The organism is Kitasatospora albolonga, from assembly GCA_002082585.1.
In the GTDB taxonomy this organism is placed as follows: Bacteria; Actinomycetota; Actinomycetes; order Streptomycetales; family Streptomycetaceae; genus Streptomyces; species Streptomyces stephensoniae.
In genome coordinates, this window is the sequence record CP020563.1 from 5,735,289 (window position 1) to 5,965,974 (window position 230,686).

Annotated in this window: 189 protein-coding genes, 1 tRNA gene, 7 pseudogenes and 1 riboswitch (1 of these 198 running past the window's edge); of the genes and pseudogenes, 103 read left to right on the forward strand and 94 right to left on the reverse strand. The window is 72.1% G+C overall.

Annotation, left to right across the window (positions count from 1 at the left end):
* Positions 1-92 precede the first annotated feature (92 nt).
* Positions 93-482, forward strand: a complete 390-nt coding sequence (locus B7C62_25560; GenBank protein ID ARF75240.1) for a hypothetical protein — start codon at positions 93-95, stop codon at positions 480-482.
* A gap of 212 nt (positions 483-694) precedes the next feature.
* Here the strand turns inward: B7C62_25560 and B7C62_25565 are convergent.
* From B7C62_25565 to B7C62_25575, 3 genes and pseudogenes are all read right to left on the reverse strand, one after another.
* A pseudogene (locus tag B7C62_25565) lies at positions 695-1,740 on the reverse strand (transcriptional regulator).
* A gap of 17 nt (positions 1,741-1,757) precedes the next feature.
* A complete protein-coding gene (locus tag B7C62_25570) occupies positions 1,758-1,937 on the reverse strand; it encodes a hypothetical protein (GenBank protein ARF75241.1) in 180 nt (59 codons plus the stop codon).
* A gap of 136 nt (positions 1,938-2,073) precedes the next feature.
* Positions 2,074-2,655: a DNA-binding protein gene (locus B7C62_25575; protein ARF75242.1), complete on the reverse strand. Its 582-nt coding sequence runs from the start codon at positions 2,653-2,655 to the stop codon at positions 2,074-2,076.
* 364 nt (positions 2,656-3,019) lie between these two features.
* Here B7C62_25575 and B7C62_25580 point away from each other — a divergent pair, with 364 nt between their 5' ends.
* Together B7C62_25580 and B7C62_25585 are read left to right on the forward strand one after the other, a co-directional pair.
* Entirely contained in the window at positions 3,020-3,223 is a 204-nt protein-coding gene (locus B7C62_25580; GenBank protein ARF75243.1) for a hypothetical protein, read from the forward strand.
* Between the two features lie 20 nt (positions 3,224-3,243).
* Positions 3,244-3,444: pseudogene (locus B7C62_25585) on the forward strand (hypothetical protein).
* A 118-nt stretch (positions 3,445-3,562) separates the two neighbouring features.
* Here the strand turns inward: B7C62_25585 and B7C62_25590 are convergent.
* Positions 3,563-4,024 (reverse strand): hypothetical protein, encoded by a 462-nt coding sequence (locus B7C62_25590; protein ARF77371.1) that lies wholly within the window; start codon positions 4,022-4,024, stop codon positions 3,563-3,565.
* 357 nt (positions 4,025-4,381) lie between these two features.
* On the opposite strand from B7C62_25590, the gene B7C62_25595 reads away from it, so the two are divergent.
* The 5 genes from B7C62_25595 (at position 4,382) to B7C62_25615 (ending at position 8,284) form a co-directional block, all read left to right on the forward strand.
* On the forward strand, positions 4,382-5,620 hold the full coding sequence (locus B7C62_25595; protein ID ARF75244.1) for a methyltransferase, FxLD system: 1,239 nt from the start codon (positions 4,382-4,384) through the stop codon (positions 5,618-5,620).
* Positions 5,621-5,686: 66 nt separating this feature from the next.
* Positions 5,687-5,878 carry a hypothetical protein gene (locus B7C62_25600; GenBank protein ID ARF75245.1) on the forward strand — a complete coding sequence of 64 codons (192 nt, stop codon included), beginning with the start codon at positions 5,687-5,689 and terminating at the stop codon, positions 5,876-5,878.
* 196 nt (positions 5,879-6,074) lie between these two features.
* A complete protein-coding gene (locus B7C62_25605; GenBank protein ID ARF77372.1) occupies positions 6,075-6,809 on the forward strand; it encodes a hypothetical protein in 735 nt (244 codons plus the stop codon).
* A gap of 161 nt (positions 6,810-6,970) precedes the next feature.
* Positions 6,971-7,357 (forward strand): hypothetical protein, encoded by a 387-nt coding sequence (locus B7C62_25610; protein ARF75246.1) that lies wholly within the window; start codon positions 6,971-6,973, stop codon positions 7,355-7,357.
* 54 nt (positions 7,358-7,411) lie between these two features.
* Positions 7,412-8,284, forward strand: coding sequence for a hypothetical protein (locus tag B7C62_25615; protein ARF75247.1), 873 nt, complete (start codon positions 7,412-7,414; stop codon positions 8,282-8,284).
* Positions 8,285-8,325: 41 nt separating this feature from the next.
* Here the strand turns inward: B7C62_25615 and B7C62_25620 are convergent, their stop codons facing one another.
* The 9 genes from B7C62_25620 to B7C62_25660 all read right to left on the reverse strand — a co-directional run bounded on the left by B7C62_25620 (position 8,326) and on the right by B7C62_25660 (position 19,131).
* Positions 8,326-9,420, reverse strand: a complete 1,095-nt coding sequence (locus B7C62_25620) for an amidase (protein ID ARF75248.1) — start codon at positions 9,418-9,420, stop codon at positions 8,326-8,328.
* Positions 9,421-9,461: 41 nt separating this feature from the next.
* Positions 9,462-10,919 (reverse strand): penicillin-binding protein, encoded by a 1,458-nt coding sequence (locus B7C62_25625; GenBank protein ARF75249.1) that lies wholly within the window; start codon positions 10,917-10,919, stop codon positions 9,462-9,464.
* Positions 10,916-12,316: a cell division protein FtsW gene (locus B7C62_25630; protein ARF75250.1), complete on the reverse strand. Its 1,401-nt coding sequence runs from the start codon at positions 12,314-12,316 to the stop codon at positions 10,916-10,918. The genes B7C62_25625 and B7C62_25630 overlap by 4 nt, the downstream gene beginning before the upstream one ends.
* A gap of 123 nt (positions 12,317-12,439) precedes the next feature.
* Positions 12,440-12,940, reverse strand: coding sequence for an SH3 domain-containing protein (locus B7C62_25635; protein ARF75251.1), 501 nt, complete (start codon positions 12,938-12,940; stop codon positions 12,440-12,442).
* 115 nt (positions 12,941-13,055) lie between these two features.
* Positions 13,056-14,408: a two-component sensor histidine kinase gene (locus B7C62_25640; protein ID ARF75252.1), complete on the reverse strand. Its 1,353-nt coding sequence runs from the start codon at positions 14,406-14,408 to the stop codon at positions 13,056-13,058.
* Positions 14,405-15,199, reverse strand: coding sequence for a hypothetical protein (locus B7C62_25645; protein ID ARF75253.1), 795 nt, complete (start codon positions 15,197-15,199; stop codon positions 14,405-14,407). Before B7C62_25645 ends, B7C62_25640 begins: the two co-directional genes overlap by 4 nt.
* Before the next feature lie 128 nt (positions 15,200-15,327).
* Positions 15,328-15,639, reverse strand: coding sequence for a zinc-ribbon domain-containing protein (locus B7C62_25650; GenBank protein ID ARF75254.1), 312 nt, complete (start codon positions 15,637-15,639; stop codon positions 15,328-15,330).
* Positions 15,636-17,873, reverse strand: a complete 2,238-nt coding sequence (locus tag B7C62_25655) for a PBS lyase (GenBank protein ARF75255.1) — start codon at positions 17,871-17,873, stop codon at positions 15,636-15,638. Before B7C62_25655 ends, B7C62_25650 begins: the two co-directional genes overlap by 4 nt.
* Before the next feature lie 304 nt (positions 17,874-18,177).
* Positions 18,178-19,131: an ATP-dependent DNA ligase gene (locus B7C62_25660; GenBank protein ID ARF75256.1), complete on the reverse strand. Its 954-nt coding sequence runs from the start codon at positions 19,129-19,131 to the stop codon at positions 18,178-18,180.
* 77 nt (positions 19,132-19,208) lie between these two features.
* Here B7C62_25660 and B7C62_25665 point away from each other — a divergent pair, with 77 nt between their 5' ends.
* Positions 19,209-20,282, forward strand: a complete 1,074-nt coding sequence (locus tag B7C62_25665) for a Ku protein (protein ID ARF75257.1) — start codon at positions 19,209-19,211, stop codon at positions 20,280-20,282.
* A gap of 195 nt (positions 20,283-20,477) precedes the next feature.
* Positions 20,478-22,322, forward strand: a complete 1,845-nt coding sequence (locus tag B7C62_25670) for a serine/threonine protein kinase (protein ARF75258.1) — start codon at positions 20,478-20,480, stop codon at positions 22,320-22,322.
* Here B7C62_25670 and B7C62_25675 read toward each other — a convergent pair.
* The 4 genes from B7C62_25675 to B7C62_25690 all read right to left on the reverse strand — a co-directional run bounded on the left by B7C62_25675 (position 22,291) and on the right by B7C62_25690 (position 25,989).
* Positions 22,291-23,802: a hypothetical protein gene (locus tag B7C62_25675; protein ARF75259.1), complete on the reverse strand. Its 1,512-nt coding sequence runs from the start codon at positions 23,800-23,802 to the stop codon at positions 22,291-22,293. The genes B7C62_25670 and B7C62_25675 overlap by 32 nt on opposite strands.
* 405 nt (positions 23,803-24,207) lie before the next feature.
* Entirely contained in the window at positions 24,208-25,041 is an 834-nt protein-coding gene (locus B7C62_25680) for an alpha/beta hydrolase (GenBank protein ARF75260.1), read from the reverse strand.
* Between the two features lie 126 nt (positions 25,042-25,167).
* Positions 25,168-25,797 carry a hypothetical protein gene (locus B7C62_25685; GenBank protein ID ARF75261.1) on the reverse strand — a complete coding sequence of 210 codons (630 nt, stop codon included), beginning with the start codon at positions 25,795-25,797 and terminating at the stop codon, positions 25,168-25,170.
* Positions 25,798-25,917: 120 nt separating this feature from the next.
* Positions 25,918-25,989 (reverse strand) — tRNA-Arg (locus B7C62_25690).
* Between the two features lie 152 nt (positions 25,990-26,141).
* Here B7C62_25690 and B7C62_25695 point away from each other — a divergent pair.
* From B7C62_25695 to B7C62_25815, 25 genes are all read left to right on the forward strand, one after another.
* On the forward strand, positions 26,142-26,576 hold the full coding sequence (locus tag B7C62_25695) for a response regulator (GenBank protein ARF75262.1): 435 nt from the start codon (positions 26,142-26,144) through the stop codon (positions 26,574-26,576).
* Between the two features lie 125 nt (positions 26,577-26,701).
* Positions 26,702-27,787, forward strand: a complete 1,086-nt coding sequence (locus B7C62_25700; GenBank protein ARF75263.1) for a hypothetical protein — start codon at positions 26,702-26,704, stop codon at positions 27,785-27,787.
* A gap of 33 nt (positions 27,788-27,820) precedes the next feature.
* The gene (locus B7C62_25705; GenBank protein ID ARF75264.1) at positions 27,821-29,212 is read left to right on the forward strand and encodes a diaminopimelate decarboxylase; all 1,392 of its coding nucleotides are present in this window, start codon (positions 27,821-27,823) and stop codon (positions 29,210-29,212) included.
* A gap of 99 nt (positions 29,213-29,311) precedes the next feature.
* Positions 29,312-30,601 (forward strand): homoserine dehydrogenase, encoded by a 1,290-nt coding sequence (locus B7C62_25710; protein ARF77373.1) that lies wholly within the window; start codon positions 29,312-29,314, stop codon positions 30,599-30,601.
* A gap of 7 nt (positions 30,602-30,608) precedes the next feature.
* On the forward strand, positions 30,609-31,679 hold the full coding sequence (locus B7C62_25715) for a threonine synthase (protein ID ARF75265.1): 1,071 nt from the start codon (positions 30,609-30,611) through the stop codon (positions 31,677-31,679).
* Positions 31,680-32,207: 528 nt separating this feature from the next.
* Positions 32,208-33,125 (forward strand): homoserine kinase, encoded by a 918-nt coding sequence (locus B7C62_25720; protein ID ARF75266.1) that lies wholly within the window; start codon positions 32,208-32,210, stop codon positions 33,123-33,125.
* Positions 33,126-33,514: 389 nt separating this feature from the next.
* Positions 33,515-35,551, forward strand: a complete 2,037-nt coding sequence (locus B7C62_25725) for a transcription termination factor Rho (GenBank protein ID ARF75267.1) — start codon at positions 33,515-33,517, stop codon at positions 35,549-35,551.
* A gap of 424 nt (positions 35,552-35,975) precedes the next feature.
* Entirely contained in the window at positions 35,976-37,079 is a 1,104-nt protein-coding gene (locus tag B7C62_25730; GenBank protein ARF75268.1) for a transcriptional regulator, read from the forward strand.
* A gap of 160 nt (positions 37,080-37,239) precedes the next feature.
* Positions 37,240-37,464 (forward strand): 50S ribosomal protein L31, encoded by a 225-nt coding sequence (locus B7C62_25735; protein ARF75269.1) that lies wholly within the window; start codon positions 37,240-37,242, stop codon positions 37,462-37,464.
* A gap of 221 nt (positions 37,465-37,685) precedes the next feature.
* Positions 37,686-38,762 carry a peptide chain release factor 1 gene (locus B7C62_25740; protein ID ARF75270.1) on the forward strand — a complete coding sequence of 359 codons (1,077 nt, stop codon included), beginning with the start codon at positions 37,686-37,688 and terminating at the stop codon, positions 38,760-38,762.
* A gap of 81 nt (positions 38,763-38,843) precedes the next feature.
* Entirely contained in the window at positions 38,844-39,689 is an 846-nt protein-coding gene (locus B7C62_25745; protein ID ARF75271.1) for a protein-(glutamine-N5) methyltransferase, release factor-specific, read from the forward strand.
* A 52-nt stretch (positions 39,690-39,741) separates the two neighbouring features.
* Entirely contained in the window at positions 39,742-40,389 is a 648-nt protein-coding gene (locus B7C62_25750) for a threonylcarbamoyl-AMP synthase (GenBank protein ID ARF75272.1), read from the forward strand.
* Complete coding sequence (locus tag B7C62_25755; protein ID ARF75273.1) at positions 40,386-41,027, forward strand: protein-tyrosine-phosphatase; 642 nt, start codon at positions 40,386-40,388, stop codon at positions 41,025-41,027. Before B7C62_25750 ends, B7C62_25755 begins: the two co-directional genes overlap by 4 nt.
* A 331-nt stretch (positions 41,028-41,358) precedes the next feature.
* Complete coding sequence (locus B7C62_25760) at positions 41,359-42,639, forward strand: serine hydroxymethyltransferase (protein ARF75274.1); 1,281 nt, start codon at positions 41,359-41,361, stop codon at positions 42,637-42,639.
* A 56-nt stretch (positions 42,640-42,695) separates the two neighbouring features.
* Positions 42,696-44,129, forward strand: coding sequence for an undecaprenyl-phosphate alpha-N-acetylglucosaminyl 1-phosphate transferase (locus B7C62_25765; GenBank protein ARF75275.1), 1,434 nt, complete (start codon positions 42,696-42,698; stop codon positions 44,127-44,129).
* A 270-nt stretch (positions 44,130-44,399) separates the two neighbouring features.
* Positions 44,400-44,840, forward strand: coding sequence for a hypothetical protein (locus B7C62_25770; protein ARF75276.1), 441 nt, complete (start codon positions 44,400-44,402; stop codon positions 44,838-44,840).
* Positions 44,841-45,040: 200 nt separating this feature from the next.
* Positions 45,041-45,868 (forward strand): ATP synthase F0 subunit A, encoded by an 828-nt coding sequence (locus tag B7C62_25775; protein ARF75277.1) that lies wholly within the window; start codon positions 45,041-45,043, stop codon positions 45,866-45,868.
* 95 nt (positions 45,869-45,963) lie between these two features.
* On the forward strand, positions 45,964-46,200 hold the full coding sequence (locus B7C62_25780; protein ID ARF75278.1) for an ATP synthase F0 subunit C: 237 nt from the start codon (positions 45,964-45,966) through the stop codon (positions 46,198-46,200).
* A gap of 37 nt (positions 46,201-46,237) precedes the next feature.
* Complete coding sequence (locus tag B7C62_25785) at positions 46,238-46,774, forward strand: F0F1 ATP synthase subunit B (protein ARF75279.1); 537 nt, start codon at positions 46,238-46,240, stop codon at positions 46,772-46,774.
* A complete protein-coding gene (locus tag B7C62_25790) occupies positions 46,771-47,586 on the forward strand; it encodes a F0F1 ATP synthase subunit delta (protein ID ARF75280.1) in 816 nt (271 codons plus the stop codon). Before B7C62_25785 ends, B7C62_25790 begins: the two co-directional genes overlap by 4 nt.
* 134 nt (positions 47,587-47,720) lie before the next feature.
* Complete coding sequence (locus B7C62_25795) at positions 47,721-49,292, forward strand: F0F1 ATP synthase subunit alpha (GenBank protein ARF75281.1); 1,572 nt, start codon at positions 47,721-47,723, stop codon at positions 49,290-49,292.
* Positions 49,293-49,295: 3 nt separating this feature from the next.
* Positions 49,296-50,213: a F0F1 ATP synthase subunit gamma gene (locus B7C62_25800; GenBank protein ID ARF75282.1), complete on the forward strand. Its 918-nt coding sequence runs from the start codon at positions 49,296-49,298 to the stop codon at positions 50,211-50,213.
* Positions 50,213-51,655, forward strand: coding sequence for a F0F1 ATP synthase subunit beta (locus tag B7C62_25805; protein ID ARF75283.1), 1,443 nt, complete (start codon positions 50,213-50,215; stop codon positions 51,653-51,655). The genes B7C62_25800 and B7C62_25805 overlap by 1 nt, the downstream gene beginning before the upstream one ends.
* Before the next feature lie 109 nt (positions 51,656-51,764).
* Positions 51,765-52,139 (forward strand): ATP synthase F1 subunit epsilon, encoded by a 375-nt coding sequence (locus tag B7C62_25810; protein ARF75284.1) that lies wholly within the window; start codon positions 51,765-51,767, stop codon positions 52,137-52,139.
* Between the two features lie 142 nt (positions 52,140-52,281).
* Complete coding sequence (locus B7C62_25815; protein ID ARF75285.1) at positions 52,282-52,728, forward strand: hypothetical protein; 447 nt, start codon at positions 52,282-52,284, stop codon at positions 52,726-52,728.
* A 288-nt stretch (positions 52,729-53,016) separates the two neighbouring features.
* Here B7C62_25815 and B7C62_25820 read toward each other — a convergent pair whose 3' ends face one another.
* The 3 genes from B7C62_25820 to B7C62_25830 form a co-directional block, all read right to left on the reverse strand.
* Positions 53,017-54,888, reverse strand: coding sequence for a chitinase (locus tag B7C62_25820; protein ARF75286.1), 1,872 nt, complete (start codon positions 54,886-54,888; stop codon positions 53,017-53,019).
* A gap of 179 nt (positions 54,889-55,067) precedes the next feature.
* The gene (locus B7C62_25825; protein ARF75287.1) at positions 55,068-55,718 is read right to left on the reverse strand and encodes a DNA-binding response regulator; all 651 of its coding nucleotides are present in this window, start codon (positions 55,716-55,718) and stop codon (positions 55,068-55,070) included.
* A complete protein-coding gene (locus tag B7C62_25830) occupies positions 55,715-56,914 on the reverse strand; it encodes a two-component sensor histidine kinase (protein ID ARF75288.1) in 1,200 nt (399 codons plus the stop codon). The genes B7C62_25825 and B7C62_25830 overlap by 4 nt, the downstream gene beginning before the upstream one ends.
* Before the next feature lie 151 nt (positions 56,915-57,065).
* Between B7C62_25830 and B7C62_25835 the strand changes: the two genes are divergently transcribed.
* Complete coding sequence (locus tag B7C62_25835; GenBank protein ARF75289.1) at positions 57,066-57,641, forward strand: hypothetical protein; 576 nt, start codon at positions 57,066-57,068, stop codon at positions 57,639-57,641.
* Here the strand turns inward: B7C62_25835 and B7C62_25840 are convergent.
* Positions 57,638-58,210, reverse strand: a complete 573-nt coding sequence (locus B7C62_25840; GenBank protein ARF75290.1) for an ATP:cob(I)alamin adenosyltransferase — start codon at positions 58,208-58,210, stop codon at positions 57,638-57,640. The two genes, B7C62_25835 and B7C62_25840, sit on opposite strands and share 4 nt — an antisense overlap.
* Positions 58,211-58,417: 207 nt before the next feature.
* Between B7C62_25840 and B7C62_25845 the strand changes: the two genes are divergently transcribed.
* The 3 genes from B7C62_25845 (at position 58,418) to B7C62_25855 (ending at position 62,815) form a co-directional block, all read left to right on the forward strand.
* Entirely contained in the window at positions 58,418-59,266 is an 849-nt protein-coding gene (locus B7C62_25845) for a 3-hydroxybutyryl-CoA dehydrogenase (protein ARF75291.1), read from the forward strand.
* Positions 59,267-59,539: 273 nt separating this feature from the next.
* On the forward strand, positions 59,540-59,863 hold the full coding sequence (locus B7C62_25850) for an anti-anti-sigma factor (protein ARF75292.1): 324 nt from the start codon (positions 59,540-59,542) through the stop codon (positions 59,861-59,863).
* A gap of 384 nt (positions 59,864-60,247) precedes the next feature.
* On the forward strand, positions 60,248-62,815 hold the full coding sequence (locus B7C62_25855; protein ID ARF75293.1) for an AAA family ATPase: 2,568 nt from the start codon (positions 60,248-60,250) through the stop codon (positions 62,813-62,815).
* Positions 62,816-62,992: 177 nt separating this feature from the next.
* Here B7C62_25855 and B7C62_25860 read toward each other — a convergent pair whose 3' ends face one another.
* Entirely contained in the window at positions 62,993-63,664 is a 672-nt protein-coding gene (locus tag B7C62_25860; protein ID ARF75294.1) for an endonuclease, read from the reverse strand.
* 272 nt (positions 63,665-63,936) lie between these two features.
* On the opposite strand from B7C62_25860, the gene B7C62_25865 reads away from it, so the two are divergent.
* Positions 63,937-64,329 carry a hypothetical protein gene (locus tag B7C62_25865; GenBank protein ARF75295.1) on the forward strand — a complete coding sequence of 131 codons (393 nt, stop codon included), beginning with the start codon at positions 63,937-63,939 and terminating at the stop codon, positions 64,327-64,329.
* A 110-nt stretch (positions 64,330-64,439) separates the two neighbouring features.
* Here B7C62_25865 and B7C62_25870 read toward each other — a convergent pair whose 3' ends face one another.
* On the reverse strand, positions 64,440-65,483 hold the full coding sequence (locus B7C62_25870; GenBank protein ARF75296.1) for a monooxygenase: 1,044 nt from the start codon (positions 65,481-65,483) through the stop codon (positions 64,440-64,442).
* 259 nt (positions 65,484-65,742) lie between these two features.
* Between B7C62_25870 and B7C62_25875 the strand changes: the two genes are divergently transcribed.
* Positions 65,743-66,072, forward strand: coding sequence for an ATP/GTP-binding protein (locus B7C62_25875; GenBank protein ARF75297.1), 330 nt, complete (start codon positions 65,743-65,745; stop codon positions 66,070-66,072).
* 59 nt (positions 66,073-66,131) lie between these two features.
* On the opposite strand, the gene B7C62_25880 is transcribed toward B7C62_25875, so the two are convergent.
* From B7C62_25880 to B7C62_25910, 7 genes are all read right to left on the reverse strand, one after another.
* Complete coding sequence (locus B7C62_25880; GenBank protein ARF75298.1) at positions 66,132-67,004, reverse strand: ABC transporter permease; 873 nt, start codon at positions 67,002-67,004, stop codon at positions 66,132-66,134.
* A complete protein-coding gene (locus tag B7C62_25885) occupies positions 67,001-68,230 on the reverse strand; it encodes an ABC transporter ATP-binding protein (protein ID ARF75299.1) in 1,230 nt (409 codons plus the stop codon). The genes B7C62_25880 and B7C62_25885 overlap by 4 nt, the downstream gene beginning before the upstream one ends.
* Positions 68,231-68,389: 159 nt before the next feature.
* Entirely contained in the window at positions 68,390-69,169 is a 780-nt protein-coding gene (locus B7C62_25890; GenBank protein ARF77374.1) for an ABC transporter permease, read from the reverse strand.
* 5 nt (positions 69,170-69,174) lie between these two features.
* On the reverse strand, positions 69,175-70,251 hold the full coding sequence (locus B7C62_25895; GenBank protein ARF75300.1) for a multidrug ABC transporter ATP-binding protein: 1,077 nt from the start codon (positions 70,249-70,251) through the stop codon (positions 69,175-69,177).
* A gap of 80 nt (positions 70,252-70,331) precedes the next feature.
* Positions 70,332-71,270 (reverse strand): cellulose-binding protein, encoded by a 939-nt coding sequence (locus tag B7C62_25900; GenBank protein ID ARF75301.1) that lies wholly within the window; start codon positions 71,268-71,270, stop codon positions 70,332-70,334.
* Between the two features lie 278 nt (positions 71,271-71,548).
* Entirely contained in the window at positions 71,549-75,442 is a 3,894-nt protein-coding gene (locus B7C62_25905) for a hypothetical protein (GenBank protein ARF75302.1), read from the reverse strand.
* A gap of 201 nt (positions 75,443-75,643) precedes the next feature.
* Complete coding sequence (locus tag B7C62_25910; GenBank protein ID ARF75303.1) at positions 75,644-76,072, reverse strand: methylmalonyl-CoA epimerase; 429 nt, start codon at positions 76,070-76,072, stop codon at positions 75,644-75,646.
* A gap of 144 nt (positions 76,073-76,216) precedes the next feature.
* Here B7C62_25910 and B7C62_25915 point away from each other — a divergent pair, with 144 nt between their 5' ends.
* Both B7C62_25915 and B7C62_25920 read left to right on the forward strand, forming a co-directional pair.
* Entirely contained in the window at positions 76,217-77,422 is a 1,206-nt protein-coding gene (locus B7C62_25915) for an acetyl-CoA acetyltransferase (protein ID ARF75304.1), read from the forward strand.
* Between the two features lie 55 nt (positions 77,423-77,477).
* Positions 77,478-78,440 (forward strand): methylmalonyl Co-A mutase-associated GTPase MeaB, encoded by a 963-nt coding sequence (locus B7C62_25920; GenBank protein ID ARF77375.1) that lies wholly within the window; start codon positions 77,478-77,480, stop codon positions 78,438-78,440.
* Positions 78,441-78,586: 146 nt separating this feature from the next.
* On the opposite strand, the gene B7C62_25925 is transcribed toward B7C62_25920, so the two are convergent.
* Positions 78,587-79,285, reverse strand: a complete 699-nt coding sequence (locus B7C62_25925; protein ID ARF75305.1) for a peptidase M4 — start codon at positions 79,283-79,285, stop codon at positions 78,587-78,589.
* Between the two features lie 117 nt (positions 79,286-79,402).
* Between B7C62_25925 and B7C62_25930 the strand changes: the two genes are divergently transcribed.
* Both B7C62_25930 and B7C62_25935 read left to right on the forward strand, forming a co-directional pair.
* Positions 79,403-80,065 carry a DNA-binding response regulator gene (locus tag B7C62_25930; GenBank protein ID ARF75306.1) on the forward strand — a complete coding sequence of 221 codons (663 nt, stop codon included), beginning with the start codon at positions 79,403-79,405 and terminating at the stop codon, positions 80,063-80,065.
* The gene (locus B7C62_25935; protein ID ARF75307.1) at positions 80,062-81,507 is read left to right on the forward strand and encodes a two-component sensor histidine kinase; all 1,446 of its coding nucleotides are present in this window, start codon (positions 80,062-80,064) and stop codon (positions 81,505-81,507) included. The genes B7C62_25930 and B7C62_25935 overlap by 4 nt, the downstream gene beginning before the upstream one ends.
* A gap of 142 nt (positions 81,508-81,649) precedes the next feature.
* Here the strand turns inward: B7C62_25935 and B7C62_25940 are convergent, their stop codons facing one another.
* The 4 genes from B7C62_25940 to B7C62_25955 all read right to left on the reverse strand — a co-directional run bounded on the left by B7C62_25940 (position 81,650) and on the right by B7C62_25955 (position 84,393).
* A complete protein-coding gene (locus tag B7C62_25940) occupies positions 81,650-82,126 on the reverse strand; it encodes a MarR family transcriptional regulator (GenBank protein ARF75308.1) in 477 nt (158 codons plus the stop codon).
* Between the two features lie 164 nt (positions 82,127-82,290).
* On the reverse strand, positions 82,291-83,043 hold the full coding sequence (locus B7C62_25945; GenBank protein ARF75309.1) for a Ser or Arg-related nuclear matrix protein: 753 nt from the start codon (positions 83,041-83,043) through the stop codon (positions 82,291-82,293).
* 67 nt (positions 83,044-83,110) lie between these two features.
* Positions 83,111-83,761, reverse strand: coding sequence for a hypothetical protein (locus B7C62_25950; protein ARF75310.1), 651 nt, complete (start codon positions 83,759-83,761; stop codon positions 83,111-83,113).
* Positions 83,761-84,393, reverse strand: a complete 633-nt coding sequence (locus B7C62_25955; protein ARF75311.1) for a hypothetical protein — start codon at positions 84,391-84,393, stop codon at positions 83,761-83,763. The genes B7C62_25950 and B7C62_25955 overlap by 1 nt, the downstream gene beginning before the upstream one ends.
* Before the next feature lie 280 nt (positions 84,394-84,673).
* Here B7C62_25955 and B7C62_25960 point away from each other — a divergent pair, with 280 nt between their 5' ends.
* From B7C62_25960 to B7C62_25975, 4 genes are all read left to right on the forward strand, one after another.
* Positions 84,674-85,024, forward strand: a complete 351-nt coding sequence (locus B7C62_25960; GenBank protein ARF75312.1) for a hypothetical protein — start codon at positions 84,674-84,676, stop codon at positions 85,022-85,024.
* A complete protein-coding gene (locus tag B7C62_25965) occupies positions 85,021-85,314 on the forward strand; it encodes a hypothetical protein (GenBank protein ID ARF75313.1) in 294 nt (97 codons plus the stop codon). Before B7C62_25960 ends, B7C62_25965 begins: the two co-directional genes overlap by 4 nt.
* A gap of 174 nt (positions 85,315-85,488) precedes the next feature.
* Positions 85,489-87,354, forward strand: a complete 1,866-nt coding sequence (locus B7C62_25970) for a glycosyl transferase (GenBank protein ARF75314.1) — start codon at positions 85,489-85,491, stop codon at positions 87,352-87,354.
* Positions 87,355-87,357: 3 nt separating this feature from the next.
* On the forward strand, positions 87,358-89,313 hold the full coding sequence (locus tag B7C62_25975) for a galactose oxidase (protein ID ARF75315.1): 1,956 nt from the start codon (positions 87,358-87,360) through the stop codon (positions 89,311-89,313).
* Positions 89,314-89,407: 94 nt separating this feature from the next.
* On the opposite strand, the pseudogene B7C62_25980 reads toward B7C62_25975, so the two are convergent.
* The 3 genes and pseudogenes from B7C62_25980 to B7C62_25990 all read right to left on the reverse strand — a co-directional run bounded on the left by B7C62_25980 (position 89,408) and on the right by B7C62_25990 (position 92,036).
* Positions 89,408-89,696, reverse strand: a pseudogene (locus tag B7C62_25980) (hypothetical protein).
* A 64-nt stretch (positions 89,697-89,760) separates the two neighbouring features.
* Positions 89,761-90,801, reverse strand: a complete 1,041-nt coding sequence (locus B7C62_25985) for an endoglucanase (GenBank protein ID ARF75316.1) — start codon at positions 90,799-90,801, stop codon at positions 89,761-89,763.
* A gap of 251 nt (positions 90,802-91,052) precedes the next feature.
* Positions 91,053-92,036, reverse strand: a complete 984-nt coding sequence (locus B7C62_25990) for a transcriptional regulator (GenBank protein ID ARF75317.1) — start codon at positions 92,034-92,036, stop codon at positions 91,053-91,055.
* A 74-nt stretch (positions 92,037-92,110) separates the two neighbouring features.
* On the opposite strand from B7C62_25990, the gene B7C62_25995 reads away from it, so the two are divergent.
* The 4 genes from B7C62_25995 (at position 92,111) to B7C62_26010 (ending at position 96,119) form a co-directional block, all read left to right on the forward strand.
* On the forward strand, positions 92,111-93,385 hold the full coding sequence (locus B7C62_25995; GenBank protein ARF75318.1) for an MFS transporter: 1,275 nt from the start codon (positions 92,111-92,113) through the stop codon (positions 93,383-93,385).
* A 10-nt stretch (positions 93,386-93,395) separates the two neighbouring features.
* Positions 93,396-93,905 carry a MarR family transcriptional regulator gene (locus B7C62_26000; GenBank protein ARF77376.1) on the forward strand — a complete coding sequence of 170 codons (510 nt, stop codon included), beginning with the start codon at positions 93,396-93,398 and terminating at the stop codon, positions 93,903-93,905.
* Positions 93,906-94,004: 99 nt separating this feature from the next.
* Positions 94,005-94,331, forward strand: coding sequence for a hypothetical protein (locus tag B7C62_26005; GenBank protein ID ARF75319.1), 327 nt, complete (start codon positions 94,005-94,007; stop codon positions 94,329-94,331).
* 87 nt (positions 94,332-94,418) lie between these two features.
* Entirely contained in the window at positions 94,419-96,119 is a 1,701-nt protein-coding gene (locus B7C62_26010; protein ID ARF75320.1) for a methylmalonyl-CoA mutase, read from the forward strand.
* Between the two features lie 78 nt (positions 96,120-96,197).
* On the opposite strand, the gene B7C62_26015 is transcribed toward B7C62_26010, so the two are convergent.
* The gene (locus B7C62_26015) at positions 96,198-97,565 is read right to left on the reverse strand and encodes a diacylglycerol kinase (GenBank protein ARF75321.1); all 1,368 of its coding nucleotides are present in this window, start codon (positions 97,563-97,565) and stop codon (positions 96,198-96,200) included.
* Between the two features lie 119 nt (positions 97,566-97,684).
* Complete coding sequence (locus tag B7C62_26020; GenBank protein ID ARF75322.1) at positions 97,685-98,311, reverse strand: TetR family transcriptional regulator; 627 nt, start codon at positions 98,309-98,311, stop codon at positions 97,685-97,687.
* 564 nt (positions 98,312-98,875) lie between these two features.
* On the opposite strand from B7C62_26020, the gene B7C62_26025 reads away from it, so the two are divergent.
* Entirely contained in the window at positions 98,876-99,844 is a 969-nt protein-coding gene (locus B7C62_26025) for a co-chaperone YbbN (GenBank protein ARF75323.1), read from the forward strand.
* Between the two features lie 287 nt (positions 99,845-100,131).
* On the opposite strand, the gene B7C62_26030 is transcribed toward B7C62_26025, so the two are convergent.
* Positions 100,132-100,455, reverse strand: coding sequence for a hypothetical protein (locus B7C62_26030; protein ID ARF77377.1), 324 nt, complete (start codon positions 100,453-100,455; stop codon positions 100,132-100,134).
* Positions 100,456-100,507: 52 nt separating this feature from the next.
* Here B7C62_26030 and B7C62_26035 point away from each other — a divergent pair, with 52 nt between their 5' ends.
* From B7C62_26035 to B7C62_26045, 3 genes are all read left to right on the forward strand, one after another.
* Positions 100,508-101,161 (forward strand): cholesterol esterase, encoded by a 654-nt coding sequence (locus B7C62_26035; protein ARF75324.1) that lies wholly within the window; start codon positions 100,508-100,510, stop codon positions 101,159-101,161.
* 90 nt (positions 101,162-101,251) lie between these two features.
* Entirely contained in the window at positions 101,252-101,821 is a 570-nt protein-coding gene (locus B7C62_26040; protein ID ARF75325.1) for a hypothetical protein, read from the forward strand.
* Positions 101,811-103,172 (forward strand): hypothetical protein, encoded by a 1,362-nt coding sequence (locus tag B7C62_26045; protein ID ARF75326.1) that lies wholly within the window; start codon positions 101,811-101,813, stop codon positions 103,170-103,172. Before B7C62_26040 ends, B7C62_26045 begins: the two co-directional genes overlap by 11 nt.
* Positions 103,173-103,244: 72 nt before the next feature.
* Here B7C62_26045 and B7C62_26050 read toward each other — a convergent pair whose 3' ends face one another.
* The 5 genes from B7C62_26050 to B7C62_26070 form a co-directional block, all read right to left on the reverse strand.
* Positions 103,245-103,727, reverse strand: a complete 483-nt coding sequence (locus B7C62_26050; GenBank protein ARF75327.1) for a VapC toxin family PIN domain ribonuclease — start codon at positions 103,725-103,727, stop codon at positions 103,245-103,247.
* Positions 103,717-103,995 (reverse strand): prevent-host-death protein, encoded by a 279-nt coding sequence (locus B7C62_26055; protein ARF77378.1) that lies wholly within the window; start codon positions 103,993-103,995, stop codon positions 103,717-103,719. Before B7C62_26055 ends, B7C62_26050 begins: the two co-directional genes overlap by 11 nt.
* A gap of 169 nt (positions 103,996-104,164) precedes the next feature.
* A complete protein-coding gene (locus B7C62_26060; GenBank protein ID ARF75328.1) occupies positions 104,165-105,592 on the reverse strand; it encodes a pyruvate kinase in 1,428 nt (475 codons plus the stop codon).
* Between the two features lie 102 nt (positions 105,593-105,694).
* Positions 105,695-106,957, reverse strand: coding sequence for an acetate kinase (locus tag B7C62_26065; GenBank protein ARF75329.1), 1,263 nt, complete (start codon positions 106,955-106,957; stop codon positions 105,695-105,697).
* The gene (locus B7C62_26070) at positions 106,954-109,035 is read right to left on the reverse strand and encodes a phosphate acetyltransferase (protein ID ARF75330.1); all 2,082 of its coding nucleotides are present in this window, start codon (positions 109,033-109,035) and stop codon (positions 106,954-106,956) included. The genes B7C62_26065 and B7C62_26070 overlap by 4 nt, the downstream gene beginning before the upstream one ends.
* A 324-nt stretch (positions 109,036-109,359) precedes the next feature.
* Here B7C62_26070 and B7C62_26075 point away from each other — a divergent pair, with 324 nt between their 5' ends.
* Positions 109,360-110,385 (forward strand): 6-phosphofructokinase, encoded by a 1,026-nt coding sequence (locus B7C62_26075; protein ID ARF75331.1) that lies wholly within the window; start codon positions 109,360-109,362, stop codon positions 110,383-110,385.
* Positions 110,386-110,494: 109 nt separating this feature from the next.
* On the opposite strand, the gene B7C62_26080 is transcribed toward B7C62_26075, so the two are convergent.
* The 3 genes from B7C62_26080 to B7C62_26090 all read right to left on the reverse strand — a co-directional run bounded on the left by B7C62_26080 (position 110,495) and on the right by B7C62_26090 (position 113,726).
* Positions 110,495-111,118: a transcriptional regulator gene (locus B7C62_26080; GenBank protein ARF77379.1), complete on the reverse strand. Its 624-nt coding sequence runs from the start codon at positions 111,116-111,118 to the stop codon at positions 110,495-110,497.
* A 263-nt stretch (positions 111,119-111,381) separates the two neighbouring features.
* On the reverse strand, positions 111,382-112,056 hold the full coding sequence (locus tag B7C62_26085; protein ID ARF75332.1) for a two-component system response regulator: 675 nt from the start codon (positions 112,054-112,056) through the stop codon (positions 111,382-111,384).
* Complete coding sequence (locus tag B7C62_26090; GenBank protein ARF75333.1) at positions 112,053-113,726, reverse strand: histidine kinase; 1,674 nt, start codon at positions 113,724-113,726, stop codon at positions 112,053-112,055. The genes B7C62_26085 and B7C62_26090 overlap by 4 nt, the downstream gene beginning before the upstream one ends.
* Before the next feature lie 214 nt (positions 113,727-113,940).
* Between B7C62_26090 and B7C62_26095 the strand changes: the two genes are divergently transcribed.
* Together B7C62_26095 and B7C62_26100 are read left to right on the forward strand one after the other, a co-directional pair.
* Positions 113,941-115,299, forward strand: a complete 1,359-nt coding sequence (locus tag B7C62_26095) for a C4-dicarboxylate transporter DctA (GenBank protein ARF75334.1) — start codon at positions 113,941-113,943, stop codon at positions 115,297-115,299.
* 227 nt (positions 115,300-115,526) lie between these two features.
* Positions 115,527-116,858, forward strand: coding sequence for a peptidase (locus tag B7C62_26100; GenBank protein ARF75335.1), 1,332 nt, complete (start codon positions 115,527-115,529; stop codon positions 116,856-116,858).
* A gap of 77 nt (positions 116,859-116,935) precedes the next feature.
* On the opposite strand, the gene B7C62_26105 is transcribed toward B7C62_26100, so the two are convergent.
* The 4 genes from B7C62_26105 to B7C62_26120 all read right to left on the reverse strand — a co-directional run bounded on the left by B7C62_26105 (position 116,936) and on the right by B7C62_26120 (position 124,764).
* Positions 116,936-119,350, reverse strand: coding sequence for a 1,4-alpha-glucan branching enzyme (locus B7C62_26105; protein ARF75336.1), 2,415 nt, complete (start codon positions 119,348-119,350; stop codon positions 116,936-116,938).
* Positions 119,351-119,421: 71 nt separating this feature from the next.
* A complete protein-coding gene (locus B7C62_26110; GenBank protein ID ARF75337.1) occupies positions 119,422-120,843 on the reverse strand; it encodes a maltokinase in 1,422 nt (473 codons plus the stop codon).
* Positions 120,844-121,042: 199 nt separating this feature from the next.
* The gene (locus B7C62_26115) at positions 121,043-122,749 is read right to left on the reverse strand and encodes a maltose alpha-D-glucosyltransferase (GenBank protein ARF75338.1); all 1,707 of its coding nucleotides are present in this window, start codon (positions 122,747-122,749) and stop codon (positions 121,043-121,045) included.
* Positions 122,746-124,764 carry an alpha-1,4-glucan--maltose-1-phosphate maltosyltransferase gene (locus tag B7C62_26120; protein ID ARF75339.1) on the reverse strand — a complete coding sequence of 673 codons (2,019 nt, stop codon included), beginning with the start codon at positions 124,762-124,764 and terminating at the stop codon, positions 122,746-122,748. Before B7C62_26120 ends, B7C62_26115 begins: the two co-directional genes overlap by 4 nt.
* A 715-nt stretch (positions 124,765-125,479) precedes the next feature.
* Between B7C62_26120 and B7C62_26125 the strand changes: the two genes are divergently transcribed.
* Positions 125,480-128,152 carry a glycogen phosphorylase gene (locus tag B7C62_26125; GenBank protein ARF77380.1) on the forward strand — a complete coding sequence of 891 codons (2,673 nt, stop codon included), beginning with the start codon at positions 125,480-125,482 and terminating at the stop codon, positions 128,150-128,152.
* Positions 128,153-128,251: 99 nt separating this feature from the next.
* Here the strand turns inward: B7C62_26125 and B7C62_26130 are convergent, their stop codons facing one another.
* Complete coding sequence (locus B7C62_26130; protein ARF75340.1) at positions 128,252-130,294, reverse strand: peptidase M4; 2,043 nt, start codon at positions 130,292-130,294, stop codon at positions 128,252-128,254.
* A 1,039-nt stretch (positions 130,295-131,333) separates the two neighbouring features.
* Here B7C62_26130 and B7C62_26135 point away from each other — a divergent pair.
* Positions 131,334-132,011, forward strand: a complete 678-nt coding sequence (locus B7C62_26135) for a hypothetical protein (protein ID ARF77381.1) — start codon at positions 131,334-131,336, stop codon at positions 132,009-132,011.
* 109 nt (positions 132,012-132,120) lie between these two features.
* On the opposite strand, the gene B7C62_26140 is transcribed toward B7C62_26135, so the two are convergent.
* The gene (locus B7C62_26140) at positions 132,121-132,711 is read right to left on the reverse strand and encodes a TetR family transcriptional regulator (protein ARF75341.1); all 591 of its coding nucleotides are present in this window, start codon (positions 132,709-132,711) and stop codon (positions 132,121-132,123) included.
* A 117-nt stretch (positions 132,712-132,828) separates the two neighbouring features.
* Between B7C62_26140 and B7C62_26145 the strand changes: the two genes are divergently transcribed.
* Complete coding sequence (locus B7C62_26145) at positions 132,829-133,902, forward strand: monooxygenase (protein ID ARF75342.1); 1,074 nt, start codon at positions 132,829-132,831, stop codon at positions 133,900-133,902.
* A gap of 109 nt (positions 133,903-134,011) precedes the next feature.
* Here B7C62_26145 and B7C62_26150 read toward each other — a convergent pair whose 3' ends face one another.
* From B7C62_26150 to B7C62_26160, 3 genes are read right to left on the reverse strand one after another with little or no spacing between them, the layout of a single operon-like run.
* Complete coding sequence (locus B7C62_26150) at positions 134,012-134,647, reverse strand: disulfide bond formation protein DsbA (protein ARF75343.1); 636 nt, start codon at positions 134,645-134,647, stop codon at positions 134,012-134,014.
* 16 nt (positions 134,648-134,663) lie between these two features.
* Positions 134,664-136,304 carry an MFS transporter gene (locus B7C62_26155; protein ARF75344.1) on the reverse strand — a complete coding sequence of 547 codons (1,641 nt, stop codon included), beginning with the start codon at positions 136,302-136,304 and terminating at the stop codon, positions 134,664-134,666.
* Positions 136,301-137,281: an NADPH:quinone reductase gene (locus tag B7C62_26160; protein ID ARF75345.1), complete on the reverse strand. Its 981-nt coding sequence runs from the start codon at positions 137,279-137,281 to the stop codon at positions 136,301-136,303. Before B7C62_26160 ends, B7C62_26155 begins: the two co-directional genes overlap by 4 nt.
* An 80-nt stretch (positions 137,282-137,361) precedes the next feature.
* On the opposite strand from B7C62_26160, the gene B7C62_26165 reads away from it, so the two are divergent.
* Positions 137,362-138,003, forward strand: a complete 642-nt coding sequence (locus B7C62_26165) for a TetR family transcriptional regulator (GenBank protein ID ARF75346.1) — start codon at positions 137,362-137,364, stop codon at positions 138,001-138,003.
* Positions 138,004-138,122: 119 nt separating this feature from the next.
* On the opposite strand, the gene B7C62_26170 is transcribed toward B7C62_26165, so the two are convergent.
* On the reverse strand, positions 138,123-140,012 hold the full coding sequence (locus B7C62_26170; protein ID ARF75347.1) for an ABC transporter: 1,890 nt from the start codon (positions 140,010-140,012) through the stop codon (positions 138,123-138,125).
* Positions 140,009-142,057, reverse strand: coding sequence for an ABC transporter (locus B7C62_26175; GenBank protein ID ARF75348.1), 2,049 nt, complete (start codon positions 142,055-142,057; stop codon positions 140,009-140,011). Before B7C62_26175 ends, B7C62_26170 begins: the two co-directional genes overlap by 4 nt.
* 171 nt (positions 142,058-142,228) lie before the next feature.
* On the opposite strand from B7C62_26175, the gene B7C62_26180 reads away from it, so the two are divergent.
* The 4 genes from B7C62_26180 to B7C62_26195 all read left to right on the forward strand — a co-directional run bounded on the left by B7C62_26180 (position 142,229) and on the right by B7C62_26195 (position 146,620).
* On the forward strand, positions 142,229-143,146 hold the full coding sequence (locus B7C62_26180) for a multidrug ABC transporter ATP-binding protein (GenBank protein ARF77382.1): 918 nt from the start codon (positions 142,229-142,231) through the stop codon (positions 143,144-143,146).
* A gap of 1 nt (position 143,147) precedes the next feature.
* The gene (locus B7C62_26185; protein ID ARF75349.1) at positions 143,148-143,951 is read left to right on the forward strand and encodes a hypothetical protein; all 804 of its coding nucleotides are present in this window, start codon (positions 143,148-143,150) and stop codon (positions 143,949-143,951) included.
* Between the two features lie 128 nt (positions 143,952-144,079).
* Positions 144,080-145,369 carry a sensor histidine kinase gene (locus tag B7C62_26190; protein ID ARF75350.1) on the forward strand — a complete coding sequence of 430 codons (1,290 nt, stop codon included), beginning with the start codon at positions 144,080-144,082 and terminating at the stop codon, positions 145,367-145,369.
* Between the two features lie 582 nt (positions 145,370-145,951).
* Positions 145,952-146,620 (forward strand): DNA-binding response regulator, encoded by a 669-nt coding sequence (locus B7C62_26195; GenBank protein ARF75351.1) that lies wholly within the window; start codon positions 145,952-145,954, stop codon positions 146,618-146,620.
* Between the two features lie 13 nt (positions 146,621-146,633).
* On the opposite strand, the gene B7C62_26200 is transcribed toward B7C62_26195, so the two are convergent.
* Complete coding sequence (locus tag B7C62_26200; GenBank protein ARF75352.1) at positions 146,634-148,961, reverse strand: glycogen debranching enzyme GlgX; 2,328 nt, start codon at positions 148,959-148,961, stop codon at positions 146,634-146,636.
* Positions 148,962-149,115: 154 nt separating this feature from the next.
* On the opposite strand from B7C62_26200, the gene B7C62_26205 reads away from it, so the two are divergent.
* From B7C62_26205 to B7C62_26230, 6 genes are all read left to right on the forward strand, one after another.
* Complete coding sequence (locus tag B7C62_26205; protein ID ARF75353.1) at positions 149,116-150,357, forward strand: hypothetical protein; 1,242 nt, start codon at positions 149,116-149,118, stop codon at positions 150,355-150,357.
* A gap of 282 nt (positions 150,358-150,639) precedes the next feature.
* Positions 150,640-151,890, forward strand: a complete 1,251-nt coding sequence (locus B7C62_26210; protein ARF75354.1) for a hypothetical protein — start codon at positions 150,640-150,642, stop codon at positions 151,888-151,890.
* A gap of 116 nt (positions 151,891-152,006) precedes the next feature.
* A complete protein-coding gene (locus B7C62_26215) occupies positions 152,007-152,774 on the forward strand; it encodes an enoyl-CoA hydratase (protein ID ARF75355.1) in 768 nt (255 codons plus the stop codon).
* Between the two features lie 303 nt (positions 152,775-153,077).
* A complete protein-coding gene (locus B7C62_26220) occupies positions 153,078-153,593 on the forward strand; it encodes a hypothetical protein (protein ARF77383.1) in 516 nt (171 codons plus the stop codon).
* 383 nt (positions 153,594-153,976) lie between these two features.
* Positions 153,977-154,801 carry a polysaccharide deacetylase gene (locus B7C62_26225; GenBank protein ARF75356.1) on the forward strand — a complete coding sequence of 275 codons (825 nt, stop codon included), beginning with the start codon at positions 153,977-153,979 and terminating at the stop codon, positions 154,799-154,801.
* A gap of 71 nt (positions 154,802-154,872) precedes the next feature.
* Positions 154,873-156,048, forward strand: coding sequence for a copper resistance protein CopD (locus B7C62_26230; protein ID ARF75357.1), 1,176 nt, complete (start codon positions 154,873-154,875; stop codon positions 156,046-156,048).
* Here the strand turns inward: B7C62_26230 and B7C62_26235 are convergent.
* The 16 genes from B7C62_26235 to B7C62_26310 all read right to left on the reverse strand — a co-directional run bounded on the left by B7C62_26235 (position 156,045) and on the right by B7C62_26310 (position 177,799).
* Positions 156,045-157,511, reverse strand: a complete 1,467-nt coding sequence (locus B7C62_26235) for a carboxylesterase (protein ID ARF75358.1) — start codon at positions 157,509-157,511, stop codon at positions 156,045-156,047. The two genes, B7C62_26230 and B7C62_26235, sit on opposite strands and share 4 nt — an antisense overlap.
* A 41-nt stretch (positions 157,512-157,552) precedes the next feature.
* Positions 157,553-159,886 (reverse strand): N-acetylmuramoyl-L-alanine amidase, encoded by a 2,334-nt coding sequence (locus B7C62_26240; protein ARF75359.1) that lies wholly within the window; start codon positions 159,884-159,886, stop codon positions 157,553-157,555.
* A 319-nt stretch (positions 159,887-160,205) separates the two neighbouring features.
* Positions 160,206-161,183, reverse strand: coding sequence for a terpene cyclase (locus tag B7C62_26245; GenBank protein ARF75360.1), 978 nt, complete (start codon positions 161,181-161,183; stop codon positions 160,206-160,208).
* 408 nt (positions 161,184-161,591) lie between these two features.
* The gene (locus B7C62_26250; GenBank protein ARF77384.1) at positions 161,592-162,365 is read right to left on the reverse strand and encodes a zinc ribbon domain-containing protein; all 774 of its coding nucleotides are present in this window, start codon (positions 162,363-162,365) and stop codon (positions 161,592-161,594) included.
* A gap of 655 nt (positions 162,366-163,020) precedes the next feature.
* The gene (locus B7C62_26255; GenBank protein ID ARF75361.1) at positions 163,021-163,611 is read right to left on the reverse strand and encodes a phage tail protein; all 591 of its coding nucleotides are present in this window, start codon (positions 163,609-163,611) and stop codon (positions 163,021-163,023) included.
* Positions 163,608-165,569 carry a putative baseplate assembly protein gene (locus B7C62_26260; protein ID ARF75362.1) on the reverse strand — a complete coding sequence of 654 codons (1,962 nt, stop codon included), beginning with the start codon at positions 165,567-165,569 and terminating at the stop codon, positions 163,608-163,610. The genes B7C62_26255 and B7C62_26260 overlap by 4 nt, the downstream gene beginning before the upstream one ends.
* A complete protein-coding gene (locus B7C62_26265) occupies positions 165,569-165,994 on the reverse strand; it encodes a baseplate protein (GenBank protein ARF75363.1) in 426 nt (141 codons plus the stop codon). Before B7C62_26265 ends, B7C62_26260 begins: the two co-directional genes overlap by 1 nt.
* Positions 165,991-166,332 (reverse strand): hypothetical protein, encoded by a 342-nt coding sequence (locus tag B7C62_26270; GenBank protein ARF75364.1) that lies wholly within the window; start codon positions 166,330-166,332, stop codon positions 165,991-165,993. The genes B7C62_26265 and B7C62_26270 overlap by 4 nt, the downstream gene beginning before the upstream one ends.
* A 56-nt stretch (positions 166,333-166,388) precedes the next feature.
* Positions 166,389-168,158, reverse strand: a complete 1,770-nt coding sequence (locus B7C62_26275) for a type IV secretion protein Rhs (GenBank protein ARF75365.1) — start codon at positions 168,156-168,158, stop codon at positions 166,389-166,391.
* On the reverse strand, positions 168,155-168,877 hold the full coding sequence (locus B7C62_26280) for a peptidase M23 (protein ARF75366.1): 723 nt from the start codon (positions 168,875-168,877) through the stop codon (positions 168,155-168,157). Before B7C62_26280 ends, B7C62_26275 begins: the two co-directional genes overlap by 4 nt.
* A gap of 58 nt (positions 168,878-168,935) precedes the next feature.
* The gene (locus tag B7C62_26285; GenBank protein ID ARF75367.1) at positions 168,936-169,361 is read right to left on the reverse strand and encodes a phage tail protein; all 426 of its coding nucleotides are present in this window, start codon (positions 169,359-169,361) and stop codon (positions 168,936-168,938) included.
* 72 nt (positions 169,362-169,433) lie between these two features.
* Positions 169,434-169,916, reverse strand: coding sequence for a hypothetical protein (locus B7C62_26290; protein ARF77385.1), 483 nt, complete (start codon positions 169,914-169,916; stop codon positions 169,434-169,436).
* Between the two features lie 3,059 nt (positions 169,917-172,975).
* On the reverse strand, positions 172,976-173,476 hold the full coding sequence (locus B7C62_26295) for a hypothetical protein (protein ARF75368.1): 501 nt from the start codon (positions 173,474-173,476) through the stop codon (positions 172,976-172,978).
* Positions 173,473-173,913, reverse strand: coding sequence for a phage tail protein (locus tag B7C62_26300; GenBank protein ID ARF75369.1), 441 nt, complete (start codon positions 173,911-173,913; stop codon positions 173,473-173,475). Before B7C62_26300 ends, B7C62_26295 begins: the two co-directional genes overlap by 4 nt.
* A gap of 53 nt (positions 173,914-173,966) precedes the next feature.
* Complete coding sequence (locus tag B7C62_26305) at positions 173,967-175,508, reverse strand: phage tail protein (GenBank protein ID ARF75370.1); 1,542 nt, start codon at positions 175,506-175,508, stop codon at positions 173,967-173,969.
* A gap of 869 nt (positions 175,509-176,377) precedes the next feature.
* Positions 176,378-177,799, reverse strand: a complete 1,422-nt coding sequence (locus B7C62_26310) for a hydrolytic protein (protein ARF75371.1) — start codon at positions 177,797-177,799, stop codon at positions 176,378-176,380.
* 235 nt (positions 177,800-178,034) lie between these two features.
* Here B7C62_26310 and B7C62_26315 point away from each other — a divergent pair, with 235 nt between their 5' ends.
* The 6 genes and pseudogenes from B7C62_26315 to B7C62_26340 all read left to right on the forward strand — a co-directional run bounded on the left by B7C62_26315 (position 178,035) and on the right by B7C62_26340 (position 186,869).
* Positions 178,035-178,763, forward strand: a complete 729-nt coding sequence (locus B7C62_26315; protein ARF75372.1) for a helix-turn-helix transcriptional regulator — start codon at positions 178,035-178,037, stop codon at positions 178,761-178,763.
* Between the two features lie 239 nt (positions 178,764-179,002).
* Positions 179,003-182,299, forward strand: a complete 3,297-nt coding sequence (locus tag B7C62_26320; protein ARF75373.1) for a hypothetical protein — start codon at positions 179,003-179,005, stop codon at positions 182,297-182,299.
* Complete coding sequence (locus tag B7C62_26325; GenBank protein ID ARF75374.1) at positions 182,296-183,006, forward strand: hypothetical protein; 711 nt, start codon at positions 182,296-182,298, stop codon at positions 183,004-183,006. The genes B7C62_26320 and B7C62_26325 overlap by 4 nt, the downstream gene beginning before the upstream one ends.
* A complete protein-coding gene (locus tag B7C62_26330; GenBank protein ARF75375.1) occupies positions 183,003-185,240 on the forward strand; it encodes an ATPase in 2,238 nt (745 codons plus the stop codon). Before B7C62_26325 ends, B7C62_26330 begins: the two co-directional genes overlap by 4 nt.
* Before the next feature lie 38 nt (positions 185,241-185,278).
* A pseudogene (locus B7C62_26335) lies at positions 185,279-185,467 on the forward strand (hypothetical protein).
* A 70-nt stretch (positions 185,468-185,537) separates the two neighbouring features.
* Positions 185,538-186,869 (forward strand): annotated as a pseudogene (locus tag B7C62_26340) (diguanylate phosphodiesterase).
* 12 nt (positions 186,870-186,881) lie between these two features.
* Here B7C62_26340 and B7C62_26345 read toward each other — a convergent pair.
* Positions 186,882-188,138, reverse strand: coding sequence for an arginine deiminase (locus tag B7C62_26345; protein ARF75376.1), 1,257 nt, complete (start codon positions 188,136-188,138; stop codon positions 186,882-186,884).
* Positions 188,139-188,217: 79 nt separating this feature from the next.
* On the reverse strand, positions 188,218-189,663 hold the full coding sequence (locus tag B7C62_26350) for an arginine-ornithine antiporter (GenBank protein ID ARF75377.1): 1,446 nt from the start codon (positions 189,661-189,663) through the stop codon (positions 188,218-188,220).
* Between the two features lie 241 nt (positions 189,664-189,904).
* Between B7C62_26350 and B7C62_26355 the strand changes: the two genes are divergently transcribed.
* From B7C62_26355 to B7C62_26365, 3 genes and pseudogenes are all read left to right on the forward strand, one after another.
* On the forward strand, positions 189,905-191,050 hold the full coding sequence (locus B7C62_26355) for a TetR family transcriptional regulator (protein ID ARF75378.1): 1,146 nt from the start codon (positions 189,905-189,907) through the stop codon (positions 191,048-191,050).
* Between the two features lie 9 nt (positions 191,051-191,059).
* A pseudogene (locus tag B7C62_26360) lies at positions 191,060-191,304 on the forward strand (histidine phosphatase family protein).
* Between the two features lie 190 nt (positions 191,305-191,494).
* Positions 191,495-193,342 carry a thiol:disulfide interchange protein gene (locus B7C62_26365; protein ARF75379.1) on the forward strand — a complete coding sequence of 616 codons (1,848 nt, stop codon included), beginning with the start codon at positions 191,495-191,497 and terminating at the stop codon, positions 193,340-193,342.
* A gap of 55 nt (positions 193,343-193,397) precedes the next feature.
* Here the strand turns inward: B7C62_26365 and B7C62_26370 are convergent, their stop codons facing one another.
* A complete protein-coding gene (locus B7C62_26370) occupies positions 193,398-194,270 on the reverse strand; it encodes a hypothetical protein (GenBank protein ID ARF75380.1) in 873 nt (290 codons plus the stop codon).
* A gap of 371 nt (positions 194,271-194,641) precedes the next feature.
* Positions 194,642-195,823: a serine hydrolase gene (locus B7C62_26375; GenBank protein ID ARF75381.1), complete on the reverse strand. Its 1,182-nt coding sequence runs from the start codon at positions 195,821-195,823 to the stop codon at positions 194,642-194,644.
* Positions 195,824-196,298: 475 nt separating this feature from the next.
* On the opposite strand from B7C62_26375, the gene B7C62_26380 reads away from it, so the two are divergent.
* Entirely contained in the window at positions 196,299-197,468 is a 1,170-nt protein-coding gene (locus tag B7C62_26380; protein ID ARF75382.1) for a sensor histidine kinase, read from the forward strand.
* Complete coding sequence (locus B7C62_26385; GenBank protein ID ARF75383.1) at positions 197,456-198,100, forward strand: DNA-binding response regulator; 645 nt, start codon at positions 197,456-197,458, stop codon at positions 198,098-198,100. Before B7C62_26380 ends, B7C62_26385 begins: the two co-directional genes overlap by 13 nt.
* A 35-nt stretch (positions 198,101-198,135) precedes the next feature.
* Here the strand turns inward: B7C62_26385 and B7C62_26390 are convergent, their stop codons facing one another.
* The 4 genes from B7C62_26390 to B7C62_26405 form a co-directional block, all read right to left on the reverse strand.
* Positions 198,136-200,736 (reverse strand): ABC transporter permease, encoded by a 2,601-nt coding sequence (locus tag B7C62_26390; protein ID ARF75384.1) that lies wholly within the window; start codon positions 200,734-200,736, stop codon positions 198,136-198,138.
* Complete coding sequence (locus B7C62_26395) at positions 200,733-201,623, reverse strand: ABC transporter ATP-binding protein (protein ARF75385.1); 891 nt, start codon at positions 201,621-201,623, stop codon at positions 200,733-200,735. Before B7C62_26395 ends, B7C62_26390 begins: the two co-directional genes overlap by 4 nt.
* Positions 201,624-201,811: 188 nt before the next feature.
* Positions 201,812-202,885, reverse strand: a complete 1,074-nt coding sequence (locus B7C62_26400; protein ARF75386.1) for an alkene reductase — start codon at positions 202,883-202,885, stop codon at positions 201,812-201,814.
* A gap of 136 nt (positions 202,886-203,021) precedes the next feature.
* On the reverse strand, positions 203,022-203,693 hold the full coding sequence (locus tag B7C62_26405) for a short-chain dehydrogenase (GenBank protein ARF75387.1): 672 nt from the start codon (positions 203,691-203,693) through the stop codon (positions 203,022-203,024).
* A 111-nt stretch (positions 203,694-203,804) separates the two neighbouring features.
* Here B7C62_26405 and B7C62_26410 point away from each other — a divergent pair, with 111 nt between their 5' ends.
* Entirely contained in the window at positions 203,805-204,743 is a 939-nt protein-coding gene (locus tag B7C62_26410) for an AraC family transcriptional regulator (protein ARF75388.1), read from the forward strand.
* A gap of 108 nt (positions 204,744-204,851) precedes the next feature.
* Here B7C62_26410 and B7C62_26415 read toward each other — a convergent pair.
* The 5 genes and pseudogenes from B7C62_26415 to B7C62_26435 all read right to left on the reverse strand — a co-directional run bounded on the left by B7C62_26415 (position 204,852) and on the right by B7C62_26435 (position 209,873).
* A pseudogene (locus tag B7C62_26415) lies at positions 204,852-205,215 on the reverse strand (hypothetical protein).
* A 196-nt stretch (positions 205,216-205,411) separates the two neighbouring features.
* Positions 205,412-206,797: an L-serine ammonia-lyase gene (locus tag B7C62_26420; protein ARF75389.1), complete on the reverse strand. Its 1,386-nt coding sequence runs from the start codon at positions 206,795-206,797 to the stop codon at positions 205,412-205,414.
* Between the two features lie 172 nt (positions 206,798-206,969).
* Positions 206,970-208,229 carry a serine hydroxymethyltransferase gene (locus B7C62_26425; protein ID ARF75390.1) on the reverse strand — a complete coding sequence of 420 codons (1,260 nt, stop codon included), beginning with the start codon at positions 208,227-208,229 and terminating at the stop codon, positions 206,970-206,972.
* Positions 208,230-208,248: 19 nt separating this feature from the next.
* Positions 208,249-208,626, reverse strand: coding sequence for a glycine cleavage system protein H (locus B7C62_26430; protein ARF75391.1), 378 nt, complete (start codon positions 208,624-208,626; stop codon positions 208,249-208,251).
* Between the two features lie 131 nt (positions 208,627-208,757).
* Positions 208,758-209,873 (reverse strand): glycine cleavage system protein T, encoded by a 1,116-nt coding sequence (locus B7C62_26435; GenBank protein ARF75392.1) that lies wholly within the window; start codon positions 209,871-209,873, stop codon positions 208,758-208,760.
* Positions 209,874-210,052: 179 nt separating this feature from the next.
* Positions 210,053-210,150: riboswitch (glycine riboswitch) on the reverse strand.
* Positions 210,151-210,314: 164 nt separating this feature from the next.
* Here B7C62_26435 and B7C62_26440 point away from each other — a divergent pair.
* From B7C62_26440 to B7C62_26485, 10 genes are all read left to right on the forward strand, one after another.
* On the forward strand, positions 210,315-211,112 hold the full coding sequence (locus B7C62_26440; GenBank protein ID ARF75393.1) for an ATP-binding protein: 798 nt from the start codon (positions 210,315-210,317) through the stop codon (positions 211,110-211,112).
* 46 nt (positions 211,113-211,158) lie between these two features.
* Positions 211,159-211,929: an enhanced serine sensitivity protein SseB gene (locus B7C62_26445; protein ARF75394.1), complete on the forward strand. Its 771-nt coding sequence runs from the start codon at positions 211,159-211,161 to the stop codon at positions 211,927-211,929.
* A 202-nt stretch (positions 211,930-212,131) separates the two neighbouring features.
* Positions 212,132-212,920, forward strand: coding sequence for an enhanced serine sensitivity protein SseB (locus B7C62_26450; protein ARF75395.1), 789 nt, complete (start codon positions 212,132-212,134; stop codon positions 212,918-212,920).
* 282 nt (positions 212,921-213,202) lie between these two features.
* The gene (locus tag B7C62_26455; GenBank protein ID ARF75396.1) at positions 213,203-214,873 is read left to right on the forward strand and encodes an ABC transporter substrate-binding protein; all 1,671 of its coding nucleotides are present in this window, start codon (positions 213,203-213,205) and stop codon (positions 214,871-214,873) included.
* Positions 214,874-214,958: 85 nt separating this feature from the next.
* A complete protein-coding gene (locus B7C62_26460) occupies positions 214,959-215,963 on the forward strand; it encodes a peptide ABC transporter permease (GenBank protein ARF75397.1) in 1,005 nt (334 codons plus the stop codon).
* A 1-nt stretch (position 215,964) separates the two neighbouring features.
* Complete coding sequence (locus tag B7C62_26465) at positions 215,965-216,927, forward strand: ABC transporter permease (protein ID ARF75398.1); 963 nt, start codon at positions 215,965-215,967, stop codon at positions 216,925-216,927.
* 6 nt (positions 216,928-216,933) lie between these two features.
* Positions 216,934-217,926, forward strand: a complete 993-nt coding sequence (locus tag B7C62_26470) for a dipeptide/oligopeptide/nickel ABC transporter ATP-binding protein (protein ID ARF75399.1) — start codon at positions 216,934-216,936, stop codon at positions 217,924-217,926.
* On the forward strand, positions 217,923-219,188 hold the full coding sequence (locus B7C62_26475; GenBank protein ARF75400.1) for an oligopeptide ABC transporter ATP-binding protein: 1,266 nt from the start codon (positions 217,923-217,925) through the stop codon (positions 219,186-219,188). Before B7C62_26470 ends, B7C62_26475 begins: the two co-directional genes overlap by 4 nt.
* Before the next feature lie 18 nt (positions 219,189-219,206).
* Positions 219,207-219,866, forward strand: a complete 660-nt coding sequence (locus B7C62_26480) for a hypothetical protein (GenBank protein ID ARF75401.1) — start codon at positions 219,207-219,209, stop codon at positions 219,864-219,866.
* Between the two features lie 62 nt (positions 219,867-219,928).
* A complete protein-coding gene (locus B7C62_26485) occupies positions 219,929-220,810 on the forward strand; it encodes a TesB-like acyl-CoA thioesterase 3 (GenBank protein ID ARF75402.1) in 882 nt (293 codons plus the stop codon).
* A 193-nt stretch (positions 220,811-221,003) separates the two neighbouring features.
* Here the strand turns inward: B7C62_26485 and B7C62_26490 are convergent, their stop codons facing one another.
* On the reverse strand, positions 221,004-221,639 hold the full coding sequence (locus tag B7C62_26490) for a TetR family transcriptional regulator (GenBank protein ID ARF75403.1): 636 nt from the start codon (positions 221,637-221,639) through the stop codon (positions 221,004-221,006).
* A 422-nt stretch (positions 221,640-222,061) separates the two neighbouring features.
* Between B7C62_26490 and B7C62_26495 the strand changes: the two genes are divergently transcribed.
* Entirely contained in the window at positions 222,062-222,415 is a 354-nt protein-coding gene (locus B7C62_26495; GenBank protein ID ARF75404.1) for a hypothetical protein, read from the forward strand.
* Positions 222,416-222,478: 63 nt separating this feature from the next.
* Positions 222,479-223,648, forward strand: coding sequence for a cysteine desulfurase NifS (locus B7C62_26500; protein ID ARF75405.1), 1,170 nt, complete (start codon positions 222,479-222,481; stop codon positions 223,646-223,648).
* Positions 223,649-223,654: 6 nt separating this feature from the next.
* Here the strand turns inward: B7C62_26500 and B7C62_26505 are convergent, their stop codons facing one another.
* Positions 223,655-224,377, reverse strand: a complete 723-nt coding sequence (locus B7C62_26505) for an N-acetylmuramoyl-L-alanine amidase (protein ARF75406.1) — start codon at positions 224,375-224,377, stop codon at positions 223,655-223,657.
* Positions 224,378-224,438: 61 nt separating this feature from the next.
* On the opposite strand from B7C62_26505, the gene B7C62_26510 reads away from it, so the two are divergent.
* Positions 224,439-225,575, forward strand: coding sequence for a tRNA 2-thiouridine(34) synthase MnmA (locus B7C62_26510; GenBank protein ID ARF75407.1), 1,137 nt, complete (start codon positions 224,439-224,441; stop codon positions 225,573-225,575).
* 11 nt (positions 225,576-225,586) lie between these two features.
* Here the strand turns inward: B7C62_26510 and B7C62_26515 are convergent, their stop codons facing one another.
* Entirely contained in the window at positions 225,587-226,426 is an 840-nt protein-coding gene (locus B7C62_26515) for a hydrolase (GenBank protein ID ARF75408.1), read from the reverse strand.
* A 77-nt stretch (positions 226,427-226,503) separates the two neighbouring features.
* Positions 226,504-226,848, reverse strand: coding sequence for a hypothetical protein (locus tag B7C62_26520; GenBank protein ID ARF75409.1), 345 nt, complete (start codon positions 226,846-226,848; stop codon positions 226,504-226,506).
* Positions 226,849-226,955: 107 nt separating this feature from the next.
* Between B7C62_26520 and B7C62_26525 the strand changes: the two genes are divergently transcribed.
* The 4 genes in view from B7C62_26525 to B7C62_26540 are tightly spaced (at most 45 nt apart) and all read left to right on the forward strand, a layout consistent with a single transcriptional unit that may run on beyond the window.
* Positions 226,956-227,495 (forward strand): Rossman fold protein, TIGR00730 family, encoded by a 540-nt coding sequence (locus tag B7C62_26525; GenBank protein ID ARF75410.1) that lies wholly within the window; start codon positions 226,956-226,958, stop codon positions 227,493-227,495.
* A gap of 25 nt (positions 227,496-227,520) precedes the next feature.
* Positions 227,521-228,210: a short chain dehydrogenase gene (locus tag B7C62_26530; protein ID ARF75411.1), complete on the forward strand. Its 690-nt coding sequence runs from the start codon at positions 227,521-227,523 to the stop codon at positions 228,208-228,210.
* A gap of 45 nt (positions 228,211-228,255) precedes the next feature.
* A complete protein-coding gene (locus B7C62_26535) occupies positions 228,256-229,284 on the forward strand; it encodes a methionine synthase (GenBank protein ID ARF75412.1) in 1,029 nt (342 codons plus the stop codon).
* 32 nt (positions 229,285-229,316) lie between these two features.
* Positions 229,317-230,686: the 5' portion of a DNA ligase (NAD(+)) LigA gene (locus tag B7C62_26540; protein ARF75413.1), read on the forward strand. It continues 898 nt past the right edge of the window; only the first 1,370 of its 2,268 coding nucleotides appear in the window; it begins with the start codon at positions 229,317-229,319; its stop codon lies beyond the right edge, outside the window.

A 230,686-nucleotide genomic window follows, 5' to 3' on the forward strand; every position in this document is an offset into this window, starting at 1 on the left:
AGTCCCATGACGCTGCCGTGGGCGGAGCGAAGATCTACGGACACCTACGCTCGTCACCGAAGGCCAGGTCATGGGATACGGAGGAGGCGGCCATGGGGGTCTGCACTTACACCAACGTCGTCAGGGACCAAGAGACGCTTGGCAGCTACGACTTCGACGGGAGCGCGCACTACCTCCACGTGGGGCTGGAGGCGCTGGGGCTCGACGGCGACGAGATTGTCCACGGGGTGGGGGGTCCGGACGGCGTCGACGCGGAGGAGGCGGAGGAAGGATTCCTCGGCCGGCTCACCCCCGATCAGGTCAGGGCCTTCTGGGAGCGCCTCTCGCCCGTCACTGTCGAGCAGTTCCTGACGGGCCTACGGACGACCGAGAACGTCAACGGCGACGACGAGGAGTACTGCGCGCTGTACTTCGCCGACCTCAAGGAGATGTACGGCGCGGCTGTTCGCGCGGACGCGGGTATGACCATGTCCTGGTACTGACGGTCCGTACCAGTGCCTGAGCCGGAAGGTTCTTGGCAGTTGCTGGTCTTCTCTGCTGAGTTGGGAGCTCTGGTGAGTGCTCCGGCTGCAGACCGTGATTCTGATCGCGGATCAGTCGTGCGTTGAGAGCCCTCACCATAAATGATGAGGGCTCTCAAAGTGGCGGTATCCGGGCGTGGCCCGAATGCGCCCGGCCAGCCAGCGCGGCCGACTCACAACGGAGTCACCTCAAGTGAGCGCCCGTAAATCTCCCGGGCTGTCGAGTTCGATCGGTAGGGGCGCAGGAGGGGGCAATCCTTCCCACGAGTTCGTCGATGCGGCCGGAATGAATGTTGGGGTAGGCATCAAGAACGAGGCCCCACGTTGCGCACGCTGCCTCAAGGTGTCCGATCTCAAGTTGCCTTTGAGCCAACATGGCATTGAACTTGATTTCCGATCTCTTGCTATCGGTCGAATCGCGCAGGCGAAAGTGGTCGCTTAGTGATTCAACGCTTCCTTTGACGTCGCCCAAGGCATATCGGACTTCGGCAGTTGAGTACGCCAATGTAGCCGAGCTGAAGCCGCCAAAGGTGCCGACCTGGCTCTCTGCCTGATTAACCGCCCGCTCCGCCTCGCGCAGAGCCGTGAGCGCGTTTGTCTTTTCGCCGGCCAGGGCGTAAGCGTGTGCCTGCTGCCCGGCCATAAAGGCCCGCATGCCAGGGGTGGATTCAGGCGCTGCTTCAGCGGCTGCGTTCGCGAGCCTTACGGCAGGTGCCCCATGGCCGAGGTCCGCGGCCTGCACGGACATGCCACGCAGGACACGAAAGTACGTGTTGTGGTCCCCGCTTGCATCTGCAAGCCCCAGAGCCCTCACGTAATATTGCTGCGCTCTCCTGTGGGCACCTTCGTCTACCGCCATCCATCCGGTCAGGTAGCAAAGAAATGCTGCTGCGGAAAGCATTGATTTCCGCGTCTCGGTGGGCGAATCAGCTGTGAGGTAAGGGCTGACAGTGTTCACGAGGAAGTCCGCAGCCATGGGTCGAGCGTAGCGTCCACCGAAATCGTCGTCGAGTTCTGACAGGCGCTCAGTCATTGCCGAGACGGCTTGAACCTCTGCCGACCCGATGCGCATTTTCGGATTCTCCCTGAAAGCCTCCATGCGTCCGACCACATTTTGCCAGCCCGGAACGGTGAGGGCGACGGAGAAAAGCCCCGCTCCCAGGACGCTGCGGCGTGAGGGGTCCATGTCCTGCCTCCCGAGGTCGATCAGCCCTTCCACGGTAGTCGGGCGTCTGTTCAACATGAACCCGCTTCACGGCAGTCCGTGGCGAAGGTATCCAGTTCCGGGGGTGTACGGGCGTAGCCGCCGAAGGTGAAGCGCTTGTCCGGCGACCAGTGGCCGGCCGGTCCGCCGAACGCCTGTTCCTGGAGGCGGGGGACGGCCCCGCCGAGGAAGCTGTCGGTTCCGCAGGCCATGGCCGGCACATCGGTAAGCCCACGAAGCGGTCGTCCCGCACTCTTTTCAAGAGGGAGCGGCCGGGTTCGAAGGGCGCGGGCAAGGTCTACGGGCGGGCTCACCCTCCCAAAGTGGCCGTGCGTACGCGCCGCGCTGTTACGGCGTTTGTGGTACGCCCCGGTACCACAGCTCATCGGCGTGCTCCGCGAACCGGTCGAACATTCCGCCGTCTCCCTGGCGACGCAGGTGCAGGAGGGGTGAGTCGTGGCCGACGAGCCGCGCCAGATGGGGCGTCACGAGCGCGTCGTGATCGAACCTGAACACGGAGAGGGACACATGGTTCACGGCGTCCTCCGGGCTGCTGAAGCGCGTCTCCAGGCCGTCCAGGGGGCCGAGGCGTCCCAGGTGCTCCAGGCTGATCCGGATGCGTGTGCCGACGTTGAGCGCGACGTCTTCGATGGCCTCACGCTGTCGGGTCACCTCTCCATCAGGATCACCCAGCAGGAAGCGCACACGGCACCCCGATGCGATCTTGCGGCGCAGCGTCTCGATGAACGCCGGCTGCTCCAGCCAGACGAAGTAGTTCGTGTACCCGGCGAAGAAGATGTCGGTGGAGGCCCCTGCGATCAGCTCGCCCCACACGGTCGACGGGCAGGCGGACCGGTAGGGGTAGGCGTGGGCCAACTCGCGGTCATGGCCGGTCTTCACCCGTTCCTGAACAGCCTTGGGCCAGATCATGTCTTCATCCACCTTCAGCGCCCGGCACGCGTCGACGCGGTTTCTTGCATGTGGTAAAAGCTCGGCGTCGGCCAGCCACCGTTCCACCGTCTTGGGTGCCACGCCGATGCGGGTGGCAAGCTTTCGGGGCGTGAGCTTGGCGTCTTCTATAGCTGATCGTAGAGCGGCGTTCAAGACTTCCCCCTGCGACATTTGGGCGTTCTTGAACCGTAGTGCTCAACGGTACAACTGTCCCTGATTCGGGGAGAGATACGTCCTTCAGGGGCTGCGACATTTGGGCGTTCTTGAACCGTAGTGCTCAACGGTACAACTGTCCCTGATTCGGGGAGAGATACGTCCTTCAGGGGCATGGAGCATCACGTCCATGACGACTCCAGACACGACCATGGACCCGCCTGCGCATCTCATGTCCGTCCCGGAGCCTCCGAAGCCGGTGGAGGGCTGCGACGTGTGCCAGGTGTTGGATGCCCAGCGGCGGGAGGCCGGAGGCCGGGGCGACTACTCGGCGGCGACGGACGCGAACGTGGAGATCCGGCGGCACCCGCACGCGACCCGGAAGCGCCGATGATCACGCAGGGGGCGATGGCGGTGGAGATGCAGCAGTGGCGCGACGGCCGCAAGGCGGCGGAGAACGCGACCGAGGCGCTCAGCGGGGCGTTGGTGGCGCTCGGGATCGATACCGAACGAGTCAGCCACCTCCGGCCGATGGTGGCCTATTCGGGGAGGCCGTACGTCCACATGGGAGCCATGCCCGCAGACCTGGTGGAGCGTATGGCCGAGGCGCTGAGGTGCGACGGGCCGCCCCTGCCGGAGCGCCCTGTGAAGACTCCGGGGCGCTGCTCGGGAACCCTGGCGCGTTGGGGCCGGAGGGTCGTGAGTGTGTTTGGGCCAACGTTTCTGTACGTGTTCAAGAGCGCGCCCGCGCCGCGCCGTGGGGGGTGAGCCGGACCGCCGCCTGTGGCTGTCCGCCGAGAGCCCGCCGCATCACCGTAAGCGGGTCCAGCTCGGGAAAGCGCTCCTGTACCTGCTGCTGCGCCTGAGCGATCAGTTCATCGAGCAGGACGGGGGCAGCACCCCAGAGCACGCCACGCAGGTACGGCACCACCTCGGAAGGGTCGGGCGGCAGTTGCAACCCGACGGTCAGCGGGGCGTTCTCGCTCTTGTAGCGCCTCGCGGGCAGCCCGACCTTTTCGGGGTGGACGCAGACCGGGGTCCCGTCGCTCAAGTACCTGTGTCCGTCAGCCTTGTTGAACGGGCACTCGGGAGTCGGTCGCTCGAACACGTCGAACTCGCCGACAGGGTGCACCCGGGACGGACAGATACCGCACGCGCGGTGGTGTACGTCGCCGTTCACGAAAGGCTCGGGCATGGACCGGAGCCTAGCTCCCACCAGCACCACAGACGCCCGTTCCCGACCGCACCCGCCCCCTTCGGGTGAAGCGGGTCGGGGCGGGGTGCAGGACCCGCTGCGGGGCCGCCAGGCGCGTTCCGCGGCGGAAGCGGGGGGTGTTCCGGCTGCGCCGACAGCGGCCTGAACCCCCCCTGACAGGCATGGTCAGCCGCCCGATCGCGTTACCGCCCAGACAGCCGCTCGGCGGCCCGGATGATGTGACGGGCCCGGCCGCCGAGCGGTTACCCCTCCGGCGCGGAGCTGTCGCCTCGTACCTGACGCGAGCCCCCGAAGCCCCGCGCCGGGCCCCTTGGCCCCGTTGAGAAGGAGAACTCTGTGGACATCGCAAGCACCACAGGTACGCAGGAGAGCCCGGAAGAGCAGCAGTTGCGCAACACGCTCGCGCGGAACCTCATCGAGGTCGGGGCAGCTCGCAGTGTCCCAGTGGTGGCTGCCTTCCGCGCCGTCCGCCGGCATCTGGCCGCCCCCGAAGCGGACATGGGCAGCACGTACGAACCCGAGACCCCGACGATCACCAAGACGGACGAGCATGGGGTGCACATCAGCTCCGTGTCCGCTCCCCGCATTCAGGCCATGCAACTGGAGCAGGCCGAACTGGAACCCGGCATGAGCGTGCTGGAGATCGGGTCGGGCGGCGTCAACGCAGCCCTCATCGCCGAGATCGTCGGCAAGAGCGGCCATGTGGTGACGATGGACATCGACCCCGATGTCACGGACCGAGCCCTCCGCTTCCTCAAGGTGACCGGTTACCAGAACGTCACTGTCCTCACGGACGACGCCGAGACCGGCGCTCCCGAGCGCGGCCCGTTCGACCGGATCATCGTCACCGTGCAGGCCGCCGACATCCCACCGGCCTGGCGCGACCAGCTCAAGGACGGCGGACGCCTCGTCGTACCGCTGCGGATGCGGGGCATGACGCGCACCGTGGCCTTCGTCCGCAACGGCGAGAAGCTGGTGAGCGACGGCTTCGAGCTGTGCGGGTTCGTGCCGATGCAGGGCCTGGGCGAGAACCGTGTCCGGCTCGCCGTCCTGCATGACGGCAAGAAGGAGCAGGTCGGGCTGCGGCTGGACGGCCACCCCGAGCCGGACACGGCCGCGCTCGCCACGTCCCTGACCCTTCCGCAGGCCAAAGTCTGGTCCGGGGTAACGCTCGGCGGCTCCGAGTCCAGCGAACATCTCGACCTCTGGCTGACCACCGCGCTCGACAACCTGCCGCTGATGGCGGCCGAACCCGGCGCCCGCACACGGGGCCTGGTCGCTTCGGCCTCGCCCATGGGCATTCCCGCGCTCGTGGACGGCGACTCCTTCGCCTATCGGACCGTACGGGCCACCGACGAGGAGGACCGCTATGAGCTGGGCGCCATTGCCCACGGGCCGCGCGGCGAGCAGGTCGCCGAGCGCCTGGTCGAGGAGATCCGCACCTGGGACCGCGACCACCGCAGCCACCGAGCACACATCGAGGTCTACCCGGCGGGCACGGCGGACGACCGGCTTCCCGCCACCGGCCGCCGCATCGAGCGCCGACACACGCGGGTCACGATCACCTGGCCGTAGCCGCCCAACGGCAGTCGGCCAGGTTGCCCAGCACATCCCCTGACAACCTCTCTGGAGGAGAGCGAGATGGCACAGCAGAACAGCACCACGATGAAGGCGGCCACGGACTTCGGCGGAGCCGACCGCGGCGACTTCGACCTCGCGATCGAGACCGTCTCCTCGGCGCCGGTCCTCGGCGCGCTGCTCAACGACACCAGCGACGGCTGCACCTCCACCTGCCAGTCGGCCTGCTCGAACAGCACCTGCATCGGCGGCTGACCCTCGGCAGCACCTCCCCGTAGTTGCCGGGCCGGGGGCGGGCGGTGGCTGCACCGTCCGCCCCCGGGCGCCGCGATCCGAAGGAGTACCGATGTACCAGCACATCGACGCGACCCTGATCAGAGCGTCGGTCACGCCGCTCGCCACCCCTGTACCTGCGTGGCCCGGGGACGGTGCCGACCTGGAGCAAGTCCGCATGTGGATCGAGGAGATATGGGCGGACGCCTCTCTCTCCGGGCCCATCAGCCACGCCTCCCCGTTACTGGCGCACGCGGTTCAGGAACTGGTGAGCGGGCGGGTCGCCAAGCCGTCGCGCCTCCGCCGCATCAGCCGGTCCCTGGCCCGCTACCTGCTGAGAATGCGACACCGCGCCACTCCCTTCGGGCTGTTCGCCGGGCCGATGACCGCCTTCGGTGGCCCGGCCGGACTGCCCCTCGCACACGACCTGTTCCACTCCGACAGCAAAGGAGTACTCGACCACGCCCGTGCCGCCGAGGAGAACCCGTCGGACGTGCTGGGGGCGAAGGAGACATCGCTCCTGGCCATGTCCCTCCTCATGCGTGCCGCCCAGGTGGAACTCGGCGAGCAGGGCGACGTGTGGAGCCGTGTCGAAGATCGGCGCCCCCTGCCGGACGACCTTACGCCGCAGCAGGTCAGCACCATGGCTCCGTCGATGAGGCGACTTCTGCTCACCGACGCCCGCCCCCTCCTTCGCTCCGGCCCCCTCGCCCCCGTCCGCACCTGGATAGAGGATCTGGAGCACCACGGCCACCGCTTGGCCGCAGCTGCCGAGGCCGACGACCTCAGCACAGGCAGACGCGCCATCCTGGCGCGGCACATCCTCTTTCACTGGAACCGCATGGGTTTTGGACTGCGCCAGCAGGCCATCTGGGCGCGCGCCGCCCGCGAGGCAGCGATAGGAACCGGCTGAAGGATGTAACGCCTGGCGGCGAAGCAGACACCACGGCGTTCCAGCCGCCCATGAAATACCCGCCGCTTCACCAGGTGAGCCGGGGCCCGGCCGACCAGCCAGAAAGGAGCTGACCGACCTATGAAAGTTCGTATCGTCAGGGGAGAGAGGCCGGACCAGCCATGAACAAGTGCACCGCCGTCCTCCGGTTCGACCCGCCCGACCGGGTGGTGGCCCTCTTCGCCTCCGTGCATCGTCTGGAATCGCGGCATCTCCTCTGCGAGCTGGGCGAGGACCACGGCGACGATCATGCCGCGATGCTGTGGGACGAGGGAGGAAGGCCGGGCAGCGCCGTGTGGGCCCGGTGGGCGGGGAAGAACCTGCGGCTCGCGTCGCTGGGCTGGTGTAGCGCCCTCACGCCGGACGAGGAAGCGTGCGGGCTCTTCGGCGGCCATCCGTCCGCGCACGCGTGGGATGTGACCGACCCCACCCTTGAGGCCCTGAGACAGGAGCTCGCGAAGGGCCTCTCGGACCTCTTCCCGGAGTACGGCGAAGGCCACGAGAGCTAGGTCTTGCCCGGAAAAGTCGAAATTCTGTTCGCAAACGTGTCGTACCGTGAGCCCATGACGACCCCGCCCCACCCGCCGCAGGGCCCCTACGGGCCGCCTCCCTCCCCGCAGTACCCCGCGGGCCCGCCGCCCGCCCCGGGGTTCGCGCCGCCGCAGCAGCCCTACGGCTATCCGCAGCAGCCTCCTGCCCCGCCCCAGCAGGGAGGTGGCTGGGCGCAGCAGCCGCCTCCCGGTATGCCGTACGGGCCGGGGCCGGGCACGCCGGGTGGCTGGCCGCCGTACGGGGCGCAGCCGCCGCGCAAGAAGCGGACCGCGCTCATCGTCGGGATCGTGGCCGGGGCCGTTCTGGTGGCGGGCGGAATCGCCTACGGAGTCACCCAGCTGGTCGGCAAGGCCGCCGACGGGCGGTTCCCGGAGGCCCGGTACCGGCTCGTCCTGGAACCGAAGCTGCTGGACGGCGAGTTCTCCCTGGCCCAGGACCTGTCGGCGACCGAGGGCAAGAAGATGGAGGACGCGTACGACCCCGGCATCCGGGACGCGAAGGCCGTCGTCGGGCAGTACGGTTCGGCCAAGGGCGGTGTCCTGGTCATCTCCGGGATGTACGGGCGGTTCGCGGACTCCGGTGCCATCGCCGGCAAGATGATGAAGGGCGCCTCCGAGGGGGACGGCGCGACTGTCGCCATCCGTCCGCGGGAGTTCACTCCCGCCGGCTCCGACGTCCCGATCGAGTGCCAGGTCCTCCGGTCGGTGAAGGACGGCATCCCGGTCACCTTCCCGATGTGTGCCTGGGGCGACGACAACACCGGGGTATCGGTCGGGATCATCCGGCCCGAGACCGTCAGGAAGGCCCCGAACGCGGTCGACCTGGAAGCGATGGCGGCCGAGACCGCCCAGATCCGTGAGGAGATGCGCCAGCCGATCGGCTGACCTCGCCTTACCCCGGCAGGCACTGCGAGCGGCGGCCGAGTTCAGCGCCGTACGGGAGGCAGCGCGCCCTCCACCGCGCGGGCCGTCGCGAGCAGCCGGGCGTCCGTTCCGCGCGCCGCCACCAGCTGGAGCCCGACCGGGCAGCCGTCCCCGGTGAAACCGGCGGGCAGGCTCGCCGCCGGGTGGCCGCTCAGGTTGAACGCCCAGGTCAGGGCGGTGGAGTAGAGCTCGCCCGGGCCCTCGTGCCCATGCGGGCGGTTCGGGGTGGCCGGGGTCAGAAGGAGGGGTACGGCGGCGAAGAGGGCGGCCAGGCGGTCGTCGTTCGCCCGCCGGACCGCCACCGCCTCCGGGGTCCCGGGCGCCCCGCCCCGTACCGCCTGCCAGGCCCCTGCCGGGTCGAGCAGCTCGCAGCCGTGCTCCACCAGGCGTACGGTCCCCGAAGCCACGAGCCGGTCCACCGCCGCCCGGACGACCGCCGCCACTTCCGGGTCCACGTCCGCGTACCCGAGGTCCTCGCTGTACACGGCGGGGAGGGGGAGAGGAGGGGCGGCGGGCTCCTCGTACCCCTCCAGCACATGGCGGAGAAACGGCTCCGCCCCGGCCGCCGAACGGGCCAGCACCCCCGCCGACGCCAGCCCCGTCCGGTCGGGGCTCGGGAGCAGCCCGTTCGTCGTCTTCAGCCCGAACACCCCGCACCAGGCGGCCGGGACGCGCACCGAACCGGCCCCGTCGCTCCCCGTCGCCAGCTCCACCATCCCCGCCGCCACCGCGACCGCCGAACCCGCCGACGAACCGCCCGGCGTCCGGTCCGCCCGCCACGGGTTGACCGTACGGCCGTGCGGCCCCTGCCCCCAGGTCTGCCAGTACGTTCCGGGACCGGGCACCGAGGTCGCCCCGACCGGGACGCCGCCCGCCGCGATCAGCCGACGGGCCGCGTACGAGCGGATTCCGGCGGGGCCCTTCACGGCGAAGGGCAGTCCGCGCAGGGGGAGATGACGCGCCGCCGGTTCGCGGGCGAGGGCCTCGGCGGGCCAGACCTCGATGAACGCCCCCAGGCCGGGGTCGAGTCGCCCGATCCGCTCCAGGGCCTGTGCCACGGCGGTCAGTGTCTCTGTCGGTCCCGTCGCTTCCGTCATGCGCCCAGTGTCACCGGAAGGCCAGGGTCAGGGCCCAGGAGTCACTCCTCCAACGCCGCCTCCATCACCGCCCGCGCGATCGGAGCCGCGCTGCCGCCCCCGCTGATGTCGGCCCGGTTCGCGGCGGCGTCCTCCACCACCACGGCGACCGCGACCGCCGGGCGGCCGGAGTCGGGGGCCTGGGCCCAGGAGATGAACCAGGCGTACGGCAGGCCGGAGTTGTCGATGCCGTGCTGGGCCGTACCGGTCTTGCCGCCGACCCGCACCCCGTCGATCGCCGCGTTCGACCCGGTGCCCTTCTCCACCACGTCGACCATCATCCGCTGGAGCTGCACCGCCGTGGAGGGGCTCATCGGCCGTTCGTAGGGGCGCGGGCCCTGCTGCTGGACCGTGTCCCCGTCGGCGGCCGTCACCCGGTCCACCAGGTACGGGCGGCGCAGGTCGCCGCCGTTCGCGACCGCCGCCGCGACCATCGCCATCTGGAGCGGGGTCGCGGTCGTGTTGAACTGGCCGATGGAGGAGAGCGCGAGCTGGTCCTCGCTCATGTCGGTGTCGAAGTTGCTCCGCGCCACCCCGGACGGGATGCGCAGCCCGGTGTCGTTGAAGCCGAACCTCCCCGCCGTCTCCGCCATCTCCGACAGCCCGACCTTCACACCCAGATGGGCCATCACCGTGTTGCAGGAGACCCGGATCGCGTCCGCCAGGGACGCCTTCTCGCAGCCGCGCGCCTCGTTGGGGAGGACGGTGCGCGTGTTCGGCAGGATGTACGGCGACGGGGTGTCGGTCGGCGCGTCCGCGTCGGTCACCACCCGGGAGTCCAGGGCCGCCGCCGCCGTCACGATCTTGAAGGTGGAGCCCGGCGGATAGGTCTGCCGGATGGCCCGGTTGAGCATCGGCAGGCTCTTGGCCGCGTTCAGCCGGGTCCATGCCTCGGTGACCGCGGAGCCGGTGCCGGAGAGCCGCTCGGGGTCGTACGAGGGGGTCGAGACCAGCGCCAGGATCTTGCCGGTGGACGGCTCCAGGGCGGCGACCGCGCCCCGCCGCCCGCTCAGCCCGGCGTACGCGGCGCGCTGCATCGACTCCTTGACGGTCGTGACGACGTCGCCGCCCGGCTGCCTGCCCCGGGTGAACTCGTTCCAGAAGGGGAGCGGGGCCAGCAGCGAGTCCGTACCGGACAGGACGTCGTCCTCGGCGTGCTCGATGAGCGTGGTGCCGTACGTCTGTGAGGCGTACCCGGTCACCGGGGCGTACAACGGGCCGTGGAGATAGGTGCGTTCGAAGCTGAGCTGCTCGCCGGTCTCCTTGTTGCCCGTCACCGCCCGGTCGCCGACCAGGATGTTGCCGCGCGGCTGGTCGTAACGGGCGATGGTGGTACGGCGGTTGGCCGGGTTGTCGTTCAGCTCCTCGGCCTCGAAGAGCTGGACGCGGGCCGCGTTGACGAGCAGTGCCACGAGCAGCAGGAGGCAGAGGGCGGCGGCCCGGCGGATATAGCGGATCACCGGTCTCCCCCCTCCAGAGGCTCCGCTGTGGTCGCGGAGCTCGCGATGACCCCGGTCTCCACCTGCTCGGGGTGCGGGCGGCGGGCGACATCACTGAGCCGGATCAGCAGCGCCACGATGATCCAGTTGGTGACGACGGAGGAGCCGCCCTGCGCGAGGAACGGCATCGCCATCCCGGTCAGCGGGATCAGCCCCATCACCCCGCCCGCGATCACGAACACCTGGAGCGCGAGGATCGAGGCGAGCCCGATGGCGAGCAGCCGTCCGAACGGGTCGCGCAGCGCGAGCCCGGTCCGGTAGCCGCGCGCCACGAGGAGCGCGTAGAGGAGGAAGATCGCGGTCAGGCCGCTCAGCCCCAGCTCTTCGCCCGCCGTCGCCAGGATGAAGTCGGACTTGGTGGCGAAGCCGATGAGGATGGAGTCGCCCGCCCCCAGGCCGGTCCCGAGCATGCCGCCCGCCGCGAACGCGAACAGCGACTGGGCGAGCTGGCCGGGGCCCCGCCCCGCGTCGATCGAGGCGAACGGGTCCAGCCAGTCCTGCACCCGGCTGTGCACATGCGGTTCGAACGAGCCGACGACGAAGGCCCCGACGGCGGCGAGCAGCAGCCCGACCGCGATCCACCCGGTCCGGCCGGTGGCCACGTACAGCATGATCACGAAGAGTCCGAAGAAGAGCAGTGAGGTGCCGAGGTCCCGCTCCAGCACCAGCACGCCCACGCTGAGCAGCCAGATCGCCACGATGGGGCCGAGCACCCGGCCGGTGGGCAGTTGCAGCTTCCAGAAGGTGCGCCCGGTGAACGCGAGCGCGTTGCGGTTGGCTGCGAGGTAGGCCGCGAAGAACACCGCGAGCAGGATCTTGGCGAACTCGCCCGGCTGGAAGGAGAGTCCGCCGACCCTGATCCAGATCTTCGCCCCGTTCACCGCCGGGAAGAAGATCGGCACGATCATCAGGACGAGCGCGGTGGCGACCGAGAGGTACGCGTACCGCTGGAGCATCCGGTGGTCGCGGAGCAGGATCACGACGACGGTGAAGAGCGCGACCCCGAGCGTGGACCAGATCAGCTGGGTCGCGGCGGCCTGGTCGCGCGGGGTCTCCAGGTCGAGCCGGTAGATCAGCACCAGGCCCAGCCCGTTGAGCAGGACGGCGATCGGCAGCAGCAGCGGATCGGCGTACGGGGCCCGGAAGCGCACCGCGACATGGGCCAGCAGGGCGAGCATCCCGAGCCCGGCACCGTAACCGGCGACATCCGGCGGTACGGCCCCGTCGTGGGCGAGGCCGACGGCCGCGTAACCGTAGACGGAGATGAGGACGGCCCCGATGAGGAGCGAGAGCTCGACCCCGCGCCGTCTGGGCAGGCGGAGCTCGGGCGGGGGAGCGTCCGCCGTCGTTGCGGTCATGGACCGCAACGTAGCAAGAGGTGGGACTTATTTCCCTTATGTCATAGCGCGTCCGTCGTCATAGCGCGTCCGCCCGGGGAGCCGGTCGGCTCCCCGGGCGGACGGGTGTTCGCGGTGGGACGGTCAGCACCAGCGCGGCGCCGCACCGATGTTCTCGATGTAGCGGGCCGAACCCCACGCCCAGGTGCCGTCGGTCAGCAGGTACCAGCGGTTGTTGCCGTCGACGTTGTCACCCGTGGTCTTGCAGAAGATGTTGACCACCGTGCCGTACTTCACCGAGCCCACGACCCGGCTGCTGCGGGTCGGCCGGTCGCGGAGCAGCAGGTTCGGCTTGGCGATGACCCGGCCCTTGTACGTCCGCTTGGGCGCCTGGGGCCTGGCCTGGTTCTGCGTCTGGGCGTCCTGGCGGGCCGCCTCCTTCTGCTGGGCCTCGTACTCGCGCTGGAGCGCCGAGGCGGAGAGCTCGTCGGAGGCCGGGGCCGAGGCGGCGGCCTGGCCCCGGTGGTCGACGGGCTGGGGGTCCGCCGCCAGGGCGGGAGCGGCGGCCGTGACCGCCGCGAGGGCGCCGGTGGCGACGCAGAGACCGATCCGGCGGAGCCGCGCGGGGCGGGACAGGGGGGACATGCTGCCTCCATGAGAAGGAAGGGGGACCGTGGGGGACGCGAGCCGGGCTCGCCCTCGTCACGCTAGGTCGACCACGGAGAGTTCGCAACGCGCACTGTGCGTGATATCGGCCCGGTCAGCTGGTCCCCATGCCCCCGCCGCCCGGGTTTCCGGCGGAATCCCCGTCGTCGAGGCGTACGTACTCCGGCAGCGTCAGCCGGGCCAGCGCGCCGCCGTCCGGGGGACCGGCGAACTCCAGCCGGGCCCCGATCGCCGTCGCCTGCCCCACGGCGATGGTCAGCCCGAGCCCGTGGCCCTTGCCCGCACCGTCCGTGCGGAACCGCTGCGGACCGCCCTCCAGCAGGTACGCCGGAAAGCCCGCGCCGTGATCCCGTACGGAGACCACCGCGCCGTCCACGGTCACCACCACCGGCGGGGCGCCGTGGTGGTGGGCGTTGGCCACCAGGTTGCCGATCACCCGCTCCAGCCGCCGCCGGTCGGTCTCCACCCGCGCCGGACGCACGACCCGCACCCCGGTCTCCGTACCGGAGGCCCGCACCACGCGTTCCACCAGCGGGGCCAGATCGTGCACGGCCAGGTCGGCCTGCTCGGTACGGGCGTCCAGCCGGGAGATCTCCAGCAGGTCCTCGGTCAGCGAGCGCATCGCCCGCACCCGGTCCCGTACCAGCTCCGCCGGACGCCCCGGCGGCAGCAGCTCGGCGGCGGCCGAGAGACCGGTGAGCGGGGTGCGCAGCTCGTGCGCCACATCGGCGGTGAACCGCTGCTCCGTCTGGAGCCTGCGCTGCAGGCTGGAGGCCATGGTGTCCAGGGCGCCCGAGACGATCGCCACCTCGTCCTGGCCGCGCACCGGACGGGCCGTACGGGGGTCGCCGACCCGGGCGTCGAGGTCGCCCGCGCTGATCCGGCGGGCCACCCGGGCCGTCTGGTGCAGCCTGCGCGTCACCCGGCCGACCGCGAAGAGACCGACGACGAGCGTGGCGGCGATGGCCAGCAGCGAGGAGCCGATGATCGCCCGGTCCAGGCCCGCGATGGTGTTGGCGCTGTGGCTGTAGTCCGTCCAGGTGGCCAGCGCCCGCCCGTCCGCCGGGCCCGCCGCCCACATCGCGGGGCCGCCCCGCCCGTCCGGATCGCCCGGCCGGTGCGGGCCGTCCGCGACCATGGTGCCGCGCTCACCGCCCGCCGCCAGGGCACGCAGCGAGGCGGGCAGGCCCGGCGGGTCGATGCCGGAGCCCCGGGGCAGCGGCTCCCCGGCCTCGTACGCGTCGGTGACCACCTCCAGCCGGTCGAGCGCCTTCTCCCGGGCGTGGGAGACGGTCTGCCGGGTGACGGCGGTGTGCACGAGGACGCCGAGCAGGGCGGCGAGCGTGCAGCACATGGCGGTGAGGAAGACGGCGGACTTCCAGGTGAGGGTCGCGGTCCAGGCGGGGGAGCGGAGCCGCCGCCGCTTCGTCTTCATCGGCCGTTTCATCGGCCGTCCGAGGAGGGGGAGGGGTCTGCGGAGGCGGAGGAGTCGTTCGCGGAGGCCGAAGGGGAGCCGGTTGCGGAGGCCGAGGAGGAAGGGCTCGGGGACCGGTCGCGGTCCGTGTCCCCCCGCCGCTCCGGCGCCCGCAGGATCTCGTCCCGGGTGGCCAGCATCGCCTGCTGCCGCTCGTCCCAGGACCACGCGGTGCGGTACTCGTACCCCGAGATCACCGAAGGCGCCCGCAGCACCAGGTCCCGGCCCGCCCGCTCCACGCTGATCACGGCGTCGGACGTCGACATGATCCGGGTCAGCTCGCCGCCCTCCGCCCGGTACGCGCGCACGGCGAGCTGGCGTTCGGGCATCCGGATGCCGAGCACCAGTTCGTCCCTGCCGTCACCCGTCAGGTCGAAGTAGTACGGGTCCAGCACCGGGCAGTCGTCCGGTGCCGTCCGGCAGGCGCGGATCTGCCGGACCGTCCCGTCGGGCAGCTCGTCCAGCCCGCTGTCCCGGGCGGTCCGCGCCTTCAGCCCGGCCTGTGTCACCGCGACCGGGTCCAGTCGGCGCACATCGTCGCCGGGCACCCTGATTCCGGGGATACGGGCCGTCTCGCCCTCCCCGTAGTCGTACGGGGCGGCCGAGGCGGGCGGCAGGTCCGGCCAGAGGCGGGCGGGCTCGACCGCGGAGGGGGCCTCGCCCGCGCTCTCCAGTCCTCCGGCCGCTCCGCAGCCGGAGAGCAGGGCGAGCGCGGCCACGGCGGTCACGGCGCACGCGAGGCGACGGACGCGGTCCGGGCGCACGGCTCACCCTCCTCTTCGACGACAGAGGGACACCCTAAGCGGAAGGCCGGGCGCAATGCCCACTTCGTACCCTTACGCCCTTACGTGGGCCGGTGCCCGGGCGGTACGCGGCTCCGTGCCCGGGCGGCTCAGCGCTGGTACGGGTTCTGCCCCGGCTGGGTGAAACCGGGCTGCTGCGGGGGCTGCCCGGCGCCGTCGGGTCCCGCCCCGTGCTGGGCGAGCAGCTGGTCGGCCTGCTCCTTGGTTATCTGCTGCTCCCCGCCGCAGAACGTGCACTGGGTCGCGTACTTCGTCGAGTACGGGAAGAGCGGCACGAAGAACAGCGTGAACTTCGAGACCCGCTTGCGCAGAGTGTGCGCCGCCGGATTGCCGCACCAGCCGCACACCAGCGTCAGGATGGCCAGCTGGTACAGATACCCCTTGGTACCGAAAATGATCATGCCGTGCTCCCTCTCCCCGTCTTCCCCGTCCCCCGCAGTGCCTGTCGGCACAGCGCCAGGAGCTTCTCGTCCTCGTACGTGTCATGGCTGCCGTACCCGCCGTCCAGCGCGTTGTGACGGCGTACGGAGGAGAGCTCGGCGCGCAGCACCTGGGCCGTCGCCGACGCCGGGTCGACCGGTCCCGTCCGCGCCAGGCATTCTGCCACCCGGACCCGGACATGGCGGTTCTTCTCCCAGGCGGCGAGCAGCACTTCGGCGCTCTCCTCCGCCCGGCCGGTCACCTCCCGGAGCGCCGCCGCCGCGTCCACCCGCAGCCACAGCTCGTCGTGGGCCAGCAGCCCGCGCAGCCGGGGCGCCGCCACCGCAGCCTGCGGCCCGAGCGCCCCCAGCGCCGTCGCGGCGGCCCGCCGGTCGTGCACCTGGTCCGAGCCGAGCCCCTCGATCAGCACCGGCAGCACCGCCTCCCGGTCCCCGGCGACCGCCCACAGCGCCTCGGCCGCCTCCGTGGCCGCCCCCGTCCCCGGCCGCCGGAGCATCGCCCGCAGCTCGGGCACGGCCTCCCGCGCGGCGGGCCCGAACGAGCCGAGCGCCCGCAGCGCCGCCGTACGCAGCCACTCGCCCCGGTACTCCGGAGCGCCGCGCAGCACCCGCAGCACCTCCGGGGTCGCCTCGCCCGCCCGCAGCCCGGTCAGCCCGGCCAGCAGCGGGCTCGCCCGGTCGTACGCCCCCTCGTCCAGCCGCACCCCGGCCAGCCTGCGCCGCAGCGCCCCGGCGAGGGGCTGGGCGGCCGGCCCCAGCCGGGCGACCGCGAACCCCACGTCGTGCGGCACCTCCGGCAGCTCCAGGGCCGCCGCCAGCGCGGGCACCGCCCGGGCGTCACCGAGCCGGGCCAGCGCCTTCACCGTGGAGCCGAGCCCCGGCGGACCGCTGGCCCACTCCTTCACCCAGCCCGCGGGATCGGCGGCCAGCCGGGCCGCCAGCGCGTCGGCGGCGGGCGCGGCCAGCGTGAACAGCTCCTCCAGTACGTGGGAGGCGGCATCGGCCAGCCGGGGCTCGGGGTCGGCGAGCTGGGCGCCGACGAGCGCCACCAGCTCCTCGTACGAACCGCGCCAGGCCCGTATCAGCCCGCCGCTCATCCGTACGGCGTCGATGCGCTGCCAGCGGTCGGGGCTGCGCAGCTGGTCGACGAGGAGGGCCGTGCGGTCGCCCACCCGGTCGTCCAGGCCGACGTGCAGGGTACGCAGCAGATCGGCGGCCCAGGGGGCACCGCGTCCGGCGTTCTCCTGGGCGGAGAGCGCGCGCAGCTGGCCCACCAGCGTCGGCGCCGCGACCTGTTCGGTGCAGCCCGCCGGATCGGGGTCCGTACAGCCGACGTGCTCGGAGTCCGTACCGCCCGGGGCGTCCGCGTCCGGACAGCCGGCCGGGTCGGCGGCGGGCTCCGCCCCGTCGTCCGGCTCCGGCGCCCCGTCCTCCCGGTCGCGCCCGCCCTCCGGTGCGCCGCCCGGGGCCTCCCGCAGCTCGCGCAGCAGCGCGGAGACGACCGGCACCACATCGCGGGGCAGCGCGTCGGGCGAACAGCGCGCCAGCTGGGCCAGGGCGGCGAGCCGCAGCCCCGGCGCGTTCACCCGGTCCACCAGCACGGTCAGCCAGTCGGCCACCCGCCCGGCCAGCGGGCGGTGGCGCAGCGCCACGCGCCCGGCGGCCTCCACGAGGGCGAGCCGCACCTCCTCGTCGGGCTCCACGGGCAGCCGCTCCCGCAGCAGCGCGAGGACCCGCACGGGGTGCCGGTGCAGGGTGGCGAGCGCCAGCGGGGCCGCCAGTCGCACCCCGGGGTCCTCGTCGGCGATCAGCTCGAAGAACACCCCCGCGCCCGCGGTGACCGCCGCCGCCGCCATCGCGTAGTTCGCGGCGCCCTCGATCTCGTCCTCGTCGATCTCCGCCTCGTCGTCCTCGTCCAGGTCGAAGCCGCCGATGCTGGTGAGCAGCTCGACCACGCTGCCCCGGTCCTGCACGGCCGGGTCCACGACGAGCTCGAAGAGGAAGGGGATGCACGCGAGGGTGCAGGCGTAGACATCCCCCTGGTGGTGCACGGCTCCGTACATGCCGTCGAGCGCGCTCTCCCGCTCCGCCGGATCGGCGGAGGCGAGCCCCCGGAGGAGCACCGGCACATCGTCGGCGGGCCCGTAGGCATGCTCCATCGAAGCCCAGTCGACCTCATCGATCCCCGAGAACACGCCATCCCCTCCCCACGTCACGGCAGCGTCCCGGAACGGAACCCGCATCCGGCACATCTGTTCCCACGCCCCTGGCGGCGCGTCCCGAAGAAAGCGCCTGCGCAGAGTGTGCACCACGGGTCCGACAATCCACCCGTCACTTGCGGCCTTTCCTCGCGCCGTGACCAGGTCATGACCCTGTCATGACCGGATGGCAGCAGGGGAACCTGTGAGCACTCTGTGAATCAACGGAAATACGCGGGCGGAATCAGCGGAAACCGTGCGGACGGAACCAGCGGAGAATCACGGGCTGAATCAGCGGAAATCAGTCCGCGGGAGGCCGGGACCGGTCCGGTCGGTCCGTGGGAGGCCGGGGCCGGTCCGGTCGGTCCGTGGGCAGCGGCCGGGCCCGGTCCGGGTCGAGCAGGGGGCCGAGCAGGTCCCCGTACCGCTCCAGCCGCCCGGCCATGTCGTCCGCGCGGAACACCAGCGCCTCCGGGGACCGGCACTCCGCGATCTCCTCCCAGGTGAGCGGCGCGGAGACGGTGGGCTCGGCCCGGGCCCGCAGGGTGTAGGGGGTGGCGGTGGTCTTCGACGCGGAGTTCTGGCTGAAGTCGACGAAGACCTTGCCCGGCCGCAGGGCGCGCTTCATCCGGTGCAGGGCCAGGTCCGGCAGGGCGCTCTCCGCCTCCACCGCGAGGCGCTTCGCGTACGCGGACACCTCGGCGGACGGCGTCGGCTCCAGCGGGACGAGCAGATGCAGCCCCTTGGAGCCGGACGTCTTCCCGTACGCGGACAGACCGTCGGAGGCGAGCCGCTCCCGCAGCCAGCGGGCCACCGCGCAGCACTCCACGACGGTGGCGGGGGCGCCGGGGTCCAGGTCGAACACCATCCGGTCGGCGGTCCCCGGGGCCCCCGCGCGCCACTGCGGGGTGTGGAACTCCACCACCAGGTTGGCCGCCCACATCAGCGCGGCCAGATCATCGACCACCACCTGGCGGGCGGCCGGGTCCTCGCTGTGCGGCACGGGGGCGGTGCGCACCCAGTCGGGCGTACCGGGCGGCGGGTTCTTGGTGACGAAGAGCTGCCCCCGGGGCCCGTCCGGATAGCGCAGGAAGGAGACCGGGCGGTCGCGCAGATGGGGCAGGATCGCGCCCGCCACCGTGGCCGCGTAGTAGTGCAGCACCTCGCCCTTGGTGGTCCCGGTGGCCGGATACAGCACCTTGTCGAGGTTGCTGAGCGAGAGGCGCCGCCCCTCCACCTCCGTGATCGGCGTCATACGATAAGAGTCACACGAATCGCCTGAACCGCAGGAAAACCACCCAGACCGCCATTGACGTCCCAAAGGGGTGAACGGTGAGGTCCATATGGAACGGCGCGATCTCCTTCGGGCTGGTCAGCATCCCGATCAAGCTGGTCAACGCCACCGAGAACCACGCGATCCACTTCCGGCAGATCCACCTCGCCGACGGTGGCCGCATCCGCTACCGCAAGGTCTGTGAGCTGGACGAGGAGGAGGTGACCGGCGGCGAGATCGGCAAGGCGTACGAGGACGCCGACGGGACGATGATCCCGATCACCGACGAGGACCTCGCCCAGCTCCCGCTGCCCACCGCCAAGACCATCGAGATCGTCGCGTTCGTGCCCGCCGACGAGATCGACCCGCTCCAGATGGACGCGGCGTACTACCTCTCCGCCAACGGGGTCCCGGCCGCCAAGCCGTACACCCTGCTGCGCGAGGCCCTCAAGCGCAGCAACAAGGTGGCCGTCGCCAAGTACGCCCTGCGCGGCCGTGAACGGCTGGGCATGCTCCGGGTCGTCGACGACGTGATCGCGATGCACGGACTGCTCTGGCCCGACGAGATCCGCGCCCCCGAGGGCGTCGCCCCGGACAGCGAGGTCACCGTCCGCGACGCCGAACTCGATCTGGCGGACGCCCTGATGGACACCCTCGGCGAGGTCGACATGGACAGCCTCCACGACGACTACCGCGAAGCGGTCGAGGAGCTGATCGCCGCCAAGGCCGCCGGTGAGACGGCTCCCCCGGCGCAGTCCGGCGACTCCGGCGGAGGCAAGGTCATCGACCTGATCGCGGCCCTGGAGAACAGCGTCCGCGCGGCGAAGAAGTCCCGGGGCGAGGGAGAGGGGGAGGAGGACGGCGACGAGGGGGACATGGCGGATGTCCACCCCATAAAGAAGACGACGTCCGGAAGAACAGCGAAAAAGACGACGCAAAAGAAGTCCACGTCGAAACAGGCGCCGAAACAGACGGGTACGAAGAAGTCCACGTCGTCCACCGCGAAGAAGGCCACCGGGAAGAAGGCGGCCGCCAAATCGACCTCTTCCTCCGCCAAGAAGCAGACGTCGTCCGGCGGCCGGAGCACCACGAAGAAGACGACGGCCGCGCCCCGCAAGCGCACCTCGGCCTGACCTCGCCACTCACCGGGGCCCGGCTCGGCCGCGTACCTCGGCCTGACCTCACCGCGCACCTGGGCCCGCCCCTGCCGCGCACCTCGGTCTCGGTGGGCAGGTCCCCGTCGCGTACCGATCCCCGGCCCCGGCTCCCCCCTGTCGTACGTCACCCGTACGCTACGGCGCATGAGCGCAGAAACCCCCTCGGGGCGGGTGATCGACGGCCGCTTCACCCTGGTGGAGCGGCTCGGCAGCGGCGGCATGGGCATGGTCTGGCGGGCCCGCGACGAGGCGCTCCACCGCGACGTCGCCCTCAAGGAGGTGCGGCCCCCGGACCCCGCGCTCGCGGAGTACGACCCCGAGGGCGCCCGCACCCTGCGCGCCCGGGTCCTGCGCGAGGCCCGCGCGCTGGCCCGGCTCGACCACCCGAACGTGGTCACCGTCCACCACATCATCGACCCGGGCGAGGACGGCTACCCCTGGATCGTGATGGAGCTGGTGGCCGGTTCCTCCCTCCAGGACCGGCTGGCCGAAGGGCCCATGGAGCCCGCCGAGGCCGCCGAACTGGGGCGCGGCATCCTCTCCGCCCTGAACGCCGCCCACGCCTCCGGCATCCAGCACCGTGACGTCAAACCGGCCAACGTCCTGCTGCGCACCGACGGCCGCCCCGTCCTCACGGACTTCGGCATCGCCGCCATCCGTGAGTCGACCAGCCTCACCATGACGGGCGCGCTCATCGGCTCGCCCGACTACATAGCCCCCGAGCGCATCCGGGGCACCGAGGGCGACCCGTCCTCCGACCTCTGGTCGCTCGGCATGATGCTGTACGTCGCCGTCGAGGGCCACCACCCCCTGCGCAAGGCCACCACGCTCGCCACCCTGGCGGCCGTGCTCGACGAGGACGTGCCCCCGCCGGTACGGGCCGGGGCGCTCACCCCCGTACTGAAGGCACTGCTGACCCGGGACATCCCGGCCCGCCCGGACGCCGCGACCCTGGACCGGATGCTGGCGGAGGCGGCGGCGCGGCCGACGGCCACCCCCGTACAGCCCGCGCCCGACCCCAGAAGCGCCTACGGCTCACCCCCGCCCACCGACACGCCCCACCCCCCGCCCACCGACACACCCCACCCCGCGTCCCCCGGACAACCGCCCCACCCACCGACCGGTTTCGGCCATCCGTCGGCCTTCCCCACCCCGGCCGACGCACCGCGCAACCCGTACGCCAACACCCCGTACGCGAACAACCCGTACGCGAGCCCGGCAACGCCTCCGGCGGCGTCCCCGTTCTCGGCCACCTCCCCGACGATCACCGACGACGAGGAGCGCAGACACCGCCTCCTGCGCCGGACCCGGGTCATCGGCGCGGTCTCCACCATCGTCTCGGCGGCGGTGCTGGTGGGCGTCTTCTGGATGATCGACCCGTCGTACTTCCGGGGCGGCGACGACGACAGCGCGAAGGGCGGCAGCCGCCCGGACACCACGGCGAGCGCCCCGGCGAACGACAGCGGCGCCTCGCCGCCCACAGCGGCGGGCAAGCCGGTCGTGGACGACGAGCAGCCCGGGGCGGACGACGACGATGACGGCGACGACGGAGCGGAGGCCGCCACCGACCTCCTTACCCCGGACGGGGCGCGGCAGGTCATCGCCGCCCTGAAGCCCCTGATGGGCGGCACGAAGGTCACCGACTTCACCCTCTACGACAAGCACGCCTCCGCCCAGGCGCCGCTGAAGTCCAACTCCCGCCTCTACGACCGGTTCAGCTACCGGGACGGGCAGGCGAAGAACGACGACATGGGCGGCACCCTCATGTCCGGGGACAAGCCGGTCGACCTGGAATCCGTCGACTGGGACGCCCTGCCCGCCCTGCTGCGGACGGCCAGGACAACGCTCAACATCCCGGAGCCGGAGAGCAGTTACGTGATCGTGGACCCCTCGTCGCCCTTCTACGAGGGCCGCCCGGTGCTGCGCGTCTACGTCTCCGACAAGTACGGCGGCGCCTACCTCGCCGCCGAGCTGAACGGCAAGGTCATCGAGAAGCACCCGCGCGAGGAGGGGTGAGCGAGGCGGGCTTGACCAGGTCGGGCAGGGTGGGCAGATCGAGCCCCAGCGGACTGCGCTCCACGACATAGGTGCAGCTCGTGTACGTGTAGCCGGGCCGGACCTTCGACCCCGCCGCGTAACTGTCCACCCGGGACGAGGCACCCGTACCGTGCTTGTAGAGGAAGTGGTAATCCCCGGAGGGCAGTTGGAGCCGCGCCTTCGGGTAGCTCCGGCCGCTGGCCCTGCAGGCGAGCCGGGGACCGGCCGACGCGCTGTAGCGCTTGCAGTCGGCGCAGGGCTTCAGCGTGACGGTGCCGGTGACCGGGCCGGTGTAGAGGACCTCGACCCCGTTGGGCGCGTCATTGCTGATGACGAGCTCCATGCGGGGCCCGCCGGGGCTCCCCGACGGCGGCAGCCGCTTGCCCGCCGCCGGCCGGGCGGCGGCTATCTCGGCGGCGATGGCGGTCTTCCGGGCCTGCGCGGCCCGCTCATCACCCTTGTACGAACGGGCGAAACCGGTCAGCGTCGTGCGGGCCTCGCCGAACTTCTTCTCCTCGAACTGGTCGATTCCGCAGGCGTACGTCCCATTCCGGATGCCCCGGTCGGCCTTGGCGCCGAGCGCCGGGACGCTCGCGGCGGGCAGGTCGGCGACCGTGGAACGGAGGCCGCGCAGCACCTCGGTGGCCGCGCACGGGTCCCCGTCCTCGACCTCCGCGACCTGGGTGTCGATCCGGCCGCCGAGCTCCGGCCCCACCTGCCGCGCGGGCGCGGACTCCGGGAACGTACGCAGGAGCTCACCGAACTCCGACGAGCCCCCGCCGACCTGGCCGATCCGCGAGACACCGCACGCGTACAGCGACTCGGCGAGCGGCTCGTCGGGCCAGGAGGCGAGCTCACCCAGCAACTCCCTGTCCACCGAGCCCGGCAGGCTCCGCAGATAGGTCAGCGGCGCGACGGCCTCACAGTGCCGCTTCCCGGCGTACGGGGTCGAGACGGCGTCGTAATACGCCTTCAGCCGGTCCGGGACGAGCTTGGCCGCCCGGGAGTCCGGGTGGTCCTCGCCGAGCGCGCGGTAGACGCCGAGGGCCTTCTCGTACTCACCCTTCGCCGTCCCGAACGGCTGCCGCGAGGCGGCGGCCACCCGCCGGTCCCCGCCCGCCAGCCGGTCGAGCAGCACCTGCTCCCGGGCCTCGTCGCGCGCCGCCCCGTACGCCACGGCCCCACCGGCCGGAACGGCCAGCAGCACCACACCCAGCCCGGCCGCCACCACGGGCCGCCACGAACCACCGAGCGGCGAACGCACCGCGATCCGGGCCCCGTCGGCGGCGGCGAGCACGAGGAGGAAGAGATAGACGGCGAGGACGCGCGCGGGCACCCCGTCCGGATCGGCGGGCAGCGCGACGAACAGCAGAACCGCCGTGGCCACCCAGCACCCGGCGGCCCGCCCCCAGCGCCCCAGCAGGGCGTAACCGAGCCCCAGCCCGGTCAGATTGAGCAACCCGGCCGCAACGGCCCGTAACCCCGCCCCGGGCGGCGGCGGCCCGACGTCCGGAGGCCCGGAGGGCGGTCCGGAAGGCGGTGGGGGAGGCCCGAAGGAAGGAGGCCCCGAGGGCGGTGGGGGAGCCCCGAAGGAAGGCGGCTCCGAGGGCGGCGGCGGAACAGCCCCACCGGCCCCGTACCGGTCACTCCGGTCACTGGACTCCATAACGGCCCCCCACCGTCGCCCTTCACAAGTCCCCGTCACTCTGCCCGGTTCCGTCACGTTTTACGCACGGCCGGGCCCACGGCCTTCGAGCCCGCCGAGCCCCGACGGCACCGGCCCAGGTGACAGCCCGGGTGACGGCCCGTGCGATGTCGCACGACCTTCCGGGGCGGCGGCCCGGGAGCGCGGCGGTGCGGCGCGTCAGGGCAGATCGCGGAGGAAGGCCAGGAGCGAGGCGGTCAGGGTGGCCGGGGCGTCCAGCGGTACGAGGTGCCCGGCGTCCGGGATCACGGTGAGAGCGGCACCGGGAACGAGGGAGGCCAGCTCATGGCCCTTCGCCACCGGAATCCAGGTGTCCTCTGCGCCCCAGCACACGGCGACCGGAAGGCCGATCCGCGGATACAGGCCCTGCACCTCGTCGGTGTACCGCTGATCGGCCTGTGCGATCTGCCGGTAGAAGGCGGCCTGGCCCTCCTCGTCCGACCAGGGGGCGACCAGCCGGTCGGCCACATCGGACCGCAGCCCGGGGAAGCTCGCCGAGCCGACGTACTCACGGACGAGCGCCCGGTGCAGGGCGGGCGGCAGCTGTTCGAAGACCTCGCTGTTGCGCCCCACCAGCCGGAAGAACGGCGAGCCCCAGGGGGCCAGGGCGACCGGGTCGACCAGGGCCAGGCCGCGGTAGGCGGCCCCGTGCAGCAGATGGGCCCGCAGGGCGACCGCGCCGCCGAAGTCATGGGCGACCACGGCCGGCTCCGCCAGACCCCAGTGGTCCAGCAGCCGGGTGAACACCCGCCCCTGCGCGTCCAGTGAGACGTCCTGCCCCTGGTGCTTCTCCGAGACGCCGTAGCCCGGCATGTCCCAGACGAACACCCGGTACTGCTGCGCCAGGGCCCGGGCCACGTCCCGCCAGACGAAGGAGGAGAACGGCGTGCCGTGCAACAGGACGACGGGCTCCCCGCCCTCGGGCCCCAGCCGGTCCCAGCGGACCGTGCCGGACGTGCTGGAAAAGCTCTCGCGCAACTGCCAGTCGGTCACGTTCGGGATTCCCTCCGTGTGCGGGGCGCTCCGGCGAGCGTCTCCCCGGTGCTGTGCTGTGCTGTGGGGGCGACCGCCGCTCGTGCCTCGTGGTCCGCCCGCTCCTGATGCCGATGACATCGCGTGTCAGGGAGCCTGGTTCGCAGGAGGGGGCGTCACGGACGGTTCGATGGTCGACCGGATGTAGATCCGCGTGGTGCCGGGTGTGAACTCGTGGGCGAAGAGGTCGATACAGCGTTGAAGGTACGTGCCTTCCGGGGACGCCAGGTCGTCCGGGCACAGGCTGGTCATCCGCAGTTTCCGGACGATCGTCTCCGGTTCGGGCAGCCCGAGGTGACCGAAGGCGGCCGCGGGACGGTATCCCTGCTCCTTCGGGTGGGAGTTCTCGGTCATCACCGTGTCCTTCTCGATGAGCCGGCCGGTGTACGTCTCCGCTTCCTCGCTCGGAAGGACGAAGGACAGCAGCCCGGTGTCGTAGCGCTGCCCGACCTTGTAACCGGCCCGGTGGTCCGACGCTCCTTCCGGAACGCGGATGCCGAGCTGGCCGCTCATCCAGGCGGGCGTGGCTCCGTCCTCCCAGCAGCAGGTCATCTCCTGGTCCGCCAGGTCCGACGACACGTGGTCGGCGGCGCAGGAGACCACACCGACCGTGGCGGCGACGCAGGCGAGGAGCGTGAGCGCGATGACGGCCACGAGCGGGATGCGGCGGCGACGCACCGGCTGCTCGTCGGCAACGGTCCTGCTGGAGCCGCTCATCGATCCCTCCCCGCGCTTCCTGCCGCTCACAGCCTGCGGCTAAGAGGTGTCCGGATACGCGAAGACCCCGCTTCCAGCGCGAACGCTGGTGGCGGGGTCTTGTCGGCACTTCCTGCGAAGTGCCCCCGGCAGGATTCGAACCTGCGCACCCGGCTCCGGAGGCCGATGCTCTATCCCCTGAGCTACGGGGGCGTATCGCGGTGTTGCTCTGCGACGGGTGAAACACTACCAGCTCCCGACGGGTGTCCGTGAACAGGTATTCCGTCGCGTCAGCCCGTCCCCCGTCCGGGGCGGAAGTGGGCAAACGCCGGACGCGGTCACCGGGGCCGACCTACTCTCGAAGGGTGTCAGGGGCGTACGGCCGCGTGCTTGTTGTCGACGACAACAAGGTCATCCGGCAGCTGATCAGGGTCAACCTTGAGCTGGAGGGCTTCGAGGTCGTGACCGCGGCCGACGGTGTCGAGTGCCTGGACCTGGTCCACCGGGTCCGCCCCGATGTGATCACCCTCGACGTGATGATGCCCCGCCTCGACGGCCTGGAGACCGCGTCCGGACTGCGCTCCGACCCCCGCACCCGCCATGTGCCCATCGCCGTCATCAGCGCCTGTACGCCCTACGAGGTGGACGCGGGGGTGGCGGCCGGGGTCGACGCGTTCCTGGCGAAGCCGTTCGAGCCGAGCGAGCTGGTGCGGATGGTGCGTCGGCTCGCCGACGGCGGGGAACGGCCCTCGGCCGACGGGTGGAGCGGCGTGGGCCGGGCGGGGACCGCCACCGGCTGACCACCCGGGTTCGGGTCGGGGCCGCCACCGGTTGACCACCCGGGTTCGGGTCGGGGCTGCCCCCGGCTGACCGGATGGCGAAACGGAGTCGCGGGGTGCCCCTCTTCCTCCCCTAGGCTTGTCCCGTGACCCCCGCCGATCTCTCCTCGACCGTGCTGCACGCCGTGCGCCGCGCGGTCGACGAGAACGCCCTGCGCGCGCCCGTGCCCGCGCGCGTGCGGGTGGAGCGGACCCGGCCCGGAGGCACCGGCGACTACGCCTGCGCGGTCGCGCTCCAGCTCGCCGGACCCGCCGGGCTGCCCGCCCGGGAGGTCGCCCGCATTCTGCGCGAGCGGGTCGCCGCCGAACCCGGCATCGGGCGGGTCGAGATCACCGGCCCCGGCTTCCTGAGCTTCACCCTGGACGCCCCCGCCGACCGCGATCGGGCCGTGCTCGACGCCGTACGGGAACGGGGGATCGCGTACGGACACGGGGAAGCCCTCCGGAACGAGGAGCTCCGGTTCCACCATGCGCGGGAGGTGCGCGCGGCTGTCACCGCCGATGCCGTACGCCGTCTCCTCACCGCCCAGGGCGCCCGCGTCCGGGTCGGTTGCGAGGGGGAGGCGGAGGAGTGGGGGCGGCTCGGGGTGAGCCCGGACGCGTACGGGCCGGTCGCGCCGGAGGACACCGTGATCCGCCCGGTGCCCGCCGGGGCGAGCGCCGGGGAGCTGCTGGAGCGGCTCGGTGCGGATGCCGCCCGCTGGGGGCTGCTGCGGCCCGCCGCGCACGACCGGGCCTCGCTCGGCGACGGGCTCCTCGTCCAGGGCGAGGCCAACCCGCTCTTCCGGGTCCGGTACGCCCACGTCAGGACCCGCGCGCTCACCCGGGGCGCCGCAGCCCTCGGGTTCACGTCCGCTCCCGAGGCGGCTCCGTACGGGCCCGAGACGGCTCCGTACGAACCCCCCGCCCGGCCCCTCCTCGATCTTCTCGCCGACCACCCCGGCGTCCTCCTCGCCGCAGCCCGTCACCGCGCGCCCGACCGGGTCGCCCGGCAGCTGGAAGCCGTCGCCCACGCCTTTTTCGACTTCCACGACTGCTGCCCGCCGCTGCCCTCCGGCGACGAGAAACCCTCGGCCGCCCACCGCTCCCGGCTGGCCCTCGCCGAGGCCGCCGGGACGGTGCTGGCAGGCGGCCTGTCCCTGCTCGGTATCAGCGCGCCCGCACACCTCTGATCTGACGATCCGAAGAATCCGAGAGACCTCACCATGAGCCGCTCCGCACACCCCGCCGGTCCCCGTCACGCCGACGTCCTGACCGAGGGGCACTACTCCGCCCCCGCCGCCGACCTCAACGTCCTCGACGAGAAGGTCTGGGCCCGTACCGTCACCCGCGACGCGGACGGCGCCCTCACCGTCGGCGGCATCGCCGTCGCCCGGCTCGCCGAGGAGTTCGGCACCCCCGCCTACATCCTCGACGAGACCGACTTCCGGGCCCGCTGCCGGGCCTGGGCCGACGCCTTCGGGCCGGACGCCGATGTCTTCTACGCCGGGAAGGCATTCCTCTCCCGCGCCGTCGTGCGCTGGCTCAAGGAGGAGGGGCTGAACCTCGATGTGTGCTCCGGGGGAGAGCTGACCACCGCTCTCGACGCCGGTATGCCCGCCGAGCGCATCGCCTTCCACGGCAACAACAAGTCCGTCGCCGAGATCGAGCGGGCCGTCCGGGCCGGGGTCGGGCGCATCGTGCTCGACTCCTTCCAGGAGATCGTCCGCGTCGCCCACATCGCCCAGCGCCACGGCATCCGCCAGCGCGTCCAGATCCGGGTCACCGTCGGGGTCGAGGCGCACACCCACGAGTTCATCGCCACCGCGCACGAGGACCAGAAGTTCGGCATCGCGCTCGCCGGGGGGCAGGCCGCCGAAGCCGTGCGCCGGGCGCTCTCGCTCGACGGGCTCGACCTCATCGGCATCCACTCGCACATCGGCTCGCAGATCTTCGACATGGCCGGCTTCGAGGTCTCCGCCCGGCGCGTGGTGCAGCTGCTCGCCGAGGTCCGTGACGAGCACGGCGTCGAACTGCCCGAGATCGACCTCGGCGGCGGCCTCGGCATCGCGTACACCTCCGAGGACGACCCCCGCGAGCCGCACGAGATCGCCAAGGCGCTCAGCGACATCGTCACCCGCGAGTGCGAGGCCGCGAAGCTGCGTACGCCCCGTATCTCCGTCGAGCCCGGGCGGGCCATCGTCGGGCCCACCGCGTTCACCCTGTACGAGGTCGGAACGGTCAAGCCCCTCGAAGGGCTGCGGACCTATGTCAGCGTCGACGGCGGAATGTCGGACAATATTCGTACCGCGCTGTACGACGCCGAGTACAGCGTGGCGCTCGTCTCGCGCACCTCGGATGCCGAGCCGATGCTCGTCCGGGTCGTCGGCAAGCACTGCGAGAGCGGGGACATCGTGGTCAAGGACGCGTTCCTCCCCGCCGACCTGGCACCCGGGGACCTGATCGCGGTCCCCGCCACCGGCGCGTACTGCCGCTCGATGGCGAGCAACTACAACCACGCCCTGCGCCCCCCGGTCGTCGCCGTCCGGGACGGCGGGGCACGCGTCATCGTCCGGCGCGAGACGGAGGAAGATCTCCTGCGTCTCGATGTCGGCTGATGAAATAGTCATCTCAGAATCCGGACGGGGGTCAGAAACGCCCGTCCGGTGAGTGAGACTGGTCCACACATGAGCATGTATGAGAAACGAGGTCGGATGATGCGTACGCGTCCGCTGAAGGTGGCGCTGCTGGGCTGTGGAGTGGTCGGCTCAGAGGTGGCGCGCATCATGACGACGCACGCCGACGACCTCGCGGCGCGCATCGGCGCGCCCGTCGAGCTCGCCGGTGTCGCCGTCCGCCGCCCCTCGAAGGTGCGTGAGGGCATCGACCCCGCACTGATCACCACCGACGCGACCGCGCTCGTGCGGCGCGGCGACATCGACGTGGTCGTCGAGGTCATCGGGGGCATCGAGCCGGCCCGTACGCTCATCACCACCGCCTTCGAGAACGGCGCGAGCGTCGTCTCCGCCAACAAGGCGCTGCTCGCCGAGGACGGCGCGGCCCTGCACGCCGCCGCCGAGAAGTACGGCCGCGATCTGTACTACGAGGCCGCCGTCGCGGGTGCCATCCCGCTGGTACGGCCGCTGCGCGAGTCGCTGGCGGGCGACAAGGTCAACCGGGTGCTCGGCATCGTCAACGGCACGACCAACTTCATCCTCGACAAGATGGACACCAGCGGCGCGGGCTACTCGGAGGCGCTCGACGAGGCCACCGCCCTCGGGTACGCCGAGGCCGACCCGACCGCCGACGTCGAGGGCTTCGACGCCGCCGCGAAGGCCGCGATCCTCGCCGGGATCGCCTTCCACACCCGGGTGAAGATCGGTGACGTGCACCGCGAGGGCATCACCGAGGTCACCGCCGCCGACATCGCCTCCGCCCGCCGCATGGGCTGTACGGTCAAGCTCCTCGCGATCTGCGAGCGCGCCGCCGACGGGGCCTCGGTCACCGCCCGGGTCCACCCCGCGATGATCCCGCTCAGCCACCCGCTGGCCTCCGTCCGCGAGGCGTACAACGCGGTGTTCGTCGAGGCCGAGGCCGCCGGGCAGCTCATGTTCTACGGGCCCGGCGCCGGCGGCTCCCCGACCGCGTCGGCCGTCCTCGGCGACCTCGTCGCGGTCTGCCGCAACAAGCTGGGCGAGGCCACCGGACCCGGTGAGTCCGCCTACACGCGCCTGCCGGTCAGCCCCATGGGCGAGGTCGTCACGCGCTACCACATCAGCCTCGACGTGGCCGACAAGCCGGGCGTGCTCGCCCAGGTCGCGACGGTCTTCGCCGAGCAGGGCGTATCCATCGATACCGTCCGCCAGCAGGGAAAGGACGGCGAGGCGTCCCTCGTCGTCGTCACCCACCGCGCGCCCGACGCCGCCCTTTCCGGGACCGTCGAAGCGCTGCGCAAGCTCGACACCGTGCGCGGTGTCGCCAGCATCATGCGTGTTGAAGGGGAGTAAAGGACCCATGACCAGCAAGGGCACCCACCAGTGGCGCGGCATCATCGAGGAGTACCGGGACCGGCTTCCGGTCACGGCGACGACGCCGGTCGTCACGCTTCGTGAGGGCGGTACGCCGCTCGTTCCGGCGCAGGTCCTCTCCGAGCGCACGGGCTGCGAGGTGCACCTCAAGGTCGAGGGCGCCAACCCCACCGGTTCGTTCAAGGACCGCGGCATGACCATGGCCATCACCCGGGCCAAGGAGGAGGGCGCGAAGGCCGTCATCTGCGCCTCCACCGGCAACACCTCGGCCTCCGCCGCCGCGTACGCGGTGCGGGCCGGAATGGTCTGCGCCGTCCTCGTACCGCAGGGCAAGATCGCGCTCGGCAAGATGGGGCAGGCGCTCGTGCACGGCGCCAAGATCCTCCAGGTCGACGGCAACTTCGACGACTGCCTCACCCTGGCCCGCTCGCTCTCGGACAACTACCCGGTGGCGCTGGTCAATTCGGTCAACCCGGTCCGTATCGAGGGCCAGAAGACCGCCGCGTTCGAGATCGTGGACGCGCTCGGCGACGCCCCCGACATCCACGTCCTGCCGGTCGGCAACGCGGGCAACATCACCGCGTACTGGAAGGGGTACGGCGAGTACGCCGGTGACGGCGTCTCCACGCACACCCCGCGCATGTGGGGCTTCCAGGCGTCCGGCTCCGCGCCCATCGTGCGCGGCGAGGTCGTCAAGGACCCGTCCACCATCGCCACCGCGATCCGCATCGGCAACCCGGCCTCCTGGGACTACGCCCTGGCAGCCCGGGACGAATCGGGCGGTTTTATCGATGAGGTGACGGACCGACAGATTCTGTCCGCCTACCGGCTGTTGGCCTCCCAGGAGGGTGTCTTCGTGGAGCCCGCGTCGGCCGCGTCGGTCGCCGGTCTGCTCAAGGCCGCCGAGGAGGGCAAGGTCGACCCCGGCCAGCGCATCGTCTGCACGGTCACCGGCAACGGCCTCAAGGACCCGGACTGGGCCGTCGCGGGCGCCCCGCAGCCGGTCACGGTCCCGGTCGACGCGGCCACGGCGGCGCAGAAGCTCGGGCTCGTCTGAGCTCCTGAGTCCCCGATCCCGTTGCTCGTCCGGTCCCCGTCGTCCGGAGCGTCCGGGCCGGGCTGTCGCAGCCGATCAGGTCGGCCGCGGCTGTCCGGCCGGACAGCCATGACAGCCCGGCCCGGACAGCCGCGACAGCCCGGCCCGGGCAACAGTGGCACTCGGGCCCGGGCGACCACGGCACTCGGGCCCGTACGGCTGTGGCAGCCCGGTCCGCCCGGTCCGCACGGCCCGGTCAACCGCGACAACCCAGCTCAACCGCCCTCTTTTCGGGGCGGAGAGCGCATAGGAGGCGGGCGACACGCATCGTGCGCCTCCTGTGCGCCCTATGTCGCGACAGAACCTTCCTTCGATAAGCTGTACTCCATCCGCCCGACATCCGCCCGACGGGTCTGCCGCGGCGCGAGAGCCGTCGTGACGGCGAGCAGGGCCGGGCCACCGGCCCCATCCCCAGCCCCGCAGAACCACCGCACCGCAATCCCCGCCGCCTCACCAACCCCCGCCGCCTTACAAGGAGTCGTCCAGCCGATGGCCGGTCCCGCGTTCCGAGCCGCCGCCGTCAGGGTGCGCGTCCCCGCAACCAGCGCCAACCTGGGCCCGGGTTTCGACGCCCTCGGCCTCTCGCTGGGGCTGTACGACGATGTCGTCGTCCGTGTCGCCGACTCCGGGCTCCACATCGACATCGCGGGTGAGGGCAGCGAGACGCTGCCCCGCGACGAGAGCCACCTGCTCGTACGCTCCCTGCGCACCGCCTTCGACCTGCTCGGCGGACAGCCCCGCGGCCTGGAGATCGTCTGCGCCAACCGCATCCCGCACGGCCGCGGCCTCGGCTCCTCCTCCGCCGCCATCTGCGCCGGAATCGTCGCCGCCCGCGCCGTGACGATAGGCGGCGACGCCCGGCTCGACGACGAGGCCCTGCTGGAGCTGGCCACCGAGATCGAGGGGCACCCCGACAACGTCGCGGCCTGTCTGCTCGGCGGGTTCACCCTCGCGTGGATGGACGGCGGAGCGGCCCGGGCGATCCGGATGGACCCCGCGGAATCCGTCGTTCCGGTGGTCTTCGTGCCCGGCCGGCCCGTGCTCACCGAGACGGCGCGCGGACTGCTCCCGCGCACCGTCCCGCACGTCGACGCGGCGCTCAACGCGGGCCGCGCGGCCCTGCTCGTCGAGGCGCTGACCAGGCGCCCCGAGCTGCTGCTCGCCGCCACCGAGGACCGCATCCACCAGGAGTACCGGGGCCCCGCGATGCCCGAGAGCGTCGAGCTGGTGCACCGGCTGCGCGCCGACGGCGTGCCCGCCGTCATCTCCGGCGCGGGCCCCACGGTGCTCGCGCTGGCGGGGGAGGACTCCGCCGACAAGGTCGCCCGGCTGGCGGGCGAGGGCTGGGCCGCGAACCGGCTGGCACTCGACGCCACGGGCGCCACCGTGCTGCCACTGGCCGCGTAACCGCATGTGATTACCGGTGGCCGAGAGGGGGAATGTTTGTTGGAGCCGGTAGTGTTAACCTCAAGTCTGCAACCGACGTCTTTGAGGCGCGTTGCTTCGTGTCCCCTTCCGGGACCACCATTCTTCCGGGAGCCTCCCCAACTGCCTGAGCAGCCTGCCTGAGCAGTTTCGAGCACGCTCCGGAACCGGCACGACACCCCTCGCTCGTCCAGGAGTGGGCCGAGCAGGGGGATCTCGCGCCGGACCCCGCACGTTCATCTCTCCGCCGTACCCGGCGGACCACCGCCCCGGCAAGGTCCGCGATCCAGCAAGATCAACAGACCGCAGTCGGACAGCACAACCGGTCGCCGAGCCAGAAGGCCGACGTCCGCTCCAGGGAAGGACCCTTCGTGAGCGACACCACCGATCTGATGGGCGTGACTGCCGACAAGAACGTCGACAGCGCCGCGCCCGCCGAAGGTGCTGCCACTGGCACCACCGCACGGCGCCGCCGCTCCGGCACCGGCCTCGAGGGCATGGTCCTGGCCGAGCTGCAGCAGGTCGCGTCCGGCCTCGGCATCAGGGGTACCGCGCGGATGCGCAAGAGCCAGCTGATCGAGGTCATCAAGGAGGCGCAGGCCGGCGGCGGAGCCGCCGCCCCCAAGACCTCCTCCAAGGCCGCCGAGGCCCCCGCCGCCGAGGCGGAGAGCAAGCCCAAGCGGCGCGCCACCTCCAAGGCGCGCACCGGGGACGAGGCCGCCGCCGAGAAGACCGCGGCCCAGCAGCAGATCGACATCCCCGGTCAGCCGGCCAGCGACGACCAGCCCGCGGGCGAGCGCCGTCGCCGCCGCGCCACCGCGCAGGCGGGCAGCCCCGACACCAAGGCCGAGGCGAAGACCGAGGCCAAGGCGGAGCCGCAGGCCGAGCTGAAGACCGAGGAGCGCGCCGAGCCCAAGGGCGACGCCAGGGCCGAGGCCGCCACCGACACCGCCGAGGGCCGCCGGGGCGACCGTCAGGGCCGGGAGCGGGGCGAGCGCGGTGACCGCGAGGGCCGCCGTGAGCGCCAGCGCGACCGCCGGGGCAAGGGCGACGACCAGGGCCAGCAGGGCGGCGGCGGGCAGCAGCAGCGCCCGCAGCGCCAGGGCCAGGGGCAGAACCAGGGCCAGCAGAACCGTGACAACGGTCCGCAGGACGACTTCGACGACGAGGCGGGCGGCCGCCGCGGCCGTCGTGGCCGCTACCGCGACCGCCGTGGCCGCCGTGGCCGCGACGACTTCGCCGGTGATGTGCAGGTGGCCGACGACGACGTCCTGATCCCCGTCGCGGGCATCCTGGACATCCTCGACAACTACGCGTTCATCCGGACCTCCGGCTACCTCCCGGGCCCGAACGACGTGTACGTCTCGCTCGCCCAGGTCCGCAAGAACGGCCTGCGCAAGGGCGACCACGTCACCGGCGCGGTCCGCCAGCCCAAGGACGGCGAGCGGCGCGAGAAGTTCAACGCGCTGGTCCGCCTCGACTCGGTCAACGGCATGGCGCCGGAGTCCGGCCGGGGCCGCCCCGAGTTCCAGAAGCTGACCCCGCTCTACCCGCAGGACCGGCTCCGTCTGGAGACCGACTCCAACGTCCTGACGACGCGGATCATCGACCTGGTGGCCCCGATCGGCAAGGGCCAGCGCGGGCTCATCGTGGCCCCGCCGAAGACCGGCAAGACGATGATCCTCCAGGCCATCGCCAACGCCATCACGGTCAACAGCCCCGAGTGCCACCTGATGGTCGTCCTGGTCGACGAGCGTCCGGAAGAGGTCACCGACATGCAGCGGTCGGTGAAGGGCGAGGTCATCTCCTCGACCTTCGACCGTCCCGCCGAGGACCACACCACCGTCGCCGAGCTGGCCATCGAGCGCGCCAAGCGCCTCGTGGAGCTGGGTCACGACGTGGTCGTCCTGCTCGACTCGATCACCCGTCTGGGCCGCGCGTACAACCTCGCGGCGCCCGCCTCCGGCCGCATCCTCTCCGGTGGTGTCGACTCGACCGCGCTCTACCCGCCGAAGCGCTTCTTCGGTGCCGCGCGCAACATCGAGGACGGCGGCTCGCTGACCATCCTGGCCACCGCGCTCGTCGAGACCGGCTCGCGCATGGACGAGGTGATCTTCGAGGAGTTCAAGGGCACCGGCAACATGGAGCTCAAGCTCGACCGGAAGCTCTCGGACAAGCGCATCTTCCCGGCGGTGGACGTCGACGCGTCCTCCACCCGCAAGGAAGAGATCCTGCTCGGCACCGACGAGCTGGCGGTCGTCTGGAAGCTGCGCCGGGTGCTGCACGCGCTCGACCAGCAGCAGGCGATCGAGCTCCTCCTGGACCGGATGAAGAAGACCCAGTCCAACGCGGAGTTCCTGCTCCAGATCCAGAAGACCACGCCGGGCGCCGGAAACGGCAACGACTGACCCCGGTACGGCAGTTGAGCGTGAGGGCCCCGTCACTCCGGTGACGGGGCCCTCACGCGTCCCGGGACCGACGGAACCGCGGCGCGCTTCCCGTACGCGTACGGCCCCTCGAACCCTTCCCGTACGCGTACGCCTACGGAACCGCCGCCCCGCCCCCGTACGCCGCCGCCCGAGACCTTTGCCACACGCCGACCCCGCGCGCCGCGCCCCCGCCCGTACGTCTCCGGCGCGGGAAACCGCAGGTGAACGCCGGATCGCGCGCCGCGTGCCGCCGCTCGCGTGCCCCTCCGCGCCCGCCGGGGTCCCACAGGCCCCTGTGCAACCCTTCTTGCTGCTTCGCCGTCTGATCAAGAGATGACAAACCCTCCCGGAACGATCACGGCCGGGGGCGAGGAGCAGCGGAACGCCGTAACGAGGGAGACGCGTGAGCGAGCAGAAGAGGGTCCCGGGGCGGATACGCGGCACCGGCACCCGCCGGAAGAAGCCCTCCCGGCGCCACCGGGCGAAGCTCATCACCGCCTGGTCGGTGGCGGGTGTGGTGGTCGTCGGCGGGGCCGGGCTCGGATACGCGTACGTCACGCTCGACGGCAACCTCTCCAGCGTCGACATCGACGCCAAGCTCGGCACCGACCGTCCCGACGACGTGGACGACGGCTCGCAGGACATCCTGGTGCTGGGCTCCGACTCGCGCTCCGGCGACAACGGGAAGTACGGCGCCGACGAGGGTGCCGCCCGCTCGGACACGGCGATGGTCGTGCACGTCGACAAGGGCCACAAGTCGGCGAGCGTCGTCTCGATACCGCGCGACACCCTGATCGACCGGCCCGCCTGCGAGAGCGACACCACGGGCGCCACGGTCCCGGCCGCCCACCGGGCCATGTTCAACACCGCGTACGAGGTCGGCGGACCGGCCTGCGCGGTCAAGACCGTCGAATCGCTGTCCGGTATCCGCATGGACCACTACGTCGAGGTCGACTTCGCCGGCTTCGAGAAGCTCATCGACGAGCTCGGCGGCGTCGAGATCACCACGAAGACCGCCATCCACGACTCCAAGAGCCATCTCGACCTGGAGCCGGGCACCCACACCCTGGACGGCGAGGAGTCCCTCGGCCTCGTCCGTACCCGCAAGAGCGTCGGGGACGGCAGCGACCTGGGCCGTATCCAGCTCCAGCAGGCGTTCATCAAGGCGCTGCTGGAACAGGCGAAGACCGTCGGGGTGTTCTCCAGCCCGCAGAAGCTGTTCGGTCTCGCGGACGCCGCCACCAAGGCGCTCACCACCGACTCCGGCCTCGGCTCGGTCAAGAAGCTCACCGGGTTCGCGAACAGCCTGAAGGGGCTCGGCGCGGAGAACGTGCACATGGTGACGCTGCCGGTGGAGTACGACCCGGCCGATCCGAACCGGGTCCTCCCGCAGGAGGAGGCGGGCAAGCAGGTGTGGGCAGCGCTGAAGCAGGACCGGCCGATCCCCGCCTCCGCCACCGAGAAGTCGGCGGGGGACAAGGGCGAGGCCGGGAAGCTGGTGCGCTGAGGAAGGCAGGGAGCAGGCGGACAGGGGGCCGGGAATACCTGCGGTCCGCCCCCGGTTTTGGGAGATACGGCCGGTCCTGGCAGACTGGTACGTCGGCCCCGGTTCACGGCCGCGCAATCCGCGCGGACGACCCGGCGCCCTCCCGAAACTAGGAGACACCTTGAAGCGCGACATCCACCCCGAGTACGTCGAGACGCAGGTCAGCTGCACCTGCGGTGCGTCGTTCACCACCCGGAGCACCATCGACGGCGGCAGCATCCGCGCCGACGTCTGCTCCGAGTGCCACCCGTTCTACACGGGCAAGCAGAAGATCCTCGACACCGGCGGCCGTGTGGCCCGCTTCGAGGCCCGCTTCGGCAAGGCTGCCGGCTCCGCCAGCAAGTAGCGAGCCACTGCGCCGGTTCCTGGCGCCCTCTTCCCGGGGGCGTCGGAACCGGCGTTTTTTCCGGTCGGGCGTGCGGCGGAGTCCTCTCCGTTCGTGCGGGGAAGCCCCTCCGCCGTGCGGGGGAGCCCCTCTACCGTGCGGGGAAGCCCCCGCCGGACGCCCCACCGGGCAGTACGCCCTCCAGCAGGCCCGCAGATTTCAGACCAACCAGGAGCCCCCGAATGTTCGAGGCGGTCGAGGAACTGATCGGTGAGCACGCCGATCTCGAGAAGAAGCTCGCCGACCCGTCGGTCCACGCCGACCAGGCCAACGCGCGCAAGCTGAACAAGCGCTACGCGGAGCTGACCCCGATCGTCTCCACGTACCGGGCCTGGAAGCAGACCGGCGACGACATCGAGACCGCCCGCGAGTTCATCGCGGACGACCCCGACTTCGCCGCCGAGGTCAAGGAGCTGGAGAAGCAGCGCGAGGAGATCACGGAGAAGCTCCGCCTCCTCCTCGTCCCGCGCGACCCCAGCGACGACAAGGACGTGCTCCTGGAGATCAAGGCGGGCGCGGGCGGCGACGAGTCCGCCCTCTTCGCCGGTGACCTGCTGCGCATGTATCTGCGGTACGCCGAGCGCGTCGGCTGGAAGACCGAGATCATCGACTCCACCGAGTCCGAGCTCGGCGGCTACAAGGACGTCCAGGTCGCCGTCAAGACCAAGGGCGGCAACGGCGCCACCGAGCCCGGCCAGGGCGTCTGGGCCCGGATGAAGTACGAGGGCGGCGTGCACCGTGTGCAGCGCGTGCCCTCCACCGAGTCCCAGGGCCGCATCCACACCTCCGCCGCGGGCGTGCTCGTCACCCCCGAGGCCGAGGAGGTCGACGTCGAGATCCACGCCAACGACCTCCGGATCGACGTCTACCGCTCCTCCGGCCCCGGCGGCCAGTCCGTCAACACGACCGACTCCGCCGTCCGCATCACGCACCTGCCGACCGGTGTCGTCGCCTCCTGCCAGAACGAGAAGAGCCAGCTCCAGAACAAGGAGCAGGCCATGCGCATCCTGCGCTCCCGGCTGCTGGCCGCCGCCCAGGAGGCCGCCGAGCAGGAAGCCTCCGACGTGCGCCGCAGCCAGGTCCGTACGGTCGACCGCTCCGAGAAGATCCGTACGTACAACTTCCCGGAAAACCGCATCTCGGACCACCGCGTCGGCTTCAAGGCGTACAACTTGGACCAGGTGCTCGACGGAGACCTGGACGCAGTGATCCAGGCGTGCGTCGACGCCGACTCCGCCGCCAAGCTCGCCAACGCGTGAGCGCCTGAGCGCTCGCGGGCCCCAGGGCCCGGGAGCGCACCGCCCGCCCCGCACACCCCGTAACCCGTACGGAGAACCGCGATGAACCTGCTGCTCGCCGAGGTGGCCCAGGCCACCCAGCGGCTGGCCGACGCCGGTGTCCCCTCACCGCGATTCGACGCCGAGGAACTCGCGGCCTTCGTCCACGGCGTGAAGCGGGGCGAGCTGCACGCCGTGCCCGACGGCGACTTCGACGCCCGGTACTGGGAGACGATCGCCCGCCGCGAGGCCCGCGAACCGCTCCAGCACATCACCGGCCGCGCCTTCTTCCGCTATCTGGAGCTCCAGGTCGGACCCGGTGTCTTCGTGCCCCGGCCGGAGACCGAGTCGGTCGTCGGCTGGGCCATAGACGCCGTCCGCGCGATGGACGTCGTCGAGCCCGTCGTCGTCGACCTGTGCACCGGATCGGGCGCCATCGCGCTCGCCATGGCGCAGGAGGTCCCGCGCTCGCGCGTACACGCCGTGGAGCTCTCCGAGGACGCCCTCAAGTGGACCCGGAAGAACGCCGAGGGGTCCAGGGTCACCGTCCACCAGGGAGACGCCCTGAGCGCCCTCCCGGAGCTCGACGGCCAGGTCGACCTGGTGATCTCCAACCCGCCGTACATCCCGCTCACCGAATGGGAGTACGTCGCCCCCGAGGCCCGCGACCACGACCCGGAGATGGCGCTCTTCTCCGGCGAGGACGGCCTCGACACCATCCGCGGCATCGAGCGCACCGCCCACCGGCTGCTCCGCCCCGGCGGCCTCGTCGTCATCGAGCACGCCGACACCCAGGGCGGCCAGGTGCCGTGGATCTTCACCGAGGAGCGGGGCTGGGCCGACGCGGCCGACCACCCCGACCTCAACAACCGCCCCCGGTTCGCCACCGCCCGCAAGGCCACGCCGTGACCGGCCCCCGGCACCGCACCCCGTACCCGTACCCGCTTGAGGAGGCCGGCTGATGGCACGGCGATACGACTGCAACGACGCCACCGACCGGATCAGCGGGCTGCGCGAGGCCGCCTCCGCGATCCGCCGCGGCGAACTGGTCGTGCTGCCCACCGACACGGTGTACGGGATCGGGGCGGACGCCTTCAACTCCGAGGGCGTCGCCGACCTGCTGGACGCCAAGGGCCGGGGCCGCAACATGCCCACCCCCGTCCTCATCGGCTCCCCGAACACCCTGCACGGCCTGGTCACCGACTTCTCCGAGCAGGCATGGGAGCTGGTCGACGCCTTCTGGCCCGGCGCGCTCACCCTGGTCGCCCGGCACCAGCCCTCGCTCCAGTGGGACCTGGGGGACACCCGGGGCACGGTCGCCATCCGGATGCCGCTGCACCCGGTCGCCATCGAGCTGCTGACCGAGGTCGGCCCGATGGCCGTCTCCAGCGCCAACCTCACCGGACACCCCTCGCCCGAGGACTGCGACGCCGCCCAGGGCATGCTCGGCGACTCCGTCTCCGTCTACCTCGACGGCGGCCCGACGCCCGGCATCGTGCCCTCCTCGATCGTCGACGTCACCGGTACCACCCCGGTCCTCCTGCGGGCCGGAGCGCTCTCCGTCGAGGAGCTGCGCAAGGTGGTCCCCGACCTCGAGGTGGCCAATTGACCGCCCCCGAGGGGCGTGGCATAGCGGGGCGGACGGACACCTTCCGCATCCTCCACGTCAGCACCGGCAACGTCTGCCGCTCGCCGATCACCGAGCGGCTGACCCGCCATGCCCTGGTGGACCGCCTCGGCGATCCGCTCAGCGGCGGCCTGATCGTGGAGAGCGCGGGCACCTGGGGCCATGAGGGCGCCCCCATGGAGGCCAACGCGGAGGTCGTCCTCGCCGACTTCGGCGCCGACGCCAGCGGCTTCGTCGGACGCGAGCTCCTGGACGAGCACGTCATCCGCGCCGACCTGGTCCTCACCGCCACCCGTGACCACCGCGCCCAGGTCATCTCCATGGGCCACTCGGCGGGCCTGCGCACCTTCACGCTCAAGGAGTTCACCCGGCTGGTGCGGGCGATAGACCCCGCCACCCTGCCCGACCCGCTCGACGAGGGCGTCGTCGAGCGCGCCCGCGCCCTGGTCCGCGCCGCCGCCGCGCTGCGCGGCTGGCTGCTGGCCCCGACCGCCGAGGCGGACGAGGTCTACGACCCCTACGGCGCGCCCATCACCTTCTTCCGCTCCATCGGCGACGAGATCAACCAGGCGCTCGACCCGGTGGTCACGGCGCTCACCGGCGTACGCGCCCCGCACTGACCGCCGTACGCGCTCCGCACCACCGCGCGCCCCACGCCCCTGGCGCCGACCGGCGTACGCATCCCGCGCCCGACCGGCGTACGCGCTCCGCACACCCGAGCATCGACGCGCGCCCCGGCGCCGACCGACGTACGCGAGCCCGGCCCGGCGCCCAACGGCCGTACGCGCTCCGCACCGGCCATCGGCGCACCCGCCGCCCCTACCGCCCCCGGTGCGCCGACCGGCGTACGGGGCCCTCCGACAGCGGGCATACCGCCCCGCCCCGGCCTACATTGGAGCTGACACCGGCACCCCTCGCCGGCGCACCCACCTCCAGGCCCGGAGCCGTCCCATGCCGGTCACCTCTCCCGCCGCACCCGCACCCGCACCGAGCACGCCCGACGCCCTGCCCCAGGACTTCGGCGCCCTGCTCCGCCAGGACCCGGAGGTGGCCGGGGCCCTGCTGGGGGAGCGGGACCGGCAGGCCGCCACCCTCCAGCTGATCGCCGCCGAGAACTTCACCTCGCCCGCCGTGCTCGCCGCCCTCGGCTCCCCGCTCGCCAACAAGTACGCCGAGGGGTACCCGGGCGCCCGCCACCACGGCGGCTGCGAACACGCGGACGCCGCCGAACGCATCGCGGTCCGCCGGGCCACCGCCCTCTTCGGCGCCGAACACGCCAACGTCCAGCCGCACTCCGGCTCCTCCGCCGTCCTCGCCGCCTACGCCGCGCTGCTGCGCCCGGGCGACACGGTGCTCGCGATGGGACTCCCGTACGGGGGACACCTCACCCACGGGGCGCCCGGCAACTTCTCCGGCCGCTGGTTCGATTTCGTCGGGTACGGGGTGGACCCGGACAGCGGGCTCATCGACCACACCCGGCTCCGCGCCCTGGCCCGCGCCCGCCGCCCCAAGGCGATCGTCTGCGGCTCGATCTCCTACCCCCGCCACCCCGACTACGAGGCGTTCCGGGAGATCGCCGACGAGGTGGGCGCGTACCTGATCGTGGACGCCGCCCATCCGATGGGGCTGATCGCCGGGGGAGCGGCGCCGAGCCCGGTCCCGTACGCCGACGTCGTCTGCGCCACCACGCACAAGGTGCTGCGCGGACCGCGCGGCGGCATGATCCTGTGCGGCGCGGCCCTAGCCGAGCGGATCGACCGCGCGGTGTTCCCGTTCACCCAGGGCGGGGCGCAGATGCACACGGTGGCGGCGAAGGCGGTCGCGTTCGGGGAGGCGGAGACACCGGCTTACACGCTGTACGCGCACCAGGTCGTCGCCCACGCCCGGGTGCTGGCCGCGGGTCTGGAGGCCGAGGGGTTCGAGGTGACGACGGGCGGCACGGACACCCACATCGTCGTCGCCGACCCGGCCCCGCTCGGCGTCGACGGCCGTACCGCCCGCGAGCGGCTGGCCGCCGCCGGAATGGTCCTGGACACCTGCGCGCTGCCGTACGGGGAGGCCCGCGGCATCCGGCTGGGCAGCGCGGCCGTCACCACGCAGGGGATGGACGAGGGGGACATGGCCAGGATCGCCGCCCTGTTCGGCGCGGCCGTACGGGAGCCGGGCGATGTGAGCCCGATCGCGGCGGAGGTCCGTGAACTGGCGCTGCGGAATCCGCCGTACCCGGGGTAGACGAGGGGTGTGCAACCATCACCCGTACCGTGGAGTCCTTGTTCAGTGACTAGGGTGTGGGTTTTGGATGGCCGGCGAATTCTCTGGGGCAGCCCGTGCGTGATTACCTGCTGACGCTCTGTGTCACGGCTGCGGTGACCTATCTGCTGACCGGGCCGGTGCGTAAGTTCGCCATCGCGGTCGGGGCGATGCCCGCGATCCGCGCGCGCGATGTCCACCGGGAGCCGACACCCCGGCTCGGTGGCATCGCGATGTTCGGCGGGCTCTGTGCGGGACTGATCGTCGCCGACCACCTCCACAACCTCAAGAGCGTCTTCGAACTCTCCAACGAACCAAGGGCGTTGCTCTCCGGGGCCGCCCTCATCTGGCTGATCGGCGTCCTCGACGACAAGTTCGAGCTGGACGCCCTGATCAAGCTGGGCGCCCAGATGATCGCCGCCGCCGTCATGGTCATCCAGGGGCTCACGATCCTGTGGCTGCCGATCCCCGGCGTCGGCACGGTCGCCCTCACCCAGTGGCAGGGCACGCTCCTCACGGTGGCGCTGGTCGTCATCACGATCAACGCGGTCAACTTCGTCGACGGCCTGGACGGGCTCGCGGCGGGGATGGTGTGCATCGCCTCGGCGGCGTTCTTCCTGTACGCCTACCGCCTCTGGTACGGGTACATGATCGAGGCCGCCGCCCCCGCGACGCTGTTCACCGCGATCCTGATGGGCATGTGCCTCGGCTTCCTGCCGCACAACATGCACCCCGCCCGGATCTTCATGGGCGACTCCGGCTCCATGCTGATCGGGCTGGTGCTGGCCGCCGCGGCGATCTCGGTCACCGGGCAGGTCGACCCCGACACCATGCGGCTCTTCGAGGGCAGTGAGCGCGGGGCCACCCACGCGATGCTGCCGGTCTTCATCCCGCTGCTGCTGCCGCTGACGATCATCGCGATCCCGGCCGCCGACCTGGTCCTCGCCATCGTCCGGCGCACCTGGAACGGCCAGTCCCCGTTCGCCGCCGACCGGGGGCACCTGCACCACCGGCTGCTGGAGATCGGCCACTCGCACAGCCGGGCCGTGCTGATCATGTACTTCTGGTCGGCCCTGATCGCCTTCGGCGCCGTCGCGTACTCGGTGCACTCGGCCTCGATGTGGATCGTCTTCGTCATCCTCGCGGCGAGCGCGGTGGGCCTGGTGCTGCTGCTGATGCCGCGCTTCACCCCGCGCGCCCCGCACTGGGCCAACCGCTTCGTGCCGCCGCGCTACCGGCACCGCGCGGCGGAGGACTCGGCGTCACCCGCGCCCGCGTCCTCGGCCTCGTACGGGGAGAAGCCCGCGACCGTGGACTCCGGGGCCCAACAGGGCCCGGAGGGCGGCCAGATGGGCGAGGAGGGGCCGGAGAGGGCCCCTGTGGCGGTCGGGGTCTCCGGTGTCAACGGGGCGACCGCGATCGGCGCCCGTTCGCGGTTCTCCGAACGCCGCTCCATCGACTCCCCGCGCTGACGAATGCGGATGCCGTGGTGCATTACCAGACATTGAGCCGTCCTGTCGCGCACAGACGCGCGGACTAGTCCTCATGTGTGACAGTTGGCACACTTTCCAGGTAAAGACCTCATCAAATAGTTTGTGATACCGTTCACGAGACCCGGCGACGGAGCCGAAGGACCCTAGTGAGACGGTCCATCGACCCGGAAATCCGCCTCACGGACCGGGCCTACGCTCGTCCATGACGACGCCCCATTCCTCCCGCTCAAGACCAGTGGAGCCGCCGCCATGCAGTCCGACATGCGCGAACTACTGCGCATCGCCGCCCCCACCGCCGCGGTGGGCGCCATCGCCACGCTCGTCGGCGGGCTCGTCGCCGGTGGCGAGGGGGCGATCGGTGCGGCGATCGGCTGCGTGGTCGTGATCGTCTTCATGGCGCTCGGGCTGCTGGCGCTCAACTGGGTCGGCAAGACCATGCCCCACCTGTTCCAGGGCATGGGACTGATGGTCTACTCGGCCCAGCTCGTGCTCCTGCTCGTCTTCATCCTGAGCATCCGGAACACCTCTCTCTTCGATCTTCGGATCTTCGCCCTCTCGCTGGTCGCGGCCGTGGTCACGTGGATCACCACGCAGGCCGTGCTGCACGCGCGGAGCAAGACCCCTTACGTCGACCCCGACGCGGACACCCGGAACCGTCCGGGTGGAGCTGGGGGAGAACGTGACGAGTAGGGCCGGGATAAAGCCGTGTTCGACGTGCTGCTATCGTCCGGTCTCGGTTGCGGTAGTGCGAGCGCGGGCAACAGGGCGATCGCTTGATTCATCGCGAGGCTTCGGGCCCGGCCGCCGCCTCCTCACCGTAAGAACCAGTCCGGTGCCGACCTGCGGCCACCCGCCGCTCCGACACAACGAGGTAGCCGCATCCATGCGCCATGCAGAAGGAGCTCTTGGTGACTGACGCCCAGACGCTCGCTTTCGAGACTGACTGCCACTTGTTCCAGGGATGCGGATTCCAGGCTCCCAGCGTGTGGTCGTTCATCTTCGAGCCGCTCTTCACCATCGGGCCTGTCGAGTTCAACAAGCCCATGCTGCTCGCGATCATCGGAACCTTCCTGATCCTGGCCTTCTTCTGGGCCGGCTTCTCGAAGGCCAAGGTCGTACCCGGCAAGCTGCAGATGGTCGCCGAGGCGCTGTACGACTTCGTCCACCGCGGTATCGCCAAAGAGGTCATCGGCAAGAAGGGCGAGTCCTTCGTTCCGCTGCTGGTCTCGCTGTTCTTCTTCGTCTGGATGCTGAACCTCTGGGCCCTCATCCCGCTCGCCCAGTTCCCGGTCAGCTCCGTCATCGCCTACCCGATCGGCCTGGCCCTGGTGGTCTGGGTCACGTACATGACGGTGACGTTCCGGTCCAACGGATTCGTCGGCGGCATCCGGAACCTCTGCGTCCCGAGCGGTCTGCCGAAGCCGATCTACGTGCTGCTGACGCCGCTGGAGTTCGTCTCCAACGTCTTCGTCCGGCCGTTCACGCTGGCCGTGCGACTCTTCGCGAACATGTTCGCGGGCCACATCCTGATCCTGATCTTCACGATCGCCACCTGGTACATGCTCGGCACCGTCCTGGGCACGGTCTACGCCTCCGCGTCGTTCGTCATGACGCTGGTCATCACGGTGTTCGAGATCTTCATCCAGGGCCTCCAGGCATACGTGTTCACGGTTCTGACCGCCACGTATCTGTCCCAGGCGGTCGAAGAAGCCCACTGAGAACCGTCGGCCTTCCGGCTACGAACCTCAGCTCCCCAGACGCCCGGTGAGAAGACCATTTCCACCGGTCCCCACCAAGAGAAGGAACCACAGACATGTCTGCTGCTTTCGAGACCCTCGCGGCCGTGACCGGCAACGTCGGCACCATCGGCTACGGCCTCGCCGCGATCGGCCCCGGCATCGGCATCGGCATCATCTTCGGTAACGGTGTGCAGGCCATCGCCCGCCAGCCCGAGGCCGCCGGCATCATCCGCCAGAACATGCTGCTCGGCTTCGCCGTCGTCGAGGCCCTGGCCCTGATCGGCTTCGTCGTCCCGTTCATCGTCACGTGATGCAGCAGCCGTAGCCATATTCGACGAAAGGTTCACCATGATGTACCTGGCAGCAGAGAAGGCGCAGAGCCCTCTGTTCCCGGTGTGGCCTGAGATCGTCATCGGCTTGATCTGCTTCGGCATCGTCTTCTTCGTCTTCTCGAAGAAGCTCCTCCCGGTGATCAACAAGACCCTGGACGAGCGTCGCGAGGCGATCGAGGGTGGCATCGAGAAGGCCGAAGCGGCTCAGACCGAGGCTCAGAGCGTTCTTGAGCAGTACAAGGCTCAGCTCGCCGAGGCCCGCCACGAGGCCGCTCGTCTGCGCCAGGAGGCGCAGGAGCAGGGTGCCGTCATCATCCAGGAGATGAAGGCGGAAGGTCAGCGGCAGCGCGAGGAGATCATCGCCGCCGGCCACGCCCAGATCGAGGCCGACCGCAAGGCCGCGTCCTCCGCGCTGCGCCAGGACGTGGGCAAGCTCGCCACCGACCTGGCCGGCAAGCTCGTCGGTGAGTCCCTCCAGGACCACGCCCGGCAGAGCGGCACCGTCGACCGTTTCCTCGACGAGCTCGAGGCGAAGGCCGAGGCCGCCCGATGAACGGTGCGAGCCGCGAGGCACTGGCCGCCGCACGTGAGCGGCTCGACGCGCTGACCGACAACACGTCGGTCGACGCTGCGGCCCTCGCCGACGACCTGGCATCGGTCACCGCGCTGCTCGACCGCGAAGTATCCCTGCGCCGGGTCCTCACGGACCCGGCCCAGAGCGGCGAGAGCAAGGCCGAGCTGGCCGCGCGCCTGCTCAGCGGTCAGGTCAGCGGCGAAGCCGTCGACCTGGTCTCCGGACTCGTCCGGTCCCGCTGGTCGCAGTCGCGTGACCTGGTGGACTCGGTCGAGGAACTGGCCAACACCGCGGACCTCACCGCCGCCCAGCGCGGCGGCGCCCTCGACGACGTCGAGGACGAGCTGTTCCGGTTCGGCCGGATCGTCGGCTCCGACCAGGAGCTGCGCTCCGCGCTCACCAGCCGTACGGCCACGGCCTCCGCCAAGGGCGAGCTGCTCCGCAGCCTGCTCGGCGGCAAGGCGCAGCCGGCCACCGAGCGGATCATCGTCCGCCTGGTGACCCAGCCCCGTGGACGTAGCCTGGAAGCAGGGCTGGACACGCTGTCCAAGCTCGCCGCGGAGCGCCGGGACCGTGCGGTCGCCGTCGTCACCTCGGCGGTGCCGCTCAGCGACCGGCAGAAGCAGCGCCTCGGCGCCGCCCTGGCGAAGCTGTACGGCCGCGAGATGCACCTGAACCTGGACGTGGACCCCGCGGTCCTCGGCGGGGTCTCGGTGCGCGTCGGTGACGAGATCATCAACGGCACCGTCGCGGAGCGCCTCGACGAGGCGACCCGCCGCATGGCCGGCTGACAAGCGCAGCGCAACAGAACAAGCAAGACCAGCGGCCCGGTTGGGCCGTGCAGAAATTGCAGAAGATTCCTGGGGGTCGGCCCCCAGACCCCCTTAAGAAACTTCGGGCCCAACAAGGAGAGCAGGGAACCCAGATGGCGGAGCTCACGATCCGGCCGGAGGAGATCCGGGACGCACTGGAGAACTTTGTCCAGTCGTACCAGCCGGACGCGGCCTCGCGCGAGGAGGTCGGTACGGTCAGCGTTGCCGGCGACGGCATCGCGAAGGTGGAGGGCCTGCCCTCCGCCATGGCGAACGAGCTGCTGAAGTTCGAGGACGGAACCCTCGGTCTCGCCCTCAACCTCGAGGAGCGCGAGATCGGTGCGATCGTCCTCGGCGAGTTCAGCGGAATCGAGGAGGGCCAGCCGGTGCAGCGCACCGGTGAGGTGCTCTCCGTCGGCGTCGGCGAGGGCTACCTCGGCCGCGTCGTCGACCCGCTCGGCAACCCGATCGACGGTCTCGGCGAGATCGCGACCGACAGCCGCCGCGCCCTCGAGCTGCAGGCCCCTGGCGTCATGGTCCGCAAGTCGGTGCACGAGCCGATGCAGACCGGCTACAAGGCCGTCGACGCCATGGTGCCGATCGGCCGAGGCCAGCGTCAGCTGATCATCGGCGACCGTCAGACGGGTAAGACCGCTCTGGCCGTCGACACGATCATCAACCAGCGCGACAACTGGCGCTCGGGCGACGTGAACAAGCAGGTGCGCTGCATCTACGTCGCCATCGGTCAGAAGGGCTCCACCATCGCCTCCGTGCGTGGTGCGCTCGAAGAGGCCGGTGCGCTGGAGTACACGACCATCGTCGCCGCCCCGGCGTCCGACCCGGCCGGCTTCAAGTACCTGGCGCCGTACACCGGTTCGGCCATCGGCCAGCACTGGATGTACCAGGGCAAGCACGTCCTGATCATCTTCGACGACCTCTCGAAGCAGGCCGACGCCTACCGCGCCGTGTCCCTGCTGCTGCGCCGCCCGCCGGGCCGCGAGGCGTACCCGGGTGACGTCTTCTACCTGCACTCGCGTCTGCTGGAGCGCTGCGCCAAGCTCTCCGACGAGATGGGTGCCGGTTCGATGACGGGCCTCCCGATCGTCGAGACCAAGGCGAACGACGTGTCGGCGTTCATCCCGACCAACGTCATCTCCATCACCGACGGCCAGTGCTTCCTGGAGTCCGACCTGTTCAACGCGGGTCAGCGTCCGGCGCTCAACGTCGGTATCTCGGTCTCCCGAGTCGGTGGCTCCGCCCAGCACAAGGCCATGAAGCAGGTCTCCGGCCGGCTCCGCGTGGACCTCGCCCAGTACCGCGAGCTGGAGGCGTTCGCCGCCTTCGGTTCCGACCTGGACGCGGCCTCCAAGGCGGCGCTGGAGCGCGGCAAGCGCATGGTCGAGCTGCTGAAGCAGCCGCAGTACGCCCCGTTCCCGATGGAGGAGCAGGTCGTCTCCGTCTGGGCCGGTACCACGGGCAAGATGGACGACGTCCCGGTCGAGGACATCCGTCGCTTCGAGGCCGAGCTGCTGGAGTTCCTGCGCCGCGAGCGCAAGGACCTCCTGACCGGCATCGCCGAGGGCGGCAAGATGTCCGACGACACGCTGCAGTCGATCGCCGACGCGATCGTCGCCTTCAAGCAGCAGTTCGAGACCTCGGACGGCAAGCTCCTGGGCGAGGGCTGATCGATGGGCGCTCAGCTTCGCGTTTACAAGCGCCGCATCCAAGCCGTCACCGCGACCAAGAAGATCACCAAGGCGATGGAGATGATCGCCGCCTCGCGCATCGTCAAGGCGCAGCGCAAGGTGGCGGCGTCGATGCCGTACGCGACCGAGCTCACCCGTGCGGTGACCGCGGTGGCGACCGGCTCCAACGCCAAGCACCCGCTCACCACCGAAGCCGAAGCGCCGACCCGCGCCGCGGTCCTGCTCGTCACGAGCGACCGCGGTCTGGCCGGCGGCTACTCCTCCAACGCCATCAAGGCGGCGGAGCGGCTGCGGGAGCGCCTTGCCGGTGAGGGCAAGGAGGTCGACACGTACATCGTCGGCCGCAAGGGTGTCGCGTACTACGGCTTCCGCGAGCGCAAGGTCGAGGAATCCTGGACGGGCTTCACCGACAACCCGGCGTACTCCGATGCCAAGAGCATCGCCGCCCCGTTGATCGCGGCCATCCAGAAGGAGACGGCCGAGGGCGGCGTCGACGAACTGCACATCGTCTTCACGGAATTCGTGTCGATGATGACGCAGAACGCGACGGACGACCGGATGCTGCCGCTTTCGCTCGACGAGGTCGCGGAGGAGAGCACCCGCAAGGGCGAGATCCTTCCGCTGTTTGAGTTCGAGCCGTCGGCCGAGGACGTCCTCGACGCCCTTCTGCCGCGCTACGTCGAGAGCCGTATCTACAACGCACTGCTCCAGGCAGCCGCTTCCGAGCACGCTGCCCGCCGCCGTGCGATGAAGTCGGCCACCGACAACGCCGGGGACCTCATCAAGAGCCTCTCCCGGCTTGCCAACGCGGCCCGCCAGGCCGAAATCACCCAGGAAATCAGCGAGATCGTCGGCGGTGCCAGTGCTCTGGCCGACGCGACCGCGGGGAGTGACAAGTAATGACCACCGCTGTTGAGACGGCCGCTGCCACGGGCCGCGTCGCCCGGGTCATCGGCCCGGTCGTCGACGTGGAGTTCCCCGTCGACGCGATGCCGGACATCTACAACGCCCTTCACGTCGACGTGGACGACCCGGCCGAGGCCGGCGCCCGCAAGACGCTGACCCTCGAAGTCGCCCAGCACCTGGGTGACGGCGTGGTCCGGGCGATCTCCATGCAGCCCACCGACGGCCTGGTCCGCCAGGCCCCGGTGACCGACACGGGCACGGGCATCACCGTCCCCGTCGGTGACGTGACCAAGGGCAAGGTCTTCAACACCCTCGGTCAGATCCTGAACGAGCCGGAGGCCGAGGCGCAGATCACCGAGCGCTGGCCGATCCACCGCAAGGCCCCGGCCTTCGACCAGCTCGAGTCCAAGACCGAGATGTTCGAGACCGGCCTGAAGGTCGTCGACCTCCTCACCCCGTACGTCAAGGGTGGGAAGATCGGTCTGTTCGGTGGTGCGGGCGTCGGCAAGACGGTCCTCATCCAGGAAATGATCATGCGTGTGGCGAAGCTGCACGACGGTGTGTCGGTGTTCGCCGGTGTCGGTGAGCGCACCCGTGAGGGCAACGACCTCATCGACGAGATGACCGAGTCGGGCGTTCTGGACAAGACCGCGCTCGTCTTCGGCCAGATGGACGAGCCGCCGGGGACGCGTCTGCGCGTGGCCCTGTCCGCCCTGACCATGGCGGAGTACTTCCGCGATGTGCAGAAGCAGGACGTGCTGCTCTTCATCGACAACATCTTCCGCTTCACGCAGGCCGGTTCCGAGGTCTCCACGCTGCTCGGCCGCATGCCGTCCGCGGTGGGTTACCAGCCGACCCTGGCCGACGAGATGGGTGTGCTCCAGGAGCGCATCACCTCGACGCGTGGTCACTCGATCACCTCGATGCAGGCGATCTACGTCCCCGCGGACGACCTGACCGACCCGGCCCCGGCCACCACGTTCGCCCACCTCGACGCGACGACGGTGCTCTCCCGTCCGATCTCGGAGAAGGGCATCTACCCGGCCGTGGACCCGCTGGACTCCACGTCCCGCATCCTGGACCCGCGCTACATCTCGCAGGACCACTACGCCGCGGCCAGCCGCGTCAAGGGAATCCTCCAGAAGTACAAGGACCTCCAGGACATCATCGCGATCCTCGGTATCGACGAGCTGGGCGAGGAGGACAAGCTCGTTGTCCACCGTGCCCGTCGTGTCGAGCGCTTCCTGTCGCAGAACACCCACGCCGCCAAGCAGTTCACCGGCCTGGACGGTTCGGACGTGCCGCTCGACGAGTCGATCGCCGCGTTCAACGCGATCTGCGACGGGGACTACGACCACTTCCCCGAGCAGGCGTTCTTCATGTGCGGTGGCCTGGACGACCTCAAGGCGAAGGCCAAGGAGCTCGGCGTCTCCTGAGCCTCCGGCTCACCGAGGGGGGTGGGTGTGGTCCCACCCCCCTCACCACGCCCCGTAGAATTGAACCGACACCCGGCCGCGCGGCCGGGTGGTGACCCGAGGAGTCTCCTTGGCTGCTGAGCTGCATGTCGAGCTGGTCGCCGCGGACCGCAGTGTCTGGTCCGGCGAGGCCACGCTGGTCGTCGCGCGCACCACGTCCGGCGACATCGGCATCATGCCCGGTCACCAGCCGCTTCTCGGTGTGCTGGAATCGGGCCCGGTGACGATCCGCACGAGCGAGGGCGGTACCGTCATCGCCGCCGTGCACGGTGGTTTCATCTCGTTCGCCGACAACAAGCTGTCGCTGCTGGCCGAGATCGTCGAGCTGGCGGACGAGATCGATGTCCAGCGCGCCGAGCGTGCGCTGGAGCGCGCGAAGTCGGACGCGGACGCCGCCGCCGAGCGGCGCGCCGAGATCCGTCTCCGCGCGGTGGCGGTGCGCTAGCACCCCCACGGACAGATGTTTTTACTCAGCCGCGGCCCGCGCTGGAGAAATCCAGCCGTGTCGCGGCTGAGGCGATGCAGGTGCAGTTCGGTTCTATTCGGTTCGGTATCCGTTACTCGACGATGCGAGGAGGTCGGTGGAGATGGTCCTCGCGTTGTGGGTGGGCGTATCCGTCATCGTGCTGGTCCTGCTGGGACTGTTCGTCTTCGGTCTGCGCCGGCGGCTGATCCAGCGGTCCGGGGGCACTTTCGACTGCAGCCTCCGCTGGGACGTCTCCGAGGAGCCGGACCCCTCCGGTAAAGGCTGGGTCTACGGGGTCGCCCGCTACAGCGGTGACCGCGTCGACTGGTTCCGTGTCTTCTCCTACGCTCCTCGCCCCCGCCGGGGCCTGGAGCGTTCTGCGATCGAGGTGATCGCCCGCCGCCTCCCGGAGGGCGAGGAGGAGCTCGCGCTCCTGTCCGACTCCGTCGTGCTCGGCTGTCTCCACCGGGGGACCCGCCTGGAGCTGGCGATGAGCGAGGACGCCCTGACCGGCTTCCTCGCCTGGCTGGAGGCGGCACCGCCCGGCCAGCGGGTCAATGTGGCCTAGGAAGTAGCACCGCTGGAAGGGGGTCCCCGGACGAAGTCCGGGGGAGGGCGAACGTCGCGTAGGAGCGGCAAGCGCAGTACGGAGTACGTCGGCGGCCCCGGTCTTCTCGTACCGGGGCCGCCGACGTGTGCGTGCGGGAGCCGGGCTCCCGGCCGTACCCGACCCGTACCTGGGCCCGGACCCGTAGACGTACCCAGCGAAAAGCCGGGGAGACGGGGGGCGGACCCGTCTCCCCGGCGGTTTTCCGGGGTGGTGCTTGCCGTTACGGCGGGGGGATGGCCACCGGTGTTACTGGAGGCCGCCGTGGATCGCGCTCACCAGTTCACCGTTGCTGGTGTCACCGGAGAACTCCCAGAAGAACGCGCCACCCAGGTTCTGGTTCTTGGCCCAGGTCATCTTGGAGCCGATGGTGGCCGGGGTGTCGTAGCTCCACCAGTTGCTGCCGCAGTGGGCGTAGGCCGTACCGGCGATGGTGCCGGTGGCCGGGCAGCTGTTCTTGAGGACCTTGTAGTCCTCGATGCCCGACTCGTACGTGCCCGGGGCCGCGCCGGTCGCCGTGCCGCCGGGGGCGGACTGGGTGACGCCGGTCCAGCCGCGGCCGTAGAAGCCGATGCCGAGGAGGAGCTTCTTGGCCGGGATGCCCTTGGCCTTCAGCTTGGCGATCGCGTCGGCCGAGTTGAAGCCCGCCTGCGGGATACCGCTGTACGAGGTCAGCGGCGAGTGCGGGGCCGTCGGACCCTTGTTCGCCCAGGCGCCGAAGAAGTCGTACGTCATTACGTTGTACCAGTCCATGGACTGGGCGGCGCCCGCGTAGTCAGCGGCGTCGATCTTGCCGCCGCTCGAGGCGTCGGCGGTGATGGCGGCGGTGACCAGGTTGTTGGGGCCGAACTTGGCCCGCATGGCGTCGGCCATCACCTTGATCGCGGCCGGGCCGCTGTTGTCGCAGGTCAGACCGCAGGCGTTGGGGTACTCCCAGTCCAGGTCGATGCCGTCGAAGACATCGGCCCAGCGCGGGTCCTCGACCAGGTCGTAGCAGGACTGGGCGAAGGCGGCGGGGTTCTGGACGGCCTGGCCGAAGCCGCCGGACCAGGTCCAGCCGCCGAAGGACCAGAGGACCTTGATGTGCGGGTACGCGGCCTTCAGCTTGCGCAGCTGGTTGAAGTTGCCGCGCAGCGGCTGGTCCCAGGTGTCGGCGACCCCGTCGACGGACTGGGCGGCGGTGTACGCCTTGTCGTAGTCGGCGTAGGCGTCACCGATGGTGCACTTGCCGTTCTGCACGTTGCCGAAGGCGTAGTTGATGTGCGTGATCTTCGCCGCGGAGCCGGACGTCACCAGGTTCTTGACGTGGTAGTTGCGCCCGTAGACGCCCCAGTTGGTGAAGTAGCCCAGGTTGATCTTGTCACCGACGGGCGGGTCGACGTCGCCGCCGGTGGTGCGCACCGAGACGGAGGCGGAGACCGGACCGAGCTGGTCGGCCGTGTCCCGGGCCTGGACGGCGTAGGTGTAGTCCGTGCCGGCGGTCAGACCGGTGTTGGTGTACGTGGTGCCGGTGACCGTGGCGACCTTGGAGCCGTTGCGCAGGACGTCGTAGTTCTTGACGCCGTTGTCGTCGGTGGCCGCGCTCCAGCTGAGCTTCACCGAGGTGTCGGTGACATCGCTGGTGGTGGGGGTGCCGGGGGCGGAGGGCGGGTTGTCGCCGGGGATGGTCGAGCCGTCACAGGAGGCGCCGTTGAGCTTACAGCCGCTGGGGGCGCCGGGGCCGGAGCCGTTGAAGCCGAAGCTGACGCTGGCGCCGGGGGCTATGTTCCCGTTCCAGCCGAGGTTCTTGGCGGTCCAGCGGTTGCCGGAGCTGGTGACGGTGGCGTCCCACGCGGAGTTGACCCGGGTCCCGGCGGGGTAGTCCCACTCGATGGTCCAGGAGGAGAGCGCCGTGGTGCCGGTGTTCTTCACCGTCCACTGGCCCTCGAAGCCGCTGCCCCAGTCCGACTTCTTGGTGAACGTGGCGGTGGCCGACGTGGCGGCCGAGGCGGGGGAGGCCAGACCGACCATCGCGGCCAGCGGGACGACGAGCGCGGTGAGGCCCGCGACGACCTTGGATCTGCCGCTTCGTGCGGGTATCCATCTGAATCTGGAACGACGCAGGGGGGTATCAGTGCTCAACGGTGCTCCTCGGGTGAGGTCCAGCAAACGGGGGTAATTCGTGGACTGCAAACCCTGCGCCGCCCTGAGTACGGGTGCTCTCGTACTCACCGCAGTGTGTGATGGGTGACACTAGGAAGGTCTGGACCAATCGTCAAGAGGTCTGGACCAAAGATCGGCTCCCCCCGCCGGGGCCGCGATCAGACCCCCAACTCCTGTGCCAGCACGGCCGCCTGGACCCGGCTCCGCAGCCCCAGCTTGGCCAGCAACCTGCTGACGTGCGTCTTCACCGTCGCCTCGGCCATCGAGAGCCGCAGCGCGATCTCCGCGTTCGACAGCCCCTCGCCCAGACACCCCAGCACCTCCCGCTCACGCCGGGTCAGGGCGTCCAGCACCGCCGGATCGGCCGCACTCCCCGTACGTACGTTCCGCGCCCCCGCGAACTCCGCGATCAGCCTGCGGGTCACGGCCGGGGCGATCAGCCCCTCGCCGCCCGCCACCGTCCGCACCGCCGCCAGCAGATCGCGGGCGTCCGTGTTCTTCAGCAGGAAGCCCGACGCCCCCGCCCGCAGCGCTCCGAAGACGTACTCGTCCAGGTCGAACGTGGTCAGCACCAGGACGTCCGCCAGCTCCTCCGCCACCACCTGCCGGGTCGCCGACACCCCGTCCAGCCGGGGCATCTGTACATCCATCAGGACCAGATCCGGCCGGAGTTCACGCGCCAGACGCACCGCCGCCTCGCCGTCCCCCGCCTCCCCGACGACCTCGATGTCCGGCGCGCTGGAGAGGATCAGCACCAGCCCCGCCCGCACCGCCGCCTGGTCCTCGGCCACCACCACTCGGATCGTCATTCCCGCATCTCCCTTTCGCTTACGGGCAGTTGGGCCCGTACCCGCCAGACCTCGGTACCGTCCCCGCCCGGCCGCGCCCCCGCCTCGAACGTTCCGCCGAGCAGCGCCACCCGCTCCCGCATCCCCACCAGACCGGCGCCCGACCCCGGCGCCGTGGGCCCGGGACGGCTCCCGAGCGCACTGGTCACCTCGACCGCCAGCACCTCGTCGGCGAGGTCGAGCCGCACGGTCACCGGGCCCGGCGCCGCGTGCTTGAGCGCGTTGGTCAGGGACTCCTGCACGATGCGGTACGCGGCCAGCTCGACCGGCGTCGGCAGCGCACCGGCGTCCGCCGCCCGGGCGTCCCGGAGCGTGCAGACCAGCCCGCCCGCCGCCCCGTTGACGTTCGTCTGCTCGACGAGCGCGTCCAGCGCGGCGAGCGTCGGCGCGGCGGCCGGGGCGCCGTCCTCACCGCCCTCGCGCAGCAGTCCGATCAGCCGCCGCATCTCCGCGAGGCCCTCGACGCTGTTCTCCCGGATCACCTTCAGGGCACCGCGCGAGGTCTCCGGGTCGTCGATGGACAGGGCCGCCGTGGAGTGGATCGCCACGGCGGAGAGATGGTTGGCCACCATGTCGTGCAGCTCCCGCGCCATCCGGGCCCGCTCCGCGATCACCGCCTGGACCCGGTCCATCTCGGCGAGCCGCGCGGTCTGTTCGGCGGCCAGCCGGGCGGCCTCGGCGGCGGTTCGGTGGCTGCGCACGCTGACCCCGGTGAGCGCGGGGACGAAGGAGACCAGCCCCACGACCAGGCCGATCAGCAGCGCCTCGGGCTTGCGGAACCAGGCGAGGAAGCCGATCGTGGACGCGACGGTGACCAGGAGCGTGGCCACCGGGATGCGGCGGGCGGCGGTCGGGGGGCCGTACAGCACGGCCGCGTACACGAGGTCCGTGAAGAGCACCACGGTCGCCAGGTTGCCCCGGGTGAACTGGTCCGCCAGCAGTGCGCCCGTCCCGATGAGCAGCGCGGTCCGCGGTGCGTTCCGGCGCAGCAGCTCGGCCGATGCCATCACGGTCAGCGGTACGAGGGTGACCCAGGGCGCGGAGAAGAGGCGGCCGTTCTGGGTGTGGAGGCCCAGGAGCCACAGGAGCAGCCCCCCGAGCAGCCCGGAGACGGCGAGGGCCACGGCGTCGCGGTCGGGGCGCATCGAGGTGAACACCCCTCCATCCAACACGCGGCAGCGGTGCCGGGCCTCCCTTCACGGGCCGAGGCGCGGCTACATCGAAGGATGCAGTCGGGTTTCGTCACCGCCGACGACGCCTCCCCGCCCGGCGGACGGGAGGCTGGAGGGGAACGGGAGGAGAGGAACTGTGATCGCCCTACTGGTCGTGGCCTGCGAGGTCGCTTTCTGGGTGCTGCTGGCCACCGGGCTCGCCCTGCGGTACGTCGCGCGGAAGCCGAAGCTCGGCGCTGCCGTGCTGCTCTGCGAACCGCTGCTGGAGGTCGTGCTGCTGGTGGTGACGGCGATCGACCTGAAGAGCGGAGCCGAGCCCGACTGGAAGCACGGACTGGCCGCCGTCTACATCGGCTTCACGGTGGGCCTCGGCCACCACACCGTCAAGAAGGTGGACGCCTGGGTCGCGCACCGCTGGTTCGACGGCCCGCCGCCGGTGAAGCCGCCGAAGTACGGCAGGGCCCGCGCCGTCCACGAGTGGCGCGCCGCCGCCCGCTGGATTCTCGCCGCGGTGGTCGCGCTGGGCCTCCTCCAGGCCGCGATCTGGTACGTCGGCCCGGGCGGCGACATCAGCTCCCTCCAGAGCTGGCAGCAGAAGGCGGCCGCCGTGATCGTGATCAGCCTGATCATCGCCGGGAGCTACACCCTCTTCCCGAAGCAGCCCCCGGAGGGCGCGGACGCGGCGGAACGCGAGCCGGCCGGCCGGATCTAGCGCTCGCCGCCCGGCACCCACAGCACGTCCCCGACCTCCTTGTTCGCGCTCCGCGCCAGGATGAACAGGAGGTCGGAGAGGCGGTTGAGGTAGGTGGCGGTCAGGGCGTTCATCGACTCCCCGTGCACCTCCAGCGCCGCCCAGGTGGACCGCTCCGCGCGCCGGACCACGGTGCACGCCTGGTGGAGCAGGGCGGCCCCCGGCGTACCCCCGGGAAGGATGAAGCTGCGGAGCTTCTCCAGCTCCTCCAGGAACCGGTCGCAGTCCGCCTCCAGCTTGTCCACGTAACTCTGCTCGACCCGCAGCGGCGGGTACTTGGGGTCCTCCACCACCGGGGTGGACAGGTCGGCGCCCACGTCGAAGAGGTCGTTCTGGACCCGTACGAGGACCTTCACCACGTCCTCGGAGAGCTGCCCCAGCGCGACGGCGGTCCCGATCACCGCGTTGGCCTCGTTGGCGTCCGCGTACGCCGCGATCCGCAGATCGGTCTTGGCGGTGCGGCTCATGTCGCCGAGGGCCGTCGTGCCCCGGTCGCCGGTCCGGGTGTAGATGCGCGTCAGATTGACCATGGGCCCAGCGTAGTGAGGCCCCGGCCCCCAACTGCGCGTGGCACGGAGCCGAATGACGCGTCCCGGTGTGATGTCCGTCATTCGAGACGTGACGCGCATCTCTTCACGGCCCCAGCGCCCCCGGCGGGTACTAATCTCCGCCGGAGAGCAAGGTGAACCGCCGTGAACAGACGCCGCAGAGGCGGACAGAGAACAAGGGGTGCGAACGTGGCCAGGAAGCTCGCCGTCATCGGGGCCGGACTCATGGGGTCCGGGATCGCGCAGGTCTCCGCCCAGGCGGGCTGGGACGTCGTGCTGCGGGATGTCACCGACGCGGCGCTGGCCCGCGGTCTGGACGGCATCAAAGCCTCGTACGACAAGTTCGTCGCCAAGGGCAAGCTGGAGGCCGCCGACGCCGAGGCCGCGCTCGCCCGCATCACCACGACCACCGACCTCGACGCCGTCGCGGACGTGGACGTCGTGGTGGAGGCGGTCTTCGAGAAGCTGGAGGTCAAGCACGAGATCTTCCGCGCCCTGGACAAGGTCGTCGGCGAGCACACCGTGCTCGCCTCGAACACCTCCGCCATCCCGATCACCAAGATCGCGGCCGTGACGGAGCGTCCGGAGCGCGTGGTTGGCGTGCACTTCTTCTCGCCGGTCCCGATGATGCAGCTCTGCGAGCTCGTACGCGGCTACAAGACCAGCGACGAAACCCTTGCCACCGCACGGGAGTTCGCCGAGTCGGTCGGCAAGACCTGCATCGTCGTCAACCGGGACGTGGCGGGCTTCGTCACCACCCGGCTCATCTCGGCCCTCGTCGTGGAGGCCGCGAAGCTGTACGAGTCGGGCGTCGCCACGGCCGAGGACATCGACACCGCCTGCAAGCTGGGGTTCGGCCACGCCATGGGCCCGCTCGCCACGGCCGACCTGACCGGCGTCGACATCCTGCTCCACGCCACCGGCAACATCTACACCGAGTCCCAGGACGAGAAGTTCGCCGCCCCCGAGCTGATGCGCCGGATGGTCGACGCGGGTGACATCGGGCGCAAGAGCGGGCAGGGCTTCTACACGTACTGACCGGGTACCGACCGCGTACCGACTCCGGCCGCACCCCTCCCGCCCCGTCGGCGCCCCGCCGGAACGCCGCCGCCGGGGCCGGGGGAGCCGGTGGGGCCGGGGAGTGTACCCGGCCGTGTCCGGTCTCCGGCGAACCGGCTTCACTCCACCGAGTGAATTCGGTATCGGTTCGCTTACAGACGGCAACTTCCCTGTCGCCGCGGCAGTCAGTTGTGGAAGAGAAGAAGAACAGACAGACGGACCTCGCTACGGAGCAACCGCAGGGGAGCACATATGCATATCAGGGGCGACCACGCCGAGCTGGTCGTCGGGGGCCGCCTCGACGTCCGAAGCGCGGCGGACGCCCGTACGGTCCTCCACTCGGCCGTCGACGACGGAGTCGGCGATCTCGTGCTGGACCTGACCGAGCTGAATTCCTGGGACGCCACCGGACTCGGCGTCATCATGGGGGCCCACCGCCGGGCCGGCCGGGCCGGACGCCGTCTCGTGCTGCGCGGCGTTCCGCCGCAGATGCAGCGCCTCCTGGTGGCCACCCGGCTGCACCGCATCCTGGCGATCGAGGGCGGGATCGCCGCCGACTCGCTGCCGCGCGTCTGAGCCGGGCGGAACGGACGAGCGGACCGGACCGACGGACCCGGCGGGCGGAACAGGCGGGCGGAACAGGCCGTGCGGACCGAGCGGACGGACCGTACGCGGAACGGGCCGACCGGCTCTGCGCGGAACGGGCCCACGGACCGTACGCATCGAGTGGACGGACCGTACGCGGACCGTCCTCGGCGGCAGAAGGCGTGCAATCCTCACCGGAATGTGACGTCCCGGACGGCATGGCACCCCGCCCGCGCGTGGATACTGTGCGAAGGTCTAGGGTTCGGGCCGTCTGCCCCATGACACCCACCCGTGGCAGACACCGGACCGGAAGCGACAGCGAGGCGTGCGAGGCCGGAGGGGCAACCGAGCGCGACGCGTCTGGGGGACTTGTTGATGGACCCGACACACCAGGGGCCGGAAGAGTACGGGCAGCACCCTGAGGGCTCCGACGGCTCCGACGGCCGACGCAGGCCGTCCCGGGAGTCCAACGCCGCCGACTTCGGGCAGCCCGCACCGCAGCAGGTCCGCGTCGTCCAGCTCACCGCGGGCGACCTCCTGCTCACGGTCAACCCCGTCGACGGCAGCGAGGTCGAGGCCATACCGCCCGGCGCAGAGCCCGGCGTACCCGTCCGCCGCACCCCCGCCGAGCGCGCCGACCACGAGCGCGCCGGCGCACCGCCCGTCCCGGCGGGCCCGCCCGCCCCGCAGCTGCCCCTGCTGGAGCGCCAGGAGGAGCGCGAGCGGCTGGTGGGCCTGCTGGCCCGGGGCCGCAGCGTCCGCCTCACCGGCCAGGCCGGCTCCGGCCGGACCGCCCTGCTGGACGCCGTCGCCGCCGACTGCGCGGACCTGGCCCCCGACGGCGTCGTACGGCTCAACGGCCACCGCCGCACCGCCGCCGACCTGCTGTACGGCCTCTTCGACGCGGTCCACCACGCCCCGCTGCACCGCCCGGCCCCCGAGGAGCTGCTCGGCCTCGTCCGCTCGGTGGGCGCCGTCGTCGTCATCGACGACCTGGAGCTCGGCGGGGCCGCCCTCCACGAGCTCCTGGAAGCCACCCCCGAGTGCGCCTTCCTCCTCGGCACCGCCCCCGACCTCACCGCCCCCGGCGCCGAGACCCGCCTGGAGGAGGTCCTCCTCGCCGGGCTCGGCCGCTCCGCCTCCCTCGAACTGCTGGAGAAGGTCGTCGAGCGCCCCCTCACCGAGGAGGAGCGGAACTGGGCGGGCGACCTCTGGTTCGAGTCCGAGGGGCTGCCGCTCCGCTTCGTCCAGGCCGGATCGCTGCTGCGCCAGCGCGACCGGCTCAACACCGACCCCACCGCCTTCGACGAGTACGACTACTTCGAGCCACGCCCGGACGACGCGCCCCCGGTCCCCGAAGCGCCCACCCCCGAGACCCTGGACGTGCCGCTGCCGAGCCTCGGCGAGGGGGCCGCGCCCGCCGTTCTGCTCGCCTCCCGGCTCAGCGAGGCGGCCCGCGAGACCCTGCGTTTCACCGTCGCGCTCGGCGGCGAGGTGCCCCACCAGGCCCATCTGCCGGCCCTCGTGGGCGACACCCACGCGGACGCCGCCCTCGGCGAGCTGGCCGGCTGCGGACTGCTCTCCCCGGCCGGGCCCCGTTACCGGCTCGCCGCCGGTGTCCTCGCCCAGCTGGAGGCGGGCGGCTACGCGGACACCGCCGCCGCCCACGCCCGTACGGCCGCCCAGCACTACGCCTGGTGGATCTCGCACCCCTCGGTCACCCCGCAGCGGGCCGCCGCCGAGGCCGACGCCGTCATCGCCGCCATGGGCCGCCTCGTCCCCGACGGCGAGGCGGGCCAGGCCAGCGCGGCCGTCCTGCTGGCCCGCAGCGCCGCTCCCGCCTTCGCCGCCGGGCTGAGCTGGGGCGCCTGGGAGAAGGCGCTCAGGGCGGGCCAGGAGGCCGCCAGGATCGCCGGGGAGGTCGCCGAAGAGGCGTACTTCCACCATGAGCTGGGTGTCCTCGCGCTCTGCTCCGGCAACCTCGACCGGGCCCGTACGGAGCTGGAGACCGCGATCTCCATGCGCGGCGCCCTCGCCGACAAGTCCGGGGCGGTGGCCGGACGCCGGGCCCTCGCCCTGGTCACGGACCGCTCCGGCTGCCTCGCCCCGTCCGCCCGGTCCCAGGCGGGCGATGACATCCCCGCCGTGCACCAGGACTTCCCCGGTACGCCGCCGGGCGGGTTCCCGGGCCCGTCGCTGTTCGCCCGGCCGGAGCAGCCGGTGTCCGGGTGGCCGGAGGTGGTGGAGGACCCCACGGTGGTCGCCCCGCCGGTCGCCGCCTCCGCCCCGGAGCGGACCGGCGGCGGGCGCGTGGTCCTGGGCGGTGCGCGGCGCAACCTGGCCGCCGCCGGGGCGGGCGCGCTGCTGGTCGGGGTGCTCGGCACGGTCGTCGCCCTCGGCCTCGCCGCGAACGACCCGGACGCGCCGGGCAGCCGCAACGTCACCACCGAGCAGTCGGCCACCGAGGGGGCGACCGACGACGGGCTCCCCGCCGACGAGCCGGACGAGGGCCCCGCCCCGGACGCCTCCACCCCCGGCGACGAGGCGCCCACGGCCCCCGCCTCCTCGGAACCGGTGGCGCCCAGCACCTCAGGCTCGCCCTCGCCCGGGCCCTCGTCGCCGGGCGGTTCGTCGCCGGGCACGGAGGCGCCGTCGAGCACGCCGCCCACCGAGAACCCGACCTCGGACGGGCCGTCCTCGAGCGGGAAGCCGACCACGCCGACGGAGCGGCCGACGACTCCGCCCCCCACACCGCCGACGACCCCGCCCACCGAGACGCCGACGACCCCGCCCACCGAGACGCCCACCGAGGAGCCCCCGGGCGAGCCGGACACCTCCACCTCCGCCAGCGGCCCCGCCGAATCGGCCAGCGCCAGTGCCAGCGCCAGTACCGATGCCGGTGACCCGGCGGCGGGCGACGACCCCACCGAGGCGTCGGCCTGACACGCGGCAGCCGGGCAACTCCCAACAGGCGTAAGCCGGACGCCCCGTGACACACGGAAGCCGGGCACCCCTCCGTACAGAGGGGTGCCCGGCTCCGGTCGTTCAGGGGCAGGGGCAGGGGCAGGGGCAGGGGCAGGGGCGGGGGCGGGGGCGGGGGCGGGGGGGTGGGACAGGCGCTCAGAACAGGCGCAGCTTGTCGTCCTCGATGCCGCGCATCGCGTCGTAGTCGAGCACCAGACAGCCGATGCCCCGGTCGGTCGCGAGCACGCGCGCCTGCGGCTTGATCTCCTGGGCGGCGAAGACGCCCTTGACCGGTGCGAGATGCGGGTCGCGGTTGAGCAGCTCCAGATAGCGGGTCAGCTGCTCCACCCCGTCGATGTCACCGCGCCGCTTCAGCTCCACGGCCACCGTCGCCCCGTTCGCGTCGCGGCAGAGGATGTCCACCGGGCCGATGGCGGTGGGGTACTCACGGCGGATCAGGGTGTGGCCCTCGCCCAGGATCTCGATCCGGTCGGCGAGCAGCTCCTGAAGGTGCGCCTCCACGCCGTCCTTGATGAGCCCCGGGTCGACGCCCAGCTCGTACGAGGAGTCGTGGAGGATTTCCTCCATCGTGATGATCAGTTTTTCGCCCGCCTTGTTGACCACCGTCCAGACCCCGGCCTCGTCGCCGGTGCCCTCCTTCAGAGTGCACGGCGGGGACATCCAGTTGAGCGGTTTGTACGCCCGGTCGTCGGCGTGGATCGAGACGCTCCCGTCCGCCTTCACCAGGATGAGACGAGGGGCGGAGGGCAGGTGGGCTGTGAGCCGGCCCGCGTAGTCCACGGAGCAACGGGCGATGACGAGACGCATGGTCGGCAACGCTACTCGAAGACGGGGTCCCGACGCGATTTCCCCATCCGTCGACCCCTGTCACTGGGCTCCCACCGCGAAGCGCCGAAGCGGGCTTGCCCCTCTTTGCGCACCTTCGCCAGTGGCCGGTTGTGTTCCCAATCTTCTGGTGCGGCCCCGACCGCGCCCTTACCGTGGATGCAGGAGGTCGCCGCCCGTGCACGCTGCGTCGTCGCCCTTCTTCCCTGCCCGTAAGACCCCGGTCACCGTCCGGGGTCGCGAGAGGAGAACCCATGTCGCTCGACGTCTCACCGGCACTGTTGGAACAGGCCGAGCGAGGCGAGGTCGACGAAGCCGACTTCGTCGACTGCGTCCGGACCTCCCTGCCTTTCGCATGGGAGATGATCAGCTCTCTGGTGGCTCAGCTGAAGGTCGACGGCGGTCAGTTCGCCGACAACCAGACGCCGCCGCCGGACGAGCAGGCACGTGGTCAGCTGCTGCGCGCGCTGGCGAGTGACGCGATACGCGGCGCGCTCCAGCGGCACTTCGGAGTACGTATCGCCTTCCAGAACTGCCACCGCGTCGCGGTGTTCCCGCTGGACGCCTCGGTCGACGACCGGCTGGCCAAGTTCACCTCGGTGAGGGGCCAGTTGCTCAACCAGTCGCCCGAACTACGGGACTGCTGAACGCTTCTGCTGCCGCTTCGGGCCGCGGGAGGTGCAACTGGCTCCGGGGCGGCAGCTCCCGTACCACCGCACCACGTTCCACGCGAGGTCGTCCCATGCACAGGCGCAGGTCAGGTGAGCAGCGGCAGCACGTCCGCGCCCAGGCGCCGCACGTTCTCCTCGGTCGCCGCGAGATCGCCGGACCCCTCCACCAGCAGGGCGAAGCGGGTGATGCCGGTCCGCTCGGCGGTGGCCGCGAGCCGGTCGGCGGCCAGCCGCGGCGGGCCCACCGGATGCAGCCCGCACAGCAGTTCCGTGTACGCCACCGGGTCCCGCATCACGCGGTGCCTGCCGTCGACCGTGACATGCGCGTCCAGCCCCTGGCGCAGCCAGCCGGGCATGGTCTTGACGAGCGTCTCCGTCGCCGCCCCCGGCCCGTCCTCGATCTGGGCCACCCCGGCGGACACATGTGCGGCCCCCTCGACCACCTCCGGCGGATGACCGGCCTCCCGGGCCGCCGTACGCCACAGGGCGACCATCTCCGCCTTCTCCTCGTCCCCGCAGTGCATGCCCAGCAGCATCGGCAGCGCCCGGGCCGCGGCCAGCCGTACGGTCGTGGGGGAGGTGCACGCCACGATCACCTCCGGCCCCTCCGAGGGGCCCTCGGCCGGTCCTTCCAGCAGTTCGTCCGCGCGCGGGACCACCGCCACCTCGCGGAAGCCGAACCGCTCCCCGCGCCCGGCGACCCTCGGCTCCCGCAGCCAGTCGAGCAGCAGCTCCAGCGCCTCGGGGAAGCCGTTCTCGTACGCGTCGAGACCGCCGCCGAAGACCTCCAGGTCCACCCAGGGACCGCCCCGGCCCACCCCGAGCGAGAACCGTCCGCCGCTGGTCAGATGCAGCAGCGCGGCCTGCTCTCCGAGGGCCACGGGGTGGTGGCTGGGCAGCACGCTGACGGCCGTGCCGACCCGGATTCTGCGCGTCCGGCCCAGCAGCAGCGCGGCCAGCGTGGTGGCGGACGGGCAGACCCCGTACGGCACGAAGTGGTGCTCGGCCAGCCAGACCGAGTCGAGCCCGGACTCCTCCGCCGCCTCGGCGGACCGGACGGCCCGGTGCAGGGCCTCACCCGGCCCCTGACCCGGGAACTGGGCTGCCAGAACGAACGTTCCGATGCGCATCGCTGATTGCCTCCTCGCGGCCCGACGCGTGTCTCCCCCACTGGCAACAACGTCTGACACGTGCCAAAGGCACGGTCCGGGGCGAAGTTGTTGCGATTTTCCGCTAACTCACTCCCGGGCCGGATCGTGATCGCCCCCGGCGCCGGACCGTGATCGCTCCCGCGCCGGGCCGCGCCGCCCGTCCCACCCGGCACCTGCCCCCGGCGGCAGCCTCTAGGCTTGTTGCCACCGTGCCCGAACCGCCCCCGTGAGGTGTCCCGTGTCCCCGCGCCGCAACCGCCCCCGTGGCGGCGACCGTCCCGACGAACATCCCGGTACGGCCCCGGGGCGGTACGGCGGGGGAGGGGCCACCGAGAGCTGGCAGGGCGAGGAGTGGTCGGTGCGCCCGGTGAGCGGGGCGAGCGCCCAGGGCAAGCGGTACCGCTGCCCCGGCTGCGACCAGGAGATCCCCTCCGGCGTCCCGCACCTCGTCGCCTGGCCCGAGTTCGGCGGCATCGACGACCGCAGGCACTGGCACAAGGCGTGCTGGAACGCGAAGGACCGCCGCACCACACGGGTGCAGCGGTCCAGGAACGCACCGCGCCACTGAGCGCCGGAGGTCCCGTTCCGGACGTCCAGCCTCAGACGTTCCGCCTCGGACGTTCCGGCTCAGACGTCGCGCCGGTCCAGCAGCAGATAGGCGCCGCCCATGGCCACGGCCGCGATGCCCAGCATCAGCAGCAGCGGCTCCCAGCCGGAGGGGCCGGACTCGGTGACCGTCGAGCCGTACAGCGCGCCGAGCTGGTTGGGGATCGAGTACTCGAAGAGGAAGCGCTGAAGTCCGCGCAGGCTCTCGGCGAACATGAACAGCGCGAGGACCAGCGGCAGCAGCACCACGGCGATCATGATCGTGATGGCGCCCGCCGAGTGCCGGATGATCGCGCCGACCGCTAGCGACACCAGGCCGAGGGCCGCGATGTAGAGCCCGACGCCCACCGTGGCGCGCAGCCACACCGAGCCGGTCCCTTCGCTGCCTCCGCCGCCGCCCAGGATCGCCGTCTGGATCACCGCGACCACCGTGGCGGTCACCGTGGTGATCACGAAGGTCAGCAGGAAGAAGACGATCGCCTTGGCCGTCAGCACCCTGGCCCGGCTCGGGCACGCCGTCAGCGTCGTACGGATCATCCCGGTGCTGTACTCGGAGCCGATGGTCAGCACGCCGAGGGTGATCACGCAGATCGAGCCCAGCAGCACCCCGAAGAAGCCGAGGCCCACGACCGGCTCGCCCGCGAGATCGGTGTCGGCCGCGGAGATGAGCAGCGCGGACATCAGGCCGATCGCCATCATCAGCACGATCATCACGCCCAGCGTCCACAGCGTGGAGCGCACGGAACGGATCTTCGTCCACTCCGAGGCGATCGCGTCGCCGAGCGTGGCGCGGCGGATCGGGATAGGCGACTGGTAGGAGACCGGCAGACCGTGACCGTGCGGCAGGTTCGGCTGCGGGTGCTCGTGGGCCTGCTCGGCGGCCGGCGTCGTCATCGGGGGTCCTCGCTGGTCTGCTGCTCCCCGGCGCGGTCGGCGGGGGAGGGCTCGGGGGTGGACGTGGGGGCGGGCGCGGGCGCGGGCGGGACGGGTGCCGCGTACGGGTTCTGTCCGACCGGCGCGGCGGCCGGTCCGGAGGCCGCGTACGGGTTCTGTCCGGGCGGCGGCGGGGCGTACCAGCTCTGCTGGGCCGCCTCCGCGGGCTGGAGCGGCCCGGGGCCCTGCTCGGCCCCGTAACCCCCGTAACCGCCCTGAGCGCCCCCGTAGGGCCCCTGCACGGGCTCCAGGAGCCCTGCCTTGGCGTCGTCCGTCGAGCGGTAGTCCACGACGCCCTGCGTCATCCGCATGTACGCCTCCTCCAGCGACGCCCGGTGCGGCGACAGCTCCCAGAGCCGTACGTCGCACGCGTGGGCCAGGTCGCTGATCCTCGGCAGCGGCAGGCCGGTGACGCGCAGAGCGCCGTCCGGCTCGGACAGCACACCGCCGCCCGCCTCGATGAGCGAGGACGTCAGCTTCTCGCGCTCCTCGGGGGCGTTCTCGGGAACCCGGACCCGGGCGAAGTCGGCGGAGTTCGCCGAGATGAAGTCGGTGACGCTCATGTCGGAGAGCAGCCGGCCGCGCCCGATCACGATCAGATGGTCCGCGGTGAGGGCCATCTCGCTCATCAGATGGCTGGAGACGAAGACCGTGCGCCCCTCGGACGCCAGCGTCTTCATCAGGTTGCGGACCCAGTGGATGCCCTCGGGGTCCAGGCCGTTGACCGGCTCGTCGAAGAGCAGCACCTGCGGGTCGCCGAGCAGCGCCGCCGCGATCCCCAGCCGCTGCCCCATCCCCAGCGAAAAGCCGCTGGAGCGCCGCTTGGCGACGTCCTGGAGGCCGACGACCCCGAGCACCTCGTCCACCCGCCTGGCCGGAATCCCGGCCAGCTGGGCGAGCGACAGCAGGTGGGTGCGGGCGGTCCGCCCGCCGTGCACGGCCTTGGCGTCCAGCAGCGCGCCCACCTGGCGCGGCGCGTTCGGCAGGCTCCGGTAGGGGTGCCCGCAGACCGTCACATGGCCCGCCGTCGGCCGGTCCAGGCCGAGGATCATCCGCATGGTCGTGGACTTCCCCGACCCGTTGGGACCGAGGAAGCCGGTGACGGCCCCCGGCCGCACCTGGAAGGAAAGGTCGTCCACGGCCGTCTTCGCGCCGTAGCGCTTGGTCAGGCCGACTGCCTCGATCATTCTCCAGCCCCATCGACTCACTCTGTGGTCGGGGCCCCGGCCGCCCGGCCGCACACCCCCCGTAAGAGTTAGGAGGATAACCAGGCGCTGACGGTTCCGGCCAAGTTGCGTACGGGCTGCGAGCGGGCCGTTACGGGGTTCGGCGTCCCGGCCGCTGCCTCACGCGTCCCGGTTCTTCAGGACCAGGTAGCCGCCGATCACCGCGGCCGCCACCCACGCGACCATGATCCCGAGCCCGCCCCACGGCCCGTAGGGCGCCGGGTCGCTGCCCATCGCCTCGGGGACGACCTGCATGATCTTCGACCCGGCCTGGTCGGGGAAGTACCGGATGACGTCCTTGGCGTACGGCACCGCGGTCAGGATGCTGGAGATCAGCAGGAAGAACGGGATCAGGATGCCCATCGACAGCATGGAGCTGCGCAGCATCGCCGTGACGCCCATGGAGAAGATGGCGATCAGCCCCATGTAGAGGCCGGCGCCGACCACCGCGCGCAGCACGTTCTCCTCGCCGAGGGTCGTTCCCCGGTCGCCCAGCAGGGCCTGGCAGAGGAAGAACGAGACGAAGCTGGTGAGCAGGCCGACCAGGAGGGCCAGCACCCCGGCCACGGTGATCTTGCTGAAGAGGAGCGTGCCGCGCTGCGGGACGGCCGCCAGCGAGGTGCGGATCATGCCGGAGCTGTACTCCGTACCGACCACGAGCACCCCGAACACGATCATGGCGAGCTGGCCCAGCACCGTACCGGAGAAGCTGACGAGCGTCGGGTCGAAGGTGAGCCGCTCGGCCTCGGGGAGGTCGTCGAACGTGGCGTTCAGCAGAGCGGCGATGCCCGCGCTCATGGCGACCGTGACGGCGAACGCGCAGATGAGCGTCCAGGTGGTGGAGGAGACCGTACGGATCTTGGTCCACTCGGAGTTCAGGACAGCGGGTACCGAAGCCATCGTCGTCACGCCCCCTCGTTCGCGGTGCCGGAGGTGTTGGAGGTGCCTGCGGTGCCGTCGGCGGACGCGGTGCCGTCGCCGGACGCGGGGGAGGCGGTGCCTCCGGTGCCTCCGGGCTGGTCCCAGCCCTCGCCCCAGGCCGCCCCCGCCACCGGGGGCGGTGGTGCCCCGCCCGGTCCGGAATGGGCGTGGTACTCCACGGAGGATGCGGTCATCTGCATGAACGCCTCTTCCAGGGAGGCCCGCTGCGCGCTCAGCTCGTGCAGCACGACCTGGTGACGGGCCGCCAGTTCACCGAGCTCCTCGGTGGTGGCGCCGTCGATCTCCAGGACGCCGCCGTCCGCCTCGACGGCGGTGAAGCCCCCCTGGCTCAGGGCGTCGCGCAGCTGCTCCTGCTGCGGTGAGCGCAGCCGTACGTAACTGCGGGAGTTCTCCTGGATGAAGTCCGCCATCGAGGTGTCGGCGAGCAGCCTGCCCTGGCCGATCACGATCAGATGGTCCGCCGTCAGCGCCATCTCGCTCATCAGGTGGGACGAGACGAAGATGGTCCGGCCCTCGGCGGCGAGCGCCTTCATCAGGTTGCGAATCCAGTGGATGCCCTCGGGGTCCAGGCCGTTGACCGGTTCGTCGAACATCAGGATCTCGGGGTCGCCCAGCAGGGCGGAGGCGATGCCGAGGCGCTGGCCCATGCCGAGGGAGAAGCCCTTGGACTTCTTCTTCGCGACCGCGCTCAGACCGACGGTTTCGAGGACCTCGTCGACCCGGCTGCTCGGGATGCGGTTGCTCTGCGCCAGACAGAGCAGGTTGTTGTACGCGCTCCGGCCGCCGTTCATCGACTTGGCGTCGAGCAGCGCCCCGATGTACTTCAGCGGTTCCTGGAGTTCGTGGTACGGCTTGCCGTCGATCCGCACCGTACCGCTGGTGGGGTTGTCCAGATCGAGCATCATCCGCATGGTGGTGGACTTGCCCGCCCCGTTGGGGCCCAGGAAACCGGTCACCATGCCGGGTCTGACCTGGCACGTCAGATGGTCGACGGCAACCTTGCTGCCGAATCGCTTGGTCAGTCCCTCGAGCTCGATCATGCGGACACGCTAGAACGGCCGCGCGCCCGGCGCCACCACAAAGGCGGAACCGGGCGCGCGGAACGAGGCGTTCCGTGGGGTCAGCGGGTCTGCTGGGCCGGAACACCGCGCTGGGCGGGCTCGTCGTCCACCGGGGACCCGGCGGCGGCCACCGCGGCACCGGTCAGCGTGGCCAGCATCTCGCGGACGTTGGTCAGCTGCGCGTTGATCGAGTCGCGGCGGTTGGTGAGCGCCGCCAGCTCGCGCTCCGATTCGCTGCGGATGCGGTCGGCCTTGGCGTTGGCGTCGGCCACGATGTCCTCGGCCTGGCGCTGCGCGGTCTCCACCGTCTGACGGGCACGGCGCTCGGCGTCCGTGCGGAGCTTCTCGGCCTCCAGACGGAGCTGCTCGGCGCGGTGCTCGATCTCGGCGAGGCGCTTCTCGGCCTTGGCCTGACGGGACGCGAGGTCGCGCTCCGACTGCTCGCGCCGCTTGGCGAGGTTCGTCTCGAAGTCGGCGGCGGCCTGGGCGGCCTTGGCGCGGGTCTCCTCGAAGAGGGCGTCGGCCTCCTCGCGCTTCTGCTGCGCGTCCTTCTGGGCGTCGCTGCGGAGGGTGTTCGCCTCGCCCTGGGCCTTCTCGACGATGCGGACGCCCTCGTCCTCGGCCTTCGCCTTGCGCTCGGCGGCGAAGGACTCCGCGTCGTTGCGCACCTGCTGGGCGGCCGACTCGGCCAGCTCGCGGTGCTGCTCGGCGGCCCGACGGGCCTCCTCACGCAGGTCCTTGGCCTCCTCCTCGGCGAGGCGGAGGATCTTCTCGACACGGGCACCGAGCCCGGCGTACGACGGCTCGGCGTCGTTCACCTGGGCCTGGGCGTTCTGCGTCTCGAGGTGCAGCTCCTCGATGCGCTTTTCCAGGGACGTGATGCGGGCCAGGGCGCTGTCACGGTCGGCGACGAGCTTGGTAATGCGGTCGTCCACCTGACCGCGGTCGTAACCACGTCGCACGAGCTCGAAGCCGAAGGGGGAGGAAGGGTCACTCATGGGGTTCCTGTCGAATGAGACCGGTGAGGTGATAGGGGAATCCTAGGGGCCATTGCGGCGTGTCAGCGTGCAGATGTCGGTTTGATCTGGAGAATGACACCCCTTTTGAGTGGCTGACCCCCGGAGTGCTTGCCACTCGAAGGGTTGAATGTCCATGACGAAGCACGCGCCCCCGTACGCCTGCTTCCTCCGGACGCCCTGCGTTCTCTCCCCCGTACATCCATCTCCTGCGTTCCCCCGTGGGACCGGACCCGGGCAGGTCCGGGGCCCCGCGACCGCTACCTCCCCGACGACTTGCCCCCCGACCGCGAGCCCGCCGCCGCGGGGGCCTTGGAGCCGCCCGGCGGTCCGTCCGCCGGTTTGCCGCCCCCGCCGGGAGTCTCGAAAGACTCCAACGCTTCCAGCACGTCCTGGACACGGGAGATCTCCGTATTGATGTCCTCGCGCCTGCGCACCAGGACCTCCAGCTCCCGTTTCCCCTCGGCGACCGTCTTCTCGGCCTCGGCCTGCGCGTCGGCCCGCAGCTTCTCCGCCTCGCGGATCAGCCCGGCCTTCTTGGCCTCGGCCTCCTTCAGCAGCGACTCGGCCCGTTTCACCGCGGCGATCCGGACCTTGCTCGCCTCCGAATTGGCCTCCGCCAGCAGCTCCTTGGCCTTCGCCTCGGCCTCGTCGCGCTGCTCGGTCGCCGCCTTCATCAGGTTGTCGACGCGCTCCCCGGCGGTCTTCATCTGCTCCGACGTCTCCCGGCGGGCCCGCTCGTGGAGCTCCTCGATCTCGCTCTCCAGCCGGGCCCGCAGCTCCTGCGCCCGCTCCCGGATCTGGGTCGCGTCGCGCCGGGCGCCGACCAGCAGCTCATCGGCGTCCGTACGGGCGCGCTCCACCAGGGTGTTGCCCTCGACGGTCGCCTCCGAGGTGATCCGCTGGGCCTCCTTGCGGGCCGCGCCGACCATGGTGTCGGCCTGCCCCTCCGCCTCGGTGGCCGTACGCAGCGCCTCTTCCCGCGCCTTGTTGATGAGCTGGTCCGCCTGCTCCGCCGCGTCCGCCCGGCGCTTGGCCGCCGCCTCGCGGGCCTCGTCCAGCACCCGGTCCGCCTCCTGGCGGGCCTCCGAACGCAGCTCCTCCGCCGCCGACTCCGCTTCCGTACGCAGCCGTTCGGCCTCCTCGACCGTACGGGCGGCGCTCTCCTGCGCGGAGCCGAGCAGCTCGGCCGCCTCGGCGCGCAGCCGCTCCGCCTCCTGGCCCGCCTCGGCTAGCAGCCGTTCGGCCTGCTCGTTCGCGTCCTTGCGGCGCCGGTTGGCCTCCGTGGTCGCCTCGACGACGAGCTGCTCGGAGGAGTGGGCCGCCTCGTTGCGGATGCGCTCGCTCTCGGCCGTCGACTCGGCCATGAGCCGGTCCGACTGGGCCGCCGCCTCCGAACGGATGCGGTTGGCGTCCTGCCGGGCCTCGGCACGGGCCTTCGACGCGTCCTGCTCCGCCGAGGCGAGGGCGTCGGACGCCTCCGTACGCATCCGCTGGCTGTACTCCGAGGTGTCCGCGCGCAGCCGCTCCGACTCGGCGATCGCCTCGGAGACCGTCCGCTCGGCCAGCGCCTTCGCGGCCTCCGCCTCCTCGTGGGCCTCCCGCCGGAGCCGGTCCGCCTCCTCGCCCGCCTCCCGCCGCAGCCGCACCGCGTCCTCGGAGGCGCGGTCCCGCTCGGCGTGCGCGTCGGCGCGGACCCGGTCCGCCTCCTCCTGCGCCTCGGTACGGGTGCGCTCCGCGACATGCTCGGCCGCCGAACGCAGCCCGGCGATCTCCTCCTCGGCCTGCTCCTGGAGCCCGGAGACGGAGTCCCGCACCTGCTGGGCGGTCTGCTCGGCCGCCGAGACCAGCTCGGTCGCCCGGGCGTCCGCCTCCTCGACCAGCCGCTGCGCCTCGGCCTGCGCCTCCTCCACCCGCTTGCGGGCGGAGGCGAGCAGCTCCTCGCTCTGCTCGCGGGCCCGCTCGCGCTCCTGCCCCGCTTCCGTACGGGCGGCGCCGAGGATCTCCTCGGCCTCCCGGCGGCGGCGCGTGGCCTCCTCCTGGGCGGCCTCCAGCGCCTCGGCGGCCTCGGCCTCCACCCGCTCGGCGGCGGCTGCGGCCTCCGCGCGCACCCGGTCGGCGGTCTCCTTGGCCTCGGTCTTCAGCCGCTCGGCCTCGGCGGCGGCCTCGCTCCGCAGCCGTACGGCGATGTTCTCGCCCTCGGCACGGGCCTGCGAGGCGTCCGCCGCAGCCTCGTCACGCAGCCGCTCCGCCTCCGCCCCGGCCTGCTCGGTCAGCGCCCGGGCCCGCTCGGCGGCCTCGGCGCGCTGCCGCTCCGCCTCCTCGGCCGTCTCGCGGCGGATGCGCTCCGCCTCCGTACGGGCCTCGCCGAGCGCCTCCTCGGCGGCGGCGAGCCGGGCCTCGGCCTCGGTGTGCAGCCGCTCCAGCTCATCGGCGGCCTCGGCCTGCCGGGCCGCCACCGCGCGCTCGGTCTCCTCGCGCAGCCCGGCCGCCGCCCGCTCGGCCTCGGCCGTGGTGGCCTCCGCCTGCTCCTCGGCCTCCGCCCGCAGCTTCTCGGCCTCGGCGCGGGTGCGCTCGAGCGTCTCCTCGGCCTGCTTGCGCAGGGTGGCCGCGCGCTCGGCGGCCTCGGCGCGGATGCGCTCGCTCTCGCCGTTCGCCTTGGTGCGCAGCTCGTCCGCGTCGGAGCGCGCCTCGGTCAGCAGCTCCTCCGCCTTGCGGGCGCCCTCCTCCAGCTGCTGGACCGCCTCGCGGCGGGCCTCGCCCCGGATGCGCTCACCCTCCGCGACCGCCTCGGAGCGCAGCTGCTCGGCCTCGCCGCGCAGCCGACGGGCCTCCTCCTGGAGCTCGACCGTCTTGGCCCGGTACTCCTTGGTGTCGTCCTTGGCCGCGCCCTTGAGCTCGTCCGCCTGCTCGGCGGCCTCGCCGCGCAGCCGGTCCGCCTCGGCCTCCGCCTCGCGGCGGATGCGCTCGGCCTCCTCGCTCGCCGCCTTCGTCGTCGACCGGGCGTCCTCGGACGCCTTGGTGAGGACCTCCTCGGCGCTGCGGGCCGCCTTGGCGAGCTGGGCGGCGGCGTCCTCGGCGGCTGCCGTACGGGCCTTCTCGGCCGCCTCGGCGACCAGCCGGTCGGCCTCGGCACGGGCGTCGGCGAGGGCCTGCTCGGCCTCCTCCTTGAGCGCCTCGGCGCTCTTGGTGGCCTCGCCGACCAGCCGGGCGATCTCCGACTTGGCCGTACGGGTGCGCTGCTCGTTCTGCGACTCGGAGGCGGCCAGCTTCTTGGCCGCGGTCTCCTTTGCCTCGGCGAGGGTCTTCTCGGCCTCCAGCCGGGATTCCCGCAGCCGGGTCTCGGCCTCCTGGAGCCGCTGCTCGGCGGCCCGGTTCAGCTCGGCCGTCTGCTGGCGGGCCTGCGAGGTCTCCGCGGTGGTGCTGGAGCGCAGCTGCTCCGCGTGGCTGGTGGCCTCCTGGGCCTGCGCGGAGGCGGCGCCCAGCATGCGTTCGGCGTCCTTGCGGGCGCGCAGCAGGATCGCTTCCGCCTCGGCCCGGGCCGCCTCGGCCTCGGAGCCGACGCGCTGCCGGGTCTCCTCGGCCAGCCGGGCGGCCTCGGCGCGGGCGGCGGCGAGCGCCTGTTCGGCCTCGGCCCGGGACTCGTCCAGCAGCCTGCGCGCCTGCGATTCGGTGCGGGCCCGCAGCTGTTCGGCCCAGGCGACGTTCTCGTTGACGTGCGACTCGACGGTCTGCCGGCGCTCGGCCAGCTCCTGGTCGAGCTGCTGCCTGCGCTGGACGGCCTCGTTGTGCAACTCCGCCTGGAGGCGCGCCTGGTGCTCGGCGTGCTCCTGGAGGATGCGCTGTGTCTGGGCCCGCGCCTCGCGCAGCTCGCGCTCGGCGTCGCTGCGCAGCTGCTCGGCCTGCACCTGCGCGTTCCGCAGCAGCTGCTCGGCCTGGTAGCCCATGTCCGCGCTGTCGTACGCGGGACGGGTGGCCAGATTGCGCCGGGCCTCGTGCAGCTTGGCGCGCAAGACCTCGACCTGGTAACCGAGGTCCTCGGCGTGCTGGACGGCCTTCTCCCGGTCGGTCCTCAGCCGGGCCATCTCGGCTTCGAACCGCGAGAGATGGTCGTCTTCAGCTCGGTGGCTCTCCTGGCTTTCGTAGCCCCGCACTGCGCGGTCCCATCCTTCCCCGAGCTCAACTCTGTTCGAGCAGGGGAGACCCCAACCCTGGTCGCAACTGTCCACACGAGGACAGCTCGCCGACGAGCGGTCCCCAGGGAATGGTGACAGACAAACGACGAGGACGTGGTACGGCCCCGACCCGGCCCCGGCCCGGAACCGCCCACTCTACCGGGCCGGGTCTGCGCCGGGTCAGTGCTCCGGGTTGCTCGTGACCAGTTCGGTGAGGACGCCGTGGCAGTCCTTGGGGTGCAGGAACGTGATCCGGGACCCCATCGACCCCGTCCTGGGCTCGTCGTACAGCACACGGACGCCCTTCTCGCGGATGTCCGCGGCGTCCCCGTCGACGTCTTCTGTACCGAAGGCGATGTGGTGGACGCCTTCCCCGTTCTTTGCCAGCCACTTGCCCACGGCGGAGTCCTCCCGGGTGGGCTCCAGGAGCTGGAGGTAGGACGCCCCGCCGTCCGAGGTCCCGTTGATCTTGAGCATGGCCTCCCGGACGCCCTGCTCCTCGTTGATCTCGCTGTGGAACACCTCGAATCCGTACGTGGCACGGTAGAACTCCACCGTCCTGTCCAGGTCGAAGCAGGCGATTCCGATGTGGTCGATGCGCGTCAGCATGGTTTCAGCATGGCTCCGCGCCCCGGCCCCCGCCATGGTTACGCAACGTGCGCGCCGTCACACCGGTAGCCGGATGACGGGCGCGGGAGCGCTCAGTACATTCAGGTAAACCCTCGTTCACATCCGACCCAAGGGGCCGTGCCCATGCCAGCAACGACCGGTACCACCACCTCAGTGATCGTCGCGGGCGCCCGGACGCCCATGGGCCGTCTCCTCGGCTCGCTCAAGAGCTTCTCCGGGGCCGACCTCGGCGGGGTCGCGATCAAGGCGGCCCTGGACCGGGCCGGCATCGGCGGCGACCAGGTGCAGTACGTGATCATGGGCCAGGTGCTCCAGGCCGGCGCGGGCCAGATCCCCGCCCGCCAGGCCGCCGTCAAGGCGGGCATCCCGATGAACGTGCCCGCGCTCACCATCAACAAGGTCTGTCTCTCCGGGCTCGACGCCATCGCGCTGGCCGACCAGCTCATCCGTGCCGGGGAGTTCGACGTTGTGGTCGCGGGCGGCCAGGAGTCCATGACCAACGCCCCGCACCTGCTCCCCAAGTCCCGCGAGGGGTACAGGTACGGCGCGATCGAGATGCTCGACTCGATGGCGTACGACGGTCTCACCGACGCGTACGAGAACATCCCGATGGGCGAGTCCACCGAGAAGCACAACGGCCGCCTCGGCCTGGACCGCGCCGCCCAGGACGAGATCGGCGCCCTCTCCCACCAGCGGGCCGCCGCCGCGCAGAAGAACGGCGTCTTCGAGGCCGAGATCACCCCGGTCGAGATCCCGCAGCGCAAGGGCGAGCCGGTGCTCTTCGCCCAGGACGAGGGCATCCGCCCCGAGACCACGGTCGAGTCGCTCGGCAAGCTGCGCCCCGCCTTCGCCAAGGACGGCACGATCACCGCGGGCACCTCCTCGCAGATCTCCGACGGCGCCGCCGCCGTCGTCGTCATGAGCAAGGCCAAGGCGCAGGAGCTGGGCCTCGACTGGATCGCCGAGATCGGCGCCCACGGAAACGTCGCGGGCCCCGACAACTCCCTCCAGTCGCAGCCCTCCAACGCGATCCGGCACGCGCTGAAGAAGGACGGCCTGACCGTCGACGACCTCGACCTGATCGAGATCAACGAGGCGTTCGCCGCCGTCGCCGTCCAGTCCATGAAGGACCTGGGCGTCACTCCGGACAAGGTCAACGTCAACGGCGGCGCCATCGCGCTCGGCCACCCCATCGGCATGTCCGGCGCCCGGGTCGTCCTGCACCTGGCCCTGGAGCTGAAGCGGCGCGGCGGCGGCACGGGCGCGGCGGCGCTGTGCGGGGGCGGCGGCCAGGGCGACGCGTTGATCATCCGCGTCCCGGGCAAGTAACACCGTACGGATACGCCGTACGTAGACGAGGCAAGGCGAGAACGGAGCGGTGAACGTGGACGTGGACGTCCCCACGCTGGTCGAGCAGGCGCGAGCAGGCAGGCCGCGTGCGGTGGCCCGGCTGATCTCGCTGGTGGAGGGGGCGTCCCCGCAGCTGCGCGAGGTGATGGCGGCACTGGCCCCGCTGGCGGGCCACGCCTACGTCGTCGGGCTCACGGGCTCGCCGGGCGTCGGCAAGTCCACCTCCACGTCCGCTCTGGTCTCCGCCTACCGCCGGGCGGGCAAGCGGGTCGGCGTCCTCGCCGTCGACCCGTCCTCCCCGTTCTCCGGCGGCGCCCTGCTCGGCGACCGGGTCCGGATGTCGGACCACGCGTCCGACCCCGGCGTCTACATCCGCTCCATGGCCACCCGGGGCCACCTGGGCGGCCTCGCCTGGTCGGCCCCGCAGGCGATCCGGGTCCTGGACGCGGCGGGCTGCGACGTGGTCCTGGTCGAGACGGTGGGCGTCGGCCAGTCCGAGGTGGAGATCGCCTCCCAGGCCGACACCTCCGTGGTGCTGCTCGCCCCCGGCATGGGCGACGGCATCCAGGCGGCCAAGGCCGGAATCCTGGAGATCGGCGATGTGTACGTGGTCAACAAGGCCGACCGCGACGGCGCCGACGCCACCGCCCGCGAGCTGAACCACATGCTGGGCCTCGGAGAGTCCCGCGCCCCCGGCGACTGGCGCCCCCCGATCGTGAAGACGGTCGCGGCCCGGGGCGAGGGCATCGACGAGGTGGTCGAGGCGCTGGAGAAGCACCGCGCCTGGATGGAGGAGCACGGCGTCCTCGCCGCCCGCCGTACGGCCCGCGCCTCCCACGAGGTCGAGACGATCGCCGTCACGGCCCTCCGCGAACGCATCGCCGACCTGCGCGGCGACCGCCGCCTGAACGCCCTGGCGGAGCGGATCGTGGCGGGGAGCCTGGACCCGTACGCGGCGGCCGATGAGCTGGTGGCGGGGCTGACGGGGGAGAGGTGAGGAGCTCCCGCACGCGCGCTTGACGCTTTTAACTTCTGCTCTTCGTCCGAGGGTTGCTTCCTCAGCCGTCGGTGCCGAGCGCCGAACGGCCCCGCACCGCCGCTGCGGTACGGGGCCGTGCCGCCCAGGACGCTCCGGGCGGCGGGTCAGTCGTCGTCGCCGTCGCGGTCGTCGTCCCGGTCGTCGTCACCGTCGTCGTCGCGGTCCACCGTGACCTTGCCGGTCTTGGCGTCGACCTTCAGCTCGTGCTGCTTGCCGTCCTTGCCGGTGATGTCGACGTCCCAGCGCAGGACACTGCCCCGGCGGCCGTTGTCGTCATCGTCATCGTCGTCGTCCAGGTCGATCGACGTGATGCGGCCCGGCGCGGTCTTCAGCGCCGCGTCCGCCGCCGCGTTCAGGGTGACGGCGGACGAGCGGGGCGCGTGGCGGTCGCGGTCGTCGTTGTCGTCGTCCTGGCGGGTCTTCAGGACCTTGCCGGTGGTGGCGTCCACCGTCACGTCGTGCCAGACCTTGTCGGAGCCGTACACGTCGAGCTCCCAGACCGTACGGCCGTCGCGGTCGTCATCGTCGTCGTCCAGCTCGGCCTCGGTGACCGTGCCCGGGACGCTCTTCAGCGCCGCCGCCACCGCCCGGTCCAGCGTGACGGTGGTGGTCCCGGTGGCGGGGGAGCGGTCGTCGTCCCGGTCGTCGTTCCGGTCGTCCGTGTCCTTGCCGGTCGTCGTCGGCTGCTGCGTCGTCGTGGCCGGGCGGCGGTCGTCGCCGTCCGCGAAGGCGACGGTGGCGGCGGCCGTGCCGCCGATCAGGACGGCCGCGGTGACGGCGGCGATGGTGACGTTGCGCTTCATGAGGTTCCTCCCCGAGAGCTGCTGTGCTTCGACGGGTTCCACACTGCCGGGGGCTTGCTGAACGCAGCCTGAAGCCACCTGAAGGCGTCTTCAGGTGGAGTTTGCGAGGCTGTGCGCATGCGCCTGTTGATCGTGGAGGACGAGAAGCGTCTCGCGGTGTCCCTCGCCCGGGGACTGACCGCCGAGGGCTTCGCCGTGGATGTCGTGCACGACGGGCTCGAAGGGCTCCACCGGGCGGGTGAGGGCGGCTACGACCTGGTGATCCTCGACATCATGCTGCCCGGCATGAACGGCTACCGGGTCTGCGCCGCCCTCCGCGCCGCCGGGCACGAGGTGCCGATCCTCATGCTGACCGCCAAGGACGGCGAGTACGACGAGGCCGAGGGGCTCGACACCGGCGCGGACGACTACCTGACCAAGCCCTTCAGCTACGTCGTCCTGGTCGCCCGGGTCCGCGCCCTGCTGCGCCGACGCGGCGCCGGGACCGCCGCGCCCGTGCTGACCGTCGGCACCCTCCGGATCGACACCGCCGCCCGCCGCGTCCACCGGGGCGAGGACGAATACGCGCTCACCGCCAAGGAGTTCGCGGTCCTGGAGCAACTCGCCCTGCGCGCCGGGCAGGTGGTCAGCAAGGCGGAGATCCTGGAGCACGTCTGGGACTTCGCCTACGACGGCGACCCGAACATCGTGGAGGTCTACATCTCCACCCTGCGCCGCAAGTTGGGCGCCGCTTCCATCCGTACGGTGCGTGGCGCAGGCTACCGGCTGGAGGCGGGATGAGGTCCGTACGGGCCAGGGCCGCCATCGGCGCCACCCTGGTCGTCGCCGTCGCCCTCGTCGCCGCCGGGCTGGCCGTCCTCCTCGTCCTGCGGGACAACCTTATCGACCAGGCGGACCTCCAGGCGGAGGTGGCCGCCCGGGAGGTGGCCGGGCAGCTGGCCCTGGACACGGCGTACGAGGACCTGGACCTGGACGACGAGGAGGACCACCCGGTCCAGGTGACCGACGAGGAGGGGCGGGTGGTGTTCGTGTCGAAGGGGCTCCAGGCCGTCTCCGGGACCCGTTCGCCGGGCGTCAGCCCCGTACCCTCCGCCTCGGTCGGCGCCGCCCCGTCACCCGGGGACGACGACGATGACGATGACGACGATGACGATGACCGGCGGCCCGGCCGGGGCGAGGTCTCCTCCGACGACCCGGACTTCTCCGACGGCACCGCCACCGTCAACGGCAAGCACGCCGACTACCGGTTCGCCGCCGTCGAGGCGACCACCCCCGCCGGACTCACCCTGACCGTCCACGCGGGCGCCCCGCTCGCCGCCGAGCAGGAGGCGGTCGGCACCGTACGCGGGGCCATGCTGATGGGCCTCCCGCTCCTGCTGGCCGTCGTCGCCGCCGTGACCTGGCTGGTGACCCGGCGCGCGCTGCGGCCCGTCGAGGGCATCCGCCGCGAGATGGCCGCGATCACCGCGTCCGAGGACCTGGCCCGCCGCGTCCCGGAGCCCGGCTCGCGCGACGAGATCGCGGCGCTGGCCCGGACCACCAACGAGACGCTCACCGTCCTGGAGGCGTCCGTGGAGCGGCAGCGCCGGTTCGTCGCGGACGCCTCGCACGAGCTCCGCTCCCCGATCGCCTCGCTCCGCACCCAGCTGGAGGTGGCCGAGGCCCACCCGGAGCTGCTGGACCTCCCGGGCGCGGTCGCCGACACCGTACGCCTCCAGGTGCTGGCGGCGGACCTGCTGCTGCTGGCCCGGCTGGACGCGGGGGAGAAGCCGGGGGCCGCCCGGGTGGAGGTGGGGGCGCTGGTGCGCGAGGAGGTGTCCCAGCGGGCCGGGGACCGGGTTCCGGTGTCGGTGGAGGTGCCGGAGGGCGGGGCGTTCGAGGTGAACGGCTCGCGCGGGCAGCTGGCCCGGGTGGTCGGCAACCTGCTGGACAACGCCCAGCGGCACACCGAGGGGCGCGTGGCCGTCTCCGTGGCGGCCGACGGCTCCGGGGTGCGGGTGGAGGTCCGCGACGACGGGGCGGGCGTCCCGGAGGACGAGCGGGAGCGGATCTTCGAACGGTTCGTCCGGCTCGACGACGCCCGCAGCCGCGACGACGGCGGCGCGGGGCTCGGCCTGGCCATCGCCCGGGACGTGGCCACGCGCCACGGCGGGACGCTCACGGTCCACCGGGCCCCGGAGGGCGGCGCGGCGTTCCGGCTGTGGCTGCCCCGCGCGGCCTGACCGTACGCGAAGCGCCGTACGCCGAGCCGACGCGTACGCGAGACGTACGCGGCCGTACGCCGCCCCGACCGTACGGAGACGGGACCGCGCGGCCGTGGGGACCGGTGCCGCGAGCCCCCGGGCACCGGTCAGCCGTCCTGGGTCACGGCTTCCCGCGCCGCCCCCGCAGATGCTCCGCGATCGGCGTCAGCGCCGCGTGCAGATCCGTGAGAGCCTCGGGGGAGAGCAGGTCCATGAAGTGCTTGCGCACCGAGTCCACGTGGTGCGGGGCGACCTTCCGCATGGTCTCCGAGCCCAGCTCGGTGAGGACCGCGTACAGTCCCCGCCGGTCCGACTCGCAGTGGGTGCGGCGGACCAGGCCCGCCGTCTCCATCCGGGTGATCTGGTGCGAGAGCCGGCTCTTGGACTGGAGCGTGGCGGCGGCGAGGTCGCTCATCCGCATCCGCTGGTCCTCGGACTCGGAGAGGTTGACCAGGATCTCGTAGTCGTTCATGGTCAGGCCGAACGGCTGGAGGTCCTTCTCCAGCTGGTGCATCAGCAGCCTGCTGACGTCCAGGTGGGTGCGCCAGGCGCACTGCTCCGTGTCGCTCAGCCAGCGGGTGGCCGTCTCGGTCTCCATATATGGATTCTACCTAAGAAGTTGAAAGCCGGACGAAATTAACGGGTGTGACATCAGCGGGTGTGGCGGCGGGCACCCTGGGGCCGCCGGAGTGCCGGCGGACTCGTTGGCAAGGACCGACGGCTGGGCGCAGACGTTCGACGTCACACTCCGCAGCCTACCGCTCACAAGCCGAAGCGGCGCTGGAGGTCCCCCAGCTGGCCGGGCATGCGCGGCGTGGAACCGCCGCCCGGGACACCCGGTTCGCTCGGCACCGTACCCGTCGACTGCTCCGCCATCAGCGCCTCGCTGGACTGCATCAGCACCGTGCCCGCCCCTACGAACTCGAACTGGTGCTCCTCGCCCGAGGTGCCGCCGATGCCCGTCAGTGACCGGATTCCGCCCATGACGCCCGTCATGTAACCGTGGTCGTAGTGGTGGCACGGCGAGGGGCAGTCCGCCCACCCCACCAGCGCCTGCGGGTCGACCCGCAGCGGCGGCTCCATGAAGACCACGGGCCCGTTCGACGCGGCCACGAACTTCCCCGTACCGATCAGCGTCACGAACCCGGGCACGATCGACTGCTTCAGGGAGAGCGCCGGGTCGAACGCCAGCAGGTTCCCCGAGCGGATCGTCAGGTTCCCCTCGTCCAGGTCGAAGGAGTTCACGTCGAAGGCCCGGTCCGCCAGCAGCATTTTCCCGCTGCCCTCGGCCACCACCCAGTCGCTCGCGTGCAGCGGCGAATGGAAGCTGGAGCGCACCAGCCGCTCGAACCGGCCGTGCCCGATGCCGTCGAAGTTGATCTGCCCGTAGTAGGCGATCATCTTCCCCTTCTGGAGGAACCACCGGCTCCCCTTGAGCTCCACGCAGAAGGTGTAGGAGTTGACGTTGTCGTCCGACGGCAGCGTCATCGGATCGAAGATCACAGGGGTGCTCACGACTTCTCCTCGATCGGCTTCTTCTCCCCGAGGGGCACCGGCTTCTCCCCGGGGGCCACCGGCGCGCTCACAGCTTCTCCTCCGATGCCTGGACGTACACCGCGCCGCTCCCGCTCAGCTCCAGCTGGAACGCCTCGCCGGAGCCGCGCCCCACCATGTCCCGCCAGCCGAGCGCGGTGGAGAGCTTGTTGCGGACATTCCCGTGGTGGGCGACGTACGCCTGCGGGTCGACATGGATGTCCCGGCCCGGGACGATCGGCAGCTCGATCACCCCGCCGTGCGCCATCACCGCGACCGCACCATGGCCCGTGAGCGTCGTCGTGAACAGCCCCTGGCCGGTCACCTGGCCGCGGACCATGCCCATCACCCCGCCCTGCGAGCCCATGAACATCGTGCCCTGCTGGAGAGAGCCGTCGAAGGCGAGGAGCCGGTCGGCCTCCACGTACAGGGTGTCGCCCGCCAGGTTGATCACCTGGATGTGGTGGCCGCCGTGGCCGAACAGCACCGTGCCCGACCCCTCCACCGTCATCAGCGGCGTCGCCTCGCCCGCCACCCGGCGGCCGATCATCGAGGCGAAGCCGCCCTGACCGCCCTGGATGTTCGGGGTGAAGGACACCTCGCCCCGGTAGGCCAGCATCGCGCCGCGCTGGCTGAACAGCCGCTGGCCCGGAGACACCACGGCCTCGACCATCTTGGAGTTGATCTCCCGGAACGGCATCAGACATCGCCCCCGATGGTGTTGCGCTCGCTCGGCTGTACGTAGACCAGCCCGTCGCCCTCGAACCGCATCTGGAACGCCTCGCCCGAGCCCTCGCCCATCAGCGTCCGGAAGTTCACCCCGCTCTGGAGCTGCTGGCGCAGACTGCCCTGGTGGGCGATGTACGCGCCGGGGTCGACCATCAGCGGGTACTGCGGGGTCACCCGCAGCAGCACCGCCTCGCCCTCCGACATGATCGCCGCCTGGCCGGTGCCCTCCACCGTGGTGGTGAACAGCCCGTTGCCGCTCGCCCCGCCGCGCAAGCCGGTGAACGTGGTGCCCGTGCGCAGCCCGGAGTCGGTGGCCAGCAGATTGCTCGCCTCCACGTACAGCTTGTCGCCGTGCAGCGCGACCAGGTTGATCTCGCTCGCCCGGTCGGCGAAGTAGCAGGTGCCCTGCCCGGACACCTCCATCACGGCCATCTGCTCGCCGGTCAGCCGGCGGGTCACCATCCCGCGGAGCCCCTCACCGCCGCCGGTCATCTTCTTGAAGGTCATCCGGCCGTCGTACGCGACCATCGAACCGTTCTTCGCCTTGACGGCATCGCCCGTCAGATCGACGGCGAGCGTCTTGCTGCCTTGGAGTCGGAACATCGCCACGCGACGAAGGTAGCCGCCCGCCCGCCGCCCGGACCAGGTCCTACGGAACCGTTACGTCCCTGATGCTCCCCTGATGCGCACCTGGACCGGTCCTGGTGATGCGCACCCGCACCGGCCCTGATATGCGGTGATACGCGCGCCCGCGCGGAGGACGGCCCCCGGCGCCGGGGGCGTACCGGCGCGATGCCACAATGGGGGCGCGGCTTGTGCTCGCGTTCACAAGCCCGTACGGCCCCTCCCGACCGCACGACCCCCTCCCACCGAAGGTGCCCCTGTGGACATCAAGACCGCTTCCGCCCTGCACCGGCTGCGCCTCATCTCCCTCCCCGAGGCGCTCTCCTTCCCGGCGCTGCTCATTTTCGGCTCGCTGCTCATGCGGGTGTCGGACATCGACTTCCTCATGCGGCCCCTCGGCATCATCCACGGCATCCTCTTCACGATCTACGTGGTGTTCCTGCTGGATGTGTGGGTCAAGGCCAAGTGGCCCCTCAAGCGTGTCGCGCTCTTCTTCCTCCTCGCCGTCGTCCCCTTCGGCGGCCTCTACGGCGACAAGCTGCTGAAGCAGTACGAGGCCGACGGCGTCATCGCCGCCCGCGCCCGCCGCGAGGGCACGGTCAGCGCATGATCGTCGCGTTCTCGGTCTCCCCGCTCGGCGTCGGTGAGGACGTCGGAGAGTACGTGGCCGACGCCGTGCGGGTCGTACGGGAGTCGGGCCTGCCCAACCGGACCGACGCCATGTTCACCTCCGTCGAGGGGGAGTGGGACGAGGTCATGGACGTCGTCAAGCGCGCCGTGGCCGCCGTCGAGGCCCGCGCGGGACGCGTCTCCCTGGTACTGAAGGCCGACATCCGGCCCGGTGTCACCGACGGTCTGACCTCGAAGGTCGAGACCGTGGAGCGCCATCTCGCGGGCTGACGCCCCGTCCGGCGTCCGCCGCCCCTGTTCACCCGATGAGCCCCCGGCACCACACGGCCGGGGGCTTTTCCGGCTCCGGATCAAAAACCGCTCACTCGGACCTTCCGAGTCGACACCGTTAGTTATGTCCACTTCTGTGATGGTATCTACCCATTCGACAGGAGGAGGGCACCGGTGCGGTCGGAGGGCTACGACTACGACACCTACAGCCGGCTCGCGGGTCCGCTCACCGAGCCGGACCCCGAGGGGTACCGGGTCCGCTACCGGTCCCTGCTCTCGACGGAGAAGCACCGAATAAGGGCCGTCCTCCTGATGACGCTGGCCCCGGTGCTCACCGCCACCCTGATGCTCTACCTGGTCTGGCCCACGCACTGGACCGACCGGGAGAACGGGGAGCGCTGGCTCGTCGTCGCCGACACCGTGATGCTGGTCTCGATCGGTCTGATCGGGTTCTTCATGCTGGTCAACGTGGTCTCCATCGCGCACGCGACGATGGTCGCCCGGGACCCCGTCCCCGTGACGCCCGAACCGGGCACCCGGGTCGCCTTCCTCACCACGTACGTCCCCGGCAAGGAACCGCTCTCGATGGTGCGCGCCACCCTCAAGGGCGCCGTCCGCATGACGCACCCCGGTCCGCTGGACATCTGGCTCCTCGACGAGGGCGACGACCCGGCCGCCCGGATGCTCTGCGCGGAGCTGGGCGTGCACCACTTCACCCGGAACGGGGTGCCCGAGTGGAACCGCAAGAAGGGCGCCCACAAGGCGAAGACGAAGCACGGCAACTACAACGCCTGGATCGCCCTGCACGGTGACGACTACGACTTCTTCGCCTCCGTCGACACCGACCACGTGCCGATGCCCAACTTCCTGGAACGGATGCTGGGCTACTTCCGCGACCCCGACATCGCCTTCGTCGTCGGACCGCAGGTCTACGGGAACTACGACTCGGCCGTCACCAAGGCCGCCGAGTCGCAGCAGTTCCTCTTCCACGCCCTGATCCAGCGCGCGGGCAACCGCTACGGCGCCCCCATGTTCGTCGGCACCAACAACGTCGTGCGCATCGCCGCGCTGCGGCAGGTCGGCGGCCTGTACGACTCGATCACCGAGGACATGGCGACCGGCTTCGAGATCCACCGCCGCCGCAACCCCGTCACCGGGCGCTTCTGGCGTTCCGTCTACACCCCCGACGTGCTGGCCGTCGGGGAGGGGCCCTCCTCCTGGACGGACTTCTTCACCCAGCAGCTGCGCTGGTCCCGGGGGACGTACGAGACGCTGTTCAAGCAGTACGTCCGGATGCTGTTCCGGGTGCCGCCCGGCCGGCTCCTCAGCTACACCCTGATGCTCGTCTACTACCCCATGACGGCCGTCAACTGGCTGCTGGGCGTGGGGAGCTGTGTGCTCTTCCTCTGGTTCGGGGCGTCCGGCACCCAGGTCGCCGCCTCCATCTGGCTGATGCTCTACAGCGACGCGGCGGCCCTCCAGATCGGGCTGTACCTCTGGAACCGGCGGCACAACGTCTCCCCGCACGAGCCCGAGGGCTCCGGCGGCCTCGCCGGGATGGCCATGTCCGCGCTCTCCGCCCCGATCTACCTCAAGTCGCTCGGCTCGGCAGTGCTGCGCACGAACGGCCGGTTCGTCGTCACGCCCAAGGGCGGCCAGACCTCCCCGGACCGGCTGCTCACCTTCCGCATCCACCTCTTCTGGGCGGTGGTCCTGCTCTCCTCGCTCGTCGCCTCCGTCCACCTGAACCACACCCATGTGGCGATGCGGACCTGGGCCACGCTGGGGCTCGCGATCTCCCTCTCCCCGGTCGCGGTGTGGGCCTGGACCCTGTGGCAGGACCGGCGTACGCGGGCGCGCAGCGCCGTACCCGCCCCCGCGCCCACCCCCGTACAGCCGCTGCCCGAGACGGCGTTCGTCACCACCACGACCACCACGACCACCACGACGCCGACCACGACCACCACCACGGCCGGGGCCCCGGCGCCCGGCACCGCCACGGCCGGTACCACCGCCACCACCACCGCAGGAGGGAACTGACCCATGGCCTACCGGCCTTCGAAGAAGCTGAGGAAGACGCTCCTGGGCACCGGCGCCGTGGTCGTGCTCGCGGGGCTCAACGCCCCGGCGGCACTCTCCTTCGCGGAGGACCAGTACCACGCGTACAAGATCGCCCAGCCGAAGTACAAGGCGCGGTACGGCTCCTGGGAGCGCGTCGACATCCCGAAGGACTACCGGACCAACGCCATCCACGCGGCGCTCCTGCACACCGGCAAGGTGCTGATCGTCGCGGGCTCCGGCAACGACCAGAAGAACTTCGACGCGGGCACCTTCGACACCGTGCTGTGGGACCCGGCGGAGAACACCTTCCAGAAGATCCCCACCCCCGAGGACTTCTTCTGCGCCGGTCACGCCCAGCTCCCGGACGGACGGCTGCTGATCGCCGGGGGCACCGCCCGCTACGAGGTGCTGGACGACAAGGTGGAGCGGGCCGGCGGCGGGATGCGGGTCAAGAACGAGAACCCGGACAAGCCGCTGAAGCTGAAGAAGGGCACGGTCTTCCGCTCGCCCTCCGGCGTGGAGTACGTGGCCAAGTTCGACGTCACCGTGCCCAAGGCCAAGCGCGAGTTCGAGGTCACGTACTTCAAGAGCGGCCAGATGAAGCCGTGGAAGACGAAGGTGACCGCGTCCGAGCAGCGGGTCTTCGTGGAGGCGGTGAAGGACGGCGTGGAGGCGGTGGCGCCCGAGGCCGCCCAGTACGAGATCGTCGGGCTGAAGGGCAAGGAGGCCGACAACTCGTACGGGATCGCCGAGAAGATCACCATGGACAAGCAGGACTTCCAGGGGATCAGGGCCGCCTACGAGTTCGACCCGACGGCGGAGAAGTACATCCCGGTCGACCCGATGAAGGAGGCCCGCTGGTACCCGACGCTCGTCGGACTGGAGGACGGCCGGGTCCTCTCCGTCTCCGGCCTGGACGACGTGGGCGCGATTCTTCCCGGCGACAACGAGATCTACGACCCGAAGACCAAGAAGTGGAGCAAGGGCCCCTTCCAGTACTTCCCCACCTACCCGGCGCTCTTCCTCACCAAGGGCGGCACCCTCTTCTACCCGGGCGCCAACGCCGGTTACGGCCCGGCGGACAAGGGCCGCGACCCCGGGATCTGGGACCTGAAGAAGAACACCTTCACCAAGGTGCCCGGACTGACCGACACCGACCAGCTGGAGACGGCGGCCTCGCTGATGCTGCCGCCCGTGCAGGACCAGAAGGTGATGGTGCTGGGCGGCGGCGGGGTCGGCGAGTCCAAGAAGTCCACGGCCCGCACGGCCGTCATCGACCTCAAGGAGGCCAGCCCGGCCTTCAAGCCCGGACCCGATCTGCCGCAGGGCACGCGCTATCTGAACAGCGTGATCATGCCGGACGACACCGTCTTCACCAGCGGCGGCTCCGAGGACTACCGGGGCCGCGGCGACAGCAACATCCTCAAGGCGCAGTCCTACGACCCGAAGACCAACACCTTCAAGGAGGCGGCCGAGCCGACGGTCGGCCGCAACTACCACTCCGAGGCGCTGCTGCTGCCCGACGGCCGGGTCGCCACCTTCGGCTCCGACTCGCTCTACGGGGACAAGGACAACACCAAGCTCGGCAAGTTCGAGCAGCGCATGGAGGTCTACACCCCGCCCGCCCTGCACCGGGGCAAGGACAAGAGGCCGGTGATCGGGGCCGGTCCGCAGGCGGTGCAGCTCGGCAAGACGGTCACCTTCAAGACCGCCGACGCGGACCGGATCGCCACGGCCCGGCTGATGCGGCCGAGCGCGGTCACGCACACCACCGACGTGGAGCAGCGCTCCATCGAGCTGGCGCTGAAGAAGGGCAAGGGCGAGGTGAGCGTGACCGTGCCGGACGACGCCACGCTGGTGCCGCCCGGCTGGTACATGCTCTTCGTGACGGACACCGACGGCATCCCGTCGGTCGCGAAGTGGGTCAAGGCGTCCTGAGACCGGGGCTTCGGAGCCGTACGTCGGGACCGGCCGGGTCTCAGGGACCGGCCGGGTCTCAGGGCCTGGCCGGGTCTCAGGGCCTGGCCGGGCTTCAGGGGCTGGCCGGGTCGACCCCGTAGCGCAGGGGCTCGATCTCCACGCGCGGATCGCGCCGGTAGACGTAGAGCGCGTCCGCCCGGGCGCCGCCCGCCGGTCCGTCCAGCTCACAGGGGTACGTGACCTGTACGACGGAGGGCCGGCCCACGACCCGTATCCGTGTTCCGTCCGCGGGGCCGCCGACGAGTACGGCGGTCTCGTCGGCGGGTTCCGCCGCGGCGGACGCCCCGTGCGTCCGCCGCCGGTCCTGGGGGTGGGGTGTCATGTGTGCCCTGGTTTCGTATCCCATGGCAACACTTTAGAGGTTGCGCAATCTTTGAACTACGGTGCCATGGGTCCCGGGGCTGCTCAGGACGTGGCGCGGGTGGCCAGCCCCAGGGCGTACTCCGGCCACCAGGTGCCCGCCTCGGGGCCGCCCCGGCAGGTGCCGTCCGACTCGCCGGGCCGCTTGATCCACAGATAGGCGTCGAGGCGGTCGTCGCGGGTGTCGGTGGTCGGCGGGGTGCCGAGCGCCCGGCCCGGCGGGTTGCACCAGGCTTCGGCGCGGTCCCCGGTCAGGGGGCCGCCGCCGTTGCGGCTGGTGTCGATCACGTAGTGCGCGCCGCCGAGGGAGTCGGAGAGGAGACTCCCGTACTCCTTCACGCTCGCGTTCGACTGGAAGTTGGAGACGTTCAGCGAGAAGCCGTCGGCCCGGTCGATCCCGGCCCGCCGCAGCGGCTCCGCGATCTTCTCCGGCTCCGTGATCCAGTCCGGGTTGCCCGCGTCCAGGTAGACCTTGGTGCGCGCCCCCGCCTTGAGCGTGTCCACGGCCCCGGAGAGCAGTTCGTAGCGCTCGGCGTGGTGCTCGGGCGGGGTGCAGCCGTCCGCGATGTGGGGGAGGGCGTCGGGCTCCAGGACCACGGTCGCCGGGGCGTCGCCGATGGCGTCCGCGAACTCGCCGATCCAGGACCGGTAGGTGTCCGCGTCCTTGGCGCCGCCCGCCGAGTAGAGCCCGCAGTCGCGGTGGGGAATGTTGTACGCGACGAGCAGGACGCTCTTCTTCGTCTCGGCCGCCGCCTTCACGGCGGCCACGATCTCGGGCCCGGGCGCGTCCCAGGCGGGCCAGAGTGCCACCGGGCGGTCGGCGATCCGCTGCAGGGCCTTCGCGTCCCCCTCCCGGCCCTCCCGGTCCCAGGCGCGCACCTGGCGGGCGGCGTCGCTGTCCGGGTCCACCCAGTACGGGGACGCCGCGCTCGGCGCCGGTTCGCCGCGTACGGGGTCGGCCCCGGCGGCCGTCGGGTCCGCGCCGCCCGGCGCGGAGCAGCCCGCCGTGAAGGCGGCCGCGAGCGTGGCGGCGGCCAGGGCGGAGAGGAGGCCGAAGCCTCGGGAAACGGTTCTACGGCCGGACATCCAGCCCCCTCGGACGGCGGTGGCTCACGGATACGGGACGCCGTGCTGCGGGACGGCGTCCGGGAACGCCTGAGCGCGCGCACGGAACGTCAGCAGTACGGAAACGTCAGCAATCGTGACATAGCGGTCACCGGGAGTGGTGCCGCCACACCATCCGTCACCGGGCCCCCGCCCGGGTGGCGGCCGTCAGCGCGATCCGCACCGGCCCCCGCTCAGGCGGAGGCCGTCAGCGTGACCCCCACCGGCCCCGCTCAGGTGGCGGCGGCCAGGGCGATCCCCAGCGGCGTCCGCTCGTACAGCACCTGGTGTCCGTACCGCCGGGACGTCAGCAGCCCCGCCCCGCGCAGCACCGACAGATGCGCCGACACGGAGGAGGGGGCGAGGCCGAACCGGTGGGCCAGGGCGCTCGTCCCGGCCGGTTCGTCCAGCGCGCACAGCACGTCCGCCCGGACCCGGCCCAGCAGCCGGGCCAGGGCCTCGGGCGTCCGCTCCCCGGCCTCGGCCCACAGCCCGCCGATCCCGCGCGCCGGGTAGATCAGCCCGGGCTGCCACGGCTCCAGGTGGCCGCCCACCACCTCGGGCCAGACGAAGACGCTCGGCATCAGCACCAGCCCCTGCCCGCCCAGCACCTGGTGGTGGTCGCCCCGCGTCCCCTTCACGGTGAGCGTCGAGCCGTTCCAGCTCAGCTGGGTGCTCACCTCGCCCAGCAGCCGTTCCAGCCCGCTGTCCGCGAGCCGACGGGAGTGGTAGGCGATGTCCGCCTCCAGCAGGGCCCGCAGCCGGGGCCAGTACGGCTCGATGAGCGTCTGCCAGGCCCGCTCCAGCAGATCGGCGAGATCGCGTACGGCCCGTGCCGGATCGGCCAGCAGCCGACGGCCCGCCGCCGACTCCCGCCTCCCGGGCCGCTCCTTCAGCGCCAGCTCCATGTCCGCCAGCGCCAGCTCCGGATCGACCGCCCGGACGCCCGCGATCTCCTCCTCGAACGTGGCGAACGGGCCGATCGGCGGCGGGCAGATGAAGTCCGGGTTGTGGCCGCCGTCCGGCATCAGCAGCCACAGCGGTTCGAGGTCGAGGGCCTTCGCCGCCTCCCGTATCCGCCGGAGCCAGGGCAGGTGGTAGCCGTGCCGGTAGGGGCGGGCCAGGGTGCGGACGGCCTCCTGGGTCTCGACCAGCGGCGAGAGCGCGAACCGGCAGCGCAGCAGGTCGCTCTCGTCGAAGTGCAGCTGAAACGGCATACCGGCCCCCGTCGAAGATTCGCCCCCAGCCGAAAGTCTAGAACGCGCCGCCCGCCCGGCCCAGGCTGCTGCGCATGTCCCCCGTGCCCTCCTCCACCCCGCCCACCGGCTACCGCGCTGTGTTCGCCGTCCGCGAGTTCCGGGCCGTCTTCGCCGCCCACCTGCTCTCGCTCCTCGGTGTCGTCGTCAGCGAGCTCGCCCTCACCGTCCTCGTCTACGACCTCACCGGCTCCCCGCTGCTCAGCGCGCTGACGTTCGCGCTGGGGCTGCTCCCGTACGTCATCGGCGGCACCCTCCTCGCCGGGGTCGCCGACCGCTACCCGGCCCGCCGGGTCCTCGTCGTCTGCGACCTGATCTGCGCGGCCTGCGTCGCCGTGATGCTGGTGCCCGCCACCCCGGTCGCCGGACTCCTCTCGCTGCGCTGCCTGGTGGCCGCCGTCGCGCCGGTCTTCACCGGGACCCGGATGGCGGCCCTCACCGACATCCTGGGCGACGGCGACCTCTACGTCCTCGGCCGCTCCCTCCTGCGGATCGTCTCGCAGAGCGCGATGCTCATCGGCTTCGGCCTGGGCGGGGCGCTGCTCACCGTGCTCTCCCCGCGCGGGGCGATCACCGTCACCGTCGTCACCTTCCTCTGCTCGGCGGCCTTCCTGCGCTTCGGCACCCGCGACCGCCCGGCCCGCGCCGGGAGCGGCTCCGCCACGCTGCTGCGGGAGTCGCTCTCCGGGGCGCGCCTGGTGCTGGGGAACCGCCGGGTCCGGGCGCTGCTGCTCCTGCTCTGGCTGCCCGCGATGTTCGTGGTGGCCCCGGAGGCGCTCGCCGCCCCGTACGTGGCGGAGATCGGCGCCGGTCCGGCCGCCCTCGGGCTGCTGCTCTGCGCGATGGCCGTCGGGCATGTGGGGGCCGAGCTCTTCGTGGGGTCCGTGCTCCGGCCCCGTACCCGGACCCGGATCGTGCTGCCGGTCGCGGCCGTGGGGCTGCTGCCGCTGGTGGTGTACGTGGTGCGGCCGGGGCTGCCGCTCGCGCTGGCCGCCCTCGCGCTGGCGGGGATGGGGGCGGCGTACGTCATCGGGCTCGACCAGTGGTTCGTGGACGCCGTGCCCCCGGAGCTGCGGGGCCGGGCCATGACGCTGCTCACCGCCGGGCTGATGACGGTCCAGGGCCTCGGGATGGCGCTGGCGGGGCTCGCGGCCGAGTTCTTCCCGGTGCACCACGTGGTCGCGGCATGCGGAATCATCGGTACCGTCGTCTCGCTCCTCGTGGTCGCCGAGGTCCGCCGAACGGCCCCTGGACAGATGTCCGATACCGAAAGGCGAGACGGGGCTGACCGGCATATGACCAGTGGGTAAGGTCGGTGCCGTGCCGAAGCCGCTCAGCCTTCCCTTCGATCCCATCGCCCGTGCCGAGGAACTCTGGCACCAGCGCTGGGGGCCCGTGCCCTCCATGGGGGCGATCACCTCGATCATGCGGGCCCAGCAGATCCTGCTCGCCGAGGTCGACGCCGTCGTCAAACCGTACGGACTCACCTTCGCCCGGTACGAGGCGCTGGTGCTGCTCACCTTCTCCAAAGCGGGCGAGCTGCCGATGTCCAAGATCGGCGAGCGGCTGATGGTGCACCCCACCTCGGTCACCAACACCGTGGACCGGCTGGTGAAGTCCGGGCTGGTGAGCAAGCGCCCCAACCCCAACGACGGCCGGGGCACGCTCGCCTCCGTCACCGACAAGGGCCGCGAGGTCGTCGATGCGGCCACCGGGGACCTGATGGCGATGGACTTCGGACTCGGGGTGTACGACGCCGAGGAGTGCGCGGAGATCTTCGCGATGCTCCGGCCGTTGCGGGTGGCCGCGCAGGACTTCGACGAGAGGTGAGCGGGCCGTCCCCCTGACGCGGGGCCCGCGTCAGGACCGCCGCTGTCGACGGAGGGCCCGCGCGAAGATCGCCCCGGGCGCCCCGTTACGCTCGTGTCCATGAAACAGAACGTGCTCACCCGCTACCGGGTGATGGCTTACGTCACCGCCATCTGGCTGCTCGTCTTCACGGTGGCGATCATCGCGAAGTACGGGTTCGACACCGGCGACACCATGGTGATCTCCCAGATCCACGGCGTGCTGTTCATCGTCTACGTCATCTTCGCCTTCGACCTCGGCTCCAAGGCGAAGTGGCCGTTCGGCAGGCTCCTGTGGGTGCTGGCGGCCGGCTGCATCCCCTTCGCCTCCTTCTTCGTCGAACCGAAGGTCAGCCGCGAGGCCCAGGCGCTGGTCGACAAGACGGCCCCGGCGCCCGCGAAAGCCTGACCGCACGGCACCCCGCACCGCCCCGCGCGAAAGCGCCGGGCGGTTTGCCATCGACATTTAGTAGGACGTCCTAGTAAATTCGAAGGTATGGACGCTGACGCGATCGAGGAAGGCCGCCTCCGCTGGCAGGCCCGTTACGACAAGGCCCGCAAGCGCGACGCGGACTTCACCACGCTCTCCGGGGACCCGGTGGAGCCCGCGTACGGGCCCCGCCCCGGCGACACGTACGAGGGGTTCGAGCGGATCGGCTGGCCGGGGGAGTACCCCTTCACCCGGGGCCTGCACCCCACCGGCTACCGGGGCCGTACGTGGACCATCCGCCAGTTCGCCGGTTTCGGCAACGCCGAGCAGACCAACGAGCGCTACAAGATGATCCTCGCGGCGGGCGGCGGCGGGCTCAGCGTCGCCTTCGACATGCCGACGCTGATGGGCCGCGACTCCGACGAACCGCGCTCGCTCGGCGAGGTCGGCCACTGCGGGGTCGCCATCGACTCCGCCGCCGACATGGAGATCCTCTTCAAGGACATCCCCCTCGGTGACGTCACCACCTCGATGACGATCAGCGGTCCGGCCGTCCCGGTCTTCTGCATGTACCTGGTCGCCGCCGAGCGCCAGGGCGTCGACCCGGGGGTGCTCAACGGCACGCTCCAGACCGACATCTTCAAGGAGTACATCGCGCAGAAGGAGTGGCTCTTCCAGCCCGAGCCCCATCTGCGTCTCATCGGCGACCTGATGGAGCACTGCGCCCGGGACATCCCCGCCTACAAGCCGCTCTCCGTCTCCGGCTACCACATCCGCGAGGCCGGGGCGACGGCCGCGCAGGAGCTGGCGTACACCCTGGCCGACGGCTTCGGCTATGTGGAGCTCGGCCTCTCCCGGGGCCTGGACGTCGACACCTTCGCGCCCGGGCTCTCCTTCTTCTTCGACGCGCACCTGGACTTCTTCGAGGAGATCGCCAAGTTCCGCGCCGCCCGCCGCATCTGGGCCCGCTGGATGAAGGAGACGTACGGCGCGAAGACCGACAAGGCGCAGTGGCTCCGCTTCCACACCCAGACCGCCGGGGTCTCCCTCACCGCGCAGCAGCCGTACAACAACGTCGTACGCACAGCCGTCGAAGCCCTCTCCGCCGTGCTCGGCGGCACCAACTCGCTCCACACCAACGCCCTGGACGAGACCCTCGCGCTCCCCTCCGAGCAGGCCGCCGAGATCGCGCTGCGCACCCAGCAGGTGCTGATGGAGGAGACCGGGGTCGCCAATGTGGCCGACCCGCTGGGCGGTTCCTGGTACGTGGAGCAGCTCACCGACCGGATCGAGGCCGAGGCCGAGAAGATCTTCGACCAGATCAAGGAGCGCGGCACCCGGGCCCACCCCGACGGTCAGCACCCCATCGGGCCGATGACCTCCGGCATCCTGCGCGGCATCGAGGACGGCTGGTTCACCGGCGAGATCGCCGAGTCGGCCTTCCAGTACCAGCAGGCGCTGGAGAAGGGCGACAAGCGGGTCGTCGGCGTCAACGTCCACCACGGCTCGGTCACCGGCGACCTGGAGATCCTCCGCGTCAGCCACGAGGTCGAGCGCGACCAGGTCAGCCAGCTCACCGCCCGCAAGGCCGCCCGGGACGACGCCAAGGTGAGCGCCGCGCTGGACGCGATGCTCGTCGCCGCCCGCGACGGCTCGAACATGATCGCGCCGATGCTGGACGCGGTACGGGCCGAGGCCACGCTCGGCGAGATCTGCGGGGTGCTGCGCGAGGAGTGGGGCACGTACACGGAGCCGCCGGGCTTCTGAGGCCCTGAGTTACGGGGAGGGGGCCCGGCCCGGGTGGCTGGGCCCCCTCCGTGCGCGCGGGCCGGACACCCCTTCGCGCTATCCGTCGGCCGCCGTACGCGCCGGTCGCCCGAACGCCAGGCGCAGCAGCCGCCGCCAGTCCACCGGCGGGGCCGGAGCCACCGTTCCCGGGCGGTCGCGCGGCACCAGAACCCGCAGCGCCCCCGGGCGCAGCGCGCACACCACCGGCGTGGGCATCCGCAGCGCCTCGCCGTCCACGGCCACGGAGATCTCGTCCGCGTCGGCGGTCACCTCCACCCGGCGCCCGGTCAGAGCGGACAGCCCCTGCGACTGCGTCCCCCACACGGCGAGGTCCGCCGCGTGCACGGCCCCCTCCACCTTGACGGCGAGCACCCCCAGCACCCCGCCGTCGAGCCGGGGACGGCGTCCCGCGCCGCTCAGGACGTCGGGGGATGCGTACGGGTTGTTGCTGACCAGCAACGCCTGCCGGCCGTCGAGCGCGCCGCCGTCCACGCGCGCGTCCAGCCGCCGCGCCTCGTCCCCGGTCAGCAGCTCCGGCAGGAGCTCCAGGGCCGTCCCGGTCTTGTTGTCGCGGTACTCGGGGTGCTGGACGACATCCGCGTACACCCCGAAGGAGACGGTGTTCACGAAGGCGCGGCCCGCCACGTCACCGAGGTCCACGCGCAGCTCCTCGCCGTCGGTCAGCGCCTCCAGGGCCCGGGACGGGTCGGCGCGGTCCAGCCCCAGGTCCATGGCGAAGTGGTTGCGCGTACCGGCGGGGATCACCAGGAACGGCACACCGTGCTCGGCGGCGACGGCCGCGACGAGGGCCTGGGTGCCGTCGCCGCCCGCCACCCCGAGGAGGTCGGCGCCCTCGGCGACGCCCCGGCGGGCGAGGTCCGCGACATCGGCGGGGGCATCGGGGTCGAGCAGGACCACCCGCGCGCCCAGCTCCTCCGCCCGCCCGACGAGCCCGAACCGCTCCACCTTCCCGCCCCCGGAGACCGGGTTCATGATCAGCACCGGCCGCTCGGGCCGTACCGCCGCCACCGCCCGCATCGGCTGCTCCGGCCGCGACCGGCGCAGCGCCGCCCGGGCGCAGGCCAGCGTCGCGGCCCAGCAGAGCGCCAGCAGCAGCGCGAGCAGCCACAGCCCCTCGAAGGTGAGGAGCACCAGCACGGCGGCCGGAGCCGCGACCGCCAGCAGGGCGCCGAGGAACCGTACGAACCCCCGGTGGGCCAGGAACCCCCACAGCCCGACGACACAGAGCACCAGCCCGAGCAGCCCGCCGCCCAGCACCACCAGGCTGCCTTCCCCGACGGCGAACGCCAGGACGAGCACATCACCGACCAGCCCCAGCACCGCCAGCCGGGCCAGCAGCCGCGCGATCCCGTCACCGCCGGGTGCCGCCGCCCGGCTCCGGCCCTCTCCGCCGTGTCGTCCCATGTCTCCGTCACCTCTCCCGGCCGTCCGTCACCGTCCAACCTGCCCGCCTCCGGCCGGAAGGGCATCGCGGGCGGGCCGACCGGGGAGGGTTCCGCGCGGGCCCCTCGGAACGCCGACGCCTACGGCTCCTGCGTGCCCGCCAGCCCGAGCAGCAGCAGGGTGGTGAAGCCGCTCGCCCATTCGGCGTCCACCGGTTCGGCGCTCACCAGCGTGCGGTGCACCACGGCCCCGGCGATCACGTCGAAGATCAGGTCCGCGTTCCGGGTGGCGGTGGAGGCGTCGGCCTCGTACCGCAGCTCGCCCCGGGCCTGGGCGCGCTCCCGCCCCAGGAGCACCAGCCGCTTCTGCCGGTCCACGATGGCCGAGCGGATACGGCGGCGCAGCGAGTCGTCCCGGGTGGACTCGGCGACCACCGCCATCAGGGCCGTACGGGTCTCCGGCCGCTCCAGCAGCGCGGCGAACTGGAGCACCACGCCCTGCACATCGGCGGCCAGGCTGCCCCGATCGGGGAGTTCCAGCTCGTCGAAGAGGACGGCGACCGCGTCCACGACCAGCTCGTTCTTGCCCGCCCAGCGCCGGTACAGGGTCGTCTTGGCGACCTTGGCCCGGGTCGCCACATCGCCCATGGTCAGCTTCGACCAGCCGAGGTCGACCAGGGAGGCGCGCGTCGCCTCCAGGATCGCGGCGTCGGCCTCGGTGGAACGCGGACGTCCGGTCCGGCTGGTCGGGGAGTCGCTGCTGCTCATGATGCGGCGACCATACCGGCCGGTAGGGATGATCGTTCCCCGCAGGTATCCGTGAGACAGATCACCGGGATGGCCTGTTCCGGCAGGCCCATCGGCCGTTACGCTACGACCCGTAGCGTAAGGAAGGCGGCCGGGCCGCCCCCGTACGCCTCGGAACGAACGAGCGACAGCCACCGGGGTCTTCACCGAGACCCCAGGCTCCGGGTGGGGACCCGGAGCCGCACGGACCGGCCGGATGGGGATCTGGACGGTCCACCGGGCCTTCAGATCCGGAAGGTCCACCCGGGTCTTTCAGGGGCCCGTTTCCGCACCACCGGGCTCCGGCACGGTCTCCGCGGACCCCGTCGAAGGGTCTACGGGTTCCACCCGGGGCCGATGGGTTTCCGCCAGGGTTCCACGGGTTCCGCGAGGGGTCCGCCGGGGTCTTCGCGGAGCCCCGCCGGGGTTCTTCGGGGCCCCGGGACCGTCTCGGTCCGCCCGCCCGGCACTCCGGCCGGTGCCGCGGACCGGTCAGGTTCCCGTACCGCTTTCCGGAACGGCGTGCTCAGGGGGGAGGATGTACGTATGCAGCCTAGGAACATGTCCATGAGCGGCGTCGTCGATCTCGCCGCTGTCAAGGCGGCCGGCGAGGCCAAGGCCAAGGCGGAGCAGGCCCGCGCACAGGCCGCCCGCACGGGGGGCACCGGCGCCGTGGCGCCCGCCGCCCTGGTGATCGACGTCGATGAAGCAGGCTTCGAGCGCGATGTCCTCCAGCGCTCCGCCGAGGTGCCCGTCGTCATCGACTTCTGGGCCGAGTGGTGCGAGCCGTGCAAGCAGCTGGGGCCCCTGCTGGAGCGCCTGGCCGTCGAGTACAACGGCCGCTTCCTGCTGGCCAAGGTCGATGTCGACGCCAACCAGATGCTGATGCAGCAGTTCGGCATCCAGGGCATTCCGGCGGTCTTCGCCGTCGTCGCCGGGCAGGCCCTCCCGCTCTTCCAGGGCGCGGCCCCCGAGGCCCAGATCCGCGAGACCCTGGACCAGCTGATCCAGGTCGGCGAGCAGCGCTTCGGCCTCACCGGGATCGCCGTCGACCCGGACGCCTCCGCGGACGCCGCTCCGGCCGAGGTGCCGGCCGGTCCGTACGACGCCCTGCTGGAGGCCGCCGCCTCCGCGCTCGACGCCAATGACTTCGGCGGCGCCGTGCAGGCGTACAAGAACGTGCTCACCGACGACCCGGGCAACCCGGAGGCCAAGCTCGGGCTCGCCCAGGCGGAGCTGCTCGGCCGGGTCCAGAGCATGGACCCGCAGGCGGTCCGCAAGGACGCGGCGGAGAACCCGGGCGATGTGAACGCCCAGATCGCCGCCGCCGACCTGGATCTGGTGGGCGGTCATGTCGAGGACGCCTTCGGGCGGCTCGTCGAGGCGGTCCGCCGCACCGCCGGGGACGAGCGGAACACCGCCCGGCTGCGGCTGCTGGAGCTCTTCGAGGTGATCGGTCCGGAGGACCCCCGGGTCACCTCCGCCCGTACGGCTCTGGCACGCGTCCTGTTCTGATCGCGCGGACCGGTCCGCTTCTGATCGCACCGACCGTGCTGACCGTTCCGCCGATTGTGCCGATGTGACAAGACGGCCGCGCCACCCCTCGGGGAGCGCGGCCGTCTTGCGTCCGGGTGCCAAGAGAGGCCCCTGCTTTACCAAATCTTGACAAAGCAACGTGCTGTTACTGACGGTAAGTCAAGGTGGCTGCTCTGTCCTGTTTCCGTTGAGTTTCCCGTCATTTCGATGTCCCTTTCGTGCCACCCTGTGTGGCCGTGTGATGTCGCCCGGTCGCGGCTCGGTTATCAGGTCGTTACTGGCAAGTAACGACCCCCCTTGTGCGGCGGCCCCGAATGCACCACGATCGGCCACGCTCGGTCCCATCCCTTCAGCCCGGTCTCCAGCCGGTGCCGAGGGCCTGTTGGGTCCCCACCGAGTGGGCCGGCGGCAGTGGCGCCGGCCGTGGACAGGGGGGTTCCCGCCGACAGGCGGGGCCTGTCCGACCGGCTGCGCACACCGTGCAGCCAGTGGTTGTCGCTCGGGGGTGAACGCCGGTGGATCGGATGCGGGACATGCCTCCGTTTCCAGGCGCTCTCCTTCCCGAGGACGTAGCACTTCTCCCATCCCAGGCCGGTTCTTCTCTCCGGCCGGAGATGTACGTCCGAGAAGAAGGAGCAAGGTATGAGTTCCCAGGTTCGCGGTGGGACGAGATGGAAGCGGTTCGCTCTGGTCATGGTGCCGAGCGTCGTCGCGACGGCGGCGGTGGGTGTCGGTCTCGCGCAGGGCGCGCTGGCCGCGTCGTTCAGCGTGTCCGGCCAGGAGTTCAAGGTCAGGACCGACCGGCTGGAGGGCAAGAACTTCGTCCAGTACGGCAGTGTCGCGACCGGCAAGGACCTCGAGGGCAAGGACGCGACGCACGCGGTCGCGGTGTCGGGCTTCAGCAGCGCCACGATCACCAACATGTGCCAGTCGGTGGTCACCCCGAAGGTGCCCGTCCTCGGCAACGTCAGCCTTGAGCTGAGGGCCGGGACGAACCCCGACAACCCGGTGAGGGCCACCAACCTCTACCTGGATGTCTCCCAGCTCGACGCGGACGCCGAGTTCAAGAACATTGACATCGGTGTCGCGGCCGGCTCGCTGAAGAAGAAGGGCGACCCGGAGAGCATAGGCATCCAGCCCGGAACGCAGGCGAAGGAGGAGGGCTTCGCGCAGCGCGCCGACGAAGCCGTCCTGACGAAGGTGAAGCAGACGGCGTGGGCGACCACGGCCGGCACCTTCAAGCTCAGCGACCTGAAGCTGAGGCTGCACACGGGCGACAAGAAGGAGTGCTTCTAGCACCCGCCCGGGTGGCCGGACCCGCCCCGGCGGGTCCGGCCACCCCCCTCCTCTTCTCACCGCAGTACCGGTTCCAGGGAGCTGTTTTCCATGAGCCCCGAGTCCACAGGGCAGAACAAGCACAACTTCACCGCCTACCGGCGGGGATTCCGGACCTGGCGGGGCGACCGGCCGTTCTGGGCGGGTCTGTTCACCATGCTGGGCGGTGCGCCCATCGCCTACTTCCCGTACGCCGACCTCAGGCTCGGCAATATGACGCTGGCGATGTCCACCACCGCCGGCGCCGGGTCCCTCATCATCGGAATCCTGCTGATCACGCTGGGCCTGACCATGTGGTTCCACAGCATCGTCCGGGTCTTCGCCGGTGTGGCGGCCATCCTCCTCGCGCTGATCTCCCTGCCCGTCGCCAACATCGGCGGCTTCCTGATCGGATTCCTCTTCGCGCTCGTCGGCGGAGCCCTGTCCATTTCCTGGGCGCCGGGCGTACCGAAGGCGGACGAGGAGGACCCGTACGCGGACCCCTCGCCCCTGGACGAGCGCCGGCCGGAGGGCCCCGGGCACGCCGAGGGCGCCCTGCACGGCGCGGCCGTCCCGCAGCAGCAGGTGGGTGACCACGACGCGGCCTCCGGCCATGACGGAGGGACACACCGTGCGGGGTGACGAGAAACAGCGGCCGGAGGCGTACGCGGACGACGGCCTCCCGGTCCGCAAAGGGCCCCGTCACGCGGCTCCCAAGAAGTCGCTGCTGACGAAGCTGCACATGCCGAGCGGCAGGAAGGCGTTCGCGCTCGCCGCGATGCCGACCGCCGTCTTCGTCGGCATGGGCCTCACGCCCAAGCTCGCCATGGCCGACGGCAACCCCGACATCCCCTTCGCCCCGGGCCCGTGCGTCACCCGGTCCGACGAACCGGAGGCGACCGAGTCCCCGAGCCCCTCCGCCTCCCCGACCCCGTCGGCGACGCCCACGGACGAGCCGGGCCGGGACGGCAACGGTACGGACGAGGAGCCCGGCCAGGACGGCACCGGCGCCCCGAAGCCCACGGAGACCGCCCCGGCCCCCGAGGACCCGGCGGCCGGGCAGAAGCCCGACGAGGCACGGAAGCCGGAGACGCGGCAGCCCGCCGAGGAGCCGAGCCCCACCCCGACGCCCACCACGTCCAAGAACCCGCTCGACCCGCTGGGCCTGGGCGACGCCCTCAGGGACCTCTTCGACCCGAACAGGGGCAAGGACAAGGACGGGGCGGAGGAGAAGCCCGCGGCACCCGCGAGCCCGTCCCCGAGCCCCACGGCGGAGTCCCCGAAGCCGGAGGCCGACCAGAAGACCCCCGAGAAGTCACCGGAGAAGTCCCCGGAGAAGCCGCGGGAGAAGTCCCCGGCGAAGGACGCGGCCGACAGGACCGCCGACGCCATCCGCGAGGCGGCCGAGAAGGCGGGCCGGGACGTCGAGGAGCTGGGCGAGGACGCCAAGGGACTCGACCCCAAGAAGGACGAGGACATCCCGGACGGCGCCAAGCCCCGCTTCCCCTGCCCCGAATCCGACCCGGAGGCGCTCGCCGCGGCGGCCCTGGAGCCCGGCATCCCGCTGGTCCCGGCCGACCCGTGGGTCCTGGAGTCCTCGCTGCTCACGCTCAACGGGCTGGACTACAAAGGGATCGTCGAGGTGAAGAAGGCGGACGGCAGCATCAAGAAGGTGCTGAAGTTCACCGCGAGCTCCATCGACATCAGGGACCTCCACCAGCTCACCGTCGGCCCGGCGGGCACGACCGGCCATGTGAAGTCGCGCCCCGGCTCCACGTCGACCATCCGCAACGGCACGGTGACGATGTACACGGAGGAGCTGAAGGGCAACCTCTTCGGCCTGATCCCGATCACCTTCAGCCCGCAGACCCCGCCCCCGCTGAACGTGCCCTTCGCCTTCTTCACCAAGGTGAGGGTGGTCCAGGCCGCCCAGTTCGGCGGCACGCTCAAGGTCCCGGGCCTGGAGAACTACCTGGAGCCCGGCAGGCGCTAGCCGCCCCCCGATCCCGTACGGGAGCCGCACAGAGCCGTGGGCCGTCCCCCTCACCAGGGGTACGGCCCACGGTCATCGGTCGTGGAGAACAGCGGGCCGCGTCACCGGCACCACCGTGAGCAGTTCGTCCAGCCCCCGGAAGTCGTCGGGGTTGGTGGTGAACAGGGGAAGGTCTTCGGCGATGGCGATCGAAGCGATCATCAGGTCCGCCACGCGCCTTCTGGGCTTGCGGCCCGAGGAGATGACGGCCGCGCACACCCTGCCGTAGACACGGGCCGCTTCCACGTCGAAGGGGATGGGATCGAATTCGCTCTCCGCCCGCTGGAGGACGTCAAGTCTTCTGCCGCGCTCCGCGTATTCGTCGTAGTCGCTCTGCTCATCGTTCCTGCGGACTTCGTGCGGCCCGGCGGAGAGTTCGGCGAGCGTGACGGTGGTGATCCCCACCTCGGCGGGCAGTTCCTCCGGGGCGATCCACTTCCGCAGGATCATGATGCTCGTGTCGAGCAGGCCCCGCTGGTGGACGACGGACGCGCCGGGCGAAGGCTCAGTCGGCATGCCGGTCGTCCTGTCCCTGTTCGGCGGTGATGCCCTGGTCCTCACGGAAGGCATCGAGCGAGATGTCCGGGGCCGACCGGGACAGCGCCGAGAACTCCTCGCGGGGTACGAAACGCCTACGCCGCCGCAGTGGGATCAGTTCACCGATGCGGTGACCGTCGCGTGTCACGGTGAACGCCTTGCCGTTCTGCACGGCGTCCATGATCTCTCTTGACCTGTTGCGGAGATCCCTTTGGGTGATCTCGGGCTGGGCGCTCATGGCAACCACGATACCGAGGCATGCCGCAGTGTGCCACAGGGTGCTACGGCATGCCTCGGCCCTGCGCATGACGACCTCGTACGCATGACCCGAGCGGACCGAGCGGGCCCGAAAAGCCCGAAGGGCGGCGCTCCGGATCGCTCCGGAACACCGCCCCACGGGCTCGATCAGCGAGGAACTAGCCCTGCTCGCCGCCCAGGTGGTGCACCCGGACCATGTTCGTGGTGCCGGGGATGCCGGGGGGCGAACCGGCGGTGATGACCATCGTGTCGCCGGTGGTGTAGCGGTTGAGCTTCAGCAGCTCCGCGTCGACCAGGTCGACCATCGCGTCGGTGTTGTCCACGTGCGGGACCACGTACGACTCGACGCCCCAGCTCAGGGCGAGCTGGTTGCGGGTGTTCTCGTCCGTGGTGAAGGCCAGGATCGGCTGGGCCACCCGGTAGCGGGAGAGGCGGCGGGCGGTGTCACCGGACTGGGTGAAGGCCACCAGGGCCTTGCCGTTGAGGAAGTCCGCGATCTCACAGGCGGCACGGGCCACCGAACCGCCCTGCGTACGGGGCTTCTTGCCGGGGACCAGCGGCTGGAGGCCCTTGGAGAGCAGCTCCTCCTCGGCGGCGCAGACGATCTTCGACATCGTCTTGACCGTCTCGATCGGGTACGCGCCCACCGACGACTCGGCCGACAGCATGACCGCGTCCGCGCCGTCCAGGATCGCGTTGGCGACATCGGACGCCTCGGCGCGGGTCGGCCGCGAGTTGGTGATCATCGACTCCATCATCTGGGTCGCCACGATCACCGGCTTGGCGTTGCGGCGGCACAGCTCGATGAGGCGCTTCTGCACCATCGGGACCTTCTCCAGCGGATATTCCACCGCCAGGTCGCCACGGGCCACCATCACACCGTCGAACGCCATGACGACGCCCTCCATGTGCTCGACCGCCTGCGGCTTCTCCACCTTGGCGATGACGGGGACCCGGCGGCCCTCCTCGTCCATCACCTTGTGGACGTCCTTGACGTCGTCGGCGTCCCGGACGAAGGAGAGGGCGACCAGGTCGCAGCCCATCCGCAGGGCGAAGCGCAGGTCCTCGACGTCCTTCTCGGAGAGGGCCGGGACGTTGACCGCCGCGCCGGGCAGGTTGATGCCCTTGTGGTCGGAGATGACCCCGCCCTCGATGACGATGGTCCTGACCCGGGGGCCCTCGACCGCGACGACCTTCAGCTCGACGTTGCCGTCGTTGATCAGGATCGGGTCGCCCTTGGTGACATCGCCGGGCAGGCCCTTGTAGGTCGTGCCGCAGATCGACTTGTCGCCGGGGACGTCCTCGGAGGTGATGGTGAACTCGTCCCCGCGGACCAGCTCCACCGGGCCCTCGGCGAACTTCGCCAGCCGGATCTTGGGGCCCTGGAGGTCGGCGAGCACGCCGACCGCGCGGCCGGTCTCGGCGGCCGCCTTGCGGACGCGGTCGTAACGGCCCTGGTGTTCCTCGTGGGAGCCGTGGCTGAAGTTGAAACGGGCCACGCTCATGCCGGCCTCGATCAGAGCGACGAGCTGCTCATGGGAGTCGACGGCGGGACCGAGGGTACAGACGATTTTGGAACGGCGCATGAGGCGATCCTATCGGTTTGTTTCGGCGCGGAATATTCCGTCTGGTGGAAGATACAAAGGGGCGCGGGGGCGCTCAGTTGTCGACCTGCCCAAGGCCCCGGATCAGGACGAACCGGGCCCCTCGACGAGCGCGAACGTCTGGTCGGCGATCTCCAGCTCCTCGTCCGTCGGCACCACGGCGACCGCCACCCGTGCGTACTCCGGAGAGATCAGCCGCGGCTCACCGGACCGTACGGAGTTGAGCCCGGCGTCCACCGCGAGACCGAACTCCTCCAGACCCGCGATGGCAGCCTCCCGCACCGGAGCCGAGTTCTCCCCGACCCCCGCCGTGAACGCCACCGCGTCCACCCGGCCGAGCACCGCCGCGTACGCGCCGATGTACTTCTTCAGCCGGTGGATGTAGATGTCGAAGGCGAGCGCGGCCCGCTCGTCGCCCTCCTCGATCCGGCGGCGGATCTCCCGCATGTCGTTGTCGCCGCAGAGCCCGACCAGCCCGCTCTTCTTGTTCAGCAGGACATCGACCTCGTCCGTCGACATGCCCGCCACCCGCTTCAGATGGAAGACGACCGCCGGATCGATGTCCCCGGAGCGCGTACCCATCACGAGCCCTTCCAAGGGGGTCAGCCCCATGGACGTCTCCACGCACCGCCCGCCCGCGACCGCCGAGGCGGAGGCCCCGTTGCCCAGGTGCAGCACGATGACGTTGACGTCCTCGGGCGCCCGGCCCAGCAGCTCGGCCGTCCTCCGGGAGACGTACGCGTGCGAGGTGCCGTGGAAGCCGTAGCGGCGGATGCGGTGCGCGTCGGCGGTCTCCACGTCGATCGCGTACCGGGCGGCCGACTCCGGCATCGTCGTGTGGAACGCCGTGTCGAAGACCGCCACCTGCGGCAGGTCCGGCCGCAGCGCCCGGGCCGTACGGATGCCCGTGATGTTGGCCGGGTTGTGCAGCGGCGCCACCGGGACCAGCCGCTCGATCTCCGTCAGCACCTCGTCGGTGATCACGGTCGGCGCGGAGAACCGCAGCCCGCCGTGGACCACCCGGTGGCCGATCGCGGCGAGTTCGGGGGAGTCCAGGCCGAGCCCGTCCGCCGTCAGCTCCTCGGCCGCCGCCTCCAGCGCCGCCGCGTGGTCCGCGATCCGGCCCGTACGCTCCCGGGGCCCGGCGCCGCCGCCGGTCAGCGGGGTGTGCACCAGGCGGGAGGTCTCCTCGCCGATCCGCTCGACCAGCCCGGAGGCGAGCCGCGAGCGGTCGCGCATGTCGAGCAGCTGGTACTTCACCGACGAGGAGCCGGAGTTGAGGACGAGGACGCGGTGCGGTTCCACAGGGGCTGCCGTGCTTTCGTGATCGGGGGCGGGGTTCGTCATGCGGGGCGCTCCTCGCCCTGCGCCTGGATCGCCGTGATGGCCACCGTGTTGACGATGTCCTGGACGAGCGCGCCCCGGGAGAGGTCGTTGACGGGCTTGCGCAGACCCTGGAGCACCGGGCCGACCGCCACCGCGCCCGCCGAGCGCTGCACGGCCTTGTAGGTGTTGTTGCCGGTGTTCAGGTCCGGGAAGATCAGGACCGTCGCCTGCCCGGCCACCTCCGAGTCGGGGAGCTTGGTCGCCGCCACGGTCGGCTCGACGGCCGCGTCGTACTGGATCGGCCCCTCCACCCGCAGCTCCGGCCGCGAGGCCCGTACCCGCTCGGTCGCCTCGCGCACCTTGTCGACGTCCGCGCCGGAGCCGGAGGTGCCGGTCGAGTACGAGAGCATCGCGATCCGGGGCTCGACGCCGAAGCGGGCCGCCGTCACCGCCGACTGCACCGCGATGTCCGCGAGCTGCTCCGCGTTCGGGTCCGGATTGACCGCGCAGTCGCCGTACACGAGGACCTTGTCGGCCAGGCACATGAAGAAGACGGACGAGACGATCGAGGCGTCCGGCTTCGTCTTGATGATCTCGAAGGCCGGGCGGATCGTGGCGGCGGTGGAGTGCACCGACCCGGACACCATCCCGTCGGCCAGGCCCTCCTGGACCATCAGCGTGCCGAAGTAGTTGACGTCCGCCACGACGTCGTATGCGAGTTCCACCGTCACTCCGCGGTGCGCGCGCAGCTGCGCGTACCGCTCGGCGAAGACCTGGCGCAGCTCGGAGGTCTGCGGGTCGATGATCTGGGTCTCGGCGAGGTCGATACCGAGGTCGGCGGCCTTCTTGCGGATCGTGTCCACATCGCCGAGGAGGGTGAGGTCGCAGACATCGCGGCGCAGCAGCACGTCCGCCGCGCGCAGCACCCGCTCCTCGGTGCCTTCGGGCAGCACCACGCGCTTGCGGTCGGAGCGGGCCTGCTCCAGCAGCTCGTGCTCGAACATCATCGGCGTGACCCGGCCGCTGCGGGCCACCGAGATCCGCTCCAGGAGGGCCCCGGTGTCGACATGGCGCTCGAAGAGGCCGAGCGCGGTCTCCGCCTTACGAGGTGTGGCCGCGTTCAACTTCCCTTCGAGGGTGAAGAGTTCGGCCGCCGTGGGGAAGGAGCCGCCGGCCACCGAGACGACCGGGGTCCCCGGTGCGAGCCGGGCGGCCAGCGTGAGTATCTCCTCGCCGGGGCGCTCGTTCAGGGTCAGCAGGATGCCCGCGATGGGCGGGGTCCCGGCGCTGTGCGCGGCCAGCGACCCCACCACCAGGTCGGCCCGGTCCCCGGGCGTCACGACCATGCAGCCGGGCGTCAGCGCGTTGAGCAGGTTCGGCAGCATCGCCCCGCCGAAGACGAAGTCCAGCGCGTCCCGGGCCAGCCCGGAGTCGTCGCCGAGCAGCACCGTGCCGCCCAGCGCGGCGGTGACCTGGGCGACCGTCGGGGCGGAGAGCGCCGGATCGTCCGGCAGTACGGAGACGGGCACCGGCAGCCGGGCCGCGAGCCGCTCGGCTATCACCGCCCGGTCCTCCGGGGCGACCCGGTTCACCACCATCGCCAGCACATCGCAGCCCAGGCCCGCGTAGGCGCGGTAGGCGTTACGGGTCTCGGCGCGCACGGACTCCGCCGTCTGGCCCTTGCCGCCGACGACCGCGATCACCGAGGCGCCGAACTCGTTGGCGAGGCGCGCGTTGAGCGCCAGCTCGTCGGGGAGCTGGGTGGCGGCGAAGTCGCTGCCGAGCACGAGGACCACCTCGTACTCGCGGGCCACCTGGTGGAAGCGTTCGACGAGCAGCGAGACCAGCTCGTCGGTGCCCTTCTCGGCCTGCACGGCGGCGGCCTCGGGGTAGTCCAGACCGTAGACCGAGGCGGGGCTCTGGGAGAGCCGGTAGCGGGCCCGCAGGAGTTCGTAGAGCCGGTCGGGCCCGTCGTGGACCAGCGGCCGGAAGACCCCGACCCGGTCCACCTGGCGCGTCAGTAGCTCCATGACTCCCAGCTCGACGACCTGCCGGCCGTCCCCCCGTTCGATCCCGGTCACGTACACGCTGCGCGCCACGCGTGCTCTCCCGTCGTTGTGCGGTGCCGCGACCGGCGGGTCCGCCCAGGACGTGGGGGGTCTCCCCGTGCTGTCCCCGGCCTTCCGAGGGGTGCGGCATTGGCCTGCATTGCCTCTTGACGATACCTGCGCGGGCCGCTATATCGCCCGCCGGAGGTTCTCGTCCGGTCCTCGCCCCTCTCCTGCCCCGTTTCCCGCCCCCGGCCCGGCCGAAAGCGCGGGGTACGTGCCCGGCGTGGGACAATCGACCTGGTTCAGGGCAGGGGGGCCGCCTCGGTCGGCCTCCTGGAAAAGCGCGACTCAACGAGCAGGAGACACACCTCGATGCGCATCGGCATTCTCACCGCGGGCGGCGACTGCCCCGGCCTGAACGCAGTGATCCGGTCCGTCGTCCACCGGGCCGTCGTCGGCCACGGCGACGAGGTCATCGGCTTCGAGGACGGCTTCAAGGGGCTGCTCGACGGCCACTACCGCCCCCTCGACCTCAACGCGGTCAGCGGCATCCTCGCCCGGGGCGGCACCATCCTCGGCTCGGCCCGCCTGGAGCGCGACCGGCTGCGCGAGGCCGCCGAGAACTGCGAGGAGCTGGCCCGCCGTTACGGCATCGACGCGCTCATCCCGATCGGCGGCGAGGGCACGCTCACGGCGGCCCGGATGCTCTCCGACGCGGGCATGCCGGTCGTCGGCGTCCCGAAGACCATCGACAACGACATCTCCGCCACCGACCGGACCTTCGGGTTCGACACGGCGGTGGGCGTCGCGACCGAGGCCATAGACCGTCTCAAGACGACCGCCGAGTCCCACCAGCGGGTGATGGTCGTCGAGGTCATGGGCCGCCACGCGGGCTGGATCGCGCTGGAGTCCGGGATGGCCGGCGGCGCCCACGGCATCTGCCTGCCCGAGCGCCCCTTCCAGGTCGACGACCTGGTCAAGATGGTCGAGGAGCGGTTCGCCCGGGGCAAGAAGTTCGCGGTCATCTGTGTCGCCGAGGGCGCGCACCCGGCCGAGGGCTCCATGCCGTACGCCAAGGGCGCCATCGACCAGTACGGCCACGAGCGCTTCCAGGGCATCGGCAACCGCCTCGCCGTCGAGCTGGAGACCCGGCTCGGCAAGGAGGCCCGGCCGGTCATCCTCGGCCACGTCCAGCGCGGCGGCACGCCCACCGCGTACGACCGCGTCCTCGCCACCCGCTTCGGCTGGCACGCGGTGGAGGCCGTCCACCGCGGCGACTTCGGCCGGATGACCGCCCTGCGCGGCACCGACATCGCCATGGTCCCGCTCGCCGACGCGGTCACCCAGCTCAAGAGGGTTCCGGTGGACCGGATGGACGAGGCGGAGTCGGTCTTCTAGGACGCCGCGTCACGGGATACGGGTATGGGGTTCACGCCCCGGCGGTCCGGCTCACGGGCTCACGCCCCGTACGGCGTGGGGCTCACGCCCGCGCCGGTCCCGTACGGCGTCACACCCCGGCGGTCCGCCAGAACTGTTCCACCACCCGGGCCAGGAACGCCCGTCCCGCGTCGCCCGTCGACCCGGACCGTTCCTGGCCCGTGCTGCTCCAGCTCAGGGTGGAGACCATCAGGGCCTGGTAGTCGGCGTGCAGCTGCTCCAGCACGTCCTGGATCTGCCCCCGCTCCAGCGGGACGATCTTGGCCACCGGCCGGACGTACGCCTGCCAGCGCGTGGTGACCGCGCTGGTCAGCAGCTCCGCCAGCTCCTCGTCGCGGCCGGTCGCCGTGAGGAACTGCGCGGCCGACAGGCCCAGCGCCCGGCACAGCGCGGCGGACTGCCGTTCGTTGCCCTTCCAGCGCCCGGACTCCTCCATCCGCAGGTACGAGGCCCCAGTCATCCCGAGCTGCCGCGCCAGGTCGTCCACCGAGAGCTCCCGGCTCAGCCGGTGCTCGCGCAGGGTGGTGGCGGCGGCCAGCAGCTCGCCGGGGGCGCACCAGAGCACTCCGGCGAGGGCGGTCAGTTCGCGTTCGCCGGGGGTCGCGACACCGCGCTCCCAGGCGACGACGGTCTCGGCGGGTATGCGGAGCCCGTACTGGGCGGCGAGACCGTAGGCGACATGTCCGGGAGCCATCCCCAGTGCCTCACGGAGTCGTCGTGCGGCGGGGGCGTTGAAGGGCGGGGTGGGGTGCACGGCCCCACCGTAGAAGTCCATTTCCGCCCTGGCTACGGTCCGTCCCTCCCAGAACACGCTTCGTAGGAACCTCCTAGCGTGAACCGAACGACCGGTCCGTAAAAAAGCGCCCCACCAGCGCTTTCCTTACTCGCCCGTACGTTCCGTCGCACCTCCGCGCGCCCTTGCGGAAAGCGCTTGCGGTATGCGTCCGCCGCCCTCGCTCAGCGCCCGCTCGCCAGCCAGCGGTAGTGGAGCTCCGGTCGGCCGACCTGCCCATAATGCGGACGCCGCGCCGCGCTCCCCACGGTCACCAGGTGCTCCAGATAGCGGCGCGCGGTGATCCGCGAGATCCCGAGCCGCTCCCCGGCCGCCGCCGCCGTCACCCCCTCCGCCGACTCCCGCAGGACCCGGGTCACCGCCTCCAGGGTCGGCCCGCTGAGCCCCTTCGGCAGCGCGGCCGGCCCGGTGACCCGCAGCGCGCCCAGCGCCCGGTCCACCTCCTCCTGCCCGCTCGCCTCCCCGGCGGCACCCCGGAACTCCGCGTACCGCATCAGCCGGTCCCGCAGGGTGGGGTACGTGAACGGCTTCAGCACGTACTGCACGACCCCCAGCGACACCCCCTCCCGCACCACCGCGAGGTCGCGCGCCGAGGTCACCGCGATCACGTCCGCCCCGTGCCCGGCGGCCCGCAGCGAGCGCAGCAACCCGAGCCCGTGCCCGTCGGGCAGGTAGAGGTCCAGCAGGAGCAGGTCCACCGGGGTCCGTTCCAGCACCCGGACCGCCTCCGCCCGGGTGTGGGCCACGGCGGCGACCGTGAAGCCCGCGACCCGCTCCACGTACATCTGGTGCGCGTCGGCGGCCACCGGATCGTCCTCGACCACCAGGACCCGGATCACGCGGTCACCTCCGTGGCCGTACGGTCCCCGAGCGGCAGCCGTACGGTGAACCGCGCCCCGCCCTCCGGCGCCCGGTCCAGCTCCACCGACCCGCCGTTGCGGTGCGCCGCCTGCCGCACCAGCGCGAGGCCCAGCCCGCGCCCCGCCCCGTGCGTCGTCCAGCCGCGCCGGAACACCTCGTCCGCCTCCTCGGGGCCGATCCCCGGCCCGGTGTCGGAGACCCGCAGCAGCAGTTCCCGGCCGTCGGCGAGCGCGGTCACGGTGACCCGGGCCCGTCCGGCGCCGCCCTGCGCGGCCGTACGGGGCGCCGGAACGGCCGCCGCGGAGGCGAGGCCGTCCCCCTCCGAGGCCGCGTCCACCGCGTTGTCGATCAGATTGCCGAGGATCGTCACCAGATCCCGCTGGGCCAGCGACGGCGGCAGCGCCCCGTCGTCGATCAGGCTGTCCTCGGCGAGCTCCAGCTCCACCCCGCGCTCGTGCGCCTGGGCCGCCTTGCCCAGCAGCAGCGCGGCCAGCACCGGTTCCTCCACCGCGCCCACCACCCGGTCGGTCAGCACCTGCGCCAGCTCCAGCTCCGCCGTCGCGAACTCCACCGCCTCCGCCACCCGCCCCAGCTCGATCAGCGACACCACCGTGTGCAGCCGGTTCGCCGCCTCGTGGGCCTGCGAGCGCAGCGCCTGCGTGAAACCGCGCTCGGAGTCCAGCTCACCGGTGAGCGCCTGGAGCTCGGTGTGGTCCCGCAGGGTCACCACCGTGCCGCGCCGCTCACCGCCCACCACCGGACGGGTGTTGACGACGACCACCCGGTCCACCGTCAGATGCAGCTCGTCCACCCGCGCCTCCGACGCCAGCAGCGCCCCGGTCAGCGGCGCGGGCAGATTCAGCTCCGCCACCGTCCGGCCGACCGCCTCCGTCTCCGGGCCGAGCCCCAGCAGCTCGCGCCCCGCGTCGTTGATGAGCGCGATCCGGCGCTGCCCGTCCAGCATCAGCAGCCCCTCGCGCACCGCGTGCAACGTGGCCTGGTGGTAGTCGTGCAGCCTGCTCAGCTCGGCCGCGTTCATCCCGTGGGTGTGGCGCCGCAGCCGGGCGTTGATCACGTACGTGCCGATCCCGCCGAGCGCCAGCGCCCCGCCCGCCGCCAGCGCGAGGGCGCCCAGCTGCTCGCGTACCTGCGAGGAGACCCGGTCCACCGTGATGCCCGCGCTGACGAGCCCGATGATCCGGTCTCCGTCCCGTACCGGGGTCACCACCCGTATCGAGGGGCCGAGCGTGCCGGTGTAGGTCTCGGTGAAGGTCGCCCCGGCGAGCGCCTCCTCGGTGTGGCCGAGAAAGGTCTCCCCGATCTGCGAGGGGTCCGGGTGCGTCCACCGCTTCCGGTCGGTGTCCATGATCGTGATGAACGCGATCCCGGTGTCCCGGCGCACCTGCTCCGCGTACGGCTGGAGCACGGCGGAGGGGTCCGGGGTGCGGATGGCCTCCCGTACGGAGGGGGAATCGGCCACCGCCAGCGCCGCCGCCCGCACCTGCCGGGCCGCCGTCCGCTCGGCCTGCGCGGAGCCGGAGACGTACGCGAAGACCGCGCACCCGGCCACCACCGCGGCGATCAGTACGACCTGCATGGCGAAGAGCTGCCCGGCCAGGCTGCGGGGTCGGGTACGGGGGAGGCGCATGGCCACAGTCTGCCTCGCCGGAGCGGGCCGCTCCCAGTGGCTCGAAAGCATCGGCGAACAGCGCCCCGTGAACGATATGAACGCAAGGGTGACCGGGGTCACAGGGCGGTGGATAGTCACCGGAGCCCCCAGGGACGGGGGAGCCCCCACAGACGAGAGAGCGCGGCCCCCAGGGACGGGGCGCACGCCCTGATCCGAGCCGAGGAGCCCCACCATGGCTGTGGCAGCCAAGAAACGGGACCGTACCCACTACCTGTACATCGCCGTGATCGCCGCCGTGGCGCTCGGCATCCTGGTGGGCTTCGTCGCCCCCGGGGTGGCCGTCGAGCTCAAGCCCATCGGCGCGGGCTTCGTGAACCTGATCAAGATGATGATCTCGCCGATCATCTTCTGCACGATCGTGCTGGGCGTCGGCTCGGTCCGCAAGGCGGCCAAGGTCGGCGCCGTCGGCGGACTGGCGCTGGGCTACTTCCTGGTCATGTCGACCGTCGCCCTCGCCATCGGCCTGCTGGTCGGCAACTTCCTGGAGCCCGGCTCCACCCTCCACATCACCGAGCAGGCGCGGGCCGCGGGCGAGGCACAGGCGTCCGGCGCCAGCGAGTCCACGGTGGACTTCCTGCTCGGCATCATCCCGACCACGATCGTCTCCGCCTTCACGGCGGGCGAGGTGCTCCAGACCCTGCTGGTCGCGCTGCTCGCGGGCTTCGCGCTCCAGGCGATGGGCTCGGCGGGTGAGCCGATCATCCGGGGCATCACCCACATCCAGCGGCTCGTCTTCCGTATCCTCGCCATGATCATGTGGGCCGCCCCGGTCGGCGCGTTCGGCGCCATCGCGGCGGTGGTCGGGGAGACCGGGCTCGACGCCCTGAAGTCCCTCGCGATCATCATGATCGGCTTCTACCTGACCTGCGCCCTCTTCGTCTTCGTGGTGCTCGGCGCGATCCTGCGCCTGGTCGCCGGGGTCAGCCTGATCGCCCTGCTGAAGTACCTGGGCCGCGAGTTCCTGCTCATCCTCTCCACCTCCTCGTCCGAGTCCGCCCTGCCCCGGCTCATCGCGAAGATGGAGCACATGGGGGTCAGCAAGCCCGTCGTCGGCATCACCGTCCCGACCGGCTACTCCTTCAACCTGGACGGCACCGCGATCTACCTCACGATGTCCTCGCTCTTCATCGCCAACGCGCTGGGCGACCCGCTGAGCGCGAGCGAGCAGATCTCCCTGCTGATCTTCATGGTCATCGCCTCGAAGGGCGCGGCGGGCGTGACCGGCGCGGGCCTGGCGACCCTCGCGGGCGGGCTCCAGTCGCACCGCCCCGAACTCGTGGACGGGGTCGGCCTGATCGTCGGCATCGACCGCTTCATGAGCGAGGCCCGCGCGCTGACCAACTTCGCGGGCAACGCGGTCGCCACGGTCCTGGTCGGCCACTGGACGAAGGAGATCGACAAGGAGCGCGTCGGCCGGGTCCTCGCCGGACAGCTCCCGTTCGACGAGCGGACGCTGGTGGACGACGGCCACGGCGCCCCCGCCGACGTACCCGAGCCGCGCGAGAAGGCGGCCGAGCCCGCCAAGGTCTGACGGGCCCTTTCAAGCCACTGCGAAACCCCCCACCCAAGGACACCCGTATCCCCCGGTACGGGTGTCCTTGCGCTCCCCGCACACGGAAACCGTCCGCGTACGAAGCCACTCACGTACGAAGTCATCCGCGTGCCCCGCACAACCATTCGCCGCCGGAACATGTCTTCCGGGTGAACAACCGCACTGCCCCCGTGGGCAGTCGACCGTCAACCGACCGAGGGATTTTCATGGGGATCGCCGTTTCCGGCCGCCGTACGCCGCTGAGCGGAGGTGCGGTGCTCGCATCCGCCGCCCTGATCGCGCTGACCGCCACCGCACCGGCCCAGGCCGCCGGGACCGGACCCGATCTCGGGGTCGGCGCTCTCACCCCCGTCACCGGGATCGCTCCGGGCGGCACGTTCGGGCTGCCGGTGAGCGTGCTGAACAAGGGGACGGAAGAGGTGCCCAAGGTCTATCTGAGCTACTCCTTCTCCGTCGGCCTGGAGACCGCCGAGACCTACTCCAACTGCGTCTACTTCAGGATCAACTCCTACGACGAGCGGCCGGAGCGGAACGAGGCCCTCTGCACCCTCGACCAGCCGCTGAAGCCCGGTGTGCTGTACGGGACGGAGAAGCCGCTCGGCCTCAAGGCGGGGGCGGACGCGCTGTACGACCGCGCGGGGTACTCGGTGTCGGCGGACAAGCCGGCCCCCGACGACGGCGGCGAGAGCGAGCACGTACCGGGGACCGGCGCGCCCCTGAAGCTGGTCGAGCGGGGAGAGGCCACCGAGGCCGACCGGGCCGCCCACCCCGACTCCTCCGTGGGCGCGGACGTCACGGCGGTCAACACCGCAGACTTCGCCCTGACCGGCGCCGAGCTCAAGGGCAAGGTGGGCGACAAGGTCACCGCCCAGGTGAAGTTCACCAACAAGGGCCCCGCCTGGGTGATGGGCGAACGGGACACCAGCGTCACCACCGTCGACGTACGCATCCCGGCCGGAGTCACGGTCACCAAGGCCAACGGCTTCTGCACCCCGGTCACCAAGACGCACTACACGTGCGGGACCAGCCAGGCGTGGGTGGACCCGACAGACGGTGCGACCTACCCCTTCGTGCTCCGCATCGACAAGGCCGTCGGCCGCACGACGGGCAAGGTCTCCTTCGCGGGCCCGGCCCGCCCCTTCGACAAGAACGCGGCCAACGACACCGCCGAGATCGTGGTCGAGACCGGCGAACCGGCCACCACGGGCGGCACCGCGTCCACCGGCGGTTCCGGCACCTCGGGCGGCTCGGCCAGCTCCGGCGGCTCCACCGGTTCCGACGGCGGTACGGGCTCCACGGGCGGCTCGACCTCCGGCTCCTCCGGCTCCACGGCCACGGGCGGCACCACCGGTTCGGACTCCACCACCTCGGGCAGCGGCTCGACGACCGGCGGCACCACCCCGCAGACGGGCGGCAACCTGGCGGCGACCGGCTCGGACTCCACCCTGCCGGTCGCGGGCGCGGCGGGCGCGGCGGTGCTCGCGGGCGCCGGACTGTTCTACGCGATGCGCCGTCGCACGGCGGCACGCAAGGGCTGACCGCTCCTCACGGAAGGGGGCCCGTCCCGTGTCGGCCATGACACGGGACGGGCCCCTTCCTTGTGCGGCTCAGACCCTCACGCGGGCCGGAACCACACCGTCGCCAGCGGCGGCAGCGTCAGGGAGATGCTGGCCGGGCGGCCGTGCGCGGGCACCGCCTCCGCCTTCAGCGGCTCCTCGTTGCGGACGTCGCTGCCGCCGTAGCGGTCCGCGTCCGTGTTGAGGACCTCGACCCAGCCCTCGGTCCCGGTCTCCGGCACCCCGAGGCGGTAGTCGTGGCGGACCACCGGGGAGAAGTGGGAGACCGCCAGCAGCGGGGAGCCGTCGGCGTCGTAGCGCAGGAACGCGAAGACGTTGTCCTCGGCCGCCCCGCCGTCCACCCAGCTGAACCCCTCCGGCACGGTGTCGCGCTGCCAGAGGGCGGGCACCGCCCCGTACACCGCGTTGAGATCGCCCACCAGGTTCCGCACCCCGCGGTGGTCGCCGGACGCCTCGTACGTCGGGTCCAGCAGCCACCAGTCCGGGCCGTGGCCCTCGGACCACTCGGCGCCCTGGGCGAACTCCTGGCCCATGAAGAGGAGTTGCTTGCCGGGGTGGGCCCACATGAAGCCCAGGTAGGCGCGGTGGTTGGCGCGCTGCTGCCACCAGTCGCCGGGCATCTTCGCCACCAGCGCCTGCTTGCCGTGCACCACCTCGTCGTGCGAGATCGGCAGCACGTAGTTCTCGCTGTACGCGTACACCATCGAGAACGTCATCTCGTTGTGGTGGTACTTGCGGTGCACCGGCTCCTTGGACATGTAGACCAGCGAGTCGTGCATCCACCCCATGTTCCACTTCAGCCCGAAGCCCAGGCCGCCGCTGTCGGTGGGCCGGGTGACGCCGTCCCAGGCGGTGGACTCCTCGGCGATGGTGACGACCCCGGGGTTGCGCCGGTAGACGGTCGCGTTCATCTCCTGGAGGAAGGCGACCGCGTCCCAGTTCTCCCGCCCGCCCTGGTCGTTGGGCGCCCACTGGCCGTCCTCGCGGGAGTAGTCCAGGTAGAGCATCGAGGCGACCGCGTCGACCCGCAGCCCGTCGATGTGGAACTCCTCGCACCAGTAAGTGGCGTTGGCCACCAGGAAGTTGCGGACCTCCGTGCGGCCGTAGTCGAACTCCAGCGTCCCCCAGTCCGGGTGCGCGGCCCGGCGCGGGTCGGAGTGCTCGTACAGCGGCCGGCCGTCGAACTCCGCCAACGCCCATTCGTCGCGCGGGAAATGGGCCGGGACCCAGTCCATGATGACTCCGATGCCCGCCCGGTGCAGGGCGTCCACCAGGAACCGGAAGTCGTCCGGGGAGCCCATCCGTGAGGTCGGCGCGAAGAAGCCGGTGACCTGGTAGCCCCAGGAGCCGCCGAAGGGGTGCTCCGAGACCGGCATCAGCTCGACATGCGTGAAGCCGAGCTCCTTGACGTAGGAGGGGAGTTGGGCCGCAAGTTGACGGTACGTCAGTCCCGGTCGCCAGGAGGCGAGGTGGACCTCGTAGACGGAGAACGGGGCCTCGTGCACCGGGCGGTCGCCCCGGTGCGCCATCCAGTCTGCGTCCTGCCACTCGTGGTGCGCGGCGGTGACGACGGAGGCGGTCGCGGGCGGGACCTCGGTGTGCCGGGCCATCGGGTCGGCCCTGACCGTGTGCGAGCCGTCCGGGCGGCAGATGTCGTACTTGTAGAGCGCGCCCTCGCCGATCCCGGGCAGGAACAGCTCCCACACCCCGGTCGAGCCGAGCGAACGCATCGGGAAGCCCGTGCCGTCCCAGTAATTGAAGTCACCGGTGACCCGCACCCCGCGCGCGTTCGGCGCCCAGACGGTGAACCGGGTCCCGGCCACCCCCTGGTGGACCATCGGCTCCGAGCCGAGCGCCCGCCACAGCTCCTCGTGGCGCCCCTCCGCGATCAGATGCAGGTCCAGCTCGCCGAGCGCGGGCCAGAAGCGGTACGGGTCGTCCACCTCGATGGTGTTGTCGTCGTACGCGACCCGGAGCCGGTACACGGGAACCTCGGGCACCGGCAGCACCCCGGAGAAGAACCCGTCGCCGTCGTCGTGCAGTTCGGCCCGCACCCCCTCGGCCAGCACCGTGACCGAGCGGGCGAACGGGCGCAGCGCCCGGACCAGCACCCCGCCCGGGATCGGCCGGGCGCCGAGCACGTCGTGCGGCGCGTGGTGGTCACCGGCCAGCAGCCGCCCCCGGTCGGCGGGGTCCAGGGCCGGGGCTGGACGCGCGCTCCCGCCGTCGCCGCCCTGCCGGGGGCGCGGCGGGACGGCCTCCGTACGCCGGGGGCGGGCGCGCTTGGCGGGTGCGGCGGCCGTGGTGGCGGTCTCGGCTTCTACAGAAGCGGAAGCGGCGGCGGGCACGGGCTGCTGCGCGGTCTCCACGGCCTCGGCGGGGGCCGTGACGGTGGCGTCGGCGGCTGCGGACTTCGAGCGGGATGCCTTACGGGACGGCTTGCGGGCGGTCACAGGGACTGCCTCCTCGGAGGGTGAAGGGAGAGAAAGCGCGGGGCGGAGGGAGAGGGAGAGGTCGGAGGGGCTCAGGCCGCTGCGGACTGGGCCAGGCGCTGGATGGCGGCCATCGGGACCGGCAGCCAGTCGGGGCGGTGCCGGGCCTCGTACACCACCTCGTACACCGCTTTGTCGGTCTCGTGGGCGCGCAGCAGCTCCGGTTCACCGCGCGGGTCGGTGCCCGAGGCGAGCGCGTACCCCTCGCAGTAGGCGGCGCGGCAGCGGGCCGCCCACTCGGGGTTCCACGGGCGGTGCGAGCGGGCCGCGTAGTCGAAGGAGCGCAGCATGCCCGCCACATCCCGTACCGGGGGTGCCGGGCGGCGGCGCTCGTCCAGCGGGCGGGCCGGTTCGCCCTCGAAGTCGATCAGCGACCAGAAGCCGTCGGGGGAGCGGAGCGCCTGGCCGAGGTGGAGGTCGCCGTGCACCCGCTGCTGCGCCCAGCCGCTGCCCCGGTGGCCGAGCGCCGTCACGGCGTCGAACGCGGTGCGCAGGGCGGGGACGTACGGGGCGAGCGCGGGCACTGCCTGGGCGGCGGCCTCCAGGCGCTGGACCATCTGGGAGACCAGCTGCCGGGTCTGTGTGCCGTGCAGCGCGGGGGTGGGCAGGGCGGCGGCGAGCGCGGTGTGCACCTCGGCGGTGGCCCGGCCGAGCGCCCGCGCCTCCGGGACGAAGTCGCGGCCCGCCGTGAGGGCGGTCAGGGCGAGCTGCCAGCCGTCCCGGGCCCCGTACAGGAAGGGCTGGAGCACACCGAGGGTGAGCGGTTCGGGGCCGGGGGCCTCGAACCAGGCGATGGGTGCCGGTACCCGTTCGCACCCCTCGCGGGCCAGGGCGAGCGGCAGCTCCAGATCCGGGTTGGCACCGGGGAAGACCCGGCGGAAGATCTTGAGGATGTACGCATCGCCGTAGACGAGCGAGGAGTTGGACTGTTCGGCGTCCAGTACCCGGGGCGGCAGCCCGGCCGGGATGGCGGCGGTCCGCTCGAAGCGGAGGGTGCCGAGGGTGCCGGGGCGGCGGAACCGTTCCAGCAGGAGGTCCGCCAGACGGGGGTCGTGCAGCGCGTCGTAGACGGTCCGCCCGGCCAGCGGTCCGCGCTCGACGCGGCCGATCAGCGCTCCGGCGAGCGTGGTCGGCAGTGATGTCCTTACGCCCAGCAGGAGTTGGTAGCAGTCGTCCGCCGCGGGAGCCGACGGTGACGGCTGCTGGACCCGGACCAGGAGGTGGAGCAGGCCCGGTCCGGCCGTGCCGTCCAGCGGCAGCATCTCGGTGGCCGACACCAGGCCGAAGCCGGTGACCGGCCGGCCCTTTCCGGCGAACCACCGCTGCCGGGGCAGCCATTCATGGAGCAGCGGTGCGAGGGACGGCAGCAGGGAGCCGTCCGCCGTACTGCTTGGGTTCGCGCTGTTCCTCGTGCTCTTCGCCAGGGCGACGTGAGGGGATGCAGCCTCCGACATGGCATCGCGTCCTTTCCCCGGGCACACCACAGGATGCGAAGAGTGTCCCGGATTGCGGCAATGGCTGTCCGGCTGTGCGGGACGTGTCGGGAGAGGAAGGTGCTTACGGACTCGAACGGCCGAACGCAACGGCCGGGTTCTGGGTCAGAGTGCCCCGTGCGGGACGGCGGAAACCGTCCCGCACCGGGCCGCCGCCGGATCAGGCCGGCGGCGCGTCCTTGCGCAGCCGGAACCAGTAGAAGCCGTGTCCCGCCAGGGTCAGCAGGTAGGGCCACTGGCCGATGGCCGGAAAGCGCACCCCGCCGATCAGCTCCACCGGATGGCGTCCGGTGAACGACCGCAGGTCCAGCTCGGTCGGCTGGGCGAACCGCGAGAAGTTGTGCACGCACAGGACGAGGTCGTCCTTGTACTCACGGGTGAACGCCAGCACCGCCGGGTTGGACGAGGGCAGCTCGGTGTACTCGCCCAGCCCGAAGGCCGGATTCTGCTTGCGGATCTCGATCATCCGGCGGGTCCAGTGCAGCAGCGAGGACGGCGAGGCCATCGACGCCTCCACGTTGGTGACCTGGTAGCCGTAGACCGGGTCCATGATCGTGGGGAGGTAGAGCCGCCCCGGATCGCTGGAGGAGAAGCCCGCGTTGCGGTCGGGCGTCCACTGCATCGGGGTGCGTACCGCGTCCCGGTCGCCCAGCCAGATGTTGTCGCCCATCCCGATCTCGTCCCCGTAGTAGAGGATCGGGGAGCCGGGCAGCGACAGCAGCAGCGCGGTGAACAGCTCGATCTGGTTGCGGTCGTTGTCCAGCAGCGGGGCCAGGCGGCGGCGGATGCCGATGTTGGCGCGCATCCGCGGGTCCTTGGCGTACTCCGCGTACATGTAGTCGCGCTCTTCGTCCGTGACCATTTCGAGGGTCAGCTCGTCGTGGTTGCGCAGGAAGATGCCCCACTGGCAGTTCTTCGGGATCGCCGGGGTCTTGGCGAGGATTTCGGAGACCGGGTAGCGGCTCTCGCGGCGCACCGCCATGAAGATGCGCGGCATGACGGGGAAGTGGAACGCCATGTGGCACTCGTCACCGCCCGCCTCGTAGTCGCCGAAGTAGTCGACGACGTCCTCGGGCCACTGGTTGGCCTCGGCGAGGAGCACGGTGTCCGGGTAGTTGGCGTCGATCTCCTTGCGGACCCGCTTGAGGAAGTGGTGGGTCTCGGGGAGGTTCTCGCAGTTGGTGCCCTCGCGCTGGTAGAGGTAGGGCACCGCGTCGACCCGGAAGCCGTCGATGCCGAGGTCCAGCCAGAACCGCAGGGCCGCGAGGATCTCCTCCTGGACCGCCGGGTTCTCGTAGTTGAGGTCCGGCTGGTGGGAGAAGAAGCGGTGCCAGTAGTACTGCTTGCGCACCGGGTCGAAGGTCCAGTTCGACGTCTCGGTGTCGACGAAGATGATCCGGGCGTCCTGGAACTGTTTGTCGTCGTCCGCCCAGACGTAGTAGTCGCCGTACGGCCCGTCCGGGTCGGTGCGGGACTGCTGGAACCACTCGTGCTGGTCGCTCGTGTGGTTCATGACGAAGTCGATGATGACGCGCATGCCGCGCTGGTGGGCGGCGTCCACGAACTCGACGAAGTCGGCGAGGTCACCGAACTCCGGCAGGACCGCGGTGTAGTCGGAGACGTCGTAACCGCCGTCTCGCAGGGGGGACTTGAAGAACGGTGGCAGCCAGAGGCAGTCGACACCGAGCCACTGGAGATAGTCCAGCTTGGCGGTGATGCCCTTGAGGTCGCCGATTCCGTCGCCGTTGGAGTCCTGGAAGGACCGGACGAGCACCTCGTAGAAGACGGCGCGCTTGAACCAGTCGGGATCACGGTCCTTGGCGGGAGTGTCCTCGAACGTGTCGTGGACGGGCTCATTGACGATCATGGTGTGGGTGACCCTCCGGTCGGCGGGGACGGTCGCAGGACGGCGATGTGCGCGGGCGTGATGCCCGGCTCTAGGCGCACATAGAAGGCCCTGCCCCAGTGATAGGTGTCGCCGGTGAGCTGATCGCGCACCGGTACGCGCTCGTGCCCCTGAAGGCCGAGCCGCTCCATGTCCAACGAGACCGTGGCCTCCTGGGTGTGGTGAGGGTCGAGGTTCACGACCACCAGAACGGTGTTCGAACCCGAGCGCTTGCTGTAGACGAGCAGCGACTCGTTGTCGACGTGGTGGAAGTGGACGTCACGCAGCTGCCGGAGCGCGGGGTTGTGGCGTCGGATGCGGTTGAGCGAGGTGATCAGGGGGGTCAGCGTGCGGCCCTCACGCTCGGCCGACTCCCAGTCCCTCGGGCGCAGTTCGTACTTCTCCGAGTGCAGGTACTCCTCACTCCCCGGCTTGGCCGGGGTGTTCTCGCACAGCTCGAATCCGGCGTACACGCCCCAGCTCGGGGAGAGGGTCGCGGCGAGCACGGCCCGCGCCTCGAAGGCCGGGCGGCCGCCGTCCTGGAGGTACCCCGGCAGGATGTCCGGGGTGTTCACGAAGAAGTTGGGCCGCATGTACGAGGCGGCCTCGCCCGCCAGCTCCGTGACGTACTCCGTCAGCTCCCGCTTGGTGTTCCGCCAGGTGAAGTACGTGTACGACTGCTGGAACCCGACCGCGCCCAGGGTGTGCATCATCGCCGGGCGGGTGAACGCCTCCGCCAGGAAGATGACATCGGGGTCGGTGCCGTTGATCTCCGTGATGACCTTCTCCCAGAACACCACCGGCTTGGTGTGCGGGTTGTCGACGCGGAAGATACGTACGCCGTGGTCCATCCAGAAGCGCAGGACCCGTACGGTCTCCGCCACCAGACCGCGCATGTCCTGGTCGAAGGCGATCGGATAGATGTCCTGGTACTTCTTCGGCGGGTTCTCGGCGTACGCGATCGAGCCGTCGGGGCGGTGGTGGAACCAGTCCGGGTGGTCCTTCACCCACGGGTGGTCCGGCGAGCACTGGAGCGCGAAGTCGAGCGCGATCTCCATCCGCAGGTTGCGGGCCGTCTCCACGAAGTGGTCGAAGTCCGCCAGCGTCCCCAGCTCCGGGTGGACGGCGTCGTGCCCGCCGTCCGGCGAGCCGATCGCCCACGGCACGCCCGGATCGTGCTCACCGGCCGTGAGGGTGTTGTTCGGCCCCTTGCGGTGGGTGGTCCCGATCGGGTGGATCGGGGGCAGGTACACGACATCGAACCCCATGGCGGCGACCGCAGGCAGCCGCTCGGCCGCGGTCCGGAACGTGCCGCTCACCAGCCGGGCCGGTGCGTCCGGCGAGGTGTCGGCCGGGTCCACCGGTACCCGCTTCGCCCCCTCCGAGCGCGGGAACAGCTCGTACCACGACCCGTACAGCGCCCGCTCGCGCTCCACGCGCACCGCCAGCGGCTTGGAGCGGGTGACCAGTTCGCGCAGCGGATGCCGGCCGAGGACCGCCTCGGCGGCCGGGGTCCAGGCGGCGGCCAGCCGGGCGGCCGGGGAGTGCGCGGTGTCCCGCAGCGCGTCCACCGCCGCGAGGACCGCCTCCCGGCCGTTCTTCTTCGGCACGCCCGCGGCGGCCCGCTCCAGCAGGGCCGCGCCCTCCGCCAGCACCAGATCGGTGTCGATGCCCGCCGGGATCTTGATCGCCGCGTGGTGGCGCCAGGTGGTGACCGGATCGCTCCACGCCTCCACCGTGTACGTCCAGCGCCCCTCGGCGGTCACCGTCACCTCCGCGCCCCACCGGTCCGTGCCCGGGGCCAGCTCGCGCATCGGGGTCCACGGCCCGACCCGTCCGCTCGGATCGCGCAGGACGACATTGGCCGCCACCGCGTCATGGCCTTCGCGGAAGACGGTGGCGGTGACCTCGAAGGTCTCACCGACGACGGCCTTCGCCGCCCGTCTGCCGCAGTCGACGAGGGGACGGACGTCCAGGACGGGAATACGACCGATCATGGAATCACCTGAGGGCTGGAGGAGCTCGGAGTGCACGGGGGACGGCACGGACGCGGAGGACCGACCGCGCGTGCCGCGAAGATGGGGATCTGTCCTTTGTAGCTGCTCAGCTGTCGGCTGACGGGCTGTGGGCATGGCCGCTCCTGTCCGCATTCACTCGAATGGCACTCGAATGGGTGGGTCGCGGGGGTTTCATGCATGTTTCGGGTGCACCGGGAAGGCGTGCGGGCCGGGTCCGGCTGCGTACCGGGGCGTACGCGGAAAGCCTTCCCCGCGCTCGTTCACGGGAAATCCGGCGCTGTGTTAACTACTCGGTCGTAACCATCCGGTTCGCGCCCCGGCGCGCGCCCCGGTCCGGTCCGGTCGCGCCCGGCGCGTGCGCCCCGGTGGGCGTACGGGCCGAAGCGCCCTTACAGGTTCCGGATACCCGCTAAGCGGCGCCACACGGCAGCCTTCCCTGTGACCGGAAGGTCCACAAGGCTGCGTACGGGAAGGAAATCGGCCAAACCCGCAGGTGAAGGGTGGGGTGGGGGAGGGCTGACGGGGCGTGTGGTGTTCCTGTGGGGCGGCGCGCGCGGGCCGCTTCCGGCCCCGGTGAGCCGTCCGCGCGCCGTGGCCGGGAGCCACGGCCGGCCGCTACCGTCGAGGGTGACGGAAGGGCGCACACCGTCGTGCGTCCCCTCGGATGCGCAAGTCCCCTGTAAAGGTGGAGTACGTGAAGGCCATTCGTCGATTCACCGTGCGTCCTGTCCTCCCCGAACCCCTCCGACCCCTCCACGACCTCGCGCGCAACCTGCGCTGGTCGTGGCATACCGAGACCCGCGAGCTGTTCCGGTCCGCCGACCCCGAGGGGTGGCGGCCCGCGGACGCCGACCCCGTACGGCTGCTCGGCTCCCTGACCGCCGGGCGCCTGGCCGAACTGGGCCGGGACGAGGAGTACCTGGGCCGCCTGGCCGAGGTCTCCGCCGACCTCAAGGAGTATCTGGACGGCCCCCGCTGGTACCAGGAACAGCAGGCGGCCGGTGCGGAACTCCCCTCCGCCATCGCCTACTTCTCACCCGAGTTCGGCGTCACCGCCGCCCTGCCCCAGTACAGCGGCGGCCTCGGCATCCTGGCCGGTGACCACCTCAAGGCCGCCAGCGACCTGGGCGTCCCGCTCATCGGCGTCGGCCTGCTCTACCGCCACGGCTACTTCCGCCAGAGCCTCTCCCGCGAGGGCTGGCAGCAGGAGCACTACCCGGTCCTCGACCCCAACGAGCTCCCGCTCGACCTGGTCCGCGAGGCCGACGGCACCCCCGCCCGGGTGGTGCTCGCCCTGCCCGGCGGACGCTCCCTGTACGCCTGCATCTGGCTGGCCCGGGTCGGCCGCGTCCCGCTCCTCCTGCTCGACTCCGACGTCGAGGAGAACGCCCCGGGCGAACGCGATGTCACCGACCGGCTCTACGGCGGCGGCAGCGACCACCGCCTGCTCCAGGAGATGCTGCTCGGTATCGGCGGGGTGCGCGCCGTACGCACCTGGTGCAGGCTCACCCGGACCCCGGAGCCGGAGGTCTTCCACACCAACGAGGGCCACGCGGGCTTCCTCGGCCTGGAGCGCATCCGCGAACTGGCCGCCGAAGGGCTCGACTTCGAGGCGGCCCTCGAAGTGGTCCGGGCCGGGACCGTCTTCACCACCCACACCCCGGTGCCCGCCGGGATAGACCGTTTCGACCGGCAGCTGATCGCCCGCCACTTCGGCGAGGACGGCGAGCTGCCCGGCGTACCGGTGGAGAAGATCCTGCCGCTGGGCCGCGAGACCTACCCCGGCGGCGAGCCCGAGCTGTTCAACATGGCGGTGATGGGGCTCCGGCTCGCCCAGCGCGCCAACGGCGTCTCCACCCTCCACGGGGCCGTCAGCCGGGAGATGTTCTCCGGGCTCTGGCCGGGCTTCGACCCCGCCGACGTGCCGATCACCTCCATCACCAACGGCGTCCACGCCCCCACCTGGGTCGCCCCCGAGGTCTTCCGCCTCGGCGCCGGACAGGTCGGCACCGGCCGCGCCCACCAGGTCCTGGCGGGCGGACCGGTGACGGACGGCGGCACCGAGCAGCAGCCCGGCACCCCGCGCCGCTGGGACGCGGTGGGCGGCATCGGCGACCGGGACATCTGGGAGCTCCGCCGCGAGCTGCGCGGACAGCTGGTCACCGAGGTCCGCCGCCGCCTCTACGCCTCCTGGCGCAGGCGCGGCGCGGGCACCGCCGAACTGGGCTGGATCGACGACGTCCTCGACCCGGAGATCCTGACCATCGGCTTCGCCCGCCGCGTCCCCTCGTACAAGCGTCTGACGCTCATGCTGCGCGACCGCGACCGGCTGCGGGAGCTCCTCCTGCACCCGACACACCCGATCCAGATCGTCGTCGCGGGCAAGGCCCACCCCGCCGACGACGGCGGCAAGCGGCTGGTCCAGGAGCTGGTGCGGTTCGCGGACGACCCGCGCGTACGCCACCGGATCGTCTTCCTGCCGGACTACGGCATGGGCATGGCGCAGAAGCTCTACCCGGGCTGCGACGTCTGGCTCAACAACCCGCTGCGCCCGCTGGAGGCGTGCGGCACGAGCGGGATGAAGGCCGCGCTCAACGGCTGCCTCAACCTCTCGGTGCGCGACGGCTGGTGGGACGAGTGGTTCGAGCCGGACTTCGGCTGGGAGATCCCCACCGCCGACGGCTCGGCGGTCGACGAGGACCGGCGCGACGAGCTGGAGTCGAATGCCCTGTACGCCCTGATCGAGGACCGGGTCGCCCCGCGCTTCTACGACCGGGGAGCGGAGGGGCTGCCGGACCGGTGGATCGAGATGGTCCGCTCGACCCTGGTCAACCTGGGGCCGAAGGTGCTCGCGGGGCGGATGGTGCGCGAGTACGTGGAGCGGCTGTACGCCCCTGCCGCGCTCTCCCGGCGGGCGCTCGGCCCGGCGGTCGCGCGGGACCTCGCGGAGTGGAAGGCGAAGGTCCGGGCGGCGTGGCGGGAAGTCTCCGTCGACCATGTGGAGTCGGTCACCGACACGGTGGCGGGCGGCTCGGCGGAGCTGGGGGCGACCCTCTCGCTCCGGGTGCGGATCGCGCTCGGCGGGCTGGAGCCGGACGATGTGGAGGTCCAGGTGGTCGCGGGCCGGGTGGACTCGGCCGACGCCATCGCGGACGCCCAGGTCTTCCCGCTGAAGCCGGCGGGCGGCCAGGACCTGGAGGACCGCTGGCTGTACGAGGGCCCGCTCGCCCTGGACCGGACGGGACCGTACGGCTACACCGTGCGCGTCCTGCCCTCGCACGAACTGCTGGCCTCCGGCGCCGAGCTGGGCCTGCTCGCGGTGCCGAACGAGGCGACGGGCGAGGGCGCGGGCGTGCTGATGCGCTGAGCGTGTCCCGTACGGACGGGAGAACGAACGGCCCGGCAGGGGAGCAGAACCCCTGCCGGGCCGTTCGTCTTCATCCGGTGGTGCGGTGATCCCGTGGGGTCAGAAGGTGAGCTTGAAGCTGTTGATCCGGCCCGTGTCCGAGCGGTACACGTCCTGGACCCGCAGCCTCCACTGCCCGTTGGCCACCTTGGACGAGGCGTTGACCGTGTAGGTCGCGATCACGTTGTCCGCAGAGTCCGATGCGGAGGAGTTCTTCAGCCGGAAGGTGCCGCCGTCCGGGGCCACCAGGTCGATGACCAGGTCACCGCGGTAGGTGTGGCTGATGTTGACGTCCACCTTGAGGGTGCTCGGGGCGTTGCCCGCGATGCCGGTGACGTTGACCGCGCTGGTGACGGCCGCGCCCGCGTCCGGGATGTTCACCACGGTGTTGTTCTCGAAGACCTTGCCGCCCGGGTCGGGGTCGCCGCCGCCGGGTCGGGTGCCCACGTTGACGCCGGCCCAGGCGTGCGCCACGGCCGCGTACTCGGGGCTGTTGGCGCCGTACAGCTCACTGGCGACCGCGAGGGTGCCGGTGCGGGCGCCCGCGTAGTTGGTCGACGAGGTGAACTTGGTGGTGAGCGCCTTGAACCAGATCAGCGACGCCTTGTCCCGGCCGATGCCGGTGACCGGCAGTCCGTCGGAGGTCGGGGAGTCGTAGCTGACGCCGTTGATCGTCTTGGCGCCGCTGCCCTCGGAGAGCAGGTAGTACCAGTGGTTGGCCGGGCCCGAGGAGTAGTGGACGTCGACGCTGCCGATGCCCGCGTACCAGTAGTCCTTGGAGCTGCCGTCCCGGCTCGGCTTGTCCATGTAGCGCAGCGGGGTGCCGTTGCCGCGGATGTCGATCTTCTCGCCGACCAGGTAGTCGCCCGGGTCCTGGGCGTTGTTGGCGTGGAACTCGACGGCGGCGGCGAAGATGTCGGACGTCGCCTCGTTGAGACCGCCGGACTCGCCGCTGTAGACGAGGCGTGCGGTGTTCGAGGTGAGGCCGTGGGTCATCTCGTGGGCGGCCACGTCGATCGAGGTCAGCGGCTTGGCGTTGCCCGCCCCGTCGCCGTACGTCATGCAGAAGCAGCTGTCCTGCCAGAACGCGTTGACGTAGTTGTTGCCGTAGTGGACGCGGGAGTACGCGCCGACGCCGTCACCGCGGATGCCGTTGCGGCCGTGCACGTTCTTGAAGTAGTCCCAGGTGAGCGCGGCGCCGTAGTGGGCGTCGGCGCCGGCCGTCTCCAGGTTCTGCGGGGTGCCGTTGCCCCACACGTCCGTGGAGTTGGTGAAGAGCGTGCCGGTGCCGGAGGTGCCCCGGTTGAGGTTGTACGTCTTGTGGTTGCCGCGCGTGGTGTCGGTCAGGGTGTACGAGGGCGCCGTGCCCAGCGTCACCTGGCCGCTGTACTGGGTGTTGCCGGTCCCGTTGTGGACGGCCTGCCACTCGTACAGCTTCTCGCCCGTGGCCGCGTCGGTGACGACGTGCAGCTCGTTGGGGGTGCCGTCGTGCTGGAGTCCGCCGACCACCGTCTCGTAGGCGAGCTTCGGGGAGCCGCTGCCCAGCCAGACCACCTTGCGCGGGGCCTCGCTCGGCTTCGTCGCCTTCGAGCCCTCGGCCTTCGCCGCGCCGAGCGCCTGCTTCTCGGCGGTGGCCGGGGCCACGTCGGCGGTGAGCCCGACGGCCTTCAGCTGCGCGGTGGTCGCCTTCGACGCCTTGGAGACGCCGAGGGTCTTGCCCGCCGAGGTCTCCTGGACCACCAGGTCGCCGCCGAGGACGGGGAGCCCGTCCAGGGTGCGCTCGTAGCGGGTGTGCGTGGTGCCGTCCCGGTCCTGGACGACATCGCGGACGACGAGCTTCTCCGTGGCCCCGAGCCCGAGCTCCTTGGCGGTGGCCGCCTTGGTGGCGTCGGCCTCGCGGAGGAGTTCGGCGCGCTGGGCGGGGGAGAGCTTGGCGGGGAGCGCACCCGGGTCGGCCTTCGTACCGGCGGTGATCCCGCCGGCCGGGGTGACCGAGGTGGGGGTGGCGGTGGCGGAGCCGGACTGGAGTCCGACGGCGATCATGGCGGCTGCGGCTATCAGAGCGCCGGTCGCGGTGGCGCGACGGCTGGGCGTGGATCTCACGCTGGACTCCTTCTGCGAGGGGGGTTACCGGCGGCGCTGGATGAGCCGTCCGGCTGGTGCAGGCGGTGCGCAGAACGGGGGAAGAGTGTCAGCAGATCCGTATGCGTGTCAGGAGCGCGTCAAGAACTTGGCCGGAAGTCGTTCGTTGCTGGAAAGGTCATGTTCGTTAAGCGGACGTTTCGCCGATCATTACCGGAATGTTGCCGGGGTGTGCGAAGGCCCGTATTCACAGGGTGGGCACAGGTTCGGTGCGCCGATGGCACATTCGAACGGCGCGCCCGGGAGCGGTTACGGCCCACCTGGTGAGACAGGGGCGGGTTCTGGCCAGATCCCGCCAGCGGAACGGGGCGGTGCGGCGGGGTGGGGTGGGGTTCGATGCGGTGAGGTCGGGTGGGGTCCGGTGCGGTGCGGTGGGGTTCGATCCGGTCCGGTGCGGCGGTGCTCGGGTGTGGCCTTGTCGGTCAAGCCGCGCGGCCTGTGGGTGAGGTCACACGAGTCACTGACTCCCGCGTACAACCCCGCACCACCCGTAGCGGTCGAACCCATTGGCCTCACCCGTGTCTTCCCCCACCTACGAAACCCGGACGGCCCTCCCAGCCTTCGTGCCGCTCCGGCGGCACCCAGACTCTTCCGAGGTCCTCATCTCATGAAGCTCCGCCGCACCCTGGGCGTCGCCGCCGCGACCGCCGTCCTCGCCCCGGTCACCCTGCTGTCGGCCTCCGTCGCCGTCGCGAACCCCACCCCGGCCACCGAGGCCACGGAGACCTCCGAGACGTCCCCCGCGCCGCAGGAGACCGAGGGGGCGTCCACGCCGGAGACGGACGAGGGCACTCCCGCGGCCGAGGAGAAGGAGGAGACCTCTCCGGCCCCGGGTGCGGAGAAGGGCGAGGAGGCGGAGGGCGGCGAGAGCGCCGAAGGCGCCGAGAAGGGCGAAGAGGCCGCCGAGGGCGAGAAGCCCAAGGAGTCTCCGGCCCCCGTCACGACGTCCCCCGCCCCGGCCCCCAGCGAGATCGGCGACATCTGCGAGGACCAGGGGGACCTGAAGCTCGACAAGAACCTGTCCGCCGGGCTCACCGGCCTCCCGTCCAAGGTCGTGGCGGGCAGCGGGTTCCACGCCTTCAAGCTGAACGTGGTCAACAAGGGCGACAAGTCCTACAAGCGGGTCGACCTGGGTGTCTTCGCCGCGCAGGTCGACACCGACACGTGGGACGAGGACAGCGGCTACCTCACGCTCCAGTTCAAGAACCCGGAGACGGGCGCCTGGACGGACATCTCCCTCGGCGCGGACGACGAGCTCGCCGGTTACCTCGGCTACACGGACATCCGGGCCAAGGAGTCCTTCGCGATCGACCTGCGGCTGAGCGTCGACAAGAAGGCACCCGCCAGCTTCGCCTACGCCCTCGCCATCGGCATCTACGCCGACGACCAGGGCAACTGCGTCTCCCTCGGCGGCAAGGACTTCTACTCGTTCGACGTCGTCGCGGCCGGTGCCCAGCCGGGCAAGCCGAACGAGGCCGAGCCCCAGACGGGCGGCAAGAAGCCGGTCCCGGTCAAGCCCGTCGGCAACACCGAGATCAAGCCCGAGGGCACGCTCGCCCAGACCGGTTCGGACTCCAACCTGCCGGTCATCGCGACCATCGGCGGAGTGGCGATCCTGGCCGGTGCCGGTGTCGTCTTCGCCCTGGGCCGTCGCCGCCGGGACGGTGCGGCCGCCTGATCTCCCGTACGGGACGTGAGACGTGTCCCCCTGTCCGACGGCGGACAGGGGGACACGTCTGTGTGGGGGAGGTAGTCAGGGGGCGCGCGTCTGTGCGGGGGCGGCCCGGTCAGGGCGGTGCGTCCGCCGGGTAGACCGCGTCCAGCAGTCCCCGTACGAACCGGTCGAGGTCGTCCAGGCCCGCCGCCGCCAGGGTGGCCGGGCCGCCGCCCAGCAGGTGCGGGATCGCCGCGTGCAGCGCGAGCGTGACGGTGGCGGCCCGCTGCGGGGTGACGGGTAGTCCGGCGGACCGCTGGACCGCCTCGAACCCGGCGAAGTCGCCGCTCGCCATCGGGTCCAGGAGGGCGGAGAGCCAGGGGCGCCGGGCCGCCTCCGCCTGGAGCTCCAGGTAGGCGAGGAGCCGGGGGCGGCCGGGTCCGGCGACGTTCTCCAGGAGAGTGCGGAACAGGGCCACCACCCCCTCGCGGTCGGCGGGGCCGGGGCCGGTGGCGAGCCGGGCGGTGAGCGCGAGGTACTGCTCCAGACAGCGCCCGGCCACCGCCCGCAGCACCGCGTCCCGGGTCGGGAAGTAGTTCTTGGTGGTCCCGTCCGGGACCCCGGCCGCCCGGTCCACGGCCCGGTGGGTGAGGCCGCGCCCGCCCTCCTCGGCCAGTACGGCGACGGCCGCGTCGCGCAGCCGGTCGCGCCGGTCAGGGTTCATGCGCCCGCTTCCTCGGTCCGCCGTTCTCTCTGTCTCTGCTTGCCGATGCTACCCCAGGCGTGGTACCACGGATGTGGTGGTTGTTCGCACCGGCCGGACGAGCTTCGGGAGTACGTCATGACAGGGCGCGCGGGAACAGGGGCAGGGCCCGGAACGGCGACCGTCGTCGGGGCGGGCGTCGGGGGCCTGGCGACGGCGATCGGGCTGCGCCGCGCGGGCTGGCGGGTGACTGTGCTGGAGCGCCGCACCGAACTGGAGCGGTACGGCGCCGCCTTCGGCATCCACCCCACCGCCCAGTCGGCGCTCGACCGGCTCGGCGTCGGGGAGGCCCTGCGCGCCCACTCGGTCCCCTACCGCGACGCGCGCATCCGCACCCCGGACGGCCGCGTGCTGGCCCGCCTCCCGCTGGAGCGCATCGAGAAGAAGGCGGGCCGCCCCGAACTCCTCATCTCCCGGCCCTACTTGATCGACGCCCTGCTCGCCGGGCTGGACGCCTTCGGGGACGTACCGCTGAAACTCGGGGAGACCGTCACCGATGTGAACGCCCTGGCCGCCGGGCAGGACCTGGTGGTCGGCGCGGACGGTATCCGCAGTGCCGTACGTACCGCCCGCTTCGGCGACCGCAGCGGCCCGCGCTCCCTCTCCACCGTCGCCTGGATCGGCATCGCCGACTTCGAGAGCCCGGTCCACGGGGAGACCTGGGGCAGCGGCCGGTTCTTCGGGCTGACCCCCGTCGAGCCGGGCCGCACCAACTGGTACGCCACCGTCCCCGGGGCGGCCACCGCCGACGAACTGCGCGGCTTCTTCGCCGACTGGCACGACCCGATCCCGCGCATCCTGGCCGCCACCGACCCGGAGCGCTGGATTCGTTACGAGATGCGGCACCTGTACCCGGCCCTGCCCTCGTTCGTCTCCGCCGGTCCCCCGGCGGTCCCCGTCGCGCTGGTCGGCGACGCGGCCCACGCCATGACCCCCAACCTGGGGCAGGGGGCCTGCACCGCGATCCTGGACGCGGACGCCCTGGCACGTGCGGTGACGCGCGAGCCCCTCCCCGCTGCCCTGCGCGCCTACGACCGCGAGCGCCGCCGCAGCGCCCAGCGGACCGCCTTCGCCTCCCGGACCCTGCACCGCTTCATGAGCACGGAACGGACCCGGCTGCGGGACGGGGCTGTGCGGCTGCTGCCGGGGTGAGGGGGCGCAGCGGCCCGCCGGACTGCCGTCCGCAGAGCCGCCGGTCGGCGGAAACCGTCAGCCGCCAGTCGTCGGCCAGCGGAAACCGCCGGTTGCCAGCCGTCAGCCGTTAGCTGTCAGTTGACGGACCGGGGTCCCGGGACCCCAGCAGCCGTCCCAGAGCCTCCGCGTCCTGGACGGCCGAGGCAGGCGTCCCGCCGTCCACGATCAGCGTGGGCACTCCCCTGACGCCCCGCTCCCGCGCGGACCGTTCGTCCGCGCGAACGTCCTCCGCGAACTCCGTGCCCTCCAGCGTCCGGCGGACCGCCGACGGCTCCAGCCCCGCCTCCGCCCCGAGCCGCTCCAGCACCTGGTGGGAGGCGATGTCCAGCCCTTCGGTGTGGTAGCCGTACAGCAGCCGCTCCAGCACTTCGTCGGCCAGCTCGTGGGCGGCGCCCAGCCGGACCAGGCGGTGCGCGTCGAAGGAGTTGACCGGCCGCGCCTTGTGCAGGTCGAGCCGCAGCCCCTCCGCCTCGCCGAGCGACTGGATCTGCCGTATCCGCGCGGCGGCCCGCTCCGGACTGCTCTGGTACCGGGCGATCACCTCGGCCGCCGTCGGTCCCGCCGTCCGGCTGCCCTCCGGGTCGAGTTCCAGGCTGCGCCAGACGACCTCCGCGTCCATGCGTCCGGCCAGCGCGGCGGTCAGCCTCCTCTTCCCGATGTAGCACCAGGGGCACAGGATGTCGAAGTACACCTCGACCTGCATGAGTTGTGTCTCCCTCTCAGTCGGTGGCCGGCGCGGGAGCGGCGGCGCTGTCGGGCGTCCCGTGGTCCCCGGCCGGTTCCCCGCCGCGCCGCCGCAGGGTGAGCGTCAGCGCGGAGAGGGCCAGCAGGAGGGGGATCAGGATGAGCGCGTGCACGTGCAGGCTGTGGGTGAACGCGGCGCGGGCGGTGTCGGCCAGCGCGGTGCCCAGCTCCTCGGGGAGCTGCCGCGCGACCTCCAGGGCGGCGGGGAGCGTCTCCCCGGCGGGTCCGGCGAGCTCCGGCGGTACGCCGTCGGGCATACGGTCCGCCAGGTGGCCGCCGTAGACGGCGGTGGCGACACTGCCCAGGGTGGCGATGCCCAGCGCGCCGCCGAGCTCCGCCCCCGTCTCGGAGACGGCCGAGGCGGCACCGGCCCGTTCGGGTGGCGCGGCGCCCACGACCAGGCCGGTGCCCAGGGCCATGAAGGGCGTGAGGCCCGCGAAGAGGAGCAGCGATCCGGCCACCACGAAACCGGGGCCGCCGTCGGCCCGGGTGAGCAGGACCGGCCCGAGGACGGCCAGGGCGGCCCCCGCGCTCATCAGTACGGCGGGCTGGAAGCGGGCGGCCAGCCCCGAGACCCACAGGGCGGCCACCGTGCCGCCCACGGCGGTCGGCAACTGCCAGAGACCGGCCTCCAGGGGCTCGAAGCCCAGCACCAGTTGCAGGTACTGCGAGGTGAGGAGGCTCGTCCCGAAGAGGAGCATCCCGACCACGATCATCCCTCCGGCCGGGACCGCGAACGCGGGAATCCTGAAGAGGGACAGGTCGAGCAGAGGCGTGTCGAGCCGCCGCTGACGCCGTACGAAGAGCGCGCCGACGGCCGTACCGGCGGCGATGGCGCCCAGCGAGGACGGCCCGACGCCGTCGGCCGCGAGGCTCTTGACCCCGTACACGACCGCGAGCGGAGCCGTCAGGGACAGGACGACGCTGACGGGGTCGAGCCGCCCGGGCCCGGCCGGGCGGAACTCCGGCACCAGGAAGGGGGCGGTGAGCAGCAGCACCAGCATGGTCGGTACGGCGACGAGGAAGACCGAGCCCCACCAGAAGTACTGGAGGAGGACACCGCCGACGAGCGGGCCGAGCGCCCCGCCGCCCATGAAGCTCATCATCCAGATGGTGATGGCGAGGGTGCGCTGCCCCGGGTCGCGGAAGAGGGTGCGGATCACGGAGAGCGAGGAGGGTGCGAGGGAGGCGGCGGCGACGCCCTGGACCGCCCGTGCGGCGATGAGCATCCCGGCGCTGTCCGCGTACGCCGCGAAGACCGAGGCGCCGGTGAAGGCGACCGCCCCGGCCAGCAGGACCCGGCGGTGCCCGAGCCGGTCGCCGAGCGTGCCCATGGTGATCAGGGCACCGGCGACCATGAAGCCGTAGATGTCCGTGATCCACAGCAACTGGGGGCCGCTGGGGTCCAGATCGCGGCTGAGCGTCGGGAGCGCCAGGTAGAGCACCGACATGTTCATCATGACGAGGACGGCCGGAACGCCCAGCACCGCGAGCGCGGTCCACTCCCTGACGCCCGCCCGCTCCGGCGGGGTGCCGGGACGTTCCGGCGGTACGTCTGTCCGCGCCGACTGCGCGTCCGCCCGCTCCGGCGATCCGGGCTCCGGTCGGGTGCTCATCGGCCGGAGTCCGGATCGCCGACGGCGAGCAGGGTCTTGCCCACCGTGGCCCGCGCCTCGATGGCGGCGTGCGCCTCGGCGGCCGAGGCGAGCGGGAAGACCTGGCCGACGACCGGCCGCAGGACGCCGTCCGCCGCGAGCCGCAGCGCCTCACCGATGTAGGCGTGGGTCTCGGCGGGGCCCGGCGCCGCGAAGAGCCCGAGGGTACGGATCTGCCGGGCGGCGAGGTCGTCCTCGTCGAGCTCGGCGTCCGCGCCGCTCGCCATGCCGTAGAGGCTGAGGCGTCCACCGGGGCCCAGGGCGCCCGCCGCCTCGGTGCCGATGGCTCCGCCCACGCCGTCGAAGACGACATCGAGGGCGCCACCGGCCGCGTCCCGGACCCGGCGGAGCCACCGCTCCTCGGAGTAGTCGACATAGGAGGCGCCGAGCGAGGTGACCAGCTCGGCCTTGTGCGCACCGCGCGCGGCCCCGATGACGCGGGCGCCGGCCTGGACGGCGAGCTGCACCAGGAGGCTGCCGACACCCCCGGCGGCGGCCTCCACCAGGACCTTCTCGCCCGGCCGGACCTCCGCCTGCCGGAACAGCAGCAGGGCCGTACGGCCGTCGGCCAGCAGCGCGACCGCGTCCTGGATGCCGAGGCCGGGCGGTACCGGCACCACCTCGTCGGCCCGGGCGAGGGCCCGTTCGGCATAGCCGCCCGCACCGCCGGTCGTGGTGACCACGACCGTACCGGCCAGGGAGGGGTCCACGCCCGGGCCCACGGCGGCGACCCGGCCGCCCACGCCGTTGCCCGGCACGCGGGGGAGCGTGGGGCGGCTGAAGGGGCCGTTGCCCGAGCGGACCTGCGTCTCGACGAAGGTGACGCTCGCGTACGCCACGTCGACGAGCACCTGACCGGGCCCCGGGACCGGGTCCTCCACCTGCCGAGCCCGCAGGACCTCCGGTCCGCCGAACTCCTCCATCACCACGGACAGCATGGCGCCTCCAAACGGATAGATTCGCTTCGTTTGAAAGCTATAACGGAGCGATTCGCTTCGCAAGTGAGTACAGTGGCCCCATGGCCCGACGAGCTCCCCGGTACGCAGAAGCCGAACGCAACGACCGCGCCCTCCTGGAGGCCGCCAGGAAGGTCCTCGCCGTGGACGGCGCCCATACGTCCGTGGCGGCGATCGCGGCCCGCGCGGGCGTCGGCATCGCCAGCCTCTACCGGCGGTACCGCACCAAGGATGAGCTGTTCCAGCACCTGTGCGCGCTCTCGCTCGGGCAGTGGATTCAGGCGGCGGAGGAGGGGCTCGCCCACGACGACGCCTGGGAGGGGCTCGTCCACTACGTCACCGCCGCCATCGAGTTCAGCGCCGGTGCGCTCGGACCGCTGGCCGGCACGATCGAGGTCACCGACGAGATGGCCGAGAAGTTCACCAGATCCGACGAGCTGACGAAGGCCCTGGTGGAGCGGGCCCACGAGGCCGGGGTGCTGCGGGCGGACGCCACGACCGTGGACATCTCCCTGCTGGTCGAGCAGCTCGGCAAGTCCTCACTGGCCGAGCAGTTCGAGGCGCGGGGCAGGACCGACCTCGCCGAGGCCGCGAGCAACGCCCGCCACCGCGTCATCGCCATCGCCCTGGACGGGCTGCGGCCCGGCCGGGACCCCCTGCCCGGCACCCCGCCCGGCCCCGGCCTCCTCGCGGAACGCTGGTAGGGCGGGGGCGCCGGTCCGGCGGCCGGTCAGACCGTATCGGCGTCGGCGTCCGGCAGGCCACCTGCCCTATCCAGTGACGACGGGGCCGGGGCCCGGTCAGGCAGGCGAACGGCGCCGCCTCAGACCAGGCTGTCCTTCCACGTCCGGTGCAGCCCCGCGAACCGCCCCGTACCGCCGATGAGTTCGGCCGGTGCCCCGTCCTCCACGATCCGGCCGCCCTCCATCACCAGCACCCGGTCCGCGATCTCCACGGTGGACAGCCGGTGGGCGATCACCACCGCCGTGCGGCCGTGCAGCACCGTGTCCATGGCGCGCTGCACCGCCCGCTCGCCGGGGATGTCCAGGGAGCTGGTCGCCTCGTCCAGGATCAGCACCGCCGGGTCCGCCAGCAGCGCGCGGGCGAAGGCCACCAACTGGCGCTGGCCCGCCGAGATCCGGCCGCCCCGCTTCCGTACGTCCGTGTCGTAGCCCTCGGGCAGCGAGGCGATGAAGTCGTGCGCGCCGATCGCCTTCGCCGCCCGCTCGATCTCGTCGCGGGTGGCGTCCGGGCGGCCGATCGCGATGTTCTCCGCCACCGTCCCCGAGAACAGGAACGCCTCCTGCGTCACCATCACCACGCCCCTGCGCAGCTCGGCCGTGGACAGCTCCCGCAGGTCCACCCCGTCCAGCAGCACCCGGCCCTCGGTCGGGTCGTAGAACCGGGCCAGCAGCTTGGCCAGCGTCGACTTGCCCGCGCCCGTGGAGCCGACGACCGCCACCGTGGTGCCCGCAGGGATGCGCAGGCCGAACGTGGGCAGCACCTCACCGCCCGTACGGTAGGCGAACCGCACCCCGTCGAAGACGACCTCCCGGCCCGGGTGGTCGCCGGTCCGGGCGGGCAGCTCCTTCGGCTCCGCCGCGTCCGGGACCGTCGGGGTCTGGGCCAGCAGGCCCGCGATCTTCTCCAGCGAGGCCGCCGCCGACTGGTAGGAGTTGAGGAACATCGCCAGCCGGTCGATCGGGTCGTAGAGGCGGCGCATGTACAGCACCGCCGCCGCCAGCACCCCGAGCGCCAGCGTCCCGTCGGCCACCCGGTAGGCGCCCCACAGCACCATCCCGGCCACCGCCGTGTTCGCCACCAGCCGGGAGCCGACCACATAGCGCGCCATCTCCAGCAGCGCGTCCCCGTTGCGCCGCTCGTGCACCCCGTTGAGCGCGGCGAACGCGGCGTCGTTGGCCCGCTCCCGGCGGAACGCCCGCACCGGGCGGATGCCGTTCATGGTCTCCGCGAACTTCACGATCACCGACGCGATGGCCGTCGACCTCGCCCCGTACACCACGGCCGCGCGCCGCCGGTAGAGCCGTACCAGCAGATACAGCGGTACGAAGGAGAGCACGGCGATTCCGCCGATGGCCAGGTCCAGCCAGAGCAGGACCAGCCCGATCGACACGAAGGAGAGGACGACCGTGATCAGCTCCTGGAGCCCCTCGCTCAGCAGCTCCTGGAGCGACTCGACGTCCGTGGTGGAGCGGGAGATCAGCCGCCCCGAGGTGTAGCGCTCGTGGAAGTCCACGCTCAGCGCCTGGGCGTGCCGGAAGATCCGGCCGCGCAGGTCCAGCAGCGCGTTCTGGTTGATCCGGGCCGAGCCCCTGATGAAGGCGTACTGGAACACCCCGGCCCCCGCCGAGCAGAGCAGATAGCCGACCGCCACCGCGATCAGCGGCCCGTAGTCGTGGTCCCGGAACGCCGGGACGCCGCTGTCGATCGCGTACGCCACCAGCAGCGGGCCCGCCTGGACGGCCGCCTGCTGGAGCACCAGCAGCAGGGCGACGGCGGCGACCCTGCCCCGCATCGGGCGGAGCAGCGAGAACAGGAGCGCCCGGGTCGCGCCGGGCGGGGCGGGCAGATCGTCCTGGTCGAAGGGGTCGGGGGCCTCCGCCGGGGCAGGGACCTGGGAAGCCCGGCCGGGCTCCGGTCCCTCGCCGCCACCTGGGGCGGCACGCGTGGCGTCGTCGGCGGTCGTGGTCATCGGGTGCCCTCCTCGGCGGGGACCTTGGTGGTCGTTACGGGGCCGGGGGCCGTGACGTCGGGGTTCTGCTGGGCGGGGGGCCCGGGGGCTACGGGCCCGGGGGCCGGGGCGCCGGGGTCCTCGTCGGCGGGTACGGGACCTCCGCCCGGCCCGGCGTCGGCGCGGGCGCCATCGGGCAGGCTCCCGTCACCCGCCCCCGCCCCGGGCGCACTCCCGTCACCCGCCCCGGCCCCGGGCGCCAGGGACCCGTCACCCGGGCCCGCTCCGAGGCCGCCCCCGCCCGGCTCCGCCCCCGACATCAGCCACGCGTACTCCGCGTTCGACCGCAGCAGCTCCTGGTGCGTGCCCACCGCCGTGATCCGGCCCCCGGACAGCAGTGCCACCCGGTCCGCCAGCATCACCGTCGAGGGGCGGTGCGCCACCACCACCGCCGTGGTCTCCTCCAGCACCCGGCGCAGCGCCGCCTCCACCAGCGTCTCCGTGTGCACGTCCAGCGCCGAGAGCGGGTCGTCCAGCACCAGGAAGCGCGGCTCGCCCACCACCGCACGGGCCAGGGCCAGGCGCTGGCGCTGGCCGCCGGAGAGGCTCAGACCCTGCTCGCCGACCTCCGTGTCCAGCCCCTTGGGCAGTCGGTGCACGAAGTCGGCCTGGGCCACCGCGAGCGCCCGCCGTACCTGCTCCTCGTCCGCGCCCTCCGCGCCCATCAGCACGTTCTCGCCGACCGTCGCGGAGAACAGCGTCGGCTCCTCGAACGCCACCGACACCAGCTCCCGCAGCCGCGCCCGCTCCATCGTGGCGATGTCCTCGCCGTCCAGCGTGATCCGCCCGCCGGTCACCTCGTGCAGCCGGGGCACCAGGGCGGTGAGCGTCGTCTTCCCGGAGCCCGTACCGCCCACCAGGGCCATCGTCTCGCCGGGCCGCACCTCCAGGTCGATCCGGGCCAGGACGGGCGGGGAACCGGGCTCCGCGTCCGGGTAGCGGAACTCCACGCCCTCGAACACCAGCCCGGCGGGGGGCTTCGGGGCGTCCGCGCGGGCACCGGCCGTTTCCTGCTCCTCCGCCGCGTCCATCACCTCGAAGTACCGGTCGGTCGCGGTCGCCGCCTCCTGGCTCATCGCCAGCAGGAAGCCGATCGACTCCACCGGCCACCGCAGCGCGAGCGCCGTCGAGAGGAAGGCGACCAGGGTGCCCGCCGACAGCGAACCGTCCGCCACCTGGATCGTGCCGAGCACCAGCGCCGCCCCGATCGCCAGCTCCGGGATCGTGGTGATGAGCGCCCAGATCCCGGCCAGCAGCCGTGCCTTGCCCAGCTCCGTGGAGCGCAGCCGCTGCGACAGGGCCTTGAACGCCAGGGCCTGGCTGCGGTGGCGGCCGAAGCCCTTGACGATCCGGATGCCGAGCACGCTCTCCTCGACGACCGTGGTCAGATCACCCGTCTGGTCCTGGGCCTTCCGCGCCACCAGCGAGTACTTCGTCTCGAACACCGAGCACAGGATCACCAGCGGCACCACGGGCACCAGCAGCACCAGGCCGAGCGACCAGTCCTGGGCGAACAGGATCACGAAACCGACGAGGATCGTCGCGGAGTTGACGACCAGGAACGTCAGCGGGAACGCCAGGAACATCCGCAGCAGCATCAGGTCGGACGTCCCGCGCGACAGCAGCTGGCCCGAGGGCCAGCGGTCGTGGAAGGCCACCGGCAGCCGTTGCAGATGACGGTAGAGATCGGCCCGCATCGACGCCTCGACCCCGGCCAGCGGACGCGCCACCAGCCACCGCCGGAACCCGAACAGCACGGCCTCCGCGATGCCGAGCAGCAGCAGATACAGCGCCCCCAGCCAGACCCCGCCCGGGTCCCGGTCGGCCACCGGCCCGTCCACCATCCACTTCAGGATCAGCGGGATCACCAGCGACAGACAGGACGCCAGGACCGCCACGAAGGCGGCGGTGAACAGGCGGACCCGTACCGGGCGGACATAGGGCCACAGGCGCAGGAGGGAGCGTACGGCGGACCGGTCCGTGCGCTCTGCAGGCTTTTTGGGCATCAGGGCCGACTGTACGTTTCACCACTGACATCGGTCCTCCCAATTTCGGCCGGAGCGGTGGCCGCCGTACGGCCGGGGGAGGTCGTACCGCCGTATCGTCCGATCGGCTGATGGAGCGTTGAGCGTGATGACGGATACCGCCGGGACCCGCCCGCCGGAACCCTGGTGGACATGGCAATCATCGAAGTCAACGGGGTGCGCAAGACCTACGCGGGCCGTCATGTGGTCGACGGCGTCTCCTTCTCCGTCGAGGAGGGGGAGATCTTCGGCATCCTCGGCCCCAACGGGGCGGGCAAGACCACCACCGTCGAATGCGTCGAGGGGCTGCGCGTCCCCGACGCGGGCACCGTCAAGGTCGCCGGGCTCGACCCCGTAGCCGACCACGACCGGGTGACGCACCTGCTCGGCGCCCAGCTCCAGGAGAGCGAGATCCAGGCCAAACTGACCGTACGGGAAGCGCTGGAGCTCTACTCCGCCTTCTACCCGGCCCCCGCCGACTGGCGGCCCCTCGTGGAGCGGCTCGGCCTGGCGGACCGGCTCACCACCCGCTTCGCCAAGCTCTCCGGCGGCCAGAAGCAGCGGCTGTTCATCGCGCTCGCCCTGATCGGCGACCCGAAGGTCGTCGTGCTGGACGAGCTGACCACCGGACTGGACCCCCGGGCCCGCCGCGACACCTGGAAGCTCATCGAGGAGATCCGCGACAGCGGGGTCACCGTCCTGCTCGTCACCCACTTCATGGAGGAGGCCCAGCGCCTCTGCGACCGGATCGCCGTCATCGACCGGGGCAAGGTCGTCGCCCTGGACACCCCGGCCGGGCTGATCCGGCAGGCCACCGGCTCCACCGTGCTCTCCTTCATCCCCTCCCGCCCCCCGACCGGGCCCGAGCTGACCCGGCTCGCCGCGCTGCCGGGCGTCGAGTCGGTGACCCCGCCCGACGCCGCCGGTGTCCTCGTCCTGCACGCCACCGACGACACCGTCACCCCGCTCATCTCCCTGCTCGCCGAACTCGGCATCACGGCCAACCGGCTGCGGATCACCGAGACCAGCCTCGACGAAGCCTTCCTCGACCTCACCGGACAGGACGCCTGACATGAACCCCTCCGACGTCACCGCCGCCCCTGCCGCCCCCGCCGCCGGGTCCGCCGCCCGCCGCGGCAGCCCCATGAAGGCTGTCCTGACCGCCGAGACCCGGCTCTTCCTCCGCGAACCCGGCAGCCTCTTCTGGATTCTCGCCTTCCCCTCCGTCCTCCTGGTGATCCTCGGCTTCGTCCCGGCCTTCAGGGAGGCCCAGGAGGACCTCGGCGGGCGGCGCGTCATCGACCTGTACGTCCCCATCTCGATCCTGCTCGCCCTGATCATGGCCGGTCTCCAGGCGATGCCCCCGGTCCTCACCGCCTACCGCGAACGCGGCATCCTCCGCCGCATGTTCACCACCCCCGTGCGGCCCTCCGCCCTCCTCACCGCCCAGATCGCCCTGCACGGTGCCGCCGCCCTCGGCTCCGCGATCCTGGTCACCGCCGTGGGCCGCCTCGCCTACGGGGTCGAGCTGCCCGGCCAGCCGGCCGGGTACCTCCTGGCGCTGCTGCTCGCGATCGCGGCCGTACTGACCCTGGGGGCGACGATCTGCGCCCTGTCCCGTACGACGAAGGCGGCCACCGCCGTCGGCTCGGTCGCCTACCTCGTGATGATGTTCACCTCCGGGCTCTGGCTGCCGGTCCGGGCGATGCCCGGCACCCTGCGGCGCATCGTGGAGGCCACCCCGTTCGGCGCCGCGTCCCAGGCCCTGGACCAGGCCGCCTCCGGCCAGTGGCCGAGCTGGGTGTATCTCGGGATCGTCGCGCTGTGGACCGCCGTACTGGGCTTCACGGCGAGCCGCCTCTTCCGGTGGCAGTGACCGAGGAGATGCGGATGACGGGGACGGGGGCGACGGGGACAGAGGTGGAGGCAGCCACGGTGACGGAGGTCCGGTCCGTCCCCCGGCCGGGAGTGACGGCGGCCCGCGCCCGGAGGGAGACTGCCCGCATGACGCAGCCGCCCCGCACCCCGTACCCCTCCGGCGCGACGGGGCCCCGCACGATCGAGGACCGCTGGGAGCAGTTCTACCGGTACGGCCCCTACGCCGTCCTCACCCTCTCCGTCCTGGTCGGGGGCGTCGCCGCCGGCCTGCTCATGAGCCGGACCGAGATGTACGCGGCCGGGGTCCTGACCGCCGCCGCGTACGGGCTCCAGATCTGGTGGGGCCGGACCCGGCCCCGTACCGCTCCCGCCGCCCCCGCCGGGGTGGCCTACTACGCCGTACGGACCGTCCTCGCCTTCGCCCTCACCTGGCTCAACCCGTTCTTCGCGATCTACGCGGCCCTCGGCTACTTCGACGTCGACCCCTTGCTCCCCAAGCGGTTCATCCGGGCCGGGCTGCTCACCACCGCCGTCACGCTGGCCGGTTCGCAGAGCGGCGGACTGCCGCCCGCCTCCCTGATGAACTGGGTCGCCTTCGGCGCGCTGTACCTCATCAACTCCGCCCTCGCGCTCTTCTTCTGGTACGTCGGGATGCGGGAGGAGGAGAAGGCCCGCGTCCAGGTCGAGACCATCGCCGAGCTGGAGCGCACCAACCTCCGGCTGGAGGAGGCGATGGCCGAGAACGCGGCCCTGCACGCCCAGCTCCTCGTCCAGGCGCGGGAGGCCGGGGTCGACGACGAGCGGCGCAGGCTCGCCGCCGAGATCCACGACACCCTCGCCCAGGGGCTGACCGGGATCATCGCCCAGCTCCAGGTCGTCACCTCCACCCGGGACACCGACCCGGCCACCGCCCGCGTCCACCTGGACCGGGCCGCCGCCCTGGCCCGACACAGCCTCGGCGAGGCCCGCCGCTCCGTCCACAACCTGGCCCCTGTCGCCCTGGAGCACGACGGGCTGACCGGCGCGCTGGAGAAGACGGTCGCCACCTGGGCCGAACAGCACCGCGTCCGGGCCGACTTCACCGTCACCGGCACCGCCGAACCGGTCCACGACGAGGTCGCCGCCACCCTCCTGCGCATCGCGGGCGAGGCCCTGGCCAACGCGGGCCGCCACGCCGGGGCCTCACGGGTCGGGGTCACGCTCTCCTTCATGGACGACGAACTGACCCTGGACGTACGGGACGACGGCCGAGGCTTCGACCCGGACGCCACCGCCCCGGCGAGCCGCACCGGCGGCTTCGGCCTCGGCGGCATGCGGGCCCGCGCGGAGCGCATCGCGGGCACGGTGGAGGTGGAGTCGGAACCGGGCGGCGGCACGGCGGTCTCGGCCCGGGTCCCCCTGGTCAGGCAGGGGTGAGACGCGGGTACGGGGACTTGGCTCCCAGGGGCGTCCCCGTTCGGGCGGGAGCGAGGCGCCGAAGACGGTTTCCGCCCCCCCCCGGACGGGCCCCCGCCGTGGTCGTCCCTGGCCGGGTGGGCGTGAGGCACGGTGTGGCGTTCCGGCCCCGGACGGGCTCGCCGTAAGGTCACCCCCGGTCGGGCGGGCGTGAGGCGCCGAAGACGGTTTCCCCCCGGGACGGGCCCCGCTGTAGGGCCCTCCCTGGTCGGGCGGGCGTGAGGCGCGGTATGGCGTCCCGGCCCCGACGGGCTCGCCGTAAGTCACCCCGGTCGGACGGCATGAGGCGCCGAAGACGGTTTCCGCCCCCGGACGGGCCCCGCCGTAAGGCCACCCCCATTCGGGCAGGCGTGAGGCACGGTATGGCGTCCCGGCCCCGGACGGGCCCGCCGTAAGGTCACCCCGGTCAGGCACGCGTGACGCGCCGACGACGGTTCCCGGCCCGCGCGCCCCGCGTACGGCCGCCCCTGGCCAGACACCCACGCCCCCCGCACGGCCGCCCCTGGCCAGACACCCACGCCCCGCCGTACGGTGACTCGTGCCATGATCGAGACTCCCAGTGACACCCCCGACAGGGCCCCCGCCATCACCCTCGTCCTCGTCGACGACCACCCCGTCGTCCGCGACGGCCTGCGCGGCATGTTCACCGCCGCGCCCGGCTTCGAGGTTCTCGGCGAGGCGTCGAACGGGGTCGACGCCCTCGATGCCGTCGAACGCCTCGATCCCGATGTCGTCCTGATGGACCTGCGGATGCCCGGCGGCGGGGGAGTGGCCGCCATCACCGAGCTGACCCGGCGCGGCTCCCGGGCCCGGGTCCTGGTGCTGACCACGTACGACACCGACTCCGACACGCTCCCCGCGATCGAGGCGGGCGCCACCGGCTATCTGCTCAAGGACGCCCCGCGCGAGGAGCTGTTCGCCGCCGTCCGGGCCGCCGCCGACGGGCGCAGCGTCCTGTCGCCCGCCGTGGCCTCCCGGCTGATGACCCGGGTCCGTACCCCCGCGACCCCCGCCGACGCGGCCCTCTCCGCCCGGGAGCGCGAGGTGCTGGTGCTGGTGGCGCGGGGGACGACGAACCGGGAGATCGCCGCCGAGCTCTTCATCAGCGAGGCGACCGTGAAGACCCACCTCACCCACATCTTCGCCAAGCTCGGCACCAAGGACCGGGCCGCGGCCGTCGCCGTCGGCTACGACCGGGGCATCCTCGGCTGACTTCCCGGTGCCCCTACGCGGCCACCCGCAGCAGCAGCACCGAGCGGGCCGGGACGGTCAGCTCCGTACCGCCGTCCAGGACCGTGCCGGGCGGTTCGGCCTGGTCCTCCCGGGAGGTGTCCAGGACCAGTTCGTACCGCTCCGCCCACGGGGCTCCCGGCAGCTCGAAGGCGACCGGGTCCGCGCCCGCGTGCAGGACCGCCAGGAAGCTGTCGTCGGTGACCGGCTCGCCGCGCGCGTCCCGCCCGGGGATGTCCCGGCCCGAGAGGTAGAGGCCGAGCGTGGCGGCGGGCGCGTACCAGTCGCCCTCCGTCATCTCCCGGCCGTCCCGGGTGAACCACGCCAGGTCCCGCAGCCCGTCCGGCGCCTGGGCCCGGCCCGAGAAGAACGCGCGGCGGCGCAGCACCGGATGGGTCTGGCGCAGCTTCAGCACCCGGGCCGTCAGCGCGGTGAGCTCGCGCCACTCGGGCTGCTCCAGCAGCGACCAGTCCAGCCAGCCGATCTCGTTGTCCTGGCAGTAGGCGTTGTTGTTGCCGCCCTGCGTACGGCCCATCTCGTCGCCCGCCACCAGCATCGGGACCCCGGTGGAGAGCAGCAGCGTGGTGAGCAGGTTGCGGAGCTGGCGGCGGCGCAGCGCGTTGATCTCCGGGTCGTCGCTCTCGCCCTCGGCCCCGCAGTTCCACGCCCGGTTGTCGCTGGTCCCGTCCCGGTTGCCCTCGCCGTTGGCCTCGTTGTGCTTGTGCTCGTAGGAGACCAGGTCGCGCAGGGTGAAGCCGTCGTGCGCGGTGACGAAGTTGACCGAGGCGTACGGGCGGCGGCCGCCCCAGGCGTAGAGGTCGCTGGAGCCGGTCAGCCGGTAGCCGAGATCCCGTACGTCGGGGAGCGCGCCGCGCCAGAAGTCCCGTACGGCGTCGCGGTAGCGGTCGTTCCACTCCGTCCAGAGCGGCGGGAACGCGCCGACCTGGTAGCCGCCGCTGCCCACGTCCCAGGGCTCCGCGATCAGCTTGACCCGGCGCAGCACCGGGTCCTGGGCGATGACGGCGAGGAAAGGGGAGAGCATGTCGACGTCGTGCATCGAACGGGCGAGCGCCGCCGCCAGGTCGAAGCGGAAGCCGTCGACGCCCATCTCGGTGACCCAGTAGCGCAGCGAGTCGGTGATGAGCCGCAGCACCTGGGGCTGGACGACGTGCAGGGTGTTGCCGCAGCCGGTGTAGTCGGCGTAGCGGCGGGGGTCCTGCTGGAGGCGGTAGTAGCCCCGGTTGTCGATGCCGCGCAGGGAGAGCATCGGGCCAAGCTCGCCCGCCTCGGCGGTGTGGTTGTAGACGACGTCGAGGATGACCTCGATCCCGGCGCTGTGCAGGGCGTGCACCATCCGTTTGAACTCGCCGACCTGCCCGCCCGCCGATCCGGATGCGGAGTAGTCGGCGTGCGGGGCGAAGTAGCCGATGGAGTTGTAGCCCCAGTAGTTGTGCAGCCCGCGCCGCAGCAGATGGTCCTCGTGAGCGAACTGGTGGACCGGCAGCAGCTCCACCGCCGTCACCCCGAGCCGGGTCAGATGGTCGATCGCGGCCGGGTGCGCCAGCCCGGCGTAGGTGCCGCGCAGCTCCGGCGGGATGTCCGGGTGGAGCTTGGTGAAGCCGCGTACGTGGAGTTCGTAGATGACCGAGTCGGCCCACGGCGTCTTCGGGCGGCGGTCCTCCACCCAGTCGTCGTCATCATGGACGACGACGCCCTTGGGGACGTACGGGGCCGAGTCCCGCTCGTCGCGCACGGTGTCGGCCACATGCTGGTCGGGCCAGTCCCTCATATGGCCGTACACCTCGGGCGGCAGGGTGAAGGTGCCGTCGACCGCACGGGCGTACGGGTCCAGGAGCAGCTTGGCCGCGTTCCAGCGGGCGCCGGTCCAGGGGTCCCAGCGGCCGTGCACCCGGTAGCCGTACCGCTGGCCGGGCCGGACCCCGGGCAGGAAGCCGTGCCAGATCTCGTGGGTCAGCTCGGTGAGCGGGCAGCGGGTCTCGGTGCCGTCCTCCTCGAAGAGGCACACCTCGACCGCCTCGGCCCCGCCCGCCCAGAGCGCGAAATTGGTACCCGCCACCCCGTCGGGGCCGACCCGGAAGCGGGCCCCCAGCGGCATGGGCGCCCCGGGCCACACGACGGGGGCGCGGGGCCCGGCGCGTACGGCTCCGGTGGCCGCGGCGATCCCCGTGCTCGTCGTGAACTCCGTGCTCTCGGTGAACTCCGTCCGTACGGTGACGGGTGCGGCCCGCCCCGGTGGCCGGCCGGGCTCCACCGCCGTCCCGGCCGGGTCCTGTACTGCCTCCTGATCGGCTGCGCTCGACATCGTGTCGCCTCCCGCGGCTCATGAGGACGGGCACCGGAAAGGGGGCGCGCGACGTCCCGGCCGCGGCCCTCTCCTGGTAGTCCTTCCCTCTGTTCTGCCCACCGAGGGGCCCGCACTCACGTTTCCCCCGACCGGCCCTGGTCGTTGGGGGAGCGTGAACCACGTAGCGAAGAGCGCACGGGCGGGCTCGGCCGCCGTGCTGACATGGGCAGGACTGCTCACCGTGCTGGCCCTGCTGACGGGATGCACCGATACGAGGGAGGCCCTGCGAGGCGGCGCTTCGGGCTCGCCCCCGGATGTGATCGCCATCTTCCCGGAGAACGGGGCGAAGGAGGTCGACGCGGAGACCCGAATCCGGGTGAAGATCCCCGACGGCCGGCTGGAGAGCGTCAAGGTGATGCGGATCGAGGACGCGCAGCAGCAGACGGTGGCGGGGCGCATCGCGGAGGACGGCCTCTCCTGGAACCCGGAGCCCGGCGCGGCCCGGCTCGCCCTGGCCGCGAAGTACAGCATCGACGCGGTGGCGGTGGACGCGTCCGGACAGCGCTCGGCCCGCCACTCCACGTTCACCACGCTCGTCCCCGAGCACCGCTTCATCGGCTACTTCAAGCCGGAGAACCGGTCCACCGTGGGCACGGGCATGATCGTCTCCTTCTCCTTCAACCGGCCCATCGCCGACCGCGCGGCCGTGCAGAAGGCCATCCGGGTGACCGCGGAACCGGAGGTGGAGGTCGTCGGCCACTGGTTCGGCAAGGACCGGCTCGACTTCCGGCCCCGGGAGTACTGGAAGCCCGGCACCGAGGTCACCGTGGACATCGGACTGCGGGACGTGGAGGGCGCCCCGAAGGTCTACGGCAGCCAGGACAAGAAGGTCACCTTCACCGTCGGCCGCTCCCAGGTCTCCACCGTCGACGCGGAGGCCAAGACCATGGAGGTACGGAAGGACGGCGAGCTGGTCAGTACGGTCCCGATCACCGCCGGGGCCCCGAAGACGACCACGTACAACGGGAAGATGGTCGTCACCGAGCTGCACGAGGTGACCCGGATGAACGGCGCCACCGTCGGCTTCACGGACGACGAGGGCAAGGGCGAGTACGACATCAAGGACGTCCCGCACGCCATCCGGCTCACCACCTCCGGCACCTTTCTGCACGGCAACTACTGGGCCGACGAGTCCGTCTTCGGCAAGGAGAACGTCAGCCACGGCTGCATCGGGCTGCGCGACGCGAAGGGCGGCAGCGCCACCACCCCGGGCGGCTGGTTCTTCGACCGGACGCTGATCGGGGACGTGGTGGAGGTCGTCAACTCGAAGGACAAGAAGGTCGCGCCGGACAACGGGCTTGGCGGCTGGAACATGGACTGGGCGAAGTGGAAGGCGGGCTCCGCCCTGCGCTGAGAACTCCGCGGCCCCTGCGCCGAGACCTCCGCCGCCCGTGCGCCGAGACCCCTGCTGCCTCCGCGCTCGGCCCCCCGCCGACTCTGCGCCGAGACCCCCGCCGCCGGGTGTCCCGTACCCCGTCCCACCTGCGCGGCTCTCCGCGTCAGTTGGGACGGAACGGTGACATTCCGGGGGGAGTCCCCCGCGCCCACGGTGTGATTATCTTGCCTGTAGTGCGCATGTGCAGCGTGCGGGGGTGCGGGCCACGGCGATGCCGGGCCCGGCGAGGGGAGAACCACAGTGAACGGGCAGCCGATATCGGGGGCATCGGCCGGGGCGGCCAGGAAGCGGCGCGGCGGATCGGGGCCCCTGGCCCTGGCCCTGGGAGCCATGCTGGTGCTGGTGACGGCGTGCGGGGGCAGCGCGGAGGCCGAGAGCAAGGGCGGCGCGGCAGGGAAGAGCAGCCCGAAGGCGGAGGACACCACGGCCTCGCAGGCGGTGGTGACCATCGCCCCGGAGGACGGCGCGAAGGCCGTGGCGACCAGCGGCGCGCTGAAGATCACCGCCGCGCAGGGCAAGCTGACCACGGTCAAGGTCGCCGACCCCGAGGGCAACGAGATCGAGGGCGAGATCGCGGCCGACGGCGCGAGCTGGGTGCCGGAGCGGCACCTCGCCGCCGCCACCAAGTACGCGGTGCACGCGGTCGCCGAGGACGAGAAGGGCCGTGAGTCGGCCAAGGACACCACCTTCACCACGCTGGTGCCGGAGAACACCTTCATCGGGCACTACACACCGGAGGACGGCTCCACCGTCGGGGTCGGCATGCCGGTCTCCATCAACTTCACCCGGGGCATCACCGAGCCCGACGCGGTGGAGAAGGGCATCAAGGTCACCGCCGATCCGCCGGTCGAGATCGAGAGCCACTGGTTCGGCAACGACCGCCTCGACTTCCGCCCGGAGCACTACTGGAAGCCCGGTACGAAGGTGAGCGTCGAGCTCAGCCTCGACGGTGTGGAGGGACGGCCGGGGGTCTACGGCAAGCAGGCCAAGACGGTGACGTTCACCATCGGCCGCAGCCAGGTCTCCACCGTGGACGCGAGCACCAAGCGGATGAAGGTCGTCCGCGACGGCAAGGAGATCAAGGACATCCCGATCTCGGCGGGCGCCCCGGCGACGACCACGTACAACGGTCAGATGGTCATCAGCGAGAAGCTCAAGGTGACCCGGATGAACGGCGCCACCGTCGGCTTCGGCGGCGAGTACGACATCAAGGACGTGCCGCACGCCATGCGGCTCTCCACCTCGGGCACCTTCCTGCACGGCAACTACTGGGGCGCGTCCTCCATCTTCGGCACCACCAACACCAGCCACGGCTGCATCGGTCTGCGCGATGTGCGCGGCGGCTACGACGGCCAGACCCCGGCGGCCTGGTTCTACAACAAGTCCCTCCTCGGTGACGTGGTCATCGTGAAGAACTCCAAGGACAAGCAGATCCAGCCGGACAACGGCCTCAACGGCTGGAACATGGACTGGGAGGAGTGGAAGAAGTAGGCCCCGGCCGCGGCTTCTTCCGTACGACCCCGGTTTCTCCGTACGACCCCGGCGGGCCCGGTGCTGTGACCAACGGCACCGGGCCCGCCCGCGTTAGCAGTGGTTAACCTGCCTCCATGACTGTGACCCTCGAAGTACGCGACAACGTCGGCACGATCCTGCTGGACCGGCCGCCGATGAACGCCCTGGACGTGGCGGTCCAGGACCGGCTGCGGGAGCTCGCCGACGAGGCCACCCGGCGCGAGGACGTGCGCGCGGTCGTCCTCTACGGCGGCGAGAAGGTGTTCGCGGCCGGAGCGGACATCAAGGAGATGCAGGCGATGGACCACACGGCGATGGTCCTGCGCTCCAAGGCGCTCCAGGACTCCTTCACCGCCGTCGCCCGCATCCCCAAGCCCGTCGTCGCCGCCGTCACCGGCTACGCGCTCGGCGGCGGCTGCGAACTGGCCCTCTGCGCCGACTACCGCATCGCCGCGGAGAACGCCAAGCTCGGCCAGCCGGAGATCCTGCTCGGGCTGATCCCGGGCGCCGGCGGCACCCAGCGGCTCGCCCGGCTGATCGGCCCCTCCCGGGCCAAGGACCTCATCTTCACCGGCCGTATGGTCAAGGCGGAGGAGGCCCTGACGCTGGGTCTCGTGGACCGTGTGGTGCCCGCCGCCGAGGTCTACGAGCAGGCGCACGCCTGGGCGGCCAGGCTGGCGAAGGGGCCCGCGCTGGCGCTGCGCGCGGCGAAGGAGTCGATCGACGCCGGACTGGAGACGGACATCGACACCGGGCTCACCGTCGAGCGGAACTGGTTCGCCGGGCTGTTCGCCACCGAGGACCGCGAGCGCGGGATGCGCAGCTTCGTGGAGGAGGGCCCGGGCAAGGCGAAGTTCCTCTGAGCGCGCCCCGCCGGGCGGCCACCGCTTCTTCTGAAGGCCGTTCTCTGGGCGGGCCCCCGCTTTTGGATGCGCTCCCGACGCGGGTTCATCCCTCCGAGCGCATTATCCGGACCTTAAGGCAACCTTAAGGTCCGGTGCCGCCCCCCTCGGGGCAATCCCGCGCGGGAGGGGTATCGCCGCAGTTCACAGCGGCTCCGAAGGGGCTCGTTCTGCCGCTGGCATATGTCAACTGCCCTCTGCGGAATGAGGTGTTCCGGGGGGCGGATTCCCCCGGAACGGCCCCGGACGGCGATGTGTGCGTTCATGATGGTGGGCATGGCGGGCCTGGAGGGTGTGGATCAGCCGCGACCGCGCAGCAGCGCGACAGCGGCACGCTGGACGTCGGGCATGGATGACGAACAGGCGTTCAAGGCGCTGGAGTTGTTCGGAAATCCGACCGAGAAGGAAGTCCTGCTGCCGTCGCGGCCGGAGTCCGCGGCGTCCGCCCGTCGGCTCACCTCCTGCGTGGTGCTCCGGCAGTGGGCGCTCTCGCCGCAGACCGCCGAGTACGCCGTGCTGCTCGTCTCCGAGCTCGTCGGCAACGCGGTGCGCCACACCGGCGCCCGCGTCTTCGGGTTACGGATGGTGCGCCGTCGGGGCTGGATTCGGATCGAGGTGCGCGACCCCTCGCGCGGGCTGCCGTGTCTGATGCCGGTGCGCGAGATGGACATCAGCGGGCGAGGGCTCTTCCTCGTCGACAAGCTCTCCGACCGGTGGGGGGTGGATCTGCTGCCGCGCGGCAAGACCACCTGGTTCGAGATGCGCATCTCCGACCGCTGACGGGGCATGGCCCGGGGATGCACAGAAGCCCCCGGTCGGCCGTGGTGCGGCGCAGCGGGGGCTTCTGTGGGGAGGCCGTGAAATGTGGGGTGTGTCCACGGCCGCTGATGGCGACCTCGCCCGGGTCAATGGGGGTCGTGGCTCCGACTATGGCAGACGGGCGACCCCGGTGCCAAAGAGGCATGTCGGGCGATTCTCGTACCAAACGGGCATATCTTGACTGAATCGCAGGTGTGCTCGGTCACGCGCCTGGCTTTCCATGCATTTTTATGGCACCCCCTGAATGATTCATAGATCATTCGGGGAATCGGTCAATCGTTATATTTCGCCCGTTCCGCCTCTACTGTGTTCCGGGGATTCCGTGGAACGCGAGGTGGTCGGGCATGGACGGACGCAGGACGCCGATGCGCCGCCGCGATGCGCTGGGCGCCGGGGCCGGGCTGCTCGCTGCCGTCGCCGCGGCGGGCTGTGCGCGAGGCGGCGACGGCAGCGGCGACAGGAACGGGGGCGGCGGGCCCGGAGCCGCCGGGGCGTCCGCGAGCTCCTCCCCGACCCCGTCCCCGTACGCATCCGACCCCGCCCCCGCCGTCCCGCGCCGCTTCCCCGGGCAGCCCGTCCAGATCACCCACGGCCCCCGCGACCGGCCCCGGATCGCCCTCACCTTCGACGGCCGGGGCGATCCGGACCTCGCCCGCGCCGCGCTCGCCCGGATCGAACGGGCCGGGGCCCGGGTCACCGTCCTCGCCGTCGGCAGCTGGCTCGACGCCCACCCCGGTATGGCCCGCCGCATCCTCGACGGCGGCCACGAGCTCGGCAACCACACCCAGCACCACCGCGACCTCACCGCCCTCGACGAGCGCACGGCGTACGAGGAGATCACCGCCTGCGCCCGGCGGCTGCACCGGCTCACCGGCTCCATCGGCACCTGGTTCCGCGCCTCGCCAGGACCGGACGCCAGCCCGCTCGTCCAGCGCCTCGCCCAGCGGGCCGGGTACCCGCACGTCCTCTCGTACGACGTCGAGTCGCTCGACCACGCGGCGAACGGAGTACCGGCCGTCACCCGCAAGGTGGCGGGCGAGCTCCGGTACGGGTCCGTGGTCGGGATGGGCTTCGGCCACCCCGTCACCGTGGCCGCGCTGCCCCTGCTCCTCACCGAGATCGACCGGCGCGGCCTGCGCGCGGTGACGGCCACGGAGCTGCTGAGCTGACCCCGCCCGGCGTACCGGCGGACCTTGCGCGGCTTGCTGTGCGTTTGTCCACCGGAGAGGATCGAGCCGTGATGTACTCCGGACCTCCCGCCGATCCGGCCGCCCCGACGCCCCCGCCCGGCCCCGACACGCCGTCCGCCACGGTGCCTTCGGGCATGCCGTCCGGCGTGCTGCCCCCGGGCGCGCCGTCCGCCTCACCGGCTGCCGCGCCGGTCGTCGCCGTCACCGCCGAGGTGCTGCCGTCCGGCGACCGGTCCGAGCTGGCAGGGAAGGCAGGGAAGCCAGGAAACCCCGAGAGGTCCGGGAAGGCCGGGCCGCCCCGGTCCGTCATGACCGCCGCCCTCGTCGCGGCCGGCCTCCTGGCGCTCCTCGTCGCCCTGTTCGGCCCCGGGGCCGTGGCGCGCGGCACCGGGGAGCTGCGGATACCCGGCGCAGGGCTCACCACCCTGCTCCGTACCGTCCTGTTCACGGCGCTCGCCCTGCACCTCGGCGAGCTCGTCGCCCCGCAGCTCATCCGGCCCGTCCGCGGCCGGCCCCGTACCGCCGTACGGAGCTGGGCCGTCTGCGCCGCCGTCGCCGGGGCCGCCGCCGCGGCCGGGCAGATCGTCCAGCTCGCCGCCGTCAGCGGTCTCGGGATCACCGACACGTACGCCACCCGGGACGGCGGGCTGCTCCTCCTCATCGCCAACGGCTTCGTCCTGGCCGCCTTCTGCGCCCGGAGCAAGCGCCCCGCCCTCGCTCTCGCCCCGCTCGCCGTCGTCATCGGCGCGGAGGCCCTGCGCGCCCACCCGGAGGCGTACAGCCCGGAGATCGGCGCCGCCCTCACCGTCGTCCACCTCACCGCCGCGTCCCTGTGGACCGGGGGGCTGCTGTACGTGCTGCGGACCATGTGGCTCTGGCGCGGTTCGCCGGTCGCCGCCCGGGCGCTGCTCGGCCGGTACGCGCGCCTGGCGATCTGGCTGTTCGTCGCCCTCGCCGTCACCGGCACCGCCTCCACCCTGCGGCGGCTGCCGCTGGACGTGGTGTTCACCTCCGCCTACGGGCGCACCCTGCTGGTCAAGCTGGCGCTGATGGTGGTGGTCAGCGCGCTGGCGCTGGCGGCCCGGCGGCGGATGCTCCGCGACACCGACCCGGCGCTCGCCCACCGCCTGGCCCGCCGCGAACAGGCCGTCCTGGGGCTGGTCGTGGTGGTCTCGGCGATCCTCACCGTGGTCCCCGACCCGCACTGGATCAGCATGCGCCCCTAAGGCTTCGCGCGGTACGGGTCCCAGCCCCGCAACTCGTCGTCGCGCGGGGCCAGGACGAGCGCCGGTCCGTCCGGGCCGAAGTGCTCCACCGGCCGGGACGCGTCCCAGGACGGCCAGCCAGGCTCGCCCGTCGTCGCGAAGTCCACCCAGGCCCGGTGCATCGCGTCCGCCAGCTCCTGCGGTGCGTCCGGGCCGGTCAGGGCCCGGGTGTCGGGGTGGGCCAGCGTGTCGAAGACGAAGCCGAGCTCCAGCGCGTGGCAGGCCCCGAGCCGCTGTACGGGGGAGGGCCAGCCGAACTCGTAGACGTACGTGGACCCCTCCGCGCCCGTCCGCGCGTCGGCCAGGCGGTTGAGCGGGACCCGCAGCAGCAGGTCGGTGGCGAGGGCGCCGAGGAGTTCGCCGGGGGTGGCGCCGGGGCGGTTGGCCCGGTAGACGCGGGCGGTGGCGTTCGGGACCTTGAACTTCAGCAGGGCCAGGCGGAGCTTGAGCCTGCCGATCCGCTCGATCAGCCCGCCGGGGACGAACCAGAGCCGGTACTCCTCGGTGTTCGTCCCCATCAGCAGGTCGACCCCGGCGGCGGCGCCCGTGCGCAGGGCCTCGGCCGGGTCCCGGGTCAGCAGTTCGCCGTCCACCACGAGCTGGAACGCGTTGCGGCCGGTCAGCGGGTTGCCGCCGCTCGTCACCCCGGTCTGCGCGGTCAGCAGGGCCGCCGGGTCCACGGCGGCCAGGGCGGCGGCCGTGGCGGGGACCCCGAGCCGCTTCGCGATCAGCCGGGTCGTCCCGCGCGCGGCCTCCGGGTCCAGGGCGGCGGGCGCCCCGCTCTGGAGCACCGCCCGCCGGAACAGCCCGGCCGCCCGGTCCGTGGCCAGCAGGGCGGCCACGCTCACCGCCCCGGCCGACTCCCCGGCCACCGTCACCCGGTCCGGGTCCCCGCCGAACCCCGCGATGTTGTCCCGCACCCACTCCAGGGCGGCCAGCTGGTCCAGCAGCCCCCGGTTGGCGGGCGCGTCCGGGAAGAGGCCGAAGCCCTCGATGCCCAGGCGGTAGTTGACGGAGACCAGCACCACCCCGTCCCGGGCGAACGCGGACCCGTCGTAGACCGGAACCGCCGAGGAGCCGTGCAGCAGCGAACCGCCGTGGATCCAGACGAGGACGGGGAGTCCCGCGGCCTCCGTGGAGGGCGTCCACACATTGAGGTTGAGCCACCCGTCGCCCGGCACTTCCGGGTCCGGCAGCAGCCGGTCCAGCGGCGGGGCGTAAGGGCGCTTGGGGGCCGTCGGCCCGTACGTGACCGCCTCCCGCACGCCCTCCCACGGCTCCGGCGGCTCCGGCGCGCGGAACCTCCGCGCGCCGACCGGGGGCGCCGCGTACGGGATGCCGCGGAAGACCGCGACACCCCGCTCCACCGCACCGCGTACCGTGCCCTGCGCGGTCCTGGCCGTGGCCTCCACGATGTCGGACATGGTGTCTGCCCACCCCTCTCGCGGTGCGGTGGTCGGGGCGCCTACCTCAGGTAGACCAGCCCGTCCGTGGTGATGGCCGGGCGGCCCTTCGTACCGACCACCACGATCTTGACCGTGTGCTTGCCGCTGGACGCCCAGGAGGTCGTCCAGATCGCGTCCCGGTACTTGGTGGCGGAGGACTTCAGGTCCACCGTGGCCACCTTCTTGCCGTCGACATAGACGTATGCCTGCCCCGAAGTGGCGGCCCGTGACACCACCCAGGAGGCTGACCTGCCGGTGAACGTCCAGGTCAGGCTGGCCTTCTTGGCGCTGCTGGAGAGCGACTTGCCACCCAGGTAGCTCTTGGAGGACTTCGTCGTCCACTTGCCGGTCTTCTTGGCGGCGGACTCCTGGAGGATGACCGGGCTGCCGGTGACCGAGGCGGCGGCCGTGTTGCCCGCGTGGTCGTACGCCGTCATCTTCCAGGCGGTCGCCTTGCGGGGCTTCGCGGTGTGCGAGGCGCTGCCCGTCGTCGGGCCGTACGTCTTCGCGACGGGCGCGGTGAGCCGGACCTCCTTGAGGGCGGCGGCGTCCGTGGCCTTCCACCTCAGGGTGAGCGGGACCGCGTCGGCGTTCACCGTGCCGGTGCGCAGCGTGAGGGCGGGCTTGGTGGTGAAGGCGGGGGGCGTCTTCTCGGCGACGACCGTGGCGGCGGCCGATGTGGTCGTCTTGCCCGACTGGTGGGTGGCCCGGACCTGCACGGAGTGCCTGCCGACCGGGAGGGCGGCCGAGGCCGAGGTGACGTTGCCCTTGACGGTGGCCACCGGCTTTCCGCCGACGAGGAGTTCGTAACTCCTGACGAAGGAGGCGGGGGTGGTCGTCTTCCAGCCGACGGTGACGTTCGACTTCGTGTAGTACGTGGAGCCCGAGGCGCTCGCCCCGGTCACCGAGGCGATGGTGAGCCCGGTGACCGATCCGCCGGCCAGGGAGCGGACGGCGGGGAGCTGCCCGTAGAGGCTTCCGCCGGGGCACTGGGTGTTGAAGCCGTCGCGGTGCCCGGAGATCTGCTGGAAGGGGTACTCCTTGCCCGCGGCGAACTTCGTCCCGAAGAAGTTCCCGCCCGCCGCCCCGGCGGTCAGCATCACCGTGCCGGCCGGGTCGCCCTTGTACTGGCCGAGCTTCCACGCGGCGATCCGGGCGACCGAGGTGGTCGCGGCGCTCGCGGCCTTGGTGTCCGTGTGCATGCCGATCACGGCGATGCCGGTGGTGTCCCGGTTGAAGCCGTAGGTGTGCGCGCCCAGCACGGCCCGGTCCGCGCCGCCCTTGCGGCCCTCGAAGATCGTGCCGCACTTGTCGACCACGAAGTTGTAGCCGAGGTCCTTCCAGCCGTTCGACTTCACGTGGTACGTGTGCAGCCCGCGCACGATGGCCGCGGAGTCGGCGCAGGAGTAGGAGTTGGTCTGCGCGGTGTGGTGGACGAAGACCGCCTTGACCCTGTCCAGGTAGTCCGGGGCCTCCTTGCTGATCGACTCGTCGGCCTTCCAGTCGGCCCGCGAGACGATCGGGGGCCGCGGAGCCGTGGACGGCGGGCCGGGCGGCAGCGGCGGGGTCGTGGAGGGGCTGGGCGTCGGCGAGGCGGACGGCGGCTTCGGGGACGCGGTGGTCCGGCTCGGCGTGGGGCTCGGCGGCGTCGGGGAGGGGGACTCGACCGTCGGGGTGGGGGTGGGGGACGGCTCGGCCGTCTCCTCGCCCGGCTCCTCCGTCGGCGTACCCGAGGGGGTCTCATCGCCGGGCGAGGGATCGTCCGACGGGGTCTCCGTCTCCTCCACGGCGAACGCGGCCGGTTCGGCGGCGAAGGCGGCCGGTTCGGCGGCGAGCGGGGTGGTGCTGCCGCCCGGGTCGACGGTGTCCAGCCGCAGCCCGGCGGGGAGCCCGGCCTTCACCCCGTTCCCGGCGGTGACCCGGACCTCGACACCGTTCGACGGGCCGACCCAGCGCGGTTCGGTGGTGCCCCGGACGCCGGTCCGGCCGGCCTCGGTGCGCCCGTCGATCTCGGTGTCCAGCGGCAGCCAGCCCGTCCACGTGCCGGTGGCGGCGGAGCGGGTACGGGCCTCGATCCGGCCGGTCACCTGGGCGGCGGGGTCGGCCCAGGTGACGCCGAGGAGGCTGAACGGCTCGGTGGAGCGCTGCGGGAGGGCGGCGGAGCTGCCGTCCTCGGAGGTCGTGAGCGGGGTCCGGTACACATCCGCCTCGACGGGAGCGGACTTCGCATCCGCCCCGCTCTTGCCATCACCGTCGGGGTCCGAACCGCCCGTCACGCCCTGGAACACCAGGACGCCCGTCACCGCCGCCGTGGCGACGGCGGCCGTGGTCCATATTCTTCGCTGTGATCTCACGTGTGTGGTTTCCCCGAGGACTGTGGTGGAAGGCATGGCGTGCCGAAGACATGACATTCCGACCGGTCAGTCGCTGACCGGGGGCGCGACGCAGTGGTCGGCCCGGCCGGTGGGGCGACCCGGGACATGCTTGCGCGGGACAGTCTTCCATGCGGCCACAGCCGACCGGGCTTGTTCCTTCCCGAACGGTCGCGATGTGATCCGATCGATCTCTTACGGCGCGTCCGACCGGCTCTGTGCGGTCGGTCCGGTCGGTCCGGGGGGTGTTCGGCCCCGGGGCCCGGGAGGCTTCCGCCTCCCGGGCCCCGGCCGTCGTCTCTCAGGCGGCGAAGTACTGGGACATCGATGCGCGGGCGTCCGGCTCCACCAGATCCGGGCGGGTGTAGCGCTCGGCGCGTGCGTGGTAGTCGAAGTCGCCCCGCACCAGCCCCCGGTAGTCCTGTACGCAGCGTTCCAGGGCGGCCCGGGTCGGGTCGGCGATTCCCGCCGCCTCGATTTCCTCGATCAGCTCCTTTTCCGCCCGCACCACGCGCTCGGCGATTCTGGCCAGCTGAATTCCGGCCTCGTCGACGGCTTCCTGGAGGGTGGAGCCCCGGTCGCGCTGGATGAGCCGTACCGCATTGTGCTCATATCCGAGGGCGGCCTCCTTCTCGAACGAGCAGATGTCGTTGCAGAGCCCCGAATGATCGGTGACCGCGTTCCGCAGGGCGATGTACGCGGGCAGACTGCGGGCGGAATCCGGCAGATCGATTCCGGCGGTGATCTCATGGAGATCGAGGAACGGCTGCATGGCCACCGAGTCCCGCCGGTGCTTGACGAAGTCCACCCGGCTCGGCACCTGTCCGGCCGCCCGCTCGACCGCCTCGGCGTAGTACGTCCAGAGCCAGGCCGCCGTGTCCCGCCGGAACTGCCGGTTCCACCGGTCGGACCGGTCGCGGCAGGTCCGCTCGCGCAGCCCCGCGAGCGCGTGCTCCATCGGCCCGCGCGGCGCGGCCCCGTCGAACACGTCCACCAGCCGGGTGATCGCCGCCTCGCACATCAGGGGATCACGGCCGGCCGGGCCGTCATCGAACTCGTCGTCCACCAGGAAAGCCCAGAAGAGCCACTGGCAGAAAAGATCGAGATGGTGCTGGGACGCCTTCGGGAAGATGAGGGAAATCCAGAGTTCGGGGCGTGTCCGGATCATCTTCTTCCGGGCCGGTACGGAGAGATTCAGACCTTCCGATTCAGCCCATTCCCAGGCGGCCTGCCGGGTTTCGGCCAAGCCCGGATTGCACCCTGCGCTCTGGAACGGCATGTGAAACGCCGGTAACGCGATATGGCTCATTGCTGCCCCTCGTCGAATGAGTCGGAATGAAGGATGGGAGCGGCGCATTCCTGGAGATCGCGTACGGGGCGGGTCCAGGGGAAAAGCTGCCGCCGCACTTCCGGAGAACCCGGCCGAGAGGCGGCCGTACGAGGTGAGGTGGCCATCGCTGTCCTCTCTCCGCTGCCGGGGGACCGGGGTGCCGGAGCAGGGTCGACGGGCCGACGGGAGCGGTACCGTCACCATGCGTGAGGCCCAGTCAACCGCTAGTTGAACGTTGAGGGAAGTCAACTGTGACCGAAAGTGCGTGATCGCTGAAAACTTCCTGAGCACCTCTGGGTACGTTGTGCACTTCTGGGACTGGTCGGACCCGGGTGCCGGGTGCGACCGCTCCGGGTGTCAGGTGCGCTTGAAGAACTCGACCTCACCGACCGCGATCGGCCGCCCGCCGCCCTGTCCCGCCGCCTCCCGCAGGACGAGCCGGACGGAGACGACATCGCTGATGCCCGTCCGTACCGTCTGCTGCCCCGGCTTGTCGTTGAGCGTCAGCTCCTGCTCGTGGACCGTGCCGTCCGCCGTCGTGACGATCAGATCCGCCCGGGTCGGCCGGGGCTCCTGCCGGAACTCCTCGGGCTCCTTCGACGCCCCGGTGTGCAGGACGACCCCGACCAGCCGGAACGGCGTACCGAAGGTGCACGTCAGCGACGCGCCGAGGGCGGGGGCGCCCCAGTACTTGTTGGTCAGGCCGTCGACGGCCGCCCGCGCCGGATGGCCGGGGGCCGCGCCGCTCGCGGTCACCCCGGTGGGGCTGATCTCCGCCGTACCGCCGAGCTTGTCCCGGACGTCCTCGAAGAGCACCCGCCCGGCGGGCAGGAACAGGAAGCCCGCGAACAGCAGGCCGACGACCGCCAGGACCATCAGGACGCGCCGCAGCGCCCGGCCCGACCGGACCCGCACCCGGCGGCGGAACGGCCACACCGTGCGCCACCACGGCAGGGGCGCGGGGCGCTCCTCGGGCCGCAGCGGTGCCGCGCAGCGTCGGCAGAACCGCCGCCCGGGCAGGTTCGGCGTACCGCAGGCCGGACACGGCGGCCCCTCCGCCGCCTCGTCCGCCTCCACCGGCCGCACGACGGGCCGCCGGGCGACGGGCTTCGCGGGCTGGACGGCACCGATGGGTTCCTCGGCCGGGTCCTCCCGCCGCACGGCTGGTGGCGTCACGGGCGCGGCCGGGCGTACGGGGGCGGGGTGCGGGGGGTGTTGCGGGCGTACGGGGGCGGGGCGCGCGACCTCCGGGGCGGCGGGCGGCCGGGGCGGGGCCGCGGGGGCGGGCGGCGACGCGGGTGGCGGCACGGGCGGGGTGGCGGGCGCCGCCGCCGGACGTGGGGGCACCACGGGGGGAGCGGCTGGTTCGGCGGCCCGGCCGGGCTCCGCCGCCGGAGGTGCCGGGTCCGCGGCCGGGGCGGGCGGCTGCTCCTGGTCGGTACGACGATCGCGGGCGGGGCCGGAGGCGTGCTCGGGGGCAGGGCTTTGCGGTGCCGGTGCCGGTGCCGGTGCCGGTGTTGGTGGGGTCGGTGCCTGTGCTGGTGGGGCTGGAGTGGGCGTCGGGGGCGGCGTCGGCTCCGGAGCCGGGACCTGGACCGGAGCCGCAGCCGACTGAGGCTGCGGTTCCGCGGCAGGCTCCGGCTCCGGAACAGGCTCCGGCTCCGGAGCCCGTGCCGTCGAGGGGCGCCGGGGCTCCGAGGACCACCCCAGGTACGACCCGCAGTTCCCGCAGAAGTCGTCGTTCTCGCCGTTGGCCGTACCGCATGCTGGACACGAGCGCATCGCGTCAGCCCCCCGTCGTCTCTGCGGTCGTCCCGGGCGGCGCCTCGGGCGGGCCCGGCAGGACCTCCACCCGGCACGTGAGGTGCACGGGGCACGAGGCCGTGACGACGTCCAGGACGCGCGCCGCGTCCACCGTGGCTCCCGGCGCCACCGGCCAGACCCGGACGAACAGTTCACCGGTCGGGGCCGGAGGCAGCGCCGTACCGGGCCGGGACGACCATGCCACGCCCCCGCCGTCCCGTACGTCGGCGTGCACGCCGAAGCAGAGCCGGAGGTGGTCCACCAGACCGCGCCGGGTGCCGCGCCACCGGTGCAGCTCCACCGCCCGTGCCACCACCGCGCGTTGCAGCTCCGGCGGCCAGTCGGGGTCGACGCCCGCGCCCACCCAGGTCGCCAGCCAGGGCAGGAAGTCGGCCGGGGCCAGGGCCGGGTCGAAGTAGGCGGGCAGGTTGTCCAGGGTGGAGAGGACCGGTGCCAGTACGGTGTCGAGCCCGGCCGTGAACCGCTGGGCCAGGTCGTCGTCGGCGTACAGGGCGGGCAGCAGCTCACCGAGCGGGTAGCGGCTGGGCAGCCCGGGTACGGAGGCCCGGCTCATGCCCCCTCACCCGGCCCGCCCGCCGTGACGATCACCTGGTGCTGGTGGGAGAAGACCAGCGCGCCCGGAGCCACGTCGATCCGGTCCACCGCACCCCCGCGCCGCCCGGTGATCGGGTCCGCCGGGAAGAGCCGGACCTCCTCCACCAGCCCGGCGCCCCGCACCTGCTGGAGCACGGCGAACACCTCCCCGTACTGCACGGGCCTCCCGAACGGCCACCCCGTACCGTCCGCACCGCCCCGCAGCGGGTCGATCAGCCGGAACAGGGCCTCCAGCGCCTCCGCGCGCACCCGGTCCACCTCGGCCGGGGCCGCGACCAGCCGGGCCACCACCGTGACGCCCTGGTAGGCGGGCGGCTCCACGACCAGCCGGGTGCCCACCAGACGGCGTTCGTCCAGCCGTTCGGCCACCGCCGCCAGCACCTGGTCCGAGGGGATCAGCTGCTCGAACCGCAGATGGCCGCCCTCGTCGGGCACCGCGTCCGGCACCACCAGGACCCGTACCGCACCGCCCTCGCCCGCGACGGCCGGCAGACACCGTACCCGGCGCAGGGACGGCGCGGCCTCCCGGGCGATGACCTCGTGGTCCCGGGCCGTGACCGCCCGTTCCTGCACCCGCAGGATGTTGGGGGCGCGCACCTTGGCGTTCTCGACGCTCTCGCCGTCCACGCCGCCGCTCGCCGCCTCCCGGTTGTCGACCCCCGCGACGTACGGGACCGAGCTGCGCAGCACGGAGATCGCTCCCCGGGCCACGTTCCCGGCCGCACCACCGCCCGTGCGGTAGCGGGGGACGCGGAGCTGGGCGCCCTTCTCCGGGACGGCCCCGTACGCGCGCATCGTGCCGTCCGGCTCCCGTACCTCCGGCGGGAACGCGAACTCGCCCGATACGGCGTCGATCCGGACGTGCCGGTCACCGGGCGCGGAGGCCCCGAAGTGCTCGACGGGCGTCCAGACCTGCCAGCCCTCGGCGGTCGACACCTGGACCACCGGCGGGTCGCCGTCCAGCAGCAGCGGCACCCGGCTCACCGAGAACCGCTGCCCGGCCACGCCCTCGGAGACCCCGAGGGGCACGTCGAGCACGGTCTCCGCGTGCTCGACGGCGGCCGTACCGCCGACCGTGAAGACCTCGGCCTCGCGGATCGTCGGCGACTCGGAGTAGAACGGCTGGCCCGGCTCGGGCGGGGTCACCCGGCAGCGCAGCCACCCCGCCCGCGTCCCCGCGACGACGGACGCGGTGTGCCCGGCCGGGACGAACACGATGACCTCGCCCGGCCGGTTCAGCCCGCCCGTGCTGTCGTCCCCGGTCGCGCACTCCACCCACCGGACCCCGTCCCACGCCTCCCACACCAGCGGCGGCTGCCTCGGGTCGACGCCCACGCCCTCCACCCGGCTGTCCAGGCGGACGGCGACGATGCAGCGCGGTACGGCGGTGGGCAGCCCGAACAGCAGCGCGTCCCCCGGCTCCGGGCGCGGCGAGAAGCACGGGATGTCCTTGCCCGCGCCGAGCGGCCCGGTGCGGTCGGTCTGGTCACCGGTCTTCGGCGCGGTCACCAGCCGGACCAGCTCGCTCGGCACGATCGGCAGATCCTCGGAGGTGGTGAACACGACCGGTTCCTCGGCCTCGCCGCGCGCGGTCGCCACCTCCGTACCGGCGGACAGGTGCACGGTCTCCGGCTGCGGGGCGGAGAGCCAGAAGTCGACCTCGGCACGGGCCACGGTGGGCGGGAACAGCGTCACGCCGAGCAGGTCCAGGAAGGCCGCGTAGTTCTTGTCCGGCACCCGGTTCAGCCGGTACAGCAGCTGGTCGACCATGTACGCGAACGTCTCGATCAGGGTCACCCCGGGGTCCGACACATTGTGGTCGGTCCACTCCGGCGAGCGCTGCTGGACGTATCGCTTGGCCTCGTCGACGAGCTGCTGGAACCGCCGGTCGTCCAGGTTGGGGGAGGGGAGGGCCATCAGCGCACACCCGCTTCGGACGAGCCTTCTTCCGACGGGATCGTATAGAAGGGGAACACCAGGTTCCGCAGGTCGTTGGTGGCCCGCACGGTGTAGCGCACGTCGATGTAGAGCGTGCCCTCCTCGATCGCGTCGAACGCGATCACCACGTCCGTCACCTCGATGCGCGGCTCCCACCGCTCCAGCGACGTACGGACCTCCTGGGCGATCCGCCCGGCGGTCGCGCCGTCGCCGGGCGCGAAGACGTAGTCGTGGATGCCGCAGCCGAACTCCGGCCGCATCGGCCGCTCGCCCGGAGCCGTACCGAGGATCAGGCCGATGGCCTCCTCGATCTCCTTGTCCCGTTCCACCAGGGCGATCCCGCCGGTCGGGCCGGTGCGCAGGGGGAAGCCCCAGCCGCGCCCGATGAAACCGCTGCCGCTCATATCGGGCCTCCGATCAGGACGTTCGGCGCGCCGGTGAGGATGACCGCACCGCAGGTGGTCTTGTCGCCCACCCGGGCGGCGGGCATGCCGCCGATCAGCACCTGGCCCGTGAGCGCCGCCGCCGGGTTGGGCAGGATCACATTGGCGGCCGCGAGCGCCGCGTGCGGCGGGACGACGCAGACATGCACGCTGCCCGGACGGGGCGGGGCGGCGCTCGTGGTGACGGCCGCGGGCCGACCGCCGATCCACACGGTGGCCACGGCCGGCGCACCCGGCGGCGGAGGGCCGATGACGCCACCGTGGGCGGTGCTGTCGCCCGTACGGGCTGCGGGGGGCATGGCCGGGGTTCTCCTAGCTGTGGAAAGGGAGTTGGGGGTGAGGGGGAGGGCTGGCGTCAGTTGATGCGGATCAGCTTGGCCTTCAGCACGGCGAGCAGGCCGCCGTCCACGGTGACCCCCGTCTTGCCGTTGATGGTCACCGAACGCCCCTTGACCTCGACGTTCCCCGTACCGGCGTCGAGCGTGATGCCCGACGAGGAGAGCGTCACGGAGCTCTGCGGGCGCCGGGAGCCGGGGGCGAAGACGGTCAGCGCGATCTCGTTCTTCCGCTCGTCCAGCAGGACTTCGAGCCGCTTGTTCCCGCTGGCCAGCCGGACCCCGGACGGGCCGCGCGGGGTGTCCAGCAGCTCCAGCCGGTTGCCCGAACGGGACACCAGGGAACGGCGGTTGACCTTGCCGCTGGTCTTGTCGACAAGGGGCACGTCGTGCTCGGACGGCCGGTCGATCCCGTTGTAGAGGCCGCCCAGCACATACGGGCTGTCCAGCAGCCCCTGCTCGAAGCCGACCAGCACCTCGTCGTTGACCTCGGGGCTGAACACCCCGCCGCCGCCGTTGCCGCCCCACTGCACCGTACGGACCCAGTCGGTGACGTACGTGTCGTCCAGCCAGGGGAACTTCAGCCGCACCCAGCCGCGTTGGCCCTTGCCCTCGCGGATGTCGGTGACCACGCCGATCGCCAGCCCCGGCATACGGGGACCGCGCGAGGGGGCGCCGCCGCCGGTCAGCCCGGCCAGGGAACGGTCGGGCGAGGCGCTGACGACCACGGTGGTGCGGTAGCCGCCGTCCGGTTCCAGGACGTGGTGGGCGGCGGTGGCGGTGTAGCGCCCGGAGAAGGTCGGGCCGACGTTGCCGAGGGCCACGGGGGCGCCCGCCCGCAGCTGCGGATTCCCGAAGGCCACCGCCTCGATCTCGCCGAAGCCCGAGCTGACCGAGGCCGCCACCGCCCCGGCGACGGCCGTGGTCTCCGCCTGGGTGCGGTACGGGGTGTCGGCGACGGTCACCCGGGCGCTCGCGCCGAACGCCCCGGCCGCCACCGACGGGCTCATCCCCGGCACCACGGTGTCGCTGCGGACGGACTGCTCCCGCGCCACCAGCCGCGTCTTGGTGTCGACGTTCCAGCCGCGCACCTCCACGTCCCCGGCCCCGTCCGCGCCGGTCACGACCGCCCGCAGGGAGAGCAGGTTGTCCCCGTACTCCAGGACCATCGGGTTCTTGGCGGCCCGGGTGTCGGGCGAGGGCGCCGACGACGCGGGCTTCGGCCTGGTGAACTGGAGCACGCCCTGATCGTCCACCCGCACCTGCGCCCCGCTCTCGGCGGCCAGATGCTGGAGGAACTCCCAGTCGGACACATTGGGCTGGGTCAGCTGCTTGTACGTGATCGGCGCCGCCTCGACCGTCCCGCAGGCCAGCCCGGCGCCCGCGGCGACCTTGCGGACGATGTCCGCCGTCTTCATGTTCCGGTACGCCACCACCTTCCGGCCGCGCTGGAGCCGGTGCGCCTTGGAGAGGGCCCGGATCACGGTGAACGTCCCGGTGGTGTCGTGGTCCAGCTCGATCGCCGTGACCTCCCCGGTGAACAGCCGCTCGCGGACCCGCTCCTGCACGGTGACGACGGAGATCTTCAGCGGCGTACCGAGGGTGATCCCGCTCTCGCTGAGCAGATCGTGGTCCGGGTCCCGGTACATCAGCACGGCGGTGTCCGGCAGCCCGACGTTCTCGTCGACCACACAGCTCACCAGCTGGGCGGCCCAGCCCAGGGGCAGTTCGGCGGGGATCTCCACGATCGGGTCGGCGGCGAAGGAGCGCCCCGGGGAGGCGGGGCTCATCGGCCGCCCTCCGCGAGGTGGTCTTCCAGTCCGGGCACGAGGAGTTCACTGCCGGGGACCAACTGCATGGGGTTGTCGATGCCGTTGGCCTCCGCGATCGTCCGCCAGGCGGTGGCGTCGCCGTACTCCCGCCAGGCGAGCAGCGGCAGACTGTCCCCGGCCACCACCCGGTGCGTCCGCCGCGCCTCCTTCGAACCCGAGGTGGGGTTCTGGCCCGCCGGATCGACGCTCGCCTCCTCGATGGAGAGCGAACAGGTGGCGCGGAGCGGCTTTCCGTCCACGTCGAACAGAGTGTAGGAGACCGAGAGGTTGGAGAGTACGCCGTCGAACGAGGTCGTCCTCGACGTACCCCAGTCGAACCGCACCCAGGGGCTCGCGGGCGTCTTGCGCGCGAGGCTGGTCGGCGTGGGCACACAGGCGATCATCAGCTGCTCCACCGCCTTCTCCACGGAGTTGTCATGGGTGGCCGTCGCATCGAGGAAGACCTCCAGGGAGAGCGACCGGGGCCCGCTCCCGACGAACTCGGGCAGCGCGGACTGCCCGGCCATCCGCGACGGAGTGCGCCGCCACTCGGTGCTCTTGCTCAGCGACAGCTTGTTCGGGTTGAACTGGAGGGTGAGCTGCGCGAGTCGGCCACCCGGCTTGGCGCCCACCGTCGACGGCGGCTCCATGATGGTCAGTTGGGCGCGTGCGCGGCTCGCACGGAGAGAGAGCGACATGGCGTTCCTCCTTCCTGGTTTGCGGGAGCGATGGCGGTGACAGCGATGTGACGGTGCATCAGGAGGGCTCCAGGCCCTCGTGCGCGATCTCCAGCGTCTCGATGGCCGCCTGGGAGTTGGCGGGATCGAAGGACGGGCCCTGCCAGCGCACGGGGACGATCCCCTGCACCTGCCAGCTGATGATCCGGCTGAGGTCCGGCCGCAGGGCGACGATCTCGCCGTCCTTGGGCTCGACCCGCTGGATCGTCTCGTTCAGCCAGCGCGCGATCTTCATCGTGTCGGCGGTGACCGGGCGGGTCAGCGTGATGTTGGTCCAGGTGATGCGCCCCGGCAGCTGCCAGGTGAAGCCGTTGTTGCCGCCCTCGGCGTACGTCTCCATCTCCACCTCGGCGCCCAGACCCGAGCAGGTGTGGAAGGCCCCCAGGTCGCTGCCGCCGATCACGAGCTTGAAGTACACGCTCGTCGCGAAGATGTTGTCCGTCATGCCGTTTCTCTTCTTCTCTGCTGGTGCGGTTCCTGCGGTTCCTGCGGGGGGTGCCGGGCCGGGGCACCGCTGTCAGCGGCGGCCGTCGTGGAGCCGCCCGGCGCGCTCCCGCCCGCGGCGCATGTCGGCGCGGATGAGCCGGCTCACGGGGTCGAGGAGACGGCGGGCCAGCTCCTCGATCTCGGCTCCGGTGATGCGGCCGGCCGCGTTGGTCCCGTCGGCCGTGGTGGCTGCTGAGTTCGCCGCGCTTCCGGCGTTCGCCGCGTCTCCCGTGGTCTCGTCGGCGCCTGTGCGCTGGACGGCCTTCGGTGAAGTGCCCTTCGACGGGACCGCCTTGACCGGGACACCGGTGATACCCGCCTGGGCGGCCACGCGCTGGAGGACCTGCGCCTGCGTCTCGGGGCGCCCCGTGGTGCCGGTGCCGGTGCTCGCGGTGGCCGGGCGTGGCGGGACCCGTACGGCGAGGCTCGGCGGCCCTTGCGGAGGAGCGCCGCCGCCGGGGGCCGGTCCGGCGGGCGGAGGGCCGGCCGGGTCGGGCACCACCGGCAACGGCATCCGCTGGACGGGGACGACGGTGGCTCCGGGCCGGGGCGCCGCGGGCGGATGCGGCCGGACGACCGGGACCGGGCGGGCGTGCGGGGTGGAGCGGTGCGCCGGGGTGCTCGCGGTGTGCGGGGCGCGGGGTGGGGACGGGGGAGCCGAGGACGCCGTGGAGGTCATGTGCGGCATCGACGGGGAGGTGGGCGCGGGGGGCGTCGGCCGGGTGGTGGGCGGCTGCGGGGTGTACTGGTGGGGTGCGCCGGAGTTGGCCGGGCCGGACGCTGATGGCGACGGCGACGGCGACGGCGACGGCGACGGTGTGGAGCCTGCCGGGGAAGGGGGCGTCGAGCCCCGTACCGTACGCCGCTGCACGAGCCGTGTGAGCGCCCCGCCGACTGCGGACCGGGCCTTGGAGGGGGCGGCCCCGGGGTGTTCGGTGGTGGGGGGCGGGGGTGCGTGGGCCGGTGCCGTCGGTGGTGGTGCGCCGGGGCGCGGGGTCTCCGTGCGCGGCCCGCTGGACGGTGGAGCCGGGCGCCGGGGCCGGGGTTGTGGCCGGTCCGGAGGTACGGGAAGTGGTGTGCCGGTGCGTCGTGGCCGGGGGTGTCCGGTGCTTCCAGGGGTGGGGGGGTACCTGCCTGGGGGGTGTCCGGCTGGGTGGTTGCGGCCTGCGTGGGTCCGGTCCGTGTGGGTCCGGTCCGTGTGAGCCCGGGCGTCGGTGCACCGGAGGCTGTCGTACCGGTGCCTGCCGTACCGGAGTTGCCGGTGCTCGGCTCCGGCTGCGGTACGTCGCGGCGCCAGGTGGCTGCCACGACCGGGCGGGCCGGACTGCCGCCTGCCGTGGTCGGTGCGGGGGGTGCGGAGAACCCTTCGGCGGAACCGGTGTTGATCTTCAGGGACCGGCCCGAGAGCAGGGTGCGCGTCCGCTGGACGGTGGGCGGGAGCGATCCGATGGCGGTGGGGGAAGGGGTGGCGGTGGCTGGGCCGCCTTCCCGCTTCGGGCCGATGCTGCGGATACGGACCGGCGCCGGGGGAGGGGCTGGGGAGGCGGCGGTGCCGGGTGCGGGTGCACCCGTCCCCGTACCCGTGCTCGTATGCGTACGTGTCGGGGGGCGCTCGCCGTCCACCGCGCGCTGTACGGGTGCGGTGTGCGCGGGCGCGGCGGACGAGCGGACCGGCAGCTCGGAAGGGGTGCCCGGGGCGGCGGCCGGTGGTGCGGCGGCCTGCGGGGGCGTGTTCCGGGGGGCCGGTGTGGCCGAGGGGCCCGGCTGGGTACGGCGCCGGTCCCCGAGGAGGGGGGCGTCGGGCTGGAGCCGGGCGGTCGGGGGGAGCGAGGTGAGCGGCGTACCGATCCCGCCTCGCGTACGGGCACGGGGGGCGGCCGGGTCGGCGGGCTGCGGGGGCTCGGGGGTGCCGGGGCGCTCCGTCCGGTGCGGCGCGGTGGCGGGAGCCTTCTGGAGGGGGAGCGGTGTTGATCCCGAACCCGACCCCGAACCCGAACCCGAACCCGGTGCCGGTGTTGCCTGCTGACGGCCTGATGCCTTGGGCGTCTTCGGAGCAGACGCAGGCGCAGACGTACGCGCAGGCTCAGACGCTGAGGCCGCCGCCGCTCCTGCCTCCGAGGTCGGGCGCTGGATGACCGGCATGACCGTCGCCTCCTGCCCTTCAGGGGCGGCGGGCGCGGGCTGCCCCTGCCCCGGAGGGCCGGAAGGGATGGCCCCGGAGGGCAGCTCGCGCAGGGGCTTGCCCAGGGCGGGCCGTACGACCTCGGCAGCGGGAGCCGTGCCTCGGCCCGGGCTCTCCTGCCGCGCGGGGGAGGAGGCCCGCTGCTCGCTCCGCTGCACGGTGTCAGGGCCGGGAGTGCCGGAAGTGCCGGAAGCGTCGGACGTGCTGTGAGCGGTCGGTGCGGTCGGTGCGGCCGGTGTGGAAGAAGGGGCAGGCGGCAGGCCGGTGATCTGCCGCAGCCGCACCGCCGGGCGCCGGGCGACGGTCAGGGGCGGTGCCGTCCGCCGGGGACGTACAGCGGCGGGCCGCGCACGCTGCACCGAGGCCGAAGAAGTCGAGGGAGCCGAAGAAGCCGAAGCGACCGGGGGAGCCGAAGCGGCCGAAGCAGCCGAAGAAGTCGACGCGGTTGAAGGCGCCGCCTCCGTGGCCGGGGCAGCCCCGGAGGAAGCCGGAGAGCCCGAAGGAGCCGCGGCCGTACCGGGGTTCGCCTTGCGCTGTACGGTCGGCGGGGTCGCCGCCCCCGTACCGGAAGCAGCCGCAGTGCCCGAGCCGGACGTGGAAGCCGTGCCCCGCCCCCGTACCGTCTTCGGTGCCGTACTGCCCGACCGCTGGACCGAGGCACTCCGCCCCGGCGCCCGCGCGCCCGCGCGGCCCGCCGCCGCAGCGGGCAGATCCCTCGCGGGCTCGGCAGCCCCCGTGGTCCCCGGGGCCTCCGTCTCGCCCTCGGCCCCCGTCCGGGCGGCCCGCAGCAGCAGCGGTCCCCCGGGGGAGGCCGAGCGGGCGGCGCCCGGACGGGCCACGCCGTGGATGAGGCCCACGGGGGCGGACGGCAGTACGGCGTGGCCGAGTTCGCCGCCGAACGTGGGGTTCTGCCAGGAGGCGAGCTGGGACCGGAACCGCAGTCCGTCGCTCACCCCGATCGAGGACCGGGCGACGGTCACCGTGGGCGGGGCGACCTGCCGCCACCCACCGTCCCAGCCGCCGGAACCGCCGGAGCCCTCCGGCCCACCGTCCGTGACGGCGGCCCCGGCCTCCGGCGCCGTACCGCCGCCCGCACCGGCACCCGTACCCATGCCCGTACCGCCATCGGTACCGGCACCGGAAGCGCCACCGGCACCGGAAGCGGTGCCCTCCCGCGAGGCCGTGCCGGGCCCTTGCCTGTCCGTTCGGCGCAGCCAGTTCCCGAGCCCCACACGATCACCCGCCTTCGTTGACGCGGGTGTTGATCCGCGCTATCTCCCGCACCCACTGCTGACGTTCAGCGTGGGTGAGGTCGAGAATGTCCTCACGCTGCCAATGGAAGTGGTAGGCGACGTACGCGATCTCCTCCCGCAACCGGGGAAGCGCGTACGTCACGATTCCCCCAGGCGCCCACCCGAGAGGTCCACCTCGAACGAGCCGTGGCAGAGCGGGCAGGTCACCGCCGCGTGGGTGTGGCCCTCGCTGTTGATCCGGCGGTAGAAGTCCTGGAGGAACGCCACGTCCGTGGCGTACATCCGCTCCACGACCCCCGCGTGCACATCGGTGACCGTGCCGAGCCGGGTGATGACCTGGCTCAGCAGCACCACGGACAGATACGCCGGGTTCTCCTTCACCCGCAGGTCGATCTGCGGGCGCAGTTCGTCCCGGGCCGTGGCGAGCCGCATGGTGCCCTGCCGGTGCACCTGGCCCTCGTCGTCCACGTACCCGCGCGGCAGCTCGAAGGCGAACTCCGTCTGCAACGTGTCCCGTTCACGGGGACGGGCGGGGGCGGGAGCGGGCGCGGAGGTCTCCTCGCGCGCGGCGGGCGCCGCGGCGAGGTTGTCCAGGACCTCTTCGAGGCCGTTGCCCGGCGAAACGGTCCGGCGCCTCATTCGACCACGATCTCCTCGAAGGTGATGGTCACCGTCTCGGTCGCCGCGCTGGACTCGCCGGCCTTGAGGGAGGGGCCCTCCCACTTGGAGGCCCAGCCCTGCATCAGCTGGATGCGCCGGACGGTCTCACCGGTCGAGTCCTTGATCTCGATCGTGAGGTTCTGGCGCGCGGTGTCGACGGCCCCGTTGTTGAGCGTCTCCTTGATCCAGGTGGTGAACTCGCTGCTCTGGTCGAGCCCGCGGGTGATCGTCACCTCGCCCGCCTGGCGCGCGCCCGGCTGCTTGCGGATGATCTGCTTGCCCTCGGCGGTCACCTGGCGGACCTCGACGACTTCTTCCTCGACGGTCAGACCGCTGATCTCCTGGATGGACTCCACGAGATAGCCGCCGAGCTGCACGCCGAATACGTGGGTGGAAAGAGCGTCGCCCTCTGCCATGACTGTGTGTCACCTGTTCCGATTGAAGTGATGAGAAGGGAGGACCGCGAAGGTCACTCGTCGACGAGGCTGGTGCTGTCGGAGAACTGCGAGAGCCGGAAGACCACGAACTCCGCGGGCTTCACCGGGGCCACGCCGATCTCGCAGACGACCTGGCCGAGGTCGATCGACTCCTGCGGGTTGTTGCTCCGGTCGCAGCGGACGTAGAACGCCTCCTCGGCCGTGCGGCCGAACAGGGCCCCGCGGCGCCACTCCTCGGTGAGGAAGGCGGTGACATTGCGCCGGATGCTCGACCAGAGGCGGTCGTCGTTCGGCTCGAAGACCACCCACTGGGTGCCCAGGAGGATGGACTCCTCCAGGTAGTTGAAGAGGCGGCGCACGTTGAGGTAGCGCCAGGCCGGGTCGGAGGAGAGGGTACGGGCGCCCCAGATGCGGATGCCCCGGCCGGGGAAGGCCCGTACGCAGTTGACGCCGATCGGGTTCAGCAGGTCCTGCTCGCCCTTGCTGAGCCGGATCTCCAGGTCGACCGCGCCCCGGATGACCTCGTTGGCGGGCGCCTTGTGCACCCCGCGCTCACCGTCGCTGCGCGCCCAGACACCGGCCACGTGACCGCTCGGCGGGACCAGGGAGTTGCGGCCGCTCGCCGGGTCGAAGACCTTGACCCAGGGGTAGTAGAGGGTGGCGTAGCGCGAGTCGTAACCGGCCTCGTCGTTGCGCCAGGTGCGGACCTGCTGGGCGTTGAGACCCGGCGGGGTGTCCAGGACGGCGACCCGGTCGCCCATCTGCTCGCAGTGCGAGATGACCGCCAGCTGGACGGCCTTGACGCCCTCGGCGTCGATCTCGCCGCGCTGGAAGGCGCTCATCAGGTCCGGGACCGCGACCATGGTGATCTCGTCGATCGACTCGAGGCCGGAGAAGCCCGTGCGGGCGGCGGCGTCACCGACGTACTCGGCCGCGTCGAGGCGCGCCACGCCGGAACCGGGGGCGGGCGCGGCCGGGGCGAGGGCGACGGTCTGCTTCTCGGGGCGGCTCTGGGCCGTGCCGGGCTGCTCGGCGATCTGGACCAGCTTGGAGTCGCGGGCCTGGGTGACCAGGTAGCCCTTGACGTTCTTGCGGGTGGAGACGTCGTACGTCTCCACGACCTTGCCGCCCTGGCGGACCAGCAGTTTGAAGCGGTCCTCCGGGGGGTTCTCGCCCTCGGGATCGGCGATCTCGACGGAGAGGTCGCCGCTCGTACCGGACTTGGCGGAGATGAGGAAGCCGCCGAGCGCGGTGGGCGCCGGGGCCTGGCCGACGGCGCCGGGCGCCGTGGCGCCGGACGCGCCCTGGGCGGGGCCGCCGATGCGCACGATGTAGGCCGCGCCGCCGCCGTTGGCGAAGAAGCCGTAGACGGCGTGCGTGAGGTAGGTGTCGGCGGTGAAGGTGCCGAAGGTCTGGACGTACTGGTCCCAGTTGGTCACCAGCGTCGGCTGGTGGAAGGGGCCTGTCTCGGCGAAGCCGACGAAGGCTGCGACCGCGGTGCCGACTCCCTCGATGGGCCGCGCTCCGGACTGCACCTCCTCCACGTATACACCGGGGGTGAGGTACGACGGCATGCTCGCTCCTTCGGGGTGGTCACTCGTTCACCGGTCAGTCTTGCCCGGTGGGGAAGGCGGGGAGTAGGTCCGGAAGTCCTGGGCGCGGGGCAAGGTCGCTGCCTTCCCGGGCACCCGTCCGGCGGGGAACGCTGCCCTCGGCGGACGGGGCCGTGCTGCTCGCCGCATTCACGATGCGCGCGGAGCGGCGGGTACCGGGCGGATACCGGGTATTCCGGCGGCAGAAGGGCGGCAGAAGTGAGGCCGAAGTGAAGGGAAGGAGAACGGCGGGTTACGGAAGAGTTTCCTCTTCCGGTCCGGCGTCTCCCGGCACCCCTTACCGCCTCCCGCTCACTTCCGGCCCCGCGTTCCGACCGGCTTCCCGTTCCGCTTCCGGATCGGCTTCCCGTCCGGGTTCCCGCGCGGCTTCCGGATGGGGCTCCGGTCCGTGTCGCGGTGTGTTCGGTATCTCTTTTCCGCAGTGAACCCCGTACGGCCGAAAAACGTACGGGGGCCGCCCGAGAACCACAGCGGAGTGACGGGATTCGGCCAGAATGCGCCAAGAAGGTGCGGTGTTCCGGCCGGGTTCCGCCGAGGTAAACGGGCAGCCGGAGCTTCCGATCGGGCATCCGCCGGATGCCGTCAGAGCGTCAGGAGGGGCCCTGAGCAGGCCCGTTCGTGCCGTAGCCCGGCGGAACCGGATATTCTTCCGGTGTCGTCGGCGTCGCGGCTGACCGAATTGGTGTAGACCTTTGGCGTATTCAGGAAGTTGAATCCGCCACCGTCCGGCACGCCGGGTTTCCCCAGGGGCCGGGTTTCTGCTGTTGTCGTCACCGACAGGTCGTCACCGGCAGGCGGGGCGCGGCGTATCGCGTCGCCGTTTCCGTGTTCTACGGTGCGAGATCGCTCAGTACACCGCTGACGTTAACCACCTGATGGCAGCCTGACGCCTGCGTTCCGGTCGCCGGAGTGCCGGGCTTGGCACAGGTGACGGCGGCGGTGACCGTGGCGTTCTCCGGAATCTGAATGGGGGTGACCCAGTGATAGTCCTGGTTGCGGAAGGTTTCCAGCGCGATGGTGGTGATCTTCCGCTCTCCGAAGGAGATGGTCAGCACTCCCTCGTCGCCCTGGAAGTTCGCCACCACGAGGTCCGTGATCCCGAACACCTTGCCCGCCGGAACCTGGTACGTCCCCTCGTTGTCGGTCCCGGTCTCGGTCTCCACGTCGATCGTCGCGGAACTCTGCTGGGTGCCCCCGGCCCCCGTACCGCCAGGACCGGAGCCCGTCCCCCCTGTCCCCGGACCGGTGCCGGAGCCCCCGGTGGCGCCGGGTGCGGCCGACCCGTCCGGGTTGGTGCCCTGCCCCTGGCCTCCCGCGGGGTTGTCCGGGCCGCCCGGCGTTGCCGAACCCTGCTGTTGTTCGCCGCGGGCGGCCTCCTCCTCCGCCGCCTCGGTCACGGCCTGCTTCGCGGTGCTCTGCACGGCGGGGCGGACCAGCGCGAACCAGGCGAGCAGCAGCGCCAGCAGCGCGGCCAGCACGATCAGCAACCACTTGGGCAGCACCGGCAGTTGGAGGAACTCACCGGGGACCGGCTCCGGCTGTACGAGCTCGACGGGAGCGGTCTCGGACCGTACGGGTTCGGTCCGGGCGGGCTCCTGCCGTACGGGCTTTCCGCCCCCGGCCTCCCCGCTCTCCGTGCCGCCGGACTCCGTGGTGGTGTCCGTGGCGGCCGGGGCGGTCTCGGTGGCCGCCACCTCGAACGGCCAGGTGACCGGCTCGCCGAACCAGATCAGCTTGCCCGCACGGACCTTGAGCCGTACCTCGGCCGACTCGCCCGGCTCCAGCCGCCGTCGGTCCGGAGCGAAGCCCAGCCGCAGCTCCTCCCCGGCCTGCTTGCCGGTAAGGGCGACATCGACCGGGGTGTTCCCCTTGTTCTGTACGGCGGTACGGAAGCGGGCGCCCCGCCAGCCCCTGCGGCGGCGCGGCTCCAGCTCGGTGCGCAGCTCGTGGAACGGCTCGACGGTGACCGTGCTCTCCGGGACCACCACCGACTCCGGGTGCTCCGCGGGCAGGACGCGGACGGCCAGCGGGGTCTCGCCCGCCCTGACCTCGTGGGAGCGGGGCGGGGCGAAGGTGAGCGTCACCGTCTCGGAGGTGCCCGGGTAGAGCGACACGCGGGCCGGCTCGACGGTGCTCCACGCGGCGCAGTCACCGACGACTTCGAGCGTGTACGCCTCGACGATGTCGCTGTCGTTGCGCACCGTCAGGGTCGTCGTGGCGGTACCGCCCGGCGACACCGTCACCGCGGGCATTTCGAGTTCGGCAGATGTGGTCACCCTGCGACGGTAAGCCGCCCGGCCCGCCGCGCAGCAGGGTCGCGAGGGCAACGAGCGGGCAGGGCGGATGCCCCGAGCGCACACCGGCCCGGTGGCCCCGAGGACCCGCCCCGGGCCCGCGCCCCCTGCCGAAGGCCGGTGCGGTCGGGAGCGGAGAAGGGCTAGAGAAGACATATCGGTCGGCAGAACCTGAGGAAGACGGCGCGGAACGATGACGACAGCAGAGACCAAGAGCAGAACGACGGCGGAGCACCGCCAGTACCGCAGGCCCGGCGCGGCGCAGCGCACCGCGCGGCCCACACCGGGAGCGGGGTCCGGCGGCAGGGTCACCGTGGCGGTGTACGCGGAGGACCTGATCCTCCAGACCGGCATGGTCCACCAGCTGCGGATGCGCCCGGAGATAGAACTGATACCGGAGGCCGAGGCGGACCGGGCGCAGGTCTCCCTGGTGGTGGTGGACATGGTGGACGAGGCCACCGTCCAGCTCCTGCACCGCCTCCAGCGCAACACCTCCACCCGCACCGGACTGGTGGTCGGCTTCTTCGAGTCGGGTGCCCTCCAGACGATGATCGAGTGCGGGGTCGCCGCCGTGCTGCGGCGCGGCGAGGCCGACCAGGACCGGCTGATCCACCTGGTCACGGCGATGGCCAACGGCGAGGGCGTCCTCCCGGGCGATCTGCTCGGCAAGCTCCTCGACCATGTCAGCAGCCTCCAGCGGACGGTCCTGGACCCCCGGGGGCTCACCCTCTCCACCCTCACGGCACGCGAGGCGGAGATGATCCGGCTGGTGTCGGAGGGCTTCGACACTTCGGAGATCGCGCAGAAGACCTCGTACTCCGAACGCACCGTCAAGAACGTGCTGCACGAGGTCGCGACCCGGCTCGAACTGCGCAACCGCGCCCACGCCGTGGGCTATGCGATGCGGCACGGGCTGATCTGACGGTCTCCCGTCGAACCGGCCGCCCCTGCCCGCCGGTTCGGCCGGGCTGTCCCCTGCCCGCCGAACCGGCCTTTCCCCGAAGGGCTGATCCCGAAGGACGTTCCCGGCCGGGCGGGGGCGGGGCGCCGCAAAGGGCAGCGGCTCCTTCCCCCGCTCCGGGTACTCGGGGCCTGTCTTCCTGACCCGCGCGAGCGCGATGCTCGACGGTGGAGCGTCATCAACAGACTGTGAGGTGGGCCGTGACCGGCACTGCTGGCCCGGCGAAGCATTCCCGGTGGAGCCGACTGGCGGGCGCGGTGGTGCTGTTGGCGCCGCTGCTGGTCGTCGGTTCCGCCTCCGCCCCGCACGGGGCGCCGAGGCCCGACCCGGCGGCGGCAGCCGTCGCGGACCCGGCGGAGGCGGGGCGGATCGCGTTCGCCGGTACGGAGCACCGCAGCCTCGGCCGGGTCGCCGACCCGCAGGCCACCGAGCCGCTGTTCGGCTCCACCGGCCCGGTCCACTACGACGAGGACCCCTCCGCACGCGGCGAGGTACTCGTCTTCACCAGCCTCCGCGACAGCGTGCGCCCCCAGGTGTACGTGCGCGACGCGGACGGGACCGTACGCAGGCTCACCACCGACCGGGACGCCGCCAACCCCGAACTCTCCCCGGACGGGCGGACGGTGGTCTTCGACTCCGCCGAGCCCGGCGGCCCCGGCGGAGGCACCCAGCGCGACCTGTGGGCGGTCGGCATCGACGGCTCGGACCTGCGGCGGCTCTCGGACACCCCCGACAACGAGGAGTCCCCGACCTTCTCCCCGGACGGCACCCGGATCGCGTACGCCTGCGACGGCGACACCTCACGCGGCTGGCAGATATACGAACAGGCCCTCACGGGCGGCGAGCGGACCCGGATCAGCGACGGCCCGCCCGGGGACGCGGTCGACCCGTCCTGGAACCCGGTGGACGACGACACCCGCCGCAGCCGGGTCGCGTACACCCACGTCACCGACCCCGACCCCGAGAAGGGCAACCGGCTCCGCGTCACCGAGGGCATCGGCACCGACCGGCCGCTGCTGGCCGGGGCCCACGCCGAATGGGGCAGCCACTCCGTCAGCTGGCTGCCGGACGGGGACGGCGTCCTCTTCCTCAGCCCCTTCCACGTCTGCGGCTGCGACGACTTCGACCACGTCTACCGGGTGACCGCGTTCACCGACGAGACCCCGCAGCAGCTGCTCACCGAGGACCGGAAGGTCGCCTCGCCCACCTGGCTCGGCCCCGGCGGCTCCGGCGGTGTCGTCGTCGCCCGGATCACCGCCGAGGCCGCGAACGTCGTCACGCTCCAGGACGTACGCCAGGACGGCTCCGACCCCCGCGACCTCGGGCTCACCATCCTCCGCGAGGACCCGGCGGCCCGCACCAACACCGATCCCGCGCAGGACCCCCTCTTCAACCCGGCGGCCGGGTACGACCCGTGGACCGAGCGGCAGAACTACACCCCCGACGGCCGGCGCATCGTCGTGACCCGCTTCGAGGGCCCGGCCGACGCGCGTATCCAGCGCATCTGGATGGTCGACGCCGACGGCACCGATGCGCAGCCCCTGCCGCTCGCCGGACGCGGTGACCGGGACCGGGACACCGACCCCACCTTCTCGCCCGACGGCACCAAGCTGGCCTTCACCCGGACCTCGCCCGGCGGTGCCGGAGAGCCGGCCGGACCGGGCCGCATCCTCATCGCCGACGTGGCCACCGGCGAGATCCTGGACGAGGTCCGCCCGCCCGAGGGCGAACAGCAGGGCAGCGACGCCCAGCCGACCTGGTCCTCCGACGGCCTCAACCTCGCCTTTACCCGCACCCATGTGATCAACGGCCACGGCGGCAACAAGCACATCTGGGTCGTCCCGGTGGACCGGCTCGACCAGCAGCGCGACCTCAGCTCCACCATCTGCTACGGCGACTGCGAAGTCATCGACGACAGCCCGGCGTTCTCCCCCGACGGTACGCGGGTGGCCTTCAACCGCAAGGACGGCGGCGGCCGACTCAACGAACGGGCAGGCATCCTGATCAAGCCCCTGCGCGGCGGCGGCTGCCGGGTCGTGCTCCCCTCCTCCCAGCGGGAGAACCCGGACGGCTGCGAGCAGGAGATCCCCGACACCACCGGCACCGGCCCCTTCCAGCCCCGCGATGTGGCCTGGTCCCCGGACGGCAGCCGGATCGTGCTGACCTCCCGCCGGGAGCTCGCCCCGAACTCGATGGAGCAGCTCTCCGTCCTCGACCTCGCCTCCGGCGAGCTGGCGCCCCTCGACAACACGCACGCCGGACGGCAGAAGGAGCCGAGCTACCAGCAGTCGGTCGACCTCGCCGTCACCGCCCCGCCCACCGGGCCCGCCGTGGAGGTCGGCTCCTCCGTCGAGGTGAAGGTCACGGTGGTCAACCACGGCCCCTCGCCCTCGCCCGGCACCCTGTTCACGGCCGACGCCCCGCCCGGCGTACGGCTGGAGGAGCTGACCACCGACGCCGGTCCGTGCGGGGCGGGTTCGCCCCAGTGCGACCTGGGCACCGTCCCGCCCGGCGCGAGCGTGGAGATCACCGCCAAGCTGACCGGGGTGACGCGGGGCGACCAGCCGGTCGGCTGGTCCGTCACCGGCGCCGTGCTCGACCCGAACCCGACGGACAACGCCACCGGCACACTCGTACCGGTCCAGGACGTGCCCCCGCCGAGCCCGACCCCCACACCGCCGACCCCGTCACCCACGCCTCCGACCCCCAGCCCCACGCCTCCCACGCAGAGCCCCACCCCGACCCCGGCGCCTCCCACCCCCACCCCCACGACCACCGCGCCCACCCCGCCCCGGCCCCCCGCCGCCCGCCCGCCCGTCGCGCGGCCCCCGGCCCCCCTGCCGCCCGCGCCCCTGGCCGGACCCGGAGTCGTGGTGCGGGCCCAGCCCAGCCCCGGCTACGTCGGCGGCAAGGTCGTCGTCACGTACACCGTGCGCAACGGCGACAACGCCACCGCCACCGGCCTGCGCCTCCGGCTCGGGCTGCCCGGGAACATCCCGGCGGGCCCGCTCCCGGCGGGCTGCGCGGCCGGGCGGTGCGCGCTGCCCGACCTGGCCCCCGGCGCCTCCACCGTCGTACGGGTCGTCCTCTCGCCGGACCGCGCGCTGCGCACGAGCATCACGGCGAGGCTCACCACGACCGGCACGGACGCGGACCGGAGCGACAACGTCTCCCGCATCCCGCTCCGTATCCTCCAGCCCCGCATCATCGCGGTGCCCGCCGTCGGCAAGCCCGGCTTCGTCACCTCGGTGCGCGGCAAGGACTTCCCGCCCGGGGCGCCCGTGAAGCTCCGCTGGAACCCGGGCATCACGGCCTCCGCCGTGCCGACCCTGCCGAACCCGGACGGCACGTTCATCGCCCAGCTGCTCATCCTGGCGAAGGACCAGACCGGACCGCGCACGATCACGGCCAGGGGGCCCGGCTTCAGCCCCGTGAAGACGGACTTCCTCGTGGTGGTCGGCACCATCACACCGCCGGACGAGGTGACCCGCCGATGATCCACGAAGTGGACGAAGGGCTGCGGCTGTTGCTGGCCGACGCGGGGCTCCAGGAGAACGGGGTCGACCTGGTCTTCGACGCGCCAACGAAGGACTGGTCGGCGCGGCGCAACGCCCCCACGATCAGCGTCTTCCTGCACGCCATCCGCGAGGACACGGGGCGGCGGCGGACCGGAACGGCCGAGGAGCACGACGAGAACGGCGTGGTCACCGCCTGGCGGACCCCGCCGCGCTGGTTCGAGCTGACCTACCTGGTCACCGCCTGGACCAACCGCCCGCAGGACGAACACCGCCTGCTCTCCGAGGTGTTGCGCTGCCTGGTGCGCACGGACGTGCTGCCCGCCCGGATGTACACGGGCAGCCTCGCCGAACTCGGCCTCACCGTGGAGCTGGAGGCGGCGGGCCCGCGCACCGACGGGCCGTCCGCGTCCGACGTGTGGTCCGCGCTCGGCGGCGAGCTGAAGGCCGCGATCGACCTGCGCGTCCTCGCCCCGCTCGCCGGGGAACGGGCCCCGGCGGGCCCGCCGGTCACCGAGGGCCTCGTCATGAAGGCCGCCCCCGCCGTGAACGGCACGGCCGCCGACGACCCGGGCCGCCGCCTGCGGTATGCGGAGGCGGCAGGCGACCTGGCGGCGGAGGGCTTCGCCGCCGAACGGGAACGGCAGCTGCCGCCCGGCCGCCGCAGGCGGGGGAGCGCGGCACGATGACGGTGACGGAGAACGGATCGGCCCGGGACGCGACTGACCGTGCGGCTACGGGGAACGTACCGGCCCCAAGCGCTGCCGACCGCGTGGCGACGGAGGACGCATCGGCCCGGGACGCCGCCGACCGCGCGGTGACCGACATCGAGGTGCTGTGGGAGCGGCTGGGCCGCGTCGAGCAGCGGGTCCGGCACGCGGTGGTGGACCGCCGCGCCACCGACCCGGAGCCGGACGACCCGTACCGGGGGCAGTACCTCACCCCCGAGGCGGCCGAACGCGTCCTGGAGTCGCGGGACGCTTTCGCCTCCGTACCCCTGCCGTCCTACGGTACGGAGCAACCGCCGTACGGTACGGAGTCGGCGCCCCCGGACAGTCGGCTCGCCCGACTGGCCGCCCGTTTCGGACTGGCGGAGCTCGATGTCGAGCTCCTGCTGATCGCGATGGCGCCGGACATCGACGCCCGGTTCGAGCGCCTCTACGGCTATCTCAACGACGACCTCACCCGCCGCCGCCCGACCGTCGGACTGGCGCTGGAGCTCTGCGGACTGCCCGCCGCGAGCTCCGGCCGCTTCCGGTTCCAGCCCTCCGCCCCGCTCGTCGCGGGCGGGCTGCTGGAGATCGGCGACCCCGAACGCCCGCTGCTCTCAAGGGCCTTGAGGGTCTCCGACCGGGTCACCGCCCATCTCCTCGGCGACGACGAGACCGACGGACGGCTGCGCGGCCTCGTCCATGTCCCCGCCTCCGACCCCGCCTCCGCCGACGGGTCGGACGAGCGCCCCGAGATCCGGCGCATCACCGCCGCGCTCGCCACGGGCAGCGGCCTGGTCCATCTGCTCGACCGGGGCGGCGACCCCTCGGGTCTGGCCGTCGACGCGCTCGTCACGGCGGGCCGCCGCCCGCTCGTCGTCGACATCGCGGCCCTCGCCGCGACCACCGAACAGGCCGAGCTCGTAAGGGCTTTGGCCGCCGAGGCCCGCCTCGGCCACGCGGGCGTCGTGCTCGGCCCGCTCGAAGCGCTCGCCCCCGAACGCCCCGAAGGCGCCCGCCTGCTGGCCGCCCTCTGCGCGGCGCTGAGCGGTACGCCCCTGATCGCGTACGGGAAGAAGAACTGGGACCCCCTGTGGACCCGGGACAGCCCGGTTCCGATCGCCGTCCGGCCCCCGGGCCCGGCGGGCGCGGCCCGGCAGTGGCGGCAGGCGCTCGCCGAGGCCGCCCGGGCGGTGGGCCTGCCGGACGCCCAGGGACCGGCCGACGACCACCTGATCGAGGCCACCGCCTCTTACCGCCTCGACTCCGAACAGCTGCGCAAGGCCGCCACCGTGGCCACCCGGCTGGCCGTCCTGGAGCAGCGCCCGGTCCACCCGGACGATCTGCGCACGGCGGTCCGCGCCCAGAACGGCGCCGGGCTCGAACGGCTCGCCCGCCGCATCGAACCCGCCGTCGGCTGGGACGACCTGGTGCTGCCCCCGGCCACCCGCACCCAGCTCACCGAACTCGCCCTCCGCGCCCGCCACCGCGAACAGGTCCTCGGCCAGTGGGGGATGCGGCCGGGCGGCGGCCGGGGGCGCGGGGTCATCGCGATGTTCGCGGGCGAGTCCGGCACCGGCAAGACCATGTCGGCCGAGGTCGTCGCCCGGGACCTGGGCATGGAGCTGTATGTCGTCGACCTCTCCACGGTGGTGGACAAGTACATCGGGGAGACCGAGAAGAACCTGGAGCGGATCTTCGTCGAGGCGTCCGACGTCAACGGCATCCTGCTCTTCGACGAGGCCGACGCGATCTTCGGCAAGCGCTCCCAGGTCAAGGACGCCCATGACAAGCACGCCAACATGGAGTCCGCGTACCTCCTCCAGCGCATGGAGTCCTTCGACGGCATCGCCGTGCTGACCACCAACCTCCGGGCCAACCTGGACGAGGCGTTCACCCGCCGCCTGGACGTGATCGCGGAGTTCCCGATGCCGGACGCCGAGCAGCGCCTCGCCCTCTGGGACCGCTGCCTGGGCACCTCCATCCCCCGCGATCCCGCGCTGGACCTGGCGTTCTGCGCGGACCGCTTCGAGCTGGCGGGCGGCTCGATCCGGGCCTGCGCGGTGACCGCCGCCTATCTCGCGGCGGAGTCGCGGGCGCCGCTGGCCATGGACCAGATCGTCACAGCGGTGCTCCAGGAGTACCGCAAGCTGGGCCGGCTGGTGCTGGAGAGCGAGTTCGGTCCGTGGCTGGCGAAGGAGCGGGGGCGGTAGGGGCCCCACGTGGCCCGCGACCACCGGGACCGGTGGCGATGTGTGGGCGGACGCCATCGCCGTACGCCGTCGCGGACGTGGGGCCCGGGTCGTCCCTGGCGGTCGGCGGATTCGGGCTCTGCGGTATCCCCGGCGTGCTGATCCACGCCCTGCCGGAGCGGGGCGCGGGCGGGCTGCGGGTGGTGTCCGACAACTGCGGGGTGGACGACCGGGGCCTCGGCCTCGTACGCGTGTAGCAGCGGGACGCACGCTCCCGCAACGGGTGGCGGCGCCCCCTTCCGGGCCGGGTTGTGGCGCGTACCGCTGCGGCTCGGCAGCCGCGTCATCGGTGTCCTGTACGCCGCCGACCGGGCACCCCGCGAGTTCACCGCTGGGGAGGTGGCGCTGCTCTCCTCGCTGGCCGACCACGCGGCCATCGCCATCGACGGGGCCCGGCTGCTGGAGGAGACCCGGGCCGCGCTCGTCGACCTCAACGCCGCCTCCGAGACCATCCGCACCCACAGCGAGGCGATGCGCCGCGCCGAGGAGGCCCACGACCAGCTCACCGACCTCGTGCTGCGCGGCGGCGGGGCCGACGACGTGGCCGCCGCCCTCGCCGAGATCCTGGACGGCGGCATCCTCATCCACGACGCGGACGGCGCCGAACTGGCCCGCGCCCGCACCGGACCGCAGCCCGCGCCCACCCCGGCGGTCGCCGCCTCCCGGGCCCGGGGCCGGGCCGTCCCGCTCAACGGCACCTGGGTCTGCGCGGTCCTCGCCGGACCCGAACTCCTCGGCTCGATCGCGCTCACCGGCCGGGCGGACCTCGCGGACGCCGACCGGCTGCTGTTCGAACGGGCCAGCGTGGTGACCGCGCTCCTGATGCTGCTGCGCCGCTCGGTCGCCGAGACGGAGGACCGGGTACGGGGTGAGCTCCTCGGCGACCTGCTCTCGCGCACCGGCGACCCGGGCACCCTGACCGCCAGGGCCCGCCGCCTCGGCGTCGACCTGGGCCGCCCGCACAGCGTGTTCGTGGCCCACGGCGAGGCGGCCCCGCGCCACCGCCTGCTGGCCGCCGCAGCCCGGAGCGCCCAGACCCGCGACGGCCTCGCCGGTCTCCACCACGACCACGTCGTCCTGGTGGCCCCCTCCGGCGCCCCCGGCCCCGAGGCCCAGGCGCTCGCCGCCGAACTGGGCCAGGCGGCCGGCTGCCCCGTCACCGTCGGCGCGGCGGGCCCCGCCTCCGGCCCGGCCGAACTCCCCGGCGCCCACGAGGAGGCGGCCCGCTGCCTCTCCGCCCTGCGCGCGCTCGGCCACACGGGGAGCGGCGGGGCCACAGCGGACCTGGGCTTCATCGGCGTACTCCTGGGCGACCAGGCCGACCTGGGCGGGTACGTACGCCGGACCCTCGGCCCGGTCCTGGACTACGACACGGCACGTTCCACGGACCTGGTCACCACCCTGGACGCGTACTACGCGCAGGGGGCGAGCCTCACCCGCACCAAGACCCTGCTCCATGTGCACGTGAACACCGTGGTGCAGCGGCTGGAACGCATCGGCCGCCTCCTCGGCCCGGACTGGAACGAGCCGCCGCGCACGCTGGAGATCCAACTGGCGCTGAGACTGCACCGCTTGACGCAGGGGCTGTAACCCTGGTTGCCGTCAGAACACCACCGCGTCCCGGATCAACGGGCAGGTCATGCAGTGCCCGCCGCCCCGCCCCCGCCCCAGCTCCGCGCCGACGATGGTGATGACCTCCACCCCGGCCCGCCGCAGCAGGGCGTTGGTCTGGGTGTTCCGGTCGTAGGTGAAGACGACCCCCGGCTCCAGCGCCACCGCGTTGTTGCCGCTGTCCCACTGCTGCCGCTCGGAGGCGTACACGTCCCCGCCCGTCTCGATCACCCGCAGCCGCGCCAGCCCCAGGGCGCGGGCCACGACCTCGGTGAACGGGGTGGAGCCCTCGTCGGTGATCTCGATCCCCGGCGCCCGGTCGGAGGGCCGCAGCGAGAACGTGTGGACGCCGTCCATGATGCGCGGGTACAGCGTCACGATGTCCCGGTCCGCGAAGGTGAACACGGTGTCCAGGTGCATCGCCGAACGCAGCTTCGGCATCCCGGCGACGATCACGTGTTCCGCCGCCCCCTGCGCGAACAGGGCCGCCGCGACCTGGGTGATGGCCTGCCGGGAGGTCCGCTCGCTCATGCCCATGAGGACGACGCCGTTGCCGACGGGCATGATGTCCCCGCCCTCGAAGGTGGCCCGCCCCCAGTCCTTCTCCGGGTCGCCCCACCAGACCGTGGACCCCCGGAAGTCGGGGTGGAAGGTGTAGATGGCCTTCATCAGCAGGGTCTCGTCGTGGCGGGCGGGCCAGTAGAGCGGGTTCAGCGTCACCCCGCCGTAGAGCCAGCAGGTCGTGTCACGGGTGTACAGGGTGTTGGGCAGCGGCGGCATCAGGTACTCCCGCCCGCCCGTCCCCTCCCGGGCCAGCCCCAGGTACGCCGAACGGAACGGGTCCGGCAGGTCGGCGGTGGCCAGCCCGCCGATCAGATGGTCGGCGAGCCGGCGCGGGGTGAGGGTGTCGAGGAAGGCGCGGGTGTCGTCGACCAGCCCGAGGCCCACCTCGTTCGCGTCGATCTTCCGGTCGAGCAGCCAGGACCGGGCCTCCGGGATCGCCATGGTGGCGGCGAGCAGCGCGTGCAGTTCGACCACCTCCACACCCCGTTCGGTGAGCTGGGTGACGAAGTCGGCGTGGTCGCGCTGGGCGTTCTCCACCCACATCACATCGTCGAACAGCAGATCGTCGGAGTTGGTGGGGGTCAGCCGCCGGTGGGCCATCCCGGGGGCGCACACCAGGACCTTGCGCAACCGCCCCACTTCGGAGTGGACGCCGAGGGCGGAGGCGGGGGAAGTGCTGGTCACGATGGGTCCTTTCGCTCGACTGACGACTCACTCGACGGATGACTGGCTCGACGGACGACAGGTTTCTTCCGGGCGGGACTCAGAGCTCGATCCACCCCACGGCCAGCGCCGCGACGCCGACCGCCGCACCGGCCACCGTCACCGCGCAGATGACCGCCTCGCCCGGCGAGAACAGCCGACGCCCCTGCTCCCGGCGGGACTTGACGAAGAGGAAGGTGGCCGGGGCGTAGAGGATGAAGGAGACGAGGACGAACTTCAGCCCGGCCGCGTACAGCAGGAACGCGGTGTAGAGCGTCGCCACCACGGCGACGACCAGTTCGCGCCGGGTGGAGCGCCCCACCGCGCCCCAGCGCTCCGGCCGCGCCGCGACCTTCAGGGCGAAGGCGGCGGCCAGCAGGAAGGGGATCAGGCTGAGGGCGCTGGTCAGATCGAGGGCGAAGGTGAAGGCATCGGCGGAGAAGAGCGTCACGACGAGGACGACCTGGCTGAGGCAGGTCGTCAGGAGCAGCGCGTTCTCGGGTACGTCCCCCGCCGCCGACCGCCCCAGGAAGCGCGGCATGTCCTTGTCCTTGGCGGCGACGAAGAGGACCTCGGCGGCCATCAGGGTCCAGGCGAGGTAGGCGCCGAGCACCGAGACGATGAGCCCGACGCTGATGAAGACCTGCCCCCAGGTGCCGACCGCCGACTCCAGCACCCCGGCCATCGAGGGCTGCCGCAGCTCGGCGATCTCGGCCATCGGGAGGAGCCCGTAACTGACGATCGTGACGGAGGCGAAGACGGCGAACACGCTCAGGAACCCCAGGACCGTGGCCCGGCCGACGTCTTCGCGCCGCTTGGCGTGGCGCGAATAGACGCTGGCCCCCTCCACGCCGAGGAAGACGAAGACGGTGGCGAGCATGGTCCCGCGCACCTGGCCGAAGAGGGAGCCCGCGTAGTCGGTCCCGGAGAAGTTGCCCGCGAAGACGGACGGCTCGAAGTAGAACAGGGCCAGGATCACGAAGAAGACGATGGGCACGATCTTCGCCACGGTGACGATGCGGTTGATCGCCGCCGCTTCCTTCACCCCTCGCCGGATCAGCAGGAAGAACCCCCACAGCCCGACGGAGGAGACCACCACGGCCGTCACGGTGTCACCGTCCCCGAGCACCGGCGCCACCGCGCCGACCGTCGACATGATGAGCACCCAGTAGGTGACGTTCCCGACGCAGGCGCTGGCCCAGTAGCCGAAGGCGGAGAAGAAGCCGAGGTACTCCCCGAACCCCGCTTTCGCGTACGCGTACACGCCCGCGTCCAGGTCCGGCCGCCGTACGGCCAGCGCCTGGAAGACGAAGGCCAGCATCAGCATCCCGGTCCCGGCGACCGCCCACGCGATCAGCGCCCCCGCGACCCCGGTCTCCTGCGCGAAGCGCCGCGGCAGCGAGAACACCCCGGCACCGACCATCGAGCCGACGACCATCGCGGTGAGCGTCAGCAGGGTCAGCTTGGCGGCCGGCCGGGCGACGGCCTCCGAACCGGTGTGGGTCATGGCGTTCCCCTGTCGACGCGGTCATCGGCCAAAGGGGAAAGCTAGCAACTTTACGCAGGATTTCCCTCCATATCGCCACAACAGAAAACGGCGCCTCCGGGCAGGCGCACAGCACTCCCACCCGGCTTCTCGAATGATGCAAACATCTGGATGCCCTAGGTATCATGAAGGTGGACACACGAGGCGAAGCACCGAGCACGGAGTACCGCGGAATGGCACGGAACACGGACGGGGGGAGACGATGGCGAGGCTGACCCGCGCACAGCAGCAGGAGCGGACCCGGGCGGAGGTGCTGGTCGCGGCCCGGCAGGAGTTCGCCGAGTACGGCTACGCCGACGCCAAGGTCGACCGGATCGCCGACCGGGCCGAACTGACCAGGGGAGCGGTCTACTCCAACTTCACCGGCAAGCGCGCGCTCTACCTCGCGGTGCTCGCCGACGCCGCCGAAGAGACCCTGCGCCGCGCCGAACCGCCCCTGGAATCACCCGGATCGGCCGGAGCCGCACTCGGTGCGTTCGCCCGGGTCTGGCTGGAGCGGCTGCCCTTCGCGGGGGACACGCCCGGCAGCGGGCACCTCCAGCTGCGCTCACTGGCCGGAGTGCTGGACGCCGGACCGGCCGGAGCCGCCCTGGCCGAACTCGTACGGCTCGAAGCCCTGTTGCTCGCCCTCTCCCTCGAACCGCGCACCGGGCTCCGCACCCGGCCGGTGCGCCTGGCCGAGCTGACGCTGACCCTGCTGCACGGCGCGGCCGCCCTCGCGGAGAGCGCCCCCGGGACCGGCGACCCGTTCGCCCTGGCCCGCGCCGCCGAGCATCTGGCCGCCCTCGGCCCCGTCGACGACGCGCCCCCGCCCCACCTGCCCTTCGTCGCCCCGGCCCGCCCGGTGCGGGAGGAGTGGGCGGCGCCCCGGGGGCTGCGCGACGAGGTCACCGGCCGTCAGGCCGCCCTGGACGAGGACGGTGTGGTGGTCGTGCTGGGCGTGGCACGGCTCTCGGCGGCCGAGGAGGCGTTGCGCTCGGCGCGACCGCACGACGCGGTGACCCTCGTCGTCGTGACGAGCGACCCCGCCGAGCTCGGCAGGCTGGCCCGGCTCCGGATCACCGATCTGGTCGGCTGCCTGCGCCGGGTCTTCGCGCCCGCCGAACTCCCGCGGCTGCGCATCGTGTTGGACGACACCGGTACGGTCGCGGAGGCCGTCGGCGGGCTCCCGGCCGCCGACCGCACCGAGGCCGCGATCCGGGTCCGGGACGGGCTGATCGTGGCCCGCGCGGACGGCCGGGGCGCCGGCCACGCGGCGGCCGACCACAGCCCCGACGAGGCCGACGCACGCCCTGACAACCAGTCCCCGCCACCCCTCGGCACCCCCCGGGGTACGGCGCCCCGGTAGCCCCGGCGCATGGCCACCCGCCGTCTCCACCTGGCCCGCCACGGCGAGGCGGACGCGTTCGGCGAGCTCACCGGCACGGGGCACCGGCAGGCGGACCTGCTGGGCGAACGGCTCGCCGGACTGCCGGTCGACACGGTGTGTGGCACTCGCTGCTGCCCCGCGCCGCCGCGAGCGCCCGGACGACCGCAGAGCACCTGCTGGGCGTGCCGGTGACGGAGGCGCCCGAACTGATCGACCACGTACGGTATATACCGCACATAACATGCGTACCGGACGCGGACGAGATGCCCCGTCCCGGCCCGGCCTGGACAGCGCGAACACGGGGCTCACGGCTTCCTTTCCGCTTCCCTTCACCTCGCTCCGGCCAATCCGGATCTTCCGCCGCGACGAATAGCTGTTGGAGGATGCGCGCGCCCGCCGCACTCCGGACGGAAGGTGACCGGCATGCTCACGTTGGCCTTGATCGGATTGCTGGGAGGGCTGATCACCGCGGTATCGCCCTGCATCCTGCCCGTCCTCCCCGTGGTGTTCCTGGCCGGCGGAACCGGCGGCAAGGGGGACGGCCGTACGAAGCCCGGCGCCACGACCGGGGCACCGGACGCGGGGCCCGCTCCGCCGCGGAGGGGTGCGGCGGGCGGCCCCGCGGTACGGACCGCACCCGCCCAGGACCCGGCCGCTCCGGAGGCACCCGCTCCGGACCCGGCCGGGGCCGTACGGGCGCCGCGCAACCGGCGCCCGTACGCCGTGGTCGCCGGGCTGGTCGTCAGCTTCGCCTTCTTCACCCTGCTCGGCGTGACGATCATCTCCGCACTCGGACTGCCCCAGGACATCCTGCGCTACACCGGCCTGGGCCTGCTCGTGCTCATCGGGCTCGGTCTGATCCTCCCGCCCGTCGAACGCGTACTGGAGAAGCCCTTCGCCCGTATCCCGCAGCGCCAGGTCAACAAGGAGGGCAGCGCCTTCGCCCTGGGCCTGGGACTGGGCCTGCTGTACGTCCCCTGCGCCGGTCCCGTTCTCGCCGCGATCACCGTCGCCGGGGCGCGGGGCGAGATCAGCGCCGACATCGTGGTGCTGACCCTGTCCTTCGCCGTCGGCACCGCCGTACCCCTCCTGGCCTTCGCCCTGGCCGGACGCAGGGTCGCCGAGCGGGTCGCCGCGTTCCGCAGGCGCGCCCGGGGGCTCCGCATCGTCGCCGGTTCCCTGATGATCGTGCTCGCCCTCGGCCTCGCCTTCGACGTCACCGCCGCCATCCAGCGGACCCTGCCGGACTACACCTCCGGCGTCCAGAGGAAGATCGAGGACAGCGACGCCGCCAGGCAGCAGCTCTCCGGGCTCTACGACGACTCCAACAAGGAGCTCTCCCGCTGCGAGGACGGCGCCGACGAACTCCGTGCGTGCGGACAGGCCCCACCGCTCGAAGGCATCGACGGCTGGCTCAACACCCCCGGCAACCGGCCCGTCGACCTCAAGAGCCTGCGCGGCAAGGTCACCCTGATCGACTTCTGGACGTACTCCTGCATCAACTGCCAGCGCGCGGTGCCCCATCTGCAGGACTGGGAACGCGCCTACGAGGATGCCGGACTGCGCATCATCGGCGTCCACTCACCCGAGTTCGCCTTCGAGAAGAAGCGTGACAACGTCGTCTCCGGGGCCAGGAAGCTCGGCGTGACCTGGCCCGTCGCCCTCGACAACGACCTCACCACCTGGGACAACTACCGCAACCGCTTCTGGCCCGCCAAGTACCTCATCGACGCCGAAGGCACCGTCCGCTACTTCAAGTTCGGCGAAGGCGACTACGACAAGACCGAGAAGATGATCCGGGAACTGCTCCGCCAGGCGGACCCCACCGTCGCTCTCCCCGAGCCGACCGGCCGCGCGATGGACGACCTGACCACCGGCCGGACCCCCGAGACCTACCTCAGCAACCTGCGCATCCGCGGCTACGTCGGCACCCCCCTGGTGGACGACAAGCCCGCCGTCTACCGCTTCCCCCGCGAGCCCCTGCCCCTCAACAAGCTCTCGCTCGACGGCACATGGACCGCCGGTTACGAGCACTTCACCGCGGGCCCCGACGCCCGCCTCGCCTTCACCTACCGTGCCAAGAACGCCAACCTGGTCCTCGCCGGTACCGGAAAGGTCACCGTCGTCGTGGACGGCAAGGCCACCAGGACGATCGATGTGTCCGGCTCCCCGGCCCTGTACCGCCTGACCGACGACAAGGACCCGCGCACCGCCCGTCTCGAACTCCGCCTGGACGAGGGACTGGAGGCGTACGCGTTCACCTTCGGGTAGAGCCGGAGGTGGGCCGCCGGAGGGTCCGGCGGCCCACCGCACAGCGGGCTGTGGCTCAGTGCTGGTCGAGCGGCAGGGCGAGGTCGGTGACCTGGTGGGCCCGGGGGAAGGCGCCGAGGTCGCGGGCGGCGCCGGTGAGCACGTCGACCGCGTACAGGCGGGCGGCACCGGCCGTGTTGAGGGTGGCGAAGCCGTGGTTGGTGCCGTGCTTCGGCGAGAAGTAGATGTCGAACCCGGCGTCCGGGCCCGCGTCCACGCCGAGGTTCCCGGTCGGGGCGAGGGTGCCGGCGTTGGCGGGCGACTGGAGGGAGACGCGGTCGGCCAGGGTGTCGATGTCGAACAGGGTGGTCGCGGTGGCCGGGTCGAGGTCGTTGTTGGTGTAGGCGGCGCCGGTGACACCCATGGCGGTGGAGGGCGGCATGGTGGGGTTGGTGAGGGTGCCGTCAGCGATGGTCCCCAGGGGAGCGGCGCCGTCGTCGATGTTGTGCCGCAGGTTCTGCCCGGTATCACTGATGACGCGGAGCCGGTTGGCGGCGGGGTTGAAGTCGACGCCGAACCGCTTGCCGGAGAGGGCGACGGTGAGCCGGGAGACCTTCAGGGCCTTGGCGTCGGCGGTGTTCAGGGTGTAGACACCGCCCTTGTCGCCGACTCCGTACAGCTTCCCGTTCTGGACACGGAAGTCGATCCCGACGACCTTGGTGTCACCGCGCAGCCCGGACACCTTCCCGATGGCCGTGGTCCTGGCGGGCCGGTCGACGGCGAACGCGACCAGGCGCTGGTCGGCGGTCAGCCCGATGGCGGTGAGCGCATTGTGCCCTCGGTGGTTCATGGCGGGCCCGTCATGGCCGCCCGCGGACGCGAGGGCCGGAGCGGCCAGGGCCGCGACCACGGCGACGGAGGCGGCGACGACGGTTCTGCGTGTACGCATGATGCTCCAGGGGAAGTACGGTGCCCCGCCCGCAGGTACGGGCGGGTTCGCGACGGGTTCGGAGCACAGAGGTGTACGGATGGGCGGAAACCCGGAAAGTCACCTCATTGGAGTCATCGAGCGTGGAGTCATCGAACGTGGAGTCACCGAACCGGGAGGGGAGAGGGCGCGGTGACCATGGAGGCCGCTGCGGACGGCATCACCGGCGTGGTCATCCCCGGCTGCGGCCACTTTTCCGGCCGAGGAGGCTCCGCGGGAACCGCTGTCAGCGCTGCGGCCCTTCCTCGCGCCCTGTCGGACCAAGGCGGTTCCGCCTCCGCGAGCGTCAGCCCCTGAGCACGTCTCGGTGTGCGGAGAGGCACCCAGACGCCTCAGTTGCAGAACGCGGTGTCCGTCGCGGCCATGACCGCCTTCGCGCTCTTCTCCGCGTCGCTGAAGGTTCCCGGGAGCGCGGTCACCGCCAGGCCGACCGAGCGGCCGTCGTCGGTGGCGCCGCCCCGGGTCTCGTAGCCGTCGATGTCGCCGCCGTGCCCCCAGTACTCGCCGCCGCAGCTCAGCGGGATGCTGAAGACGCCGAGACCGTAGCGCCATCCGGGCATGAGCGGCGCGTCGACCGTCCTGCGCATCTCGGCCAGTTGCCCGGGTGCGAGGAGCTTCCCGTCGAGGAGCAGGCGGGCGAACTTCGCGAGGTCGCTCGGTGTGGAGATCATCTGGCCGGCGGCTCCGCCCCAGGAGGGGTCCATCCGCGTGGCGTCGATGACCTTGCCGTTCTCCAGGCTGCTGAGCGCGTAGCCCCGGGCATGGGGCTTCGGGACGGTCCGGTCGCCGGGCTGCGGCCAGGAGGTGTGGCGCAGCCCCGCCTTCCGGATCACGCGCTCGGTGATCTGCTCCTGCACGGGCCGTCCGGTGACCTTCTCGATCAGCATGCCCGCCAGCAGGTAGTTGGTGTTGCTGTACCCCCACTTGGCGCCGGGCGCGAAGTCCGCCGGGTGGGCCAGGGCCGCGGTGAGCAGATCGTGCGGATGGAAGAACGTGTGCTGGACCTTCGCGAAGTTCTCCAGGCCGATGTGTTCGGTGTAGTTGGGAAGGCCGCTGGTGTGCTGCAGCAGCTGCCGGACGGTGATCTTCCCGCCGTCGATGCCCTCACCCCGTACCACTCCGGGAAGGTATGTCTCGATGGGCTCGTCCAGGGCGACCTTGCCCTCGGCCACCAGTTGCAGGACCACGACCGCGGTGAACGTCTTGGTGTTGCTGCCGGCCCGTACGTAACCGTCGCGCGGGACCGGAACCTGTTCGTCCAGCCGCGCGGACCCGGAGACCGGCGAGGAGGTACGGCCGTCCTTGCGCACCCACGCGAACGCGGCGGGGAACTTGTCCTCGCTCACCAACGCGTCGAGGCTCTCCTGCAGAGCTGTGCTCCCGCCCGCTCGTGCGGCCGCCTCCCGTGGCGTGTCCGCCACGGCGGCGATCGTGGTGGCGGCTCCCACCAGACTCACCGCCGCGACGACCAGCATGCCCTTGCGCAGCCTTGAAACGGTCTTCGCGCGTACCATCACGACTCCCTCAGATTCGGTGTTGCCGGTCGGGCTTCCCCGCGATCCCCCAGGCCGTGGAATCGAGCGTGGCGATCTCGTGGTCCGCACGGACTCGCGCCATCCTGGCGGGGTTTGTTCCAGCGGGCCGGAGGCTCAGAAGCTCTGCGGGCTCTTCTCGCGCAGCAGCCACAGCGTGAACGCCGATCCCAGGAAGATCAGCCCGGACGCGACGCTGAGTGCCACCTGCGTCGGTCCGGACCACAACAGGCTCGTCGCCACGTTGAAGAGGAGCGAGCAGACGAGCACGAACCAGAGCAGGGCCTTCATGGGGAGCTCCCGGGGGCGAGTGGGTGACGCGGTGCGTCCTGATGCCTCCATCCTGGTCGCCGCACCCCGCGCCGCGGCAGGGCACCCACTCGTCGGTGCGTGGTGTAGCAGGCTCCACCTCGCGGGCCCGTCCCTGTCGCCTAGGCTGGTCGCCATGGAACAGGCGGTGGGCAGGGCCTGGCGGGCGACCCGGCATCTCGTCGTCGGCTTCGGGCTCAGCTGTGCCTGTCTCTTCCTGGTCGCCCTGTTCCTCATCGGGCTGATGGCGACCGCCCTCGTGGTCGGTGCGGGGATGCTGCCCGAGACCGTGCTGACCGTGCGGCGGTTCGCGGGCTTCGAGCGGCGGCGGGTGGGCGCCTGGACGGGCGTCGAGGTGCCCGAGGCGTACGCCACCTTGACCGGGACGGTCGTCGAGCGGCTGCGCGGCGCGGCCGACGACCCCGGCACCCTGCGCGATCTGCGCTGGGTCGGGGCCCAGTTGGTGTACGGGATCGTCCTGTTCTGCGTCGCGCTGGTCGTCTGGGTGCCCGCGATCGTGGTCGACGGACTGTGGTGCGGGGCGCTCGGCCGGCCCCCGGTCCTCCTGCCCCTGCTCACCCGTATCGCCGATCTCGAATGCGTGTGGTCCAGAGCCCTCCTGACGCCTTCGCCGCAGGCCCGCCTCGCCCGCCGGGTCGAGCAGCTCACCGAGACCCGGGCCGGCGCGGTCGCCGCGCACGGCGCCGAGCTGCGGCGCATCGAACGCGATCTGCACGACGGCACCCAGGCCCGCCTGGTCTCCCTGTCGATGCGCATCGGGCTCGCCAAACGGGCCTACGACACCGATCCCGCGACCGGCCGCGCCCTGCTCGACGAGGCGCAGACGCAGGCGGAGGAGGCGCTCACCGAGCTGCGGCACGTGGTGCGCGGCATCCACCCGCCCGTCCTCACCGACCGGGGCCTGGAGGGCGCGGTGCGTGCGCTCGCCGCGAGCAGCGGTCTGGACGTCGAGGTGAGCGTCGGCGGCACGGACGACGGGACGCGGGCCCCCGCCGCCGTGGAGGCCGCCGCCTACTTCGTGGTGGCCGAGGCGCTCACCAACGCGGCCAGGCACAGCGGCGCCGAGCGGGCGTCGGTCACGCTGACCCGGACGCCGCGGCTGGTCCGCGTCCGGGTCCACGACGAGGGCCGCGGCGGCGCCGAGGAGGCCCTCACCGGCACCGACCCCGAACAGCCGCGCGGCACCGGTCTGATCGGCATCCGCCGCCGGGTCGCCGCCCTGGACGGAACGGTCCGGGTGGCCAGCCCCGCAGGGGGTCCGACCGATATCGAAGTGGAGCTGCCGTGCGCGTGGTGATCGCCGAGGACAACGCCCTGTTGCGGGAGGGCCTGGTCCTCCTGCTGCGCTCCTCGGGCCATGAGGTGGCGGGCGTCGCCGCGACCGGGCCCGAGATTCTGCCCCTGCTGCTCGACCAGCGGCCGGACGCCGCCGTGCTCGACGTACGGATGCCGCCCGACTTCCGTGACGAGGGACTGCGCGCAGCCCTCGCCGCCCGCGAGCAGCTGCCCGGCCTTCCGGTGCTCGTCCTCTCCCAGTACGTCGAGGAGACCTACGCGGCCGAACTCCTCGGCGGCGGGGCGCGGGGCGTCGGCTATCTGCTCAAGGACCGGGTGGGCCGGGTCGACGAGTTCCTCGACGCGCTCGGCCGGGTCGCCGACGGGGGCACGGTGCTCGACCCCGAGGTCGTCACCGAGCTGATGTCCCGGCGGCGCCGGGACGATCCCCTGGCCGCCCTCACCCCGCGCGAGCGCGAGGTGCTGCACCTGATGGCCGAGGGGCATGACAACGCGATGATCGCCAAGTCCCTCGTGGTGACGGAGCGTTCGGTGCACAAGCACATCGGCAACGTCTTCACCAAGCTCGAACTGCCGCCCAGCGACAGCGGGCACCGCAGGGTGCGGGCCGTGCTCGCCTATCTCAACGCCTGAACGGGGCACCGGGCCCGGGCGGCTCCGCGGTGCGGTCACCGCAGGGCCCTCCGGGCCGGGAGCAGTGTCCCCGCGGTCGCCGCCACCGCGACCACACCGACGATCAACAGCCCCTGGAGCGGCGGCAGGTACGGCGTGGTGCGCGCGGTCGCGAAGCTGAAAGCGGCCAGCGGGACGGCCGCCACCCCCGCCCCCACGGCCAGTCCGGTCACCGCGATCAGGGCGGCCTCGGCGCAGAGCATCCCGCGCAGCTGGGACCGGCCCGCGCCGACCAGCCGCAGGAGCCGCAGGGCCGGATGGCGCCCGATGCCGATCAGGGTCAGGGTGCTGAGTACGGCGATGACGGTGAACGCCCCGATCGCGGCCACGGCGACACCCGCCAGGATCTCCCCGGCGCGCTGCTCCTCGGCCACGAGGCGTACCGGCGAAGGGTCTTGACGTAGCGTCATATCGGCCGGGCCGCCGCGTGCCTGGGCGCCCGCGCTCGCGGTATCGGCGGCGAGCCGTCCCGTCAGGCGGGCGCCCAGGTCGGACGGGTCGGTTCCCGGGGTGGCCGCGATCAGCACCTCGGTGCTGCGCGGTGCGGTCAGGTGTGCGGCCAACTCGTCGCGTGCGAAGAGGAATTCACCCAGAGCCAGGGAGCGCTCGTGCACGGCCGCCACGCGCGGGGAGCGCTCCGTGCCGTCGCCGAAGCGGAGCCGGACGCGGTCGCCCGGACGCAGGTCCATCGACCTGGCCCGGTCCCGGCCGACCGACACCGTACCCGGGCCGAGATCCGCGAACGAGCCCTCGACGAGCCCCGGGTCCAGGGTGTGCGGCAGGCCGTCCGGGGTGACCCCGAGGACCGGCAGGCGTTCGAGGACCGGCGAGCCCGCCTCGCGTCCGGCCAGGACCACCGTGCCGCGCAGGACGTCGTTGACGGCGGCGACCCCGGGAGTGCCCCGGAGGCGGTCGAGGGCGCCGGGCGGCAGACCGTCACCGGTGGCCGTCACGGCCAGGTCCGCCCGCATCGCCGCCACCGCCTGCCCGTCCCCGGCCCGCGACAGGGTCGCACCCGCCGTGAGCTGCACCAGGACGAAGGCGGTGACCAGGACGACGGGGGTGATCGCCGCCCCCAGCCTGCGGGCGCCTGCCGCGCACTCGGCCGCCGCCAGCCGCCCCGCGGGACCGCCGAAGCGCCGCAGCGGGACGGCCGCCACCCGAATCGCGCCGCGGGCGATCCACGGACCGAGCACCGCACAGCCGACGACCATCGTGAGCGCTGCCGCACTCGCCGCGGCGGCCGCCGCCGCGCCGCTCTGCAGGGCCGCCGTCCCGGCCGCGCTGACGCCGAGGGCCAGCAGGACCAGGCCGGTGATCCGCCGGGCCGGGCGCTCCCTCACCGGTTCGGCGGCCGTTGCCCCGAGGGCCGCCGCGGGCCGGGCCCGGGCAATGGGCTCGCAGCCGAGGAACGCGGTCAGGCGGGCGATGCCCACGGTCAGGCCCGCCGTCACCAGGACACCCGCGAACAGCCAGGCGGGTGTGGCCGGTTCGAACCCCGACGGCAGAGCGCCGCCGGACCGCAGCAGGCCGAGCAGGCCGAAGCACACCGGCACCGAGGCGACCGCCCCGAGCAGCGCGGGACCCACCGAGACCCGCAGGACCTCCCGGCCGACGGCGGCGCGCAATTGCCGTGGCGCGGCGCCGACGGCCCGGAGCAGCGCCAGTTCGCCCGCCCGCTGGCGCAGGGCCTGCGCCACCAGGGAGGCGATGACCAGAACCGCGATCAGGACCACGGTTCCCGCGACGGCTCCGTACATCGCGAGCAGCGCCGACCGCGCCGGGGCCGCCGCCAACTGCTCGGCGGCGCCCCGGTCGTCTCCGGTGAACACCCGCAGGGCGGTGGCATCGTCGGCCGCCCGTACCTCCGCCAGGGCGTCCCGCACCCCGGCCCGGTCGAGGGCGGCCCTGACCCGAACCTGCAACTCGGCGGTTTCCACGCCCGGTTCGGCCAGCAAGCCGATGGCGTCCACGGTGCCGGGATGCCCGGCGAGACGGCGCGCCTCGCCTGCCGTGAAGTGCACGGCGTCCCGGCCGTCCGCGACACCGACCACCGTGAACGTGCGAGCCGCCCCGCCCACCCGCAGGCGCACACGGTCGCCGGGCGAGGCCCCGTGCCCGGCGGACACGACCACCTCGTCCGCCGCACCGGGCGCACGTCCTGTCCGCAGGGCGTACGGCGCGAGCCGGGCGGCCTCCCACGAACTGCCCCGCAAAGCAGCGCCATGGGCGCTCTCCGCAGTCACCGGGAACGTGCTGTCGGGCACGGCCGCCCGTACGCCGTCCACCTTCCGCAGCAGGCCGACGGTGTGCCACGGCACCCGGACCCGCTCGGTGAGGGCCGCCTCGGCGGTCTCCGGCCCGCCGCCCCACGGCTTGGCCCGGTAGCGGGTCGTCTGGTCGGCGGCCACCACGGCGTCGGCGGCCGCGTAGCGCTCCACGCGCGCGTGGCCGAGCGCCGTGGCGCCGACGGTCAGGGCGAAGGCGCCGAGCAGCAGCGAGACGAGCGCGAGCGCGACGACGACCGCCGACCACGCCGTACGGTGTGTCCGCCGTGCCCGCGCGGCCAGCAGGGCGGCTGCCGGTGCGGTGCTCACCGCGGGTTCCGCTCGTACCGTGCGGCGGCGGGGCCGCGGTGGGCGCGGGCGCCGGGCTCGTAAGGCAACGGGTCCGGCGGCAGGTGCGGCCACCCGTCCGGCACCTCGTGGGGCCCGCGTCCCAGTTCGTGCAGCAGGGCGCGTACGGTCCCGGCGCGTGGTGCCACCTCGTGGGCGGCGACCCGCCCCGCGTGCAGGAACACCGCCTCGTCCGCCCAGGCCGCGGCGACCGGATCGTGCGTCACCATCACGACCGTGCGGCCGTCGTCGGCCGCGTGCCGCAGCAGCGCGAGGACCTCGGCGGCGGTGACCGGGTCGAGCGCGCCGGTGGGCTCGTCCGCGAACACCACGTCCGGCTCGGTGACCAGCGCCCTGGCGACCGCCACCCGCTGCCGCTGACCGCCGGAGAGCCGGGCCGGGCGGTCCTCGGCACGGTCGGCGAGACCGACCGCCGCGAGGGCGGCCCGCGCCCGGCCGTCCGCCTCCCGGCCCGCGAGCAGCAGGGGGAGCGCGGCGTTCTCCAGCACGCTCAACGACGGCACCAGGTTCAGGGACTGGAACACGAAGCCCACCCGGTCGCGGCGCAGCCGCGTGAGCGCCGCTTCCCCGAGACCCGCGAGCCCCGTACCGCCGATCCGGACCGTCCCGGACGTCGGCCGGTCCAGGCCCGCCGCGCACTGCAGCAACGTCGACTTTCCCGAACCCGAGCGACCGAGCACGGCGACCATGCGGCCGGCCGGCACCCGCAGGCTCACCCCGTCGAGCGCCGTCACCCCGCCGGGGTACGTACGGCGCACGGTGTCCAGGTCCAGCGCCGGGACCTTGTCCGACGGGCCCTGGTCCCCTGCGAGAGCCTCCGTACCGCTGCGTCGCCCGAACATCTCCACGTCCCTCCGCGATGGATCGCCGACGGACCGACGGAATCCCGGAACTCAGCCGGCTCCCGCCCGGCCTTCACGGCCGGATCGTCCTCAAGGGAAACGCTAGGAATCCGCCGCGGCGGCCACGAGGGAGCAGGCACCTGTCGTGGGGTGGAGTCAGCTCCACCCCGTCCACCGCGCCTGCGGCCCCGCTTTCAGGCTGTGTGCCGGTAGGCCGGGTACGTCAGATAGCCTGCGTCGCCGCCCTGGTAGTACGTGGCCTCGTCCACCGGCGCGATCGGCAGCCCGGTGCGCAGGCGCTCGACCAGGTCGGGGTTGGCCAGGAAGCCCCGGCCGAAGCTGATCAGGTCGGCTCCCAGGCCGAGCCAGTGGTCGGCGTCGGCCCGCCCGACCTGCTTCGGGCCCATCGGGACCGACGGGTTCATGATGAGGGTGCCCGGCCACGCGCGGCGCAGCCCGACCAGGATTCCCTCGTCGGCGGTGGCCTCCAGGTGGACGTAGGCGAGGCCCAGCCCGGCCAGTTCGCTCAGCAACCGCGCGTAGAGCTCGGGCACATCGGATTCCTCGACGCCCCAGAACGCCGCGCCCGGCGAGAGCCGGATGCCGGTCCTGGCGGCGCCCACGGCCTCCACGGTCGCCGCGGCCGCCTCGACGGCGAAGCGGATGCGGTTGGCCACCGGGCCGCCGTAATGGTCGGTGCGCAGGTTGGCGTTCGAGGAGAGGAACTGCGAGATCAGGTAGCCGTTGGCGCCGTGCAGTTCCACGCCGTCGAAACCGGCGTCGACCGCCCGGCGGGCGGCGTCGGCGTACGACCGGGCGTGCTCGGGCACCTCGGCGGTCTCCAGGGCGCGCGGGACCGGCGCGGCCTGGGGGCCGGTGGGCGTGAACACCTCACCGTCGGCCGGGACCGCGGAGGGGCCGACAGGCCGCAGTCCGGTCGTGTCGGAGTGCGAGACGCGTCCTCCGTGCATGAGCTGGGCGAAGATCCGGCCGCCGTTGGCGTGCACGGCAGCCGTCACCGGCCGCCAGGAGGCGACCTGCTCGTCGGTGTGCAGGCCCGGTGTCCCCGGGTTGGACTGTCCGACGGGACTGGGCTGCACGCCCTCGCTCACGATCAGACCGGCGGTGGCCCGCTGGGCGTAGTACGTGGCCATCGAGGGGGTGGCCAGACCGCCTGCGGCGGCTCGGACCCGGGTCATCGGCGCCATCACCACCCGGTTCGGCAGGATCAGGTCGCCGAGCCGATGGCCGTCGAACAACGTCGTCATATCAGGACTCCTTGGTGGGGTGAGGCTGGTGGGGTGAGGACAGGTGGTGATGTGCGCGGTTCCGGGCCGACCGGCGGGCGGGCCCGATGACGCCCGTCCGACGGGATGCGGTCGCCCGGCCGTCCTCGTTCTCGGTTCAGATGCCGAGAGACGCCTTGGTCTCCCTGGTCTCCCGGTCGGCGAGCACCTCGGGCGCGCCCGCCGCGAGGCCGTCGAGAGCGACGGTCACGACGTCGGCCGGGTCGTTCTTGGGGATGTCCCAGCCGGCCATCAGGTCGGTGTCGGTCGAGCTGAGGTGGAGGCCGGTGACCTGGGTGCCCTGCTCGGCGAGTTCCAGGCGTACCCCGTAGGTCATGCTCCACGCGGCCGCCTTGGAGGCGGCGTGGGCGTTGACGCCAGGGAAGGAGAGCCAGGACAGGCGGGAGTCCACGTTGAGGACGGCGCCACCGCCGTTGGTGGCCAGGATCGGCGCGAAGGCGCGGATCATCGCGAGCGGGCCGTAGAAGTTCGTCTCGAACTCCTGCCGGATCGCTGCGAGGTCGCCGGTGACGAAGTCGCTTCCCGTGGCCGCGCCTGCGTTGTTGACCAGCAGTGTCACGTCGGGGGCCGCCGCGGCCGCGGCGGTCACCGCCTCGGGGTCGGTGATGTCGAGCGCCAGGGGAATCGCGCCGGGTACGTCGACGCTCTGCGGATTCCGGGCGGCGGCGTACACCTTCGCGGCGCCTCGGTCGAGCAGCTGCTGGACGAAGTGGCGGCCGATGCCGCGGTTGCCGCCGGTGACGAGTGCGATGCTCCCTCGGATGTCCATGACGTCAACCGTAGGGAGCATGGCTGCGAGCATCAATGACGCATATGCTCAATTTGATATCCGTATGACGCATGCATCCGGCGTGCTGAGCGCTTTGGGCATACTGAGAGCATGGATGCTCTGACGGGACTCATCGACGCGCAGGTGGTGCGCGGTGTGCTCGGCGCGCGGATCGCCGCCGGGGACGACTGGGGGTGGTGGTCGTCCGAGCGGCAGGGGGCCGCGTTCCACGCGGTGACCTCGGGCACCGTGTGGGTCGCCCTCGAGGGCTCCGAACCCCTGCAGCTCCGGGCCGGAGACGTGCTCCTGCTCCCGGGCGGCCGCGCACACGCCCTCGCGGGCGACCCCGAGGCGCTCGCCCGGACCTCACCCGAGCACTCCGACGGCTACACGCTCGACGCCGACGGCACAGTCCGGATGGGACACGGGCAGGCGCACACGCACATCCTCTGCGCGCACTACACGCACGACCCCACGGCCTCCGCGTCCTTTCTGGCGGCGCTGCCCGAGACCGTCCTGCTCCGCGGGCAGGGCGACGGCGGCGGGCTCGCCGAGACCGTCCGCCTCGTGGGCCGCGAGCTGACCGCGCCGCGGCCGGGCGGCCAGGTCGTTCTCGCCCGCCTCGTCGACGTCCTGCTGGTGCAGGCGCTGCGGCACTGGCTCGAACGGGACGACGACGGCCCGGCCTCCCCGCTGCGCGCGCTGCGCGACCCCGTCGTCAGCAAGGCGATGGCCCTGATCGACGCAGAGCCGGGACGTGCCTGGACGGCCACGGAACTCGCCCGGGCGACCGGCGTCTCGCGCGCGACCCTGGCCCGCCGTTTTCCCGAAGCCCTGGGCGAGACGCCCGCCGCCTACCTCACCCGACGGCGCCTGGACCTCTCCGCCCGGCGTCTGCGCGACTCGGACCTCCCGCTGGAGCGGATCGCCCAGGACGTCGGCTACACCTCGGTATACGCCTTCAGCCGCGCGTTCAGCCGCGCACGGGGCCTACCGCCCGGGCGGTTCCGCACCACCTCCCGTACGCTCACAGCCCGCCCGGCTCCCTGACGCCAAGTCAGCCGATCGCTGTACGTACGGTGGTGGCGCGGTTCGGGGGAGGGCCGGGGGGCGTGTGAGTACCGTCCCGGCGTGAGGAAGGCGAGGGGACGTGAGCAGTCAGAGCCGTGTCGGGGTGAGGAAGCCGTCCAGCGTCGCCACGAACCAGGCGGGGTCCTCCTCGGCGACGAAGTGTCCGGTCGGTGCGAACACCTCGCGGACGTCGTCCGCGTAAGGGCGCGGCGCCTTCGCGGTGGTTGCGCCGGAGCGCGCGGTACCCGATGGCCAGCACGGGCATACGCAGGTGGCGACGGGAGAGCAGGCCGAGGTTCTGGTCCAGGGCCTTGGGGACGCCGCGGATGTCGTCGGCCTGGTTCGTCTTCGCGTACCCGTCGTCGGGCCGGTCGCTGGCGCCGGTGCCGCGCAGATCGGGAACGACGACCGTACGCGTACGGGCGAGGCCGGGCCGGGCGAGCCGACGCAGGCGCTCCTCGCCGATCAGGGCGAGCAGGTCGGTGTGCTCGGGCCGCCAGGGCGGCAACCATGACGGCTGCCGACGAGCAGGCCGACGCCGGGCAGAGGTCCAGGGACTTTCCGCCGTGTAAACAGAGAAGGCCCTGGCAGCGCTGAAAGATTGGAAAGCGCTGGTCAGGGCCTATTTGCTCAGTACTCGATTCTGCTCAGCACTCGATGATGTTCACCGCGAGCCCGCCCCGCGCCGTCTCCTTGTACTTGACGCTCATGTCGGCGCCCGTGTCCTTCATCGTCTTGATGACCTTGTCCAGCGAGACCTTGTGGCTGCCGTCGCCCCGCAGCGCCATCTTCGCCGCCGTCACCGCCTTCACCGCCGCCATGCCGTTGCGCTCGATGCACGGGATCTGGACGAGGCCGCCGACCGGGTCGCAGGTCAGGCCCAGGTTGTGTTCCATGCCGATCTCGGCGGCGTTCTCCACCTGCTCGGGGGAGCCGCCCAGGACCTCGGCGAGGGCGCCGGCCGCCATCGAGCAGGCCGAGCCGACCTCGCCCTGGCAGCCGACCTCGGCGCCGGAGATGGAGGCGTTCTCCTTGAAAAGGAGGCCGATCGCACCGGCGGCCAGGAGGAAGCGGACGACGCTGTCCTCCTTCTCCGCCTCGGTGCAGCCGTGGGAGGCGAAGTTCATGTAGTAGTGCAGAACGGCCGGGATGATGCCCGCCGCGCCGTTGGTGGGGGCGGTGACCACGCGGCCGCCCGCCGCGTTCTCCTCGTTGACCGCCATCGCGTAGAGGGTGATCCACTCCATCGCGTGGGCCTGCGGGTCGCCCTCGGCGCGCAGCTGGCGGGCCGAGTTGGCGGCGCGGCGGCGGACCTTGAGGCCGCCGGGGAGGATGCCCTCGCGGGACATGCCGCGCGAGACGCACGCCTGCATGACCCGCCAGATGTCCAGCAGGCCGGAGCGGATCTCCGCCTCCGTGCGCCAGGCCAGCTCGTTCTCCAGCATCATCGAGGAGATGGAGAGGCCGGTCTCGCGGGCCAGGCGCAGCAGCTCGTCGCCCGTACGGAAGGGGTGGCGCAGGACCGTGTCGTCCGGGACGATCGGGTTCTCCCCGGCCACCGCGTCCTCGTCCACCACGAAGCCGCCGCCGACCGAGTAGTACGTCTTCTCCAGGAGCGGGGCGCCCTCGGTGTCGTACGCGAAGATCGTCATGCCGTTGGCGTGGTATGGGAGCGCCTTGCGGCGGTGCAGGATCAGGTCCTCGTCGAAGTCGAAGGCGATCTCGTGCATGTCGAGCAGGTTGATCCGGCCGGTGGAGCGGATCGCCTCGACCCGGGCGTCCGCCGTCTCCACGTCGACCGTCTGCGGGGACTCGCCCTCCAGGCCGAGCAGGACCGCCTTCGGGGTGCCGTGGCCGTGGCCGGTCGCGCCGAGGGAGCCGTACAGCTCGGCGCGTATCGAGGTGGTGTGCGCGAGCAGCCCCTCGTTCTTCAGGCGGCGCGCGAACATCCGGGCGGCCCGCATCGGGCCCACCGTGTGGGAGCTGGACGGGCCGATGCCGACCGAGAAGAGGTCGAAGACCGAGATGGCCACGGGAGGACTCCTTGGGGGGTTGGAAGACGCCGTTGTCTGCCTGGGCGGTGCGGGGACAAGCGGGGCAAGCAGGGTGAAAACTTCGGGCCGGGGGCGCGGAACGGGGCACCGCGCTCACTCTCCTCAGTGTGCGCGGTGCCCCGTCACGATGCGCGGAACCGCAGGCCAGGTGCTACTTCAGGCCGGGGTACAGCGGGAACTTCTCGGCCAGCGCGGCGACACGGGCCTTGAGGTCGTCCGCGTCGTACGACCGCTTGAGGGCGGAGGCGATGATCTCCGCGACCTCCGTGAAGTCCTCGGCGCCGAAGCCGCGGGTGGCCAGCGCCGGGGTGCCGATCCGCAGGCCCGAGGTGACCATCGGGGGGCGCGGGTCGTTCGGGATGGCGTTCCGGTTGACCGTGATGCCCAGCTCGTGGAGCCGGTCCTCGGCCTGCTGGCCGTCCAGCTCGGAGTTGCGCAGGTCGACCAGGACCAGGTGCACGTCGGTGCCGCCGGAGAGGACGGAGACGCCCACCTCGGTGACGTCCGGCTGGACCAGGCGCTCGGCCAGGATGCGGGCGCCGTCCAGGGTGCGCTGCTGGCGCTCCTTGAACTCCTCGCCCGCCGCGATCTTGAACGAGACCGCCTTGGCCGCGATCACGTGCTCCAGCGGACCGCCCTGCTGGCCCGGGAAGACCGCCGAGTTGATCTTCTTGGCGAGCTCCTGGGTGGAGAGGATCACACCGCCGCGCGGACCGCCGAGGGTCTTGTGCGTGGTGGTGGTGACGACGTGGGCGTGCGGCACCGGGTTGGGGTGCAGACCGGCCGCGACCAGGCCCGCGAAGTGCGCCATGTCGACCATGAGGTACGCGCCGACCTCGTCCGCGATCCGGCGGAAGGCGGCGAAGTCCAGCTGGCGCGGGTAGGCGGACCAGCCGGCCACGATCAGCTTCGGCTGGGACTCCTTGGCGAGGCGCTCGACCTCCTCCATGTCCACGAGGCCGCTCTCGTCGACGTGGTAGGGGACCACGTTGTAGAGCTTGCCGGAGAAGTTGATCTTCATGCCGTGGGTCAGGTGACCGCCGTGGGCCAGGTTCAGGCCCATGATCGTGTCGCCCGGCTTCAGCAGCGCGAACATCGCGGCGGCGTTCGCCTGCGCACCGGAGTGCGGCTGGACGTTGGCGGCCTCGGCGCCGAACAGGGCCTTGATCCGGTCGATCGCGATCTGCTCGACCACGTCGACGTGCTCACAGCCACCGTAGTAGCGGCGGCCCGGGTAGCCCTCGGCGTACTTGTTGGTGAGGACGGAGCCCTGCGCCTCCATGACCGCGACCGGAGCGAAGTTCTCCGAGGCGATCATCTCGAGGGTGGACTGCTGACGGTGGAGCTCGGCGTCGACGGCGGCGGCGACGTCCGGGTCCAGCTCGTGGAGGGAGGAGTTCAGAAGCGACATCAGGGGGTCCCTTAAGGTCTCAGTTGCCGGAGAACGCGGTGTACTCGTCGGCGGAGAGCAGATCGTCCGGCTCCCCCTCGACGCGCACCTTGAACAGCCAGCCGCCCTCGAAGGGAGCGGAGTTCACCAGCGAGGGGTCGTCCACGACGTCCTGGTTGAACGCCGTCACCTCGCCGGTCACCGGCGAGTACAGATCGCTGACGGACTTGGTCGACTCCAGCTCGCCGCAGGTCTCGCCCGCGGTCACCGTGTCACCGACCTCCGGAAGCTGGGCGAAGACGACGTCACCGAGCGCGTTGGCCGCGTACTCCGTGATGCCGATCGTGGCCACGCCGTCCTCGACGGCCGACAGCCACTCGTGCTCCTTGCTGTACCGCAGCTGCTGGGGGTTGCTCATGACCTGAATTCTCCTGTACGCGGGGGAGTGCTGATGAACGGTGGTCTTACGGTGTGAGACGGAGGTACGTCACTTCTGTGACGTCCGCGCGCCGGTGCGAGGGTCCGGAATGCCCCGGTCCCTCCGGAATATCACTTCTGGCGCTTGTAGAACGGCAGCGCGACGACCTCGTACGGCTCGTGCGTGCCCCGGATGTCCACGCCCACGCCCTCGGTGCCCGGGGCGGCGAAGGCCGCGTCCACGTACGCCATGGCGATCGGCTTGCCCAGGGTGGGGGAGGGGGCGCCGGAGGTGACCTCGCCGATCACCTTGCCGTCCGCCACGACCGAGAAGCCGGCGCGCGGGACCCGGCGGCCCTCGGCGACCAGGCCGACCAGCTTGCGCGGCGGGGCGGTCTCGGCGCGCTCGGCGGCGGCCCGGAGCGCCTCGCGCCCCACGAAGTCGCCCTCCTTCTCGAACTTCACGACCCGGCCAAGACCCGCGTCGAACGGGGTGAGCGCCGTCGTCAGCTCGTGCCCGTACAGCGGCATGCCCGCCTCCAGGCGCAGCGTGTCCCGGCAGGAGAGGCCGCAGGGGATCAGGCCGTGGGCCTCACCGGCCTCGCTCAGCGCGCGCCACAGGGCCTCGGCGTGCTCGGGCGCGACGAACAGCTCGAAGCCGTCCTCGCCGGTGTAGCCGGTACGGGCGATGAGCGCCGGGACCCCGGCGACCGTGCCCGGCAGACCCGCGTAGTACTTCAGCCCGTCCAGGTCGGCGTCGGTGACGGCCTTCATGATCGCGGGGGACTCGGGGCCCTGGACCGCGAGCAGCGCGTACGCGTCCCGGTCGTCGCGCACCTCGGCGTCGAAGCCGCCGACGCGCTCGGTCAGCGCGTCCAGCACGATCTGGGCGTTGCCCGCGTTGGCGACCACCATGTACTCGGTCTCGCCCAGCCGGTAGACGATCAGGTCGTCCACGATCCCGCCGTCCTCCTGGACGATCATCGTGTAGCGGGCCCGGCCGTTGCCGACGGTGGCGATGTTGCCCACCAGCGCGTAGCTCAGGAAGGCCGCCGCCTCGGGGCCGGTGACGGTGATCTCGCCCATGTGGGAGAGGTCGAAGAGCCCGGCCCGGGTGCGTACGGCGTTGTGCTCGTCGCGCTCGCTCGCGTACCGCAGGGGCATGTCCCAGCCCGCGAAGTCGGTCATGGTGGCGCCGAGCGAGCGGTGCAGCGCGTCGAGGGCGGTGAGACGGGGGGCAGTGCTCATGGATACGGCTCCAGGGCATGACGACGTCGGGACGGAATCCTCCCCATCTGTCATCGGAACCTGAGAGGTTCGCCGATAGCCCCTGACGGGGTATGCCCCAGGAGAGGGGCGCCCCTGTTCACAGGGCTCGGCTTGCACCTTGGGTGGAGCCGCCGGAGCGGCCCGCTTTTCAGATCTGCCTCATCCACGCGGTACGGGGCCTGAGAGATTCAAGGGAGGATCTTGCTCCTTCGGCGCCCGGCTCACACTGTGGCCGGAACTCTCCCGCGCGGATTCGAACGGCCGGTATGCAGTTGGCGCGGTCATCATCGCACGCATTGCGCCGGAGTGGGGAGGCCGGTCCGGAACGCGTGTGTGAACGGCGAGGGCGGTTGTGGAGGCTTGCCCTTTCTTTACACTTCAGGATCAGGCGTGGGTGGCCCGACAGCAGGGGGATGGGCGATGACGTTGCGGCGGTCGGTACCGGCCGCGGGGGTCGCGCACGGCGCGATGCCCGCACAGCCCGGCGCACCTGTACCGGAGGTGTCCGTACAGTCCGGTGCGTCCGTACGGGAGGTCTCCGTACAGCCTGGCGCGTCCGTACGGGAGATGTCCCCACCGCCCGGCGCGGCCGCGGGGGAGCTGATCACCGAGTGCGCGCCGGTGGTACGCGATCTGCGCGGGCGCACCGGATACGGGCCGGACAGCCTCCATTTCGCCGCGGGCGCCGTCGTGGTCGTCTCCGGGCTGCCCGGCGGGGGCAAGTCCACCCTGATCCGGCGGACCGTGAGCGGCCGCGCCATCGACTCCCAGAACACCCGCGACCGCTGGGCCGCCGCCCTGCCCCGGTTACTTCCCTACGCCCTCTACCGCCCCCTGGTCCGCGCCGCCCACTACCTCGGGCTCTGGGCCGCCCTGCGCTCCGGCGAATCCGTCGTCGTGCACGACTGCGGTACGCAGACCTGGGTACGCCGCTGGCTCGCCCTGCACGCCGCCCGCCGGGGCCGCACCCTGCATCTGATCCTCCTCGACGTGGACCCCGACACGGCCCGCCAGGGCCAGCGCGAGCGCGGGCGGGGCGTCTCCGGCTACGCCTTCGCCCGCCACCGGCACGCGGTGGCCCGGCTGATCCGCGACACCGAACAGGGCGTGCTGCCCACCGGCTGCGCCTCGGCGGTCCTGCTGGACCGGGCCGCCGCCAGCGCGCTCGGCCGGATCTCCTTCGCGGAGCCCGGAGCCACGGCCGTCCGCTCCGGTTAGGGTTCTGGCCGGAAACAACGACAGCCGAGAGAGGGCGACAGAGGCAGTGGACATTCCGGCACCGGCCCCGGCACACCCCCAGCAGGGATGGCCCGCCAACGAGCTCGAAGAGGTGCTGACCGCCTCCCTCGGCGTCGCCGACGCGGGCGGCCGGCTCGTCGAAGTGCTCGGCCGCAGCTCGGTCTGGGTGCCGCTGCCGAACGGCGGCTCGCCCGCCAGCGCCGACCTCGACCTGCCGATGATGGACATCGGCGGTGCCGCGTACGTCCCCGTCTTCAGCTCCGAGGGCCAGTTCCTGAGCTGCGTCGGCAGCCATATGTCCTTCGCCGTCGCGCCCGCCCGCGACTTCGCCCGGGGCCTGCCCCCGCAGGTCGGGATCGCGGTGAACCCGGGCGGCGCGGTCGGCATACCGCTGCCCCCGCCCGCCGTCGCCGAGCTCTGCCGGGCCGGGCGCACCGCGCTGGACGGGCCCGCCACCGGCGGCCGGGTCAGACTGTACGAACCGGACTGGCAGCACGACCCGGTCGACTTCCTCGCCGCCGTGTCCGCCGAGTTCGAGGCCACGGGAGTGGTGAGCACCGCCCGCCGGGCGCTCGCCAGCATCGAGGGCGGCGACCCCGTCCTCTTCGTCGGCGTCGAGTTCGCCACCTGGGACGGCGCGGGCCAGAGCGCCCCGATGGACGCCCTGGGCCGGGCGCTCGGCCGCGTCGAGGTGCCGTGGCCGGTGAACCTGGTCCTGCTGGACGTGGCCCAGGACCTGGTCGGCGACTGGATGCGGGAGAAAGTACGGCCGTTCTACCGGCGCGAGGGCCCCTGACCGCGGGGGTACTGGGCCGCTGACCGTACCGGCGCGGGGGCCACCGGCGTACCGTGGCGAAGGCCCCCGGCCGCACCCGCGCGAGGCCACCGGCCGACCGTGGCGTCAAGTCGGTGTCAGAAGTGGCGCATAAGCTGGTTTGATGGCGAGGACCGCTCCCGTGTGCCCGGGAGCGACGGATCGATGAGGGGCGGAACCCAGGGTGAGTGCGTCAGGCACTGCGGCGGCCGGCAAGGTCGAGCACATGCTGCGCCAGGTGACCCCCGGGCGTTACGACGCCTACGAGGCGCTGCTGGAGGCCCTCGCCGACAGCCGGGTCTGGATGCTGCTCTGGCACGGCACGGCCGGCTCCCCGGACGCCCAGTACGGGTCCATGGAGATCGATGGCCTGGGGTACGCCCCCTGTGTCACCTCCGCCCAGGAGCTCTCCGCCAGCGGCTGGAGCAGGGCCCATGAGCTGGTCTCCGGCCGGGACATCTCCCGCGCCCTCTTCCCCGACCGCTGGGGCATCTGGCTCAACCCGCACGCCCCCGGCGGCGGTGTCGGCATCCCCTGGCTCGACCTGCGCCGGATCGCCACCGGCCTCGACCGGCTGCCCGCGGGCCCGCTCCGGCTGACCGAGCCCGCCGTGGAGCTCCCGCAGTTCTACGCCCAGCTCACCCAGAACGCCCACCGCACCCCGGCCCTCCGCTCCCTGCGCCGCGCCTGGGTGCACCCCGCCGTCGGCGTCCCGTACCTCGCGATCGGGCTCGATCTGTACGATTCCGGGCGCGCCTCCGTCGACGCGGTGCGCGCGATGATGCGGCAGTCGATCGGCGCGGTCCCCGACGGGCTGCCCGTCTCCACCGTCGCCATGTCCGACGAGTACGACCCGGTCGCGATGTGGCTGCGCGCCAACGCCCGCCCGTTCTACGACCGCGAGGCGCACGCCCCCGCCGGTCCGCCGCCCGCGGCCCCCGGATACGGCTACCCGCCCCAGCCCCACCGCTGACCCGCGCCACCGGGCGCCGCTGTCCCGCCTGCCGCTGTCCCACCCGCTGAACTGCGGTTCCTCGCGGCGCCGTCGGCCCGCGCCCCGTCCCCGTACCGCCGAACACCCCCAGATGTCCGGCTTGTTAACCGGGCGCGGAGGGATGTCCCGGAACTGGACGGTTTGTTAACTGTCCGGGTCTCGACTAGGTCTCACCGCTATCCGGACTGTTCTCTTGCGGTGTACCCCGTCTGTAGTGTGCGGCCATCAAACCTCACCACATGGCGAACCAGGGGTGGACCCATGCGCATATTCAAGTCCCGGGCCGTCCGGGCGATCACGACAGCGGTCGCTGTCGGACTGATCGCCACGGGCTGTTCCAGCGAGCGGGACGAGGGCGGCTCCAAGGGGGGCGACAAGGACACCTTCGTCTTCGCCGGCTCCGGTGACCCCGGCTCCCTCGACCCGGCCCTCGCGAGCGACGGCGAGACGTTCCGCGTCACCCGCCAGGCGTTCGAGGCGCTGCTGGAGCACGAGCCCGGCGGCAGCAAGCTGGTCGGCGGCCTCGCGGAGAAGTGGGAGAGCGACCCGTCCGGCAAGGTCTGGACGTTCAACCTGCGCCAGGGCGTGAAGTTCCACGACGGCGAGGCGTTCAACGCCGCCGCGGTCTGCGCGAACTACGACCACTGGTTCAACTGGAAGGGTACGTACCAGTCCAGCGCGGTCTCGTACTACTGGCAGAAGATCATGGGCGGGTTCGCCAAGAACGAGGACGCCGAGGCGCCCAAGGCGAACTACAAGTCCTGCACCGCCAAGGACGAGAACACCGCCGTCATCGAGGTCAACGAGACCACGGCCAACCTGCCCGGCGGCTTCTCCCTCCAGGCGCTCGCGATCCACTCGCCGAAGGCGCTCCAGGAGTACGCGAAGCAGGACGCGACCGCCAAGGGCGACGCGATCACGTACCCCAAGTACAGCCAGGAGGCCGGCACGGTCGCCGGTACCGGCCCGTACAAGATCGTCAAGTGGAACAAGGGGAACAAGGAAGTCTCCCTGGAGCGCTTCGACGACTACTGGGGCGACAAGGCCAAGGTGAAGAACCTGGTCTTCCGCACCATCTCCACCGAGGAGACCCGCCGCCAGGCGCTCCAGGCCGGTGACATCGACGGCTACGACCTGGTCTCCCCGGCCGATGTGACGACGCTGGAGAAGCAGGGCTTCGAGGTCCCGACCCGTGACGTCTTCAACATCTTCTACGTCGGCATGAGCCAGGGCGCCAACCCGGCGCTGAAGAAGCCCGAGGTCCGCCAGGCGATCACGCACGCCATCGACCGCGAGAGCCTCGTCAAGACCCAGCTGCCCGAGGGCGGCAAGGTCGGCACCCAGTTCATGCCCGACACGGTCGCCGGCTACTCGGACCAGGTGAAGACCTACCCGTTCGACACCGCCAAGGCCAAGGACCTCCTCAAGCAGGCCGGTGAGGAGAAGCTGAGCGTCGAGTTCTGCTACCCGACCGAGGTCACCCGCCCGTACATGCCCGCCCCGCAGGATCTGTTCGAGCTGATGAAGGCCGACCTGGAGAAGGCCGGCATCACCGTCAAGCCGAAGGCCATGAAGTGGGCCCCGGACTACCTGGACGCCACCGAGTCCGGCTCCTGCGCCCTGCACCTGCTCGGCTGGACCGGTGACTTCAACGACGGCTACAACTTCATCGGCACCTGGTTCGCCGGGCCCGACAAGCAGTGGGGCTTCAAGGAGCAGAAGGTCTTCGACGCCGTGAACGCGGCCTCCAAGGTCGCCGACACCGCCGGCCGTACCGAGGCGTACAAGAAGGCCAACGAGGCGATCATGGAGTACGTCCCGGGCGTGCCGATCTCGTCGTCCCCGCCGGCGATCGCGTTCGCCAAGAACGTCAACCCGCCGAAGGTCTCCCCGCTGACGCAGGAGAACTTCGCCGAGGTCTCCTTCAAGTAATCGCACACCAGCGGGTCCGCCCGGCCACAGCTACCAGGTGGCCGGGCGGACCCGCATCAACGCACGTGAGAAAGGGGCATGCGGGGTGCTGCGACTCGTCGTCAGAAGACTTCTCCAGCTCATTCCCACCCTGCTCGGCCTGTCGGTCCTGCTGTTCCTCTGGCTGAACCGACTGCCCGGCGGACCCGCGTCGGCGATCCTGGGCGAGCGGGCCACCGAAGCCGAAGTGGCGAGAATCAACCGTGCGCTCGGGCTGGACGAGCCGGTGCACGTGCAGTACTGGCGCTTCCTCAAGCGCATCTTCGAGCTCGACCTCGGAACCTCCACCCAGACCGGGCAGCCGGTGTGGGACGAATTCGCCCTGCGCTTCCCGGCCACCGTGGAGCTGTCCGTCGCCGCGATCCTCATCGCCGTGGCCGTGGGCATCCCGATGGGGTATCTGGCGGCCAAGCGGCGCGGCGGCTGGCTGGACGTGGCGTCCGTCTCCGGATCGCTGCTCGGCATCTGCATCCCGGTCTTCTTCCTCGCCATGCTGCTGCGCGGGATCTTCTCCGTCCAGCTGGGCTGGTTCCCGAGCCAGGGGAGGCTCACCACCGGGCTCAACGCCACCGACGTCACCGGGTTCGCCGTCCTGGACGGGCTGCTGACCGGCGAGTTCGACGCGACCTGGGACGCGATCATGCATCTGGTCCTGCCCGCCCTCGCGCTCGCCTCGATCCCGCTCGCCGTCATCGTCCGGATGACCCGCGCCAGCGTCCTGGAGGTGCTCGGCGAGGACTACATCCGCACCGCCGAGTCCAAGGGCCTGGACAAGCGCGTCGTCCGCGGCCGGCACGTCCTGCGCAACGCGCTGCTGCCGGTGATCACCGCGGTCGGCCTGCTGACCGGCAGTCTGCTCTCCGGTGCGGTGCTCACCGAGTCCGTCTTCGACTTCGGCGGTATCGGCTCGTTCATCCGTACCGCGATCGACGGCCGCGACTACCCGGTCCTCGTCGGGTTCATTCTCTTCATCGCGATGGTGTACGTGCTCATCAACCTGCTGGTCGACCTCGCGTACAGCATCATCGACCCGAGAGTGCGGGTGCACTGACGTGACGATCCTGACCAACAAAGCAGACAAGATCGACCGTCTCGCCGAGCTGACACAGAGCTCCGAGGCCGTCGCGGGCACCAGCCTCTGGCGCGAGGCGTTCCGCCGGATGCGCGCCAGCAAGATGGCGGTCATCGGCGCGTCGATCATCGCCGTGTTCGTGCTCGTCGCGATCATCGGCCCGATGCTCGCGCCGCACGGCCCCACCGCGCAGACCTGGCGCGGCGAAGTCTTCCCCAACCAGGGCAAGTTCATCGGGATGCGCGGCGAGAACTGGTTCGGCCTGGACCACCTGGGCCGCGACATGTTCTCCCGCTGGCTCGTCGGGGCCCGGCAGACGCTCCTCGTCGGTGTGGTCTCCATGCTCATCGGCTTGATCGTCGGCGCCACCGTCGGCATCCTCTCCGGCGCCGCCGCCACCCTCGGCGGCAAGGCCGGACAGCGCGTCGACACCGTGATCATGCGCATCACCGACATCATGCTGTCGCTGCCGTCCCTGCTGCTGGCCGTCTCCATCGCCGCGGTCCTCGGACAGTCGCTGACCACCGTGATGATCGCCGTCGGTGTCGTCCAGATCCCCATCTTCGCCCGCCTGCTGCGGGGGTCGATGCTGGTGCAGGGCGGCGCCGACTACGTGCTCGCCGCGAAGGCGGTCGGCATCCGGCGCAAGCGGATCGTCTTCACCCAGATCCTGCCGAACTCCCTGAGCCCGGTGATCGTCCAGGCGACGCTGAGCCTCGCCACCGCGATCATCGAGGCGGCGGCCCTGTCCTACCTGGGGCTCGGCAACCCCGACCCGGCCGTTCCCGAGTGGGGCGTGATGCTCTCGCAGGCGCAGCGCTTCTTCGACAACGAGCCGATGATGGCCGCCTACCCGGCCATCGGCATCATCATCACGGCACTCGGCTTCACCCTGCTCGGCGAGTCCATGCGCGAAGCCCTCGACCCGAAGCTGCGAGGCTGACGTCCTATGCCACTGCTCTCAGTTGAAGAACTCAGCGTCACCTTCACCGCGCGCGGCCGCAAGGACGCCACGGCCGTGGACGGCGTCTCCTTCGACGTCGACCAGGGCCAGGTCGTCGGCCTGGTGGGCGAGTCGGGGTGCGGCAAGTCCGTCACCTCGCTCGCCCTGATGGGGCTGCTGCCCCGCAAGGGCGTACGGATCGGCGGACGGGCCGAGTTCGACGGCCAGAACCTGCTGGGCATCAGCGAGCGCAAGCTCCGTGACATGCGCGGCAGCCAGCTGGCGATGATCTTCCAGGACCCGCTCTCCTCGCTGAACCCGGTCATCCCCATCGGTGTCCAGGTCACCGAGATCCTCCAGCGCCACCGCGGCCTCAAGGGCGAGAAGGCCCGCAAGGAAGCGGCGTCGCTCCTGGACCGGGTCGGCATCCCGGACCCGGACCGGCGGCTCAAGGAGTACCCGCACCAGCTCTCCGGCGGTATGCGCCAGCGTGCGCTGATCGCCATGGCGGTGGCCTGCGCGCCCCGCCTGCTGATCGCCGACGAGCCGACCACGGCACTGGACGTGACCATCCAGGCGCAGATCCTGGAGCTCCTCAAGGAACTGGTCGACCGGGAGGGCACCGCCCTGCTGATGATCACCCACGACCTCGGCGTGGTGGCCGGCCTCTGCGACGAGGTCAACGTCCTCTACGCGGGCCGGGCGGTGGAGACGGCGGGCCGCCGCGAGCTGTTCGCCCACCCCACCCACCCGTACGCGCACGGGCTGCTCGGCTCCATCCCGCGCCTGGACGCCCCGCGCGGGGAGCCGCTCAACCCGATCCGCGGCTCCATCAACGACAAGATCGCCTGGGCCGACGGCTGCGCCTTCGCACCCCGTTGCGACCACTACACGATGGAGTGCCTCACCGGCACCCCCGAACTGACCGAACCGCGCGCCGCCGGACACCAGGTCCGCTGCGTCAACCCGGTCCTGCCCAAGGCGGAGGTCCCGGCATGAGCCTGCTAGAACTGGACGGCGTCAAAGTCCACTTCCCGGTCAAGAAGGGCCTCTTCTTCGACCGTACGGTGGGCCACGTCTACGCCGTCGACGGTGTCTCGCTCAGCGTGGAGGCGGGCCAGACGTACGGCCTCGTCGGCGAGTCGGGGTGCGGCAAGACGACCCTCGGCCGTGCGGTGCTGCGGCTGAACGACATCACCGACGGCGCGGTCGTCTTCGACGGCACCGACCTCGCGCAGCTGCCGTCGGAGGAGATGCGGGCCTTCCGCCGCCGCCTCCAGATGGTCTTCCAGGACCCGCTGGGCAGCCTCAACCCCCGGCAGAACATCGAGTCGATCCTGTCCGAGGGCATGGCCGCCCACGGCATCGGCAAGGACCAGGCCGAGCGCCGGGAGAAGATCAAGGGCATCCTCGCCAAGGTCGGCCTGCCGTCCAACGCGCTCTCCCGCTACCCGCACGAGTTCTCCGGCGGCCAGCGCCAGCGCATCGGCATCGCGCGGGCCCTCGTCCTGGAACCGGACGTCATCATCTGCGACGAGCCGGTCTCCGCGCTGGACGTCTCGGTCCAGGCGCAGGTCATCAACCTGCTGGAGGAGCTCCAGGAGTCGCTGGGCCTCACCTATCTGGTGATCGCCCACGACCTCGCCGTGGTCCGGCACATCTCGGACGTCATCGGGGTGATGTACCTGGGCGGGCTGGTCGAGGAGGCGCCGAGCGACGCGCTGTACGCGGGGCCCCGGCACCCGTACACCAAGGCGCTGATGTCGGCCGTGCCGGTGCCGGACCCCGAGGTGGAGGACCGCCGCGAGCGCATCCTGCTCCACGGCGACCTGCCCTCCCCGGCCAACCCGCCGGCCGGCTGCCGCTTCCACACCCGCTGCCCGTGGGTGCAGGAGACCAAGTGCGCCACGGAGCGCCCGCCGCTGCTCGACACCGGTGACGGGCACAAGGTCGCCTGCCACTTCACGGCCGAGATCGAGGCTGGGACGGTCAAGCAGACCCTGGCGACGGGGATCGAGGCGGTGATCGCCACGGAGGCGGTGGCGACCGAGGCGGTGGAGGTCTCGGAGGGGGACGCCGCTGATGCGCCGGAGGCCGGTGCTCCGGCCGGGAAGCCCGACGCTCCGGCCGAGAAGGAGTCGCCGGGCGAGGAGAAGTCTCCGGGCGAGGAGAAGTCTCCGGAGAAGGAGGAGCCCGCGACCGTACCGGCGCAGGCCGACGCGGGGAGCGCCGACCGGGCGGAGGACAGCCCCAGGGCCTGAGACCGGCACAATTGTCCGGTGCTCACCGAACTGTTCACGCCCTCCGTCCAGCATGCGCTCGACCTCGTCGGGATCTTCGTCTTCGCGATCTCGGGCGCGCTGCTCGCCGTACGCAAGAACTTCGATGTCTTCGGCATCGCGGTCCTCGCCGAGGTGACAGCGCTGGGCGGAGGGCTGTTCCGTGATGTGATGATCGGCGCGATCCCGCCCGCCGCCTTCACCGACCTCGGCTACTTCATCACCCCGCTCTTCGCCGCCGGACTGGTCTTCTTCCTCCACCCGCACGTGGAGCGCATCCAGGCCGGTGTCAACGTCTTCGACGCGGCGGGGCTCGGCCTGTTCTGCGTGACGGGGACGGTGAAGGCGTACGAGTACGGCCTCGGGCTCACGGCCTCGGCGGCGCTCGGGCTGGCCACGGCGGTCGGCGGCGGTGTGCTGCGGGACGTCCTGGCCAACGAGGTGCCCTCGCTGCTGCGCTGGGACCGCGACCTGTACGCGGTGCCCGCGATCGTCGGCGCGACCATGGTCGTCCTGTGCATCCGCTTCGACACCCTCAACGCCTTCACCAGCGGCGCGGCCGTCATCGCCGCCTTCACGCTGCGGCTGCTGGCCCTGCGCTTCCACTGGCGGGCACCGCGTGCGTACAACCGCTCCTCGGCGCGGGCGGAGGAGGCATAGGGCCTCTCGGGATGTGATCGGCGCCCCAAAAAGCTACCGCTCAGTAATGCAGTCCGTGTACCGTGCATGCCATGGCACAGGCAGCGACAGAGGCGGCGGCGCAGACCGCCCCGGCAACCATCGGCGACAGCGAGTTCGACCGGGACACCGCGGTCACCCTGCGCGAGGAAGGCGTCTACGACGCCGAGCTCTCGGCGGGCTGGACCATCATCCACGCCGTCAACGGCGGCTACCTGCTGGCTCTCCTCGGCCGTGCGCTGGGCGAGGCCCTGCCGCACTCCGACCCGTTCTCCGTCTCGGCCCACTACCTCACCGCCTCCGTCCCCGGACCCGCGGTGATCCGGACCCAGACCGTCCGCACCGGCCGCACGCTCTCCACCGGGCAGGCGTCCCTCTTCCAGTACGCCGAGGACGGCAGCGAGATCGAGCGCATCCGGGTCCTCGCCACCTACGGCGACCTGGACACCCTCCCCGACGACGTACGCACCACCGCCCTGCCGCCCGCCATGCCCGACCGGGACCACTGCCTCGGCCCGAGCGACGGCGCGCCGAAGATCCCCGGCAGCTCCGCCATCACCGACCGCCTCGACATCAAGCTGGACCCGGCCACCGTCGGCTGGGCCGTCGGCGCCCCGTCCGGCAAGGGCGAGATGCGCGGCTGGTTCGGCCTCGCGGACGGCCGCGACCCCGACGCGCTCTCCCTGCTGCTCACCGTGGACGCCCTGCCGCCGACCTCGTTCGAGCTGGGCCTCACCGGCTGGACCCCCACCGTCGAGCTCACCACCCACATCCGCTGCCGCCCGGCCCCGGGCCCGCTGCGGGTCTCCATCACCACCCGCAACCTCGCGGGCGGCTTCCTGGAGGAGGACGCGGAGGTCTGGGACAGCGCCGACCGCCTCGTCGCCCAGTCCCGCCAGCTGGCGAAGGCGCCGCGCGCGAAGTGAAGTAGGGCGTACGCGACGGAGAAGGCCGTACAGGCGTAGACGTACGGGAACGGCTTCCGCGCCCGTCCGGGGCATCCCGGGCGGGCGCGCCGTTGTTCGGTCCCGGCGGACGCGGAAGGTTCGGTCCCGGCGGACGCGGAAGCCGTTCCCGGTGCCGCGCCGTCGCTCGGTCCCGGGCGGGCGCGCGCCGTCGTCAGTCCCGGGCGGGCGCCTCGTCGAGCCAGTGGGCGCGGCCGATCGACACCAGCCGCAGCCGCCGTTTGGTCCGCCGGACCACCTCCCGCTCACGCTCCGGGCCTGCCTCCAGGAGGGCGGAGGCGGTCATAACCATGTGGTCCACGTAGAACCCGCCCAGCATCAGCAGATCCTCCTCGCTCCACCCCGCCGCCCCCGGCTCCTGGCCGAGTGCGCACGCCACCTCCTCCGCGAACCGGAACAGCTGCGCCGCGATGGCCTCGCGCACCGGGCCCACCCCGCCGTGCTGCTCCCGGGCGATGAACCGGAAGTGGGCGGGCTGCGCCGCGACATGGCGCGCTATCACCTCCACGCTGCGGTCCACCCGCTCCTCGCTGTCGCCCGTCTCCACGAGCACCGCGGCGATCAGCCCGTGCAGGCTGCCCAGCGTCTCCTCCACCAGGGCCACCCCGAGGGCGGCGGTGTCCTCGAAGTGCCGGTAGAAGGCGGTGGGGGTGACCCCGGCGGCCCGGGTCACCTCCCGGAGCCCCAGGCTGCTCAGGCTCTGGTGCTCCAGCAGCCCGAGCGCTGCGTCCAGCAGGGACTGGCGGGTCCTCAGCTTCCGGGTCTGGCGAATGCCGACGGTGTGACTCATGCCATTCAGTAAACAACCGTTCTCCGAGTCGAGGAAGGGGCCGGAGGTTTAGTCTGGTGAGTCAGTGAACACTCGTACTCCGAACGGCTTTCGTCGTCGCACAGCTCCGTCGCACAGAGAGGTTCCGCCGTGCTCGTCCTCGTCGCCGCGCTGTTGCTCCTGGGTATCGCCCTCGGGGCGGTCGCTCAGCTTCCGGTCCCGGTCTCCCTGGCCGCCGGGAGCGTGATCGGTGTCTGGCTGCTGATCTTCGCCGCCCGGGAACGCCACGCCCGCCGCACCCGCTGACCCGCACCCGTATCCGTACGTGCTGATCCGCACTCGCAGTCCGTACCTGCTGATCCGCCCCACAGCCCGCTGATCCACACGCACACCCGCACCCGCCGAGCCCGCCCCGACCGGACCGATCCGAAGGAGCTCGCACCATGACCCTCACCCTCATCGACCGCGTCCGCCGTACGGACGATGCCATCGACCAGGACACCGCCGCCCCGGGCGCGGCGCCGGAGAAGACCCCGGCCCCCGCTGCCCGCCGGGCCGTCGGCCGGGAGGCGGACGGGCTTGCCGTCGCCTCCTTCGTCCTCGGCCTCGTCGGCCTGCTGGTGTTCAACCTGCTCCTCGGCCCTGCCGCGATCGTGATGGCGCTGCTGGCCCTGGCCCGCCGCACCCGCCGCCCCGGCCGCGCCCGGCTCGGCCTCGCACTCGGCGTCGCCGACCTCGTCGTGCTGGCCGTCCTGGTCTCCGTCAACGGCACGGTCGCCTGGAACCTGGGCGGCTGACGGGGGCGGTCCGGGACGTGCCCGCCCTGCGCCCCGCCCCGGACTCGTAGAATCGGCCCCACCATGGCCTACCTCGACCACGCCGCGACCACGCCGATGCTTCCCGAAGCGATCGAGGCGATGACCGCCCAGCTCGCCGTCACCGGCAACGCGTCCTCCCTGCACGCAGCCGGGCGCCGGGCCCGCCGTACCGTCGAGGAGTCCAGAGAAACCCTCGCCGACGCCCTCGGCGCCCGCCCCAGCGAGGTGGTGTTCACCTCCGGCGGCACCGAGGCCGACAACCTCGCGGTCAAGGGCCTGTACTGGTCCCGGCGCGACGCCGACCCCCGCCGTACCCGGGTCCTCGCGGGCCCCGTCGAGCACCACGCGGTCCTGGACGCCGTCGACTGGCTGGCCCAGCACGAGGGCGCCACCGTCGACTACCTCCCGGTCGACCGCCACGGCCGGGTCCACCCCGAGGACCTGCGCGCGGCGATCCTCCGCAACCCCGACGACGTCGCGATGATCACCGTGATGTGGGCGAACAACGAGATCGGCACGGTCATGCCGGTACGGGAACTGGCTTCGGTGGCCGCCGAGTTCGGGATTCCGATGCACGCCGACGCGGTCCAGGCGTTCGGTCAGCTGGAGGTCGGCTTCGCCGCCTCCGGGCTGGCCGCGATGACGGTCAGCGGCCACAAGATCGGCGGCCCGTTCGGTATCGGCGCGCTGCTGCTGGGCCGCGACCACACCCCCGTACCCGTCCTGCACGGCGGCGGCCAGGAGCGGCACGTGCGCTCCGGCACCCTGGACGTGCCCGCCATCGCCTCCTTCGCGGTGGCCGGGCGGCTGGCCGCCGAGGGGCGCGAGCACTTCGCCCGGCGCGTCGGCGCGCTCCGCGACGACTTGGTGGCCGCCGTGCGCCACGCCGTCCCGGACGCCGTGCTCGGCGGCGACCCGGACCCGGCCGGGCGGCTCCCGGCCAACGCGCACTTCAGCTTCCCCGGCTGCGAGGGCGACTCGCTCCTCCTCCTGCTGGACGCCCAGGGCATCGAGTGCTCCACCGGCTCCGCCTGCACCGCCGGGATCGCCCAGCCCAGCCACGTACTCCTGGCCACCGGCACCGACCCGGACCTGGCCCGGGGCACCCTGCGCTTCTCGCTCGGCCACACCTCCACCGAGGACGATGTGAAGGCGCTGGCCCAGGCGATCGGCCCGGCGGTGGAGCGGGCGCGGACGGCCGGGCTCAGCTGAGGGCCGCTACTCCGCCTTCGCCGACGCGGAAGCCGAAGGCGCCGGTGAGGGCGGGGCCGTCGCCGCCCGCCGCACCAGCTTCAGATAGCGGTCCCAGTCCCAGTGCGGCCCCGGGTCCGTGTGGTCGGTGCCCGGCACCTCCACGTGCCCGATGATGTGCTCCCGGTCGACGGGTATGCCGTACCGCGCGCAGATCGACGCCGTGAGCCGCGCCGACGACTCGTACATCGCCTTCGTCAGGTCCTTCGGCCGGTCCACGAACCCCTCGTGCTCGATGCCGATCGCCCGCTCGTTGAAGGAGCGGTTGCCCGCCTGGTAGGCCACGTCCAGCTCGCGGATCATCTGCACCACCCGCCCGTCCTGGCCCACGATGTAGTGCGTCGCGGCCCGGTGGGCGGGGTCCTGGAAGACCCGCACCGCGCTGTCGAAGCTGCCCTGGGTGACATGGATGATCACGCGGTCGATCCCGTAGTCGTCGGGGCGGTCCGCGCGCCGCCAGTTCGCCTCGGACGCGGCGATCCAGGTGGCGCCCGCGTAGTCCAGCTCCCCGGGCCTGCGCGGCTTCTCCACGCCCGGCACCCGCCACCACGCCCGCCGCACCTCGTCGCGAGCGAGCACGGCGGCGGTGCCTGCGGCCACCACCGCACCGCCGCCGATCAGCAGCCCGCGCCGGCTGACACCGCCCGAGGGCTTCTTCCGCGACGCCCGGGTGCTCCCGTTGTTCCCCATGTGATCGTCAACGCTTATCCGCGAGCGTTCGGTTCCCGGCGACCCGTACCCTGGAGGGGCTATGACTCAGACTTCCCAGCGCCCCCTGCGTGTCCTCGCCGCGATGTCGGGCGGCGTGGACTCCGCCGTCGCCGCTGCCCGCGCCGTCGAGGCGGGCCACGACGTGACCGGTGTCCACCTCGCCCTGTCCGCGAACCCCCAGTCCTTCCGGACCGGGGCGCGCGGCTGTTGCACCATCGAGGACTCCCGGGACGCCCGCCGCGCGGCCGACGTCATCGGTATCCCCTTCTACGTCTGGGATCTGGCGGAACGCTTCCGCGAGGACGTGGTGGAGGACTTCGTCGCGGAGTACGAGGCCGGGCGCACGCCCAACCCGTGCCTGCGCTGCAACGAGAAGATCAAGTTCGCCGCGCTGCTCGACAAGGCCCTCGCCCTCGGCTTCGACGCCGTCTGCACCGGCCACTACGCCACCGTCGTGCTCACCGAGGACGGCGGCCGCGAGCTGCACCGCGCCTCCGACATGGCCAAGGACCAGAGCTATGTGCTGGGCGTCCTGGACGAGAAGCAGCTCGCGCACGCCCTGTTCCCGCTCGGCGACACCCTCACCACCAAGGACGAGATCCGCGCCGAGGCCGAGCGCCGGGGCCTGGCCGTCGCCAAGAAGCCCGACAGCCACGACATCTGCTTCATCGCCGACGGCGACACCCAGGGCTTCCTGGCGAGCCGCCTCGGCGGCCCGGCCGAGGGCGACATCCTGGACGAGTCCGGTACGAAGCTGGGCACCCACGAGGGCGCGTTCGGCTTCACCATCGGCCAGCGCAAGGGCCTGAAGATCGGCCACCCCGCCCCCGATGGCAAGCCGCGCTACGTGCTCGACATCTCCCCGGTGAACAACACGGTCACCGTCGGCCCGGTCGAGGCCCTCGACGTGACCGCCCTGACCGCCATCAAGCCCCGTTGGTGCGGAACGCCCCCGGCCGGCCCGGGCACGTACACCGCCCAGCTCCGCGCCCACGGCGGCGAGTGCGAGGTCACGGCCGAGCTGGTGGACGGCTCCGAACTGCACGTCACCTTCACCGAGCCGGTCCGGGGCGTGGCCCCCGGCCAGGCGGTCGTCCTCTACGACGGGACGCGCGTGGTCGGCTCGGCCACCATCGCGACGACGGTCCGCCGCGAGCGGGTGGCGACGGGGGCCTGAGCCCCGTCGCCTCACGACGCCTGGCGTACGTACGCGTCCCGGGCGAAGAAGTCCGCCAGCACCGGGGCGAGCACCTGGGGCGCCACCTCGTGCGTCTGGCCCGTCAGCGTACGGTGCCGGGCGCGCCGCAGGGCGTCCGCGAGCGTCCGGGTGGCGGCGCGGGCCGGGGCCGGGCTGAAGCCGCCGCAGACCACCAGCGTGCGGGCGGTGACGGCGGCGAACCGCTCGGCCGGGACCGCCCCGTCGCCCAGCAGCGCGTCGTCGTACGCCAGCGTGGGCGCCAGCGCCTCCAGCCCCGGCCACAGGGGCGCCCGCCGCATCCGGGCCACCGTCGCCGGGTCGACGCCCGCCGCGGAGAGGAACAGCTCCACCGCCCCCGCCCGGTCCCCGGCCGCCAGCAGCCGGTGCAGCCGGGCCGTGCGGCGGGCCTTGAGGAGGCGGCCGGAGGTCCCGGGGGTGTAGGGCGGCTCGTAGACGGCGAGCAACTCCACGGGGAGCCCGGCGGCGGCCGCCTCCAAGGCCAGCGCCCCGCCGGAGGACATGCCGAAGACCGAGGCCCCGGGGCCCGCCGCGGTGACGACGGCCGCCAGGTCCTCGATCTCCCGGCGCACGCCCGACGCCCCGCTGCCGTCCTCGGCGGGCTCCCGGCGCACGCCCGCCCCGCCGGAACCGCTGGCGCCCCGGCCCCGGCGGTCGTAGGTGACCACGGTGAAGCGCGGCGCCAGCAGGGCGGCCAGGGGCGCGTCGGTGGCCGCCCTGCTGAGCGCCCCGCCGACGAGCACCAGCGGTGGCCCCTCGCCCTGGCGGCGGCAGGCGATCGGGGTCCCGTCGGCGGAGAGAATCCTGTCCATGGGAGGGCAGACCGGGGCGGGCCCGGAAACTCATCGCCGGGCGGCGGGGAACTTCTCGGAGAGCGCCCCGCCGCAGGTCAGTCGGTCACCTTCACCGTCTCGTAGAAGCAGAAGTGGTCCTTGATCGCGGCGACTTCGGGCTTCGGCTCCGGGTAGGCCCAGACGAGATCGGCGGCGCCGGGGACCGACCAGTAGGAGGCGTCCCCCTTGAACGGACAGTGGGTGGTGGTCTCCGAAGGGGTGAGCAGTTCCGTACGGACGTCCTCGGGCGGCAGGTAGTAGCGGGCCGGACAGCCCGTCTCGCGCAGGACGAGGGGGCGGCGGCTCTCGGCCAGCACCTGCCCCTCGTGCACCGCCCTGACGCGCACGGTGCCCGGCTCGACGGTGATGTGGTGTCCTCGGGTGGCTCGGGTGGAAGTCATGCCTGTTTCAGCGGCGTACGGGTCCGGAATCTTCCCCGCCCCGTGGACCGGCCCGTGGACCGTGACGCGGACGGGGGAATGTCCGAGGCGGGTCGTACGGTGGCTCCATGAACATCTGCGTCTTCCTCTCCGCCGCCGACCTCGACGACCGTTACACCGTGCCCGCCCGGGAGTTCGCGGAGCTGCTCGGCAGAGGCGGGCACACCCTGGTCTGGGGCGGGTCGGAGAGCGGCCTGATGAAGGTCGTCGCGGACGGGGTGCAGGCGGCGGGCGGGCGGCTGGTCGGCGTCTCGGTCGAGTTCCTGGCCGCGAGCGCCCGTACGAACGCCGACGAAATGGTGATCGCCCGCGACCTCGCCGAGCGCAAGGCGCTCCTCCTGGAGAAGGCCGACGCCGTCGTGATCATGGTCGGCGGGACCGGGACGCTGGACGAGGCCACCGAGATCCTGGAGCTGAAGAAGCACGGCAAGCACACCAAGCCGGTCGTCCTGCTCAACACGGCGGGCTTCTACGACGGGCTGCGCGAGCAGTTCCAGCGGATGGAGGACGAGGGGTTCCTGCCCCTGCCCCTGACGGACCTGGTCTTCTTCGCCAAGGACGGGGTGGGGGCGCTGGCGTATCTGGAGGAGTCCGCCGGTCTCCAGTGATCACCGCTCCACCTAGGATCGCCCCATGCCTACCCACCTCATCACCGGCGCCGGTTCCGGCATCGGGGCCGCTGTCGCCCGCCGCCTCCTGGAGCGCGGTGACGACCTCGTCCTGCTCGCCCGTGACGCCGGTCGCGCCAAGGAGTTCGCCGACCGCTACCCGGGCGCGCGGACCCTCGTCGGCGACCTCGGCAACCCCGACCGGCTCTCCTGGGCGTTCGGCCAGCAGCCCATGCCCGAGCGGATCGACACCCTCCTGCACATCGCGGGCGTCGTCGAGCTCGGTACGGTCGGCGAGCTCACCCCCAAGTCCTGGCACTTCCAGCTCAACGCCAACCTGATCGCCCCCGCCGAGATCACCCGCCTCCTCATCCCGCAGCTCCGCGCCGCCCAGGGCCACGTCCTGTTCGTGAACTCCGGCGCCGGGCTCAACGCCCACGCCGGGTGGAGCGCGTACGCCGCGAGCAAGCACGGCCTCAAGGCGCTCGCCGACTCGCTGCGCCACGAGGAGCACGGCAACGGGGTGCGCGTCACCTCCGTCTACCCCGGGCGCACCGCCAGCCCCATGCAGGCCAAGGTGCACCAGCAGGAGGGCAAGGAGTACGACGCGGAGCGCTGGATCGACCCCGAGTCGGTGGCCACCACGATCCTGATGGCGATCGATCTGCCGCGCGACGCCGAGGTCAACGACCTGACGGTCCGCCCCGGCCGCTGAAGCCCCCTCGCGCCGGTGTCCCGCCCGGGACCGTAGGCTTCCCGCGTGAGCGAGAAGAACAAGTTGAGCGGCTGCCCGGCGACCGGCATCGGGTCGATGCCCGGGGGAGACGCGAGGGAGGCGGCGAAGACCGTCACCGGCTCCTTCGCCGATGGCCGGGGCATGCCGCACCTGGCGGAGCTGCCGGCGCGCGGGCCGGGCGCGGACATGATCGGCCGGACCGTCGGCATGCTCGTCGAGATGTACGGACACGTCGAGCCGAGCGGCTGGCGGATCAGCGACCGGCCCGGCCGCGACACCCGCCGCGCCCGCTCCTGGCTGGGGGAGGACCTGGACGCCCTGGAGGAGTTCACCCAGGGGTACGAGGGACTCCTCAAGGTCCAGGCGGTCGGCCCGTGGACCCTGGCCGCCGCCCTCGAACTGCGCGGCGGCGAAGCCATGCTGGCCGACGCCGGGGCCTGCCGCGACCTGGCCGGTTCGCTGGCCGAGGGGCTCCGCGCCCACCTCGCCGAGGTGCGGCGCCGGATGCCCGGGACCGAGGTCGTCCTCCAGCTGGACGAGCCCTCCCTGACCGCCGTCCTGCGCGGCCGGGTCCGCTCCGCCAGCGGCTACCGCACCTACCGCGCGGTGGACCGCCAGATCGTCGAGTCGGCCCTGCGTGACGTCCTCGCCGTCGTGGGCGAGGAGGGGACGGCGATCGTCCACTCCTGCGCCCCCGAGGTGCCGTTCGCGCTGCTGCGCCGGGCCGGGGCCGCCGGAATCTCGTTCGACTTCGCCTTGCTCACGGAGCGTGAGGAGGAGGCGATCGGGGAAGCCGTCGAGAGCGGTACCCAGCTGTTCCTGGGTGTGGTGCCCTCCACCGACGCGGCAACGGGGCCATTGTCAGACCCGGGCGGTAGCGTCATGGGGGTCAGGACGCTGTGGAGCAGGCTGGGGCTGAATCCGGGGACTCTCGCCGAGTCCGTCACGGTCACCCCGTCGTGCGGTCTCGCGGGGGCATCGCCCGCGTACGCCCGTACCGCGCTCGCCCACAGCGCCCGGGCGGCGAGGTCGCTCGCGGACAACCCTGAGTGACGGGGACGACGGGTACACAGGAGGACGGGACGATGGCGGGCGAAGAGCGGGTGGAGCAGGAGAGTTCGGTTCCGGCGGGCGTGCGGGAGACGCACGCGCTGCTGGCCGAGCAGATCGAGGAGCACCGCTTCCGGTATTACGTGAAGGACCAGCCGGTCGTCAGCGACGCCGAGTTCGACCGGCTGATGCGCTCCCTGGAAGCGCTGGAGGAGGAGTATCCCCAGCTCCGGACGCCGGACTCCCCGACGCAGAAGGTGGCGGGGCCCTACATCACGGAGTTCACCTCCGTCGAGCACCGCGAGCGCATGCTCTCCCTGGACAACGCCTTCGACGACGAGGAGCTGGCCGCCTGGGCGGAGCGCGTCGCCAAGGACGTCGGCACGCCCGACCACCACTTCCTGTGCGAGCTCAAGGTGGACGGGCTCGCCGTCAACCTCACCTACGAGCACGGCCGGCTGACCCGGGCGGCGACCCGGGGCGACGGCCGTACCGGCGAGGACATCACCCCCAACGTCCGCACCATCGCGGAGATCCCGCACCGGCTCCAGGGGGAGAACATCCCCGCGCTGGTCGAGATCCGGGGCGAGGTCTTCTTCCCGATGGAAGGCTTCGAGGAGCTGAACGCCCGGCTGGTGGCCGCCGAGGACAAGCCGTTCGCCAACCCGCGCAACGCGGCGGCCGGCTCGCTGCGCCAGAAGGACCCCAAGGTCACCGCCACCCGCCCGCTGCACATGGTGGTGCACGGCATCGGCGCCCACGAGGGCCTGAGCATCGACCGCCTCTCCCAGGCGTACGGGCTCCTCCACTCCTGGGGCCTGCCCACCGCCCGGCACAACAAGGTCGTCGACTCCATCGAAGGCGTACGGGAGTTCATCGCGCACTTCGGCGAGCACCGGCACTCCGTGGAGCACGAGATCGACGGGGTCGTCGTCAAGCTCGACGAGATCCCGCTCCAGGGGCGCCTGGGCTCCACCTCGCGCGCCCCGCGCTGGGCCATCGCCTGGAAGTACGCCCCCGAAGAGGTCAACACCAAGCTGGTCAACATCCGCGTCGGCGTCGGCCGCACCGGCCGCGTCACGCCGTACGCCCAGGTCGAGCCGGTCGAAGTGGCCGGTTCCGAGGTCGAGTTCGCCACCCTCCACAACCAGGAGGTGGTCAAGGCCAAGGGCGTCCTGATCGGCGACACCGTGGTCCTGCGCAAGGCGGGCGATGTCATCCCGGAGATCCTCGGCCCGGTGGTCGATCTGCGCGACGGCACCGAGAAGCCGTTCGAGATGCCGACGCACTGCCCCGAGTGCGGTACGGAGCTGCGCCCGATGAAGGAGGCCGACATCGACCTCCGCTGCCCCAACGCCCGCACCTGTCCCGCCCAGTTGCGCGAGCGGGTCTTCTATCTCGCCGG

Bases quoted from the DNA above. Each gene is read 5' to 3' on its own strand.
- B7C62_25560 (ARF75240.1), top strand. From the start codon at position 93: ATGGGGGTCTGCACTTACACCAACGTCGTCAGGGACCAAGAGACGCTT.
- B7C62_25570 (ARF75241.1), bottom strand. From the start codon at position 1,937: ATGGCCTGCGGAACCGACAGCTTCCTCGGCGGGGCCGTCCCCCGCCTC.
- B7C62_25575 (ARF75242.1), bottom strand. From the start codon at position 2,655: ATGATCTGGCCCAAGGCTGTTCAGGAACGGGTGAAGACCGGCCATGAC.
- B7C62_25580 (ARF75243.1), top strand. From the start codon at position 3,020: ATGACGACTCCAGACACGACCATGGACCCGCCTGCGCATCTCATGTCC.
- B7C62_25590 (ARF77371.1), bottom strand. From the start codon at position 4,024: ATGCCCGAGCCTTTCGTGAACGGCGACGTACACCACCGCGCGTGCGGT.
- B7C62_25600 (ARF75245.1), top strand. From the start codon at position 5,687: ATGGCACAGCAGAACAGCACCACGATGAAGGCGGCCACGGACTTCGGC.
- B7C62_25605 (ARF77372.1), top strand. From the start codon at position 6,075: ATGTGGATCGAGGAGATATGGGCGGACGCCTCTCTCTCCGGGCCCATC.
- B7C62_25610 (ARF75246.1), top strand. From the start codon at position 6,971: ATGAACAAGTGCACCGCCGTCCTCCGGTTCGACCCGCCCGACCGGGTG.
- B7C62_25615 (ARF75247.1), top strand. From the start codon at position 7,412: ATGACGACCCCGCCCCACCCGCCGCAGGGCCCCTACGGGCCGCCTCCC.
- B7C62_25620 (ARF75248.1), bottom strand. From the start codon at position 9,420: ATGACGGAAGCGACGGGACCGACAGAGACACTGACCGCCGTGGCACAG.
- B7C62_25630 (ARF75250.1), bottom strand. From the start codon at position 12,316: ATGACCGCAACGACGGCGGACGCTCCCCCGCCCGAGCTCCGCCTGCCC.
- B7C62_25635 (ARF75251.1), bottom strand. From the start codon at position 12,940: ATGTCCCCCCTGTCCCGCCCCGCGCGGCTCCGCCGGATCGGTCTCTGC.
- B7C62_25640 (ARF75252.1), bottom strand. From the start codon at position 14,408: ATGAAACGGCCGATGAAGACGAAGCGGCGGCGGCTCCGCTCCCCCGCC.
- B7C62_25650 (ARF75254.1), bottom strand. From the start codon at position 15,639: ATGATCATTTTCGGTACCAAGGGGTATCTGTACCAGCTGGCCATCCTG.
- B7C62_25660 (ARF75256.1), bottom strand. From the start codon at position 19,131: ATGACGCCGATCACGGAGGTGGAGGGGCGGCGCCTCTCGCTCAGCAAC.
- B7C62_25685 (ARF75261.1), bottom strand. From the start codon at position 25,797: ATGAGCGGCTCCAGCAGGACCGTTGCCGACGAGCAGCCGGTGCGTCGC.
- B7C62_25705 (ARF75264.1), top strand. From the start codon at position 27,821: ATGAGCCGCTCCGCACACCCCGCCGGTCCCCGTCACGCCGACGTCCTG.
- B7C62_25710 (ARF77373.1), top strand. From the start codon at position 29,312: ATGCGTACGCGTCCGCTGAAGGTGGCGCTGCTGGGCTGTGGAGTGGTC.
- B7C62_25715 (ARF75265.1), top strand. From the start codon at position 30,609: ATGACCAGCAAGGGCACCCACCAGTGGCGCGGCATCATCGAGGAGTAC.
- B7C62_25720 (ARF75266.1), top strand. From the start codon at position 32,208: ATGGCCGGTCCCGCGTTCCGAGCCGCCGCCGTCAGGGTGCGCGTCCCC.
- B7C62_25740 (ARF75270.1), top strand. From the start codon at position 37,686: ATGTTCGAGGCGGTCGAGGAACTGATCGGTGAGCACGCCGATCTCGAG.
- B7C62_25745 (ARF75271.1), top strand. From the start codon at position 38,844: ATGAACCTGCTGCTCGCCGAGGTGGCCCAGGCCACCCAGCGGCTGGCC.
- B7C62_25750 (ARF75272.1), top strand. From the start codon at position 39,742: ATGGCACGGCGATACGACTGCAACGACGCCACCGACCGGATCAGCGGG.
- B7C62_25760 (ARF75274.1), top strand. From the start codon at position 41,359: ATGCCGGTCACCTCTCCCGCCGCACCCGCACCCGCACCGAGCACGCCC.
- B7C62_25770 (ARF75276.1), top strand. From the start codon at position 44,400: ATGCAGTCCGACATGCGCGAACTACTGCGCATCGCCGCCCCCACCGCC.
- B7C62_25775 (ARF75277.1), top strand. From the start codon at position 45,041: ATGCAGAAGGAGCTCTTGGTGACTGACGCCCAGACGCTCGCTTTCGAG.
- B7C62_25780 (ARF75278.1), top strand. From the start codon at position 45,964: ATGTCTGCTGCTTTCGAGACCCTCGCGGCCGTGACCGGCAACGTCGGC.
- B7C62_25785 (ARF75279.1), top strand. From the start codon at position 46,238: ATGATGTACCTGGCAGCAGAGAAGGCGCAGAGCCCTCTGTTCCCGGTG.
- B7C62_25790 (ARF75280.1), top strand. From the start codon at position 46,771: ATGAACGGTGCGAGCCGCGAGGCACTGGCCGCCGCACGTGAGCGGCTC.
- B7C62_25795 (ARF75281.1), top strand. From the start codon at position 47,721: ATGGCGGAGCTCACGATCCGGCCGGAGGAGATCCGGGACGCACTGGAG.
- B7C62_25800 (ARF75282.1), top strand. From the start codon at position 49,296: ATGGGCGCTCAGCTTCGCGTTTACAAGCGCCGCATCCAAGCCGTCACC.
- B7C62_25805 (ARF75283.1), top strand. From the start codon at position 50,213: ATGACCACCGCTGTTGAGACGGCCGCTGCCACGGGCCGCGTCGCCCGG.
- B7C62_25815 (ARF75285.1), top strand. From the start codon at position 52,282: ATGGTCCTCGCGTTGTGGGTGGGCGTATCCGTCATCGTGCTGGTCCTG.
- B7C62_25825 (ARF75287.1), bottom strand. From the start codon at position 55,718: ATGACGATCCGAGTGGTGGTGGCCGAGGACCAGGCGGCGGTGCGGGCG.
- B7C62_25840 (ARF75290.1), bottom strand. From the start codon at position 58,210: ATGGTCAATCTGACGCGCATCTACACCCGGACCGGCGACCGGGGCACG.
- B7C62_25850 (ARF75292.1), top strand. From the start codon at position 59,540: ATGCATATCAGGGGCGACCACGCCGAGCTGGTCGTCGGGGGCCGCCTC.
- B7C62_25855 (ARF75293.1), top strand. From the start codon at position 60,248: ATGGACCCGACACACCAGGGGCCGGAAGAGTACGGGCAGCACCCTGAG.
- B7C62_25860 (ARF75294.1), bottom strand. From the start codon at position 63,664: ATGCGTCTCGTCATCGCCCGTTGCTCCGTGGACTACGCGGGCCGGCTC.
- B7C62_25865 (ARF75295.1), top strand. From the start codon at position 63,937: ATGTCGCTCGACGTCTCACCGGCACTGTTGGAACAGGCCGAGCGAGGC.
- B7C62_25870 (ARF75296.1), bottom strand. From the start codon at position 65,483: ATGCGCATCGGAACGTTCGTTCTGGCAGCCCAGTTCCCGGGTCAGGGG.
- B7C62_25880 (ARF75298.1), bottom strand. From the start codon at position 67,004: ATGACGACGCCGGCCGCCGAGCAGGCCCACGAGCACCCGCAGCCGAAC.
- B7C62_25885 (ARF75299.1), bottom strand. From the start codon at position 68,230: ATGATCGAGGCAGTCGGCCTGACCAAGCGCTACGGCGCGAAGACGGCC.
- B7C62_25890 (ARF77374.1), bottom strand. From the start codon at position 69,169: ATGGCTTCGGTACCCGCTGTCCTGAACTCCGAGTGGACCAAGATCCGT.
- B7C62_25895 (ARF75300.1), bottom strand. From the start codon at position 70,251: ATGATCGAGCTCGAGGGACTGACCAAGCGATTCGGCAGCAAGGTTGCC.
- B7C62_25900 (ARF75301.1), bottom strand. From the start codon at position 71,270: ATGAGTGACCCTTCCTCCCCCTTCGGCTTCGAGCTCGTGCGACGTGGT.
- B7C62_25910 (ARF75303.1), bottom strand. From the start codon at position 76,072: ATGCTGACGCGCATCGACCACATCGGAATCGCCTGCTTCGACCTGGAC.
- B7C62_25915 (ARF75304.1), top strand. From the start codon at position 76,217: ATGCCAGCAACGACCGGTACCACCACCTCAGTGATCGTCGCGGGCGCC.
- B7C62_25925 (ARF75305.1), bottom strand. From the start codon at position 79,285: ATGAAGCGCAACGTCACCATCGCCGCCGTCACCGCGGCCGTCCTGATC.
- B7C62_25930 (ARF75306.1), top strand. From the start codon at position 79,403: ATGCGCCTGTTGATCGTGGAGGACGAGAAGCGTCTCGCGGTGTCCCTC.
- B7C62_25935 (ARF75307.1), top strand. From the start codon at position 80,062: ATGAGGTCCGTACGGGCCAGGGCCGCCATCGGCGCCACCCTGGTCGTC.
- B7C62_25940 (ARF75308.1), bottom strand. From the start codon at position 82,126: ATGGAGACCGAGACGGCCACCCGCTGGCTGAGCGACACGGAGCAGTGC.
- B7C62_25950 (ARF75310.1), bottom strand. From the start codon at position 83,761: ATGCCGTTCCGGGAGATCAACTCCAAGATGGTCGAGGCCGTGGTGTCT.
- B7C62_25955 (ARF75311.1), bottom strand. From the start codon at position 84,393: ATGTTCCGACTCCAAGGCAGCAAGACGCTCGCCGTCGATCTGACGGGC.
- B7C62_25965 (ARF75313.1), top strand. From the start codon at position 85,021: ATGATCGTCGCGTTCTCGGTCTCCCCGCTCGGCGTCGGTGAGGACGTC.
- B7C62_25975 (ARF75315.1), top strand. From the start codon at position 87,358: ATGGCCTACCGGCCTTCGAAGAAGCTGAGGAAGACGCTCCTGGGCACC.
- B7C62_25985 (ARF75316.1), bottom strand. From the start codon at position 90,801: ATGTCCGGCCGTAGAACCGTTTCCCGAGGCTTCGGCCTCCTCTCCGCC.
- B7C62_25990 (ARF75317.1), bottom strand. From the start codon at position 92,036: ATGCCGTTTCAGCTGCACTTCGACGAGAGCGACCTGCTGCGCTGCCGG.
- B7C62_25995 (ARF75318.1), top strand. From the start codon at position 92,111: ATGTCCCCCGTGCCCTCCTCCACCCCGCCCACCGGCTACCGCGCTGTG.
- B7C62_26005 (ARF75319.1), top strand. From the start codon at position 94,005: ATGAAACAGAACGTGCTCACCCGCTACCGGGTGATGGCTTACGTCACC.
- B7C62_26010 (ARF75320.1), top strand. From the start codon at position 94,419: ATGGACGCTGACGCGATCGAGGAAGGCCGCCTCCGCTGGCAGGCCCGT.
- B7C62_26015 (ARF75321.1), bottom strand. From the start codon at position 97,565: ATGGGACGACACGGCGGAGAGGGCCGGAGCCGGGCGGCGGCACCCGGC.
- B7C62_26020 (ARF75322.1), bottom strand. From the start codon at position 98,311: ATGAGCAGCAGCGACTCCCCGACCAGCCGGACCGGACGTCCGCGTTCC.
- B7C62_26025 (ARF75323.1), top strand. From the start codon at position 98,876: ATGCAGCCTAGGAACATGTCCATGAGCGGCGTCGTCGATCTCGCCGCT.
- B7C62_26035 (ARF75324.1), top strand. From the start codon at position 100,508: ATGAGTTCCCAGGTTCGCGGTGGGACGAGATGGAAGCGGTTCGCTCTG.
- B7C62_26040 (ARF75325.1), top strand. From the start codon at position 101,252: ATGAGCCCCGAGTCCACAGGGCAGAACAAGCACAACTTCACCGCCTAC.
- B7C62_26050 (ARF75327.1), bottom strand. From the start codon at position 103,727: ATGCCGACTGAGCCTTCGCCCGGCGCGTCCGTCGTCCACCAGCGGGGC.
- B7C62_26060 (ARF75328.1), bottom strand. From the start codon at position 105,592: ATGCGCCGTTCCAAAATCGTCTGTACCCTCGGTCCCGCCGTCGACTCC.
- B7C62_26065 (ARF75329.1), bottom strand. From the start codon at position 106,957: ATGACGAACCCCGCCCCCGATCACGAAAGCACGGCAGCCCCTGTGGAA.
- B7C62_26075 (ARF75331.1), top strand. From the start codon at position 109,360: ATGCGCATCGGCATTCTCACCGCGGGCGGCGACTGCCCCGGCCTGAAC.
- B7C62_26080 (ARF77379.1), bottom strand. From the start codon at position 111,118: ATGGCTCCCGGACATGTCGCCTACGGTCTCGCCGCCCAGTACGGGCTC.
- B7C62_26090 (ARF75333.1), bottom strand. From the start codon at position 113,726: ATGCGCCTCCCCCGTACCCGACCCCGCAGCCTGGCCGGGCAGCTCTTC.
- B7C62_26095 (ARF75334.1), top strand. From the start codon at position 113,941: ATGGCTGTGGCAGCCAAGAAACGGGACCGTACCCACTACCTGTACATC.
- B7C62_26100 (ARF75335.1), top strand. From the start codon at position 115,527: ATGGGGATCGCCGTTTCCGGCCGCCGTACGCCGCTGAGCGGAGGTGCG.
- B7C62_26110 (ARF75337.1), bottom strand. From the start codon at position 120,843: ATGTCGGAGGCTGCATCCCCTCACGTCGCCCTGGCGAAGAGCACGAGG.
- B7C62_26115 (ARF75338.1), bottom strand. From the start codon at position 122,749: ATGATCGTCAATGAGCCCGTCCACGACACGTTCGAGGACACTCCCGCC.
- B7C62_26120 (ARF75339.1), bottom strand. From the start codon at position 124,764: ATGATCGGTCGTATTCCCGTCCTGGACGTCCGTCCCCTCGTCGACTGC.
- B7C62_26140 (ARF75341.1), bottom strand. From the start codon at position 132,711: ATGAACCCTGACCGGCGCGACCGGCTGCGCGACGCGGCCGTCGCCGTA.
- B7C62_26145 (ARF75342.1), top strand. From the start codon at position 132,829: ATGACAGGGCGCGCGGGAACAGGGGCAGGGCCCGGAACGGCGACCGTC.
- B7C62_26150 (ARF75343.1), bottom strand. From the start codon at position 134,647: ATGCAGGTCGAGGTGTACTTCGACATCCTGTGCCCCTGGTGCTACATC.
- B7C62_26155 (ARF75344.1), bottom strand. From the start codon at position 136,304: ATGAGCACCCGACCGGAGCCCGGATCGCCGGAGCGGGCGGACGCGCAG.
- B7C62_26160 (ARF75345.1), bottom strand. From the start codon at position 137,281: ATGCTGTCCGTGGTGATGGAGGAGTTCGGCGGACCGGAGGTCCTGCGG.
- B7C62_26165 (ARF75346.1), top strand. From the start codon at position 137,362: ATGGCCCGACGAGCTCCCCGGTACGCAGAAGCCGAACGCAACGACCGC.
- B7C62_26170 (ARF75347.1), bottom strand. From the start codon at position 140,012: ATGACCACGACCGCCGACGACGCCACGCGTGCCGCCCCAGGTGGCGGC.
- B7C62_26175 (ARF75348.1), bottom strand. From the start codon at position 142,057: ATGCCCAAAAAGCCTGCAGAGCGCACGGACCGGTCCGCCGTACGCTCC.
- B7C62_26180 (ARF77382.1), top strand. From the start codon at position 142,229: ATGGCAATCATCGAAGTCAACGGGGTGCGCAAGACCTACGCGGGCCGT.
- B7C62_26185 (ARF75349.1), top strand. From the start codon at position 143,148: ATGAACCCCTCCGACGTCACCGCCGCCCCTGCCGCCCCCGCCGCCGGG.
- B7C62_26190 (ARF75350.1), top strand. From the start codon at position 144,080: ATGACGCAGCCGCCCCGCACCCCGTACCCCTCCGGCGCGACGGGGCCC.
- B7C62_26195 (ARF75351.1), top strand. From the start codon at position 145,952: ATGATCGAGACTCCCAGTGACACCCCCGACAGGGCCCCCGCCATCACC.
- B7C62_26200 (ARF75352.1), bottom strand. From the start codon at position 148,961: ATGTCGAGCGCAGCCGATCAGGAGGCAGTACAGGACCCGGCCGGGACG.
- B7C62_26215 (ARF75355.1), top strand. From the start codon at position 152,007: ATGACTGTGACCCTCGAAGTACGCGACAACGTCGGCACGATCCTGCTG.
- B7C62_26220 (ARF77383.1), top strand. From the start codon at position 153,078: ATGATGGTGGGCATGGCGGGCCTGGAGGGTGTGGATCAGCCGCGACCG.
- B7C62_26225 (ARF75356.1), top strand. From the start codon at position 153,977: ATGGACGGACGCAGGACGCCGATGCGCCGCCGCGATGCGCTGGGCGCC.
- B7C62_26230 (ARF75357.1), top strand. From the start codon at position 154,873: ATGTACTCCGGACCTCCCGCCGATCCGGCCGCCCCGACGCCCCCGCCC.
- B7C62_26235 (ARF75358.1), bottom strand. From the start codon at position 157,511: ATGTCCGACATCGTGGAGGCCACGGCCAGGACCGCGCAGGGCACGGTA.
- B7C62_26245 (ARF75360.1), bottom strand. From the start codon at position 161,183: ATGCCGTTCCAGAGCGCAGGGTGCAATCCGGGCTTGGCCGAAACCCGG.
- B7C62_26255 (ARF75361.1), bottom strand. From the start codon at position 163,611: ATGAGCCGGGCCTCCGTACCCGGGCTGCCCAGCCGCTACCCGCTCGGT.
- B7C62_26260 (ARF75362.1), bottom strand. From the start codon at position 165,569: ATGGCCCTCCCCTCCCCCAACCTGGACGACCGGCGGTTCCAGCAGCTC.
- B7C62_26265 (ARF75363.1), bottom strand. From the start codon at position 165,994: ATGAGCGGCAGCGGTTTCATCGGGCGCGGCTGGGGCTTCCCCCTGCGC.
- B7C62_26270 (ARF75364.1), bottom strand. From the start codon at position 166,332: ATGCCCCCCGCAGCCCGTACGGGCGACAGCACCGCCCACGGTGGCGTC.
- B7C62_26275 (ARF75365.1), bottom strand. From the start codon at position 168,158: ATGAGCCCCGCCTCCCCGGGGCGCTCCTTCGCCGCCGACCCGATCGTG.
- B7C62_26280 (ARF75366.1), bottom strand. From the start codon at position 168,877: ATGTCGCTCTCTCTCCGTGCGAGCCGCGCACGCGCCCAACTGACCATC.
- B7C62_26285 (ARF75367.1), bottom strand. From the start codon at position 169,361: ATGACGGACAACATCTTCGCGACGAGCGTGTACTTCAAGCTCGTGATC.
- B7C62_26290 (ARF77385.1), bottom strand. From the start codon at position 169,916: ATGCCGTTGCCGGTGGTGCCCGACCCGGCCGGCCCTCCGCCCGCCGGA.
- B7C62_26295 (ARF75368.1), bottom strand. From the start codon at position 173,476: ATGAGGCGCCGGACCGTTTCGCCGGGCAACGGCCTCGAAGAGGTCCTG.
- B7C62_26300 (ARF75369.1), bottom strand. From the start codon at position 173,913: ATGGCAGAGGGCGACGCTCTTTCCACCCACGTATTCGGCGTGCAGCTC.
- B7C62_26305 (ARF75370.1), bottom strand. From the start codon at position 175,508: ATGCCGTCGTACCTCACCCCCGGTGTATACGTGGAGGAGGTGCAGTCC.
- B7C62_26310 (ARF75371.1), bottom strand. From the start codon at position 177,799: ATGCCCGCGGTGACGGTGTCGCCGGGCGGTACCGCCACGACGACCCTG.
- B7C62_26315 (ARF75372.1), top strand. From the start codon at position 178,035: ATGACGACAGCAGAGACCAAGAGCAGAACGACGGCGGAGCACCGCCAG.
- B7C62_26325 (ARF75374.1), top strand. From the start codon at position 182,296: ATGATCCACGAAGTGGACGAAGGGCTGCGGCTGTTGCTGGCCGACGCG.
- B7C62_26330 (ARF75375.1), top strand. From the start codon at position 183,003: ATGACGGTGACGGAGAACGGATCGGCCCGGGACGCGACTGACCGTGCG.
- B7C62_26350 (ARF75377.1), bottom strand. From the start codon at position 189,663: ATGACCCACACCGGTTCGGAGGCCGTCGCCCGGCCGGCCGCCAAGCTG.
- B7C62_26355 (ARF75378.1), top strand. From the start codon at position 189,905: ATGGCGAGGCTGACCCGCGCACAGCAGCAGGAGCGGACCCGGGCGGAG.
- B7C62_26365 (ARF75379.1), top strand. From the start codon at position 191,495: ATGCTCACGTTGGCCTTGATCGGATTGCTGGGAGGGCTGATCACCGCG.
- B7C62_26370 (ARF75380.1), bottom strand. From the start codon at position 194,270: ATGCGTACACGCAGAACCGTCGTCGCCGCCTCCGTCGCCGTGGTCGCG.
- B7C62_26375 (ARF75381.1), bottom strand. From the start codon at position 195,823: ATGGTACGCGCGAAGACCGTTTCAAGGCTGCGCAAGGGCATGCTGGTC.
- B7C62_26400 (ARF75386.1), bottom strand. From the start codon at position 202,885: ATGACGACGTTGTTCGACGGCCATCGGCTCGGCGACCTGATCCTGCCG.
- B7C62_26405 (ARF75387.1), bottom strand. From the start codon at position 203,693: ATGGACATCCGAGGGAGCATCGCACTCGTCACCGGCGGCAACCGCGGC.
- B7C62_26410 (ARF75388.1), top strand. From the start codon at position 203,805: ATGGATGCTCTGACGGGACTCATCGACGCGCAGGTGGTGCGCGGTGTG.
- B7C62_26425 (ARF75390.1), bottom strand. From the start codon at position 208,229: ATGTCGCTTCTGAACTCCTCCCTCCACGAGCTGGACCCGGACGTCGCC.
- B7C62_26430 (ARF75391.1), bottom strand. From the start codon at position 208,626: ATGAGCAACCCCCAGCAGCTGCGGTACAGCAAGGAGCACGAGTGGCTG.
- B7C62_26435 (ARF75392.1), bottom strand. From the start codon at position 209,873: ATGAGCACTGCCCCCCGTCTCACCGCCCTCGACGCGCTGCACCGCTCG.
- B7C62_26440 (ARF75393.1), top strand. From the start codon at position 210,315: ATGACGTTGCGGCGGTCGGTACCGGCCGCGGGGGTCGCGCACGGCGCG.
- B7C62_26455 (ARF75396.1), top strand. From the start codon at position 213,203: ATGCGCATATTCAAGTCCCGGGCCGTCCGGGCGATCACGACAGCGGTC.
- B7C62_26470 (ARF75399.1), top strand. From the start codon at position 216,934: ATGCCACTGCTCTCAGTTGAAGAACTCAGCGTCACCTTCACCGCGCGC.
- B7C62_26475 (ARF75400.1), top strand. From the start codon at position 217,923: ATGAGCCTGCTAGAACTGGACGGCGTCAAAGTCCACTTCCCGGTCAAG.
- B7C62_26490 (ARF75403.1), bottom strand. From the start codon at position 221,639: ATGAGTCACACCGTCGGCATTCGCCAGACCCGGAAGCTGAGGACCCGC.
- B7C62_26495 (ARF75404.1), top strand. From the start codon at position 222,062: ATGACCCTCACCCTCATCGACCGCGTCCGCCGTACGGACGATGCCATC.
- B7C62_26500 (ARF75405.1), top strand. From the start codon at position 222,479: ATGGCCTACCTCGACCACGCCGCGACCACGCCGATGCTTCCCGAAGCG.
- B7C62_26505 (ARF75406.1), bottom strand. From the start codon at position 224,377: ATGGGGAACAACGGGAGCACCCGGGCGTCGCGGAAGAAGCCCTCGGGC.
- B7C62_26510 (ARF75407.1), top strand. From the start codon at position 224,439: ATGACTCAGACTTCCCAGCGCCCCCTGCGTGTCCTCGCCGCGATGTCG.
- B7C62_26515 (ARF75408.1), bottom strand. From the start codon at position 226,426: ATGGACAGGATTCTCTCCGCCGACGGGACCCCGATCGCCTGCCGCCGC.
- B7C62_26520 (ARF75409.1), bottom strand. From the start codon at position 226,848: ATGACTTCCACCCGAGCCACCCGAGGACACCACATCACCGTCGAGCCG.
- B7C62_26525 (ARF75410.1), top strand. From the start codon at position 226,956: ATGAACATCTGCGTCTTCCTCTCCGCCGCCGACCTCGACGACCGTTAC.
- B7C62_26530 (ARF75411.1), top strand. From the start codon at position 227,521: ATGCCTACCCACCTCATCACCGGCGCCGGTTCCGGCATCGGGGCCGCT.